Here is a 230,686-nt window from a genome sequence, read left to right as displayed (position 1 = left end):
GATGTTATGCACTTCCGTTTTAACGTTTAATCTAATATTTCCTAGGAAAAATAAAGATATGAGCTTGGCGAATATATTATATGTTTGCCAAGTTTTTTATGTATTGGTGAGTTGATTCATATAACTTACTATGATATAATCTAAACTCGTGAGTAATTACTATAAATTAATTGCTCCTTGCCCATTATGGGCCGTTTAGACCAAAAGGAGGTGAAAGTGTAATGAGAAAGTACGAAATTATGTACATCATTCGTCCTGGCGTTGAAGAAGAAGCTCAAAAAGCTTTAGTTGAACGTTTTGCAGGTGTTTTAACAAACAATGGTGCAGAAATCATTAACACGAAAGAGTGGGGTAAGCGTCGTTTAGCTTACGAAATCAACGACTTACGTGAAGGTTTCTACATGATCTTAAACGTGAACTCTAACGCAGAAGCGATTAACGAATTCGACCGTTTAGCTAAGATCAACGAAGACATCCTTCGTCATATCGTTGTTAAAGAAGAAGAAAAATAATTGATATATAAGGGAGAGTGGTTCGATTGATGAATCGTGTTATCCTCGTTGGTCGTTTAACTAAGGACCCTGACTTACGTTACACGCCCAATGGTGTTGCAGTAGCTACTTTTACGTTAGCTGTGAATCGCGCATTTGCGAATCAACAAGGTGAGCGTGAAGCTGACTTTATTAATTGTGTAATATGGCGTAAACAAGCAGAAAACGTAGCAAATTATTTGAAAAAAGGAAGCTTAGCAGGCGTAGATGGACGTCTTCAAACTCGTAATTACGATGGACAAGACGGTAAACGTGTATATGTAACAGAAGTTCTTGCGGAAAGCGTACAATTTTTAGAGCCGCGTAATGGCGGTGGGGAGCAACGTGGTTCATTCAATCAGCAACCATCAGGAGCTGGTTTCGGTAACCAAGGCTCTAACCCATTTGGTCAATCTAGTAATTCAGGTAACCAAGGTAATCAAGGGAACTCTGGATTTACGAAGAATGACGATCCATTTTCAAATGTAGGTCAACCGATCGACATTTCCGACGACGATTTACCGTTCTAATACAGTAAATTTGTTAGTTTTAACAAAGAATGGAGGGAAATAGACATGGCAGGACGCAAAGGTGGACGTGCGAAACGTCGTAAGGTGTGTTTCTTCACAGCTAACGGCATCACTCGCATTGACTATAAAGATGTTGATTTATTAAAACGTTTCGTTTCTGAGCGTGGTAAAATTTTACCTCGTCGTGTAACAGGGACAAGCGCAAAATACCAACGCAAACTTACAGTTGCAATTAAACGTGCTCGTCAAATGGCACTTTTACCATATGTTGGTGAATAATAGCGTATGAAATGCACAGTAGAGTCGGACTCTACTGTGCATTTTGCTATGCTTTTCTTTTTTGAAAGAGAGGTTAAAATGTGAAACAAACAAAGTTTATTACAGAAGGCGCAGCGTTATTAGCTATATATGCAATTTTATTGCTTATATCTATGTATGTTCCGATTTTAGGTACTGTTGTAACTTTTGCGTTGCCGTTACCATTTATACTATTAACGATAAGACATAAACTATCTAATGTGCTTGTGATTTTTGTAGCAGCACTTTTTGTTACTATTATTGTGAGTCAACCTATGAATTTAGTGAAGACAACTATGTTTGGATTGATAGGGATTGTTTTAGGGTATACGTATAAAACAAGAAAAAAGCCAGTGGAAATCTTAATAGCGGGGACGCTTGCATACTTAATTGGTTTTGTACTTATTTATGTTGCGAGTATAAAGTTTTTCAACATAGATATAATGAAGCAAATGCAAAGTGTGTTTAGTGAAAGTATGGTACAAAGTGAAAAGATAGTAAGTGCTATAGGTATGCCGATTAGTAAGGAACAAAAAGAGTTGCTTACACAAATGAATGATATATTACAATTGTTATTTCCAAGTATACTTGTTCTAGTTTCAGTATGTTTTTCTTGGATTACAGTGATAATATCAGGTAGTGTTTTGAAAAAGTTAAAACACGACATTATACCTTGGCCTAAATTTAAAGATCTACAATTACCAAAGAGTATTGTTTGGTATTACGTTATATTTATTTTGTTAGCAACTTTTATAAAAGTAGATCCAACATCATATTTACATATGGTATTTTCTAACCTATATGTCATATTTGCACTATTGCTTGTACTACAAGGGCTGACATTCATTTCCTTTTTAGCGTATAGAAAAGGTTTTACAAAAGGGGTTCCTATTATTAGTTTTATTGTATGCATGTTTATTCCGATGCTGTTTCCTCTTGTGACAATCTTAGGTATAATTGACTTAGGGATTTCGTTGCGTTCTAAAATAGGGGAATAAAATAATATTCCTTATACTATTTTAATCTGTTTAACTAACTGGAAGGTGAGTTAGTTTTACTTTATAGGAGTTGTATACATGCCTGAATTTGATAAGAAACAGTGGTTTTTATATCCTGTTTATGTATTGGCATTTTTTGTGTTTGTGCTCATTTCAATTCTCTGTTATTTTCATTTAATTATGGGGATAGCTGCTTTTATCATTTTTTGTATCGTGTTCTTTATCGTTATACGATTTGAACTTAATTTTCAAAGGAATTTCGAAAAGCATACGACAGATATGATTACGAGGGTAAAGAAAGTCAGTAATGAAGCATTTAACCAAATGCCGATTGGTATTTTGTTATACAATAAGGATTACGGGATTGATTGGGCAAATCCTTATTTATCTTCATGCCTGGGACAGCATGCGTTAGCTGGATGGCACCTTTACGATGTATCAGAAACATTACTTCTTTTCATTAAAGGAGAAACTTCTGATGATATAGTCTCTTTAAATAATCGAAAGTTTCGTGTTTTTGTAAGGAAAGAAGAAAAGTTAATTTATTTCTTTGATGTAACGGAACAAACGGAAATCGAAAAGATGTATGAGGATCAACGCACTGTTTTAGCTGTAATTTATTTGGATAATTATGATGAAGTTACACAAGGATTAGATGATCAATTACGTACGAATATAACAAGTCTTGTGACATCGCGACTAAATGAATGGGCACTTAAGTATGGTGCGTATTTAAAACGTGCATCTTCAGAAAGATTCTTCGTTGTGCTAAATGAAAGTATTCTGACGCAGATGGAGAAAGGGAAATTTAGTATTTTAGATCAGGTGCGTGAAGAAACATCTAAAAGGAATATACCACTTACATTAAGTGTAGGTGTCGGATCAGGTGATTTACCTTTGTCAGAGCTTGGGGCAATGGCTCAATCTGGTTTAGACCTTGCGCTTGGGCGCGGGGGAGACCAAGTAGCTATTAAACAAGCGACAGGTAAAGTTAAGTTCTATGGAGGTAAGACAAATCCGGTTGAAAAGCGTACCCGTGTACGTGCTAGGGTCATTTCGCATGCGTTAAAGGATTTAGTATTAGAAAGTAGTAATGTCATTATCATGGGGCATAGGGCTCCTGATATGGACGCAATTGGTGCTGCGATTGGTATTTTAAAAGTGGCTCAATTAAACGAGCGTAAAGGATATATTGTATTAGATGAAAATGATTCTGATAAGGGAATTAAACGCTTGATGGACAAAGTGAAACAAAATGAGGAGTTATGGTCTCATTTTATTACTCCAGAGCAAGCGATGGAATTTGCAAATGATGAGTCGTTACTTGTTGTTGTTGATACGCATAAACCTTCTATGGTGATGGAGCAAAAACTGTTACATAAAATTGAAAATGTAGTAGTTATTGATCATCATCGTCGTGGGGAAGATTTTATTGAAGACCCATTGCTAGTTTATATGGAACCATATGCTTCTTCAACGGCAGAATTGGTTACAGAATTACTTGAGTATCAACCTAAAAATTTAAAGATGACAATGCTAGAAGCGACGGCATTGTTAGCAGGTATTATTGTCGACACGAAAAGTTTCACATTCCGGACAGGGGCTCGTACATTTGATGCTGCTTCTTATTTACGCTCACATGGTGCAGATACTGTACTTGTACAAGAACTTTTAAAGGAAGATATGGATCAGTATTTACGGGTTGCAAAAGCTATAAAAAATGCGTACATTTATAAAAATGGAATTGCGATTGCTAAAGTTGATAGTGATGATTACTACGATCAAGTGCTTATTGCGCAATCGGCAGACACGTTATTAACGATGACAGGGATTATTGCATCATTTGTTGTTGCGAAACGTGGTGAGAATCTCATTGGAATTAGCAGCAGGTCTTTAGGTGAAGTGAATGTGCAGCTAATTATGGAAAACTTAGGCGGTGGCGGGCATTTGACTAATGCAGCCACACAAATGAAAAATGTTACAGTAGATGAAGCTGAGGAGAAGCTTCGATTTGTTATTGATGACTATTTACAGGGAGGCACACAATCATGAAAGTAATTTTTCTAAAAGACGTAAAAGGTAAAGGTAAAAAAGGAGAAATAAAAAACGTACCGGATGGCTATGCAAATAACTTCTTACTAAAACAAGGATTAGCTGCTGAAGCAACAAATAGCAGTATGAAAACTTTAGAAGCTCAAAAGCGTAAAGAAGAAAAAGATGCAGCAGCAGAGCTTGAAAATGCAAAAGAGTTAAAAGAGACTTTAGAGAAATTAACTGTAGAATTAAAGGCGAAATCTGGAGAAGGTGGCCGTTTATTCGGTTCTATTACGAGCAAACAAATCGTAGATGCGATGCAAAAATCACATAAAATTAAACTTGATAAACGTAAATTTGAAATGGATGATGCAATTCGTGCATTAGGCTACACAAATGTAACAGTGAAATTGCATCCGCAAGTAACAGCGACAGTAAAAGTTCATGTTAGTGAACAATAAAAATAAATTAAGCAAGGAGGATTGCGTATGAGTGATGTACTTGCTGATCGTACCCCTCCGCATAATATAGAGGCCGAGCAGGCGGTTTTAGGTGCCATATTAATTGATCAAGATGCGTTAACGTCAGCATCGGAGTTATTGGTACCTGATTCATTCTATCGAACGAAACATCAAAAGATTTTTGAGGTCATGCTTGGATTATCTGATAAAGGAGAACCGATCGACTTAGTAATAATGACATCAGCGATGGCTGATCAAGGATTACTAGAAGAAGTTGGTGGATTGTCTTATCTAGCAGAGTTAGCAGAAGTTGTTCCAACAGCTGCTAACGTTGAATATTATGCACGTATCATTGCTGAAAAGGCACTTTTACGACGTTTAATTCGAACAGCGACTCATATAGTGTCGGATGGATACGAGAGAGAAGATGACGTGGACGGCCTTTTAAATGAGGCCGAGAAAAAAATATTAGAAGTATCCCATCAAACGAATGCAAAAGCATTTCAAAATATTAAAGATGTTCTTGTGGATGCTTATGATAAAATTGAACTTTTGCATAATCAAAAAGGTGAAGTTACTGGGATACCAACTGGATTTACTGAATTAGATAAGATGACGGCAGGTTTCCAGCGAAATGATTTAATCATTGTAGCAGCACGTCCGTCAGTAGGGAAAACTGCATTTTCATTAAATATCGCACAAAACGTAGCGACGAAAACGGATGAAAATGTAGCGATTTTTAGTTTGGAGATGGGCTCCGATCAGCTTGTTATGCGTATGCTTTGTGCAGAAGGAAATATCGATGCGCAAAGACTTCGTACCGGGTCACTAACTTCTGATGATTGGGCGAAATTAACAATGGCGATGGGGAGTCTTTCAAATGCCGGTATATATATTGATGATACACCGGGAATTAAGGTAAATGAGATTCGAGCAAAATGTCGTAGACTAAAGCAAGAACAAGGTCTTGGAATGGTTTTAATTGACTACTTACAGCTTATTCAAGGAAGTGGGAAATCAGGTGAGAACCGTCAGCAGGAAGTATCTGAGATTTCTCGTACTTTAAAAGGGATTGCACGTGAATTGCAAGTGCCTGTTATTGCCTTATCACAGTTATCTCGTGGTGTAGAATCTCGTCAGGATAAACGCCCGATGATGTCTGATATTCGTGAATCTGGAAGTATTGAGCAGGATGCTGATATTGTAGCTTTCCTATATCGTGAAGATTACTATGACCGTGAAACGGAAAATAAAAATACGATTGAAATTATCATTGCAAAGCAACGTAACGGTCCAGTAGGTTCAGTGGAACTTGCATTCGTCAAAGAGTTCAATAAGTTCGTTAACTTAGAACGACGCTTTGAGGATGGGGCATAAAGGCAGTATAAAAAAGAAACACATTTCTTATAATAAGATGTGTTTCTTTTTTTATGGTGTAAAGATAAGGCTTTCATAAGGTGAAAACATAATTCTTACGAACGAAAATGATTTTTAATAAAAAAATGTTCGCTTTTTGGTTGACTTCTTTTTCGGTTTTGGTACAATTATATTGTTTGAATAGATCGTTTGAAAATTGCGGAGGTGCTTTAATAATGTCTTCAGTAGTAGTTGTAGGAACACAATGGGGCGACGAAGGAAAAGGTAAAATCACTGATTTTCTTTCTGAGCATGCGGAAGTAGTTGCAAGATATCAAGGTGGAAATAACGCGGGACATACAATTGTTTTCGGCGGAGTTAAATATAAGTTACACTTAATTCCATCTGGTATTTTCTATAAAGAGAAAATTTGTGTAATCGGAAATGGCTTAGTAGTAGATCCGAAAGCATTACTTGAAGAGTTAAAATACTTACACGACCGTGGTGTAAGTACTGATAATTTACGTGTAAGTAACCGTGCACACGTTATTTTACCTTATCACTTAAAACAAGATGAGTTAGAAGAGGCTAGTAAAGGTGATAACAAAATCGGTACAACGAAAAAAGGTATCGGTCCTGCATATATGGATAAAGCTGCTCGTATTGGTATCCGTATGGCTGATCTTTTAGATCGTGAAGCATTTAAAGAGAAGCTTGAGCGCAATTTAGTAGAGAAAAATCGTTTGTTTGAAAAAATGTACGATACAGAAGGTTTCAGTGTAGAAGAAATCTTTGAAGAGTACTTCGAATATGGACAACAAATCGCACAATATGTATGCGACACATCTGTTGTATTAAATGATGCACTAGATAACAATCACCGTGTATTATTTGAAGGTGCACAAGGTGTTATGCTTGATATTGACCACGGTACGTACCCATTCGTTACATCTTCTAACCCGATTGCGGGTGGTGTGACAGTTGGAACTGGAGTTGGTCCTGCGAAAGTTACTCGCGTTGTAGGTGTATGTAAAGCATATACAAGCCGTGTTGGTGACGGTCCATTCCCTACTGAACTTAATGATGAAATTGGTCATCAAATTCGTGAAGTTGGTCGTGAGTACGGAACAACAACTGGTCGTCCGCGCCGCGTAGGTTGGTTCGATAGCGTTGTTGTAAGACATGCGCGTCGTGTTAGTGGTTTAACGGATCTATCATTAAATTCTATCGACGTTTTAACAGATATTCCAACTCTTAAAATTTGTGTTGCTTACAAATACAATGGCGAAGTTATCGATGAAGTTCCAGCAAACTTAAACATTTTAGCGAAATGTGAGCCTGTATATGAAGAGCTTCCAGGTTGGACAGAAGATATTACTGGTGTAAAATCATTAGACGAGCTTCCTGAAAATGCACGAAAATACGTAGAACGTGTTTGTGAGTTAACAGGAATTCAATTATCTATGTTCTCAGTTGGACCAGATCGTAACCAAACGAATATTGTTCGTAATGTATACGAAGCTTAATTGATATTTTTAGAAAAAACTCATGTCCGCATGAGTTTTTTCTTATCTTTTATAAAAAAATGAAAAAAAGTATTGCGAAGAATATAGAATACATGTTATGATACATCTTGTCGTCACGAAAATATGACGTTGGTGAGTATGAGCCATTAGCTCAGTTGGTAGAGCATCTGACTTTTAATCAGAGGGTCGAAGGTTCGAATCCTTCATGGCTCACCATTTTATTTTTCGTGGCCCGTTGGTCAAGTGGTTAAGACACCGCCCTTTCACGGCGGTAACACGGGTTCGAATCCCGTACGGGTCATGTTTTTTTTATGCTTATTTTTGGTCCCGTGGTGTAGTGGTTAACATGCCTGCCTGTCACGCAGGAGATCGCCGGTTCGACCCCGGTCGGGACCGCCACTTTTGTTTATACCACCATTAGTGGTTTTATATATAGTTTTGGCTCGGTAGCTCAGTCGGTAGAGCAGAGGACTGAAAATCCTCGTGTCGGCGGTTCGATTCCGTCCCGAGCCACTCTCAGGATATTAAGTGGGCCCACTTAATATCCTTTTTATTTATGTAATTTTACAAAACTGAGTAGTTATTTTAAAATAGAACGAGGAGCCTCTAGCAGTTGAAGCTAGAGGTTTTTCTATAGATCGTATAGGATTCCGTGTAAAAGTGGATCATACATGAGTCTATGAGAATAGAGGAGAAAATACTTAAACAAAGGATGCGGTCATATAGGACATACTATGTAAACATCAATATGTTTAGGGATTATTGACCATATTTTTATAAGGAGGAAATAGACGATGATGGGAAAGAAAATTTTAGTAGTTGATGATGAAAAGCCGATTGCAGATATTTTGAAGTTTAACCTAGAAAAAGAAGGTTTTGAAATAGTAATGGCGCATGATGGTGATGAAGCAATTGAAAAAGCTAATGAAGAACAACCAGATATGGTTTTATTAGATATTATGCTACCAGGTAAAGATGGCTTAGAGGTTTGTCGTGAAATACGTAAAAGTTCAGAAATGCCGATTATTATGCTTACAGCAAAGGACTCTGAGATTGATAAAGTATTAGGGCTTGAGCTTGGGGCAGATGATTATGTAACGAAGCCATTTAGCACGAGAGAATTACTTGCTCGTGTGAAGGCGAATTTACGCCGTCACCAACAAGGTGGTGCTGCAGAAAAAGAAGAAAATACAGAAATGGTTATTGGACCAATTGTTATTAATCCAAATGCATATAGTGTAACGAAGCGCGAGGAAAATATCGAGCTTACACATCGTGAATTTGAGTTGCTACATTATTTAGCGAAACACTTAGGACAAGTTATGACACGCGAACATTTATTACAAACAGTTTGGGGTTATGACTATTTTGGAGATGTGCGCACAGTAGACGTAACAGTACGTCGTTTGCGTGAAAAAATTGAAGATAATCCAAGCCATCCTACTTTAATTGTAACTAGACGTGGAGTAGGGTATTACTTGCGTGACCCAGAGCAGGAATAGTATATGAAGAAAGTTGGTTTTTTTCAATCTATTCATTTAAAATTTGTGCTTATATATATGCTATTAATATTAATAGCGATGCAAGTTATTGGGGTATATTTTGTAAGGGAATTAGAGAAGAGCCTAGTACAAGGTTTTAGGGATTCTTTAACGCAGCAAACAAACTTATTATCATATAACTTGAAACAAGAATTTAAAAAAAGTTATACAAAAGCAGAAACAGAGTCAACAGATGAAACGATTAAAACTTCTATTCGAAAGTTTGCCTCTGATCAAAAAAAAGTTATACAAGAGGTAAGTGTATTTGATTCGCATAGAAAGTTACTGGCTATTTCAGATGAATCAAAGCAGAATAAGGTGAATAGAACATCAACTGATATAGCTGTTCAGCGAGTGTTGGTGCAAAAAAAGCCAGAAGTGAAAATTGAGAAGGATGGTAGTACAGGCCATCGTGTTCAAGTTATGCTTACTCCGATTCTCGATGATAACGGCAAGGATGCGCTTGGTGTTATATACATCGTTGCATCTATGGAAGATGTATATAAACAAATGAAGGATATAAATCAAATTTTTGCTACGGGAACAGTAATTGCCTTATTAGTAACGGCCGTACTTGGGATTTTATTGGCTCAAACAATTACAAGACCAATTTCAGATATGCGGAGACAAGCAATCGAAATGGCAAAAGGAAATTATTCGAGAAAAGTAAAGGTGCATAGCCATGATGAAATTGGACAACTGGCATTATCCTTCAATAATTTATCAAAAAAATTACAACAAGCTCGTTCTTCTACAGAAAGTGAAAGGCGTAAACTATCATCTGTTTTATCTCATATGACAGATGGAGTAATTGCTACTGACCGAAAAGGGGATATTATTTTACTAAATGACCCTGCGGAAAAGATGTTAAATGTTTCTCGTGAAACAGCGCTTGATCAATCTGTTTTAGAGGTATTAGGGATACAGGAAGAATTTACGCTCGATCATTTATATGAAGAGCCAGATTCTGTTTTATTAGATTTTAGTACGAGAAATGAACCATATATTTTACGTGCTAGTTTCTCTGTTATTCAAAAAGAAACAGGGAAGGCAAATGGTTTAATTGCCGTATTATATGATGTAACAGAGCAGGAGCGTATAGAAAGGGAACGCCGTGAGTTTGTAGCGAATGTCTCTCATGAATTAAGGACGCCATTAACGACGATGCGCAGTTATTTAGAGGCACTTACAGATGGAGCATGGCAGGATCCGAATATTGCACCACAATTTTTAACGGTTACACAAGAAGAAACAGAAAGAATGATTAGACTTGTAAATGCGTTGTTACAGCTATCTAAACTTGATAGTACAGAGCACCGTTTAATGAAAGAATGGGTCGACTTTACTGATTTCTTTAATAATATTATTGATCGATTTGAAATGTCTAAAGAACAAAATGTAAGTTTCAAACGATCTTTCTCTAAGAAGTCTAGGTTTATTGATATGGATACTGACAAAATTACTCAAGTGCTGTATAACATTATTTCTAACGCATTAAAGTATTCACCAGAAGGTGGAACAGTAACATATCGCTTACGTGATCGCGGTGATTTATTAGAAATTAGCGTAAGTGACCAAGGAATGGGTATTCCAAAAGAAAACGTTGATAAAATCTTTGAACGTTTTTATCGCGTAGATAAAGCTCGTTCAAGACAAATGGGTGGTACGGGACTTGGATTAGCAATTGCAAAAGAAATGATCGAGGCACATGGTGGCTCTATTTGGGCGAAGAGTGAAGAAGGAAAAGGGACAACTATTTATTTCACGTTACCAATGGCAGCAGATGAAGAGGACGATTGGGAATGAGTATGGAAAACTTTAAAACAATAGTTTTAATTAACCTAGTTGTAATTAGCCTGTTTCTTACTTTTAACCTATGGACGTATGTGCCAGATTCTACATCCATGCAAAATGCAAAATTTGTACAGGGCAATGAAGGAACGAATCAAACTAAAATTTCCGATGTTGTCCGTCCTACTTCTATCATCGTGCATAAAGATAAAAATCATTATGGGAGCAGAAGAGAGGCAGATATAGAATCAATCTATAAGCCTTTGGAAGTAGGGGAACTACATGAGTTTAGAGAGATATCAATCACTAAGGGTGATTTCCTATCCTATGTGCATGGTGAAGGGAAAATTGAACTTGTTTTCCCTACTGATATCCCATTTGATGCAGTTAAATCTATGTTTAACATGAAAGAGAAAAGTACAGATAAGCCTAAACATTTTAATCGTATTCTCCTTGATCCTTCTAGGAGTAAGGATCAAGAAATTAAAATTAACTTTGTTTCTGATGGTGATAACTTTAAAATATATGAGGCAAAATTAAGTGGTGTGTATTTAAAAGATATTGTAAATGCTCAAAATCAATTTATAGTATCAGCAAAGCCCTATTTTGATTATCAAATCAATGATATGAAAAAGTTATTTTTACCAGATGGCACGACAGAGCTAAACAATATAACATATATTTCATCTAATTTAGCAGTTGATACGTTTAAGAATGCTCTGTTTAGTGATCCTCGTTATTTAAGTCCGATTACTGAGATATCGAAAGAAACATTTACAGATGGTATTAGATCCATGGAAATTGAAAACGATCGTCACATGCTAAAGTATAAAAACTCTTCTGTCTTAACTGAGAAAACGATAGATAATTTAATGCTGTTACAAAAAAGCTTTGAATTTGTAAGTGGTCACAGTGGAAGTTTGGATTCATATCGTTTGGACTATATGAATAAAGGAGAGACAGTATTTCGCTTACATGAAGATGGATATTCCGTATTCAATACAGATGGATTAGCTGAATTGAGACAAAAATGGGGATCAGAAGAAGTAATGGAATATGAAAGACCGTTGCTGTCTTTAAATACTAAAGGCATAGAACAGAAAGTTACTCTTCCGTCAGGGCATGTTGTAATAGCATCCCTAGAAAATAATCCAGAGATAAAGAAACAAGTAATTAAGGATATTGGTATTGGATACAAGTTATCACTAGATGGGCAAGTAGTTCGACTACAACCAATTTGGTATGTAAAGCTTGTTGAAGGTGAAACGGGTAAACAGCAAATCTATGAGTGGAGTGAGGGAGGACTAAATGGATTGGGATCGAATTAAAACCATATTTATTGTGACCTTTTTTGTTTTGGACCTCTTTCTCATTTTTCAATTCATTCAAAAGCAAGATAGTAATCAATTGGAGCTTATTGCAGAAACAAAGATAGATCAAGAATTAAAAGCAAATAAAATTACTATAGGGAATATCCCTAAGGAACCGAAGAAAGAGTCATTTATTAGAGCGGAAAATAAAGCCTTTAAAGAAGATGATATACAGTCTTTGAAAAATCAAACGGCGCATATACAAAATATGTACACGATAGAAAGTAAGCTAAAAGAGCCTTTTTTAAATACGAAATCATTATCAAAAGATAAGTATAATGAATTTTTGAAGAACTATGTATTGGATGGACAAAAGTATGAATTTGGAGCGGTGAAAGACTCTAAAATTTATTTCTTCCAAAAATATAAAGATAAGCCTATTTTCTATAATAATCAGGCGATGATTGTTGTGGAATTAAATGAAAAAAATGAACTTGTTTCATATACGCAGACAATGCTAACTGATTTAAAAGAAATGGGCGAAGGTGAAAAAACGAAAGAGCAAGAAATTATTACGGCTCAAACAGCTTTAGAAAATTTGTATTTAAAAAATAAAATTCATGGAAATACACATGTTAAAGAAGCGCAAATTGGTTATGCCACTCTTACCGCATCTACTTCTAATAACCAAGTACTTGCTCCAACGTGGAATTTAAAAACGGAGCAAAAGCAGGACTTCTTTGTGAATGCAATTGAAGGACAAGTTATGGAATTAGGGGAAAAGGAAAATCAAGTGGTTGATGAACATACTGGAGTGAGAAATAATGGGGTTGCATTTTAGCGTACTTGCAAGTGGAAGTACAGGAAATATGCTATACGTAGGAACCGATGAAAAAAAATTACTAGTCGATGCAGGTTTAAGTGGTAAAGCGACAGAGGCTTTATTTAAACAAGCAGAACTGAATATAAATGATGTATCAGGTATTCTTGTAACACATGAGCATAGTGATCATATTAAAGGGTTAGGTGTATTGGCGCGAAAATATGATTTACCCGTTTATGCGAATGAGAAAACATGGAATGCAATGGAACATTTAATAGGAAATATCCCAACTGAGCAAAAATTCATTTTCTCAGTTGGGGATGTGAAGACATTTGGTGATATTGAAGTCGAATCATTTGGAGTTTCTCATGATGCGGCTGAACCGATGTTTTATGCTTTCCATAATAATAATAGGAAATTAGCGCTTATTACAGATACGGGATACGTAAGCGACCGTATGAAGGGCGTTATTAAGGGAGCTAATGCTTTCGTATTTGAAAGTAATCATGATGTGGAAATGCTTCGTATGGGACGTTACCCATGGAGCATTAAACGACGCATTTTAAGCGACGTTGGGCATGTTTGTAATGAGGATGCTGCATTAGCGATGGCAGATGTAATTACAGATGAGACAAAGCATATTTATTTAGCCCATTTAAGCTTAGATAATAACATGAAAGAACTAGCTCGTATGTCAGTATCACAAGTACTAGAGGAAAAAGGATTTGGAGTGGGTGAATCCTTTGAAATTCACGATACAGATCCAAAAATGCCTACAAAAATTCAATACGTATAATTCTTCATTTTAGTAAACAATAAAGGTGAATATAGTTGTTTTCAGGAAGATGGGTGAACAAATATGTCCTTTATTGATGAAGAAAATTATCGTATGAAACGTGCAGGGAAAAAGAAGCATAAAGGTATAGTTCTTTCTAGTATAGCGGGAACAATTGTAGGAGCTTCTTTATTTGCGTTTGGAGCTCCTTTATTTTCAAATTCTGCTGATACGCTTCCGCAAGCTGAAGCAAGCGGAAGTAATATGGCCGAAGCTCAAGGAATTAAACAGATTAGCTTTGTAGATGCTGTTGATCGTGCATCTGAAGCTGTTGTGGGTGTTATTAACATTCAACGAGATAACTTTTCAGAGGCAGATTCAGAGGCTGGTACAGGATCAGGAGTAATTTATAAAAAGACAGATGGTCAAGCTTATATTGTAACGAATAATCATGTTGTAGCTGGAGCGAATCGTATTGAAGTAAGTCTAAGTGACGGTAAAAAGGTTCCTGGAAAAGTATTAGGAACCGATGTAGTCACAGATTTAGCTGTATTAGAAATAGATGCAAAGCATGTGAAAAAAATAATTGAAATTGGCGATTCTAATACTGTTCGCAGAGGAGAGCCAGTTATTGCGATTGGAAATCCACTTGGACTGCAATTCTCTGGAACTGTTACGCAAGGTATTATTTCAGCTAATGAACGTATTGTCCCTGTAGATTTAGATCAAGATGGACATTATGATTGGCAAGTAGAAGTGTTACAAACAGATGCGGCGATTAACCCAGGGAATAGTGGCGGTGCGCTTGTAAATGCAGCAGGACAATTAATTGGTATTAATTCAATGAAAATTGCTGCAAAAGAAGTAGAAGGAATCGGACTGGCTATTCCAGTGACTAGGGCTGTTCCGATTATGAATGAACTTGAGAAGTATGGAAAAGTAAGAAGACCGTATGTTGGGATTGAACTTAGGTCATTAAATGAAATTCCAAACTATTATTGGTCAAAAACATTACATTTACCAGGTACTGTAACAGAAGGAGTTTGTATTTTGGATGTGAAAAGTCCTTCGCCAGGTGCGGATGCTGGTTTAAGAGAACATGATGTTATTGTGGCAGTAGATGGAAAACCGATTCGCGATATTATTGGATTCCGCACGGCCTTATATGATAAGGAAATTAATGATAAAATGACTCTTACGTTTTATCGTGGTACAAAAAGAGTAACAACAACAGTGAAATTAGGCATTCAAAAGTATTAAAAACAGGAGGGCCTACCTCCTGTTTTCTATTGTAGAAAAGTGAGGTGAAGAAAATGAATTTACCTTGTTGTTTAGAACATGTTGAATTAGCGTTAGATATTATTGTGGATGAGTGTGAAGTTGCGCCGGTTATCAACAGTGTGGATAACTCAGAAAAAGAGAAAAAAACATGTGAATTTTGTCAAAATGAGGCGACATATGTTGTATCGAACACAGATTCTCACACAATATGTGGGTAGTGTTTGTGGATATGTGGATAAGTTTTGTGGATAACATGTTTGTAAGGTGGAGGATACGTGTGAATATCTCGATTATTTCAATTGGGAAATTAAAAGAAAAATATTTGAAACAAGGTATAGCAGAATACTTAAAACGATTATCAGCATACGCAAAAGTAGAAGTAATTGAATTGCCAGATGAAAAGGCACCAGAAAATTTAAGTGAAGCAGAAATGTTAATTGTAAAGGAAAAAGAAGGTATACGTATACTGGATAAAATTTCTGATGACATGCATGTGATTGCATTAGCTATAGAAGGAAAGCAAAAGTCATCAGAAGAATTTGCGGTCAGTCTAGATCGCCTTGCTACATACGGAAAGAGTAAAGTCGCATTTGTAATTGGTGGATCACTCGGACTAAGTTCAGAAGTAATGAAGCGTTCAAACGAATCACTTTCTTTTTCAAAGATGACGTTACCACACCAATTAATGCGATTAGTGTTGCTTGAGCAAGTGTATAGAGCGTTTCGGATTAATCGTGGGGAACCTTACCATAAGTAAGGTATTCTATGTAAAACAAAGGTAAGACGCTGATATTATCATATTTATTTTATTATGCCTATAACTGGAGGCTATGTGAATGGTAAGTGATCAGACGAGATATTCTAGGCTCGCGAATATAACAAAAATAATAAATACAAAATTAGAACTACGTGAAGTATTACGGCGTGTGACAATGGCGATATCAGAGGAGATTGTTAGGTGCGATGCTGTTGGAATTTATTTACCCCAGGAAGATGGAACATTTAGAGGGTTTGCAGGAAAACCAGAGACCATAAATGGCGTAACGCTCGATACTCAGGTAATTGATCCTGAAGTAGATTTACTGGCAAAAGAAGTTATTGAAACGAAAAAAACCATCTATATTCCTGATACCTCAAAGGATCATCGACCAGATCCGAGACCCGTTGATGCGTTTAAAATTAAGTCCTTATTAGCTCTGCCTATCTCATTTAGGCAAGAATTATTTGGTCTGGTTTTTTTATTTGATTATGGGATTCCGATGAACTTAACAGATTCAGAAATTCAAAGTGTTGAAGCTTATGTAAATATGGCCGCGGTCGCAATTCAAAACGCAAATAATTTAACACAAAAGGAAAACCTTATTGCTGAGAAGCAGCTGTTACTAAATGTTACCCGTGATTTATCAATGTGTGCCTCAATACAGGAGAGTTTTGATAAATGCTTTTTTTACTTAGATCAGATTTTAGAAAGTAAAAATATGACTGCCCATCTTCTAGATCCGCTAGACAAAACAACGATTAAAACAACGAAATTAAGTAAGGGCTGTGATTGGACAGAAGCGGATTGGACAGAGAAAAGCTATGAAGCCAAGATCCAAGAGGTTATTCAAACAAAAAATATAGATAGTAAGGATTTATTGATGATTCCATTGGTTTCAATGGGAGAAGTATTAGGGGTAATCGTCGTTGGTAAAGAAGGAAAAGCTCACAATTACGATAATTCTCAAATTCAACTAGCAAAATCTATTGTTGATGCCACAGCCCCTACGTTTTCAAATTTGTTATATATGGATAAACTAGAAAGTATAGTGGAAGAGCGAACGGGAGAGCTAGCTGCTGCTAATGAAAAAGTTACAAGTGTGATTGAATGTATTACGGATGGATTCTTTACTTTAAATAATAAATGGGAATTTACGTACGTAAATAAGCACCAATATTTTCCGCAAAGAAAAACAGCAAAAGATGTATTAGGAAAGAATATATGGGATGTTTTCCCGAGTGACATCGACACAGTTATGTATAAGGAATTTCATCGTGCAATGTCAGAGCGAACTACAGTTCATTTCGAATTTCTTTCTACTGCAGATGAATATTGGCACGAAGTTATTGCATACCCGTATGATGATGGTATTTGCTGTATTTTTAAAAACATAACGGAAAAAAAGAAATATGAACAGGAATTGAAAAGATTATCTAACATTGATTTAATAGGGCAAATGGCAGCAGGTATCAGCCATGAAATTAGAAATCCAATGACAACGGTACTAGGATTTTTGCAGTTATTAAAAGAAGAGGATACCTATGAGAAACATAATAAGTACTTTCATTTAATGATTGAAGAACTTAACCGTGCCAATTCTATTATTACTGAATTTCTCTCAATGGGGAATACAAGGAAATTGGATTTACAGATGTTAGATTTAAATTCAATTATCCGCGATATTATTCCTTTAATAAAGGTTGATACGCACAATCAAAATAAGTATATTCAAGTCGATACAAATGACATTCCGGAATTACTTTTAAATCGTAATGAGATACGGCAATTATTAATGAATCTATATCGTAATGGCTTAGAAGCGATGGATACAGGGAAAGTTCTAACCATTAGCACCTACAAGGAAGGTCAAAATTGTGTGGTGCTTGCAGTGCAGGATCAAGGAAAAGGTATTAGGCCTGAAGTATTAGAGAAACTGGGTACGCCATTTTACACGACCAAAGATAATGGAACTGGATTGGGGTTAGGTGTATGTTATGCCATTGCTGCCCGCCATAACGCAAAAATAGAAATTAAAACAGGATCAGAAGGCACTACCTTTTTTGTTAAATTTAATTATGAAAATAATAAAAAATAAGCTTATTTAGAATAGTTATGATGAACCGTATCATAAATAAATTTATTCTTTGCATATAAAAAGGATAAAGAGACCATTGGACAAAAATTACCGATGGTCTTTTAAATATTATTAGATGGTATGTAGATTTCCTAAAATAAGTATGTTTCTATTTCCATAAAAATATGCTGTAATATGAAGAGGAAAAAAGTATAAGTAGTTAGAGAAGTGAGGAATTAAAGGTGAAGAAGTTTAAGAAGTTTTACTTGGAGATTACGAGTGTATGTAATCTTGCGTGTAGCTTTTGTCCGCCGACGGAAAGGCAGAAGCAATTCATTTCTGTAGAGGATTTTGCTAAAAGATTAGACCAAATTAAACCTCACACAGACTACATTTATTTGCACGTGAAGGGGGAGCCGTTGCTCCATCCGAAAATAGATCAACTATTAGACTTAAGTCATGAAAAAGGGTTTAAAGTTAATATTACAACGAACGGAACGTTAATTAATAAGAGAAGGCATAGGCTGTTAAATAAGCCCGCGTTAAGACAAATGAATTTTTCACTGCATAGTTTTGATGGACACCCAGGTTCGCAAGATAAAGAGGGCTATGTAAGGAGTATACTTTCCTTCATTAGGGAAGCGACAAGTCAATCAGATTTAATTGTATCGTTAAGGTTATGGAATTTAACTCAGGATAATAAAACAAATGCTGAAATTCAGAAAAATAGGGAGTTATTATCTATAATTGAAAATGAATTTGATCTATCTTATCAGATTGAAGAGAAGCTTACACCAGGAAAAGGTATAAAAATTGCAGAACGTGTCTTTATTAATCAAGACTATGAATTCCAGTGGCCAGCATTACATGAAGAAGAGGATGATGGGAAAGGATTCTGTCATGGACTTCGTAATCAAGCAGGGATTTTAGCGAATGGGACGGTTATTCCTTGTTGTTTAGATGGTGAAGGGATTATTAACCTTGGAAATATTAATAACGATTCATTTTCTAACATTATAGAAGGTGAAAGAGCAACAAACATTGTCGATGGATTTTCCAAAAGAGTTGCGGTTGAAGAGCTTTGTAGGAAATGTGGATATCGTAAAAGGTTTGGGAAGTAAATATGAAATAAGCCCTCATAAAGCGAGGGCTTATTTTTTATTCTTGATAAGAATGCTCTAATTCATCAATTAATGAACCAACGTAAGAAACAGCTTGACGGATTGCATCTGGTTTTGACATATCTACTCCGGCATGTTTCATTAGTTCAAGTGGTCTCATTGTACCACCAGCGCGAAGCACATCTAACCAGCGATCAATAGCAGGTTGTCCTTCATCTTTAATCATTTGAGCTACTGCAGTAGATGCAGTGAGGCCTGCGGAATATGTGTAAGAATATAGACCCATATAATAATGAGGCTGACGCATCCAAGTTAAGCCCGCACCTTCATCGATTTCTACAGAATCTCCCCAGAATGTCGAAAGGACATTTGTTTTAATTTCAGTTAAAGTTGTAGCTGTAAGGGGCTGTCCTTCTTCTGCTAGAGCATATACTCTACGTTGGTATTCACCCTCAAGTAAATGAGTAACAAAGTTGTGATAATATGTGCCGAGTAGTTGTAGAATGACCCATCTGCGCATCCTCTTATCGTCAGTAGTCGCTAGTAAATGCTGAGCTAATAGTAATTCATTCATAGTTGATGGTGCTTCAACAAAGTACATAGATGGGCGTACGTTCATGATACGTTGGTTTTTATTTGCTAAATAGAAATGACCAGCATGTCCAAATTCATGTGCTAATGTGAAGCATCCACGCATCGTATTTTGCCATGTAATTAAAATATAGGGATGAGAGCCGTATGGACTTGAGCAAAATGCCCCTGTTGATTTGCCTACGTTATCTGCAAGATCTACCCATCTTTCTTTGAATCCTTTTTCGATTATGGAACTATATTCATCGCCTAATACTTTTAAAGAATCTTGAATGAGCGTGGCTGCTTCTTCATAAGTAATCGTCGGATTAAATTCGGGATCTAAAGGTGCATGTAAGTCGCAGAAAAGCATTTGATCGAGTCCTAATGCTTTCTTTTTTAAATCTGCAAAACGGCGCATATGAGGTGCTAATTCTTTATAAATAATATCAAGTTGATTGTTATACATTTCAAGTGGAACCTTTTGTGGTTCTAATAGCATATGGGTAACGGATTCATATTTACGTAAACGAGAAAGTGTTACTTGTTTTTTTACTTCGGTAGCATATGTTGTCGCAACTGTATTTTTATATCGTTTCAAGGTGGAAACAAATGATGAGTATGCTTTTCTACGTATGTATGCGCTTGGAGAAAATTCATATTTGCTTTCAAATAATGCGAAAGAAACAGGGAGTTCGTTTCCTTGTTCGTCTTGTATAGAAGTGAAATCCATATCTGCCAATTTAGTCATGCCGTAAATTTTGTATGGAGAACTATGAACTTCGCCAAGTGCAGCAAGTGCTTCTTCTGTTTCAGGAGAGAGTGTGTGCTGCCTTTTTTTGAGTATTTCTAGTAACGACTTACGGAAAGGTTCGAGTTTTGTTTCTTCAGTTAAATATTTTTCAATTGTTCCTTCGTCGAATGAGAGGATTTCATTATGAATAAAGGATAGTGCAGTATGTACTTTCGTCCATAAAGCAGAAATTTTGGAAGAGTTCGCTTGAATAACTGGATTTGTACGATCAGTAGATTCTTTTAAATTTGCATATGAGTACAGTTTTGTTAACTTCATTAAAAGCTCTTCTTCTAAAAGTAGGCAATTTAATAAAGTTGTGGAGTTAGTATGTAAACGTCCTTTAAATGCATCAAGTTTCTGTATATCATTTTCTAATATGTTTAATGCGGTATGCCACTCATCATTGGACTTATACAAATCAGACAAATCCCATTTTAGTTCGTTAGGTACTTCCGCACGAACAAGACGATTCTCAATTATAGTTTTCATGTCTTATATCCTCCTTATTAAAAGCATCTAAAAATATGATACTAGAAAATTCAGTAAAATAAAAATATTTAACATTTTTATATATGAAAAAGAAGGAGAAGCAATTCTATGCTTCTCCTTCTTTTTAATTTTAAGAATTAATATACTTTGTCACCATTAAAAATTGAGTTTTTCACGACAACATAATCTACAGTACGAATAGCATCTAGTTTTGTTCCACCAGCGTAAGAGATTGAAGATTGAAGATCTTGTTCCATTTCGATTAACGTATCTTCTAAAGAACCTTTATGCTCAACGAACATTTTCTTACCTTCAACGTTTTTCTTCTCACCCTTTTGGAATTCAGAAGCAGAACCGAAGTATTCTTTATAAAGTTTGCCATCTCTTTCAATTGTTTCCCCTGGAGACTCTTCGTGACCAGCGAATAGAGAACCGATCATGACCATAGTTGCCCCAAATCGAATAGATTTAGCTACGTCGCCGTGTGTACGAATACCACCATCAGCGATAATTGGCTTACTTGCAGCTTTTGCACACCAACGAAGTGCAGCTAGCTGCCAACCACCAGTTCCGAAGCCTGTTTTAATTTTAGTAATACAAACTTTACCAGGTCCAATACCAACTTTTGTTGCATCGGCACCAGCATTTTCTAATTCTCTTACCGCTTCGGGAGTTCCAACGTTTCCAGCGATAACGAAGCTCTCTGGTAAATGTTTTTTAATATGTTGAATCATGTTAATCACAGCATTAGAATGACCGTGTGCGATATCAATCGTGATATATTCAGGTGTAAGTTGCTCAGCAGCTAATTGTTGTACGAATTCATATTCGTCCTCTTTTACACCAACGCTGATAGAAGCGATTAATCCACGTGATTGCATATCTCTAATGAATGAGATTCGTTTCTCTGGTTGGAAACGATGCATGATATAGAAGTAATTGTTTTCAGCTAAATAAGTTGCGATTCTTTCATCAATAATCGTTTGCATATTTGCAGGCACGACAGGTAATTTAAATTTATGTTTTCCTAAAGTGACAGTTGTATCACATTCAGAGCGGCTATTTACAATACATTTTGCAGGAATTAATTGAATATCTTCATAGTCGAATACGTTTTCCATCATTTACACCCCTAAAATACGAATATTTTATTTTTATTAATCAAAAATGTTCGTCCATAGGATAATTTACATTATTTTTATTAAGAAGTCAAAGGATTTCTTAACATTTTTTTAAAAAGTAGATTTTATATCTGAAAAAAAACGTTAAAAACGAATTTAAAACGTTTTTTCAATTGTATTGTTCGTTTATTAAAAAAGTTGAAAATTGAGATAATTATACAAGGTTGTATGTATTCTTTTTATTTTTTGGTAGGGTGAGGGTACTATGAAAGGGTTAATGCTAACAATACGAGCAAAAGATGTTATCAATTAGTTGAACAATATATGAAATGATAAGGTTTATTTCTATATAAAAAGATGAATCTGATATGATCCACCTTTTTATGTGAGGTTTCAAGTATAATAAGTAGGGTGATAGTAACGTATACAAAAGATAAAAAAGAAAATAATACAGAATAAAATGAGGTTAATATATGAGTAAAAAAAGTTTTTCTGATTATAAATTAAGTAAGGAAATTGTAAGGGCGCTTACTGGGTTAGGATATGATCATCCAACAGAAGTACAAGGTGAGGTTATTCCAGTCGCATTACAAAAGAAGGATCTTGTTGTGAAGTCCCAGACTGGAAGTGGAAAAACAGCTTCATTTGGTATTCCGCTTTGCGAAATGGTGGAGTGGGAAGAGAATAAACCACAAGCATTAGTTTTAACACCAACGAGAGAGCTTGCGGTACAGGTAAAAGAAGATATTACAAATATAGGTCGATTCAAAAGGATTAAGGCTGCGGCAGTTTATGGGAAATCTCCATTTGCACGTCAAAAATTAGAATTAAAGCAAAAGACACATATTGTAGTTGGGACCCCTGGTCGTGTGTTGGATCATATTGAAAAGGGTACCCTTTCTTTAGAGTGTTTGAAGTATTTAGTTATTGATGAAGCAGATGAGATGCTAAATATGGGCTTTATCGATCAAGTAGAGGCAATTATTGATGAATTACCTATAAAAAGAATGACAATGCTATTCTCAGCAACACTTCCAGAAGATGTTGAAAAATTGTCTCGTACATATATGAATTCACCAACTCATATCGAAATTAAAGCAGCTGGGATTACAACGGATAAAATTGAACATACTCTTTTTGAGGTGATAGAAGACGAGAAGCTTTCACTACTTAAAGATGTAACAACGATTGAGAATCCTGATAGTTGTATTATTTTCTGCCGTACACAAGAAAATGTAGATCATGTATATAGACAGTTAAAACGAGCTAACTATCCTTGCGACAAAATACATGGTGGTATGGTACAAGAAGATCGTTTTGAAGTCATGGATGATTTTAGAAAAGGGAAATTCCGTTATTTAGTAGCAACAGACGTGGCTGCGAGAGGAATTGATATTGATAATATTACACATGTTATTAATTATGATATTCCACTTGAAAAAGAAAGCTATGTACATCGTACTGGAAGAACGGGACGAGCTGGAAATAGTGGAAAAGCTATTACATTTATAACACCATATGAAAATAGATTTTTAGAAGAGATTGAGGAGTATATTGGTTTTGAAATTCCAAAGGCAATTGGACCTTCAAAAGAAGAAGTTATGAAAGAGAAAGCTGCATTTGAAGAAAAGATATATGCTAAACCAATTATAAAGAAAGATAAAAATGCGGACATAAACAAAGGCATTATGAAGCTGTACTTTAATGGCGGGAAGAAAAAGAAAATTAGAGCGGTAGATTTCGTCGGGACAATTGCTAAAATTAAAGGTGTTACAGCAGAAGATATAGGCATTATTACGATACAAGATAACGTTTCTTACGTTGAAATATTAAATGGAAAAGGACCACTGGTTTTAAAGGTTATGAGAAATACAACGATAAAAGGTAAACAATTAAAAGTTCATGAGGCAATTAAATAAATGAAAATATCCACTTTAAAGGTGGATATTTTTTTGGGGCTTACTTATAGAGTGGATAATGTGAATGGACTTTAACCAATACGTGATTGACGATTGTTTTTTTGTATGTTAGTATTTTTAATTGGTTTTTTCTACCGTTTAATAGGAAAATTGGTAATTCATTTAGGAGTATATTTTTATATAAGTAAATCAATTTTATTTTAATTGTTGTAAGCTATAAAAAATAAGGACGGTGTTTATGAAATGAATTTTACTCAAGATAGGTGGAGTTTTAAATGGCTTCATTTTTATTTGATGGTAGTAGTTGTTGCATCTCTTTTATTACGAATATATTTAGCATTTCATTTAGAAGGATATGAACGAGATCAACTATTTTTCGTGGATTGGATGAACACGGTAGGTAAATATGGATTAGGTGATGTGTATGCACATGGGGATTTAGTAAACTACCCTCCTTTTTTCTTAGCTCTTTTAGGTATTTATGGAGTGATATTGTCATTTTTTAATATATCCGTGGATGCTGCTGGTGTTTTAATTCGAGTCCCATCAATTGCATTTGAAGTAGTGGCTATAATTATTTTTGCTATAGCTTCTAAAAGGATAGAAAATTCGATTGTGAGAGCAGCATTAGTGACATTTTTTGCATTTAGTCCAGCAGTTATAGTGGATGGGACTATTTGGGGTCAAGTAGACATGTTACATAGTATATTGATGGTTAGTTCTATTTTATTGCTAATGTATAAGCCAACTTGGTCTGGTGCTATTTACGCTATAGCGTTACTAGCTAAATTTCAATCAATCGTAATTGCGCCTGTATTTGCTATGTATTTCCTAAAAATCATTTTTGAAAAAAGAGAAGGTAAGCAATTAATTAAATTTATAATAGGGTTCTGTATCCCGTTATTAATATTCGGCCTTTATTTCGCAGCACATGGAACATTTATTACTATGTTGACACAAGCATATTTAAATGCGGTGGGTACTTTCCCAACGGTAACTGTATTTGCTATGAATATTTGGTATTACGCGATTGGTACGGATCCTAATACGGTAGATACTATTCAAGTTTTACCACATATTACATTGAAAACAGTTGGATTAATACTCTTGTCTATTGCAGCGGCATTAACTTGTTTATATGTCTTTTTCCATCGCCATATGAATACGGCAGTTCTATTAAAAGCAGCGACTTTTATAAGTTTTGCATTCTTTATGTTACCTACGCAAATGCATGAGAGATATGCTTTCCCAGCATTAGTATTTGTCATCTTTTTATTGCTATATGAAATGAAGTGGACAGGAATAGCTTTAGGATTAACGTTAACAATCTTTTTAAATCTAGTAATGGTTCTGTATGCAGGCTCTAATACGAATATGGGAATGTTTATCGTTACTATTAATGTTTTTATTTTCTATGCTATGTGTAAATTATTAGTAAAAGAGTATTGTGATCGCTTTGAATTACTAATAAAGAAACAGTAAAAATTATAATTTTAGAGAGAAGTACATTTTGCCAGTATGCAAAATGTACTTTTTTAGTTTGAAAGAGTAAAATTCCAATAGAAAAATAAACATGAGAGGATACTTAGAAAATATAATTTCTAAAATACTACAATCATTCGGATAGTTATTAGGACTCTTTTAAATCATCAATCAACTTCTCAGCTAAGCGTCTGTACATATTACTCATCGACACAAATGATGTTAGTAATAAAAATTTCTCTAGGTTCGGATTTTCTAAGGAAGAAATCTCACTTACTTCTGAAACACGGTTATTTACGTCTTGTGTAAAGTTTTCAACGTTGTTTTCGGTAAGGGTAAGATAATCTTTATATAGCGTATTTAATTCGAAGGAATCATCGCCTAATAAGGATTCATTTATATTTTCTAAGGAGCTTTTTATGTCATTAATGGAAAGGGCCCCTTTTAATTGATAAATTAGGCTAATTAAAATCATATGCTCTTTTGAGTATTTTTTATTTTTGATTGGAATAAACAGTTTCCCTTTTGCATAATTGTTAATCATTGTTTTTGTTAATACTTTTTCATCATCGTTTCTTGTTGTATCCGCATAAGTATTTTCAAATAGTTGGACAACCTGGTCTACATACAAGTCGACATTTGGAATATCCTCAAGCGTAATATTTTTTTCTAAATGTAATGTTTCAAGCAATTTATTTATATTTTTCACGTAGAACCCCTCACTTTTATAACTTAGTGGAGCATAAAGTTAAATTTATCTCTAAATATGGTATTACGAAACAAATGAATTGTAAATGTTGACCTCTAATAATAATGCGTATATAATTACATGTAGTTATCGAAACTACATGTAATTATATGAGGGGTGTTTATATGAATGCTTATATAAGGGAACCGGTTAATGCTTTTACCCACTTGGGGGGAGCTGTATTATCATTTATTGCATTATTAGCTATGCTTGTAAAAGTTTCTATTAAGATGCCATCTTTTGCGGCAATTACAGCTGTTATTTTGTTTGGCATCGGAATGATGGTTCTGTATACAGCATCAGCTGTATATCATAGTGTGGTAGCCAGTGAACGAGTTATTTATTTCTTTCGAAAGCTTGATCACTCTATGATTTTTATATTAATTGCAGGTACATATGCACCATTTTGTTTAATTACATTACATTCCGCAAACGGTTTATTATTATTTTGTTTAGTTTATGCAACGGCCATTTGTGGTATTGTTTTTAAAATGTTTTGGTTTAGTTGCCCGAGATGGTTATCAACAGTAATTTATATTACAATGGGCTGGTTAATTGTTCTGTTCTTTGCACCGTTAGCTGCTAACTTAAGTGCAGGAGGTATCGTGCTTCTAGTACTTGGAGGCATTCTTTATACAATTGGTGGATTTATTTATGGAACAAAGCCAAAATGGTTAGAGTTTAAACATATGGGGCATCATGAAATTTTTCATGTTTTTGTATTATTAGGTAGTCTTGCGCATTTTCTAAGTGTATATTGTTACGTAATTTAATAAAAAAACGCCACATAATAAAAATTATGTGGCGTTTTTTTATTACCTGATTAGAATCGTATATGTTATAAAATCATTATGGGATAAAATGTAAGTTTCTGTGTTCGCATGTTAAACATAGGATAAGAAATATGTGATATACTTTGAGAAGTTTATAATGAATGAAATATGGAGGACTATAATTATGGCAATACTTGTAACAGGTGGAGCAGGATATATTGGTAGTCATACATGCGTAGAATTACTAAATAGCGGTTACGAAGTTATAGTAGTGGATAACCTTTCGAATAGCTCGGTAGAATCTATAAATCGAGTGAAAGAAATAACAGGAAAACAATTTAAGTTTTATAAAGAAGATGTTTTAAATCATGAAGTGCTTGACGCAATTTTTGAAGAAAATGCAATTGACGCAGTTATTCACTTTGCAGGATTTAAAGCTGTAGGGGAGTCAGTAGCGATTCCATTAACATATTATCATAACAACATTACAAGCACGTTAGTGCTATGTGAAGTAATGCAGAAACATAATGTTAAGAAGATGATCTTTAGTTCATCTGCAACTGTATATGGTATCCCGGAAACGTCACCGATTACGGAGGAGTTTCCATTAAGTGCAACAAATCCATATGGTCAAACGAAATTAATGATTGAGCAAATTATGCGTGATGTAGCATTTGCAGATGCAGAATGGAGTATCGCGTTACTTCGTTATTTCAATCCATTTGGTGCACACGAGAGTGGGCGTATTGGAGAAGATCCAAATGGAATTCCAAATAACTTAATGCCATATGTAACACAAGTAGCAGTAGGTAAGTTAAAAGAATTAAGTGTATTCGGAAATGACTATCCAACGAAAGATGGAACGGGAGTCCGTGATTACATTCATGTTGTGGACTTAGCAAATGGTCACGTAAAGGCGCTTGAGAAAGTACTGAATACAACAGGAGTAGATGCTTATAACCTAGGCACAGGCATGGGCTATAGTGTACTAGAGATGGTTAAAGCGTTTGAAAAAGTTTCGGGCAAGAAAGTTCCTTATAAAATTACAGAGCGTCGCCCAGGTGACGTGGCAGTGTGTTTTGCTGATGCATCTAAAGCGAAGCGTGAATTAGGCTGGGAGGCAACACGCGGATTAGAAGAGATGTGTGCAGATTCTTGGAAATGGCAATCAAATAATAAAAATGGCTATTTAGAAGTTTAATGATGAATAAAAAAATGACCTTTGCATAAAAGCAAGAGGTCATTTTTTATTAAGTTTATTAGCGAATCTAGAAAAGAACGTTTGCTGTTTTAAATGATATGATTTTACAATATCTTATGCTAGAAGATAGTAGAATGAGATAGAGGAATGTATTATTTTATTAATTTTTTATAGAAATTGAAAGCGTATTATTGAAAAGTATTCCAACACTTGTATCATTGCTAGAGTCCGTTTATAATCAAGGAATCCTATTTCATATTTTGATAGGATTATTTATTATTGAAAGCGTTTTAAGTTTCCTTTTTTTTGAGGTAAGAGGTCTGACTTATTCAGATGAAAAATTATGTATGTAGTTTTAAATGGGAAGAAAAATAATATCAGTATCACTTTATAGTGTGGGGAGGTTAAAAGTGTGAAAGGTAAAGATTTTCACACGAATATATATGGGTTATATAGGATTATTACTTTCAGGGGCAGCTTTATTTTTAAATAGTCTTGTTATATTAGGGAAAGCAGAGATGAAAAGTGCGGGTGTTTTTAATTTATTTGTGGGTGCACTACAAATTATTATTCCGTTTTATTTGATCATGATTTCTGACCAAAGCAATTGGACAGTGTATTCATATGCGGCTACTTTCTTATTTGGATTAACTTATTTATATGTAGGTGTTACTTTTATAAAAGGAATGGATAGTAGTGGTCTAGGATGGTTTTGTATTTGGGTAGCAATTATTGCTTTATTCTATATGGTTGTTTCATTTGTTCAATTCCATGATGTTGTTAATGCATTAACGTGGTTTATGTGGGCATTACTTTGGTATTTATTCTTTGTATTAAATACACAAAAGAAGAACATCAATCAATATCTTGGAAGGATTGCCTTCGTACAATCATGGGTAACATTGACTTTACCTTCACTATTTTATTTTATGGGAGTATGGGGAGAGGGATTCGTATATGAACTATGGGTTTATGTATCAGTAATTTCTATTTTGTACTTCTGTTATTGTATTTATAAATATCGAGTACGTTAATATATGATCTGCATAAAAGCATGGAATCGTTAAACTGATTTCATGCTTATATATATATTAGCGTTTTATAATAAAAGAGGTGGTATCTCATAAATCATGAAAATGGGGATGATGAAATTGAAGAAAGTGTTGGTGTTAGGAGGAACAAGGTTTTTTGGTAAACATTTAGTAGAGTACCTTTTGCAAGCTGGACACGATGTAACAATTGCCACAAGGGGAGTTACTGAAGATTCTTTTGGTAGCGCAGTAAAAAGAATAATTGTCGATAGAGAAGATAGAAAGCTACTAGAAGAGCGTCTAGAAGGAAAAAGTTATGATATTGTATACGATAATTTATGCTATAGTTCAAATGCAGCGAAAATGGTATGTGAATTTTTGAAAGGAAAAACGAAGAAGTATATTATGACATCTTCAATGGCTGTCTATGAACCTGCATTAAGTTTGTTAGAAGAGGACTTTAATCCATACGAATATGCAATTACATATGGAAATAGAAATGATTTTAATTATAGTGAAGGAAAGCGATTAGCCGAAGCGGTTTTATTTCAATATGCAACATTCCCAGTCGTTGCAGTGCGTTTTCCAGTTGTTATTGGAGAAAATGACTATACGAAAAGGTTACAATTTTACGTTGAATGTGTTGTGAACCAAAAACCTATCGTTGTGGATCATGTAGATGGAACTTTGTCATTTATACATGAAAAAGAGGCAGGAGAGTTTCTAGCTTGGTGCGGAATGGAAAATGTGAAAGGACCAATTAACGCCTGTAGTAACGGGGTAGTTTCTACGGAAGAAATTATTCATTTCATAGAAGAGAAGACGGGAATAAAAGCACTCATCCAGGAAGCTGGAGAAAATATAGCTCCTTATAATGAGGTAACTAACTGTACGTTACATAATGGAAAGGCTCGTAAATTTGGATTTTTGTTCCGAGAGCTGAAACTAGAAATAAAAAATGTTTTAAAACATTATATAAATACAATGAAGTAATCATAAATCCCCCGGTGGCAATCCGGGGGATTCTGGAGGATTTCGACAATACTGATTTTACATTACCAAATTTACCTTATACATACGACTAATGTTTTTGTGATTGAATTGCTTGTAAATACTTCTCGTTTACTTGGTCCCAGTTTACTGTATGCCACCAATTGGTAACAAACTCTGGGCGCCGATTTTGATACTTTAAATAATAAGCATGTTCCCATACATCAATTACGAGTAAGGGGATTTTCCCTTCTTGCAAAGGCGTATCTTGATTTGGTGTACTCATAACAGAGAGTTCCTCACCGTCAAGAACAAGCCATCCATAGCCACTTCCAAAACGACTAATAGCTGCTTTGGAAAGTTGATCTTTTAAGTTGTCAAAGGTATTGAAATAATAATCAATTACTTTTGCAACGTCTCCATTAGGCTCACCGCCACCTCGTGGGCTCATCACTTCCCAAAAAAGACTATGACAATAGTGACCACCACCGTTATTTCTTACAGCTGTAACGATTTCCTTCGGTAAAGCATCTAAATTACATAGCAATTCTTCTAAAGATTTATTATGTAATTCAGTATAATTTTCTAAAGTAGCATTTAAATTGTTTACGTATGTCGCATGGTGCTTTCCATGATGAATGGAAAGTGTATTGCTATCGATATGTGGCTCTAGTTCATCATAGTCATATGAAAGCTTTGGCAATTGAAATGAAGACATAACATTACCTCCTTTCTATTTAAAAAAGTTGGTCTAGGTAAAAATACTTTACCTTAGTCAAAAATACACCCATTTTCCATATAAGTCAATAGTAAGTCTGTTAATTTTCTGAAAAATATTACAATAAAAGTAACACTCTCAATTTCATTTGTGACTCCTATCCTTTTTGCTTATACTGTAAAGTAGCAAGGTTTTGTTGAAATAGAAGGAGATTGTTTATGAGTAAAACGAAACAATTAATAGAGGAAGCAAGTAATTTTATTACGATTTGTTATAAGGAGCTTCATAAAGAACAATTGATAGAAGAACGTATAAAAGAAATTCAAATTGAGATAGAGAAGACAGGGACATATGAGCATACATTTGAAGAACTTGTTCATGGTTCACGAATGGCATGGCGTAACAGTAATAGATGTATTGGAAGACTATTTTGGAGTAAGATGCACATATTAGATGCGCGCGAAGTAAATGATGAAGAGGGTGTATATAATGCATTAATTCATCATATTAAATATGCAACGAACGATGGAAAAGTTAAACCAACCATTACGATTTTTAAGCAATATCAAGGTGAGGAAAATAATATACGAATTTATAATCACCAATTGATTCGATATGCAGGATATAAAACAGAAATGGGAGTGATCGGTGACTCGCATTCCGCTACATTTACGGACTTTTGTCAGGAGCTTGGCTGGCAAGGAGAAGGTACGAATTTCGATGTATTGCCACTTGTATTTTCTATAAACGGGAAGGCGCCTACATATAAAGAAATTCCGAGGAAAGAAGTAAAAGAAGTGCCAATTGAACACCCAGAATACCCTATTTCATCACTTGGAGCAAAATGGTATGGGGTTCCAATGATTTCAGATATGCGCTTAGAAATTGGCGGTATTTCTTATACAGCCGCTCCGTTCAATGGATGGTATATGGGAACAGAAATTGGGGCGCGCAACTTAGCGGATCATGATCGTTATAATTTACTTCCGGCTGTTGCGGAGATGATGGATTTAGATACATCGAGAAACGGTACGTTATGGAAGGATAAGGCGCTAATTGAGTTGAATATTGCCGTACTACACTCTTTTAAAAAACAAGGAGTTAGTATTGTTGATCATCATACTGCTGCACAACAATTTCAGCAATTTGAGAAGCAAGAAGCTGCTTGTGGTCGTGTTGTAACAGGTAATTGGGTGTGGCTTATTCCACCATTATCTCCAGCTACCACTCATATTTATCATAAACCGTATCCGAATGAAATTTTGAAGCCAAATTTCTTTCATAAATAATATTTAGTGCAGTTTTTTTCTGCAAAATATATTTTTTTTAATTACTGTTATGTAGCAAATGGAAGCCTTTACTCTCGGTTATTTTTGGAAGAGGATTTTTGAACCAAGGAGTTCCTTATGTTATAATCAAATTTCTGTTTCGAAGACCTTATAGAAATATAAGGTCTTTTGTTTTGCTTTTTTATGTAAGAGAAAGAGATTTTTTCTTTTTAATAAGGGATTTGGCATATTTTTAGGGACAACATAAGTATGTGGGAAGTCGATAAAATGTTATGCATATATAATTATTGTGTTTTGGGTTTAAACAATAAAACATAATAAAGTTGTTTTTTTAGATTGCTGAGGAAGGAGGAAGTGTAAATGAGGATGAAGAGTCGAAAAACTGATTGGCCTGTGTTTATTATTAGCGGTGGTTCACTTTTATTATTTGTAATTGCAGTTTTTTTGAACAAGGATTATGTAGAGAGTGCGATTAATAACAGTTTCGCTTTTTCAATTAAATATTTTGGTGCCTTCTGGCAAGTTTTATTATTAGGTACATTTATTATTGCGATGTGTATGGCGTTCTCCAAATATGGGAGAGTTAAACTTGGGGGATTAGAAAAACCTGAGATTAGTACGGCAAAATGGCTTGCTATTATTATGTCTACATTACTTGCCGGAGGTGGCGTTTTTTGGGCAGCAGCAGAGCCAATGTACCATTTGATGACGGTGCCACCAATACATGATGGTATATCTGCTGGAACGAAAGAAGCAGTTATGCCTGCTTTAGCACAAAGTTATATGCATTGGGGATTTTTAGCATGGACGATTTTAGGTACAATTAGTGCGGTAGTTATGATGTATGGACATTATCATAAAGGTATGCCGCTAAAACCTCGAACGCTTTTATATCCTATTTTTGGGGAAAAATTAAGAAAGAGCCTGCTTGGAACGATAATTGATGCAGCTGCAATTATTGCAGTAGCTGCAGGTACAATTGGCCCAATTGGATTTTTAGGTTTACAAGCAAGTTATGGGTTACAAGAATTATTTGGAATTTCTGATGTATTTACTACTCAATTAGCAATTATTGTTTGTGTAGTGGCCGTGTCTACCATATCGGCAGTAACAGGTATTGATAAAGGGATTCAAATTATAAGTAATTTAAATGTTAGATTAGCAATTTTGTTAATGGCATTCATATTACTATTTGGGCCAGGTGGATTTATTATTGATTCGTTTGTTTCTTCGTTTGGATTTTATGTAAGTGAGTTTATACCGATGAGCACATACCGTGGTGATACAAGTTGGTTAGGATCTTGGACAATCTTTTTCTGGGGATGGTTTATTGGATACGGACCAATGATGGCAATTTTAGTGAGTCGAATTTCAAGAGGGAGAACGATTCGAGAAATCATCGTTGCAATTGGAATTATCGCACCTATTATTACAACGTTTTGGTTTACTATATTAGGTGGATCAGGTGTGTTTTATGAGTTAATGAATCCTGGTTCTATCTCGGACGCATTAAGTGAATCTGGTATGCCGGCAGCTATGATTGCAATTACAGGACAATTGCCACTTTCTAATATTATTGGACCAGCATTTCTTTTATTAACAATTTTATTTGTAGTGACAACAGGAGATTCAATGGCGTATTCCATTTCAATGGCAGTGACTGGAGACGGAGATCCTAGAATTAGTTTGCGAATTTTTTGGTCGCTTATTATGGGAGCAGTTGCAGCAATTCTTTTATATATGGGTGAAGGAAGTATTAATGCGCTACAATCGTTTATCGTAGTGACGGCAGTTCCGGTATCAATTTTGTTATTCCCGATGCTATGGTTAGCGCCTAAAGTTGCGGGAGAATTAGCATTAAAACAAGGTATTGTAAAAGAAGAAGATAAAACTGCATTCTTATTTCAGAAGGCTAGTAAATCAAAATAAATAAAAACGTAAAAGGGGAAGCATCTTAAATGAGATGCTTCCCCTTTTACGTTTAATCTAATACTTTTCCCTTTGTTTCTGGTACACATAGTAGCATTGTAATTAACCCGATTGGGTAGATGATAAAAATCAGGGACAATGCTCCAAGTAGGTTGCCACCTGTAGCGAGTAAGCCGATAATAACAGGCCCAAATCCAGCTAATCCACGCCCTGTACCGAAAATAAAGTTTTCTGCGGTAGAGCGAGCTTCAGCAGGATAGTTTTCAGCTAAAATTGCCCCAAATCCTCCCATCATTCCATTTGCAAAGAATCCAAGCAATGCACTTCCCCATAATAATAATGTTGAATCTGTGAATAAGAAGAAGTAAATGAGGCAGTATACTGTACCGCCAATATAATAAATTGCAAAAGTTTTACGACGACCAATTTTATCAGCTAGAATACCAAAGGTTGCAATTCCAATTAGCATACCGATGGTAGAAATGAACATCCAGCCACTTGCTTTTGCTAATGTATAGTTATATTTATTTGCTAAAATAGTTGGCATCCATGTGAAGATTCCGTAATATCCGAAGTTCTGGATAAATGACATAATAATAAGACCGATTGTTGTGATTGTTACTTTTTTATTGGCAAATAACTTTCGAAGTGGGAATTTTTTTATATGTTTTAGTTGTTCTGCTTCAGTAGGTGTTAATTTACCTGCAGCTTCTTTTTGCAATAGTTCTTTTTTGTAGCGTTGTTTTTGCTCCCATATTTTCGGTTCACTTAAACTTTTACGGACATAGACGGCTAGTAAAGCTGGAATTAATCCAAATAAGAAAACGGCTCTCCATCCAAAATGCGGGACAATAAATGCTGGAAGGAGTGAAGCAACCAGTACACCAAATTGCCATCCAAGTGCAACAACAGATGTCGCTTTAGCGCGCATTTCTTTAGACCATGTTTCTGTTACAATGGCCATTCCGATTCCGAATTCACCACCAACTCCCATTCCAACTAAAAAGCGAAGAATTAATAATTGCCAGTAGTCTGTTGCGAAATAAATGAGTGCGGTTGCTAGTGAAAACAGTAAGATTGTGAAGGCCATTGTACGAATACGTCCAAATAAATCAGCAATAAATCCAAATAAATAAGAACCAATTAACATCCCTATTGTGGTAGCTAATGTTAAGTTTCCACCTTCAACAGGACTTAAGTGAAACTCTTTTAAAATATAGACAAGTACGAAAGATAATAGCAACATATCTAAACCTTCTGCTGCATATCCTAGCGCAGAACCAAATAATGTTTTATATCTTTTCGCTTTCGTCTCCTCTGTTATTTGTTGTACATCAGTAGTGACGTTCATTATTACTCCTCCTTATTTTCTACAGTCGCTATGGAAGAATAACAAAAGGCCTTCTCACCTGATATGATGAGAAGGCCAAAAAAGCATACGTATCCCTAAGAAAAGAACATACGTATATTGTATTCCGACTTCCTTCTCAACCTCACGGGGTTGGGTTAAAGGACTGTATTATATTACTTTATTTTTAGCACTCTTCTATTGTATTGTCAAATAAAGAGGAAGTTATTATGTGTAAAATATTTCAAAAAACATTTCGTTCTTCTTGACGCCGACTTCATTATTTTCCCATAATAAAACTAACTAAATAAAAAGGAATGAATCAAAGATGCTAAATTTAGTACTCATGATGATTGAACGAGTCGGACTTATAGTTATTTTAGGATTTTTACTCTCTCATATTAAAACTTTCAGACGTCTCCTTCATAAACAGGATGGCTATGTAGATAAGCTTAAGCTTATTTGTATTTTTTCGGTATTTACAATTGTAAGCAATTACACTGGGATTGAAATAGCAGGAAATACGATTATGAATGAAAATTGGTTACAAGGTGTTTCTTCGTCAAGTACAATTGCGAATACGCGTATTATGGGTGTTGGTATTAGTGGCTTACTTGGTGGCCCTATCGTAGGGGTTGGAGTAGGGTTTATTGCTGGTATTCATCGTTATATGCTTGGTGGTACGACAGCGCTAAGCTGCGCAATCTCTTCTATTTTAGCGGGGATTATAACGGGTTATATCGGATATATTTTCAAAAAATATAATCGTACAATTACTCCTAAGTTTTCAGCAGTTTTAAGTGTTTTTATCGTATCTTTAGAAATGGTTATGATTTTATTAATTATAGAGGATGGAATTAGCGTTGTGAAAACAATAGCGATACCGATGATTCTTGTAAATAGTTTTGGAAGTTTTATTTTACTTTCTATGATACAAGCTATTTTGCGTCAGGAGGAGAATGCAAAAGCACTTCAGACTCATAAAGTATTGCGTATTGCTGATAAAACGTTACCGTATTTTCGTCAAGGTTTAACAGAAGAATCGTGTAAGCATGTGGCACAAATTATTCACCGCTTTACAGGAACGGATGCGGTATCTTTAACAGATACAGAGAAAATATTAGCGCACGTTGGATTAGCATCAGATCACCATATTCCTTCACATAGTTTAATAACTGGTTTATCAAAAGAGGTTTTACATACAGGGCAAATAATGAAGGCGAAATCACGTGAGGTTATTAATTGCCAACATGAAAGCTGTCCCTTACAAGCCGCTATTGTTATTCCACTAACTTCACATGGAAATACGATAGGTACATTAAAACTGTATTTCAAAAATTCTAACCAGTTAAGTCGCGTTGAAGAAGAATTAGCAGAGGGGTTAGCAAAGATATTCTCCACGCAGTTAGAGTTAGGAGAAGCTGAGTTGCAAAGTAAATTACTTCAAGATGCGGAGATAAAAGCATTACAAGCACAAATTAACCCGCACTTTTTATTTAATGCGATTAATACAGTATCAGCTTTATGCCGAACAGATGTAGAAAAAGCAAGGAAGTTATTATTACAGCTGAGCGTGTATTTTCGTTGTAATTTGCAAGGGGCACGTCAGTTATTGATTCCACTAGAGCAAGAATTAAACCACGTACAGGCATACTTATCATTAGAACAAGCAAGGTTCCCAAATAAGTATGAGGTAAAGATGTATATTGAGGATGAGCTAAAGACAACTTTAGTACCACCATTTGTTCTTCAACTATTGGTTGAAAATGCACTGCGACATGCTTTTCCGAAGAAGCAACCAATATGCGAAGTGGAAGTGCATGTTTTTGAAAAAGAGGGTATGGTTCACTTTGAAGTAAAAGATAATGGACAGGGAATTGAGGAAGAACGTTTAGAACAATTAGGAAAGATGGTAGTTTCATCAAAGAAAGGGACTGGAACAGCTTTATATAATATTAATGAACGTCTTATTGGGTTATTTGGGAAAGAAACGATGCTTCATATCGAAAGTGAATTAAATAAAGGGACGGAGATTACCTTTATTATTCCAAAAAAAGTAGGGGAGGAAGAGCCGGGTGTTAAAAGTATTAGTAGTTGACGATGAAATGTTAGCACGTGATGAACTAAAGTATTTATTAGAGAGAACGAAAGAAGTTGAGATAGTTGGTGAGGCTGATTGTGTGGAAGACGCATTAGAAGAACTAATGCAAAGTAGACCAGATATTGTGTTTTTAGATATTCAATTATCCGATGATAACGGATTTGAAATCGCGAATATATTAAAGAAGATGAAAAATCCACCTGCAATTGTATTTGCTACTGCCTATGATCAATATGCGCTGCAAGCATTTGAAGTAGATGCGTTAGACTACATTTTAAAACCATTTGATGAAGAACGTATTGTGCAAACATTAAAGAAGTATAAAAAACAAAAACAAGCGCAAATAGAAACGAAGCACGAAATAAAGGGGACAGATGTAGCAGCAGAGATGCATAAATTAGCATTACCAATTGAAGAATCAATCGTACTTGTGAATATTGAAGACATTATATATGTAGGGCTTGTAGATGGGAAAGTAACAGTAAAAACAATGAGGGAAACGTATGTAACACATGATACACTTGTAATTTTAGAGAAGAAGTTACCACAAGCAAGCTTCATGCGCATCCATCGTAGCTTTATTGCGAATATTAATCATATTACTGAAATTCAGCCATGGTTCAATTCTACTTATAATTTAATCATGAAAGAAGGATCGAAAGTACCTGTTAGCCGTACATATGCAAAAGAACTCAAGAAGCTGCTTCGTATTTAAGAAGCAGCTTTTGTATTTCATCCTTTTATATTTGTAACTGATTCTGTATATTTGACGTTCTGTTATGTAAACGCTTACTTTAGTGTTTATATCCTATACAATAAAGGTACCAAATCGAAAGAGGTGGCCAAAATGAGTACGAAAAAAGTATATAGTTTCTTATCACAAGCATTTATATTCTCAGCTATTATGTTAATTTCAAATATTATTGCAACGCATTTACCAATTCCAATGCCTTCATCGGTAATCGGGTTAGTTATTTTATTTAGTCTATTATGTTTAAAAGTAATTAAATTGGAGCAAGTTGAATCACTTGGAACAGCTTTAACCGGCATTATCGGATTCCTTTTCGTCCCATCAGGTATTTCAGTTATTAATTCTCTTGGTGTAATGGGGCAATACTTTGTACAAATTTTAACTGTAATTGTTGTAGCAACAGTTATTTTACTCGCTGTAACAGGATTATTTGCACAATTCATTTTAGGAAAAGATGAAAAAGAAACAGAAGATACAAAAGAATTGAAAATAGTAAATAAAGGACGCAAGCACGGAAAGGTTGCGTAACCATTGAATTTATATATTGTTAGGAGGTAATGAACATGGCAAGCACAATGACTCCATATTTCGGAATCGTCGTTTCATTAATCGCATACGGAATCGGAACATTATTATTCAAGCATTCAAAAGGGTTCTTCCTATTTACACCATTATTCGTAGCGATGGTATTAGGGATTGTCTTTCTAAAGGTAGGTAACTTTACTTTTGAAGAATATAATACTGGTGGAAAAATGATTAGTTTCTTCTTAGAGCCAGCAACAATTGCATTCGCTATCCCACTATATAAACAAGTTGATAAGTTGAAAAAATATTGGTGGCAAATTTTATCAGCTATCGTGGTTGGATCTATTTGTTCAGTAATTGTCGTGTTCATTGTTGCAAAAGCAATCGGTTTAGATACAGCAGTAATGAATTCAATGCTACCACAAGCAGCAACAACAGCAATTGCGTTACCAATTTCAGAAAGTATTGGTGGTATTCCTGCGATTACATCGTTTGCGGTTATTTTCAACGCAGTTATCGTATACGCATTAGGAGCATTATTCTTAAAAACATTTAGAGTGAAGCATCCGATTGCAAAAGGTTTAGCACTTGGAACAGCGGGCCATGCATTAGGAGTTGCAGTAGGAATTGAAATGGGTGAGGTAGAGGCAGCGATGGCAAGTATTGCTGTAACGGTAGTTGGGGTTGTAACAGTAGTTGTCATCCCGATGTTCATGCCATTCATTGGATAGTAAAACTTACTTAAAAAATAAGAAAAGCAAGCTATTTGTAGGACAGATTTCTACTGATAGCTTGCTTTTTATGTTACAGTAGTGGTAAGACCTATTTAAAAAAATGTAAGTTTCCTTAAATCTTCATTAATACTATGTAGAATACGTTTTGAAATAGGTCATTGTATTGTAAAATAAGAAGTAAGCTACTATATACCTGTTAAGGTAGGCATATAATGAGTTTATAAAAATCTTAATATGAATGAATAATTAAAAGTAGAAAAGAGAGAGAAATCTACTTATTAACGTTTTAGTTTATAGGACAGGAGAGAGTATTCGTCGATTATGCAAATAAAAAACCTGTTTCAAAGCAAAGGATTTCAGAGGTTACTCGTATTAGTAATACTTGCTCTCGTGTTATACGGGCTGCAAAGTATGTTGAATTTAATATTAATTACGTTTATTCTCACGTATTTAATGGATCGATTCCAAAAGTTTATTTCCCGCAAATTAGATCATTTCATGCCTATTAATCGAAAAATTATTATAGCGTTTCTATATGTAATGTTAATTGGTGGAATTGCTATTACGCTATTTAAATATTTACCAGTATTAACGATACAAATTTCACAATTGATTTACCAATTCAATGTATTTTTAAGAAACCCACCAGATAGTGAACTAATTAAGTATGCAGTTAATGCTGTCAATCATATGGAGCTTTCTAAATATGTAGGACAAGGCGTAGACATTTTGTATAAATCAATTACGAATGTTGGTAAATTTGGTCTTCAAGTTTTACTTTCTTTAATTTTGAGTTTGTTTTTCTTACTAGAAAAATCTCGTATTGTTGGTTTTACTGCAAAGTTTAAAGAAAGCAGGCTTGCAATTTTCTATACTGAAATTGAGTACTTCGGTAAGAAATTTGCACGTTCATTCGGAAAAGTAATCGAAGCACAATTTTTAATTGCAGTTGTTAACTGTGTTTTATCCGTGATTGCACTATGGATATTAGGATTCCCGCAATTATTAGGTTTAGCATTAATGATTTTCTTGCTTGGATTAATTCCAGTAGCGGGGGTTATCATTTCGTTATTCCCACTTTGTATGATTGCTTACAATATTGGCGGTATTATGTACGTTGTTTATATTTTAGTTATCGTAACAGTGATTCATGCGCTTGAAAGTTACGTATTAAATCCGAAGTTTATGTCGCAAAAAACAAATTTACCGATTTTCTATACTTTTATGGTATTAATTTTCTCAGAGCACTTCTTAGGTGTATGGGGACTGATTATCGGTATTCCAATCTTCATTTTCTTACTAGATGTTTTAGACGTGACAAGTGATGAAATTGAGAAGGATGTTGGAACAAAATAAAGTGAAGTAGAGAAAAAGCATCGATGTTCGATGCTTTTTCTTTTATAACATTATGTTTCTTATGCCATACTGTAAGGAGAATATAGAATAGGGGTGAAGTAATGGCTGTAAATGAAAAGGTAGAATTGGCTACATTTGCTGGAGGGTGTTTCTGGTGTATGGTTTCTCCATTTGAAGAGATGGAGGGAATTATACAGGTTGTTTCAGGTTATACAGGCGGTCATAAAGAGGACCCAACCTATAAAGAAGTGTGCTCAGAAACAACAGGACATTATGAAGCAGTACAAATTACATTTGATGCAAATAAAATGCCGTATGAGGAATTGTTAAATATATATTGGAGACAAATTGATCCGACTGATATTGGGGGACAATTCCACGACCGCGGGCAGTCTTATGAAACGGTGATTTTTTATCATAATGAAGAACAACATAAAAAAGCTGAGGCCTCAAAAGAAGAGCTTGAGCAGAGTGGACGCTTTTCAAAACCAATTGCGACAAAAATACTACCAGCAGCTACATTTTATCCAGCTGAAGAATATCACCAAGGATATCATAAGAAAAACACATTCCGCTATGAGTTATATCGTAAAGGTTCAGGACGAGATGCTTTTATTAAGCAACATTGGCCAAAGGATAATGCTCATTTAAAAGAAAAACTCAATGAGATGCAGTTTTATGTAACACAGGAAAATGGTACAGAACCACCATTTCGAAATGAGTATTGGAACCATAAAGAGGAAGGTCTTTATGTAGACATCGTTTCAGGTGAGCCGCTGTTTACTTCTCTAGACAAATTTGATAGTGGATGTGGATGGCCTAGTTTTACAAAACCAGTTATGTCAGCAAGTGTGAAAGAAAAGATGGATGTGAGTCATAATATGACACGTACAGAAGTGAGAAGTAAAGAAGGAGACTCACATCTTGGGCACGTATTTCCAGACGGTCCAGGACCAAATGGCCTTCGTTACTGTATTAATTCCGCAGCTCTTCGATTTATTCCAAAAGAGGAATTAGAGAAAGAAGGCTATGGCGATTTCTTAATCTTGTTTGGAAATAAAAAATAACCTCGCAGTTAGCGAGGTTATTTTTTATTTTTAAATTTGCTTAATACTTCATAAACGATTGGAACAATAAGAAGTGTTAATAACGTTGAACTTGTTAATCCACCAATTACCGTTACGCCAAGTCCTTTAGAAATTAAGCCACTACCTTCAAATCCTAATGCAAGCGGGATAAGAGCACCGATTGTTGCAATTGCAGTCATTAAAATTGGACGAAGGCGTGTTGCACCAGCTTCTAATAAAGCTTCACGTGTTGATAGACCTTCATTTTCTTTATGAATAACGCGGTCGATAAGCACGATTGCGTTTGTTACAACGATACCGATTAACATAAGCGCACCAATCATTGCAGATACACTTAATGTTTCACCAGAGATTAATAAGGCAACAAGAGCCCCAATAATTGTGAATGGTAGCGAGAATAAAATTGCGAATGGTGCAAGAGCACCGCCAAATGTAACGACAAGAACGAAGTATACAATGGCAATCGCAGCTAACATCGCTAAGCCCAGTTGTTTGAATGATTCTTCAATATCTTTAGTAACACCGCCCATAGAAACATCTACACCGGAAGGAAGATCCATTTTATCTACTTCTTTTTGGACTGCAGCAGATGCTTTTGAAACGTCATCAGATGTTAGTTTTGCACTAACCTCTGCATAAACACGTCCATCTCGGTGTGTTACTGTATTCGATGTTTCACCTTCTTTTACAGTCATAACATCTTTCACAGCTACTTCATTACCAAGTGGTGTTGTAATTTTGCGATTTGTTAAGTCATCGATTGTTTCATAATTTTGTTTTTCAGCTTCTACATATACATTGATATCTTTACCGTCTTTTTTAATTGTTGTCAGAACAGGGCGATCATGTTGATTAGAAAGTCCCATTCCAATTTGAGCAGCCGTTAAGCCCATTTTACTTAGCTTTTCTTGATCTGCGACTAAAGTGTACTCTGCATATGTTTTTGCAATACTAGAATCTATATCTTTTAAGTCTTTATTTTTCTTCATGATATTTTGAATATCTTTTACGACAGGCTTAATGTCTTCTGAGCTATCTCCGTAAACGTATAGTTTAATTTCATTACTACCGCCACTTGCTCCGAAGTCTTGGTTTTTCCATTCGCCTTTGCCAGACATCTTCTGTAAATCTTTAACGACTTGTTCTTTCTCTTTTTCGAAGTTTTTCGTGTCGTTATCATATTGCACGAAGAACATTGCTTGGTTTGATTGACCAGGACTCATTGGATTCTCTCCACCTAATGAGAACTGAATTGTTTTGACGTCTTTATTATCTTGGAAGTGCTTCTCAGCTTTTGTTGCAATTTTTTCAACGTCTTCTAACGTTTGACCTGGTTCAGGATTATATGTTGCAATAATCATTTTTTCTTCTTCAGAAGGTAAGAAACTTACACCGATAACTGGTACAAGTGCAAGACTACCAACCAATAGAAGGACAGCGATACTTGATGTAATAATTTTGTGATTTAAAGCCCATGCAAGTATGCGTTTATAACCATTTGCTAATTTACTTGGTTTTTCTTCATGATGTACTTCTTTTTCCCTCATACTCTCTTTCTTAAATAAAGAGTGAGCTAGCATCGGTACGATTGTAACAGCTACTAGTAATGATGCTAATAAAGCGAAGACGATAGTTAAGGCAAATGGTAAGAACATTTCACCAATCATACCTTTTACTAGTCCAAGTGGTAAAAATACAGCAATTGTTACAATGGTAGAAGACATAATTGGGATAAACATTTCTTTCGTAGCTTCACGAATTAAATCTTTTCCGCGCAATTTCTCTTCTGATAACGACATACGTCGGTAAATATTTTCAATAACAACAATTGAGTCATCGACAACGCGGCCTATAGCAACGGTCATTGCTCCAAGTGTCATAATGTTAAGCGTAATATCCATTTGCTTTATGACTAAAACAGCAATTAATAAAGAAAGTGGTATTGAAACGACAGAGATTAACGTTGTTCGAATATTTCGTAGGAACAGCATAATAATAACAATCGCAAAGATAGCACCGAAAATTGCTTTGCTTAGCATTGTTTCAACTGATTTTTCAATAGGTGCACCTTGGTCGAATGTTGAAATGATCTCTAAATCTTTATATTTTTTCTCAAGATCTTTTACTTTATCTTTTACTGCATTTACAACATCAACTGTATTTGCATCAGAGGCCTTCACAATTTGAATTCCAATTGCTTCTTTTCCGTTTGTCCGAGAAATGGATTCTGCTTTCCCAACTTCTTTAATGTCAGCAATTTCGTCTAATGTAACTGTTGGAATCCCGTTCATAGCAGCTGGATTCATTTGCGGCGTTTGTGCACCAGCGCCAGCATTTTGACTACCTTGACCGTTAGGTGAGGAAGGTATAGCTGGAATTTTAAGTTCTTTTAATGCTTTAATCGTTGTAATATTGCCATCTACAACAACTGATTTTTCCGTGTCTTTAAATGTGTATAAGCCAAGTGGTAAAGATACATCCGATCCCTTAATCACATTTTTTACAGTATCTTCACTTAGTCCTAGTTCTTTCATTTTATCTTTCTTGAAGACAAGCTGTACTTCATCTACTTGTTGGCCAGCAATTTGGACAGATGCAACACCATCAAGTCCTTTTAATCCTGGTACAACATTTTTTTCTACATTTTCAGTTAAGGTAGCTAAAGATTCATTCTTGCTTGCTACGCTTAACGAAATAACTGGGAAAGCATTGAAGTTTACTCGTGAAACTTTAGGATCTTTAACACCTTCTGGGAGTTTTACATTTGTGAGAGCTTCTTTAATTTCTGTTTCTGCTTTTTCCATATTTTTATCAAAATCGTATTCTACTTGAATAGAAGATGCGTTTTGAAAAGATGATGAGCTTACAACGTTAACACCGCTTAAATTTTGTAGTTGTTCTTCCATCGGCTTTGAAACTTTATCAGCTACTTCTTCTGGTGTAGCACCAGGATAGACCGTAGTTACTGTTACAATCGGTGTTGTAATATCAGGAATTGTTTCCAGCTTCATATTGAGTCCAGAGTAGATCCCTGCAATAGTAACAATAATGGTTAGTAGCCAAACTGCGAACTTATTTTTTAACGAGAAATTGATGATTTTGTTCATGTTTGCGCTCCCTTTTTATTGTATTGACCAACTGGTCAGTCTAATACATAATATAACTGACCAGTTGGTCAATCGTCAATAAAAAGAGATGGTATAATACATTTATAATAAGATGCGAGATTAAATTTAGGAGAGAAGATATGAAAGAAAAAGAGCGTTTAATTATAGAAGCGGCTATGAAGTTATTTGCGACTAAGGGTGTAAATGCAACGTCGGTACAAGAAATCGTCACCACTTGTGGTATTTCAAAGGGAGCTTTTTATTTGTACTTTAAATCGAAAGATGAGCTTTTATTAGCGACGCTTCGATATTATTATGAAAAAATCCAAAAGAAAATGCTGGATATTGAAAAAGAGTCTTTACTACCACGTGAAAAATTTAAAAAGCAATTATACTTTCAGTTTACTGATGTGCAAAAACATAAAGAGTTTATTATTATGCATGCAAGAGAAAATGCCATTCCGTTTAATAAAGAAGTGGAAGAATTTATGATGCGGATGAAGTTAGAGTCTCATGCATTTTATCGGAATAGTTTATTGTCCATTTATGGTGAAAAGGTTATGCCATATTTATTGGATTTAGTAATTATGGTAGAAGGTATATGCCGTGGGTATTTAGAATTAATTATTTTACAAGCACTAGAAATTGATTTGTCCTATGTATCGATATTTATTTTAAAAAGGATAGATCATTTAGTAGATGGGCTCATAGAATCTTTGGAAGAACCTGTTCTACACGAAGAAGGGCTTGGGGAGTTTGTTTGTAAATCAGAGCTTATTAAGGAGCAAGTTAAAGAACGTTTTTTAAAAGAAATCATTGTGTTTAAGCGAACATTAGCTGATCAATTAGAAGATGATGAATTGCTTGTTACATTAGATGTTTTAGAGTCAGAAATGAGGTCAAACCCTAGAATTCCAGTCATTCAAGGGATGTTATCTAACTTAGAGGTATATCCAAATTTAAAGGAATTTCGCTTGCGGATTATGGAGTATTACAATATAAAAAGGTAACAATGATGGCTTTCATTGTTACCTTTTTATTATATATTCACTATTTCTTTTTTCTGTACAGTCTCTTCTTTTTCAAGGTTAATTGTTTCTTTCACGATATAAATTGGACGGTTTTTACTTTCGTCATAAATACGAGCAATATATTGACCGACGATTCCAAGGCCAAGTAACTGAATACCGCTAAAGAATGTAATAGCGACCATAATAGATGCCCAACCTGTTTGCGTACCAGAGCCAATAATTTTCACAGTAATTGTATATACTAAGACAATTATTGAAATGAGAACTGATAATAAGCCTAAAGTCATAACTATACGTAACGGTTTTGTTGAAAACGCAATAATGCCATCAGATGCAAATTTAATCATTTTCTTCAATGGGTATTTTGTTTCACCAGCAAAGCGCTCGTCACGTTCATATTCAACATACGTTTGGCGGAAGCCAACCCAAGACATCATCCCACGAATGAAACGATTGCGCTCAGTCATTTGATTGAAAACATCAGCTACTTTACGATCGATGATTCGGAAATCACCAGTATCTTTTGGGATATCGATATCGGACATGTAATTTAAGAATTTATAGAAATACTTAGCTGTTAAAAGTTTAAACCAAGTTTCACCTTTACGTTGTTTACGTTTTGCATAAACAACTTCATATCCTTCTTCCCATTTTGCAATAAGTTCAGGAATAACTTCAGGTGGATCTTGTAAGTCTGCATCTATAATTACAATAGCATCACCTTTTGCAGCAGCAATACCAGCTGTAACGGCTACTTGATGTCCAAAGTTACGCGCGAAATTAACGATTTTTGTACGGTAATCATTTGATGCAATCTCAGATAAGATTTCCATTGTACGGTCTGTGCTACCGTCGTTTACAAAGACAAACTCGTAATTAATATCATTTTGAAGCATAACGGACTTTAAACGGTTATAACATTCCTGCGCTACTTCTTCCTCGAAGTACATAGGAACTACAACCGAAATTAATTTTTGCATGTTATATCCTCCGTAGTTTTAATAAGTTGTTTAAGTTTAATTAGTAGCCTTTTCAGTTTGGTTGAATGTCCAAATTTTATTAAGGACAAAATTGATAACCATTCCGACACCAATTGCGAAAATCTGTGCAATTAGCGCATTAAAGGCAAGTTTATCTACTAATATAAATAAACATAATGTATTAAAAGCCAATACAATTAAATTTACAGTTAGAAATTTAAAGAACATTGACGTGCTTTTATTATTAGGTTTAAACACCCAATTTTTATTCCAATAGTAGCTATTGGCAACACCAATTAAATAGGCAATGGTATTCGCAATAAGGTAGTTCATCCCAAATTTTAATAATATCCAAAAGCTAATAATTGTAATGAGCGTATTAAAGATTCCTACTAAACCAAACTTTAAGAGTTTCTCCATAATATTATCCTCATTTTTATAAAATATATAAATTTAGGTGGTATAGGAAAAAAGATACCAGTAGATAGTATAACATATTTTTGAACTTCATATTATTTATTTATAAGAAAGTATCTCCAAGGTTGAAAAGGAGGTACTTTGCACTTAATTTCTTTTGAATCTTCGAACGTATTGAAAACATACGTATATCCCATAACTTTGTATTATGCTGAAACTTGGTATTATGAAATACCTGTATCTAGTTTGGTATTCAATTAATAGATGAATTAATACATATCCAACAATTAGTAGTAAGAATAATGTGTAATGAAGATTGTCTTGTTTTGTTACTATAAGGTAAAGAATCGCTATTATTCCGAAGAACATCGCAGCTGTATACATATAGCGCTCATATAGAATAGCATTCTCTTTTAAATCTTGCATCCCATCCAGAATTTCAAAGTTAGGTGTATATAAGCTCCATGATGGTGAAGAATCGGTATCACCCCACATAAGTGCAAACTTCTCTTCAAATAATGATATAACCTTGTCCTTGTCAGCTAATCGTTCTTTAATAATTTTCTTTTCTTCTAAAGTGCGTTCTTCGCCAACCTCTAGAGACATAATATGGCCTGCGTCTTCATGGGAATACCCACCCTTTGTTTCATGGTTAAGACCGACAACAAATTTCCAAAGAGGATCGCGATTCGATAATGGATATTGTGTAATTCCAGAAGAGATAAATGCAAAGCTTATCATGTAGTGAACTAAGTAGAAAACAATAAAAATCCCACATAATTTCTTAAAAGAATTGAAAATGATTTTTTTAGGTTTCCCCAGCATTCCATGTAGGAAGATGTAAATAGCGACAGCAATTAAAATTAACATACCAAGTGGTCGCATAATGTCCCCTAAAGATAATAAGATACCAATAAAAATCCACATGTATTCACTTTGCAATCCTTTAGTTACTAATAAATAAAATCCAAAGTAAAAGAAGAAAGTAGCTAGATGTTGATTTGTTAACACAGAACTTAGCATAATACTTGGAATATATAATGCATACATCAATCCAGCGATACGTCCGGACCATTCATTAAATGTTTTCGCAGTGATTTTATAAACAAATATTGTAGTTCCCGTACAAAATAGGACATTTAAAAATTGTAAAGCGAATATTCCTTCTCCAAAAATCTTTATAATGAGCGCTTCATACATCGTAAATCCAAGTTGATACACCCACGAAGTGAAATATGTAGTATTTGTAAAACTAAAATCACCGTGGGCAGCTTGAATAGCGCTATTATACATTATTGCAAAATCTGATAAAGGTACGCTTGGTATTTGTAGAATCCAAATTAAGCGAACGATAAAAGCTAATAAAGTAAGTGAAATCACGAATGTTAGCGATGACATATATTTATTTATTAAGCACGCTACTATAAGAAAAACGAGCCCGATTCCAATCATAATAGGAAGACTTACTGAATTTGGAATGTCTAGTTTATCGCTAATTGTGAGATATGATTCCCACGTAATCCATGACAAGATAATGAGACATAGTATTAATAAAGATTTAGTCAAAAAAGAATTGATTCTATTAAATGCTGTAATCGGCATTAAATTTATACACTCCTTCAAATCAATTATATTTTAGTAGTTGAGAATATTCTATTCTTGGTATGTAGAGTATCACCTAAAAGAATACCATGATTAGTTTACTTATCAAAATACGCCCGGGGCTATATAGGAGATGTATTTTATATTTTTATTAGGACGGAATATAAAAATACATTTTTCTTACATAGAAATTAATATGTAAGAAAAATGTAGTGGAAAGTTATGAATTGTGTTGCGACCATTCTTCAACATTCCAAACTTTTGTTATCCAATCTTCATAAAAGTCTGGTTCATGACACACTAAAAGAATTGTTCCTTTGTAAGCTCTCATCGCTTTCTTCAATTCTTCTTTTGCTGTAACATCAAGGTGATTTGTTGGCTCGTCAAATAGTAACCAGTTGCTCTCTTCCCCCATTAGCTTACATAAACGGACTTTCGCTTGTTCGCCACCACTTAATTGGCTTAGAGGACGAGAAATATGTTCGTTTTTTAAACCGCACTTTGCCAACATTGCACGTATTTGATGTTGGTCTAGGCTAGGGAACGTGTTCCAAACATCATCAATCGGTGTTATATTATCAGCTTTCACTTCTTGTTCGAAGTATGATGGGTTTAAGAAATCACCAAGGCTTGTTTTTCCGCTTAATGGTTTGATTTTACCTAAAATCGTCTTTAATAGTGTAGACTTACCTACGCCATTACATCCGACGATTGCAATTTTTTCACCGCGTTCAATTGTCATTGTTAGTTTTGGTAATAACGGGTGTGTATATCCAATTTCTACATTTTCTCCTTCAAAGACGAATCGGCTACTTGCGCGACTTTCTTTAAACGAGAATTCAGGTTTAATCGCCGTCTCAGGACGATCGATACGTTCCATACGATCGAGTTGTTTTTGACGACTTTTTGCACGACCTGTCGTTGAGTAGCGCGCTTTATTCTTCGCAATAAAATCTTCTTGTTTTTTTATAAATTCTTTTTGTTTTTCATAAGCATTAATATGTTGGTTTTTATTAATTTCCGCTAGCTCTAGGAATTTTTCATATGTCGCTGTATAACGCGTCATCTTTGTGAATTCTAGATGGAAAATAACATCGACACATTTATTCATAAATTCCGTATCATGGGAAATTAATAGGAATGCGTGTGGATATTCTTTTAAATAATTTGTTAACCAATGAATATGTTCAACGTCTAAATAGTTGGTAGGCTCATCTAATAGTAATACTTCTGGTTGCTCAAGTAGTAACTTTGCAAGTAATACTTTTGTACGTTGTCCACCACTTAATGCAGCAACATCACGATCTAAACCAATTGCGTCAATTCCAAGGCCGCGCGCTGCTTCCTCAATTTTCATATCTAATAAATAGAAACCGCCTGCTTCAAGAGCATCTTGTATTTCCGCCATTTGCTCAAGAAGTTCTTCTAATTCTTCAGGTGTAGCAGTTCCCATTTTTTCTGTAACTTCATTTAAAGCTTTTTCTTTTTTAAATAAAGGTAAAAATGCATCTGCTAATACGTCACGAATTGTACGGCCAGGTGTTAAAATTGTATGTTGGTCTAAGTAACCATAATTTGTGCCAGGTGTCCATTCGACGCGGCCTTCATCATGGATAAGTTCACCAGTAATTATATTCATAAATGTTGATTTACCAACACCGTTTGCTCCAACTAATCCAACATGTTCTCCTGCGAGTAAGCGCATGGATACATCTTTAAATAATGTACGATCACCAAATGTATGGCCTAATTTTTCAACAGTTAATAAGCTCATAATGTCCTCCGTTCAATTCTAAATAGTGTCTTGAATCATGATACTAAATTCTTCGATATAATGCTATCATTTCAAAAAATGTATATAAGTAAACAAAGCAAGTTTCTCCTCATAATTTGGAAGAGAAACTTGCTTCGTTGTTGTTTATCTGCCTAGCTTTTTATTCGCAAACCCTAAAAGTAACCTGCGTATTTGTGGGTCAATTGCAAGACCGATAATGCCGTACAATATACCAGTAAGTGTTAAAGCTACTAGTGGTGGTAAGTTAATTAACACAGTACGATATAGAGCGTAACTGATTATAAAAGCTAGTGCATTGAATATTGTTCCTTTGAATAGTAATGTAAAGCCTTTACGAGCGAATAAAGTAAAGCCGATTAATAATGCAATCTCGGTAAGGATAGCAGCTACAGCTGCTCCCATCATTCCAAATTGGCTACCTAATACGATGTAACTTATGACAGCAACAGCTAACCCAATCCCCATCGTTGTCGCACGCTTCCACTGTTGACCAATTGTCGTTAAATTATCAGCAAGTGGGTAGTTGATAGATTGTAAAATGACCATAAAGGCTAAAATTGCAAGAGCGTCACCAGCTGGGGCATACTCTTCACCTAATAAAGTAACAATCCAAAATCTTGGATTAGCGATGAATGGAATAGAAATCCCCATTCCTAAGAAAGACATAAGCTTTAATTCAAACAGAGATAGTTTTCTATGTTCATCAATATTTTTTTCATTTCCAAAAGCAAATAACTTTGGATAAAAGGCTGCTGCAATTACACCGGGTATTTGATAAAGTACAGCGGGTATTTTAGAAGCAGCTCCAAAGAATCCAACTTGCTCGTACGTTGAAACTTTTTCTAATATAATAGGCCCTAACTGTGGCAAGAGCATAATGATAATGCCATTGATTGTGAAAATCAGCAGTTGATCTAAAATCCCTTTGTCCCAGCCCTTATGAACTGTCGTATGGCGAATTACCATTATAAAGGCGATGACACCTGTTACAAGACTGGATATTCCGTACATGGCAGCGACCATCATAAGTGACCATTTAAATGACATTCCTAGTAGAAGAGCAGCTGCGGCTGTTACACCTTGTATTACAGAAATAATGGCTGTAAATTGCATACGTTCTGTTACTTGGAAGTAAGCCATCCCGACACCTTGTAAAGTTGCTCCAAACATTGTTGGTAGTACAACCCAATATACCATGGCGCGTAAGTAGGCATCTGTATAGAAGAACTGAGCAAAAATAGCGAAGAGTACAGAAATTACGACAGCTAATACGAAACGAATGCGTAAATAACTACTGATTAGTACGCTAATATTTGCATCCTTTCTCGTTCCTTCACGCATAAACGTATGTGTCAAACCTGCATCTGTGAAATAACAAATAACAGCGGAAACTGCTAATGCAGTTGTAAACATCCCATACTCACCAGGAGAAACGTATCTTGCGAAGAGAATCGTCGCGATAGCAAGTACAAATCGAACAGTAATATTTCCTACAAATAGGTAGGAGGCATTTTTAAGAATCTTATTTGTTTTCATGAGAAAAAACCTTTCTATTCTTTAGGACCTTTTTCGTTTGTCCTATTTGTAAATTTGATTTGTTTACGGAAAGAGAGATGAGTACTATATTTTCAGTTTAAGAAAACAGAAATTTAATTCGTACAAACCAAAGCATTGCATATAGTTTTTTACTACGCTTTCCGTTTTTTGAATAGATTTTACGGCAATAGTTCTTTATATCTTTTTTGATTAATTGAACTTGGGCATTATTTAATTGAGAGTTTTCTTTAATGTATATACAAGCATTATTGATAACCGTATAAGGGAATAAATAAGTCTCAAGGATCTCAATAAGTGACTGAGGGTCTTTCGTAATGAAGTCTTGAGATTTATTATGTACCCAGTCTTTCATACGATTGAATACTTCCAGTTCTTTAGTTGTTTTTAATTCGTAATCTTTATATTTAGAAGAAAGATTTCCTTCGGATAAGATTCTATAATATGTTAAATATTCATCGACATAGCATACATTTGTCACACTCATTAGTTTAAATAAAAACTCCAAGTCTTCTCCCCAGCTACATCCTGGTGTAAAACGGATATTATGATTCATTGCGATAGAGCGTTTGAAAATCCAAGTACTTGTTTGAGCAACAACTTGGTGTGTTAAGAATGCTTTTGCCATATCACCTTTAATAAAGTTTGTTGTATGCTCAACCTTTTCGCCTGTTTCTTCGTAGAAATTCATATAACCACAATAGCACGCATCCATGTTGTTTTTATGCATACTCCCGATTTGTTTCTCAATTTTAGTTGGATGCCATAAGTCATCACTATCAAGGAAAGCGACGTATTCCCCGCTAGCATTTTCAATCCCTGTATTACGAGCTACTGAAACGCCTTGGTTTTTTTGGTGAACGTATTTTACTTGCCCCGGATATTTTTCTGCAAGATTTTTTACGATAGAAGGTGATTGATCTTTACTTCCATCATCTACAATTACAATTTCAATGTTTTTATATGTTTGATCCAGTATTGACTGCATTGTGTCTTCAATATATTTTTCTGTGTTATACAGAGGTATGACAACAGAAACAAGTTGTTTTTGTTCCATCATAGAATTTTTATCTCCTCAAATTTTTTATGTCTTGCACCATATATACAAGCCTTTTGAAAGGAAGAAGATTACAAGAACATCTGTATCAGTTTAACGCATATAAACTTTGTAAATCAACTTTCTATTATTGTACTTTGTATACAAAGTACAATAATAGAATATATTTTCTTGTGAAAATATATAAATAAAATTTGAAAATTATGTATTTTAAGGGGAAATATGAAATGTTAAGGCGATTTGCGCTTCGTTTTGCAACTTTACAAACACATGGTGCAGATTTGACTCTAGCTAACGATGATATAGGTTATCAAAAAATGGAAACTATTTTATTGGAAACAGGAATGTTAATATATCATGAGCTTGATAAACCACCTATTCATATTATGCCAGGTTTTCCAGTGTTTTTAGTTACTGTATTTTACTTTTTTGGAAATGGTAATAAAGGCCTTTTTGTAGCTAAATTAATTATTATCCTATTAGGAGTACTTATTATTTTACTAACTTATAAGATTGGTACTTATTTATTGAATCCCGCTGCAGGATTAATAGGTGCTTTCTTATTAGCGGTGTATCCTCCAGAGATTGTTGTGGAAAATTTAACAGAAGGACAGTTTCTATTCTTTTCATTGGGATTATTATATTGGAGCTTAAAATTAGCTGATACTCATAAAACGAAACATTTTCTACTTTTTAGCATTGTACTTACGCCTACAAGTTGCTTTATATCCAATACTATTATTTATATATCTTTTAATGAAGCGCTATCCATTCCGCATTATGATGAAGCAAGCGATAGTATTTTTTATAATAAAAAATACATGCAAGGAAGGACCTGTGCATGTATGATGAGAAGATTATGTTAAATATTCCAAGGCTTACTTAAAGTTAAAACTTCAGCCATCTCTTTACTTTTTAAACGTCCCTTTTTTCGGTTTTCCGCGCGTTCTAAACCGGTTGTGTGTAACCAATGTTCTTCCTGAGTTTCAGGTAGTACTTGTGGTACGGACGAAGGTTTTCCATCTTTTATAGCCACAAATGTAATGAAGCAAGTAGCAGCAATTCTACGCTCGCCTGCTAATAAATTTTCTGCGATTACTTTTACGAAAACTTCCATTGAAGATTTCCCTGTATAACACACAAATGCTTCATAACAAACAGAATCAGCTTGGTGAATTGGAGTTAAAAAATCAACTGAATCAATAGATGCTGTTACGCAATGTTTACGACTATGTCTTGCAGCCGCAATTGAAGCAATACTATCAATTTCTGCTAATAATTTCCCTCCAAAAAGTGTTTGGTGATTATTTAAATCGTTAGGAAAAACACGTGTTGTCTTAATTGCTTTAGATTCTCGCATGAATTTCTTTTCCATATATTCAGCCCCTATAGTCTGTTTTCAATCAGAATAATATGTGTAAGTGGAGTACTCATATTAGATATTTAATGAAGTAAAGTGTATTCCAAAAGAGGATTATTTAAACTTCTGTATTTGTATTCATGTAACTGAAAGAAAATTTATTTTATCTAAAATGTAGTGTAAAAGAGGATTCGCTTACATTGCAAGTAAAAAGTAATGACTATGTATTCGTCATAGAAATTCCCTATCAGCCGTGTACCCATTCATGATAGAATCATTTTGTTATGAATGGAAATAGAGGTGCAATGGACATATGAATCATATACAAACAAATTTTTCATCTTTCTTCAATAAAATTACGATCGGTGCGATGCTCGCATTTTTCGTTTATAGTTGTTGGGTAGCATTTGAGACAAGTAAGCAATTCTTTGGAGGAAGTACAACAAGTGTAACAATCATATTGGCAATTTTCGTCATACTTATTTTGTTAGTGGCATCAATTCTACAATATCGTTTTACAGATAAACAATTTCTTATTTTTCTTATAAGTATATCTATAGTTGTGAGGCTTAGTATGCTGTTATTTGTAGATGCTCCAATAATTGGTGATATGAAAGTGATGTATGAGTCTGCAAAGCAGATTGCAATTGGTAATAATATAGGGACTGTAACTCATTTGCCTTTTATTATATATGAGTCAGTAATCATTCGTATATTCGGTGATACATTATTCGCTTTACAACTATTTAATGTGTTATTTTGCGCAGGAACCGCATTTTTTATTTATCATATTGCGGCAATGGTTTTTGGAGAAGAATGCGGTCGTATTGCTTCTATATTTTATGCTCTGTATATTCCAAATATATTGCTGAGTTCCGTATTAACTCCTGAGTCACTTGCAATATTTTTATTTTATTTTGCTTGTTACATACTTTTATATAAAGGGTTAGATCATCCTTATATGTGGGTGTTTTCAGCGGTTTTATTTGCATTTAGTAATATGATTTTCCCGATAGGATTATTTCTTCCTATTTTTATCACTGTATATGTATTATTAATTGAAGTGTCTCAATCAGCAACGAAACAAAAAGTGTTACTAAAGATGGTAGGGATACTTATTCTATTTTATAGTACTCATTTTGGTGTGAATTATGGAATTAAGGCAATGGGATTGTCACAATATACGATTTCGAATGAGACGTATGTTCAATCTGTCTTAATTGGAAAAACGAAACATGAGGAAAAAATATCGAAAAATCAAAGTGTAACAGAGCATATTGATCAAAAGTTAAAAGAGATTGAGGGAGAAAGATTTAAACTTTTAGAACCGATGATAAATCAGTTTTCAGATGAGGGGATAAATTCTATTCTTTTCAAATGTGAAAAACTGATATATATAGCCGTAACATTGTTTATGACTATAGCTCTATTGCACTTCCTTATTAAGAAACAACAAAATGAAGGATATATGTTGTTCTTATTTTTAATTAGTGGCTACGTATTGTTAAGGCTTTTCCAAGTAGATATGGCATATTACAATGTAATTATGCCGGCATTGTTTATTTTGCAGAGCTTTGGTGTTTATATGAGTTATGTGTATTGTCAAAAAATATTTTTCAGAAAATAAAAAGAATCCATTCTGGATTCTTTTTTTGATGGAAGATGAAATTTAGTAGTCAGTGCAAAATGGAAAGTATGCCGGACCTGAATTTTATTCCGCTATTTTCCGGACAGTCAGCCCCCACCTCAAAATCAGCGAAAGCAAAGAAGTTAGGTGGGGGCGGACTGCCTGTAAAAGCCCGATTGTTGAGGGCTGATTAAAGTTTCACTTTATCTTATCGATTTAGTTCTAGTTGTAAATTATCGGCTGTTAGAGCCATTTGTGAGGAATCATCTTGAATTCCTTTCATTACTTGTGAAATAGCTTGTAGCTCATGTTCAATTTTCTTATTCTGTTCTTTTGAGTTAGACATATCTTTTACAATTTCTTGGAAGTATCGATCTGTTGCCGACATACTATCCGTTCCTTCTGATACGAGAGAGCTAATTTGTTTCACGGAAGACGAGACACGGATAATTTGTTCATTTGTTTTTTCGACGAGCTTTGTAACGTTAAAGATAGATTCTTTCGTTTGCTCTGATAATTTTCGGATTTCACCAGCAACAACAGAAAACCCCTTCCCAAATTCTCCAGCACGTGCAGACTCGATAGCAGCATTTAGTGCGAGTAAATTTGTTTGCTCCGCGATTGATTTAACGATATCTATGATTTCGTTAATTTTGTTAGAAATATCAAGAAGTTCATGAGTATCTGTAATAATCGTTTCCATATTCATTTGAATAGATCCCATTCGTTTGTTTTGCTGGTTTAATTGTTCTTTCCCTTTATTCGCTTTTTCTTCAGATGTTGTAGCTAATGATGTACCTGTTTTAGCAATCTCTACAATAGTTTCAGACTTAGCGGTTAGTTTTTGAATAGAAGAGCTTGTCTTTTCAGATACAGCAGCTAGTTCTGTTGCAATATGCGTAATTGTCATAGCAGTTAGTTCTTTTTCTTTCTCATGCTCTTTTTGCATTCTTTCATATTCAGATTCATAAGCTGCAAGAACAAGTTCTTGTTCAAGAGTGAATAATTTATTTATGACATTTATAGAATAGGAAAAATCATCGATTGTTGTTATTTTTGTTTGCAAAATCTTCATGATAGAGCGGAATAATTCTTGATAAGCAGCAGTATACCATTTTCGATGTAAACCAATTTGCACATGTCTTTTGGCAATTCTAACACGCTGTTCAATGAAATCTTCATGCATATTGCCGCTGAATAATTCTTTAATATGTGTTTTTAAAGTTTGTTTTAGTTTTGGAATAGAGCTGTAACGTTCAATAATAGTAATTAAATTAGGTTGTTTTGTAATGTTGGCATAGAATTTTTCAGTAATCCAATCAATTTCTGCATAAATAAAAGGCTGTAGTACTTTTACAACTTGTAAATCTTCTTTTGAAATATGTAGCATATCCATTTGAATTTTCAATTCAGAATTAGTAGGTACATTAAAAGTTATTTGTTGGTCCTTACTTAATTCGATTATACTGGCATTTGTTTTATTAATATTTTTTCTGAAAGCCCCAAGCATCATTCTTCCCCCTGTATATAAAACGTTTTCAATTTTAAAACTAATATAGAGTAATTATATATGCTTATATATAATTACTCTATATTAGTTCGTTGAATAGTATATAAATTAAGAGAATTCTAGATAGAATTCTCTTAATGGCCTTTATTAATTTTAGCATGTGTTTTAAAGAAAACAGGGAAATGCACATTATATATTACAGTGACGACACGAATAACGAATGTTACTAATAAACAAACATAGAAAGCTAATACGTGCGCCCCCATAGCGTATGTGATTAGGAAGCTAATTGCTCCTAAGATAGAAGCGATTGCGTAAATCTCTTTTCGGAATACGTAAGGGATATCTTGAGCACAAATGTCACGCAAAATACCGCCTCCAATACCTGTAATGACTCCCATTGAAACAACTAGAAATGAGGCGTCAACATGATGTGACATTGCCGCATTTGCACCAATAGCTGTAAAAACGCCTAATCCAACAGCATCAGAAAGCATAATAACGACTTGAAGTTTATTGATACGCTCAAAAAACATACAAGTAAATAATGCTGATAATACACTTACGAAAAAGTAAATGGGTTTTACAAATGCGACAGGGGGCAGGTTACCAATCATGATATCACGAATAATACCGCCGCCGAGCGCAGTAGCTACAGCTAAACAAAGGACACCAAATAAATCTAAATCTTTTTTTAAACCAACTAATGTACCAGAAATGGCAGCGGCGATAATGCCAAGAAACGTAAATATATCGATTAATAACATGGCCTTAATCCCTTTCTCTTAAAGATGTTCCAGAGAAAAAATATACACTAAAGTATTGGAAATAACAATTACTTTTCGTTACATGTATAAAAACGGATAAAATACATAAAGAAAGCGTTTGAAAATGCTTAGGAGAAAACGAAGCAAGGTTAATCTTTAGTTGTAGGATAGCCGAGTGGGTGTTTGTATGTAATTATTGAATTTTATATACTTATAAATAAATTAACAAATGTTACTATAATGCTGATAATAAGTGGAAGAGTGTTAGATAGTTTTTATAGAGATAGGGAAGAATAGCTAAAGGATAATGTTTTCTAGCACTACTTAAGCTGGATTTGGTTAGTTTCGGCATAAAAATAAGTTCTCAATTTAAATATGAGTTATGTTATAATTGCTAGGTGTGTTTTAACGATAATAAATTATGATTAAAAGATAATGTTAAGATTTTGTATGGAGGTCTTGGAATGTTAGCAAATCAAGCTAGGGTTAGATTTGAGCATTTTTTGCTCTTTTTTATTATTTTACAGCCTGTTTTAGATTTATTAACGTCTCTTAGCATCACTTTATTAAAGTCAAATGCTACCGTTGGAATTTTAGTAAGATTCCTTATTATGGCTGTTGGTGGTATTTACATTTTAATTCAGGCAAAAGAGAAGGAAAATAGAAAGTTTTTAATTTATCTTATATTATTAGCCGGCGTTTTAGGGATAGGATTTATTAATAACAAACTAGTTAAGGATCCTATTGTACTTGGTGAAGAAGTTAAATTCGTTGCGAAAGCATTATATATATATATTATGCTGGGATCATACATTTTAGCTTTAAAATCATTGAAAACGAAAGTTAATATTAGTGATAAGGTTCGAAATAGTATTGTATATTCTACATTAATCATTAACGCAATTATGGTTATTTCTATTTCAACATCTACTGACTTTGGTAGTTATGAATGGATGAAGGTTGGTTCTCGAGGTTGGTTCTATGCAGGGAATGAACTAGGTTCAATCTTAGCTATTATTTTCCCTATTGTGGTACTATATTCTATTCAAAAAACAAAGAGCTGGAAACATATTTTATATTGGATTCCATCACTTTTAATGATTTACTCATTAATTCAAGTTGGTACAAAAGTAGGAATGGGCTCAATTGGTGCTACGTTGGCAGCAGCAATCGGGATCATTGTACTACAATTATTATTTAATAGAAAAAATCCGAACAAAAAATCTCTTGCACTTAACGCAGTAATTGCTATTGTCCTATTAGCTGGTGTAGTTGGGACGTTTAAACAAACACCATTAGCACAAAATATGGGCATTCATAATAATTATTTATCAGAGCAAAATGTGGCTCAGCAAGGCCAAAAAGAACAAGAAATTAAAGATAAGTTGAAAAAAGAACAAGAACTTAAAGCAAAAGAAGAAAATCATCATAAAGTTGAAAAGCCAGAAGAAAAGGCGAAGATAGAAGAGGAAGTTAAGAAAGAACTTGAGAAAGAGCAAAAGAAAGAAAATCAAGAAAACCTTATTTTCAGTGGACGTCAAGTATATGAAGAAAGACATAAGCAGTTCTTTAAAGAAGCGCCAATGTCACAAAAGTTATTAGGAATGGGTTATGCAGGTAACTTTAAATACAATGAACAAAAGCAGCCAGATCCAAAACTAATTGAAATGGACTTCCATGATTGGTTTTACGATTTCGGGATTATTGGCTTTGTATTACTAATGATTCCATTTATTTATTACGGGCTAAGAATTCTACTAGCATTTGCTACGAGATTTAAGGACATATTTAATATAAAATATGGAATGATTTCAGCAAGCTTATTGTTAGCGTTAGGTATTGCTTATATTGCAGGACATATTTTAACAGCACCAGGAGTTGGAATTTACTTTGTAGTGGTGTTAGCTTATCTAATAGTAGACCTAGAAATTGAATGATAAAAATAAAAGCTAACTTTTGTTAGCTTTTATTTTTTAGTACAGTAAAATAAAAATAGATGGAAACGTAGCGAGGATTTAAAGGAGGAAAAAATATGAGAATATTGCATATGAATGCAGGAGCAGAAGATGGGGGAGGGAAAACACATATTATTTCACTTCTCGATCAGTTTCCAACTGGTGAAGTAGAATTAGCAGTATTTGAAGATGGAATTGTTGCGAAGGAAGCAAGGGAGTTAGGGATAAAAGTCCATGTGTTTTCACAAAAATCGCGCTATGATTTATCCATTTTAAAGAATATAAGTGAATTTATTAATAAAGAAAAATTTGATGTAGTTCATACACATGGTCCTAGGGCTAATTTCTATGTTTCTTTAATGAAAAAGAGAATAAAGGCAAAATGGGTAACGACTATTCATAGTGATCCATTTCAAGACTTTACTAAACAGGGCTTAAAAGGTTGGATTTTTACGAAATTAAATTTGAAAGCCTTAAAAAATATAGACTTATTTTTCGTTGTAACAAATAGATTGAAAAAAAGCTTGGCAGCATTAGGCATTTCAAATGACAAGATGCATGTTATTTATAATGGAATTGAATACGATCAGGAAAAAGCAGAAGGCTATAATAAAAAAGAAATGTTCAATATTGATGAAGATGTATTTACGGCAATCCAAGTAGCACGATTACATCCCGTCAAAGGACATGAAGTTTTATTCGATGCGTTACAACAAACAAAATTAGAGAAAATTAAAGTATTATTAGTTGGCGATGGCCCATTAGAAGAAAATCTAAAGTCATTAGCTACTGAAAAAGGGATTAACGATAAAGTAGAGTTTTTAGGACATCGTCAAGATGTAAAACAATTATTTGCGTCGTCACATGTAAATTTATTAACTTCCCATAGTGAAGGGTTCCCACTAGTTTTATTAGAAGCGGCAAACCAACGTGTACCATCAATTGTGACTAGGGCTGGAGAAATTGAGCCATTAATCGTAGATGAAACTTACGGATGGATTGTGCCAACAGGTGATGGAAAGGCATTAGCATTAGCTTTAGAAGAAGCGTATGATAAGTGGAAAACGGGAGAATTAGCAGCAATGGGTAAACATATTTATGAGCATGCTACTATGAACTTCTCACTTCAAAAACTATATGAAGATACAAAAGAAACATATAAGCAATTAATAGCGAAAAACTTGTAATGATAGAGAGGATAGTTAACTATGGCAGTACAAACAGTTGATATTCTAGGCGTTCCTTTTTCTACAATGACAATGGATGAAACGGTCCAATATTTAAAAGAACAACTAGAAGCGGAACGAACTCATACGTTTCAGGTAGTAACAGCAAATCCTGAAATTGTTATGTGCGCAAAAAAGGATGAAAAGTTCTATCAAACATTATTGAATACAGATTTAATTACACCTGATGGTATTGGGGTTGTAAAGGCAAGTGGTATGCTTGGTACACCTTTAAAAGAGCGTGTAGCAGGTTTTGATTTAATGTGTAATTTACTTGCGAAGTTATCAGAAGATAGTAAACCAGTATCTGTTTTCTTATTAGGTGCAAAGCCGCATGTTGTACAAGCTGCAGCAGATCATTTAACAAAGACATATTCAGCTGTATCCATCGCCGGTACACAAGATGGTTATTTTAAACAAGAAGACGAAGAGAATATTATTTCTCGCATTCAAGAAGCAAAACCAGATTTATTACTTGTTGCACTCGGTTTCCCGAGACAAGAGAACTTTATCCAAAACAATAAGCATCGTTTAGAAACGAAAATGGCTGTTGGAGTGGGTGGAAGTTTAGACGTATGGGCTGGAGAAGTAAAACGTGCACCAAAATGGATTCAAGCGATTCATTTAGAGTGGTTTTATAGATTATGCAGTAATCCAACACGCTGGCGTCGTCAGTTAGTATTAGCGGAATTTTTAAAAGAAGTAATGCGTTCGAAAAAGTAGCGAAATATCGCTGCTTTTTTTATTTGTTCATTTTTAATAAATTGAAAATTTAATCAGTGAGGCATCCCTACTGATTATTAGCCCTCACCAATCGGGATAGACGTTTTGCTTTTTGGGAATGATGAAGGAGAAATTTTTTACACAAAAGTATTTTACTTATACAATTCACACATGTAAAATGATGTGTAAAGACACCTGTGTGAGGAGGACTTCTAGTGGGCAAGGTAAAAGAAATTTCGAAGCGTAAACTACTTGGTATAGCTGGGCTTGGATGGCTATTTGATGCAATGGATGTTGGAATGCTTTCATTTGTAATGGTAGCCTTGCAAAAGGATTGGGGATTAACGAGCCAGGAAATGGGCTGGATAGGTAGTATTAACTCAATCGGTATGGCAGTAGGAGCGCTTATTTTTGGGATACTATCAGATAAAATAGGGCGAAAATCAGTCTTTATTATTACATTATTATTATTTTCTATCGGTAGTGGTTTAACTGCGTTAACGACGACACTCGCGATGTTTCTCGTTTTACGCTTTGTAATTGGTATGGGGCTTGGCGGAGAGCTTCCGGTTGCCTCTACACTAGTATCAGAGAGTGTTGAAGCACATGAGCGTGGGAAAATTGTTGTGTTATTAGAAAGTTTTTGGGCAGGTGGATGGTTAATTGCAGCTCTTATCTCGTATTTTGTTATTCCGAAATATGGTTGGGAAATTGCGATGGTATTGAGTGCAGTTCCAGCACTATATGCTTTATATTTAAGATGGAATTTACCGGATTCCCCAAGGTTCCAAAAAGTTGAAAAAAGACCATCTGTTATTGAAAATATAAAATCAGTTTGGTCTGGGGAATATCGTAAAGCAACAATTATGCTATGGATTCTATGGTTTTGTGTTGTCTTTTCCTATTATGGAATGTTCCTTTGGTTACCGAGTGTAATGGTGCTAAAAGGGTTTAGTTTAATAAAAAGTTTCCAATACGTACTTATTATGACGTTAGCTCAACTTCCAGGGTATTTCACCGCTGCTTGGTTTATTGAACGTCTCGGTCGTAAATTTGTTTTGGTTACGTATTTAATCGGGACAGCTTGCAGTGCCTATTTGTTTGGGGTTGCGGATTCATTAACAGTATTAATCGTGGCAGGAATGTTACTATCCTTCTTTAACTTAGGTGCTTGGGGAGCATTATACGCCTATACACCTGAGCAGTATCCAACCGTTATTCGTGGTACAGGTGCAGGAATGGCAGCAGCGTTTGGGCGTATTGGTGGTATTCTTGGACCACTATTAGTGGGGTATTTAGTTGCCTCAGAAGCTTCACTATCATTAATATTTACGATTTTCTGCGGATCAATTTTAATTGGTGTATTCGCTGTAGTAATACTTGGACAAGAAACGAAGCAACGAGAATTAGTATAAAGTGAAATTTTAAATGTATGCCTGATCGTTTATTACCCTACACTACTTGGTTCTTTCTAGGCAGTTAATGTAGGATAAAGGGGGAGAGGAAACCGAAGGGGTTTCCTTTTTTCTGTTTTTTTAGATAAATAATGGTATAGTAAGAAAAAGGGATTATTTCTTATAAAAGCGAATGTATACAGCAGGACATATGGACAAAGAATTAGGTGGTTGAAGAAATGAAAATTTTACTGATCATGGAAGAGGCAGAAGAGAGAAGAGAGTTAGCTGAAAATTTCACTGAAAATATGAGAAATGTAGAATGTTTTGAAGCAAAGACAGGAACAGAATCTTTATTTATGATGAAAAAACATATACCAGACTTTGTTTTTTTAAGTTCCAAATTACTAGATGGTACTGGTTTTGAATATGCAAGTTTATTACGAGAAATAAATTGCTATACAAAATTTATTTTTGTAGGTGAAAACATAGAGGAATCTATTACAGCTTTTCGTTTCCAAGCATTTTATTATTTATTACGACCATTTCGTGAAGAAGATTTACAATTTCTTTTATATAAAATAGGTAAAGAACAAGGTGAGAAAGCAAAGAGTTATTTGCGGAAACTACCGATAGAAAGTCAAGAAGGTATACGATATATGCTTCCAGAAGATATCGTATATGTAAGTAAAAATAAAGAAAATAAAACTGTTTCAATTTACACAACGAATAATCAGTATATTTCAACATATACACTTCAGGAATTAGAAAATAAGCTAAATGCATATGATTTTTTACGTGTGCATAAAAGCTATTTAATTAATATGTCATATGTAAAAGAACTGAAACCTTATTATAATGGCACGTATAATTTGTATTTAGATAGGTATGATGAGCAACCGATTCCAGTCAGTCGTAATTATGTAAAACGCCTTCGAAATAACATTGAATTATAGTAGGTAATGAGAGTATTTTAACATGATAAACTGAAAATCCTTCATGATAAGGAGGATTCAAGTTAAATATTCAGAAAATTTAGTACAATCTCCACTAAGAAATAGTATTGGGGGAATTGTATGTGAAGACATTGAAATCGATCTTACTTTGGGGCGTTATTACAGCAGTAGGAGCAGGTGCTTTTGGGGTAATAGCTTTATCACAAGGTGAAACCATTAATGCTGTATGGCTCTTAGTAGCTGCCGTATGTGTGTATGCAGTTGCTTATCGTTTTTATAGTAGATTTATAGCGAGAAAGGTTTTTAATTTAGATGATAATCGGCAAACACCAGCCCATACATTAAACGATGGGAAAGACTATGTTCCGACAAATAAGTGGGTATTATTTGGACATCACTTTGCAGCGATTGCTGGGGCGGGACCTTTAGTAGGACCGATTTTAGCAGCACAAATGGGATATTTACCAGGGACCATTTGGATTATTGTTGGGGTAGTTGTTGCGGGGGCTGTCCAAGATTTTGTCATTTTATTTGCTTCGATGAGACGTAATGGTAAATCGTTAGGAGAAATGATTAAGGATGAGATTGGACCTGTTACAGGACTAATTGCAATGATAGGTATTTTAGGAATTATGATTATTTTATTAGCAGTATTAGCGTTAGTCGTAGTAAAGGCACTGATCGGAAGTCCTTGGGGAATGTTTACGATAGCAGCAACGATTCCTATCGCTATTTTAATGGGAGTTTATATGCGCTATATTAGGCCTGGTCGTGTTGGAGAAGGGTCAGTAATTGGTATTATCCTACTTATTTTATCTCTTGTTGGAGGACAGTATGTAGCAGAAAATCCAACACTTGCAAGTATGTTCACATTTAGTGGTGAAACAATTGCTATTATGCTTATTGTATATGGATTTATTGCATCTGCATTACCAGTTTGGATGCTATTAGCACCACGTGATTATTTAAGTACATTTTTAAAAGTTGGAACAATCGTTGGATTGGCGATTGGTATTTTAATTGTAGCACCCAATTTACAAATGCCAGCAGTTTCGCAATTTATTGATGGAACTGGTCCTGTTTTCTCTGGTAATTTATTCCCGTTCTTATTTATTACGATTGCCTGTGGTGCGGTCTCTGGATTCCATGCTCTCGTTTCATCTGGTACAACTCCAAAAATGATTGAGCAAGAGGGACACGCACAGCCAATCGGTTACGGAGCAATGTTAATGGAGTCGTTTGTAGCGGCGATGGCAATGATTGCAGCTTGTGTATTAACGCCAGGAACTTATTTTGCGATTAATAGTCCTGCGGCACTTATTGGTACGGATGTATCACAGGCAGCTCAAGTTATTTCTTCATGGGGATTTGCTATTACACCAAATGAACTAAAAGAACTTGCTGTAAATGTTGGAGAGCAAACAATTTTATCACGTACAGGTGGCGCACCGACGTTAGCAATAGGTATGGCATATATTTTCTCACAAGTAATAGGTGGAACGGCGATGATGGCATTCTGGTATCATTTTGCCATTCTTTTTGAAGCCCTATTTATTTTAACAACGATTGACGCAGGAACTCGTGTAGGACGATTTATGATTCAAGATATTTTAGGGCATGTATATAAGCCTTTTGCGAAAACAGATTCTACATTAGCGAATGTAATAGCTACAACGTTATGTGTATTAGGGTGGGGATATTTCCTATACCAAGGGGTAATAGATCCGCTCGGTGGAATTAATACATTATGGCCGCTTTTCGGTATTGCAAATCAAATGTTAGCGGGTATCGCATTATTACTTGGAACGACAATTTTGTTCAAAATGGGGAAAAAGGCGTACGTTTGGGTAACACTTATTCCAACTGTGGGATTGCTTATTGTAACAATGACAGCTGGTTATCAAAAGCTATTTCATGAAAATCCTAAAATCGGATTTCTATCTCACGCAAAGGTGTTTCAGGGAGCGCTAGATGAAGGGAAAGTGTTAGCACCAGCTAAAAATGTTGCTCAAATGAAGCAAATTATTTTTAATGATTATATCGATGCAGCGCTTTGTGGGATTTTTATGATAGTTGTAATCGCTGTGTTAATTTCAGCACTTCGAATTTGGATACAAGTATTGAGAAATAAGCCAATGCCGTTAAAAGAGGCACCATATATTCCTAGAGATGAAAGTGAGTCGAGGAACTATGCTTAAAAAGCTGTGGCAAGTATGGGGGAAAAGGAAGCGCTTTATTAGTTTGCTCGTTGGGGTACCAAGTTATGAAGTATACGTAGAGCATATGAAAAAGCATCATCCTGAAGAAGAGGTTGTATGTCAAAAGCAATTTTTTGCTGAGGCACAAGAAGCAAGATTTAACGCAAAGGGTGGAAAAATATCACGCTGTTGTTAATGAAAAAGGGCGAGTTTTCGCCCTTTTTATTTTTTTTGCTGTTTCACGTGGAACAGCAAAAAAATAAACAAAAAACTTTGGGAATTATAGGGATTTCGTATACAATAAAGTGAGGAAGGGGATAGATGGAAAAGTAGGGAGATTATTTTATGTTAAGGGACTTATTTGTAAATACAACAATTATTATTTCCTTTATTTTTGTTGGGGGTCAGCTTTTAAGGGATAAACCGTTAAAAGAAGAATTCTCTTTTTTGCAGAAGTGTGTAATCGGTATTTTTACTGGAATATTAGGTGTACTGTTAATGCATTTTGGTGTACACATTGAAGATATTATGTTGGATTTACGTTATTTAGCCGTTATTTTGGCAATTATAGTTGGAGGTCCGGTAGCTAGTAGTATAACAGTTACTATAATTTTAATTACTCGGCTAATTTTTACTGAGTACTCTTTAGCTTCCGAATTGGCTTGCTATACAATTTTACTAAGTGGAATTGGTGTTATCTTTATTGCAAGAATACAAACTTCGATTACGTTAAAGTTAGTATGGTTACACGTATACTGCCTTTCTATTTTGATAGTACCGATGTATATATTATTTAATGATATATCTGTAGTTGTACTATATTTAATTTCAAGTATTACTACAGGTTACATAACATTCGTAAGTACAAACTATGTTTTACAATCCAATGAGTTATTTCAAAAGATGAAACAATACGCAACGATAGATGCATTGACGGGTTTAGGAAACGTAAGACAGTTTGATTTAGAGATGAATCATCATATTAGTAATAAGAACATGAAAAATGATTCGCTTTGTTTACTCCTTATAGATATTGATCACTTTAAGTATGTAAATGATACGTACGGGCATCCTGCAGGGGACGAAGTGTTAAAACAAGTAGGATGTATTTTACGAGAAACTTCACAATTTCCAGATTTGGCTTTTCGAAAGGGTGGAGAGGAGTTTGCACTTTTGATACCGAATAAGGGATTAGCTTACGGAATTTGTATGGGCGAGCAAATTCGTACAGCTGTTGAAAGTCACCCATTTCAATTGTTAGATGGAACAAAAATAAAAATTACGGTTTCGGTAGGGGTTTCAGAGTATGAAGGGTCATCAGAGCAATTTATTCAAGCGGCGGATGATGCGTTATACTACTCGAAACGAAATGGTAGAAATAAGGTCAGCTCTGCATCTTAAAGATAAGATGACCAGAAGACATAAAGCTTATAAAAAACACTCACAGAGTCAATGTATGAACCTTGTGAGTGTTTTTATTTATATATTAGACAAGTTCTTTTGATACAACGAATTTACGATATGCACCATGGTGAGTTGGACCTACGTATTCGTTAATTTTGAATGAGTAACGAATAGCAGCTGTGATGAATTCTTTAGCAGTTTTTACTGCTTCTTTCACAGGTTTTCCTTTTGCAAGTTCTGCTGTAATTGCAGCAGAATATGTACAACCTGCACCGTGTGTATTGGTTGTATCGATTTTTTCTGATTCTAGAAGTTCGAATGTTTCTCCATCATATAGGACGTCGATTGCAGTTTCCGTACCAAGTTTGCTTCCGCCTTTAATTAGTACGTATTTGGCACCTAAAGCGTGGATTTTCTTCGCTGCTTCTTTCATGTCCTCAAGAGAATTAATTTTCACACCGCTTAATTGGTAAGCTTCAAATAAGTTTGGCGTTACAACTAATGCCTTTGGCACAAGAACGTCACGTAAGCAATCGTTCGTTTCAGGATGTAATGCTTCATCTGCACCTTTACATACCATAACAGGGTCAACTACTACATTTTTGAAATTGTGCTTTTCGATTGTTTCTGCAACCATTTCAATAATTTCTACTGATCCAAGCATACCTGTTTTTAAAGCATCTACGCCAACACCTTCAATTGTTGTTTCTAATTGTGGTTTTAATGTAGAAGCTGGGATTGGAAATACGTTATGTGCCCAACCGTTATGTGGATCCATCGTTACGATTGTTGTAAGAGATGTCATTCCGTATACGCCAAGTTCTTGGAATGTTTTTAAATCTGCTTGTATACCAGCACCGCCACTTGTGTCAGAACCAGCGATAGTAAGTGCTTTATTTAATGTCATTATGAAAGCCCCCTCAAGTGATATAATGAAAACTATGTTTTCACCATTATATCAATGTTACGAATAAGTACAAAGTGAAAAGTAGATGATTTATTTTAAGAGCTATTTAAAATCTTGTATGCAGGAGACTGAGTATGTTTCGAGATAATCGTACAAATGAATTAGTTATATTAAAGGAAATTGCAGAAACATTAAATACATCAAATGATACGTATCATGTATTGCAAGCTGTCCTAGAGAAATTACTAAGTGTGACAGGCTTAACGACAGGATGGATTTTTCTTGCAGATGAAAATGGGAAGTATACGAAGTTGATTGATTACCAATTACCAGAGGCACTTACATATGAAAATAAACGCCCGATGTGCGAAGGTGAGTGTTGGTGTTTACGAGGTTTTGTAGATGGGAAATTAGAGAGAGCCGTTAATATTATTGAATGTAAAAGAATTAATAATGCAATTGAATATAATTGGGGAGATACGGAGGGCATTCTTCATCATGCTACGGTTCCTTTAAAAGCTGGAGGAGAAAAATTTGGGTTGTTAAATGTTGCAAGTCCGGGTAAAACACATTTTTCGGAAGAAGAATTAGTATTACTCCAATCGGTTGCTTTCCAAATTGGTACGGCTTTAAAGCGAACAAAATTATATGAAAATGAAAAAAGAAGAGCACATTATTATGTGAAATTAGAGCGTTTCATTCAAGATTTAAAAACGATTCATAAGTTTAATGTATTACCTGAAAAGGTGGTAAATCACGTAGGTGAAGTATTTCAATGGAATCAAGTAGCGCTTTTTATTAGGGAGGAAAAAGAATTATCTCTGCGAGCGTCTTACGTTCAGGAAGAGTTACAAGAGGATGTAAAAGAGGCGGCCAACAAGGCGTTAGAGCAAGATGAACCAGTTCTAATAAAACATCAAATAGGGCATAATGTGCATCTAAATCAAACTGTTATTGCTACGCCAATACATATTCAAAACCATATATTTGGTGTTTTATGTGTTAGCTTGAATAATGGAGAGTTTGATGCTAATACAATAGATGTAATTCAAGCGCTATCAAACCATGTTTCGTTAATAATAGAGAATTTGAGGTTAAACGAGCAGCGCCGTGAACTTGTACGAATGGAAGAAAGAAACCGATTAGCAAGAGATTTACATGATTCTGTTTCGCAAAAATTATTTTCATTAACCTTCATGACAAAAGGCGCCGAGGCAGTTTTAAAAGGTAAAAATGAAAAGGTAGATCAATCTTTGCATGAGATGCGTGAACTTGCACAAGGAGCTTTGAAAGAAATGAGGACATTAATTTGGCAGCTTCGTCCAGCAGGATTAGAAAAAGGATTATTGCCAGCTCTAAAGCAGTACGGTGAAAATTTGGGACTGAAAATTAGGGAGCAAGTTACGGGTGTTCGTGATTTACCTCGTGTAGTAGAAGAAGCTTTATGGCGCATTGGCCAAGAAGCACTGAACAATGTAAGTAAGCATGCAGGTGTAAAAGAAGCGACGATTTATTTTACAGTGAATGAGAAAAATGTATCATTAGAAATAGTTGATCAAGGAAAGGGCTTTGTGGAAAAGAATATAAAAGAAAAGAAATCACTAGGTATGACTACGATGCGTGAAAGAGTAGAATTAGTTGGTGGAACAATTAAAATTGTAAGTAGTAATAAACGAACGAGCGTAAAAGTAAATGTACCATTATGATGTGAAAATGAGGGAAGTTTGTGAAAATAAAAGTATTGTTAGTTGATGATCATACAGTCGTTTTAAAAGGATTAGCATTTTTCTTAAGTACACAGGAAGATTTAGAGTTAGTTGGAGAAGCGAATAATGGGAAAGAAGCGTTAGTGAAAGTAGGAGAAACAAATCCTGATGTTATATTAATGGATTTATATATGCCTGAAATGGATGGTGTTGAGGCGACGGCATATATTAAAAAAGAGTATCCAAATGTGAAAGTAATTGTATTAACTAGCTTTTCTGATCAGGCGCATGTGTTACCTGCATTAAGGGCTGGAGCAAGTGGGTATATTTTAAAAGATGTAGAACCGGATCAGCTTGTTGAGGCTATTCGAAGTGCATATAAAGGTAATATTCAATTACATCCGGATATAGCAAATGCTCTTCTCTCTCAAACATTACCTGTAGAAGAAAAGGAAGAAGAACATTCTATTCAAGTGGATGTGCTAACAGCGAGAGAAAATGAGGTGTTGCAACTATTAGCAAAAGGGATGAGCAATAAGGAAATTGCATCTGTTTTAGTTATTACAGAAAAGACGGTTAAGGCGCATGTAAGTAGCATTTTGAGTAAATTAAATTTATCCGATCGTACGCAAGCGGCGTTATATGCAGTGAAAAATGGAATTGTATAAGACAAAAGTCGTAAGACCTAGTTCGCCTTTAGAAGGTGGACTTTTTTTATGGAAAAATACGTCTATGTGAGGACGAAATTGTCTTGATATAAAGATAAAATATGTTTGTAAGCAACAAAACAACAATTACAAGGGATACCTTTTTTGAAAGCATATAACAACATAAGAGTGAGTACTAGGAGGAAGAAATAATGGCAACAGTTTTATTCGTTAAAGCAAACAACCGTCCAGCGGAACAAGCAGTTAGTGTAAAATTATATGAGGCATTTTTAGCAAACTATAAAGAAGCACACCCAAATGATACAGTAGTAGAACTGGATTTATATAAAGAAGAATTACCATATGTAGGTGTAGACATGATCAATGGTACATTCAAGGCAGGTAAAGGATTTGATTTAACAGAAGAAGAGGCAAAAGCAGTAGCAGTTGCTGATAAGTATTTAAATCAATTCCTAGAAGCTGATAAAGTTGTTTTCGGCTTCCCATTATGGAACTTAACGATTCCAGCAGTGCTACACACATATATTGATTATTTAAACCGTGCTGGTAAAACGTTCAAATACACGCCAGAGGGTCCAGTTGGCCTAATCGGTGATAAGAAGATTGCATTATTAAATGCACGAGGCGGCGTATATTCAGAAGGTCCAGCAGCTGAGGTAGAAATGGCTGTTAAATATGTAGCAAGTATGATGGGCTTCTTCGGCGCAACAAACATGGAAACAGTAATTATTGAAGGACATAACCAATTCCCAGATAAAGCGGAAGAAATCATTGCTACAGGTCTTGAAGAAGCAGCTAAAGTAGCAAGTAAATTTTAATTAAAATTATAATCGTCACTCGAAAAAGCAGCATTAACATGTAAACGTTAATGCTGCTTTTTTTATATTTTTAGTTCATCAGCAAGTTTTTTTAATTGAATTCGATCTCGTATGTAATAGGTTCTTCCGTCTTTTTTTAAGTAATTTTGTTGGCAAAACTGATTTAATACATATAAAAGATGACGGTAGCTGACATTTAAATATTCCGAGGCCTCAGTATGCTTTTCTATATAACAATTATTTTGTTCTGTTAATAAAATAAAAGCAGCTAATCGATTTTCAAAAGGATAACTATAGTTTTTTGCGTAATTTTCAGTGCGAGTAATTGTCTTTTCTCCAATAAATTTGCATAAGTGCTGTAAAAACGTTGCATCTTGTAATAAAAGTTGCTGACAATCTTTAAGAGGAAGTGCCAAACAAACACAATCTTCTAGTACTTCAACGGACTTAGTAATATTTTCTACTCCTATTAATCCTAATTCCCCGATAAATGATGGTGCTTGAATAAAATTAATTAATGAAACCTTCCCGTTTTTATGACTCATATATATTTTTGCCTTCCCAGAAATTAAGTAATAGAGATAAGGGAGAGCATTTCCTTCGCTACATATCATCTCTTTCGTTTGAAAAGAATGCAGCTCTACATATGGCAAGACATGAAATGAAAATAGGGTATGGAATTGATGGATTTGCATGTATTGATAAATTTCTTCCTCATTTTTGCTGATTTTCATATTTTCACCCCTATGTATAGTATGAGATATCTCCTATTATCTTTACAAGAAGGAATGATACGATTTATGTAAATTTGTTTTTGTAGAAAAGAGAGTGTGATGAATTTATGAAAAAATATAAAACATTGCTATTTGATGTAGATGATACATTATTAGATTTCCAAAAGGCTGAAAAAATGGCTTTACGGGTGCTTTTTGAAGAGAAGGGAATCTCTTTAACAGACGAGATAGAGGCTCGTTATAAAAAAATAAATAAAGGTCTTTGGGATGCTTTTGAAAAAGGTGAACTATCACGCAATGAAGTTATAAATACACGATTCTCTCTGTTGTTTCAAGAGTATGGAGAAGAAGTAGACGGAATATTATTCGAAAATAATTACCGTAACTACTTAGAAGAAGGAAATCAACTCATGCAAGGTGCGTTTGAATTTATAAATCAAATTCAAGGGGAGTATGAGTTGTATATAGTGACAAATGGTGTTTCTAAGACGCAAGATAAACGTTTGCGTAATGCAGGGTTACATTCATTGTTTAAAGATGTTTTTGTTTCAGAAGATACAGGTTTTCAAAAGCCGATGAAAGAGTATTTTGATTATGTTTTTGAACGGATTCCTAACTTTGCACCTGAAGAAGGGCTGATTATTGGTGATTCATTAAGCGCTGATATTAAAGGTGGATATGTAGCGGGAATTGATACTTGTTGGTTTAATCCAGAAAGGAAATTAAATGATAGTGGGATTATACCGACATATGAAGTGCATAATTTTGAGGAGTTAGAAGCGTTATTAAAGCAGCATGTGTAATAAAAAAATAGGCAGTGGAGCTTTCGTCCCCACTGCCTATTTTTATTAATTTTTATTTTCGTTATGTTTTGGGAGTGGAAAGGCATTCCCGATAGCAGCTGCACCAAGCATGGGCAATAGTAAATTAAGCGGGAAAAACATAAGTAATAGTAATGTTATAGCTATTGGCTATCGTAACGCATAGCTTGAAATTGCTGTCGTTACGATAGCAACGGATGCTACTGGATCTATAGGAAGAATAGATGCTATAGCGTATCCAATACTTGATCCGGAAAATATAATTGGGAATATATGTCCACCCCGCCACCCTGTGTTCAAACAAACGGCAGTAATACACAACTTTAAAATCCCTGAAAGAAGTAGTATCCAAAAAGATAAATGGCTCCATTCAACAACTAACTCTTTTAATTGATGTTCCCCTGAAAATAATGTGTACGGAAGAAAAGTTCCTGCAATTCCTAATAAAATGCCACCGATAATTCCGAGTGTCAGCTTGTATTCCCTAAAAGGGTGAATTAACTTCTCTAAAGTGAATTCTAACTTGAAATAAAAGAAACCAACTATAGCACCGATACTAGCAAGTGGAAGAAATGCGATCCATTCATTGAAAGAAAGTGCACCTTCCCCGAAATCAACAATAAAGGATCCACGATTATCGAGTTTACTCAGTAGTAAATAAACAGAAAAACCTGCGAAAGTAGTAGCTAAGTATACAATTGCCTTTTTTCCTTTAGAAAAAGCAGCAATTTGTTCCCCCTCATTTTCATTCGGTGCTAAATAACCGAATAATGGTGCGTTAAAAATGACACTTAAAGTAGCGCCAATTCCAATCTCGGTTAGCTCATTCATACCCTTTAAGGCAAATTTAAAGCGATCCCCTACCCATGTGCACAGTCCGCCTATAATTCCAACTAGTGCGGCTTCTGGACCAAGACTAGCTCCGAAAATTAAAACAATAATCGCTGTTAAAGTAGCCTGATGGACAAAGCGATATTCGATTCGACCAGTTTTTTTATATTCAGTCATCACTTCAGGCATAAGGCGTGGATATATACCGAAATATTTTTGTGATAGACCAACGAGGACCCCGCCAATTATTGTTACGCAAAGGGTGTAATAAGAGGGATAAGAGAGAACTTCAGGCAAGTATCCCCAAATAAAGTGGATTCCAATATTTATTGTGACTAAAAATAACCAGACTGTAGCTCCTACTATAGATCCTAGAAGAATGCCATATAGAGCAAGTATGTACTGCATATCTTTTTTATTTGTCATGTTATACCTCCGTTATGTAAATCTCAGTAGGGAAAAAGTGAAATATACTAGTGGAAAATGGATTGAATATATATAGTATCTTTTTGAGAGGACCGCCTATTCAACATATAGGCTGAATTTTAGAGAATTTGAATTTATAGGTTAAATTACTTATTTAATTTTATAGACTGATTTGAGTTTTTTAAAGGTCTTTTTTGAAATAGACTAGAATATATTTCTTTTGTTGCTTTATATGAAACTGTTAACATTTATTTTAGAACATTCAGAAAAACTGTTTGACATTAGGAAATTATTGCTATAAAATCAACGGTAATTGCATAGTCTTATCAAGAAAAGGTGGAGGGACAGGCCCGATGAAACCTTGGCAACAGCCGTATAACGGAATTGTGCCAAATCCTGCAGGTAGTAATCCTGAGAGATAAGAAAGAGCCTTTAGAGCGTGTTTTCAAACTGCTCCTTTCTTGTTTTCAGGAAAGGGGCAGTTTTTTATTTTGTATAAAAGAAAGGAGAATGAGAGATGGGAGAATCATGGGGAAAAGGAACGATTTGTGTGCAAGGTGGCTATACGCCAAAGAATGGTGAACCACGTGTTTTACCACTTTATCAAAGCACAACGTATAAATACGATACTTCGGATGATTTAGCAGCTCTATTTAACTTAGAGGCAGAAGGATATATTTATACGCGTATTGGAAACCCTACTCTAGCCGCATTTGAGCAGAAGTTATCAGATTTAGAAGGCGGTGTAGGAGCTGTTGCAACGGCTTCTGGGCAAGCAGCTATTATGCTCGCAGTTTTAAATATTTGTAGTAGTGGGGATCATTTACTTTGCTCTTCAACTGTTTACGGGGGAACGTTTAATTTATTTGGGGTGAGTTTACGTAAGCTTGGCATTGATGTTACGTTCTTTAATCCAAATTTAACGGCAGATGAAATTACGGCACTTGCTAACGATAAGACGAAACTTATCTATGCAGAATCATTAGGAAATCCAGCGATGAATGTTTTAAATTTCAAAGAATTTTCAGCTGCCGCTAAAGAATTAGAGGTACCTTTTATCGTTGATAATACATTAGCAACTCCTTATTTATGCCAAGCGTTTGAATATGGGGCAAATATTATTGTTCATTCTACGACTAAATATATCGATGGGCATGCGAGCTCTTTAGGCGGTATTGTAATTGACGGTGGAAATTTTGATTGGACAAATGGAAAATATCCTGAGCTTGTTGAACCAGATCCAAGTTATCACGGTGTAAGTTACGTTCAAAACTTTGGTGCAGCAGCATATATTGTGAAAGCACGTGTTCAACTATTAAGAGATTATGGAAATTGTATGAGCCCATTCAATGCATATATTAGCAATATTGGCTTAGAGACTTTGCATTTACGAATGGAGCGTCATAGCGAAAATGCTCTGGCAGTAGCTAAGTGGCTTGCTAATCATGAACGTATTGAATGGGTGAATTATCCGGGATTAGATAGTAATGAAAATTACTCGTTAGCACAAAAGTATTTGAAAAAAGGTGCTAGTGGGGTTTTAACATTTGGTATTAAAGGGGGATTAGAAGCAGCAAAAGAATTTATCGCAAATGTAAAACTAGCAACTCTTGTAACGCACGTAGCTGATGCACGAACTTGCGTTATACATCCCGCTAGTACGACGCATAGACAATTAAATGCTGAAGATCAGCGTTTAGCTGGTGTTACATCTGATTTAATTCGTTTATCGGTTGGTATAGAAGATGTTTCTGATATTATTGCAGATTTGGAAGCAGCTCTAGTTGGAGGCAAAACACATGCCGATCATAATTGATAAAGATTTACCGGCTCGCAAAGTGTTGCAAAAAGAAAATATTTTTGTAATGACGAAGGAGCGGGCAGAAACACAAGATATACGCGCTTTGAAAATTGCTATATTAAATTTAATGCCAACGAAGCAAGATACAGAGGCACAATTACTTCGCTTAATTGGAAACACACCGTTGCAATTAGATGTTCATTTACTTCATATGGAATCACATCTGTCTCGTAATGTAGCGCAGGACCATTTAACGAGCTTTTATAAAACGTTTCGTGATATTGAAAATGAAAAATTTGATGGGCTCATTATTACAGGAGCACCAGTTGAAACTCTTTCTTTTGAAGAAGTAGATTATTGGGAAGAGCTTAAACGTATTATGGAGTATTCAAAAACGAATGTAACATCTACGCTCCATATTTGCTGGGGGGCACAGGCTGGTTTGTACTATCATTATGGTGTTCCAAAGTATCCCCTTAAGAAAAAAATGTTCGGTGTATTTGAACATGAGGTTTGCGAGCAACATGTGAAATTGTTACAAGGATTTGATGAATTGTTTTTTGCTCCGCATTCTCGTCATACAGAAGTACGAGAGAATGATATTAGAGAAGTGAAAGAATTAACATTGTTAGCAAACTCTGAAGAAGCAGGTGTTCACCTTGTTATTGGGCCAGAAGGAAGGCAAGTTTTTGCCCTTGGACATAGCGAATATAGTTGTGAGACGTTAAAACAAGAATACGAACGAGATCGTGACAAGGGATTAAATATTGATGTGCCAAAAAACTATTTTAAACATAATAATCCAGATGAAAAGCCGCTTGTTAGGTGGAGGAGTCATGGTAATTTATTGTTTTCTAATTGGTTGAATTATTACGTGTATCAAGAAACCCCTTATATATTGTAAAGAAAGATTGTGTAACACGTGGCAACGTTTTCCTTGTAAAGATTAACTTATATTTTTCCGAATGTTCAAAATACATTGTTTTTCAGATTTTTTACTCATATAATTTCATCTAAACACAATTTTTGAGGGGTGGACAGTACTATGAAAGAAATTCAAGTTGGGTTATTAGGTCTTGGGACAGTTGGCAGTGGTGTGGTTCGTATTATTACGGATCATCAAGAACGACTTATACACCAAGTAGGTTGTCCAGTGAAGGTAACGAAAGTATTAGTGCAAAACATTGAGAAAGAGAGAGAGGTAGAGGTACCTTCTACTCTATTAACACAAGATGCAAATGAAATTTTAGATAATCCAAATATTGATGTTGTCATCGAAGTGATGGGTGGCATTGATGATGCAAAATCATATATTTTACAAGCTTTAAAAAGCGGAAAGCATGTTGTAACTGCAAATAAAGACTTAATGGCATTACATGGAGCTGAATTATTAGCGACAGCAAAAGATAATAAGGCTGATTTATTCTATGAGGCGAGTGTGGCAGGAGGAATTCCAATTTTACGCAGTATCGTAGAAGGACTTTCTTCAGATCTTATTACGAAAGTAATGGGAATTGTAAATGGAACGACAAATTTTATTTTGACGAAAATGTCAGACGAAGGGAGAGCATATAACGACGTGTTAAAAGAAGCCCAACAACTTGGATTTGCAGAAGCAGATCCAACATCAGACGTAGAAGGTTTAGATGCAGCAAGAAAAATGACGATTTTAGCTACTCTCGGTTTCTCTACAAATGTAGAGCTTGGAGATGTGAAAGTAAAAGGGATTACCTCTATTACAGAGGAAGATATTGAATACAGTAAGAGCTTAGGTTATACAATTAAATTAATCGGTCTTGCAAAACGAGATGGTGAAAAATTGGAGGTTACAGTTGAACCAACTTTACTTCCAAATACACATCCTCTTGCGGCAGTACAAAATGAATATAACGCTGTGTATGTGTACGGTGAAGCAGTTGGAGAAACGATGTTTTATGGACCAGGCGCAGGAAGTTTACCGACAGCGACAGCTGTTGTTTCGGATTTAGTTGCTGTAATGCAAAATATTAGATTAGGGGTAACAGGAAATAGTGCTGTAGTCCCACAATATCAAAAAGTATTAAAAGAGCCAGACGAAATTGTCGTGAAAAAGTTTTTAAGACTTCATGTAAAAGACGAAATTGGTGTATTTGCAAAAATTACTTCATTGTTCTCTGAGCGTGGCGTTAGCTTTGAAAAGATTATTCAAATGCCGCTTGAAGAGAAAGGAAAGGCTGAAATTGTAATTGTAACGCATCGTGCGTCTCTTGCTGATTATGATTATATTCTACATACGTTGCAAGGGTATGAAGAAATCGATTGTTTGAAAGCGAACTATCGAATTGAAGGGGATGCTAAGTAGTATCTCTTACCATAAAACAGAAAGAGCCTATTAAGCAGCTTGCTTAATAGGCTCTTTTCTATTTAAAATCTGCGTACCAACTTGAATAAATGCTTGGATAATCCAGCCTGTTGTAAAGGATAAGATGATTGTTCCAAAATAGATAGGTCCATCTAATAAAAAGCTTAACGTTAAAAATAAAAAGGCTAATGAAATCTCTGTTCTTCTAAACGTCCATTTTTTCTTTTCAGCAACCGTTAAAACGAAAGCTTCTTGAGGCGCTGCGCAAAGGTTTGTAGAGACGTAAAGACCAATTCCAGCTCCAACGAATAGATTTCCGCAAATAAGTGTTATATATTTTGGAAGAGAGCGGATAGCGTCCATAATAGTTGTAATGGAACCAATCCAATCAACAAAAAGAGAAATAAGAACCATCGTTACAATTGTACCGATTGTAATTTGTTTTTTATTCCAAAAGAGTACGATAAGTGTAAAGGCAAAGTTAATCATGAAAATCCAAAAACCAATGCTTATCCCCAAATTTTGATATAGTGCAATAAAGAAGGAATCATAAGGACTAAGTCCAAAGGAAGTAATTGTTGTCATCATATTAATACCGATGGCAAGAATGAGTAAACCGCCAATGAAAAATATATATTCTAATTTGAATCGAAGCATAGTTGTATATCCTTTCTAAATGTATTTGCTAGGAAAGGATATATTGTGGAAAGCTTACCAGGTCAAGGGAGAATTTTTGTGAGAAGGGGAAAATGAGATGACAAATATAAGAAAGATTGCTGAACTTGCTGGAGTATCTGTTTCAACTGTTTCACGTGTACTAAATAATCATCCGTACGTAAATGAACAGAAACGAAAAGAAATTTTAGCAATTATAGAAGAATTAAATTACACGCAAAACGTGAATGCAATTCATTTAGTGAAAGGAAAAACGAATGTAATTGGCGTTTTATTGCCACACGTAAATGATCAATATTATAGTGCTATTATCGAGGGGATATCAAAAGAAACAGCAAAGAATAATTATAATATGATGCTTTGCCAGACAAATTATAGCGAAGAAAGAGAACTAGAAATTTTAAATATGTTAAAAATGAAAAAGCTTGATGGGGTTATTATTTGTTCTCGGACAAATAGTAAAGAGAAGCTTGAAGAATATACGAAATTCGGCCCGATTGTTATGTGTGAAGAAATAGATTCGAAGTATATTTCAAGTGTCCATATCGATTACTACAAAGTATTTTCACGTGGGATGAAAAGCTTGATAGATGCCGGTCATACACGTATTGGATATTGTATTGGAAGAAGTAATAGCGTTAATAGCCAAAGACGAAAGAAGGCGTACGAAGATTCGCTTCAACAGAGTATCGTAACACCGTTAGAGACCTGGAAATTTGAGGGATGTTTTACAGTGGAAGATGGACGCAATGTAATTAGAGAATGGGCTCATATGTCAGTAAAACCGACGGCGTTCCTTGTATCTTGTAACCATATTGCAGCGGGGATGGTTACAGAAGCAAAAAAACAAGGAGTTCGTATTCCAGAGGATATTACGATTATCGGGTGTGATGATCAAGAGGTGGCAGATATATTGGGTATAACGACGATTTCGCATTCTAGTAAAAACGTTGGAGTGAAAGCGTTTGAATTATTATATGAAAAGATTAATGAAGAGAAATTAGATGTGAAGCATATAGAGTTATTACCAGAGTTAGTAGATAGAGAAACGACATAATTGAGAAGGTGTGAAAATCGCTTTTCAAAATTTCGTTTGGTATAATTATGGACAATCTATGAGGGCTAAAAGGGGTTTTGATATGAGATCAAAAGTAGTAAAAGTAATTCTACTCATTACAATTGCATCTTTCTGTTTATTTGCATATGGCTTTGTTTCAGGTGTAAATGATGTATTAAATCCGAAAGCTTCAAATTTAATTAAAAAGACCGATGTAGTGGCAAAAGAGAAAAAGAAAACGGGAACGTTACAAATCGTTAGTTTAGGTGATTCATTAACGCGTGGCGTTGGTGATAAAGAAGGAATTGGCTATGTTGGGCGAATGAAAGAGGATTTACAAAAAGATTATAAGCAAAAAATTGCATTAACAAATTTAGCAGTTAGTGGTGCAAAAATGCCCGATTTATTAAAACAAATTGAAAGTAGTGGCGCTCAATATTCAATTAAGCAAGCAGATGTAATCGTGTTAACGATCGGCGGGAATGATTTGTTCCCAGGCTGGGAATCGCTCGGGAAAATAGATTTAGAGACGTATCGTCCTGATACAGAAACGTTTCAAAATGAAGCAAAGAAAATTATAGAAGAAATTCGTAAATTAAATGCAAATAGTCCGATTTTTTGGCTTGGTTTATACAATCCTTTTGAAGATGTAGAAGATTTAAAAGGGTCTTCAAACATTGTTGTGGACTGGAATGCATCTTTAGAGAAGTTAGCGCTAAACGATAAAAATGTGTATATTACACCGACATTTGATTTATTCCAAAACCGCGGGAAAGATTTATTATACTCTGATCATTTTCATCCGAATGAAGTAGGTTATACGTATATGGCAGAACGTTTAGTTCAAAATGTTGTAAGTAAATTAAAACTAGAACAAGGAGGGGTAAAATGACGACGATACTTTCCGTACGAGACTTGAAGAAGGTAATTGGAAACAAGACTCTTGTAGAGAATATTTCCTTTGATGTAAAGCAAGGAGAAGTGTTCGGGTTCCTAGGACCAAACGGTGCTGGAAAGACGACTACCATTCGAATGTTAGTCGGATTGATTAAGGCGACAGAAGGTAAGATTTCTATCGGTGGTTATTCGATTAAGGAAAATTTCAGAGAAGCGATGCGTCAAATTGGGAGTATCGTTGAAAACCCAGAGTTGTATACATATTTAACAGGATGGGAAAATTTAAAGCAATTTGCTCGTATGTTAGGTGATATATCAGATGAACGTATTATTGAAATTGCTGAAATGGTTCATTTAGATGAAAGAATTCATGACAAGGTAAAAACGTACTCACTTGGTATGAAACAACGCCTTGGAATTGCACAGGCGCTCCTTGGGAATCCTAAATTGCTTATATTAGATGAGCCAACGAATGGTTTAGATCCAGCAGGGATTAGAGAACTTAGGGAATTTATACATAAGCTTGTGAAAGAAGAAAATATGAGCGTGTTTATTTCAAGTCACTTGCTAAGTGAAGTGCAAATGATATGCGATCGCGTTGCTATTATTCATAAAGGAAAGATGATAACAGTTGCCAAGGTTGAAGAATTAATTAAAACAGCAAGTGATCGTGTAGAATGGATTGTTACACCAATTTCTAAGGCGAAAGATATGCTAGAAGCGGCCGAGGAAATAAGAGAAGTGAGTGTAAAAGGCGAGCGATTACTATGCCGCATGGATATTGCATCTATAAGTAGTTGGAATAAAAAATTTGTAGAAAATGAAATAGATGTACATAGCGTTAAGGAGCTTGTATTTACGCTAGAAGATTTATTTATTGAACTCACAAGGGGTGAGCAGCATGCGTGAATTTGCGAATCTAGTTTTAAATGAATCAGAAAAGATTTACCGTAAGAAACGTATTTTTGTTGTCATGCTTATTTTAGCAATCTTGATCCCGCTTTTTGTGTACGCGCAGTATCGTGAAATAGAAACGACACAAAAAAGACTCGGTACAACTGATTGGAAGGTTTCATTGCAACAGCAAATTGTTGATTCTCAGAACCGGTTGAACAATTCTAGGTTGCCAGAAGAATGGCGTGATTGGTTAAAGGTAAGAGTTGAGCAACAACAATATTATTTAGATCATGATATTAACCCGATGGCACCGGGTGCACCGACTTTTGTCAGAGCATTTATTGAACAAGGAATTACATTGTTTATTCCGCTTCTCGTAATGATTGTCGCTATTGATATCGTTTCAGGAGAACGAAGTGATGGGACAATGAAGATGTTACTTACGCGGCCGATTCGGCGCTGGAAAATACTCCTTAGTAAATACGTGACGATGTTATTTTTCATTTCGCTCATACTGTTTCTTGTAGGTTTGTTTGCTTACATATTATCAGGGCTTGTATTTGGATACTCGGGATGGAATTTACCTGTTTTAACAGGATTCGTCATTGATAAGGAAACGTTAAATACGAACTTTGTGCATCTGATTCCGCAGTGGCAATACATCTTAATGGCGTATGGACTAGCCTGGTTTGTTGCTATCGTTGTCGGAACTATATCATTTATGGTCTCTGTTTTAATTCGTAATACACCAGCTGGTATGGGCGTTATGCTAGCTGCATTAATTGCAGGCGGTATCTTAAGCTCGTTCGCAACATCTTGGGAAGGTGCGAAATATATTTTTAGCGTGAATTTATCATTAACGGATTATTTATCAGGAAAATTACCTGCATTACAAGGCTTATCAATGGGATTTTCTTTGATGAATTTAACTGTTTGGGCAGTTGTTTCCCTTATTATTTCGTTCTTAGTATTTACAAAACAGGATATGTTGAATTAATTAGACAGGAAGTGACAGTATGGAAAATGTTTTAAAGAATGATTGGGGACCATTATTGGCACCAGAATTTGAGAAAGAGTATTATCGTACTCTATCCAGTTTTTTGACAGAAGAGTACAGCACGCATGTTGTTTATCCGAAGGTAGAAGATATTTTTAACGCTCTTCAGTATACAAGTTATGAAAATACAAAGGTTGTTATTTTAGGACAAGATCCATATCATGGACCGAATCAAGCGCATGGTTTAAGTTTTTCTGTACAACCTGATGTTAAAACACCACCATCATTGTTAAATATGTATAAAGAACTTCGAGATGAATATGGTTATGAAATCCCGAATAACGGTTATTTAGTAAAATGGGCGGAACAAGGAGTATTACTACTAAATACCGTATTAACAGTTCGTCAAGGCGAAGCAAATTCTCATAAGGGAAAAGGATGGGAGCACTTCACAGATCGTGTGATTGAACTGTTGAACGAACGTGCAAAGCCAGTTGTTTTCATATTGTGGGGGCGCCATGCGCAGGCGAAGAAGAAGTTAATTACTAATCCCAATCATCATATTATCGAATCTGTACATCCAAGCCCATTATCGGCAAGACGTGGTTTCTTTGGTAGTAAGCCATACTCTAAAGTAAATACGATTTTAGCTAATATGGAAGAAAGAGAAATTGATTGGGAAATTCCAAATTTATAAATAGAAAAGGTAGTTAACAGTCGTTAACTACCTTTTTATTATTGTTGTTCGTTCTTTAATTTTGCATCTAGTACAAAAGTACCAAATGGGATAACTGATGAAACAAATGCTCCAAGTGCCCATAAAATTGATTTACGGTGTACGATTGTTACTTGAATTACTGCAAAGATGAATAGAATAAACAGAACACCATGAGCCATGCCTGTAATTTTAACAGCTGTTGCAAATCCTGCGAAATATTTCAATGGCATTGCTACAAATAATAGTAATAGGAAAGAAATACCCTCAACTAGTCCAATTGCTCTTAATCGTCCGATTGGTGTAGATAACATAAAGTAGCCTCCTTTAACGTATGCTTGTATATAGTAAATTTGTATTCTTTTTCAAAATAAAATAGTCTATTTTGTTTCATTATATACAAAAAGAAAGTTTACACTACGAGAATAGTGCAAAGTTCAAAATATAGTCACAAAAGCATGAGAATTTAAATAAAAACCTATTTGAAGTATTTGACTTCAAATAGGTTTTGTGAATGAAAATATTAAACAAGTACATCCGTTTTTAAAACGAATTTCTCTACAACTTTTGCCACACCATCATTCATATTTGTATCTGTTACGTAGTTTGCAATTTCTTTAATATCATCAGGTGCATTGCCCATTGCAACACCAAGACCAGCAAATTCAATCATTGCTTGGTCGTTATAGCTATCGCCCATTGCGATAACTTCTTCACGCTTAATGCCAAGCTTTTGAATCAGTTTGTTTAAGCTCGTTCCTTTTGTAACACCGGCTTCAGTAAATTCTAAGAAGAATGGTTTCGAACGCATCACGCTTAATTGGCCTTCTAGTTGTTGTTGAAGTTTCTTTTCAACTTCAACAAGGCGTTCAGCTTCTTTATTCATTAATACTTTTACTACAGGCTCTTTAACTGCGGCTTTAAAGTCATCTACTACAACAATTGGCATACCAGTAATATCGCCCTCAATTTCAGTATAAGGATTATTTTCTTCCGTTACGATATCATCGCCCATATAAGTATGAATCCATACATCTTCAGTTTTACTAATTTCAAATAGGTTGTGAACGATTTCAGGAGATAGTGTACTACTAAAGATTTCTTCGTTTGTTTTACAGTTAATAATTTTTGCGCCATTAAAAGATAGAATGAAACTGCCGTATTCTTCTAAGCGAAGTTCTTTGGCTACATTGCGCATACCAAACGTTGGACGTCCAGAAGCAAGTACAACCTTTACCCCTTGCTCTTGTGCAGTCATTAACGCTTCTTTCGTACGAGGTGAAATAGTATGGTCATCACGTAATAAAGTATCATCTAAATCTAAAACAATCATTTTATAAGTCATATAGAAAATTCCTTTCTTTAATTGAAATCAAAATACATGTTCATGAAGATGTTGAGGAATAATAGTAAGACATCAAACCTCTTTGAAAAGAAGTAGATAAATCATTATGAGTGTGTTGCTCATAATATCGGTTAATAATCATTGGGGATGGATAAAACCCCAATGATTCAAGTTTGATTTTATCGTAACAACTCTAAAGGTAGAGTGCAATAATGGAAGTTTTCCAATTTACGATATTTGTTTTGCTGTGGAACGAGAAAATAGTATTTCTAGCAAAATGGCCATTACTGATCCAAGAACGAGACCGTTACTTAAAAACGATGCTAGAAATGGTGGAAGTGTGGAATATGCTCCTGCTGGAACAAACATAACTCCGACTCCTGTGAAGATTGAAAGACCGGCTACTTTAAATAATTGTTCCTTATCCTGGACAGTTTCGTATTCTCGAAAGGCGAGGCCAATCATGCTTGCGAATACAGGATAAATAGCGGCATAACCAACTGCAACAGGGATTGCTGCAAAGAATGAAGTAATCTTTGGGAATATACTAACGACAATAATAAAGCTTGACCCTAATATAAAAGGGAGACGTTTATAAATATTAGTCGTTGCAATAAAACCTGCTGATCCAGAAATAGCGACAGGTCCAATAGCTGAAAACAGGCCGCCTAGCAATTGGTTGATTCCTGTTATAATGCCGGCTTGTTTAAAACGATCTGATGCAGCATTTTCTTCATATTTAGAGACAACCTTTTGTACAACGCGAATACTTGCTAACATATTTGTTAGAAGTAAGAGTGTAACAAATATGACCGTAATTACCATGTTCCATTCAACACGAGGCATGCCGAAAACAAATAAGGACGGAAAACGAATTATGTCTGTCACTGGTGTTATTGGATTAGATAATCCGAAGCATGCGAATAATATCCAGCCGCATATGATACTGAAAAGAACGGAATATTGTCCAATAATAGGTAGCTTCATGATGAAAAAGGATAGTAAAATAACAATGAGTGAAAGAATAAATACGTTAGGTTGTACTTCTGTATGTTTTCCATCAAGGCCAAACATTCCCTTTAAGAAGGAGCCACTGAGTTGCGCGACAAGAAGAAATAAATACGTTCCAATGACTGTCGGTGTAAAATAGCGAACGAGTTTATCAATAAGTCCAAAAACGCTAAGAATAATACAAATAATACCGCTTAATAAGAAAGCATATTGAAGAACTTTAAGTGTCTCATTGCTTGATCCAAATAATACGACGCCTAAACTTGCGTAAAGGGAGAAAATTCCCCACCAAAGGCCAGCAGGACCTTCTTGAATAGGAAGTTTATGCCCAAATATAGCTTGCAAGAGACCAGCAAAGCCTAGAACAAATAATGTTCTTTGTACGAATGCAATGGCTTCAGCGCCATCAAGACCATAACTAGTTGCGACACTAATTGGTACAATAAGGCTTCCAGCTAAAATAAATAGTGCCCATTGTAAGGCGGAAAGAAATGTCTTCATTATATCAACCTCTTTCATAGATTCCGTATCTAGTATATACGTATTTTATTTCCACTGGCAAAGATTGTAGATAGAGAAAAGAGTTGAAACACGGTATGAATGCACGTAAGCAATTATGGATAGCAGTTATATGTATGACTTTTGTTGTAATTCTAGGAACGATAGGATTTATGACAATTGAAGAGATTAGTTTGTTTCAAGCATTTTGGATGACGATGATTACTGTATTGACTGTTGGATACGGAGATGCCGTTCCTGTAACGCAAGCAGGGAAAGTATTTGCGCTCCTTATTATTCCTGTTGGTGTAGGTATTGTTACATATGCAATTGGGGTAGTGGCAGCTATGATTATTGAAGGGAATTTATTTCATGCAGTACGGAGGAAGAAGATGGATAAACAAATAGCGCAGTTGAAAAATCATATTATAGTATGTGGTTGCGGTAGAGTGGGGCTTCAAGTTGTACATGAATTGCAAGAAAAGAATATTCCATTTGTCGTTGTTGATAAAGATGAAAGCATATTGGAGCAGGAAAAGCTTTTATTTGTACATGGAGATGCAACGGAAGATCAAGTATTACATAATGCCGGAATTTTAAAAGCAGCTGGTTTAGTTGCTATTGTTGCAAATGATGCCGAAAATGTATTTATTACATTAACAGCAAGAGGATTAAACGATACGATTAAAATTGTGGCGAGATCTGAAAAGCCAGAAACTGAAGAGAAATTAAGGCGTGCTGGTGCAAATAAGGTTATTAATCCATCTAGTATGGCAGGTATTCATATAGCAAAAGGTATTGCAAATCCATTAACCGTTCATTATATTGATACAGTGTTGTATGGAGTAGAACAGTCATTTGTCATTGAAGAAATTCTAGTTGGCAAAGATTCAATACTAGTCGGTAAATCGTTACTAGAGAGTAATGTAAGGAATCAGTTTGATGTAACGATATTAGCGATTTCAAGAAATGGGAATATTATACATAATCCAACAGGGCAGGAAAAACTACAAGAACATGATATGATAATAGTATTTGGTTCAGTAGAGAAAATGGGACAATTTGAGAAAGAATTACAAAGTACGAGGTGATAAGGAATGCAAATATCTAGTGACAAGATTTTAAATAAAATGGCGAATGAAATTGCGAAGGCAAAAAGTAGCGAAGGACAAAAGTCAAAAGAACATTTATTAGTTGTGCGTGCTTTATGCGATTTACTATTAGATGAACAGGTTGAATCTTCTACGTATAGGGAGCCGCAAATTCAATCGCAAGTAATTGGATCACAGCCTATAACAACAGTTCAACCAGTTATACCAGTTTCTGGAGAACCTGTGTATATAAAAGAAGAAGGTGCAAATGGTAATTCTTTATTTGATTTTTAAGAATTAAATCGTTTGGCTTATATGAAAAAATTGCTTATGATAAAGGTAAAAAAGGGGAATTAAGATGAAAATTTTCTTTTTACTAGGTTGTATTGCAGCGGGGCTATCTGTTGCGTTAGGGGCCTTTGGAGCACACGGTTTAGAAAATAAAATTTCTGCGAAAATGTTAGAAGTTTGGAAAACAGGCGTTACATATCAGATGTTTCATGCAGGTGGATTATTCGTAGTTGCTTTATTGATGGATAAGGTTCAATCATCACTTTTAACTACTGCTGGTTGGCTAATGGTAGCTGGGATTATTATGTTCTCAGGTAGTTTGTATGCATTAAGTACGACAGGCATTAAGTTCTTTGGTCCAATTACACCTCTTGGTGGTGTAGCGTTTATTGTGGCGTGGATTCTAGTAGGGACTGCAGTTGTAAAAGGATTATAAAAAACAAAAGCTGGCATTTGCCAGCTTTTTTTATGGTCTTGGAGTATAAGTTGCTTGTTGACTAGGTAAATACGTAATTTCTTCTGGAAATTCTACGTAATCTAAGTAGATCATTAATAGTAAATAGCGTTTTCCTGATTGCGGTTCACTAATAACGATATGGTCACGGCCAGCTGCTTCAATAATACCTGTATAAGATTGTGTACCAAGGGAACTGCCACGTTCATAAGTCATTACAACTGTAGCTTGCTTACCTTTGTTTAAACGAAGGATATTTTCAATATAGGATTGCTCTAGAGGTAACATGCCTTGAGAAATTGCATATTGAGCTTGCGCAGCTTGAGCTGTTTGTTGTTGCATTGCTTGCTGTTGTTGTTGAGTCATTTGTTGTGGTTGGACATAAGTTCCAGATGGTTGATAAAAACCTGTTCCATAGTACGGATTTTGTTGCTGTGCCATTCAAAAATCCCTCCTCATTTTCATCTCTTAATATACGCTAGGACAGTCTTCACCAGATGGTTGGAAGAAGCAGTGCTTTTTGAAGCGACCAGAGTTTTGTTGGTTATACCAAGTTGGTGGACAAGGACCTTCAGGTCTAAAGAACCATAAGGCAAAGTTAGCGGGCCAAAAACGTTGTCCTTGAATAGTTCGCCTTGCTAAGGCGATATCTTGTTCACGGGCTCTTTGATAAAAATATCCTTTTTGTGTTGCCTCAAAACCACCAGGATTTTGATACACCATTTGACGTAAATTACGAATACTTTTAAAGTCTAAACAATTTCCGCGGACACGATTTACCCCAACGTTTCCGACCATTAACATTCCTTGTTGCCCTTCTCCTTCGGCTTCAGCACGCATCAGTCTAGCTAACAACTTTACATCTGCTTCGTTATAAGCAATAACACCCATTATGTGTCACCTCTCTTTTTGTAATACCTTTTGGAAAGAGGTTTATTTCTAGATGAAGTGTGGAACAATTACTAGTTCATACGTATGAGAAAAAGGACTCAGATATGACAACCAAACGAAGTTTTACATTGAGAGAGGAAAATAAAAAAAGCTAGCGTGAGCTAGCTTTTCATCATTAAAATACTTTAGACCATAAGTTTGAGAAGAAATCTCCAATAGAGCGCATTGTTAGCACAAACCAATTTGCTTTTTCAACTTCCTCTGTTGTTTTTGCAGTAACTTTCATACTTTTACTACCGTCTAAGAAACCATATTTATCAGTTGATGCTAAAGTAATTGAGCCTACTTTAGCATCTTTCTTAACAGGAGCAACTAAATGTCCATCTTCAGCAAGAGATTTATCTAATTCAGTCCCAATTTTATAAGGATCTTTGCTACCTTTTTTCGCAATTACTGTTATTTCTTTTTCAGGTGCAACCGTTACTTGATCTTCTTTCCCTTTTACTACAGAGATTGTGTTATTTTTATCAACCTTGAGCTTTTGTTTTTCAAAGTTATTAAATCCATATTCGATTAATTCACGAGATTCTGTGAAGCGCTCGTCCATTGATTTCGTTTTAATAATAACCGAGATAAGACGTAAATCACCGCGTTTCGCAGTAATAGTAAATCCATATCCAGCTGTATCAGAACTTCCTGTTTTTAAACCATCAGTACCTTCATAAGCGAAGGCAGCTCCTGGTAACATCCAGTTCCAGTTTTCCATACGAATTGGTTTTGGATGATTGTCTGGGAAGTTTCTAAATCTTTGTTTTGTATCCTCTAGCATTTCTGGATACTTTGTAATCATTACTTTTGAAAGTATACCCATATCGCGAGCTGACATAGAGTTTTCTGCATTTGGATCAGTACCCTCGGGATGTTTCCCTTTTAAGTCAGCGTTATTTAAACCAGTAGCGTTTACAAATTTATATTTCTTTAACCCTAGTTTTTTTGCATGTTCATTTGCAAGATTTAAGAAGTTTTTCTCACTTCCTGCAAGTAGCTCTGCTAAAGCAATACTAGACCCGTTTGCAGAGAAGATAACAATAGAATGATATAATTCTTTTACAGTATATTGACGTCCTTTCTCAAATGGTACGTTAGAGAATTCATTATTACGTGAGACTTCATAAGCGTAATCGGAAATATTTACTTTCGTATCCCAAGTAATTTTCCCTTCTTTAATTGCTTCTAAAACAGCGTAAACAACAATTAATTTTGACATACTAGCAATAGCTAGCAGTTCGTCTGGGTTTTGTTCATGCAGTATTTTCCCTGTATCTGCATCAAATAGAAGTGCAGCAGCAGCTTCTATTTGTATTTTTTCTTCCGCATGGGATGTTGTTACTCCTAAGGAAGAAATTGACAATAGAAGCGCTAGTAAAATAGACAAGATTTTCTTCATATAAATTATCACCTTCGCATCGTTATTAGCATATAGCTCGTACCATTTTAGCATGAATTTGGATATAGAAAAGTTACAATTTTGTAAGGAATTTGTCGATTTTTGTTCGAATTTGCGGGAAAAAGGAGTTTTTTGAGGAGAAATATAGAGGGAAATAAAAAAAGGAACGAATTTCGTCCCTTTTTCAATATTATATGTGTAAAAATTTCTCTACTTTTTCGTCTGGTAAGATGTTTCCAACGAAGAATGTTCCGAATTCACCATAACGAGCACTTACTTCATCAAATCGCATTTCATATATAAGTTTCTTAAATTGAAGAACATCGTCAGCGAATAATGTTACGCCCCACTCGAAATCATCGAATCCAACAGATCCTGAAATAACTTGGCGTACTTTCCCTGCGTATTGGCGACCAATCTTACTATGACTGTACATCATTTTTTTACGCTCTTCCATAGGAAGCATGTACCAGTTGTCATCACCTTGGCGACGCTTATCCATTGGATAGAAGCAAATATGATTTGCTTTCGGTAATTCAGGATATAAGCGAGCTAAAATTTGTGGATTTTGATATGGATCCTCATCAGCTGGAAGGTAGTTGCTTAGTTCAACAACAGATACGTAAGAATATGCAGGAACCATATATTCAGCTAATGTTGTTTTATTCAATTCTGTCTCAATTTCATTTAACTCTTCCATTGTTGGACGTAAAATCATAAGCATAATATCAGCTTTTTGACCAACAACTGTATACATTGCGTGACTACCTTTTTTCGCAGTAGCTACTTCGTTCCATTTTTCAACGACATTTAAAAATTCAGACACTGCTTGTCCGCGTTCGTCGCTAGATAATGTTTTCCATGCAGCCCAATCAATAGAACGTAAATCATGTAAACAATACCAGCCATCTAACGTTGTTGTTGCTTCACTCATTCTATTCACCTCAGTTAATGATAGTTTTACACGTTAACTATAGCATATATAGTTTTAAAATCATCTATATAAAACCTTGGCGCATAAAATTGTCACATTTAAGTGTTTAAGCGAGGTGAATTTAACGGCTGAATTTTATGAAAATATAATCATTTTTATTTTATCTATTTTTTGGGAGCTATAAGTTTAAAATATAGAAGAAAAGCAGTATTCTTAAAGATAGAGTTTTTTAACATATGTAGGAGGGTTTATTCGTGAGCAACTTATTTACAACAGTAAAAGAAAAAGTTCAAGGAAAAGGCATTTCTATCGTACTTCCTGAAGGAACTGATGAAAGAATTTTAGGCGCTGCAGAGCGTTTAGCAAAAGAAGAGTTAGTAAAACCAATCTTAGTTGGTAATAAGGAAGAAATTAGCGCAAAAGCTGCTAGCATGAATTTAACATTAGCAGGCGTTGATATTTACGACCCAGCTACATACGAAGAAATGGATGCAATGGTAGCATCTTTCGTTGAACGCCGTAAAGGTAAAGCAACTGAAGAAGACGCTCGCAAAATCCTTAAAGACGAAAACTACTTCGGTACAATGCTTGTATACATGGGCAAAGCACACGGTTTAGTAAGTGGTGCAGCTCACTCTACAGCTGATACAGTTCGTCCGGCACTTCAAATTATTAAAACAAAACCAGGCGTTACAAAAACTTCTGGCGTATTCATCATGGTACGTGAAGAAGAGAAATATGTATTCGCTGATTGCGCAATTAACATTGCACCAAACAGCCAAGATTTAGCTGAAATCGGTATCGAAAGTGCGAAAACTGCTGAGTTATTCGGCATTGATCCACGCGTTGCTATGTTAAGCTTCTCTACAAAAGGTTCTGCGAAATCTCCAGAAACAGAAAAAGTTGTAGAAGCAACTCGCATTGCAAAAGAAATGGCTCCTGAGTTAACTTTAGATGGAGAATTCCAATTCGATGCTGCATTCGTACCATCTGTAGCTGAGAAAAAAGCTCCAGGTTCTACAATTAAAGGTGATGCTAACGTATTCGTATTCCCAAGCTTAGAAGCTGGTAATATCGGCTACAAAATCGCTCAACGTTTAGGTAACTTCGAAGCAGTAGGACCAATCTTACAAGGTTTAAACATGCCTGTAAATGACCTGTCTCGTGGATGTAACGAAGAAGAAGTGTACAAGTTAGCTTTAATTACAGCAGCTCAAGCACTTTAATTCTAAAATGAATTAGTATGGAAAATGACCACCCTTAGGGTGGTCATTTTTATTTTTCTAAGCCAAGTGCTTTATTATTACGATCAATAATACGTTGTAAATTCGTCTCATATAAAGGAATCTCATCTATTGTTAATTGAGATGGTGTTAACTTTGGAGCGAATTGCTGCAATGTTTTTAAAAGACGCATCATTAAATCTTGTACTGTAATGGTTTCGCCAAGTAATTCTGAGAGTGAGGCCATCGTACTTGGTACAATTTCAGGGTACGTAAAGCGTGTTTCTTTTCCTTGAATTGCTAGGTTGTAGAAATCACGAACGAGTGCGGCACGCTCAGAGCCACTTCCGGTAGCACAGAGATAAATTTGGACAGCGACACCGCCGCGAATACGACGTTGTGAAATACCAGCGAATTTTTGATTGCGAATACTTAAGTCATAACTACCAGGACAGTAAGAGCCAACAATTTCTTTTGCCTCGATAGTAACGTTGTAATCCTTTAACATCTCCTTAATTAAATGCCACATCGTATCGTATCCAAGATCAATATCGATACCTTTTTCTGTTTCTTGGAATAAAAGTGATACGTTTAAAACACCTTCATCAAGCACGACTGCAAGCCCGCCAGAATTACGAACAATAACATTGAAGTTGTGTTGTTTTAAAAAAGAAATACCTTCTTCTAAATGCGGAAGGCGTGAATCTTGAATGCCAAGGACAATTGTATTGTGATGAACCCAAGAACGCATTGTTGCGGCTGACTTGCCATTTCCAATGCTTGTGCATAATGTGTCATCCATTGCGAATGACTGAAGTGCATGGAATGTTGGTCCCAAACTAGACTGATCTACAATGCGCCACTCTGGCTGAGATAAAATGGAACGGGAATTGCTCATATAACTAACCCCTTATCTTTAAAATGACAATCTCTATTATAGCAAAAAATGAAGAATGGAGTTTTCTCACATATAAAGGGGGAGCTTAAAGGTGAAATAATAAAAAGGATGCATTACATGCATCCTTTTTATTCTGCAATTTTTTCTAAATTACCGTTTCGATCCATTCGGAAAGATGTTTGAGAACGTTCTTCGTCATCCATGACTGCCAATTTACGAGCTCGGTTCATAATGTTCATAAGTGTTTCGTAATCTTCTTGTACAGTATGAGATTGCTTTTCTAACTTTTCTAGTTTCTTTTCTAGTTCCTCACTCCGAAGGATTTGTGCTTTAATTTCTTGTTTCAATCTCGTATTCTCGTTTTCAAGAGCTGTCACTTTTATATTTGAAGATCCGACTGTTTGTAAAAAATAAATAACATCTTGCATTGTCATAGAGCTTCTTGCAGCAGGAGCAGTAGATTCTTGATATGGAATAGCTTCTTTATATTGTACGATTGATTCCTCTTGTGCTAATTCTTCATAATCAGTTATCGAATCTGAAGCTGGTGGTGTATAAAGTAAACGTTTTTTCGCTTGTTCACCGCTTGCAGCACGCATTTTATCTTTACGATGTTTTTTTGCTAGTTGAAGAGCTTGTTCATAGCTATAGCGAACGACAGCATTCCAGCGGAAACCACAAGCAGCAGATGTACGATTTAACTGATCTCCTACTTCCTCAAATGCATTTAATTGCGTACTTCCTTCTCGAACATGACGAAGTACCGTTTCAGCAAGTAATAAATCATCCTCATCTGTCCAAGCATCTTGTCTTACTTTCATAGATTCAACTCCCTTTCTTTTTATGAACTTCCTATTTTTATAATGGGCAAAAAAATAAACTTTTATACAAAGCTTTTAAAAATATGGTAGATTTCGATGAAAGGTAAAAATTTTCCCATGAATGGTGAGCGCTTCTGTAGGAGAGCATATAAATATGTAGCATTATGTAGAGAATAGGCTTTCTAGGGAAACTTGCAACGAGCTTCAAAGAGCGGTAAAATACCATTTAGTGTTTATTTTTAAACGAACTTGAGAAAAGTTTAAAATAGAGGAAGTGTTATATAATGGGAAACGAATTTCGCGTGTGCGATGACTGTCAGGCAACGAACGTTAAAACGTTAGTTCCGAAGTTAAAAAAAGTAGATTCATGTGCAACGATTGAAGTTGGATGTCAGTCTTACTGTGGTCCTGGTCGTAAAAAATCATTCGCATTTGTAAATAACCGTCCAGTTGCGGCTCCAACAGAAGATGAGTTAATCGTAAAAATTGAAGCAAAGTTAAATAAGTAAGAAAAAGAAGAGTGAAAAGATTACTCTTCTTTTTTTATGCCCATAAGAGGAAAGATTTATTCTGCGAAAGTACTCTTGTGTGGACGAACGTTTTCTAAAGGATGGATATAACTTTTGTATTAAAGTTCCAATTTATATAAATTTATATTTCAAAATAATGGTTGACAGTCTTTTAAAGCGATAGGTAGAATAGAAGTGTCTGATTCTGAGAATCATTATCAGGAAAATAACAATTCACCTAATTTTTTTATTACTATTTGAGAATAAATTTCATTTTAATAAATATATGTTGTTGGTTAGGATGGTTGAGGGATGGAAGCGAGCGCAAGCAGTATAGAACAGCAAGAAGAGAATGTTAAAGAGATTAAGAGCAGACCGCTCATCGCTTCTATTATTTTAGTAGCGGGTACAGTTTTGTTAGCTTTAAGCATGGCAGTTTCTATTTCTTTTGGGGCTGCAGATATTAGTTTAAAGACTGTATGGCAAGCTGTATTTCAGTTTGATGGATCTATTACACATCATAACGTAATTCAAGAGCTTCGCATGCCTAGAGCAATAGGGGGCGTAGTTGCAGGTGCCTTTTTAGCGGTATCAGGAGCAATTATGCAAGGCATGACGCGAAATCCACTTGCTTCACCATCGTTAATGGGAATTACAGATGGGGCTGTATTTGGAATTGCAATTATGTATGCATTTTTCCCTAATTCACCTTATTTAATGTTTGTTATCGCATCTTTTATTGGAGCTGCGTTTGGTGCAAGCATTGTATATGGAATTGGGTCTTCTTCACCAGGTGGATTAACACCTGTGAAATTAGCTTTAGCAGGTGCAGCTATTAGTGCTTTATTAGGGGCAATTTCATCTGGAATCGCATTGTATTTTAATCTTGCCCAAGAGGTGAGCATGTGGAATGCAGGCGGAGTTGCTGGAGTGAAATGGCAAAGTATTAATATGTTAGTGCCAATTGGCCTTGTTTGTCTTTTTATCGCAATTATGATGTCGAGATATATTACAATTTTGAGCTTCGGTGAAGAAATTGCAATTGGACTTGGTCAAAATACGACATTAATTAAATTTATCGGAACAGTACTTGTTCTTGTTTTAACGGGTTCCGCAGTTTCCATGGCAGGATCAGTAGGGTTTGTTGGTCTTGTAATCCCGCATATGACTCGTTTCCTTGTAGGCTCGGACTATAGATGGGTTATTCCATGTTCTGCGGTCTTAGGCGGGCTGTTAATTGAATGTGCAGATATGTTATCTCGCGTTATTAACCCGCCATTTGAAACGCCAATTGGAGCAATTACAGCGCTAATTGGGGTTCCATTCTTCCTCTACTTAGCACGTAATGAAGGGAGAGGAAAGATGTGAGGACGAGTGTCTTAACAAAAAAGAACATTTCTATATTAACGATTTTAGTAGGACTAATCGTTTCTATATTTCTTATTAGTTTAAATACAGGAACTTTTAAAATACCCCCAATGGACGTATTAAAGTCATTGGTTGGACTAGGGGCTGAAGATCAGTCTGTTATTTTATTTGAATTCCGTATGCCGCGTATGGTAATTGCTATACTAGTCGGATCTGCTTTAGCTATGTCAGGTGCGATTTTGCAAGGTTTATCACGAAATCCACTTGCTGATCCAGGTATTATAGGGATTAATGCTGGAGCGGGATTAACAGTTGTTATATTCGTCTACTTCTTCTTCGGGAAAGTAGGGACTGGTACATTTTTATCTGTATTCATTCTTCCATTTTTCGCACTAGTTGGAGCGATATTAGCAGCGGTAATTATTTATTTATTAGCATGGAAAGACGGCGTTTCATCGACTCGATTAATACTAGTCGGTATTGCCGTTGCAGCTGGATTTGGAGCTGTTAGTTTAATTTTCTCTATGAAGATGACATCTAACGATTTTCGTTTTGCTACGATTTGGCTGGCGGGAAGTCTATGGGGTACAGATTGGAAATTCGTATTAAGTGTACTTCCATGGATGGTTATTTTCTTACCGCTTGCTATAAGTAAAGCACACATATTAAATGTAATGAACCTAGGCGATTCTACAGCAGTTGGCCTTGGTGTAAATGTAGAAAAAGAAAGACGTAAATTATTATTTATTGCAGTTTGTTTAGCGGGTGCATCTGTTGCTGTTGCCGGTGGAATTGGCTTTATCGGTTTAATGGCCCCGCATTTAGCAAGGCGCCTTGTTGGTGGCAAACATCAAATCATGTTGCCCACAGCTGCGCTAATAGGAACGTTTTTACTTTTATTCGCGGACGTAATTTCAAGAAGTGTACTAACAACTTCAGAAATACCAGTCGGTCTTGTTATTTCTGTAATTGGTGCACCGTATTTCATTTATTTACTTATGAGGACAAAATAAAGGGAGGCTTTTCGTATGGCAACTTTAGCGGTTGATGCGGTATCTGTTGGCTATAATGAAGGTTTAATTATTGATGGATTAACAGTTGAAATTCCGGAAGGGAAAATTACAACAATTATTGGGCCAAATGGTTGTGGGAAGTCCACATTATTAAAAACGGCGTCTCGTATTTTGAAGGCAAAACAAGGTACTGTTTATCTTGACGGAAAAGCAATTGAGAAACAGCCAACGAAAGAAATTGCAAAGAAAATGGCGATTTTACCACAAACTGCAGAAGTACCAACGGGTCTTACTGTATTTGAGCTTGTGTCATACGGAAGATTCCCTCATCAAAAAGGGTTTGGCACGTTGAAAGAAGAGGATTATCGCTACATTAACTGGGCACTTGAAGTGACAGGAATGAAAGAATTTGCGAATCGTCCAGCAGAAGCGCTATCTGGTGGTCAACGTCAACGTGTTTGGATTGCAATGGCTCTTGCACAAGGAACAGAATTACTTGTATTGGATGAACCAACAACGTACTTAGATATGGCTCATCAATTAGAAGTATTAAACTTATTGAAAAAGTTAAATGAAGAAGAAGGTAGAACGATTGTTATGGTTATCCATGACTTAAACCACGCTTCTCGTTTCTCAGATCATATGATTGCATTAAAAGCAGGTAAGTTAATGAAACAAGGAACGCCAGATGAAGTTATGACAAGTGAAACACTTCGTAACGTATTTGAGATTGAAGCTCAAATCGTTCCATGTCCAGTAAACTGTAAGCCAATTTGCTTAACATATGATTTAGCGATGATTAGTAATCAATTGCGTAAAAAAGCATAAGTAGAACCCCCTCGTGAAGAGGGGGGACTTCTAATGGACGTTGAGCTTCTTATATAAGAATGGGAAGTTGAACGCCCGTTAGAATGGGGTATTAACAACAATTAATAAAAATATATTGATTAATTGTTATCTTCGTTTCTTATAGTTCATTGCAACTTATAAGATAAATACAGCTAGAAGGAGTGGGAACATGAAGAATTTTAAAATGGCACTATTAGCAATGGTATTAGTTGTGACTTCTGTACTATTTGCTGCTTGTTCTAACAAAGAAGAAGAAAAGAAAGCAGATGCAAAGACTGAAGAGCGCACTGTAAAACATGCAAAAGGGGAAATTAAAATTCCTGCAAACCCAAAGAAAATTGCTGACCTTAGTGGTTCAACAGAAGAATTATTAATTTTCGGTATGAAACCGGTTATTACTGCTAATACATCTCAAGAAAAAATTGATGCACATATTGAAAAGAAACTAAAAGACGTTAAACCAGTTGGTTCTGCTTGGGGCGATAAAATTAACATCGAAGCAGTAGCTGCTGCAAAACCAGATTTAATTCTTGTAAATAATCGTCAAGAAAAGATTTATGATCAATTATCTAAAATTGCACCAACAGTTATGTTAAACACTCCATTAGATCAATGGCGTCCAAAATTCGAAGAAGTAGGTCAAATCTTCGGTAAAGAAAAAGAAACAAAAGAATGGTTCAAAAAGTATGATGAAAAAGCAAGCAAATTACATGACAAAATCGTCGCTAAAACTGGTGAAGCAACATTCATGAAAATGGCTGCGTATCCAAATGCTTTCCGCGTATACGGTGACTACGGTTACGGTAGCGTAATCTTTAATGATTTAAAACTACCAGCAGTTAAAGGTACACCAACTGATAAACCACTAGTACAAGTACAAAAAGAAGCTTTAATCGATTACAACCCAGATTACTTATTCGTATTTACAACTGGTGACGGTTCTCAGCGCTTAAAAGAATTCCAAGAAGAATCAATTTGGAAAAACATGAACGCTGTTAAAAACAACCACGTATTTACAATTAAAAATGAAGACTTAAACAAAGGTTACTTCCCACTAGGGAAAGATATGATCTTAGACGAAGTTGCTGAATTCGTTTTAGGTAAATAATGTATAAAGGAAATCACTTTTACTTCGGTAAAGGTGATTTTTTCTTTTTATAAAGGTAATTAATACAGTCTTTCATTTCTTTCTGTTTCTCATTTCGTTTATAATATAAAGTAAGAATGTAGTAAAGAAAGGGGGATGTCGGAAAGTGGTATATTTAAACGACAAACTCAGCGAAACAAAAGTGTTTAAAGACCCAGTACATAAATATGTGCACGTGCGTGATCGTGTTATTTGGGATTTAATCGGAACGAAAGAATTTCAACGCTTGCGCCGTATTAAGCAGCTTGGAACGACATTTTTTACATTTCACGGTGCAGAGCATAGTCGCTTTACTCATTCGTTAGGTGTATACGAAATTATTCGTCGTATGATTGATGATGTGTTTGATGGCAGACCAAATTGGAATGCTGAAGATAGATTGTTATGTTTATGTGCGGCATTACTTCATGATGTCGGTCACGGCCCATTTTCTCACTCGTTTGAAAAAGTATTTTCATTAGATCATGAGAAATTTACGCAAAAGATTATTGTTGGCAATACGGAGATTAATGATGTATTAAGTCGTGTTGATAAGGAGTTTCCACAAAAGGTAGCAGATGTAATTGCAAAAACGTCTACTAATAAATTAGCAATTAGTATGATTTCGAGCCAAATTGATGCGGATCGTATGGATTATTTATTAAGAGATGCTTATTTTACAGGCGTAAAGTATGGAAACTTCGATATGGAACGTATACTGCGTGTAATGCGCCCGTATGGGGATCAAGTAGTCATTAAAAATAGTGGTATGCATGCTGTTGAGCATTACATTATGAGTCGTTATCAAATGTATTGGCAAGTATATTTCCACCCGGTAACGCGAAGTGCAGAAGTTATTTTAACGAAGATTTTACACCGTGCTAAATCATTGCACGAGAAGTATTATACATTTAAAAATCATCCTGTTCATTTCTATTCTTTATTTGAAGAAGAAGTAACAGTAGAGGATTATTTAAAGTTAGACGAGAACGTTATGTATTACTACTTCCAAGTATGGCAGGAAGAAGAAGATCCAATTTTAAGCGATTTATGCCGCCGTTTTATGAATCGAAATCTATTTAAATATGTAGAGTTTACAGATAAACACGGTTTAGATAATTGGATGGAATTAAGTAGTTTATTTAAAAAGATTGGACTTGATCCGGAGTATTATTTAGTAGTTGATTCAACATCAGACTTACCGTATGACTTTTATCGTGCAGGAGAAGAAGAAGAGCGTTTGCCAATCCTACTTCTTATGCCAAACGGAGAGCTTAGAGAGCTTTCACGTGAATCGGATATTGTTGAGGCGATTACAGGTAAGAAAAGAACGGACCAAAAGCTATTCTATCCACATGATTTAATCTATGAAGATGGAAGAAAAGGAAAATATAAAGAAAGAATTATTGAGTTGTTAGAAGGAAAGAAATAAGAAGCAGCTAGTGGCTGCTTCTTATGAAAAACTTGAAATTATTTGTCGCTTAAGCGTTTTCCGCCAACTGCATAATGATTCTTAGACATTTCTTCGATGAAAACAACGATGTTTTCTTCAGGAGCACCAGTTGTTTCGCTTACTGCTGCTGTTACTTTCTCAGCAAGAGCTTTCTTTTGTTCTTCTGTGCGTCCTTCTAGCATTTTCACGGTTACGTATGGCATGTACAATCGCTCCTTTTATGTAAGTTACACTCTTATTATAGCGGATTATGGGGAAGAACAATCGAAAAAACAAATAATTTCTTTTTTTGACATATGGAAGAGGAGATGAAGTATGGATCAGTTATTTAGATATCCATTGCACGAAATTCCGTTGGTAGCAATGGCGATTATTATTGCATTATCCGTTCATGAATTTGCACATGCATATGTTGCATATAAATTTGGGGACGATACAGCAAAGAGACAAGGGCGTTTAACGTTATCACCGATGGCTCATTTAGACCCTATCGGTTTGATTGCAGTATTAATTCTTGGATTCGGTTGGGCAAGACCGGTTCCTGTTAACCCATATAACTTTAAAAGGCCGCGTCTTGCAGGCATATTAGTTTCAATTGCAGGGCCGATTAGTAACTTAATTTTAAGTGCAATTGGTTTAATTATTTTGTATAGCTTAGCAGTATTTGGAGTGTTAGATGCAGTTCCAGTTGCAGTAGCTGAAACATTAGGAAAGTTTTTTGAGCTCTTTATTATGTTAAATATTGTTTTACTTGTATTTAATTTATTACCGATCCCGCCACTTGATGGGTATCGTGTAGTGGAAGATTTAGCACCAGCAAATATTCGCGCGAAAATGACACAGTATGAAAAATATGGAGCGATTGCGTTATTAATTCTCGTTATTACACCGCTTAGTAATTACACAATTCAACCTATTTTCCAGGTAGTTATTCCGCATGTGTTAATGTTTTTACAAAGTATCATTGCGCCTATTTTTGGCCTTTTATAATTTTTAAGTGAGGAGGATTTTACATATGACAGAGAAAAAGAAAAAAATCGGTTTTAATATCGTGAAAAATGATTCAACAGATGGACATGGTGGATTTGGTGTTGGGGCATTAAGCCTAGAAAACATTTCACCTGTATTTGTGGATGTACTAGAGAAAACCGCATTCGTTGATATCGGTGCGATGCATGCGCGTAGTACAGTAGAAAAAGGTATTAAGTTTTTAACAAATAAAGATGAAGTTCCAAACGGAAAACCATTTTGGCTTGTTTGGGTAACGATTGAAAGAACTGCAACTGGTGCTTATTACGCAGGTGTAACAGCTTGTGAAATGACAGTAGACCGTGAAATTCGTCGCGGATATAAATCACTTCCAGAACACGTAAACAAAATGGATAAATCAATGAAGCGTCACATTATGGTTGACCATATGGATGAATCATCTAAAAAAGTACTTGGTACGTTCTTGAAAGAACATAATGAAGCGATTTGGAACGAATCTAGTGAAGAATTGCGTCGTGCATTATTAAGTGAATAAAAAATAGCTGACGGATGCCCGTCAGCTATTTTTTTTACCAAGGAAGATATTTTTTCCACCAACTTGTTTTTTTCTTTTCTTCAGTCGTTTTTTCAAATTCTTCTTTATCATCGACGTGATCCATACAATATTCAGTCGGTTCGGTACCTTTAGCGAAATACATTTTCACAGAAATAGGACAATTTTTTGTAGCAATTTTACCGTTCTCTGGGTTGATATTAACCGCTACGACGTCACCTGGTTGTTTAAATTCTTTTTTGGGTTGTCCATCTAAGCCTTTCTCCATCGTATCAGTCCATATTTTCTTCGCATATCCTTGTTCTGCTACGTTTGAAATAGATTTAGGTTGATCATATCCGACCCATACACCTGTTACGATTTGCGGAGTAAATCCGATCATCCAACTATCCGTTTCAGTAGAACCAGATTTTCCGGCATATGTTCTTGATAATTTTGATAACATCGATTGGCCAGTTACAGCAGCATAACTGCTTAGTTTCTTATTAAACATACCGGTCATCATTTCTTCCATTACAAACGCTTTGCTCTTGTCGAGAACTTGTTTACTCTCTAAATGAGCATCGTATAATATATTTCCTTCATGATCCATAATGCGGCGAATGAAAGTAGGTTTTACTTCTTTTCCACCGTTTGCGAACATGCTATAAGCGTTAACCATTTCAATTGGTTTTACGGGTGATGTGCCGAGAGCCAGAGAAGGCACATCTTTTAATGCACTTGTAATTCCAAATTGTTTTGCTGTTTTTGCGAGTGCGTCATCTCCTAAAAATAAATTCGTTTTTACAGCATATATGTTATCAGAGACTGCGAGAGCTTGTGCCATCGTTACAAAATCATCTGCATAATAATCTTTATAGTTTTTTGGTTTATACTTTGAAACGCCGTCACCTAAAGTAAATACAGTATATTCGCTTTTTAAGCGCGTAGCAGGCGTGAATCCTCGTTCTAATGCTGCATAATATAGAAATGGCTTAAATGTAGAACCAGGCTGACGAACGGCTTGTGTAGCCCTGTTAAATTGACTCGTAGTATAATCAGTTCCGCCAACAAGAGCAGCCACTTCACCTGTCGTTGGATTCATAGAGACGAGAGCAGTTTGTATGTTTGTTGTGTCAGGTATATGATCTTTTACAGCTTGCTCTGCTACAGCTTGTAGTTTAGGGTCTAGCGTTGTATAAATTCGCAAGCCACCCCGTTGTAAAGCTTGTTCGTCTAATCCAACATCACGAAGAAGCGAAGCTTGTACAGCATCTTGGAAATATGGTGCGACCTCTGCTACTTTTTTCGTATCTAATGAGGCAAAAGTTAGTGGCTCTTTCTTCGCTAAGGCTGCTTGTTGCTTCGTAATATATCCTTGTTCGACCATTTCATCTAATATGAGAGCTTGTCGTCCTTTAGCACGATCCTCTTTCAAAAAGGGAGAATAGACACTTGGCCCTTTCGGGATACCTGCGAGCATACTAGCTTCTGCTAATGTTAAATCTTTTGCTGTTTTATCGAAATATAGACGGGACGCAGCTTCGATTCCATAAGCGCCATGTCCGTAATAAATTGTATTTAAATATCCTTCTAAAATATGATTTTTATTATAGTTTACTTCAAGGCGGACAGTGTACATTGCCTCTAATAATTTCCGTTTCCACGTTTTATCATGATCTAAATACAGATTACGCGCGTATTGTTGTGTAATTGTACTAGCTCCTTGTACCTTTGCCATCGCTTTTAAATCAGCAACAATTGCACCTGCAATCCGTTTCACATCGAAGCCGTGATGTTTGTAGAATCGTTGGTCTTCGATAGATAGTGTCGCCTCTTTTACATAAGGAGAAATTTCATTGAGAGATACATTGTAACGTTTTTGAATTTCATTACTTTGTCCAATAACAGTATCATCGTTTGCGTAAAAGACGCTTGTTTGTGGGACCGCAACAGGAGGAGGTCCCATAATTTTTGCGACTATAATAATAACAAAAAAAGAAAAAACGAAGAAAAGGACGCAAGAAAACATTGCGGTGAAGAAAAGACGTTTATATTTTTTAAGTTTTGGATTCATAGTCTGATCCATCTTTTTTCAGCCCCTCATTAATACAAGCGTTATTGTATTAGTATTGAGGGTTTTCATTTATTTTAAACAATGAAATTTCGAAAATAAAAAGCTCCTTCCATTAAGAAAGGAGCTCAAAGGCACGTGCTGGCCAATCGGTAATGATGACATCTACACCATAATCAATCATAGTTTGTAAATCTTTGTATTCGTTAATTGTATATGGACGGAAAACATATCCTTGCTCTTGTGCTAATTGCACAAATTCTTTCGTTAATAGCTGGAAGTTTGGATGTAATCCACTTGCTTTTCTCTGTTTTGCTTCGGCAATTGGATCAGCAATCGGTGTATCATATAAAATTGCTCTTGGGATTTCAGGAGCAATTTCTGCTAATAATGAAACAGAGTCATGGTTAAATGATGAAAATACAATTTGATTAGAAAGATGATATTCGCGCACAAGTGCAACAGCTTTTTCCTCAATATTTGGGTAATGAATAACATCTGTCTTTAATTCAATATTTAGTTGTAAGTTCGTTGTGGAAAGCCAAATGAAAACCTCACGCAACGTTGGGATTTTTGCTTCATGGAAAGAAGGGTCTTTATAGCTACCAGCGTCCAATGATTGTAATTCCTCTACCGTTTTTTCCGAAATAAGTCCAACGCCATTTGTTGTACGATCGACGGTTTCATCGTGAATTACGACAAGTTCACCATCTTTTGATAAGTGGACATCGAGTTCAATTCCGTGAGCGCCAATGCGTTCTGCTTCTTGGAAGGCAATCATCGTATTTTCGGGATGTGTACCTTTTACTCCGCGGTGAGCGAAAATAAGTGGTTTACTCATGTGAAATTCTCCTTATTATCTCTTTTCTTTCATTATGAAACTGCTTTAGGGAAAATACAATTGAATATGACAAACATTTACAAAAGTCTAACAGTTGCAGAAAAGTTAACGTTAACGTAAAATGTAATAATCAAGTGAAGGGAGGAATAAACATGTATAAAATTGATGAAGTAACAAAGCAAGTCGGTTTAACAAAACGTACACTTCGTTATTATGAGGAAATTGGTTTAATTCATCCCCCAGAACGTAGTGAGGGGAATATTCGTCTGTATACGGATGAGGATATTGCCAGAATTAAAAGAATTGTAGAAGCGAAAGAAGTGCTAGGAATCACACTTCAAGAAATGCAGCATTTCTTATCACTAAAAGAAAGAATGGAGAAAAGAAGAAATAGCGAGAACCCTCGTGATCGTGAAGTGATTCAAGAAATTAAAGATATGCTTGAAAAACAAGTGCAAACGTTAGACGAAAAAATGGAGCAAATGCAACGTGTAAAGGCAGAACTTGAAGATAGTTTACATCGTGCAGTAACATTTTTAGAGAGCACAAAAGGAGAGTAATCAAAATGGAGAGCAAACAAAAACTAGGGAGATTGATTACAGTGGTGGCTACCTTTCTTGCCTTTTCGGGTATAGGAGTAGTCGACCCAATTTTGCCGATTATTGCAGAGAAAATTGGTGCAACGCATTGGCAAGTTGAAATGTTATTTACTGCTTATATTTTAACGATGGCAATCATGATGTTACCAGCTGGTATATTTGCATCAAGATTTGGTGATAAACGGATGATGACAATCGGTCTTGCGATTGTGACTGTATTTGCGTTTATATGTGGTATATCGCAAACGATTGCTCAATTATCTCTTTTCCGTGCTGGATGGGGATTAGGAAATGCGATGTTTTTTGCTACAGCAATGACGCTGTTAATAGCATTAAGTAAAGAAGTTCATGAAGCAGTAGGATTATACGAAGCAGCGATCGGCTTAGGTATGGCTGGGGGGCCGTTATTGGGTGGAATACTAGGTGGACATTCTTGGCGTTATCCGTTTTTCGCGACGAGTATTTTAATCTTCTTAGCATTTATTTTAGTATTCTTTTTTGTAAAAGAACCGGAGCGAAAAGTGAAACGTAAGGCTGCTGGCGTAGGAGAATTACTTAACCTGGTGAAATATAAACCGTTTATGCAAGGTGCGATTTCAGGAATGTTATACTACTACGGATTTTTCGTTGTGTTAGCATATTCACCACTTATTATGCATTTATCAGCTATTCAATTAGGCTTTGTATTTTGCGGATGGGGCTTAGCGTTAGCTTATGGTTCTGCAATTTTAGCCCATAAGCTAGAAGGGAAATATGAACCAAAAACATTATTGAAGGGTAGTTTACTTGTATTTGCGATTTTCTTAATTGCACTATTCTTTGTGAAAATTATGTGGTTACAAATTACTCTTATCGTTTTATCAGGATTAGCATCTGGCTTAAACAATGCATTATATACAAGTTATGTAATGGATATTTCACCTTATGAAAGATCTGTTACGTCGGGTGTTTATAACTTTGTTCGTTGGTTAGGGGGCGCAATTGCTCCGATTTTATCAGGAATTATCGGTCATACTGTTTCACCACAAAGTCCGTTTTTAGTAGGTGGAATTGTGGTGTTAGTTGGTTGTATTATGATCCTAATTCCAATTCGTAAACCAGTAGAAATAGAGACAAAAGCCCTTTCTTAAGAAAGGGTTTTCTTTATACATATATGTTAGAACCCTCTGACTAAAATATATTTTCGGTATTTTTGTACTTTTAACTATACATTTTGGATGTTTTGTTTTATTTTTGTTAGGGGACATTAATGATGTCCCTATTATAAATTTGCATTGAAAGGCGTGATTGTACGATGGAACTATGGTTCACTGAAAAACAAACAAAACATTTTGGGATTACGGCGCGTATTAACCGCACATTACATACGGAGCAAACAGAATTCCAAAAACTTGATATGGTTGAAACAGAAGAGTTCGGAAACATGCTTATTTTAGATGGCATGGTTATGACAACAGAAAAAGATGAGTTCGTTTATCATGAAATGGTAGCGCACGTACCTTTATTTACACATCCAAACCCTGAAAACGTATTAGTTGTTGGTGGCGGTGATGGTGGTGTTATTCGTGAAGTGTTAAAACACCCAAGTGTAAAGAAAGCAACTCTTGTTGAAATCGATGGAAAAGTAATTGAGTACTCTAAACAATACTTACCATCAATTGCAGGCGCATTAGATAATGAGCGTGTAGAAGTAAAAGTAGGAGACGGTTTCCTACATATCGCAGAAAGCGAAAATGAATACGATGTAATTATGGTAGATTCTACTGAGCCAGTAGGACCAGCAGTAAACCTATTTACAAAAGGCTTTTACGCTGGAATTTCAAAAGCGTTAAAAGAAGATGGTATTTTCGTTGCACAAACGGACAACCCTTGGTTCACACCAGAGTTAATTACGACTGTGTTTAAAGATGTAAAAGAAATTTTCCCAATTACTCGTTTATACACAGCTAATATTCCAACATACCCAAGTGGTCTTTGGACGTTCACAATTGGATCTAAAAAACATGATCCATTAGAAGTAAGTGAAGAGCGTTTCCACGAAATCGAAACGAAATACTACACAAAAGAATTACACAACGCAGCATTCGCATTACCGAAATTTGTTGGCGATTTAATTAAGTAAGAAAATCGAGCTTGAACAAATAAAGTGTGAGTAGCTCATTTAAGGTGTTTGTCCAGAAGACTTGAACATGCTAGCTACTTACACTTCTGTAGAGAAAATCGTCTTCTTGTTGTTAAAAAGAAGACCCGGTAAATCGAGAAAGAGGAGCAATTCGCTCCAAATTTGAGAAATAGTGAAAGGTTGGGATACCTTAAGTTCCACATAAGGAGGAAAAGAATATGCGTTTTGATGAAGCTTATTCAGGTAAAGTATTTATTAAAAGTCATCCAAGTTTTGAAGAGTCAAAGGTAGTTATTTATGGGATGCCTATGGATTGGACAGTAAGTTACCGTCCAGGATCTCGTTTTGGCCCTGCACGTATTCGTGAAGTATCAATCGGTCTTGAAGAATATAGTCCGTATTTAGATCGTGAATTAGAAGAGGTAAAATATTTTGATGCGGGTGATATCCCATTACCATTCGGAAACGCACAACGCAGCTTAGACATGATTGAAGAGTATGTATCAAAACTTTTAGATGCCGATAAGTTTCCACTAGGTCTCGGCGGTGAGCACCTAGTGTCTTGGCCAATTTTTAAGGCAATGGCAAAAAAATATCCGGATTTAGCAATCATCCACATGGATGCTCATACTGATTTACGTGAATCGTATGAAGGGGAGCCTTTATCCCACTCTACACCAATTCGTAAAGTGTGTGATTTAATTGGTCCGGAAAACGTATATTCTTTCGGAATTCGTTCTGGAATGAAGGAAGAATTTGAATGGGCGAAAGAAGTAGGTATGAACTTATATAAATTTGACGTATTAGAACCTTTAAAAGAAGTATTACCGAAACTTGCTGGACGCCCAGTCTATGTCACAATCGACATTGATGTATTAGACCCAGCTCACGCTCCAGGAACAGGAACGTTAGAAGCTGGCGGTATCACATCTAAAGAATTATTAGATTCCATCGTAGCAATTGCAAATTCAAATATAAATGTAGTTGGAGCAGACTTAGTAGAAGTAGCCCCAGTCTACGACCATAGTGATCAAACACCAGTCGCAGCAAGCAAATTCGTGCGGGAAATGCTGCTCGGTTGGGTAAAATAAAAGCGGAAGCGGCTCGCTCAGAATGTGAGGGGGATGGAGCTTCAGACGTAGAGGCTCTTTTTGCCTCGAAGGAAGAAGCGAAGCCACCGATCATTCTAGCCGCTGCAGCTAGATAAAATAAGAGCCCTCTATATGATTAGAGGGCTCTTATTTTGTCTTTATGTGTCGGTAAGTCGATATATTTAAAAAATCGCCGATATAATTTCATTTACCGTTATGTAACACAAAAAAAGCTATTCTCAAACGATGGGAATAGCTCTTTTTCTTATGCAACCTTCTCTTCCGAAGTAACTCCACGAATTTCATCAGCAGAGCGGATCGGATATTTACGGAACACAATAGACCCGATGTATCCGACAATAGTGGTAACGATTCCACATAGTACAGCAGCAATCGTTACTTTTATAACGTCATTAAATCCGAATAGGACAAGAAGACCTGGAATTGGTGATGCTGTTCCTGGTGCATTATTAACAAGCTGGAATAGCGATGTAATAATACCGGCAAGTGCACCGCCAACGAAGTTTGTTGCATAAATTGGAATTGGATTTGCTGAAACAACATCTGCTTGTGTTAAAGGCTCGATTGCTACAGCGATTGTGTCTTTCTTTGAGCAAATTTTTAGTCGCTTAAAGAAAATAAAGTTCATCGGGGCTGAGGCTGCTACGGCAAGACTACCAATTGCCATTGGTAAACCTGTTAATCCAAGCATTGCAGTTAGTGCCATAGAACTCAGTGGAGAGGTAGAAATAACTGTTATTAATCCACCAAGCATAATACCCATAATGATAGGACTTTCTGTAGTTGCAACTGATATCATAGAACCGATTTTACCAAGTGTTGCGTTAACGAGCGGATCCATAAGCATTGCCATTCCACGTGAGATTGGTGCAGCGATAAATAGGATTGCTAAAAATTCCACACCAGCTGGTAATTTCTTTTCGAGAAATTTCACGACGAAGGCACAAACGTATCCGGCGAAAAATCCTGGTAAAATACCGAATCCACTAGTAGCGATACCAATTAAAACAGCGTATACGGGGGAAACACCGATTGCTAATGCGACTAAAATCGCTGCTGCGACACCGCTCATACTACCAGAAGCTTCTCCTACTGATTGTAAAAAGTCATTATGAAACATTTCTCCACCTATATAACGGTGAAATGCTTCAATAAGAAAACTTGCGATTGCTGCATTAGCTAAAGCGCCCATCGCCTTCATTCCGTAAGGCGCACGGTAACTGAAAAGTGTAAATAGACAAAGTACAACAAGTAATAGTGCTAAACCTTGCAAGATAGCCATTTGAAAACTGTCTCCTTTGATTTTTGTAATAAAAATTCGTATCATTCAATAATAATATAAAAGTGTATGAAACGGAAAAATTTTTTCTTGGGAACTTGCTGTAAGAAAAAATCCCTTACAATAATGTAAGGAAAGTGTAAGACTTTTAGATAGAGTATAGTATGCTCTTTTCCGTATAATACAAGTATAGATATAATACTAGTGAGAAAGAAGTGCAAACAGGAGGCGCATGTATGAAATTGGTAATTAAAGTTTTAGCTGTATTCGCCATCATTTTAGGGGGAACAGCATATTATTTAAACACAAAAACAGAAGGTGTACATGCTTTTGTAGACAACTTCTTTTCAAATAAAGAAATACAAGATTATTATGCGGTTGTAGATAAAGGTGAGAAAAAAGACGGTGAATATTTGTATACATTTAAAGGGTATACAGAGGACGGAAAGCAACAAATTATTAAAAGAATGGTAAATCGTGAATTGCATGCAGGTGCTTTTATAAAAATTTATGCAAAAGGTATGCAAGGAAAAGGATGGGCTGAAATAACGAAAGAGTCAATCCCGCAAAAAGCGTTGCAAAAAATAGAAAAATCATAAAAGGAGCGAATCGTTCGCTCCTTTTTTAGTGCGTTAAAATAGTGATAGATGTATTTTCTTTGTTAGAAATGATTTTGGCATGTCCACCAATTGGAAAAGTAAAAATTGGAGTTGTATGTCCAAAATTTGCATTTGCAATGATAGGAATATGTGCAAGTTCAGGTTTTGAAGAAATCATTTCTTGAATGTCCGCTATCGTACATTCTGCTTCTTTTTGCATTCTTCCTATTACAATACCTGTTATATGTTCAAAATCAGGTTGCTGCATAAGGGAATGTAGATAGCGATCAAAAGTTTTAAGCGTTGATTTTCCTGTTAAACTGTCTTCTTCAAGGAATAAAATTTTGCCCTTTAAGTTTGGCATATATGGTGTGCCTTGTAGTAAATTAAGTGTGCTCATATTGCCACCGATAATTTCTCCTGTCGCTTCTCCCTCTTGAATTGGAACATACCCTTCATTTTTTATAAATTCTCGATTTTCCTGATCCATATACCAAGAATCATCGCTCCACGTTTCCGCCGGAATGATTTCAATAGGCTCATTAGTGGTTAAGCATTGTAAAAAGTAATCGTTTGTATACTCGAGCCCTTTCTCCATTCCAAATGAAGAGAAGTGGGGACCCGAATATGTAACAAGCCCTGTTTTTGTGTAAATTGCATTATTTAAGGCAGTAATATCAGAATAACCACAGAAAAATTTCGGGTTTTTACGAATTAGATCATAATCGAGATGTTTCAATAAACCATTGGAGTTGTATCCGCCAAGTGTCGTCAAAATAGCTTTTACATTAGGGTCTCCAAATGCTTCATGGAGGTCTTGAATGCGGGAAGAAATAGAAGAGGAAGCAAATTGATCTATCTCATCGGCATATTTTGAGAATGTAACTTGAAAGCCCATGTCAGTTAATCTTTTTATAGCAAGTTTTCTATTTTCATTTGAAACAATACTTAAACTACAGGATGGTGAAATCACGCGTATTTCATCACCCTTTTTTAACTTTGTTGGTATCACTGAATTCACCTCTATAATTAAAAGAATATTTAGATTTAAAAAATATTTTATCACATGAAATAAAGTAGAAGTGAATTATTTTTTGAAATGGAGTTTTCCTGATTTTTCAGCAGACAGACAGCGTCTTTTTTTGATATGATAGGAAAAGTGATTTATTATAAGTAGTATTTAATATCTATAACATTTGAAAGGTGTGCAAGACGTGAAGAAACAACTTGCAGGCTTGCCGGTACACGTTCATTTCGTAACAGAAATCCGTGAAGGGGCGAGGAAGGAAACCGTTGCTTTTGAAGCAAATGGTCAATACTATGTAAAAGGTCAAGGTACATATGTAACATTCCAGGAGCCGAACGAACAAGGCGAAGTGAAAACAATTATTAAAATTCAAGATGAACAAGTTCTCATTATGCGTTCAGGTGCTATTTCTATGCGTCAGACGCATGTGAAAGGTGAATGGACAACGGGTACGTATACGAGTGAACTTGGTACGTTTGCACTGCAAACGAAAACTGATAACGTTCTTTTTAAATGGTCGGATGAAAAGAAAAAAGGACAACTCTTCTTAACGTACGCATTGCTTCTAAGTGAACAAGAAGCTGGCAGATATACAATTACAATTAATTTGAAGGAGGCAAAATAATGAATTCCTTAGAACAGGTAAAAGGATTGATTAAAGAAGAAATTCAAGCTGCTGTATTAAAGGCAGAATTAGCGACAGAAGAACAGATTCCAAACGTTGTATTAGAATCTCCAAAAGATAAAACAAATGGTGACTTCTCTACAAATATGGCAATGCAACTTGCACGCGTTGCGAAAAAAGCACCTCGTATGATTGCAGAAGAACTAGTTGCAAACTTCGATAAAGCAAAAGCTTCTATTGAAAAAATCGAAATCGCTGGTCCTGGTTTTATTAACTTCTATATGGATAATAGCTACTTAACAGATTTAATTCCAACAATCGTAAACGCTGGTGAAGCTTACGGTGAAACGAACACTGGTAAAGGTGAAAAAGTACAAGTTGAGTTCGTATCTGCGAATCCAACAGGTGACCTTCACTTAGGACATGCACGTGGTGCGGCAGTAGGTGACACTTTATGTAACGTATTAGCAAAAGCAGGATACGATGTATCTCGTGAGTACTATATTAATGATGCTGGTAACCAAATTCATAACTTAGCTCTTTCTGTTGAAGCTCGTTACATGCAAGCATTAGGTTTAGAGAAAGAAATGCCAGAAGACGGTTACCATGGTGCGGATATCATTGGAATCGGTAAACGTTTAGCTGAAGAGTTTGGTGATCGTTACGCAAAAGCTGATGAAAAAGAAAGCTATGAATTCTACCGTGAATATGGTTTGAAATATGAGTTAGCAAAACTTCAAAAAGACTTAGAGAGCTTCCGGGTTAAATTTGATGTATGGTTCTCAGAAACATCATTATACAAAAACGGAAAAATTGATGCTGCACTTGCTGTATTAAAAGAGCGTGATGAAATCTTTGAAGAAGGCGGAGCAACTTGGTTCCGTTCAATGACTTACGGTGACGACAAAAACCGTGTATTAATTAAAAATGACGGTTCTTACACATACTTAACGCCAGATATCGCTTATCACCGTGATAAATTAGAGCGTGGTTTCGATAAGTTAATCAACATTTGGGGTGCTGACCACCACGGTTACATTCCTCGTATGAAAGCTGCTATTCAAGCGCTAGGTTACGATAAAGAAACACTTGAAGTAGAAATCATCCAAATGGTACAACTGTACCAAAATGGTGAAAAAATGAAAATGAGTAAGCGTACAGGTAAAGCAGTTACACTTCGTGAGCTTATGGAAGAAGTAGGCGTGGACGCAATGAGATACTTCTTCGCGATGCGTAGCGGTGATTCTCATTTAGACTTCGATATGGACTTAGCTGTATCAAAATCTAATGAAAACCCAGTATACTATGCACAATATGCTCATGCTCGTGTATGCAGTATCCTTCGTCAAGGTGAAGAGTTAGGATTAGCTGCAGATGGAGACGTGAATTACAAACTTGTTACTTCTGAGAAAGAAGTAGAGTTACTGAAAAAACTTGGTGAATTCCCAGCTGTAGTTGCGGATGCAGCACAAAAACGTCTGCCACACCGCATTACAAGCTATGCATTTGAATTAGCAGCAGCATTACACAGCTTCTACAATGCAGAAAAAGTATTGAACCAAGATAACTTAGAATTAAGTAAAGCTCGTTACGAGTTAATGAAAGCAGTACGCACTACACTTCAAAATGCATTAGCAATCGTAGGAGTATCTGCACCAGAAAAAATGTAATTAAGAAAAGCGAAAGCGGCTCGTTTAGAATAGGAGGGGGATGGAGCTCCTGACAGAGAGGCGTACTTTGCCTCGGAGGAAGGCGCGAAGCCACCGAGTATTCTAGCAAAGCGGAGCCGATTTTTCGCTTTCAGTAAAAGGCAATCACACGATGTTGTGATTGCCTTTTTGTATGGAGATAATAAAAAAATAAAATTTTATCAAACAAAAGGATAATTTGCGTCGTCTTATATAAATGACAGGAGGCTTATGATGGAAGAAAAGGTAGAAGAATTAATTGATATATATAAGCAGCAAATATATTCCTTATGCTATAAGTTAGCGAAAACGAAAGAAGATGCGGAAGATATTTTTCAAGAGACGTGGATAAAGGTTTTTTCATCAAGGCACCAACTTTCTTATGTGGATAATTATAAAAAGTGGATTACTACAATTTGTGTTCGTACGTTTTATGATTTTTATCGTAAGAAAAAAAGGTGGAAAGATCGAATATTGGATTTGTTTCATAAAGAAGATGGTGGAGAAATAGATTTCGCAGATGAAGTGAATATATCAGAAGAATTTATTCAAAAAGTGGAATCGGAAATGATACGGGAAGTAATACAGTTATTAAATGAAAAATATAAAACGGTACTCGTACTCTATTACTATGAACAATATTCTTACAAGGAAATGAGTGAAATATTAAATATACCGATTGGTACGGTGAAGTATCGTCTCAATTATGCGAAAAAGAAAATGCGAGAACATTTGGAGGGTTTCGTGCATGAAGGAAGATAAATTTGAACAGAAAATAAAGAGCAGTTTAGCGGGAGAGATGATTCCTAGCGAAGAGCTGATAAATCATACGAAACAGAGCGTGCGAAATGCTCGGAAATTAGAAAAGAGATGGGTTGTTTTCATTCATGCTATTTGGATGATTGTATTAACAGTCACCCTAGAGCAGTTTGTTAGTCATTTGGATCATAAAATATCTGTCATTATAACGATAGTTATTATGATGCACCTATACATTCCTATATACGTTGTCATACAGTCATTTTTAAAGAAGGAGTATAAATTACATGATAGAGTTCGCTAATCCATTTGTAGTATTTGAGATAGCTGGGATTACAATGTTTTTGGCTTTTATAGCACTTTTAGTATGTGTAGCATCATGGGTGTATACAGATGCGAAAACGTGTGGAATAAGTAAGTGGTGGAGTGTTATAGCGATTGTATTGCCATTTTTTATTGGAGTTTTGTTATATATGATACGAAGAAGTAACAAGAAAATAGAAGGCGAACATACGATGAAGGTTATGAAAAAACAAAAGATAACATTAGTTGTCATATTTGCAAGTGCGATGTTTGTATTACTTAGCGGCTTTGCTTTTGTTCAAACGCTAGATGATATGTGGAGAGCTGGTGATATATATTTAGAAAATGAGAAGCGAGGGGAGACAAGTTACGAGGCAAAATTCTCATCATGGGATATTGCTGAGAAAGGTATTGAACTTGAGTATGCAAAAGATACAGAAGTAACATTTTCTTATGAAACAGATGCAAAACGTGGTAACTTATGCTTTAGCTTATATGAAAGGAAAGGAGAAGGAGAAGGTATAAGAGAGTTAAAAGAAATCTGTGAATCGAAAAAAGGTACTTTTAAAGCTACATTAAAAGCAAATGAAAAGTATGTATTTAATATAAGTGGTTTAATGGTGAAAGATGGTTTTGTAAAAGTGAATTGGGAAGCAAAATAAAGGGCCCTTGAGAAAGGCCCTTTATTTTATTGGATTGTATAAGTAACAGAAAAACTAACAGGACTATAGTAAACGTAAGGTGCATGAAATTGAACGTACATATTTCCATCTGTTTTTGCAGTGAAAATTCGGCCGTAACCATCAGAATAACGTCCAATAAGGTTATGATTTGAGTCATAAACACTGTAACTAGGAGTTTTGCTGTTAGGTTGAATTGTTAACTCTTGTCCCTTTTGAAGGAAAACAGGTTCTTGTTCAGAACTACCTCCAGTTTGCAAAGAATAAAATTTTGTAAAGCTTTGTTCTTGAGCGGCAGCAGCGACTTTTGTTTCAGGAATAAACGCGGTAGCGCCGGTAATTCCTGCTAAAGTTAACGCACCTGCTAAAATCATTTTTTTCATAATAGAAAAAGCCTCCTTATAAGTTGTAATCGATATTGTTACAGTTAATATTGTATACGATAATGAGTAGGATAAAATATGCTTTTATGCATATATATTTTTTCTCAATAAAAGACCACTGATAAAAATCAGTGGTCTTTTATTGATTAAGCAGCTTTCTGTTCAGTTTGAGTAACAGGTTTTTGAAGCGAGTTATAAACCCCTGTTCCGATAACGTCTAATGCCATTTTCATTCGTTCAGGTGAAATATTTTCTAATACGTTATCTTGAGGTGTATGGTATACCTTCTCAATATGATAGATTAATGGATTCCAACTATCGACACCCATCCAAATAAATAGAGCAGCAGGAATACCAGCTTCAGCAAATGGAACATGATCACTAGAACCGAATTTACCTTGTAGGACGAGGTCATTATTTAGTTGTTTACCTGCTTGCAAGGCAGCATCTGTTACAAAGTTTGTAGAGCCATCAGGTGTCATAGCGTATAAATTCTTTGCTTTATCATAATTTGTTGCAACCATGTCTGCGTTAAAGACACCTAAAATTCGATTGCGTTCTTTTTGGGATAGACTATTAACGTAATAATCGGAGCCAAGTAAGCCAGTCTCTTCAGAACCAAAGGTAATAAACCGAATTTCCTTATCAGTTTCTACATTTTGAAAAGCACGAGCTAGTTCTAATACTAATCCAGTTCCAGAAGCATTATCATTTGCGCCAGGTGCTCCGACAACACTATCATAGTGCGAACTTACAACGACTGCTTTTTCATTACCGGTACTCTTTTTTGGTTTCTTTTTGGCGATAACATTTAGAGATGTTAATTTAGATTCATGTCTCGCTTTTAGGGAAAGAATTGTTGTCCCTTTTTTAGCGATGTCTTCTTTAAATGCATTTCCTTGCGCATAAGCAAGACCAAAGACAGGGATAGATTGCTTTTTCGTTAGGCGGGGATTGAAGGTTTGTCCATAATTTCCGCGTCCGCCAATTAAACTGTATAAAAGAACACCTTTTGCACCTTTGCTAACAGCATTTTCAACTTGTTTATTATAGTCTGTAATTGTCGTTCCTCTTTCAAATAAAACAATTTTACCGTTTACTTCGTTTGGAATATCTTCTAATTTTGTCCCACCTTGAACAAAGATAAGGGGAGCTGTAACAGCTTCTGTAGAAATTAGTGAATTAGGAGCAGCACCAGCTTGCCAATTACGTTTTATTGATAGTGGTGATTCAATGAATCCAACGTACTGATCGGGCACCTGAAATGGCTGATATTCTACTTCATAGCCCATCGATTTAAGCTGCATACCAATGTAACGAGAAGCCCATTCTTCGGATTTTGTTCCACCGGGTCGAGGACCAATTGTTTCAGATAAGAAACGAACATGTTCAATTGCGCGGTTTGGATCAATCTGTTTTGTAATAGATGGAGTTTGTGTAACCTCTGACGTGGAATCCGCTTTTGCTTGCCCAATTGGAGCTAAGCTAACAGCGAGTGATACAGCAAGCAAAGAGCTTACTATTTTTTGTTTCAATGATTTTCTCATTTTTTCCTCTCCTATTCTTCTATTCTCTGTGACTGACAAAAGAAGACGGATAATGACTTTATTTTACCTTCGCGTCTTTTGTTTTTCAATATTCTGACATTGAGAAATAAAAACAATATATGCATATTTGCATATTTTTGAGGAAGATATGTATGCTATCATTTTAAACGAAGGTTCGCTTTCTACTCTGAAAGCTCCTACATTGCATGAATCTAGTGTACCCAAACTTTAGATTATGTAGAGAAATGGAACCACTGTAGGGTTTCATTTCTCATGTTTGAATCAGTTGATGGTAATTATGTTTCCGCATTTCATAATTATTATCAGTGATATATGTAAGGCATCCATATGAAAATAAGAGGCTGTTCAAAGGTTTTCCGTACTTTTGGGCAGCCTCACCCCGTTAAAAGGACGATACTTTATGTATCGTCCTTTTTGTATAAAAAAACATCCAATCAATTGAGAGATTGATTGGATGTAAAAACATTATTAATAATGTTTTTTGCGTTTTGTAGCTAAAATACTTAATAATCCAGCTAGTAGAAGGACGATACCTACTGTTTGTGTAGGGTCTTCTTTATGACCTGTATTTGGAAGGTGTTTATCCGTATTTCGATCATCTTGCTGTTTGTTATCCGTTTCATTTGATGTTTCTTCGGAAGTTCCGTTTTTGTGTTTCTCAGATGTTTCATTGCCTTTGTTTTCTTCTTTATTTGGAGGAGTAACTGGCTTGTCATCTCCACCTGACGAAGATTCAATCTTTTTATTTGAAACTGTAATTTGTAGTGGTGTAGCTTGGGCTTTATCAATTGTAAAGTTTATTGGTGATGCATCTAATTGATAGCCTTTAGGAGCCTGTGTTTCTACTAATTGATAATTACCAGGTTTCAAATCATTTACGATTACTTTTCCGTGTTGGTCTGTTTTTAAACCTTCTCGGATGATTTTTCCATCTTGGTCTAAAATATTGAAAATGGCACCTTCAAGTGTTCCATGGTGATCAATATCAACTTTAGTTAACTCAATTGAACCTGTTGTTAAACTATTTAAAGCTGTAACAGAGGTAATCTGAGATTGTCCTTTCGTAATTGTGAAAGGAATTGGTTTAATGTTTAAATCATAGCCAGTTGGAGCTTTCGTTTCAATGAACTGATAATCTCCTGGGCGTAAATCAGAAACAGAAATCTTCCCATCTTTATCAGTAGTTAAATCAGAATGAACATCTTTACCGTTCATATCTACAATTTTAAAGATAGCCCCTGCAAGAGTAGTACCATCGATGTCATCAACTTTAGTTAATTCAACTGCGCCTTTAGTTAAGCTGTTAGTAGCAGTAACAGAAGCTTTAGCAGTTTGACTCTTTTCAATAGTAAACTTGATAGGATTTTGATTTAAGTCATAATGCTTAGGAGCTTTCGTTTCAATGAACTGATAATCTCCCGGACGTAAATCAGAAACAGAAATCTTCCCATCTTTATCGGTAGTTAAATCAGAACGGACATCCTTGCCGTCCATATCTACAATTTTAAAGATTGCTCCTTCAAGAGTAGTACCATCGATGTCATCAACTTTAGTTAATTCAACTGCGCCTTTAGTTAAGCTATTCGTAGCAGTAACAGAGGCGATTTTTTCTTGGCCTTTTTTAACTGTGAACTTAATAGGTGTTTTGTTTAAGTCATAGTGTTCAGGAGCTTTTGTTTCGATAAACTCATAGTCTCCTGGCGGTAATTCATCCACAACTAAACGGCCGTTTTTATCAGTAGTTAAATCGGTACGAACATCGTGTCCATCCTTATTAACAATTTTAAATACTGCACCTTCAAGTGTTGTGTTTTGCTTGGCATCATCAACTTTAATTAACTCAACACTACCTTTCGTTAAGCTATTAATAGCTGTAACGAAGACATGCTTTGTTTGACTTCTTTCGATTGTGAACTTAATTGGTTCTTCATTTAAGTCGTAATGTTTAGGAGCTTTTGTTTCAATAAATTGATAGTCTCCTGGTTGTAAGTCTTTAGCGATGATTTTTCCGTCTTTATTGGTAACTAAATTCGTACGAATGTCGTTACCGTTCAGATCAGTAATTTTAAATGCCGCACCTTCTAGCATTTCTTTCTTATCTATAGAGTCAACTTTCGTTAATTCCACGCCACCTTTTGTTAGGCCATTCTTAGCAGTAACAGAAGCGTGAGTTAGTTGACTTCTTTCGATAGTGAAGCTAATAGGTGTTTTATTTAAATCGTAATCTTTCGGAGCTTTCGTTTCAATGAATTGATAGTCTCCTGGGCGTAAGTTCGTAGCAGTAATCTTACCATCTTTATCAGTAGTTAAATCAGTGCGAACAATTTTACCTTTCGCATCGATGATGTTAAACACTGCATCAGAAAGTTTTGTATCTGGATTTATATCATCCACTTTTACTAATTCTACAGCACCCTCAGTTAAGCTATTTGTAGCAGTAACTTGGAGCTTTTCTTTTTGGCTTTTCTTAATTGTAAACTTAATAGGTGTACTATCTAATTTATAGTGTTCAGGAGCTTTCGTTTCAACAAACTGATAGTCCCCAGGACGTAAATCAGAAACAGAAATTTTTCCGTGTACATCTGTTGTAAGCTCAGTACGAATGTCGTTACCATTCAGATCAGTAATTTTAAATACCGCATCTTTAAGAGCAGTACCATCTACATCATCCACTTTAGAAAGTTCCGCAGCGCCTTGCGTTAAGCTATTTGTAGCTGTAACGGAGATAGGATCAGCTTGGCTCTTTGTAATTGTGAATGGAATCGGCTCTTTGTTTAAATCGTAGTGTTTCGGAGCCGTTGTCTCGATGAATTGATAATCACCAGGACGTAGGTCAGAAACGCTAATTTTACCTTGTTGATTCGTAACAAGATTTTTGCGAATTACAGTACCATTCATATCCACAATTTTAAATACTGCGCCTTCAAGAGTAGTGCCATCGACGTCATCCACTTTAGAAAGTTCCACGCCGCCTTTTGTTAAACTATTTTTCATAGTAACGGTAGCAATATCTTTTTGGCTTTTTTCAATTGTAAATATAATTGGTTTTTTGTCTAAATCATAGTGTTCAGGAGCCGTTATTTCAACGAATTGATACGTACCAGGACGTAAGTTTTCGATAACGATTTTACCTTCGCTGTTTGTTTTTAAATCTGTTTTAAGTACTTTGCCATCTTGATCCAGTAAATTAAATACCGCATCAGCAAGTTTTGTTTGAGTGTTTAAATCATCAACTTTAAGTAATTCGATACTACCTTGTTTTAAGCTATTTGTAGCAGTTAAAGAAATAGCTTTCTTCTGTCCTTTTTCAATAGTAAATTTGATTGGTGTTTCATCTAAAACGTAATGCTTAGGAGCTTTCGTTTCGATAAATTGGTAATCACCAGGACGTAGGTCGTTAATTTCGATTATTCCTTGTTCATTTGTAACAAGGTCTTTATGAACTACATCACCGTTCATATTAACAATTTTAAATACTGCATCTTTAAGAACAGTGCCATCAACATCGTCTACTTTAGAAAGTTTAACTGCACCCTTTGTTAAAGCATTTGTAGCAGTGATATGAAGAGTTTCAGTTTGGCTCTTTTTAATTGTAAATACGATAGGTTTTTTATATAAATCGTAATGTTCAGGAGCAATTGTTTCAACGAATTGATACGTACCAGGACGTAGATTTTCAACAACAATTTTACCTTCAGCATTTGTTTTTAGGCCTTCTTTAACTAGCTCTCCGTCTGCATCTAATAAATTAAATACGGCGTTAGCAAGTTTTGTAGTTATATCAATATCGTCAATCTTTGTTAGTTCAACGCTACCGTTTTTCAAAGCATTTTTGCCTGTAACATTGATCTCTTTCGTTTGACTTCTTTCAATTGTAAATGGAATCGTTGTTTCATCTAATACATAGTGCTCAGGAGCTTTTGTTTCAATGAACTGATAGTCTCCAGGGCGTAAATCAGAAACAGAAATTTTACCGTGTTTATCTGTAACAAGATTCGTATGAACTTCCTTACCATTCATATCAACAATCTTAAAGATTGCACCTTCGAGCATCGTACGATCGATGTCATCAATTTTTGTTAATGTTACTGCACCTTTCTTTAAACTATTAGTAGCAGTAACAGTAATATTCTCTTTTTGACTTTTTTCGATAGTGAACGGAATAGGGTCTTTGCTTAAGGTATAGTCTTTTGGAGCTTTTACTTCAATAAATTGATAGTCTCCAGGACGTAAATCAGAAGCAGAAATTTTACCGTTTTTATCAGTTGTTAAACCTTTGCGAATTACCTTTTTAGTATCATGAGCGTCAACGATTATAAATTCTGCACCTTCAAGAGTAGTGCCATCAACATCATCAACTTTTGTTAAAGTGACGCCACCTGTAAGTAAACTATTTTTTACAGTAACAGGGATAGGAAGATCTTCCTTACTACCTTTTTTAATTGTGAACTTAATAGGTGTTTTGTCTAATTTATAATGTTCAGGGGCTTTTGTTTCGATAAATTGATAATCCCCTGGTGCTAAATCAGGAATAACTAATACTCCGTAATCATCTGTTGTTAAATCTTTCATAATTTCTTTGCCAGTTGCATCTTGCAATGTGAATACAGCGCCGGCAAGAGCTTTACTACTTTCCACATCATCTTCTTTAATAAGTTTAACTTTTCCTTTCGTTAAACTATTTTTAAATGTAAGTGGAAGGAGTTTTTGTTGTCCTTTTTCGATTGTAAATTCAATTGGTTCTACATTTACATCGTAATAAGTTGGAGCCTTTGTTTCGATAAGCTTATAGTTACCAGGACGTAAGTCATCTACAACTAGCATTCCTTTACTATTCGTAACAAGGTCCGTACGAACATCTTCATTAGTATCTCTATTAACGATTTTAAATACTGCACCTTCAAGTGTTTCCTTTTCATCTGCAGCATTCACTTTTGTTAACTCAATACCGCCTTTTGTTAAGCTGTTTTTAGCGGTAACAGTAGCCTGAGTTGTTTGACTTTCTGTAATCGTAAATTTAATTGGTTTTGTATTTTTGTCGTAATACTTCGGTGCTGTTACTTCGATAAATTTATAATCGCCAGGGCGTAAGCCAGTAGCGATAGCTTTACCATCCGCACCAGTTTTTACATTTTCGCGAATAACTTTCTTTTCATCATTTGCATCAACAATTTTAAATACAGCGCCTTCAAGAGCTGTACCATCGATATCATCAACTTTTGTTAATTCAACATCTCCTGGTTTTAAAGCATTTTCAGCTTTCACAAGTAGAGTTTCTTTCTGACTTCTATCGATTGTAAATTCAATAGGTTCTGCTCGTAAAACGTAATGTTCAGGAGCAGCTATTTCAATAAATTTATACGTACCAGGACGTAGGTTACTAACTTTAACTTTACCGTGTTTATCAGTAGTTAAGTTAGTGTGAGGGGAAACGTCATTATTATTTGTATCGACAAGTTTGAATACTGCACCTTCTAGTGGTTTTTTCTCACCAAACTCATCAACTTTTAATAATTCAACCTCGCCCGTTTTTAAGCTATTATTTGCCGTAACAGTAGCAAGAGCTTGTTGGCTTTTATCAATTGTAAACTCGATAGGGTTTGTACTTAATGTATAATCCTTAGGAGCTTCTGTTTCGATAAATTTATAAGCACCAGGCTCTAAATCTTTAACGGTAACTTTTCCATCTGAACCTGTTTTTATATTTTCACGAATTACTTGTTTCTCGTCATTCGCATCGACAATTTTAAATACAGCACCTTCAAGGGCAGTGCCATCGACATCATCGACTTTCGTTAAAGTGACACCACCTTTAATGAGATGATTTGTCGCTTTAACAGTAAGTGCTTTCTGTTGGCTCTTTTCAATTGTAAATTTAAGTGGTTTTTTATCTATTTCATAATGTTCAGGAGCTTTCTCTTCAACAAATTGGTACTCTCCAGGAAGTAAATTTTTCGCTTCGATTTGTCCGTTACCATTTGTCGTTAATTTGGTATAACCAGGAATTCTTTTGTTATTTCGGTCCCGTACACTAAATACTGCACCTTCTAAAGTATTACCCTCTTTATCAACTTTTGTTAGGATAACTGAGCCTCTAATCAAGTTGTTTTGGGCCTCTTTATTAATTACTGTTGTTTGATCTTCCTCGATTGTAAATTCAATAAGTCGATCATCTAATTGATAATGTTCAGGAGCCTTTATTTCTTTTAAGTAGTAAGTTCCTGGTTTTAAATTATCTACAGTAATTTGTCCTTTATCATTTGTTATTAATTCTTTATGTTCAGGAATGACATTATGGTTTTGATCAAGCAGAGAGAAAACTGCATTTTTAAGCTTTTCTTTGTTATGAGCATCAGTCTTTGTAAGTACTACTTTTCCAACAAATTTCTCGTTTTTAAGAGTATATGTTGTAGTTTCTTCTGCACCAAGCTTAACAAGTTTACCTGCTTTTAATTCTTTACTAATGACATAGCCATCAAGAGTTTTCATTTCTCTAAGCAGATATTCATCGCGTTTTAAGTTGTTAAACTGAGCGATACCATTGTCGTCTGTTGTAATTGTTCGAATAGCAGTTGTACCTGTGCGATCGAATAAAGTAAATACTACGCCAGATAAAATTTTATTTGGATCTGCATTATCTACTTTTTTAATTTGAAGGTTTCCGCGTCCCTTAGTAGCAGAACCGCCTCCAGATCCAGAAGATACTTTAACTACTATTTCTTCAATTTTTTCAGTTTCTGTTAATTTTAAACTATTACCAGTAATCTTCGCTTTATTGCTTACCTTTTCATTATTGTCTGCATTAATGAGTGAACGGTATTCTAAAATATAAGCTCGATCAATAGTATGAAGAAATTCAATTGTAAATTGTTGTTTCCCCGTATTGTTGTCTGTTGTTATTTTGAGTTTATAGTCTTTTCCTTCTTTTAATTCGTTTGTTGTATCTTTCGTTAAAGTGCCATCCACGGCTACTGTTGTCCCATATAGGTGGAATGACTTTTCATCGAGAATTTGATTGTCTGTCGGATCGTCTGTTACGACAGCATTTTCAATCGTTGATTGACTTGCATTAATAGAAACGCTCCAATCAATGTACTTGTCATTTTGTTTTGCTTTTTTCGTAACGCCGCTACCACCATTTTTGATCTCGAATGCACCATGAATATTGGCGATAGTTTCCGATCCATCTTTTAATTTGGCGTAATTATCATAGCGCTTATTAATTTCTTCACCTGCAAGTGAAGTTTTAAAGCTGATATGGTACGCTGTTTTAATTTCATTTTTAAAATGAATCGTTAATGTATTTTTATTATCTTTCGTTGCATTTTCTACCGTATATTCGTCAGGGGAAACAAGTGCCCCTAATTTATAACCGTCTGCACCACCAGTTAATTCCATATGATGAATCTCAATGGAGTCTGGTATAAGTTTTTGATTGTTTTCTAGTACGTCAACGATAGAAGGGTCTTTAATAGTCCTGTTATTATAGTTAAACCCTATGTCCCATTTGATTTCTTTCGTTTGGGCATTGTAAGAACCGTATTTAAATCCGTTTCCTTTTGTATAGCCGTCAGGATTGAATCTATCATGAGATTTACTATTTTTATCGTTCCCATTTATATCTTTCCATGATAACTCAGCTGTATTTTTGAATGATTTATTATCATCCTTTTTAGATAGAGTCTCGTAATTAAAGTCTGTTGTGTACGTGATGGTTAAAGTTTTATCCATATTAGACTTATAACTACCAGCTAGTGTTACTTTGAATCCGTCAGCTGTTACATCAAGTGTGTAATCAGAGTCTAATTTCAGTTCAGTTGATCCATCAGTAATTTTGAAACTATCTTTTTGTAATGTAAGTCCACTATAGTCAAACGTATCAGTGATAACAGCATCATTTAACACGTAATTGTTATCATTTACAATAATTGTCCATTTCGTTGTTTTCTTATTGTAATCTGTATCGTTTGCATTTTTATTATGTTTCTTTATGATGTTTTGTTGTTGTAATGTAACTTTGTTTGTTTTACTCCATTTTCCATCTGCAATAATTGTATTTTCGATTTCGCCATCTTGTATAACATCATTCTTGGCTTTCGATGTATAAGTAATAACATAGGCACTATTAATATCTTCATTAAATTGTAAATCAAATCCCTCATCGGTTTCTTTTACAGTAAAGTTTGTGGCGTTGTCACCTGTAACAAGTTTTCCGTTATTATCATAAGAAGCATTTTTAACCACGATAGAACTTGCATCAACTTTATGAGATTTGTCCAAGATGTCTTTTAAAAGCGCATCAGATTGTTTAATATCTCTTTGATCACCGTTGAAAGTAATTGTCCATTCAATTGTTTGTGTTTTTGGATTATATTTACTAGTTTTCTCTAGATGTGTACCGCGTGAAACAGTTACAGTTGCATTTGCGGATACATCTCCTTGATTCTTGCTGGATACTTTTGCTTCATTTTTGAAACTAGTAACACTTTCGTCAGTAATTTTTGTCGCATATTCAATTTGATATGCTTTTTTCGTTTCATTTTTAAAAGCGATATTTAATTTATCGGAGGATGAAGTGAGTGTATATTCTTCTTTACTAACTTCGGCTCCACGAGTCGTTTTCCCGTTAATATCTACTTCTAACTCATAAACCTTAATAGAATCTTCATTGAGACTGGCTCCATTTGGAATATTGTCTTGGAAGACAGCGTTTGTAAGAATGTCTTTTGTTTTGTTCATTTCGACTGTCCAATTGATTTGATTCGTATTAATCGGTCTATCAGGTATACCTTTTTTATTCATAGATTTCTTTACATTAGGTTTGAAATCAAGCTCGATAATAACGTCTTGTTCTTTAATTGGGAAAGGAATTTTTTGTTCCGTAGTCCCTTTAATTTTTGTTTTATTGAATTCCGTACCAACTTTTAAATGACCATCTATATTAGGATTGTCTTCAACGTACTCGTTAAAAGTCATAGTTACTTTTCCGTTTAAGTCAACAACGAACGTCCCAATTTCATGTCCTGTTCCATCAACTAAAGGCTGTGTAATGGTGTTGTGGACGATAAAATATTCCGGAAGTTGGAAAATATAGTAATCTCCCTTTTTTACTTTTAATGATTCTAAAACTTCCCATGTAAAATCGATATTGGCAGCAGAATCAGGATTTGGACGATTATCTGTATCATTAAATGGTTTTCCGTCTTTATCTGTTAATTTTACGCTTGTTAAAATATTTTCTTTAATTTGCTTAGGTGATGGGTCTGGATTTTCAACAGGTTGCCCTGTTGTGTTATCACCAGGGTTCTCAGTAGGTTGCTGTGTCCCGCCATCTTTTGGCTGTTCCGTAGGCTGCTGAGGATTCCCGTCTTTCGGCTGTTCCACAGGTTGCTGAGTGTTCCCGTCTTTTGGTTGTTCCGCAGGTTTCTGCTGTGTCTCACCATCTTTTGACTGTTTCGCAGGCTGCTGAGGATTCCCGTCTTTTGGTTGTTCCGCAGGTTTCTGCTGTGTTTCACCATCTTTTGGCTGTTCAGTAGGTTGCTGTGCGTCACCGTTCTTTTGCTCTTCGGTAGTCTGCTTAGCATCATCACTATTAATAGTAGGTGAAGTAGGGTTATCTACTTGAACAGGAACTGAGATAGTCTTAGCTACTGTACCTAGAGGGAAAGTGAGTGGGACGGCTTTTATGCCAGGTTTTAAATCTGGATTGAATACAGTGTCAAATTTAATTTTTCCCTTAACACCTTTTGAATCTTTTACTGAATCGTTAAAGACTATTTTCATTTTGTTATCGTTTGCCGTAACAAAATATTGACCAATAATTTGTTGATCTGCCATCAAGTTTCCTTGTTGGTCATTTTTTACTTTTAATGCGTTAGGTATTTGAAGAACTGTTGCATCTTTTTCTTGTGCAATTTGATGATCTTTTATTGACCAAGCATATTCTAGGTGAATGATTGATCCTGCATTTATTAAGTTTTTAGGATTTAATGCTTCGTCAATAATATGATTCGTTGCATCTTTCATTTCAACAGTGTCAAATAAGGAATCTCCTGTTAAGGTTTCCGCTTTTACTTGATTGTATGGAAAACTAGCAAGTTGCGAAAATAGTACGAATACAATTAAACATACATTGAAAAGTTTTTTCATTTTTCCTCCTCTGAACATTCATTTGTCCATTGGGGACTTATTCCACATGAACAAATGGAATATAAAAAGTATTTTTTATAAGCTATTTACTTTTTGCTATCCCTCCGTTTCTATACGCGTTCTCAGACAAGTAGGATTATGTTCAAAGTAATATTATTTAACGTAAAACAAAATGTATATTTACACAGTTCTGTGGAAATATACACAATTCGACAAAAAATGTCGAAAAAAATACTGATATTAAAGAATGATATCAGACCTTTATATGTGAGATAGTTTTCATGTATATCTAGTAAAAAAGAATGGTTATAAAGGTAAGTTTTACGATACATACTAACCAATGTAGTGTATCCCTTTGTGAAGGCTTATTTTTGCCTTAAAGTTATGTGGAGATAAAAAGCTAGATAGGGTTGGTTTTGGTCAGAATGAAGACAATATGTACTTTGAAAATAGTCATTTATTTTGTCTAAAGAGAGTTGTGCGATTAGTGGACCGAAGTTGAAAGATGATAGTTTCTTACATTGTTAGAGGAATATAAGAATTACAGAATATTCGACTAACACGTTACTACGGTCATTTTTGAGACTGTTTAAACAATAAGAAAGAAGGTGTTTTACTCCTTAGTTACAATATCTTTTTAGTAAAGATAAGCTTAAGTAACCTCCGCTAAAGATTATATACTTAAATGATAAAGAGTTCAACAGTAGTTCACATATTTTCCCAAAAATAAAAACGGCTGTTTTATGTGGAATAAATCTACAAAACAGCCGTTTTTGGTATTAGATTTCTGTTAAAATTATTGGTTCGCCGCGCGTTACGACAACGGTATGTTCACATTGTGCAACAAGACTTTTATCAGGTGTAACGAATGTCCAGCCGTCGTCACCACGTTCAATAATATGATCAGCTTTCATAGAGATGAACGGTTCTACAGCGATAACAAGACCGTCTTTTAGAAGCGCATTATCCATTGGATCATAGTAACTTAAAATGTGATTTGGTGCTTCATGTAAGCTAAGACCAATGCCGTGACCAGTTAAGTTTTGAATAACATTGTATCCACTTTTATGTGCAAAGTTTGAAACAGCACGACCAATTTGATTTTGTTTTGAGCCAGCTCTAACCTTTTTCATTGCTGCCCAAAATGCATCAACCGCTGCTTGGCAAAGCTTTTCTTTTGCTTCGTCTTCTCCAAGAACAAATGAGATACCTGTATCTGCATAATAGCCATCAAGTGCAGCAGATACATCGACGTTTACTAAGTCGCCTTCTTTTAATACGCGATCTCCTGGAATACCATGAGCAACTTCCTCATTTACACTAATGCAAGTTACACCTGGGAAATCATATTCTTTTTCAGGTGCAGAAATAGCACCATGCTCATCTAATACTTTTTTACCGATCAAATCAAGCTCTTTCGTTGTCATACCTGGCTTCGCTTCTTTTTTCATTTCTTCACGTGCAAGCGCAACGATGCGGCCGATTTTTCGTAAGCCTTCTAAATCTTGTTCATTACGAATAATCATGAAAACCACTGTCCTTCCTCGAATATATATCTTAACCGATTGTATCATGTTTATTTTCGTCCTGCTACTCGCTTGCGGTATGCAGCTTGATTCCTCTCATAAAGAATACATGACAATTGTCATATCGATGTCATGACGCATCATACTGTTTCCTAAGTTTTCCAAGTAATACAATGTAAATATAAGAAACAGCGGGGGTGGAGAGATGGAAAAGATTATTGAAGTAAATGGTGTTTCTAAAACATTTAAACATAAAAACGCAGTAAATAATGTTTCATTTCATGTAAATAAAGGGGAAATAGTAGCGTTACTTGGTCCGAATGGTGCGGGGAAAACAACGACGATGTCGATGATGCTTGGATTAAAGGACCCGACAGAAGGTAAGGTCTCTATATTTGGAAAGAGTCCAAAGCATAGAGATGTTCGTAATAGCCTCGGTGCGATGCTGCAAGAAGTAAGTGTCATTGATAGTATTACGGTGGAAGAGGCAATCGAGTTATTCCGTAGTTATTATACGAATCCTATAGCGAAAGAAACGTTACTGCAGTTATCAAATTTAGAATCAGAGCGAAAGCAAAGATGTGAGAAGTTATCAGGTGGGCAAAAAAGAAGGTTGAATTTTGCGCTTGCACTTGCGGGAAATCCAGATTTGTTATTTTTAGATGAGCCGACAGTCGGAATGGATATTACGTCTCGAAGAATGTTTTGGGAAACGATTCGAAAGTTAGCAAGTGAAGGGAAAACAATTATTTTAACGACGCATTATTTAGAAGAAGCAGATGCTTTAGCAAATCGTATCTTATTATTTGCGAACGGAAAGATTATCGCAGATGGTACACCAGACGAAATGAAAGCGACGATTTCGCGAAAAACAATCACATTTTACTCGAAGGAAAGCATTCCTACAAAATTACTAAAGGGATTACCAAATGTAACAGAAGTTAAGTCAAACGAAGGACGCTTCATTTTAACAACAGAGGATACGGATGCAACTTTAAAAGCCATTTATCAAAGGAGTTTACCTGTAACAGATGTTTCAGTTGAACGTGGAAGCCTTGATGAAGCATTTGAACAGTTCGTCGCAAATCAGAAGGGGGAAATCGCATGAGAGCGTTATGGATGCAGTGTAAAATAGAAATTTTACGTACATTTCGCAATAAATTATTTATCTTTTTCTCATTATTAATGCCTGTTATGTTTTACTACATTTTCACAAATGTTGTTCAAGTACCACAAAACGGAGATGCGTGGAAAGCACACTATTTAATTTCGATGGCAACTTTCAGTATTGTAGGGACTGCACTCTTTAGTTTCGGTGTGAGACTTTCTCAGGAAAGAGGGCAAGGATGGACACATCTTTTGAAAATCACACCACTTCCAGAGGGTGCGTATATAACTGCTAAAATTATTGCCCAAACAGTGGTGAATGCTTTTTCAATCTTAGTTATTTTTATAGCAGGGATATTGATTAATCATGTTGAGTTAACAGTAGGGCAATGGATTGGTGCGGGGTTATGGTTATTGTTAGGGGTAACACCATTTTTAGCATTAGGAACAGTAATAGGTTCCATTAAGAAGGCGGACGCAGCTGCTGGCTTAGCAAATATCTTAAATATGAGTTTAGCTATAGTTGGCGGGTTATGGATGCCGATTGAAGTATTCCCCAAAATATTAAGAACGATTGGTGAATGGACACCGACATACCATTTCGGAAGTGGTGCGTGGGATATTGTAGCTGGAAAATCAATTGGATGGGAAAATATCGCGGTATTAGGAGGTTATTTCCTTATATTTGTTGTAGTATCAATATATATAAGAAAAAGACAGGAAGCGGTATAAATGATAGAGAAGAAGAGGATTGAGATTTTTCCGAAACATATGGGATTCTTCCCGTATATGTGGTTTGTTTATCTATTATTTCCAATTTATCACTTAGCGCAGGCATCAGGATGGAAGCTTGTAATAGGAAGCGGTATGTTGATAATTTTTATCGTCACATACCGTCAGCTTTATTTTGTTCAGAGGACGTTTGTTTTTTGGGCGTGTATTCAAATGGTACTCATCTTTTTATTTGCTTTATTTTATAATCCTTTTATGATATTTTTTGGCTTTTTCACAGCAAGTGCGATGGGATTTGCGCCAAATAAGAAAGTATTTCGAGTGCTGTTATGTTCGTTAGTTATAATGCTTGGAGCATTTTTATTTGTAAATATGAGTCAACTAACAACTACAAGTTTAGTAAATATCGTTCCGATGTTTATTTTAATGCTTCTTACGCCATTTGGTATGCGCAATTTTAATCAGAAAAAGATGTTAAGAAATCAATTAGATGAAGCAAACGAGCAAATTAAAGACTTAGTAAAACGTGAAGAACGGCAGCGGATTGCAAGAGATCTTCATGACACATTAGGGCATACGTTATCTCTTATTACTTTGAAAAGCCAGCTCGTTGAGAAGTTAATTGTGAAAAATCCAGAGCGTGCAAGTGCGGAAGCGAAGGAAATTACACAAACGTCTCGTACAGCCTTAAAACAGCTGAGAGAATTAATTTCTGATATGCGTATGATTACGGTAGAAGAAGAGCTAGAGCAAATAAAAGCGATCTTACAAGCAGCTAATATTGAATTAGAAGTGAGGCAAGAAGCCAGCTCGAGTTCGTTATCACCAATTGAACAAAATATTGTCGGGATGTGTTTACGTGAGGCTGTTACGAATGTTGTAAAACATAGCAAGGCAACGCGGTGCACAGTTTCTGTATTAGAATCGCAAGGTGAGCTGATTTTGAAAGTAAAAGATAACGGAATCGGTTTAACAGATCAAAATCATGATGGAAATGGTATCCGCGGCATGAAAGAACGAATTGCTCTTATTGATGGATTTGTTGAACTAGGTACAATCAATCCAGGGACGTTGTTAACAGTAAAAGTTCCAGTTGTAATTAGAACAGGAAAAGATGAGGTGAGGGCATGATTCGAATTATTATTGCAGAAGATCAACGGATGCTTCGTGGTGCATTAGGGGCCCTACTTGATCTAGAAGATGATATCGAAGTAATTGGGCAAGCGGCAAACGGGGAAGAGGCGCTAAAATTAATTGAATCGTTAAAACCGGATATAAGTATTATGGATATTGAAATGCCGATTCAAAGTGGATTAGATGTTGCTGAAGCGTTAAAAAAAGAAAAATCATTATGTAAAGTAATGATTTTAACAACATTTGCACGTCCGGGATATTTTGAAAGAGCAATGAAAGCTGGTGTGCACGGCTATTTATTAAAGGATAGCCCAAGTGAAGATTTAGCGGCAGCAATTCGTAATGTAATGAAGGGGAAACGAGAGGTCTCCCAAGATTTAATGTTTGGCTTATGGCAGGAGCAAAATCCGTTGTCAGATCGCGAAAAGGAAGTATTGTTGCTTGCGAAAGAAGGAAAGACGGCAAACGAAATTGCGAAGGCACTTTATCTTTCGCCGGGTACAGTACGTAATTATATTTCTGAAGTATTAGCGAAGCTCGATGCGAAAAATAGAATTGAGGCAATTACAATTGCGGAAGAAAAGGGTTGGATATAAAAAGAAGGTTACCTATGAGAGGTAACCTTCTTTTTATAATTATTGTATTTCTATTACTTGATTTACTTTTTGTAACGACTTGTAACCATGTGCTTCAAATGCCTTTGCAAATTCATTTGATACGGCAGTGCCATATAAATCTTTTGCAGCTTGTACGATATGAGATTGAAGTGATTCAAAGTCTTCAGCGGAAGTTGCGTAATTTTGCAATGCACGCATAACAACTTTACTTACTTTTTCATTACCTTGTTTTTGAACAGCAACACCGTTATATGTTTTACCTTCAGCTAATTGATATAATACGTGACTAATAATACCAGAATTCACGTGTGATTCTTGATTATTACCATCGTTATAGAAATCTTGTAAATTTGTATATAGTTTATGGCCGCCGTCACCAATTTCCCCTGGGATATCACGAATTGTTAGGCCGCCTAATGTATCGCCCATAATCCAGTTTCCCTTATCTTTCTTTACGTAATATTCGATTTGTGTACCCCAGAAATCTGCTAATCCCTCGTTTAGTGCAGATGTTTCAGCACTTGGATATCTCACGACTTTATTTTTCGTCGTGCCACTGAATACAGCATGTCCAAATTCATGAGCTGTTACATCAAGAGCTGATGTTAGTTTTCCGTCTAAACCATCACCAAATACCATTTGGTTCCAAGCAGGATGCCAAAACGCATTTACATAGTCTTCTTTTACACCATCACTAACTTCAGTAGAATCAAAACCGTGTACACTAGCAACAACTTTTGAATCTTTATTGTCGTAACTTTTTAGATTATGTTCTTTCTTAAAGTAATCATAAATATCACTCATGTTCTTCATAGCGCCCGCGGCTTCTTTATCTGCAAAATTAGGAGTGCTACTTGAAATTAGTGTCCCTGGATAACCAGCTTGACTATATCCCCCGAGGGAATCGGCGTAGTTTGCATTATAAATATAAATACCATTTCCGCGTGATAAATCCGCTAAATAAAATTTTCCATCGGTTCCTTTGGCAATATTGAAAGAGATGTTTTCTTGAAGTGCATTTTTCCCAGTTCCTTGCTCACTTGCAGGGGATAATCTAGGTGATGTTACTTGATTTATAGTCTTATTCTCTTTGTTTTTAATGAATTTTTCTTGGAAAAGTACTTCGCCAGTTTTTAGATCAACGATAGCATTGCCATTTATAATCTGTTCATTGTTTTCATAAGTAAATGTAATAACAGTTGCGAATGTATAATAGCCATCTTTTTTCTTATAAACAACGGTTTCGCTAGAGAATTCTGTCTCAACTGCATCACTTGGAATTTGAACTATATCGCGTAATTTAGATTTTACTTCATTTTTCGACAAAAAATTTGTTATAGTAAGATTAGGTTGTTGATTTAAATTTTGAACAACTTTACCACTAACAGTTGTGATCACTCCATTTTTATCTACTTTTACAATGAGATCTTGGCCATATACTTTATAGTTTTTATATGTTTGTGCAAGGCGAACTTCGGTTTGATTTTCTTTGGTTTCTTTATTTGTAGGTTGGAAATCTACATTTTTTTCAGTAGTGACTTGTTCTTGTTGAGCTTTCGCCCCATTTACCTCACCCTTTAAATACTTTTTAGCAATATTTTCTTTCGTATCATTTTGAGGTTGTGTTAATTTCCCGATTGTTAAACCAGGCTGAGCAATTTCAACTTTGACTGCACTTTTGTCTAATTCTTGAGCATGAATAGCTTCTGTTGATAAAGGACAAAGAAGACCGAATGTAACGAAAGCACTAGCAAGTTTTCTATAATTCATCTATAACACTCCTAATCTATTATTGTATGTGAGATGAATTGTATGAAAAATTTGCCGAATTTTATATATATTATGCATTATTTCATATCAAAAATTGTCGAATTCACATTATTGTAGTGGTATGACAACTTAACAAATTAGATTGTTATAATGGGATGGTGAGTAAGTATGCACGCAGAGAAATTAGGAAGTGAAATTAAGAAAATTAGAGTGTTGAGAGGATTAACACAAAAACAGTTATCCGAGAACATATGTCATCAATCGGAAGTGAGCAGAATTGAATCGGGTGCAGTATACCCAAGTATGGATATATTGCAAGGTATTGCAGCAAAATTACAAGTTCCCATTATTCATTTTTATGAGGTACTCATTTATTCCGATATTGAGAGGAAAAAGCAGTTAAAAGATCAAATCATTATGCTTTGTAAGCAAAAGAAATATAAAGAAATTTATAATAAAGTATGGAATGAGTTGAAAAAGGAAGAATATCATCCTGAGTTTCAGCAATTTCTTCAATGGCAATATCATGTAGCAGCGTATGTATTGAAGAAAAGTGATTATGAATATTGTATTTTAGAATTAAAAAAATTGTTAAATCAACAATTAACTGGGATTGATGTGTACCAAAATCTTTATATAGAGAATGCAATTGCAAATATTTATGCTGAAAATGGTTACTTTAAGAAGGGCATGGAGTTATTTGAAGGTATATTAAAGCAATTAGAAGCATTACCTGAAAATAAAGAGTTTGATGTGAAGGTAAGACATAATTATGCGAAAACATTATACTTAGATAATCAATATGAAGGGGCTCTTTATCAAATAAATAAAGCTATTGAAATATCGTGTCGAATTAATAGTATGGCATTGATTGGGCAGCTATACTATCAAAAAGGTGAATGTTTAGAAAAGCTAGGCTATGATGAGACAGAGAGTGAAGAAGCTTATGAAAAGGCTTATTTCTTTTTTGATATATTAGAAATGCATACGTATAAAGAAAAATTTATGAAAAAAATGACGAAATAAAATAACGCAAAAACTAAATATGCATAATTGCATAATGTATGGATAAATTTTCATGATATATTAAAAGAAAAAATGTGGGTGATGGAATATGAAGAAACTACTTATCGGTAGTCTATTAACGTTAGCAATGACATGGGGTATTTCATTAGCGGATACAGCTTTAGAGAAAAGCCAAGTAATTTCTCATGATGATCAAGAGGTACAATTAGCTTCAGATATGCCTTTTGAGTTTTAAAAAAACAACCGTCTTATTTAGACGGTTGTTTTTTTATGGAGTAACATCCAAACGTCTTTACTAGAAACAGGTTTGCTAATAAAGAATCCTTGAATGTGATCACAATTTTGTTTATGTAAAAATTCCCATTCTTCTTCTGTTTCTACACCTTCTGCAATCACTTCTAAATTTAATTCTTTTGATAGTGTAATAATGGAAGAGACAATTGCTTCTTCTAAAGGACTAGTTGTAATTCCACAAATAAACTCTCGAGCAATTTTTAATGTGTTGATTGGATATTTTGTTAAATAAGCTAAAGAACTATAACCAGTTCCAAAGTCATCGATTGAAATTTGAATACCGAGATTTTGAAGTTGTTCTAGTTTTGCAACTACAGATTGATTTTGATTAATTGCGATGCTTTCCGTAATTTCAATATCTAGTGCTTCTGGTTTCAGTTCTGTTTCTTCCAACACCTTTGAAATAGTTGGGATTAAATCTGCATGGTTAAATTGAACAACAGATAAATTCACACCAACTTTTAAGTAAGAAAAACCTTGATTATGCCATCTTTTTGCCTCTAAACAGGCAGTACGTAAAATCCAATTACCAAGTTCAATAATAAAACCAGTTTCCTCTGCTAGGGGGATAAATTGGGCCGGAGATACGATACCGAGTTTTGGATGCTTCCAACGTATTAATGCTTCAAAACCGATAATTTGTTTTGTTTTTGTGCTTACTTGTGGCTGGTATTCAAGGAAAAATTCATTTTGTTGTAATGCTTTTGAAAGTTCACCTTCTAAGAATTGAATTTCATTTTGAGCGATACTCATTTCTTTTGAGAAGAAAACAAATCTGTTTTTTCCATTTGCTTTCGCACGGTACATAGCCATATCAGCATTTTTCATTAACTCATTTACATCAGTTCCATAATCAGGGTACATCGCAATTCCGATACTTGGTGTAATAGAGAGTTCTTCGCCTTGAATGAAGAATGGTTTGTTTAAAATAGTTAAAATCTGTTCAGCTATAAAAATTGCACTTTTTTCTGAGTACATTTCTGGTAATAGAATTGTAAACTCATCTCCACCTTGGCGAGCGACGACATCTTTTGAACGCAAGCAACCGCGTAATCTTTTTGCTACTTCAATTAATAATAAATCTCCGACGTCATGACCAAGTCTATCGTTAATTTTTTTAAATCGATCTAAATCAAGGAATATGACGGCGACATCATTTGCGTTAGTTTGGGCTGTATTTAAAATGGCTTTTAAATCTTTTTCGAACTTTCGGCGATTTGGTAATCCAGTAAGTGCATCGTGAAAGGCTAAATGTTCTACTTGTTTTTGTTTTTCATATAAAGTGGTAATATCACGCGCTATCCCAAACATTCCGACCACTTCTTTGTTTATAAAAGTAGGGATAAGTGTAATATGGAGATAATAATAATAGCCTTCTTGTTCTTTTGTACGAACTTCTAACGTTTGTGGCCTACCTTCCTTTGTAATTTGTAAAGCCTTCTTTAGTAGTTCGTGGTCTTTTGAATCAATGAAGTGTACCAGAGAATAGCTTGCCACTTCGCAATAATAGGCAGTAAATAAGCTTTCGCATGCCTTATTAGAGTGTTGAAAAATGCCATTCATATTTAAAGAGAAAACGGCATCGGGATGATCTTCGAATAAAGATTTATAACGTTGTTCACTTTTTGATAATGCAAATGCACCTTCTTCAACTTCATCCTCTAGTTGTGTAGTCAACTGTTCATATGTATGGATTAGTGCTTGATTATCTTTCCACATGTAAAGTTGCCGCAAGAATAACAAAATAAGTGATAATACGAGACCGATTAACATGAACTTATCATCCCAAGGTTGAATGATAATAAAAGAAAAAGTAATAATTATACTAAAATAAGGTAGTATAAAACGTACATAATCGAATCGATAATATTTTGTTTTCGTTTCATGCTGCATTGGTTTATCTAAAATATATAGTATGGAAGAAAGTCCAATTAATAAAATAGAAGCAGTGTGTATTAAATAATTAATTTCAGCAGAAGTTTTCATCCCAAAGTTCAATTGAAACAGATGAATATAACCGTATATGAGTATAATAGTGAAGCCGATAATTAATGCGATTCTACTAGAAGAATATTGTTCTCTTCTATATAGGCTAATAACGGCGTAAATTACTAATGATTGTGCAATGAAATACCCAATTAAAATCCAAGTATCCTTTGTTAACATGCGGAAACTTGAAAGATCTAAGATAAAAGTTAAGGTGAAATAAATGTTCATAATAATAATAAAGATGCTATCGAATGAAAATTGCGAAAGCCCCTTAATAGAGTAATTCTTTATAAACTTTATAGCAAATCCAACAAAGAGCAAAATATATTGTATGATAAAAAAAGGCAATGCTTTATATGAAAATATAGATTGATCATGTATGGAAAGTGAACTAAGAAATAGGGTTATCTCCATAATTAATCCACATAGGCAAGTACATAGTAATAAAATCCAAAATAGTTTATCACTGCGTTTCATTTTCTTAATAGCTTTATATAAACAGTGGCAAGAAAAAAGTGCAGCGAAACAGAATAAGAAAAGAATCCCAATTTCCTTTATATGTGACTCATTTGGAATAAAGAGTATCCAAAGAGCGAATATAGATATGTATATTATGACAAATTGTACATACTTTTTTTGACTAATCATATTATGACTCCGTTTCAATAAAGTTGAATCTCGGGGGAATGCTAATTTAAATAATAGCATATAAAATAGGATGTTTTTTACTATAAAAATTACTTTTTTGAAAAAATGGTGCAAAGTTACAATTTACCACTGTAACTTTGCACCACTTATTCTTTTAATTCCTCTTATAGCAGAAAGTTCATTTATTAATTGGAATAGTGCTAAGTCTTTTTGTTTACTTTCAATCATAATATCGAAATTATGATTGTTTTTTTTTGCAACGTGTAAGAAGGGCTTGATAAAATCTAAATCGATATATTCAGCATGAGCCCTAAATTCTTTTTCCGATCTCGGAGAGGAAATGTGAACTTTGGGAGAGATATTTGTATGTGACCAAGTTTCAAAAATTGCAGGAAGCAACTCTTCTAGTGGTTCCTCGCAAAGATTGGCCATATGATGATGATAATCAAATACAAATGGGATATTTTCTTTTTGGCAAATTGATAAAGTTTCAGAAGTTGTATATGTTTTATCATCGTTTTCAAGAGTCATTTGTTTTTTTATATGTGCAGGAAGTTTTTTTATGTTTTCATGGAAGCGCTCAATTGCCTTTTCTTTATTTCCATAGGCTCCACCTACATGAATATTAATGTAAGAGGAATCTGCAATGCCTATAGCATCTAATACTTTATAATGATAAGTCATATCCGTAATAGCGTTAGTAGTAATATGTGGCTTGTCGCTTGTAAATAGCGTAAATTGATTTGGATGAAAACTTATTCGTAAATTGTGTTCTTTAATTAAAGCTCCTATTTTACGCCAAAGTGGTGTGAATACCCCAATATAGTCAAACTCGACTTCGGGATGTGTTGCAAGTGGGACGATTGAAGACGATAGGCGATATAGTGGGATTTCATGCGCTATATTGTAATGTAGGATACGTATTGTGTGCTCTAAATTTTGCTTTATAACATGGTACAGTTTGTCTTCTCGCTCTTGCTTGCTGAGTTTCTTAAAGCTTGTAAACGTCATTGTTTTGGCAGGAGAACAGTCCCAGAGTGCCATTGCATGTGAGACATATCCAAACCGCATAATCATATAAGATACACCTCTTTTATTCATTGTCTTTCCTATAAAAGGAAAGCAAGCATTGTTCCAATCCATTCCTTTCCTCTATCGATAAGAGAAGTTGGGTTTACATCGCTATAGGAAAGTATGGATGCATTCTTTAGGTCTTCATGGAATTTATTTTTTACTGTTTGAACGAAATGTTTACTATATAACAGGCAGTTTATTTCATGGTTAATATATAAACTTCTCATATCAAAATTTGCTGTTCCGATATCACAAATATCATCATCCACTATAATAATTTTGGCGTGAAAAAACCCTTGTTGAAATGCATAAATATTGCAACCAGCCTGTATTAATTTTCGGCAGTACGGGAATTTTGCTTCTCGAACGAGAGGGTGATCAGCTTTTTCTGGAACAAGAATTGTGATTTGAACCCCTCTTTCTCTTGCTTTTAATAAGGCATTCATAATTTTTTTTCCAGGAATGAAATATGGTGTACCGATACAGATTTCTTTTTTTGCTCCGTTAATTAAATGTAAAAAAGTATGCTGTAAATAAGCACCATCAGTCGGAATAAATTGATGCAGTATGGTACCTGGGTTTTGTTTTGGAAAATAAAGAGAAGCATCCAATAAATCCTGTTTCGTATCATCAAACCAGTCATGCAAAAATTGCTTTTGTAAATCTTGAACCCCTTCTCCTGTAAGACGTAAATGATAGTCTCGCCATAATCCTAAATATTCATTATGCCCCAGATACTCTTCGCCGATATTAAATCCCCCGATATAGCCAGTTTTCCCATCAATTACTGTAATTTTTCTATGGTTTCTTTGATTGGCAGAAAAGAAAAGCAGAGGAAATTTTACCTTATGACAAAATGAAAAAGATACACCATGTTTTCGGAGGGAGTGAATAGCTTCGTTTGATAAAGAATGGCTGCCAAATCGATCAAGTAAAAGTCGTACTTCAATTCCTTCCTGAGCCTTATCAATCAGCAAATTTAAAAATTCACGACTGATTTTATCGTTTTTTACAATGAAGAATAAAATATGAATGTGGTGCTGTGCTTGTTTTATATCAGTAAATAAAGCGTCATACAAATCTTTCCCGTATGTATAAAGGTGAAAATCACTTTGACGTAAAGGGAAAGTGCGAGAGCTTACCCGTTTTAAATGAAGAAATCTCCCGTATGAAAGATCAATTGTAATCCAAAGAGCAACGGATATTAACAAAAGAGATAAGTAGAGCATCAGTGAATTCCCTCCTTCGCATTCTTTTCACCTTCAGTGTGTTACAAATGATACGGGTAGCACGGCTGTTATTATAAATTTCATCAGATGATAGTATGTTGCACTGATTAAAGTTTCACTTTATCCCGCTTTAACGGACAGTAAGCTTCCTACTTCAAAAATTGATGAATAAGCAGAAGTTAGTTTGGAAATCAACTGCCCGTAAAAGCCCGATTGGTTCAACTAATAATCAGTGGGGGATGAACCACCCCTACTGATTAAAGTTTCACTTTATAGTTTCACCGAAATAAACAGCTTTATGAAAAAATGTGTTGTTCTATAACAAAAAACTGTTGACTGAATGCTCACTCATTATATAATGGGGATAGGGGATATAATTCAGAAAATTATATATTTTTGAAGATTCAAAAAAAAGAAAGAGGGCTTACAAAGAGAGGGGTAGCATAAAAATGAATAGCTTACTGATCATTAATTGGCTGGCTGCCATTGCTGTTATTGCTTATGCAGGATATTTGTTTGTATATCTTATACGGACGAGAATGGCCTACATACAATTAGGAAAAAAAATTGAATTTGACCGTCGTTTTAAAGAGCGTTGGGATCTCCTTAAGGTCAATGTTTTCGGTCAGAAAAAGCTGCTGAAAGATAAGAAAAGCGGCATCATTCACGTTATGTTCTTTTACGGATTTATTCTTGTCCAATTTGGAGCAATTGACTTCGTTTGGAAAGGACTCGCACCAGGATCACATCTTCCACTTGGACCACTATACCCTGCATTTACATTCTTCCAGGAAATTGTCACACTTGTTATTTTAATTGCAGTATTTTGGGCTTTTCATAGACGTTATGTAGAAAAGCTTGTTCGTTTAAAACGTAACTTCAAATCAGGTCTTGTTCTTATCTTTATCGGTGGCTTAATGATTTCTGTGCTACTTGGTAACGGTATGGGACTTATATGGCATGGCGAGGAGCTTTCATGGAGTGAACCAATCGCTTCTGCAATCGCTTACGTTTTTAGCGGGATAAATGAAACCGTAGCCATTTCAGTGTTCTATTTTTCTTGGTGGGTGCATTTACTAATTTTGTTAACGTTTTTAGTCTATGTTCCACAATCAAAACATGCGCATTTAATTGCGGGACCAGCTAATGTATTCTTCGGTCGTCTTTCAAACCCAGGGAAGCTTGAAAAGATTGATTTTGAAGATGAAACGCAAGAAACATTTGGTGTTGGTAAAATTGAAGACTTTAGACAAAATCAACTTATTGACTTATACGCTTGTGTAGAGTGTGGTCGTTGTACAAATATGTGTCCGGCAACAGGAACAGGAAAAATGTTATCGCCGATGGACTTAATTTTAAAACTTCGTGATCATTTAACTGATAAAGGAGCTGCGGTAACATCAAAAGCACCGTGGGTTCCAGTAGTTGCCTTCAATAATACACAAGGAAATCAGTTAGCGATGATGGCGGCTGGAAAAGGACAACAAGAATCAGCGGCTACAACTCTCGCTTACGATCCGAGTTTAATCGGAGATGTTATTACAGAAGAAGAGATTTGGGCATGTACAACGTGTCGTAACTGTGAAGATCAATGTCCAGTTATGAATGAGCATGTTGACAAAATTATTGATTTACGTCGATATCTCGTTTTAACAGAAGGAAAAATGGACGCGGAAGCACAACGCGCGATGACAAATATCGAGCGTCAAGGGAATCCGTGGGGTCTGAACCGTAAAGAGCGTGAAACATGGCGCCAAGGTGATGACGAAGTAACAGTTCCAACTGTAAAAGAAAAATCAAAAGCTGGGGAGGAATTCGAGTATTTATTCTGGGTTGGTTCAATGGGATCATACGACAATCGTAGTCAGAAGATTGCGATATCGTTCGCGAAGTTAATGAACGAAGCAGGCATTTCATTCGCAATTCTCGGTAATAAAGAAAAGAATTCTGGAGATACACCACGCCGCCTTGGAAATGAATTTGTATTCCAAGAGATGGCGACAAAGAATATCGAAGAATTTGAAAAGGCAGGAGTGAAGAAAATCGTTACGATTGATCCTCATGCTTATAACACATTTAAAAATGAGTATCCGGACTTTGGCTTGCAAGCAGAAGTCTATCATCATACAGAATTGTTAGCTCAGTGGGTGAAAGAAGGACGCTTAAAGCCTGTTCACGCTATTGAAGAAACAGTTACGTACCATGATTCCTGTTATTTAGGAAGATACAACGAAGTGTACGAAGCGCCACGTGATATTTTGAAAGCGATTCCTGGAGTGAATCTTGTAGAAATGGCACGTAACCGTGAAACTGGAATGTGCTGTGGCGCAGGTGGTGGCTTAATGTGGATGGAAGAAACAACAGGTTCTCGTATTAACGTTGCTCGTACAGAACAAGCATTAGCTGTACAGCCATCCATTATCGGTACAGGTTGTCCATATTGCTTAACGATGATCAGTGATGGAACGAAAGCGAAAGAGGTAGAAGAGAAAGTTCAAACTCTTGATGTGACAGAGATTTTAGAACGATCTGTTATCGGACAGAAAAAAGAAGCGATGTAGTTTATAAGAATGTATACAACTTTAGAAAGAGGTGCAATGATTGCACCTCTTCTCAACGTAGGGATACCGAGCGAGCGCTCAGTGTTAAAAAAAGAAATGGGGGAAAGAAACATGAGTAAAACAGTTATTTTAAGTGCTGCAAGAACACCAGTTGGAAAATTTGGAGGATCTTTAAAAGATGTAAAAGCGACGGAACTTGGAGGAATTGCAATTAAAGCAGCGCTTGAAAGAGCAAATGTTGCGGCTAGTGATGTTGAAGAAGTTATATTTGGAACGGTTATTCAGGGGGGACAGGGGCAAATTCCATCGCGTCAAGCTGCAAGGGCTGCTGGAATCCCTTGGGAAGTGCAGACGGAAACAGTGAATAAAGTTTGTGCATCAGGACTTCGTGCGGTTACGTTAGCGGATCAAATTATTCGTACTGGCGATCAATCACTGATTGTAGCTGGCGGTATGGAGTCGATGAGTAACAGTCCTTACATTTTACGCGGAGCAAGATGGGGATACAGAATGGGCAACAACGAAGTTATTGATTTAAACGTTGCTGACGGTTTAACATGCGCATTTTCAGGTACACACATGGGTGTTTATGGAGGAGAAGTTGCGAAGGAAGATGGAATTTCTCGCGAAGCACAAGATGAATGGGCATATCGTAGCCATCAGCGTGCGGTTTCAGCGCATAAAGAAGGACGTTTTGAAGAGGAGATCGTGCCAGTAACGATCCCGCAAAGAAAAGGCGATCCTATTGTCGTTGCAAAGGATGAGGCGCCACGTGAAGATACAACGATTGAAAAGTTAGCAAAGTTAAAACCTGTATTTGATAAGGAAGCGGCAGTGACAGCTGGTAATGCGCCAGGACTAAACGATGGTGGTGCCGCACTTGTGTTAATGAGCGAAGACAGAGCGAAGCAAGAAGGAAGAAAGCCATTAGCGACAATTTTGGCGCATACAGCAATTGCAGTGGAATCTAAAGATTTCCCAAGAACGCCAGGTTATGCAATTAACGCATTGCTTGAAAAAACAGGCAAGACAATTGAAGACATCGATTTATTCGAGATTAATGAAGCATTTGCAGCGGTAGCAATTGCAAGTACAGAAATCGCAGGAATTGATCCAGAAAAATTGAATGTAAATGGCGGCGCGGTAGCGATGGGCCATCCAATTGGAGCAAGCGGAGCGCGCATTATCGTTACGCTAATCCATGCACTTAAGCAGCGCGGCGGCGGAATTGGAATTGCATCGATTTGTAGCGGTGGCGGTCAAGGGGACGCAGTGATGATTGAAGTTCACTAATTAAAGTTCGAGGGTATAAAATTTATTAACAATTAAGGGGGAAGAAAAAATGGGTGTACAAAACATTGTTGTAATTGGTGCAGGGCAAATGGGATCAGGAATTGCACAAGTATGTGCAATGGCAGGATATGACGTGAAGGTACAAGATTTAAAACAAGAGCAATTAGATAGAGGATTGGCTATCATTACGAAAAACTTAGCGCGCCAAGTAGAAAAAGGACGCATGAAGGAAGAAGAGAAGGAAGCGACATTAAATCGTCTTACAGTAACGCTTGATTTAGATTGTGTGAAAGAAGCGGATCTTATTATTGAAGCAGCTGTTGAGAAAATGGATATTAAAAAGAAAATCTTTGCGAATCTAGATGAAATTGCTCCAGAACACGCAATTTTAGCGACAAATACGTCATCTCTGCCAATTACAGAAATTGCAGCGGTAACGAAGCGTCCGGAAAAAGTAATCGGCATGCACTTTATGAATCCAGTTCCAGTTATGAAGCTTGTTGAGATTATTCGTGGTTTGGCTACAGATGATGCGGTATATGAAGCAATTGAAGATATTACGAAAAAAATTGGGAAAGTGCCAGTTGAAGTAAATGATTTCCCAGGTTTTGTATCAAACCGCATTTTGCTACCGATGATTAACGAAGCAATTTATACGTTATACGAAGGTGTAGCGACGAAAGAAGCAATTGATGAGGTCATGAAGCTTGGTATGAACCATCCGATGGGGCCTTTGACACTCGCTGATTTTATCGGTTTAGATACGTGTTTATACATTATGGAAGTGTTGCATGAAGGATTAGGAGATAGTAAATATCGCCCATGTCCGTTATTACGTAAGTATGTAAATGCAGGATGGTTAGGGCGTAAAACAGGTCGTGGATTCTACGTTTACGAATAAATGCCCCTTTTGTTACAAAATAGTGGTCTTACCAAATTATTTAAAGGATATATAGCAAATGGAGGCGGAATATATGAACTTTCGTTTTAATGAAGAGCAGCAAATGATGAGGAAAATGGTTCGGGATTTTGCACAGAAGGAAATTGCTCCCTTTGTTCCTAGTATGGAACAAGGGGTGTTCCCGAAAGAGATTTTGCAAAAGATGGGTGAGCTTGGATTAATGGGTATTCCAGCGCCTGCAAAATACGGCGGGGCAGAAATGGATTTTATTTCTTATATTCTAGCCATTGAGGAAATCTCAAAGGTAAGTGCAACAGTTGGTGTAATTTTAGCTGTACATACGTCAGTTGGAATGAATCCGATTTTATATTTCGGAACAGAAGAACAGAAGAAAAAATATGTTTCTAAACTTGCAACCGGGGAATATTTAGGCGCATTTGCTTTAACAGAGCCAAATGCAGGATCAGATGCAGGGAGTTTGAAATCAAGAGCTGTCAAAAAAGGCGATCATTATATTATTAATGGATCGAAAGTGTTTATTACAAATGGTGGTGAAGCAAGTACATACATTGTATTCGCTTCTACAAATCCAGAGGCAGGGAAAAGTGGTATTTCTGCATTTATAGTAGAGAAAGATACACCTGGTTTAATCATCGGAAAAGATGAACATAAGATGGGGCTCCTCGGTTCTCGTACAGTACAACTTACTTTTGAAGATATGAAAGTGCCAGCGGAGAATTTACTTGGGGAAGAAGGACAAGGATTCAAGGTGGCGATGGCGAATTTAGATGTTGGGCGAATTGGAATCGGTGCACAGGCGTTAGGAATTGCTGAAGCGGCGCTTGCATGTGCGATTGATTATGCAAAAGAACGAGAACAATTTGGGAAACCAATTGCGGCGCAGCAAGGGATTGGCTTCAAGCTTGCAGATATGGCAACAAGTGTCGAAGCAGCAAGGTTACTCGTATATAGAGCGGCGTCTCTTAGGGCACAAGGATTACCATGCGGTAAAGAAGCATCTATTGCGAAATTATTTGCTTCTAAGACAGCGGTTGAAGTCGCGATTGAGGCGGTGCAAGTATTTGGTGGTTACGGTTATACGAAAGAATATCCAGTAGAACGATTTTTCCGTGATGCGAAGATCACGCAAATATATGAAGGAACAAGTGAAATACAGAAACTTGTTATTAGCCGTGCTTTATAAAAGGGCGAGGGGGAGACGGAGATGCATTTTAAACTATCAGAAGAACATGAAATGATAAGAAAAATGGTTCGAGATTTTGCTAAAAATGAAGTAGCACCAACAGCAGCTGAGCGTGATGAGGAAGAGCGATTTGATCGAGAGTTATTTGATCAAATGGCAGAGCTTGGTTTAACCGGTATTCCATGGCCCGAAGAGTACGGCGGAATTGGAAGCGATTACTTAGCGTATGTAATTGCGATTGAAGAATTATCTCGAGTTTGTGCTTCAACAGGTGTAACACTATCTGCGCATACTTCACTTGCGGGATGGCCAATTTTTAAATTTGGGACAGAAGAACAAAAGCAAAAGTTTTTACGACCGATGGCTGAAGGGAAGAAAATTGGTGCATACGGCTTAACGGAGCCAGGATCTGGATCGGATGCTGGTGGAATGAAGACAATCGCAAAAAGAGATGGCGACCATTATATTTTAAATGGATCAAAAATTTTCATTACAAATGGCGGTATTGCTGATATTTATGTTGTTTTTGCGCTAACTGATCCTGAATCGAAGCAGCGCGGTACGAGTGCATTTATTGTAGAAAGTGATACACCGGGATTTTCAGTTGGGAAGAAGGAGAGCAAGCTAGGGATTCGCTCTTCACCAACGACTGAAATTATGTTTGAAGATTGCCGTATTCCGGTAGAGAATCTACTTGGAGAAGAGGGGCAAGGATTTAAAGTTGCGATGCAAACATTAGATGGAGGTCGTAACGGTATTGCGGCGCAAGCTGTTGGTATTGCACAAGGGGCTTTAGATGCTTCTGTAGAATATGCAAGGGAGCGCCATCAATTTGGAAAACCAATTGCGGCGCAGCAAGGGATTGGCTTTAAACTTGCGGATATGGCAACAGATGTAGAAGCGGCACGCCTTTTAACATATCAAGCGGCTTGGCTTGAATCAGAAGGGCTTCCGTATGGAAAAGAATCAGCGATGTCAAAAGTATTTGCAGGGGATACAGCGATGAAGGTGACGACTGAAGCGGTGCAAGTATTTGGTGGTTACGGTTATACGAAAGATTATCCAGTAGAGCGTTATATGCGAGATGCAAAGATTACACAAATATACGAAGGAACACAAGAGATTCAGAGGCTTGTAATTTCTCGTATGTTAACGAAGTAGGGACGAAAGCGTAGGTATTTTCCTACGCTTTTTCCTTCCAAAAAATAATAGAGAGAGGTGAAGGGAATGGTTAAACATAATGTACATGCATCGGTGAAAGATGAAAAATTAGTTGCGTTAAGACGTGAACAAATGATTAAAGGTGCGGTGCAACTGTTTAAACAAAAAGGATTTCCGCGTACAACAACGAGAGAAATTGCAAAAGCGGCTGGATTTAGTATAGGGACACTTTATGAGTACATTCGTACAAAAGATGATGTGTTGTATTTAGTTTGTGATAGTATATATGAACATGTAAAAGAACGATTAGAGGAAGTAGTGTGTACAGAAAAAGGGAGTATAGAAAGTTTAAAGATAGCAATAACGAATTACTTTAAAGTGATGGACGAATTGCAGGAAGAAGTATTGATAATGTATCAAGAGGTACGCTTTTTACCAAAAGAATCACTTCCGTATGTATTAGAAAAGGAGTTTCAAATGGTAGGAATGTTCGAGAATATTTTAGAACAGTGTACGGAAAATGGAACATTTACATTAAATAAAAAAGAAATACAGCTTCTTGCCCATAATATTTTTATACAAGGACAGATGTGGGGATTTAGACGCTGGGCGCTGCAAAAACTGTATACGCTCGAAGAATATACAGAAATGCAAATTAGGTATGTATTGCAAGGGGCCCATATGCTTCCGAAATAAGGGACAGACAAATTATTAATTTTATTACCATATAAAAGTTTCCCGTTTTTTTTGTAGCATATTTGTGCGACTTTTGTTTATAATGAATAGTATGGATTTTTTTAAGCAGGCCGTTATATATAAGGTTATATTTGATGAAAGGAAGTGCCGCATAAGTGGATTTTAAGCAATATTCACCAGAAGAGCTAAAAGAATGTTCAATGATTGAAGTTGTACATAGCGTTTTAGGGGATAAAAAACAAGCAACGACATTCAACGAGTTGGTTCAAGAAATCGCTCAAGTGCTGGGACTATCTCAAGAGCAAGTTAATGCGAAACTCGCACAATTTTATACAGACTTAAACATCGATGGACGTTTCATTAATTTAGGAGAAAATCGTTGGGGACTACGCAGCTGGTACCCATATGAGCAAATTGATGAAGAAATCTTACCGCAGCCAAAACCGAAGAAGAAACGTAAAGTTGAGGAAGACGGTTTTGACGACTACATTGAAGAAGATGAAGATGACTTTGACGATGCAGACGGAAATGCAGACGACGACGAAGATGATGTAGAAGATTTGGACAAGGTTCTTGAAGATGAAGACGGAGATGACGACGATCTTGATGATTTAGAAGAAGATGAAGACGACGACTTCGCTGAAGAAGAACTTGAGTATGATGAAACTGAAGAAGAAGAAGAGGAAGAACTGTAGTTCTTGACTTTTCATTATCGTCCATGTAGAATCATTTTTGGGCTCTTTAAAAAAGGACGATAATACTTTTAAAGTGTAAATATAAAAGAAAATTGCTCCCTACTTATTACTTTATGTGATGAGGGGAGCAATTTTCTTTTTTGTTTTTTGTTTAGAAAATAAAAAGAGTCTAACAATAAGATGGATACAGTGTTATCTACATACGTTGCGCTTTGCAACGGTGATTATATAACAGCAAAATAGAAGGGAGCTTTTTCATGACTAAGTATATTTTTGTAACAGGCGGTGTAGTATCGTCTTTAGGAAAAGGTATTACAGCAGCATCTCTTGGAAGACTTTTAAAAAATCGTGGTTTAAACGTAACGATTCAAAAGTTTGATCCATACATTAACGTAGACCCAGGGACTATGAGCCCATATCAACACGGTGAGGTATTCGTAACAGATGATGGCGCAGAAACTGACTTAGACCTTGGTCACTATGAGCGTTTCATCGACATTAACTTAAACAAATACAGCAACGTAACAACAGGTAAAATTTACTCTTCAGTTCTTCAAAAAGAGCGTCGCGGTGAATATTTAGGAGGAACGGTTCAAGTTATTCCTCACATCACTAACGAAATTAAAGAACGCGTATATCGTTCTGGTCGTGAAACAAATGCGGATGTTGTTATTACAGAAATCGGTGGAACTGTTGGTGACATCGAGTCTCTACCATTCTTAGAAGCAATCCGTCAAATTAAGAGCGACATCGGTCGTGACAATGTAATGTACATTCACTGTACGTTAATCCCGTACTTAAAAGCAGCGGGTGAAATGAAAACAAAACCAACGCAACATAGCGTTAAAGAACTTCGTAGCTTAGGTATTCAACCAAACATCATCGTTGTTCGTACAGAAATGCCTGTTTCTCAAGATATGAAAGACAAGCTTGCATTATTCTGTGATATCGATACAAAAGCAGTTATCGAAGCTCGCGATGCAGATACTTTATATGCGGTTCCATTATCTCTTCAAGAACAAAACATGGACCAAATCGTTTGTGATCACTTAAAATTAGACAATCCAGCTGCAGATATGACAGAGTGGACTGCGCTAGTTAACAAAGTACGTAATCTTTCTAAGAAAACAAAAATCGCTCTTGTTGGTAAATATGTAGAACTTCAAGATGCATATATTTCTGTTGTAGAAGCACTTCGTCATGCTGGTTACTCATTCGACACAGATGTAGAAGTAAAATGGGTAAATGCTGAGCACGTAACAGCAGAAAATGTACAAGAATTAGTAGGAGACACAGATGGTATCCTTGTACCAGGTGGCTTTGGCGATCGTGGTGTAGAAGGTAAAATCGTTGCGATTCAATATGCTCGTGAAAACAAAGTTCCATTCTTAGGAATTTGCTTAGGTATGCAACTTGCATCAATCGAATTCGCACGTAATGTATTAGGTTTAGAAGGTGCTAACTCTTCTGAGATCAATCCTGATACGCCATATGCAATCATTGACTTATTACCAGAACAAAAAGATGTAGAGGACTTAGGTGGTACACTTCGTCTTGGTCTATACCCATGTAAGCTTGCTGAAGAAACAAATGCTTACAATGCTTATAATGAGCCGGTTGTATATGAGCGTCATCGTCATCGTTATGAGTTCAACAATCAGTTCCGTCCGGATATGGAAAAAGAAGGATTTGTATTCTCTGGTACAAGCCCAGACGGCCGTCTAGTTGAAATCATTGAATTAAAAGACCACCCTTGGTTCGTGGCAGCACAGTTCCACCCAGAACTTGTTTCTCGTCCAAACCGTCCACAACCATTGTTCCATGACTTCGTAAGAGCTTCTATTACGAATAAAGAGAGCAAGTAATAAAAAAAGCGCCTGAAACAAGGCGCTTTTTTTAATATTCATTTAACATTTCATCAATTGTAAATTTGATTCCGTGATAAGCAAATAAAGCTACTATTAAGCTTGGGAACCCGTAGCGATTACCTTCATCGTCTGGAATAAGACCTTTTAACAGTTTTGTATCAATATGTACGTCTGTATATTGTTCCAGTGATTCCGTACCTTCTTGAAGAGCAGAAATGCCGACAATAGAGTGTCCCTCTTCTTGTAGTTTTTTTGCAATTTCTACAACCGCTTCATCTGTTGAAAAACGGCTAATAAGAAGTACACGATCCGCAGAGGTTACTTCTGCTTCTTTACCATTTTCAAATAAGCGTTTTGCTTGCTTCATTGGTTCAGCACCGAATAGTGCTTCGGCAACAACGCCCTCCATTTCATTTGTACCATATAAATAAATGAAACCATCGCCAACTAGTGCTTGAGCAAGTAAACGAGCGCTATCTTCTATATTCATTTCTTCTTTTTGAGAAATTTTGGAGAAATAACCACTTAATTGAGTTGAAAAAATTTTTAACATAATATTACTCCCTTCGTACGTGCTTGCCGGCTTTCATTATAGTTTATTTTTTTAGAAAGGTGAAATCGTAGGGTAGCATAACAAAATAGGAAACGGTAAAATAAGAAAGAATAGGAAGGAATTTGCCAAAGAATAGCGAAAATAAATCGTTAAGATATAAGAAGCTTTAAATCTTGTACTTACACAGAAAGGTTGGGAATTATGGAAGGTAAAATTTTAATTGTTGATGATCAATATGGGATTCGTGTGTTATTACATGAAGTGTTCCAAAAAGAAGGTTATCAGACATTCCAAGCAGCGAATGGATTTCAAGCTTTAGATATCGTGAAAAAAGATAATCCAGATTTAGTAGTGTTAGATATGAAAATTCCAGGCATGGATGGTATAGAGATTTTAAAGCATGTAAAAGAAATTGATGAGAGTATTAAAGTCATTTTAATGACTGCTTATGGAGAGCTTGATATGATCCAAGAAGCAAAAGATTTAGGAGCTTTAATGCATTTTGCTAAACCATTTGATATTGATGAAATTCGTCAAGCTGTGAGAAATGAGCTCGCTGTAGAGGCGTAAAAATGAATTTTTTATAAAAAATATGGAAAAAAGCGTTTACATGGACTATTGTGCAGGTGAATACGGTTGAGTTTTTGAGTACAAGTTGTTATCCTATTGAGTGTAGAAAAAAGTCCGGTATGTAGATATACATATTTTACCTTATTCTGGTCATACTACCAGCGATAAGAACTTATCGGATACAAAAAACGTTTTTTAGGAGGATTCACCATGCCTTTAGTTTCTATGAAAGAAATGCTAAACAAAGCACTAGAAGGAAAATACGCAGTTGGTCAATTCAACATGAACAACTTAGAGTGGACTCAAGCTATCTTAGCTGCTGCGGAAGAAGAAAAATCTCCTGTAATCCTAGGTGTATCTGAGGGTGCAGCTCGTCATATGACTGGTTTCAAAACAGTTGTAGCTATGGTTAAAGCTTTAATCGAAGAAATGAACATCACTGTTCCTGTAGCGATTCACCTTGACCATGGTTCAAGCTTCGAAAAATGTAAAGAAGCAATCGATGCAGGTTTCACATCTGTAATGATCGACGCTTCTCACCACCCATTCGAAGAAAACGTTGAAACTACTAAACAAGTAGTAGAATACGCACACGCTCGTAACGTATCTGTTGAAGCTGAGCTTGGAACAGTTGGCGGACAAGAAGACGACGTAATCGCTGAAGGCGTAATTTACGCTGACCCAGCAGAGTGTAAGCACCTTGTTGAAGCAACAGGTATCGATTGCCTAGCTCCAGCTTTAGGTTCTGTACACGGTCCTTACAAAGGTGAGCCTAACTTAGGATTCGCTGAAATGGAACAAGTTCGTGACTTCACTGGCGTACCTTTAGTATTACACGGTGGTACTGGTATCCCAACTGCTGATATCGTAAAAGCTATCTCTTTAGGTACTTCAAAAATCAACGTAAACACTGAGAACCAAATCGAGTTTACAAAAGCTGTTCGTGAAGTATTAAACAAAGACCAAGAAGTTTACGATCCTCGTAAATTTATTGGACCTGGCCGCGACGCTATTAAAGCAACTGTTGCTGGTAAAATGCGTGAGTTCGGTTCTAACGGTAAAGCGTAAGAATAAAATTCCGTTTTGGAAACCGTCTAGTCTTTTAGACGGTTTCCTTTCGTTGTATAATGAAAGCGTGAACAAGTCGAAAGATTTTATCATTTTTGGTTTTTAAATAGAAAATAATGTGCATAGTCCTATTAATAAATGTGATAACGTATCTAAATTGATAAAGTGAATTCGATGAATAGTTGATCTTTATCTATTCGTGCTACAGGAGAAATGGAGATAATGGTTTCCTATTTATTGAGTTTTGGGATGGAAAGAGTAATTGAGATTCTTAAGGGGAGCTTTCTATGAAAAGATAGAAAGTAAATACATTCACAAGAAGGGAGCTCAATATGGAAAAATTGCTAATTGAAGGCGGAAGAGCTTTAAATGGAACAATTCGAGTAAGCGGTGCAAAGAACAGTGCCGTTGCATTAATTCCAGCGACAATTTTAGCAGATACTCCAGTAACTATTGGTGGTGTCCCTAATATTTCGGACGTGAAAATGTTAGGCGACTTACTAGAGGAAATTGGAGGGAAAGTAACTTATGGACAGGAGGAAGAGATGGTAGTCGATCCTTCTAACATGGTTGCAATGCCTTTGCCAAATGGAAAAGTGAAAAAATTGCGCGCTTCTTATTATTTAATGGGTGCGATGCTTGGCCGTTTTAAAAAAGCTGTTATTGGGCTTCCGGGTGGATGTCACTTAGGACCGAGGCCGATTGATCAGCATATTAAAGGGTTTGAAGCGCTAGGTGCACATGTTACAAATGAACAAGGTGCTATCTATTTAAGAGCAGATGAACTACATGGAGCACGTATTTATTTAGATGTTGTTAGTGTGGGGGCTACGATTAATATTATGCTAGCAGCTGTACGAGCAAAAGGTAGAACTGTTATTGAAAATGCAGCGAAAGAGCCCGAGATTATTGATGTAGCTACATTGTTAACAAGCATGGGAGCACGTATTAAAGGTGCCGGTACAGATGTAATCCGAATAGATGGTGTGGACTCTTTACATGGTTGTCACCATACTATCATCCCAGATCGTATTGAAGCTGGTACGTATATGATTCTAGGAGCTGCATCAGGAGGAGAAGTAACGGTTGATAACGTTATTCCTCAGCATTTAGAATCAGTTACTGCAAAGCTAAGAGAAGCTGGTGTTCAAGTTGAAACGAATGATGATCAAATTACAGTGAACGGTAATAGAAAGTTAAAAGTAGTTGATATCAAAACGCTTGTATATCCAGGTTTTCCAACAGATTTACAACAGCCGTTTACGACGCTTTTAACAAAAGCACACGGGACGGGAGTTGTAACAGATACAATTTACGGTGCCCGTTTCAAACACATTGATGAATTACGTCGTATGAATGCTCAAATTAAAGTAGAAGGTCGTTCGGCAATTGTAACTGGTCCTGTGTTACTGCAAGGTGCAAAAGTGAAGGCGAGTGATTTACGAGCGGGAGCGGCACTTGTTATTGCAGGGTTAATGGCAGATGGAATTACAGAAGTAACAGGACTTGAGCATATTGATCGAGGTTATGAGAATATAGTGGACAAGCTTAAAGGGCTTGGAGCAAACATCTGGCGAGAACAAATGACAAAACAAGAAATTGAAGAGATGAAGAACGCATAAGTGATACTTCCGTAAGGGGGAAGCGAAGCATCACTACTTGCGGAAGTACACTTTATAGAAAAACACGGTTCACAAAATACGGCAGAAATATAAAGACTTAAAGGAGAGGGATTATTGTGGAAAGAAGTTTATCTATGGAGTTAGTACGTGTAACAGAGGCTGCAGCATTATCATCAGCGCGTTGGATGGGGCGCGGGAAAAAAGATGAAGCAGACGGTGCAGCAACATCAGCTATGCGTGATGTATTTGATACAATTCCGATGAAAGGTACAGTCGTAATTGGTGAAGGTGAGATGGATGAAGCACCAATGCTATATATCGGAGAGAAATTAGGTACAGGATATGGACCACGTGTAGACGTTGCGGTTGATCCTTTAGAAGGGACAAACATCGTAGCAGCTGGTGGCTGGAATGCTCTTGCTGTTATTGCAATTGCAGACCACGGTAATTTGTTACATGCTCCTGACATGTACATGGATAAAATCGCGGTTGGCCCAGAAGCAGTTGGGGCAGTCGACATTGATGCGCCTATTATTGATAACTTACGTGCAGTTGCGAAAGCGAAAAATAAAGACATTGAAGATGTTGTAGCAACAGTTTTAAACCGTCCACGTCACCAAGCAATTATCGAAGAAATTCGTAAGGCTGGTGCTCGTATTAAATTAATTAACGATGGAGATGTAGCTGGAGCAATTAATACAGCGTTTGACCGTACAGGTGTAGATATTCTATTTGGATCTGGTGGAGCACCTGAAGGTGTATTAGCAGCAGTTGCTTTAAAATGTTTAGGTGGAGAAATTCACGGAAAACTATTGCCACAAAACGAAGCTGAATTAGCACGTTGTAAAAAAATGGGCATAGAAGACATTAATCGTATCCTTCGTATGGAGGACTTAGTAAAAGGTGACGATGCAATCTTTGCAGCAACAGGTGTAACAGATGGTGAACTATTACGTGGTGTTCAATTTAAAGGTAGCGTAGGAACAACACAATCTCTTGTTATGCGTGCAAAATCAGGCACAGTTCGCTTCGTAGATGGTCGTCATAGCTTAAATAAAAAACCGAACTTGGTTATTAAGTAAAAGGTGGAAGCGGCTCATTCAGAAAGGTTAAAATGGTCGATCTTTTTAACTATCGGAGCCGGAACTAAATTAAATAAGAAGCGAAGACAAATTTTCTTGTCTTCGCTTCTTGTATTTGTGTTCCAACGTATTGATTAAAACTAGATAAAAGGGTTACAATAGTGAATATTACCCTACTTGAACTTATTGCCTTTCATTATTAATTATTTGCCTTCCGTATTTTTTCCCTTTACCCATGAAAAAAGAGAATAACGTTAAAGTGTGGTGTCTGAATGAATTTGTCAATTGCAGCATTAGAAAACATGAAATTAAAAGAGTTATACGAGCTTGCGAAAGAATTTAAGATTTCGTATTATAGCAAGTTAACGAAAAAAGAGTTAATCTTTTCTATTTTGAAAGCTCGAGCAGAAAAAGAAGGTTTCTTTTTCATGGAAGGCGTATTAGAAATTATTCAATCAGAAGGATTTGGATTCCTACGTCCTATCAACTATTCTCCAAGCTCAGAAGATATTTATATCTCAGCTTCGCAAATTCGTCGTTTCGATTTACGTAATGGAGACAAAGTTTCTGGTAAAGTACGACCTCCGAAAGAAAATGAACGCTATTTTGGGTTATTACAAGTTGAAGCTGTAAACGGTGATGATCCAGATTCAGCAAAAGAGCGTGTGCATTTCCCTGCATTAACACCATTATACCCAGATCGCCAAATGAAATTGGAAACGGAACCGAAAAAGTTACCGACACGTATCATGGATTTAATCGCACCAGTTGGATTTGGACAACGTGGTTTAATTGTTGCGCCTCCAAAGGCTGGTAAAACAAGTCTATTAAAAGAAATTGCACACAGTGTTACAACAAATCATCCAGAAGCAGAATTAATTGTGCTTTTAATTGATGAGCGTCCAGAGGAAGTAACAGACATTGAACGTTCTGTTAAGGGCGACGTTGTAAGTTCTACTTTTGATGAAGTACCAGAAAATCATATTAAAGTAGCTGAACTTGTGTTAGAACGTGCAATGCGTCTTGTAGAGCACAAAAAAGATGTTATCATTTTAATGGATAGTATTACCCGTTTAGCGCGAGCTTACAACCTCGTTATTCCGCCAAGTGGTAGAACATTATCGGGTGGTATCGACCCAGCGGCTTTCCATAGACCGAAGCGTTTCTTTGGAGCGGCACGTAATATTGAAGAAGGCGGTAGCTTAACGATTTTAGCAACAGCCCTTGTTGATACAGGATCTCGTATGGACGATGTTATTTACGAGGAATTTAAAGGAACTGGAAATATGGAACTTCACTTAGATCGTTCGTTAGCTGAACGTCGTATCTTCCCAGCGATTGATATTCGTCGTTCTGGTACACGTAAAGAAGATCTATTAATTCCAAAAGAGCATTTAGACAAGTTATGGGGCATTCGTAAAACAATGCGTGATACACCAGACTTTGTTGAAAGTTTCTTACGTAAGCTTCGTCAAACGAAGACAAACGAAGAATTTTTACAAAATATTGTTGCAGACTCGAAAAGATATGTAACAACTAAGTAAAGGGAAAAGATTGGGACTCGCTTATTTTATAGTAAGCGAGTTTTTTATGCCTTTTAGGTGATATTAAAGAGAGAAATAAGTGGGAGAACCTTAGCTGGTCAGAGCTGAGCGAGCCCCCGCCACTTTTAAGGTGATATCCAGCTCCAGCGGCTAGAATGGTCGGTGGCTTCGCGTCTTCCTACGAGGTAAAAAGCACCTCTACGTCAGAAGCTCCATCCCCCTCCCATTCTGAACGAGCCGCTTCTGCTTTTAAATTGTATCTAGTTCCGACGGCTAGCTCTTCGTGTCTAAGAACCTCCCGCACTAAAGGTAAAAAGCACCTTTTGTGCGAGAGAACCTTAGCCAGTCAGAGCTAAACGAGCCGTCTACACTTTAAATTTCAAAAGACAAAAACAGGTAGTTGCAAAATGAAGTTAGCCTTGTTATAATTTCATCATATGTGTTTCATCAATATAGTTGTGTATGCAGCTGAAGATGAAAAACTCTGTTTCGAAAATGATTCAGGGCGGAAGGAGATGAAAAGAATGAAAGCAGGAATTCACCCAGATTACAAGAAAGTTGTATTCATGGACACAAACACAGGCTTCAAATTCTTAAGCGGGTCTACTAAAGGCTCTAGCGAAACTGTTGAGTGGGAAGATGGTAACACTTATCCATTACTAAAAGTTGAGATCAGTTCTGATTCTCACCCATTCTACACTGGACGTCAGAAGTTTGCTACTGCAGACGGACGCGTTGATCGCTTCAATAAGAAATACGGTATCAAGTAATAAAAACATAAAACAGGCAAGTGTATGTATTCGCTTGTCTGTTTTTTTTGTGAAAATATTATACCTTTACCCTACTTTTAACTAAAAAGTAGATGAAAGGAGAGCTTCATGTACTTAATAAATCAAAATGGCTGGATTGAAGTGATTTGCGGTAGTATGTTTTCTGGTAAATCAGAAGAGTTAATCCGCCGTGTGCGCCGTACGCAATTTGCGAAACAACATGCAATTGTATTTAAACCATGTATTGATAATCGCTATAGTGAAGAAGACGTTGTATCACATAACGGATTAAAGGTAAAAGCAGTTCCTGTTTCAGCTTCAAAAGATATATTTGAACATATCACTGAAGATATGGATGTAATTGCAATCGATGAGGTACAATTCTTTGATGGGGACATTGTGGAAGTGGTGCAAGTATTGGCAAATCGTGGCTATCGTGTCATTGTAGCTGGTTTAGACCAAGATTTCCGTGGTCTACCATTTGGACAAGTTCCTCAGCTGATGGCGATTGCTGAACATGTAACAAAGCTACAAGCAGTATGTTCTGCATGTGGATCTCCGGCAAGTCGTACACAACGATTAATTGATGGAGAACCAGCGGCATTTGATGATCCGATTATTTTAGTTGGGGCTTCAGAATCGTATGAGCCACGCTGTCGTCATTGTCATGCAGTTCCTACAAACAAAGATAAGTAAAACTCGCTGCGCAAGGCGGGTTTTTTTCAGAATAGAGAGTGTGGTTGGTGTGAGCCGCTTACGCTTTTAAATATAATTTGCGTTTTTTTGAGTAAGTACCATATACTATTTGTATTAGATACTAGGATGTAGAGGTGAATGATGTGTTAGATCGTTTGCAAGCTGTAGAAAATCGTTATGAGAAGTTAAATGAATTGTTAAGTGACCCAGAGGTTATTAGCGATACAAATAAACTTCGTGAATATTCAAAGGAACAGTCTGATATACAGGAAACGGTAGAGGTGTATCGTGAGTATAAGGATGTTCGTGAGCAATTAAAAGATGCGAAAGCAATGTTAGAAGAGAAGTTAGACGCAGAAATGCGTGACATGGTAAAAGAAGAGGTTTCTGAGTTAGAATCACAAGAAAAAACGTTATCAGAACGTCTGAAAATTTTACTAGTTCCAAAGGACCCTAATGATGATAAGAACGTTATCGTTGAGGTTCGTGGGGCTGCTGGTGGCGACGAGGCCGCTTTATTTGCTGGTGACTTATACCGCATGTATAGCCGTTATGCTGAGGTTCAAGGTTGGAAAACAGAAATTATCGAGGCTAGCTATACAGAGTTAGGTGGATATAAAGAGATTATCTTTATGATTAACGGTAAAGGTGCTTTCGCGAAGCTGAAATTCGAGAATGGTGCTCACCGTGTACAACGTGTTCCTGAAACGGAATCTGGTGGACGTATTCATACATCTACAGCAACTGTAGCTGTATTACCAGAGGCAGAAGAAGTAGAAATCGACATTCACGAGAAAGATGTTCGTGTTGATACATTCGCTTCTAGTGGTCCTGGTGGACAAAGTGTTAATACAACGATGTCAGCGGTACGTTTAACGCATTTACCGACTGGTGTAGTTGTATCTTGTCAGGATGAGAAATCACAAATTAAGAATAAAGAAAAAGCGATGAAAGTATTACGCGCACGTGTTTATGATAAGTTTAGACAAGAAGCACAAGCTGAATATGATCAAAACCGTAAACAAGCTGTTGGTACGGGTGATCGTTCAGAGCGTATTCGTACGTATAACTTCCCGCAAAACCGTGTTACAGACCATCGAATCGGTTTAACGATTCAAAAGCTAGATCAAATCTTACAAGGTAAGTTAGATGATTTCATCAATGCCTTAGTGATGGAAGATCAGGCTCAAAGGATGGAGGCAGCTGAGTAATGCGTGTCTATGAAGCCCTGAAATGGGCTTCTTCTTTTTTACAGGAAAATGGACGAGATGAAAATGCGGGAGAAATTGTCCTTTGTCATGTATTAAAGATGAACAGAACAGGATTACTTATGAATATGCGTGAAGAAATAAATGAGGAACAAGAGGCAAGCTTTACGGAGTTTATCCACAAGCATGTAGAAGGTATTCCTATTCAATATATGATTGGTTATGAAATGTTTTATGGCCGGTCGTTCTTTGTGAATGAAGAAGTATTAATACCAAGACCGGAAACAGAAGAGCTTATAGTAGGAGTATTAGAAAGAATTGAGCGCCATTTTGGCGACAAGGAACTACATGTAGCAGACATAGGCACAGGTAGTGGAGCGATTTCTATTACGCTTGCTTTAGAAAATAAAAATCTCCACGTGTATACAGTAGATATTGCACAAGAGTCGATTGAAGTTGCAAAAGAAAATGCAAAAGCTTTAGGTGCAGAAGTAACGTTCTATCACGGTGATTTATTGTCACCATTTCATAAAACGGGTCAAAAGCTAGATGTTGTTGTTTCAAATCCTCCATATATACCGGAAGAGGATTGGCGTGGTCTTTCTCCTGTTGTGAAAGAGCATGAGCCGAAGAGAGCGCTTGTTGGTGGAGAAGACGGATTAGATTTTTATCGCCGTTTTATGGAAGAATTGCCGAATGTGTTGCAGGAGAAAGCAATTGTAGCGTTTGAAATTGGAGTAGGACAAGGTGAGGATGTAAAAAGATTGTTACAACAAGCTTTTCCACATGCCCATGTTGAGGTTGTTTTCGATATTAACGGAAAAGATCGTATGGTATTTGCAGAGATGGAGTAAGGTTCACACCTTACTCCATTTTTTTGTGGGAAAATTCATATAGATTTTGAATTTAATAGTTTAGAAATATGAAAGTTTGTCCACACTGTTTGTAGAGGGGACGGTGGAGGAAATGAAAAAACAAGTTATTGCTTATCTTCTTATATTATTAATTGGTGCACAGTTACTTGTGCAGTTTGGATATATGAAAGCTGATGCAAAAGGGCCTTCAGTTATTCCGAAAGAGGCCGTTCGATTACGAATTTTAGCAAATAGTGATTCAGATAAAGACCAGGCATTAAAGCGTAAAGTGCGTGATGAAGTAAAAGCACAAATTGATGGATGGGTAGCGGATTTAACTTCATTTGAAGAGGCGCGTAAAGTAATTCAAAGTCATATTCCAGAAATCGAGAAAACGGTGGAAAATACGTTAAAAAGAGAAGGAAGTAAAGAATCATTTCAAGTGAAATTTAGTAAGAATGTAAAGTTTCCTACAAAGGTATATGGGAATTTTATTTATCCAGCAGGAGAATATGAAGCGGTATTGATTACAATTGGAGAAGGTGAAGGGGCGAACTGGTGGTGTGTATTATTTCCACCAATGTGTTTCTTAGATTTTTCGAGTGGGACAGCTGTAAGAAAAGAAGAGCACGTTGTGAAGGCGGAATCTCCTGAAGAGGAGCAGGTGAAACAACTAGATGAGGAAGTAGTAAATACAGAAGAGAAGAAAGTGGATAAGGTAAAAGAAACGAAAGTTGTAAAACAGGAAGTAGTAAAAAAAGTAACAGCTTCTGAAAAGAAAGTAGTAAAAAATGAAACAAAAGTCGAAGAGCAGCCTGTAAGTAAAGAAGAAACAAAAACTGTGGAAAAAGTGGAGAAACCTGTGGAGAAAAAACAAGAAAAGCAAAATGAGTATGTAAAAGTAGAAGAGGAAGAAGAAAAGCCAGAAGTTAAATTGTTTATTGTAGAAGCTTTTACATCTTTATTCTCTAAATAGTACTATTAATAAATCCCTCCTCATATATAAAAATGAGGAGGGATTTATTATGAAGAAAGTGTATTTTGCTACGAAAGCAGATGTGGAAAGATTACATTCTTTTTTCGGACAAGCTAATAAAAAAGATGATAAAATAAATGAGTTGTACGCACAATTTATGATTTTGGAAGAGGCGGAAGAAATACGAGCTGTAATTGGTTATGAACAAAGTGGGGAAGATGTACTTATTCGTTCTTGTTTATTCACACCTCATGTGGATAAACAGACTTTCTTATATTTTTTTGAAATGTTTTTGCAGTATATGAAAGAAAAAAGTGTTCAACAATTGTACTTATTAACAAACCATCCACAATCTGTACCAATCTTTCAGTTCTTTGACTTTTTTACTATAGAAAAGGATGAGGTTCCAGAGGGAATTCAACAGTTAGAACATTTTTGTAAAAATATAAAAGAGCAGAATGCAATAATACTAAATTGTCAGCTATTCACAAAGTTATCCACGGATTAATTAGGTTTATCCACATTTTGTGGATAAACCTTGTTTGTCTTTTGGATAAATCTCATAGTAAACTAAAAATAGACAAGTATTTAAGGGTAGAAAAGGACGTGGAAAAAAATGCATACAAATATGTGGGTTGTGGATAATGTTGTGGAAAGAAAAAAATATTATCCACAGTTACAAGAAGCAGCAAAATTATTAAGAGAAAATGAGGCGGTTGCTTTCCCTACGGAAACAGTATATGGGTTAGGTGCAAACGCGATGGATGATGAAGCAATCGCGAAAATTTTCGAAGCGAAAGGAAGACCGAGTGATAATCCACTCATTGTCCACATAGGTACAAAATCTCAGTTAGATGGGATTGTGAAAGAAATTCCACCAGTTGCAGAGAAGTTAATGGCGCATTTTTGGCCAGGACCATTAACAATTATTTTGCCGAGAAAAGAAGGGATTTCAGAGAGGGTGACAGCAGGACTTAATACGGTTGGGGTAAGAATGCCTGATCATCCAGTTGCACTTGCTCTTATTGAAGAGGCGAATGTACCTGTTGCGGCACCAAGTGCGAATCGTTCAGGGCGTCCAAGTCCAACACTAGCTTCTCACGTATATGAAGATTTGAACGGGAAGATCGCAGGTATTGTTGATGGTGGTGCAACTGGAGTAGGCGTTGAATCAACTGTAATTGATTGTACAAGCACGGTTCCAACAATATTACGTCCAGGTGGGATTACGAAAGAACAATTAGAAGCAGTGATAGGTACCGTTTCTTTAGATCCAGCTTTAAAGGATGAGAAGGAAAAACCGAAATCACCTGGAATGAAATACACACATTATGCGCCGAAAGCACCACTTAGTATTGTTGAGGGCTCACGTGAGTTTATTCAGCATCTTGTAGATGAGAAAAAGGAAGAAGGATTTAAAGTAGGCGTATTAACGACAGAAGAGTATCAGCATGTATATAGCGCAGATGTTATATTATCTTGTGGTGTTCGAAGTGATTTAGCTAGCGTTGCGACTAAATTATATGATGTACTTAGAACATTTGATGCAAGTGAAGTGGATGTTATTTTTAGTGAGTCGTTCCCTAATGAAGGAATAGGAAATGCTATTATGAATCGTTTAACAAAAGCGGCAGGACATCATATTATTATTGAATGATAAGGTACGATTAGCAAACAGAATATTTCTCCTTGGATAAGCATATTGTGAAGTAGCACGTCCAAGGAGGGGCATGAATGACGTTTGAACAGCTAATACCTTTAATAATTATGGCATTCGCCTTAGGGATGGATGCGTTCTCGGTGAGTCTTGGTATGGGGATGATGCCCCTAAAGTTAAGACAAATCCTGTATATTGGTATGACGATAGGGATATTTCATATTATTATGCCGTTTATAGGAATGGTACTAGGTCGTTTTTTATCAGAGAAATATGGAGATATTGCACATTTTGCGGGTGCTATTTTATTAATCGGACTAGGTTTTTATATCGTATATTCGACCATTTTACAAAATGAAGAGACTAGAACTGCCCCTATTGGAATTAGCCTATTCGTATTTGCATTTGGCGTTAGTATAGATAGTTTCTCAGTAGGGCTTAGTCTTGGTATTTATGGGGCACAAACAATCATTACAATATTACTTTTTGGATTTGTTAGCATGTTATTAGCGTGGATTGGTTTATTAATTGGGAGACATGCGAAAGATATGCTCGGTACATATGGTGAGATAGTAGGTGGTATCATTTTGGTTGGATTTGGATTATATATCCTTTTTCCTATATAATTTTATGTAGGAGGGAATTATGAACAAGCTATTGGAATGGTATGTTAAGTTTTTAACCTTCTTTCCTTGATGGCTAAGAATACTTATAATTTGGGGTATTATTTTGCAAATTTCGATGTTAGGTTGGATTAAGTTAATTCGTGAATGGTGAGATGGTTCCTTTCTGTGAATATTTTGTTTGTACTATATTTATTGCACTAAAAATTACAGATATAGAAAGGATGAGATGAATGACGAGATTAAAGCAAGTTTTTGGTGTTATTATAAGTTTTTTTGTTTTTTGGTTTAGTATGCTCGGTGTACAAATGTTTGCTGAGTTTTTAGATATTGAGTCATTGAAATTTGTTGCGGGAAAGACTGAGGCGGCGCGTGCCTTTTACTCTCCGTACCCGTTTTTAATTGTTTTTCTTATTACACTGCTTTCCCTATACTTCTTCGTAATTAAGCTAGGGAAACCGAAAAAAGAAAAACTGCCTACTTTAGAGGAAAAGAAGGAAGAATTACAATGATAAAAATCCCCTGCTAAAAAGCAGGGGATTTTTATGTTTAAGTGATGGCAGGAATCGATTCTGAGCGAGCCGCTTTCGCTTTTAGATATTATCCAGTTCCAGTGGCCAGCTCTTCGCATCTAAGAACCTCCCGCACGAAAGGTAAAAAGCACCTTTTGTGCGAGAGAACCTTAGCTGGTCAGAGCTAAACGGGCCACTTCCACTTTTAAACTGGCCTAACCAATTCAAATTGTTCTCCTAATTTTGCATAGTTGTGTCCTGCTAGGCGGCTTATTGGTTTGAGTCCTTCTGCGTGAATGCGCCCTTTTTCATATAGATGTTCGGCAACGTGGAAACGAACGACGCGTCCAATTAGTAGATCACAAGCTGGTGAGTCTTCTGTTCCACCAAGTGGAATTGCACGTTCTAATACGCATTCCATTCGAATATTTGCTTCTTTTACACCTGGAACGGAGATGACTTCACTTTCAATTGGTGTTAGTTTTGCTAGTTCAATTTCACTTTCATTTGGCGGGAGATTAGCTGCTGTTTCATTAATTGCTGCTACATATGATTCGTCAGAAATATGTACGACAAATTCACCTTTTTCAATTGCGTTTCGGGAAGTGTCCTTTCTTTCTCCGGCTTTTCGTTGTACAGATACTGAGATAAGTGGTGGATTAGCAGCGACAATATTAAAATAACTATATGGTGCGCCGTTTAATACACCGTCTTTTGTTAAAGAAGTAACGAATGCGACAGGGCGAGGGATGATACTTCCAGTAAGTAATTTGTAATTATCTTTTTCAGTTTGTTCATTTGGATTAATGGATAACATGCTTGTAATCCCCTTTCTAAATATGAATACTTATTGTTTGTTTACAAGATAACGATGAGAAAATCCTGCTGGAAATAATATTTTGTTTCATAAAAAGAACTTACTTCAATTGTAATGAAGTAAGTTCTTTTTCAAGAATCTCAAATCTGAGATAAAAATTAAAGTAAAACGTATGCGCCAGGTCCGATTAAAGCTACACCAACAGCAACAGCGATTAACATTAAGTTATATTCATATCCATTTTGTGTTACCCAGTAACCATTTTTTCCGTGAACAGTGAAGATAGCCATTAACATTGTTCCAACGATAAATAATGAACCAACTACAATGAAAATACCTGATGCGAATAAGAAACCACCTAGTAATTCAGTTGCGCCAGCCATAAATGCCATAAATACACCAGGGCGTAAACCGATTGACTCCATCCAGCCACCTGTTCCTTTTAAACCGTAACCGCCGAACCAACCAAATAATTTTTGAGCGCCATGACCCATGAATGTAATTCCTATAATAAGACGAATAATAAGTAGACCGAAATCCATCATTTTTAAAAACCTCCTAAAAGTTATTAACTTACCTTACGTAAGTAATAATAAAATAGTTACTTACTTTAGTCAAGTGGATTTTGAAAAAAGTTTGAATTAAATTTTACAAATTAACAACAAAAAATAAAATGTGGTAAAGACCTCTAGACAAGTTGGGCAAAAAAAGAGAAAATATAAATAGAAGTTAACTTCTTATTGTTATTCAGACAATCAGAATTGACTGGAATTTTGTGAAGCGCTACAATAAGAGTCTATTAGTAATGACGTAATTTATTTCGAAAGCGTTTTTACAGTATAATATTCGAAGTATGAAGTCTTACATGTATCCCGAGCTTTACTAGGGATTGCCCTATAAACTTTTAGGTAAATTATAAGGAGGACTATCCTATGTTTAAAAAATTATTCGGTCTTGGTTCAAAAACAAATGAAGAAACAATCGTAGCTCCATTAACTGGAGCAGTGAAAAATATTGAAGAAGTACCAGATCCAGTATTCGCTGGTCGTATGATGGGTGACGGTGTTGCAATCGATCCTACTGAAGGTGTAGTTGTATCTCCAGTTGATGGTGAAATCGTACAATTATTCCACACAAAACATGCTATCGGAATTAAAGCGAAAAATGGCACAGAAATTTTAATCCACGTTGGATTAGAAACTGTAAAAATGGAAGGCGAAGGTTTCGAAGCTCACGTTTCTGAAGGCCAAGCTGTAAAAGCTGGAGATAAATTAATCTCATTCGACTTAGAATTAATACGTGAAAAAGCGAAAAGCACAATTACTCCAATCGTTATTACAAACACAGATGCAGCTGAGTCTATTAAGACAACTGTAGGCGTAACAGCTACAAAAGGTTCAACAGAAGTAATGAAAGTTACAATGAAATAATTGCTGTATAAGAGGAATCCGTTTCGTATGAAATGGATTCCTTATTTTTGTTGCATATTCAGTAGGTATGTTAAAATACTCTGGGCATTTAGAAATAGGGTTTCACATATATGTGGATAAGGCGCATTTTTCTTAGAAAAAATATAAGAGAAATGCGCCTTTTGTATATTCACATTTCTTTTGTTCTATTCTAATGTAAGTTATGATGAGTGGTAAGAAATCGAATATAGGGGTGGGTTTGGATGAAACGAGTATTATTTGTTTGTACTGGCAATACATGTCGTAGTCCAATGGCTGAGGCGTTGCTTCGTCATCACGGAGGAGATAGGTTTGAAGTACAATCTGCCGGTGTTTTCGCCTATCCTGGGAGCGATGCATCGGTACATGCGAAGGAAGCTTTAGCTGAAAAAGGGATTTCAATTGACCATACCGCGCAGCAAGTAAACGAAACTTTGCTTGATTGGGCTGATATTGTCGTAACGATGACAGAAAATCATAAACAAATTGTACTTGGGCATTATCCGAGTGTTGAAAAGAAATTGAATACGTTATATGGATTAACTGAAGGTATAGGCAAGGACATTTCAGATCCATTTGGAGGCTCGCTTTCTATTTATAAAGAAACGTTAGATGAGATGGAAAAACTTGTACAAACTTTACTGAAAAAACATTCGGTAGGTTGATGTTTCGTGTATAATACGATATTGGAGATCACTTCGTCCTATTGAGGTAGCGAGTGTGAAATGAAGATAATTGATTGAAACTTTGGAGGGGTAAAAATGAAAGTAGTAATAGCATCTGATCACGGCGGTATGAATATCCGCAAAGAACTTGTAAATTTATTAGAAGAGTTAAATATTGAATATGTTGATTTAGGTTGTGAATGTGAGGCTGGTTCTGTTGATTACCCTGACTTTGCGTTTCCAGCAGCTGAAATGGTAGCGAATGGTGAAGTGGATCGTGGTATTTTAGTTTGTGGGACAGGCATTGGTATGTCAATCGCAGCAAACAAAGTAAATGGTATCCGTTGTGCGTTAGTTCATGATACTTTCAGCGCGAAAGCAACGAGAGAGCATAATGACACTAACATGCTAGCAATGGGCGAGCGTGTAATTGGTGCTGGTCTAGCGCGTGATATCGCGAAAATCTGGTTAACAACTGACTATGAAGGTGGTCGTCACGAAAACCGCGTAGGAAAAATTAAAACATACGAAACAAAGTAATACATTCTAACTATCAGTAGTGTGAAATATAATTTGGTGAACCAACCTGTGAAAGGAAGAGGCGTAATGACAGAAATCGTAAAGGTAAGAGAACAGCTACAAATGTCGCTTTCTGATTTCCAAGAACAAGCTTCATTACAAAGCGGTCAAATTTTTGTAGTGGGTTGTAGCACGAGCGAAGTGCTAGGCGAAAGAATTGGAACATCAGGAACGATGGAAGTAGCAGAGGCGATTTTTTCTGAGTTAAAACAATTTCAAGAGCAAACAGGTATTGAATTAGCGTTTCAATGTTGTGAGCATTTAAACCGTGCTTTAGTGGTTGAGAGAGAAGTAGCGATAAAATATCAATTTGAAATTGTAACAGTTACGCCTGTTAGATCAGCAGGTGGTGCATTGGGGACATATGCGTATCACAATTTGAAAAATCCGGTAGTAGTTGAGTTTATTAAAGCAGATGCAGGAATGGATATTGGTGATACGTTTATTGGTATGCATTTAAAACATGTAGCTGTTCCGGTTCGTACAAGTGTGAAGGCAATTGGAAGTGCACATGTAACGATGGCTAAAACACGTGGAAAACTAATAGGTGGAGCACGTGCTGTTTACGCGGTGGTGGAAGAGACTACCACTTGCAGTTAAATATGAGAAATTAGGAAGTCATATAGTAGCTGTTTATCATAAGATAAAAGGTATGTTGTCTGACTTTATAGTAGAAGAAAGAAAAGACCAATTTTCGGTCTTTTTTTTCTTTTATGATATAGAAAGTCATGTTAGAATGTAGTTGAAAACATGAAGGTTCGAAAGAATTACAACCTGAATTTTCGTTTTTTCTGAATAAATAAGAAAAAACTGTTGGGAATTGATGTAATTCGTTCAGAAAAGGGGGATTTTGGTGGATCATTTAAAACGTCAAGATGAAAAGGTATTTGCTGCAATTGAGGCAGAACTAGGAAGACAGCGTTCGAAGATTGAGTTAATTGCTTCGGAAAACTTCGTAAGTGAAGCAGTAATGGAGGCGCAAGGTTCTGTTTTAACGAATAAGTATGCTGAAGGATATCCTGGAAAACGTTATTATGGTGGCTGTGAACACGTAGACGTAGTAGAAGATATCGCACGTGATCGCGTGAAAGAAATTTTCGGCGCAGAGCACGTAAATGTTCAACCACACTCTGGTGCACAAGCGAACATGGCAGTATACTTCACGATTTTAAAGCAAGGCGATACAGTACTTGGTATGAATTTATCTCATGGTGGTCACTTAACACACGGAAGCCCTGTTAACTTCAGTGGAGTACAATATAATTTCGTAGAATATGGCGTGGATGCTGACTCTCACCGTATTAATTACGATGATGTATTAGCAAAAGCGAAAGAACATAAACCAAAATTAATCGTTGCAGGTGCAAGTGCATACCCTCGTGTTATCGATTTCAAGCGATTCCGTGAGATTGCAGATGAAGTGGGCGCTTATTTAATGGTTGATATGGCACATATCGCTGGTTTAGTAGCTGCTGGTTTACATCCAAATCCAGTACCACATGCACATTTCGTTACAACGACAACACATAAAACGTTACGTGGCCCGCGTGGTGGTATGATTTTATGTGAAGAGCAATTTGCAAAACAAATTGATAAATCAATCTTCCCTGGTATTCAAGGTGGTCCACTTATGCACGTAATCGCTGCAAAAGCTGTTGCGTTTGGTGAAGCACTTCAAGATGATTTCAAAACATATGCACAAAATATCATTAACAATGCGAACCGCTTAGCTGAAGGTCTTCAAAAAGAAGGACTTACACTTGTTTCTGGCGGAACAGACAATCACTTAATCTTGATTGATGTTCGTAACTTAGAAATCACAGGTAAAGTAGCAGAGCACGTATTAGATGAAGTTGGTATTACAGTGAACAAAAATACAATTCCATTTGAAACAGCAAGCCCATTTGTAACAAGTGGTGTACGTATCGGTACAGCAGCTGTAACATCTCGTGGTTTCGGTTTAGAAGAAATGGATGAAATTGCGTCACTTATTGCTTATACATTAAAAAATCATGAAAATGAAGCTGCATTAGAAGAAGTACGTAAGCGTGTAGAAGCGTTAACTAGCAAATTCCCAATGTATCCAAATCTATAATAGATTGAAGAAGACTGCCGAGACTTAATTGTTTTGGCGGTCTTTTTTGTGGACATATATTATTTTTAAAGTATGTATACAAATGATGAATAAATTTTGGCGATATAATGAAGGATACAGCTCCCATAATTGGTAAAGATACTAGATAGATTCATCGTAAAATCATGATTTTGCCAAATTTGCCCTTGAATATTAGTAGCGTTTTCTTTACAATCGTAAATAGTGTAAAAAAGCGTGCAAACGCATGAATATCATCTAAAGGAGAGATTCACATGGGAAAACTGTATGTATTTGATCACCCGTTAATTCAACATAAGATTACATATATTCGCGATAAGAATACAGGTACGAAAGATTTTCGTGAATTAGTGGACGAAGTAGCAAGCTTAATGGCTTTCGAAATTACTCGCGACCTTCCGCTTAAGGACATCGAAATTGAAACGCCTGTAAGCAAAGCGACAACAAAAGTGATCGCTGGTAAAAAACTTGGTTTAATTCCGATTTTACGTGCAGGTTTAGGAATGGTTGATGGAATTCTGAAATTAATTCCAGCAGCAAAAGTAGGACACGTTGGTTTATACCGTGACCCTAAAACATTGCAACCGGTAGAATACTATGTGAAACTTCCAACGGATGTAGAAGAGCGCGACTTTATCGTACTAGATCCGATGCTAGCAACAGGTGGTTCTGCGGCTGAAGCGATTAACTCTCTGAAAAAGCGCGGTGCGAAACAAATTAAATTAATGTGTATCGTTGCAGCTCCAGAAGGGGTAAAAGTAGTACAAGAAGAACATCCTGATGTTGATATTTATGTAGCAGCATTAGATGAGAAATTAAATGACCACGGATATGTAGTACCAGGTCTTGGTGATGCTGGTGACCGTTTATTCGGAACGAAGTAAGACAACTGACGAGCAGGGGAGATTCCCCTGCTCGTTTTTTTTTGCTGCAAGCAAGTAGGGGAGGGGGAGGATAAATATACATCGTATATACAACATAAGTTGCATACACATCACATATAATATAGAAGTCTTACGTCTGAGGAACACTATATTATGGAAGGAAAGCGTTATATCTCGAAAATATAATAGTGACAAACTTGTGAACATTTCCTTCTATTATAAAGAGAAAACTGTTAGAAATTGCATATATGTAACCAGTATTTAGAAGGGGAACGTTTTCATTTTTGGGAGGAAATGCCTAATACTCAAATTTTTAGATTTTTTACGATTTCTCGTTGACACTGTTAATACCCTATTGTATGCTAACAACGGGGATAGATGGTAGGGCTTTCAGTGACAAAATTACATCTATTCCGTGACGAAAATGTAAACTTTTTGTTTTGTATAGGATTTATGCAAAAAAATGAGTTATTATTAACACATCGTGAATGAGGGTTACATATTGGAGGGATGAATCCTTGCAAAAAAACGATCGCAGCCATATAAAAGCATATGCTTTAATGTCAGGAATTCTTGCTCAGTTAGTCGGTTCTATACTTGTTGGAATCTTTGGTGGGCAGTGGATTGATAATAAGGTTGGAACGTTTCCATTGTTTCTTATTATAGGGTTATTACTCGGGTTAGGAACAGGGGTATACGCAATGATTCGACTCATTCGACATTACTATTCGGGAGAGCAATGATGATAGACGTACATGGACTTGTCCAAAGACAAAAGAAATATATGTACTACTTGCTTGCGCTTCTAGTGCTAGGATGGGGATTTACCTCTTACAAGGATGTATTTCTTGGGCTGATTATCGGAACGATTTTCAGTTTTCTTAGTTTGCGCATCATTGCACGTAGAACAGACAAGCTGTTAGATCGCGTAACAAATGGAGAAAACGTGAAGTTTAAGGCGACAGCTGTAAGTACATATTCAAGATTCGCCACGATTGGGTTATTAATTTTATTTGCAGCCAAATATCAAGAGTTAATTGCGATGTGGGGCTTAGGTGTAGGATTGCTGACAGGATACCTTGTCATGATCATAGATTTTCTTTATTTAGAGTATAAGAGCAGGGAAGAGAGGTGAATTACTAGTGGAACACGGTAAATTAGTTGAATTTCTAGGTTTAACGTTCGATTTGTCATCAGTTATGATGGTTACTGTAGCAGCAGTTATTGTTTTCTTAATCGCTGTTATCGGAACTCGCAGCTTAGCCCTTCGCCCAACCGGGATGCAAAACTTCATGGAATGGGTGTTTGACTTCGTGAAAGGGATTATCAATAGTACGATGGACTGGAAAACAGGTGGACGTTTCTTAACGCTTGGCGTTACGCTTATCATGTTTATCATCGTATCGAACTTCCTTGGTTTACCATTCATGTATTCAGCAACTGAAGCTGGCGAACATATTGCATGGTGGAGGTCACCAACGTCTGATCCAGCAGTTACATTAACATTAGCCGTGATGGTAGTTACCCTCACCCATTATTATGGAATTAAGATGAAGGGTACGAAAGAGTATGTTAAAGGTTATTTCCAACCTATGAAATTCTTATTCCCATTAAAGGTTATTGAGGAGTTTGCTAACACATTAACGTTAGGTCTTCGTTTATTCGGTAACATTTATGCAGGTGAGATCTTATTAGGATTACTTGCTAAGTTAGGCGGGGCATCATTCCTTGGAGCATTAGGTGCGCTTGTACCAATGTTAGCATGGATGGGATTCAGTGTATTCGTTGGATCAATCCAAGCATTTATTTTCGTTATGTTAACGATGGTTTATATGGCTCATAAAGTAAGTCATGACCATTAATATAATTTAAGTAAGAAAAAATTTATTTTTTTATAATACAAAGGAGGACAAATTAAATGAGTTTAGGTGTAATCGCAGCTGCAATTGCAATTGGTTTATCAGCATTAGGTGCAGGTATTGGTAACGGTCTTATCGTATCACGTACAATCGAAGGTGTTGCTCGTCAACCAGAATTAAAAGGCGCACTTCAAACAATTATGTTCATCGGGGTTGCTTTAGTTGAGGCACTTCCAATCATCGGTGTAGTTATTGCATTCATCGTAATGAACAAATAAGGGAGACTCCCCTTACATAGATGGCGAAGAGTGTTTTTCCGAACTTTCTTCGCCATTGCTTTATGAACGAAACGTATGTCTTTTTTTTTCATATGATCAATTTAGATATTTTGAAGGGAGTGAATCCTTGTGCCAACTTTATTATTAGGAGCTGCCATTCCATTTGGAACGATTGCTTATACATTGTTCATTTTCTTAATTCTATTAGTAATGCTACGCAAATTTGCGTGGGGTCCTTTAATGGGAATTATGAAAGAACGTGAAGAGCATGTTACTAATGAAATCGACGCTGCAGAAAGAAGTAACGCTGAAGCGAAGAAGTTAGTAGAAGAACAACGTGAAATGTTAAAACAATCACGTGTTGAAGCACAAGAGTTAATCGAAAGAGCGAAAAAACAAGCTGTAGATCAAAAGGATGTTATTGTTGCTGCTGCGAAAGAAGAAGCAGAATCAATTAAAGCATCTGCTGTACAAGAAATTCAACGCGAAAAAGAGCAAGCGATTGCTGCTTTACAAGAACAAGTCGCTTCTTTATCTGTTCAAATTGCTTCTAAAGTAATTGAAAAAGAATTAAAAGAAGAAGATCAAGTTAAGTTAATTCGCGATTATATTAAAGAAGTAGGAGAAGCGCGATGAGCAATGGGATTGTAGCAAAACGTTATGCTGTCGCTCTTTTTAAAATTGCAAAAGAAAAACACGTATTAGAAATGTTTGAAGAAGAATTACGCCTTGTACAAAACGTTTATGTAAAGAACGGAGAACTACATAGCTTTTTAACGCAACCGAACATTTCAAAAGAGCAGAAGAAAACGTTTCTTGCAAACGTATTCGGATCTGTTTCTGAATCAATTTTAAATACGTTATATATTTTAATTGATAACAAGCGTATTGATATCTTACCTGAAATTGCAGATGAATATGTTGTTCTTGCTAATGAAGAACGTAACGTAGCGGATGCAACTGTATATTCTATTCGTCTTCTATCTGAAGAAGAGAAGCTTAACATTGCAGAAGCATTTGCAAAGAGAACGGGAAAAGATGCAATTCGCGTGAAAAATGTTGTAGATGAAGATTTACTAGGCGGAATTAAAGTACGCATTGGAAATCGAATTTATGACGGAAGTTTACAAGGAAAATTAGCACGTATTCAGCGTGAATTAATGAAGAATAGATAGGGGTGAAGCACATGAGCATCAGAGCTGAAGAAATTAGCGCACTGATAAAGCAACAAATCGAGAACTATCAGTCTGAAATCGAAGTTAGTGATGTTGGTACAGTTATCCAAGTTGGTGACGGTATTGCGCGTGCTCATGGTCTTGATAACGTTATGGCTGGTGAGCTTGTAGAGTTCTCTAACGGCGTTATGGGACTAGCACAAAACTTAGAGGAAAACAACGTAGGTATTATCATTTTAGGACCTTACACAGAAATCCGTGAAGGTGACGAAGTTCGTCGTACTGGTCGCATCATGCAAGTACCAGTAGGAAAAGAACTAATTGGTCGTGTTGTAAACCCATTAGGTCAACCAGTTGATGGTTTAGGCCCAATCAATACAACAAACACTCGTCCAATCGAAAGTCCAGCACCAGGTGTAATGGATCGTAAATCTGTTCATGAGCCACTTCAAACAGGTATTAAAGCGATCGACGCTCTTGTACCAATTGGCCGTGGTCAACGTGAGTTAATCATCGGTGACCGTCAAACTGGTAAAACAGCAGTTGCACTTGATACAATCATTAACCAAAAAGATGAAGATATGATTTGTATCTATGTAGCTATCGGACAAAAAGAATCAACTGTACGTAACGTAGTAGAAACACTACGTAAGCACGGTGCATTAGAGTACACAATCGTTGTAACTGCATCTGCTTCTCAACCAGCTCCATTATTATACTTAGCTCCTTATGCTGGTGTAACAATGGGTGAAGAGTTCATGTACAATGGAAAACACGTATTAGTAGTATATGATGACTTATCAAAACAAGCAGCGGCTTACCGTGAGCTGTCATTACTATTACGTCGTCCTCCAGGTCGTGAAGCTTATCCAGGGGATGTATTCTACTTACATTCTCGCTTATTAGAGCGTGCAGCAAAATTAAGTGATGCAAGAGGCGGCGGTTCTTTAACTGCACTACCTTTCATCGAAACACAAGCAGGGGACGTATCAGCATACATCCCAACAAACGTAATTTCTATTACGGATGGACAAATCTTCTTACAATCTGACCTATTCTTCTCTGGCGTACGTCCAGCGATCGATGCGGGTACTTCTGTATCTCGTGTAGGTGGATCTGCTCAGATTAAAGCAATGAGTAAAGTATCAGGTACACTTCGTCTTGACCTTGCATCTTACCGTGAGTTAGAAGCGTTCGCTCAGTTCGGTTCTGACCTTGATAAAGCAACTCAAGCGAAATTAAACCGTGGTGCTCGTACTGTTGAGGTATTAAAACAAGGATTACACAAACCGTTACGTGTAGAGAAACAAGTTATCATTCTTTACGCTTTAACACGTGGATTCCTAGATGATATCCCAGTAGTAGATATCACTCGTTTCGAAGAAGAATTCCATGCTTGGTTAGATTCTAATGCGACTGACTTATTAGAAGAAATCCGCACAACTAAGAAACTTGCGGATGACGACAAATTTGCAGCAGCAATTAACGGATTTAAAAAAGTATTCGTAGCTTCTGAATAATAATAAAAGTGAAGCCGACTGTTCAGCCCCATCGGCTAAGAGGCGGAACTAGATTAATAAAAGCGGAAGCGGCTCGTACAAGCCGCCGACGCTAGATAATATATAAGGCATCTCAGCCTCTGAGATTGCTGACGGTTATGTAAAGGAAAAGAGTAGGTGCACCTATTCTTTTCCTTCAATCATGAGCAAGAATATCTTGCAACGTAGATTAGGAAGAGGATTCTTACTAATCGTGCCAACTTCCGGAAAAAAGGTGGTGAAAACCTGTGGCATCTTTACGCGATATAAAAGCGAAGATTACCTCGACAAAGAAAACGAGTCAAATTACGAAGGCGATGGAGATGGTATCTGCATCTAAGTTAAACCGTGCAGAGCAAAATGCTAAATCTTTCGTTCCGTATATGGAAAAGATTCAAGAAGTAGTAGCGAGCATTGCGCAAGGAAGTAAAGGAATTAATCATCCAATGCTAAATGCGCGTCCTGTAAAGCGTACAGGATACATCGTTATTACATCTGATCGCGGACTAGCAGGTGGTTATAACAGTAACGTATTACGTACAGTAAGTAACGTAATTCGTGAACGTCATAATATGGATTCAAATCAATATTCAATTATTGTACTTGGACGACTAGGACGTGATTATTTAAAACGTCGCGGCTTTAACATCATTGATGAAGTAGTTGGATTATCTGACCACCCATCATTTACTGATATTAAAGATCTTGCTTCTCGAGCAATTGCGATGTTCGCAGATGGTGCTTATGATGAGCTGTATATTTACTACAACCATTACGTAAGTAAAATTTCACAAGAAGTAACGGAAAATAAAATTTTACCGCTTACTGATGTGGCGTCTGACAAACCGACGACAGCTTATGAATTTGAACCTTCTGAAGAAGAAATTTTAAAAGTATTATTGCCACAATACGCAGAAAGCTTAGTGTACGGTGCATTACTAGATGGTAAAGCAAGTGAGCACGCAGCGCGTATGACAGCAATGAAGAGTGCTACAGACAACGCAATGGAAGTTATCGATTCACTTACACTTTCATTCAACCGTGCGCGTCAGGCAGCGATTACGCAAGAAATTACGGAAATCGTTGGTGGAGCAGCAGCGTTAGAATAGTAATAAAAAGTGGAAGCGGCTCGTCCAGAACAGGAGGGCATTGGAGCTCCTGACGAAGAGGCGTAGTTTGCCTCACAGGAAGGCGCGAAATGACCGACTGTTCTAGCCGCTGGAACTAGATTCAATAAAAAGTGGAAGTGGCTCTTTCAAAAGAGTCGCGTAAGCTAAACTAATAAAAAATTAAAAGCCGACTTCGCTTAGAAAGCTGGCTAATTAAAAGAAAGCTAGGAGGGAACCCGATGAATAAAGGGCGCGTTACGCAAATCATGGGTCCGGTTGTAGACGTTAAGTTTGATGGCGGAAAGCTACCAGAAATCTACAACGCCCTTACGGTAAAACAAAGCAACGAAAACGGAAGCATGAACTTAACATTTGAAGTTGCACTTCATTTAGGTGATGATACAGTTCGTACAGTTGCGATGTCTTCCACAGATGGACTTGTTCGTGGCACAGAAGTAGAAGATACTGGTAAAGCAATCTCTGTACCAGTTGGTGATGCAACACTTGGTCGTGTATTCAACGTATTAGGTGATGCAATTGACTTAGATGGTGAACTTCCTGCGGATGTACACCGTGATCCAATTCACCGTCAAGCACCTGCATTCGAAGAATTATCTACTAAAGTAGAAATTCTTGAAACTGGTATTAAAGTAGTAGACTTACTTGCTCCTTACATTAAGGGTGGTAAGATCGGCCTATTCGGTGGTGCCGGCGTAGGTAAAACAGTATTAATTCAGGAATTAATTAACAACATCGCACAAGAGCACGGTGGTATCTCTGTATTCGCTGGTGTAGGTGAGCGTACTCGTGAGGGTAATGACTTATACCATGAAATGAGCGATTCTGGCGTAATCAAGAAAACTGCGATGGTATTCGGACAAATGAATGAGCCACCTGGAGCACGTCAACGTGTTGCATTAACAGGTTTAACAATGGCTGAGCATTTCCGTGATGAGCAAGGACAAGACGTACTTCTGTTCATCGATAACATCTTCCGTTTCACGCAAGCTGGTTCTGAAGTATCTGCCCTTCTTGGTCGTATGCCATCTGCGGTAGGTTACCAACCAACACTTGCAACAGAAATGGGTCAATTACAAGAGCGTATTACATCTACAAATAAAGGGTCTATCACGTCTATCCAAGCGGTATATGTACCAGCCGATGACTATACTGACCCAGCACCAGCTACAACATTCGCTCACTTAGATGCAACAACAAACTTAGAGCGTCGTTTAACACAAATGGGTATTTACCCAGCCGTAGATCCATTAGCATCTACATCTCGTGCACTTTCTCCAGAAATCGTAGGAGAAGAGCATTATGAAGTAGCACGTCAAGTGCAGCAAACTTTACAACGTTACAAAGAACTTCAAGATATCATCGCTATCTTAGGTATGGATGAGTTATCTGAAGAAGATAAGTTAGTTGTACATCGTGCTCGTCGTATTCAATTCTTCTTATCTCAAAACTTCCACGTAGCTGAGCAGTTTACAGGTCAAAAAGGTTCTTACGTACCTGTAAAAAATACAGTTAGTGGCTTCAAAGAAATTCTAGAAGGAAAATATGATGACCTTCCAGAAGATGCATTCCGCTTAGTTGGTAGCATTGAAGAAGTTATTGAGAACGCGAAGAAAATGATGGCGTAAGGCCTTAGGAGGGACGAAGTATGAAGACATTTCCAGTCAGTATTGTAACTCCTGATGGACCGGTTTACGAAAAAGAAGTAGAAATGGTAAGTGTAAAAGCAGAGAGTGGGGAAATGGGGATCTTACCAGGTCACATTCCAACTGTTGCACCATTAAAAATTAGTGCAGTTCGTCTGAAAAATGGTGGACACACTGATTATGTAGCAGTAAGCGGTGGCTTTATCGAAGTTCGTCCAGATAAAGTAACTGTATTATCATCATCTGCTGAAGAAGCAAACCATATCGATATCCATCGTGCAAATGAAGCGAAGCGTCGCGCTGAGCAACGTATGCAAGACAAACAAGCACATGTTGACTTTAGACGTGCAGAAATGGCATTACAACGTGCTGTGAACCGTTTAAATGTTTCTGATATGAAGTAAAAAAATCCGTAAGGGCCTTGCCTTTACGGATTTTTTTTGTGTATTTTATGGATAATTTTACAAAACTGGTATAATTATATTGATGCTTGTATAAGTAGAAGTGTACAACAATTTATATTTTATGAAGGGGATGAATCAATGATCGGTGAAATGAAACGAGAAGCATTGTACTCTTTAAAGGGGAAATGGGGACTAGGTGTTGGATCAACGATTTTATATTTTATTTTAAGTTATGTCGTTTCGATGGCTGCAATGCTTATATTATTAATTCCAGGAATTATTATATTTCTTTCAGTTGTAAGTGTGACTGGATCATTTGAAGCGGAAACGATGTCAATTGGAGCGGGTATTACCTTTGGAATTTTTTATTGCATTATGATAATTTTGAGTAACGCATCGTATGGGATTACGTCATATGGTTATACAAATGTATTTTTACAGATTAGTAAACGAGAAGATGCTAAAGTAGATTACTTATTCGAAGGATTCCGTGGTTTTAAAAGAATGATGAAAACAATGTGGGCAATGCTTGCGATTTTGTTATATACAGGTACATGGATTCCGATGTTGTTAACAGGTTTATTCATATTCTTAGGTGAAGAAGGAAATCTGTCGTTTACAATAGCTTTCTTCGTACTATTAGCAATTTCAATTGTTGGTATGATTGTGATGTATTTTTCTTATGCACTGACGTACTATGTGATGATTGAAAATCCAGAATATAGTGTTTCGCAGGCGATGAAGGAAAGTAAGAATCTTATGAAGGGTCATAAGTTAGATTTGTTTCTTTTATGGCTGAGCTTCATAGGCTGGGTTGTTTTAGCGCTTCTTACTTTTGGAATAGGATTTCTTTGGCTTAGTCCGTATATGAGTACAACGACAGCACACTTTTATCGCTACATTTCAAAAGGTGAATTTCAATAGGAACATGCTATACTAATAGAATTATTGTGTATAGGAGGCGAGGCTACGCATGATTAGTGATCTAAAAGGAGAAGCACTAGATTCATTAGAAGGGAAATGGGGATTAGCTGTTGGAGCTACACTGCTCATTTCAATTCTTATCACGGCTTTTAGTTTTAGTGTTGATTGGGGATTTTCTTTAATTTTCGGTTGGCAAAAAACAAATGGTTCACTTTCAACGAATATTCTTACATTTTTTGTTACTGGACCGTTAACTTTAGGTGGATATTACCTTGGTTTAAATATCCTTCGTGAAAATCAAGCTAGTATCGGTAATGTATTCATTTGGTTTTCAGAGGGAAAGAGATTTCTAAAATCATTTTTATTATATTTATTAGTAAATCTTTATCTTTTCTTATGGACGTTATTGTTCATTATTCCAGGTATTATTAAATCATTTTCTTATGCGATGACATACTTTATTATAAATGATCATCCTGAGTATTCACTGAACCAAGCTATTACAGAAAGTCGTCGTATGATGGATGGACATAAGATGGAGTATTTCATTTTATGTTTAAGTTTTATCGGTTGGTTTATATTAAGTTGTATTACGTTAGGGATTGGATTCTTATGGTTAATTCCATATTTCTACACAACATCTGCGGCTTTTTACGAAGAGATCGCAGAAGAATATTATGAGAAAAATATTTAGCACTATAAAACCCCCAGTATGAATTATTTGTTCATACTGGGGGTTTTTTGTAGAAACTTTATAAATTGATTGCTAGTAAGTGGTTTACTGAAATAGTAACCTTGCATATATTTACATTTATGTTTTTGCAGAAACTTAAGCTGTTTTTCGGTTTCAATTCCTTCGGCAACGACTGAAAGATTTAAAGTATTTGCGAGGGAAAGGATTGTAGAAACGATGGCTCGTTCTTCAGGACGATGATCAGCTAATTGTGTAAATTCTCTCGGTACTTTTAATGTATCGATTGGAAAAATTGATAAATAAGCAAGAGAAGAATACCCAGTACCGAAGTCATCAATGGAAGTTTGGATACCGTATTCTTTTAATTGCTTCAGTCTTAATAACGTTTCTTTCTCGTCAATCATTGCAATTCTTTCTGTTAACTCAAGGGTTACATATTTTGGATCGACTTGCACGTCGTTTAATATTTGTGAAATGTTTTCGATTAATTGATCTTGCCGGAACTCTTTTGCAGATAAATTAACACTTATTTTTAAATTTTGGTAGCCAAAGGTATGCCATATTTTTAATTGGAGACAAGCTTCTTGTAATACCCAATGTCCAAGTGGGACTACTTGTGGCGTCTCTTCTACAATTGGAATAAACTCACATGGTGAAATGTCACCTAATAGCGGGTGTTTCCACCGTATTAAAGCTTCAGCGCCGATAATTTTATTTGTTGTCGTATCAATTTGTGGTTGATAAACGAGATAAAATTCTTTGTTTACTAAAGCGATTGGCAAATCTTTTTCAATTCGAGCTTTTCGCTCCATTTTTTTATATAGTTCTTTCGTGTAAAGAGAGCTACCGTTTTTTCCTTTATTCTTTGCTTCGTACATGGCCATATCAGCATGCTGCAAAATGGATAGTGGATCTTCACCTGCTTCAGGATATATTGCAATTCCGATACTCGGTGAGATTTGTAAATGTTGATTTTCGATTTCAAATGGCTCATTCATGGCCGCTACAATCATATCAGCTATTTTTTGGATATCTGGCTTTTTTTTGTAATTCTCGATAAGGATTGTGAACTCATCTCCAGCTAGCCGCGCGAGTTTCATATTTGATGTTGATATTCTTTCGAGCCTTTTTGCTACTGCGATAAGCAATAGGTCTCCTACTCGATGACCGAGGGTATCATTAATAACTTTAAAACGGTCTAGGTCGAGAAACATAACAGCAAAAGACTTTTTCGATACTTTTGCTCGTGCAATTGCCTGTTCTAAATGTTTATGAAATGCACGACGATTTGCAAGCTCTGTTAAAGTATCATGGTATGCTAGGAAATTAATCTGTTCTTGTTGTTGTTTGCTTTCTGTAATATCTTTAATCATTAAATAAACCCCAGAAATTTTTTCCTTTAAAAAGATCGGTACGGCGGTAACGTGCAAGTAGTAAATATCTCTGTTTTTATGGTACGCCCGTATTTCTAAAGAGATAGAATATCCCTTTTTTACACGATGAAAGGCGTTAATCATTTCTTCTAAATCTTCTTCGTATATGAGTGAATAGTAAGGCTGGTTTAATAATTCATTCGTTTGATAACCGAGTAAAGTAGTACCAGCGTTATTTACTTTGAGAAAATTACCGTACAAATCTAATGTGAAGATTGGATCTGGATGATGCTCGTATAAAGATTTAAACATTTGTTGATTATGATAGAGTTCATTTTTCTGTTCTACTAAATCTTCTGTACGTAGTTCAATTTGTTTCTCGAGTTCTGAGTTGAATTGCATTTGAGCTAGTAATAATATTTTATTTTGTTTTCGAACTAAACTATGACGTATGAGAACGAAAGAGAAAGTTATTATCAGTCCGATTACTATAATAGGCGCAAAAACGTATTCGACTAATATAAAAACAATAAGCATTACTACCGAAATATAAGGTAATGATAATCGGATTGCTTCACCAATTTTAAGTGTTAGTAGTACTTGTTCTTGTTTTTCAGGTTCTTTTGTATGGAGAATACAGGCAATTGCTACTAGTACTAAGGTTACTTGATAGAAAGGAGTAACTGTAAACATAGAATACTCTGGTATGAAGTATTTTATATAAGCATAAATCGCATCGGTAGTAGCATATAAAATTAAAGCACTGCCAAGAAGCGCACCAACCTTTTTAGGTAATAAGGATAGTGATTTGAATAAAAGATTGATTCCTATTAAGAGAAAGAGTAAATCAGCCATTGGATAGGTAAGTTGAACAAATATGTCGATATAGGATGTTGTAAAGATGTGAATGGTTCGTTCAATAAGTAAGTAGTAACTTAAAGTAAATTGGGCTGTAACGATAATACAAATATCACATAGCATAAAAAGTTTTTCTAATAAATCTCGGTTATAAATGATTTCGTATAGAAAGGCAAATGCAAAACTAACTAAAAAAAGTAAGTAAAAAAAATCAGACGGATCAACGAACGTATAGAAGTCCTTTACAATTAAACGCTGATAGGCAACGACTATATCACCGATAAAATAAGAGAGAGCTCCAACAGATAATATGATCCAAAATAAACGAGGTAGCCCTTCTTTCATGTTTGAAAAGTAAAGAATATAACTACAAGCGATAATATCAATTAATAGGGTACTCGTTCCGATTAATAGCTGAAAAGGAAATGAGTATTCATATAGAAAAGGCATCGCTACGTAGTGAAGCGTTATGGACAGCAATACAATGCTTATAAGAATACTTACATGTGTTTGTTTTTTCATTTATATCACCTACGGTTCCTTGAAAAGCATATATAAGTTTTATATTTATTTTGCACAATTATAGCAAGTTGTAAAGATAGATTTTAATAATTCTTGTTTCTGTCTCCCAACATATCGACATAGGAATTTGAAGTTTGCTATAATGATTAGAATAGTTGCATTATTTAGAAAAATTTAAAAATAATAATTGCTGCAACTAGGACATATTGTTTACTATGTGAACTTGTTCTTAATTTAGGGGGGAGGGTTTCACAATGGCAAGTGTATATGAAAATAGTTATATGATCGTTTTGATTTTCTTGCTATTAGGTATATTGCTGCCGGTAGTGGCTCTTACATTAGGAAGGATGCTGCGCCCAAATAAACCAAGTGCAGCAAAGGCGACGACGTATGAGAGTGGAATTGAGCCTTTTCATGATGCAAATATTCGGTTTCATGCTCGTTATTATATTTTTGCTTTATTGTTTGTGATCTTTGATGTAGAAACTTTATTTTTATATCCTTGGGCTGTTGCGTATGACAAGCTAGGTTTATTTGCATTAATTGAAATGCTCATCTTTGTTGTAATGTTGCTAGTTGGATTAGCGTATGCTTGGAAAAAGAAGGTGTTACAATGGTTATAAATTTTGAGGAATTACATCCAAATGAGCGAGCAGAATTAGAACGAAATATCTTTTTTTCTACATTGGAACAGTTGAAAGGATGGGCGAGGAGCAATTCTTTATGGCCGATGACATTCGGACTGGCGTGCTGTGCAATTGAAATGATGGGAGTAGGCTCATCACATTATGATTTAGATCGATTTGGGTCATTTTTTCGAACTTCACCAAGGCAATCGGACGTCATGATTGTATCGGGAACAGTAACGAAGAAGATGGCTCCTATTGTTCGGCGTTTATATGATCAAATGCCTGAACCGAAATGGGTTATTGCGATGGGATCTTGTGCGACAGCAGGTGGTCCGTATGTAAATTCATATGCTGTTGTGAAAGGTGTAGACCAAATCGTACCAGTTGATGTGTATATTCCTGGTTGTCCCCCAAATCCGGCTGCTTTAATTTATGGAATTAATAAATTAAAAGAAAAAATTCGTTACGAAGCAAAGACCGGGAAGCAGGTGACGAATAAATGAGTAATCCAAACAAAGATTTAGAGGATCTGAAAAAAGAAGCAGCTAGGCGTGCAAAAGAAGAAGCGAGAAAACGCCTTGTAAAGAAACACGGGGCGGAAATAAGTGAGCTTGAGGCAGAAGATCAAGAAAAAGAGAAAGCGCTACCAAAAAATGATGATATTACTATAGAAGAAGCAAAACGACGTGCAGCAGCGTTAGCGAAGCAGAAAAGAGAAGGAACAGAAGAAGTAACGGAAGAAGAAAAAGCGAAAGCCAAGGCGAAGGCAGCAGCAGCAAAAGCAAAAGCGGCAGCGTTAGCGAAGCAGAAAAGAGAAGGAACAGAAGAAGTAACGGAAGAAGAAAAAGCGAAAGCGAAGGCGGCAGCAGCTGCAAAAGCAAAAGCGGCAGCGTTAGCGAAGCAGAAAAGAGAAGGAACAGAAGAAGTAACGGAAGAAGAAAAAGCGAAAGTGAAGGCGAAGGCAGCAGCGGCAGCAAAAGCAAAAGCGGCAGCGTTAGCGAAGCAGAAAAGAGAAGGAACAGAAGAAGTAACGGAAGAAGAAAAAGCGAAAGTGAAGGCAAAGGCAGCAGCGGCAGCAAAAGCAAAAGCGGCGGCGTTAGCGAAGCAAAAAAGAAAAGGAACAGAAGAAGTAACGGAAGAAGAAAAAGCGAAAGCGAAGGCGAAGGCAGCAGCAGCTGCAAAAGCAAAAGCGGCGGCGTTAGCGAAACAGAAAAGAGAAGGGGCAGAAGAAGTAACGGAAGAAGAAAAAGAGAAAGCCAAGGCGAAGGCGGTGGCGGCGGCCAAGGCAAAAGCGGCAGCATTAGCGAAGCAGAAAGCCTCGCAAGGTGATGGGGATTCGGGAGATGAAAAGGCCAAGGCAATTGCAGCGGCAAAAGCGAAAGCAGCAGCGGCTGCAAGAGCGAAGACAAAGGGAGCTGAAGGTAAGAAAGAGGATGAGCCAAAGCAGGAAGAACCGTCTGTAAATCAACCGCATTTAAATCAGTATGTTGAGGCTATTAGGGAGAAGTTAGGAGAGGGTGCATTAGTAGATTCCTATATTAATAAATTGTCAAAGGATGTGCCAACTCTTGTGGTGGATCCCGCAAAATATTATGAAGTGATGGAGTCACTGCGATTCCATGAGGGACTTGCTTTTGATTATATGTCAGAGCTACATGCGACGGATTTTGTGACACATATGGAAGTGTATGTTCATTTGTTTTCATATGGCAAGAAACAATCGGTAGCGGTGAAGGTAAAACTAGACCGGGAAGCGCCGCAAGTCGAGTCTGTGACAGCGCTTTGGAAAGGGGCTGACTGGCCGGAGAGAGAAGCGTACGATTTGCTCGGCATTGTATTTAAAGGGCATCCGAATTTAACGCGTATTTTAATGCCAGAGGATTGGGTAGGATATCCGCTTAGAAAAGACTATGAACCGTATGATGTGGAGGTGTAGCTATGATCCGCACGGAAGAGATGCTTTTGAATGTAGGACCTCAGCATCCGAGTACACATGGTGTGTTCAGGCTCGTAATTAAGATTGACGGGGAAATTATTAAAGAAGCTACACCGGTTATTGGGTATTTGCATCGCGGGACGGAAAAGATTGCTGAGAGCTTACAGTATACGCAAATTATTCCTTATACAGATCGAATGGACTATTTATCAGCCATGACGAATAATTACGTCATTTGCCATGCTGTAGAGACGATGATGGGGCTTGAAATTCCAGAGCGTGCCGAATATTTGCGAGTACTTGCGATGGAGCTAGGAAGAATTGCAAGTCATCTCGTTTGGTGGGGGACGAATCTTCTTGATATAGGAGCGGTCAGCCCGTTTCTGTACGCGTTTCGTGAACGAGAGATGATTATAAATTTATTAAATGAATTATGCGGGGCACGGCTTACTTTTAACTATATGAGAGTTGGTGGTGTGAAGTGGGATGCGCCAGATGGTTGGATTGAAAAGGTGGAAGAGTTTGTTCCGTATATGAGAGAGCAATTGGCAGGTTATCATGATCTTGTTAGCGGTAATGAGATTTTCTTAAATCGTGTGAAAGGCGTTGGTATATATAGCGCGGAAGAAGCGATCTCGTATTCTTTAAGCGGAGCAAATTTGCGGTGCACTGGAGTAAACTGGGATCTTCGCAAAGATGAGCCATATTCGATTTATGATCGTTTTGATTTTGATATTCCTGTTGGAAGTGTGGGAGATGCTTGGGATCGCTACGTTTGCCGAATGCAAGAAATCGAGGAGTCTTTAAAGATTGTTGAGCAAGCGGTTCAACAGTTCCCGAAAGATGGAGCTGTGCTGGCAAAAGTACCGAAAATTATTAAGGCACCTAAGGGAGAAGCGTTCGTACGTATAGAATCGCCGCGCGGAGAGATTGGTTGTTATATCGCAAGTGATGGAAAGAAAGAGCCGTACCGTTTGAAGTTTCGTAGACCATCTTTTTATAACTTGCAAATTTTACCGAAGTTATTAAAAGGTGAAAACATCGCTAATTTAATTACGATTTTAGGTGGAGTTGATATTGTACTTGGGGAGGTTGATGGCTAATGATTGAGACGCTCTTACAATCACCTTCAAGCTGGACGAATTTCTTCATTTTTTTCGGATTAGCGGTGCTTCTACTATTTGCAGTCCTTGGCTTCGTTACATATGGAATCTTGGCAGAACGGAAAGTGATGGGGTTTATGCAAGGGCGGATTGGACCAAACCAGGTTGGAGGCCGATTCGGTTTACTGCAAACGGTAGCTGATGTTTTAAAACTATTATTGAAAGAAGATAGTATTCCGAAAGCAGCAGATAAACCGCTGTTTATATTAGCGCCTGTCATTGCATTTGCACCAGCATTTATGGTGCTTGCAGTTATCCCGTTCACTGATAAATTTCAATTTGCAGATATTGGAGTCGGGCTACTTTATTATATTGCTGTTTCCGGTATTACGACGATAGGTGTTGTAACTGGGGGATGGGCATCGAATAATAAATATTCCCTTTTAGGAGGGATGCGTGCGGCGGCGCAAATGATTTCTTATGAGATTCCGCTCGTAATGAGTGTAATTGGTATCGTTTTGTTAGCTGGTAGCCTGAATTTAAATGAGATTGTAGCGGCGCAGGAGAAGGTTTGGTACATTTTCGTACAGCCAATTGGCTTCGTCGTTTTCTTAATCGCAGCAGTTGCAGAGTTAAATAGGACGCCATTCGATTTGCCAGAAGCGGAGTCAGAACTTGTTTCTGGATACCATACGGAATACTCAGGTTTTCGCTGGGCGTTTTTCATGCTTTCAGAGTACGTATATTTCTTCGGGATGGCATCGTTAATTACAGTGCTCTTTTTAGGAGGATGGAATCCAGTCATGTTTCTTGGATTTATCCCAGGTGCCGTATGGTTTGCTTTGAAATTTAGCAGTGTAGTCTTTCTATTAATTTGGTTCCGCGTTACGTTCCCACGTATAAGAGGTGACCAGTTAATGGAGTTTGGATGGAAAGTATTATTGCCGATTGCACTTGCAAATATTTTCTTAACGGCATTGATTAAGGAGTTATTCTTCTAATCTATGAGGGGGGTGCCAGTAAGAGATGAAAGGACTATTTAAAGGATTAAAATATACATTAAGTAATTTGAGCAAGAAGAAGGTAACGTATGATTATCCAAATCAGCCGTTGCCGTTGCCAGACCGTTTTCGGGGGATTCAAAAATTTTATCCGGAGAAATGTATTGTTTGTAATCAATGCTCTAACATTTGTCCGACAGACTGTATTCAGTTAACAGGAAAGAAACATCCAGATCCTACGAAAAAAGGAAAAATTATCGACACGTATGATATTAATTTTGAAATTTGTATTCTTTGTGATTTATGTACAGAAGTTTGCCCGACAGAGGCAATTGTCATGACAAATAACTTTGAACTCGCGGAATATTCACGTGATGACTTATTTAAAAATTTGCAGTGGCTTGACGAAAACGACGAAAACGTCAGGAAGGAGAATAAGGCATGAATGGCGAGTTTGTAGCATTCTTTATACTATCCTTGTCTGCAATTATCGGCGGTGTTCTTATGTTGAACTTAACGAAAGTTATGCACATGATGCTAGCTCTCGTTCTGACATTTCTCAGCATTGCAGGTTTGTATTTTCTTTTATCAGCTGAATTTATAGGCGTTGCACAAATTTTACTTTACTCTGGTGCAATCACAATTATTATGATTTTCGGCATTATGTTAACGAAACATAACGCGGAAAATGAATCGCGTCTTACTCTTCGAAAATGGATTATCTTCTTTGCAGTTGTAGCATTTGGAGCGGTTATGTATTTCGCTGTTAATAATGTTGATTTTGCAAATGAAAGCACACAAGGAAGTTTACCTCTCCATGAAAACAACACACTTCAAATCGGTACGCTTCTCTATTCAAAATATATTATTCCATTTGAACTAACTTCAGTTATTTTACTTGTAGCACTCGTTGGCGCGATTATACTTGCGAAAAAGGACGAGAAAGAGGAGGATTCCAATGAGTAGCGTTCCAGCTTCTGCATATTTAACGCTTGCGATTATTTTGTTTTGCATCGGTCTATTTGGAGCTTTAACAAAGCGGAATACAGTAATCGTATTAGTTTGTATCGAATTAATGCTGAATGCTGCCAATTTAAACTTAGTGGCGTTTAGTAAATTAGGCCTATTTCCGAATTTAACAGGTCAAATTTTCTCACTGTTCACGATGGCTGTAGCGGCAGCAGAAGCGGCGGTAGGACTCGCTATTTTAATTGCTTTGTATCGTAATCGTACGACAGTTCAGGTAGATGAAATGGATACGCTCAAAGGATAGCATTGTGACCGAAAAAGGGGGAAGGAAACAATGATCGATTATGCATGGCTCATACCGCTTTTCCCACTCGTTTCGTTTTTGTTACTTATTATATTCGGGAAGAAAATTAGAGAAGGAAGCAGCGTACTTAGTATTTTTTTCGTCTTTCTCTCCTTTATACTTGCGGTACTTGTGTTAATAGAAAGGTTTTCAGAAGCAAGCGTGAAGCATAAGTGGGTGTGGCTTAGAGCTGGAGATGTGGATATATCATTCGGCTTTGAGGTGACTGCATTAGGAGCTTTAATGTTATTTATCGTTACGCTTGTGAGTCTGCTTGTACATGTGTATTCGAAAGGTTATATGAAAGGTGATGAACGATTACCAACCTTTTACGCATATTTAGGACTCTTTACATTTGCGATGTTAGGGCTTGTTATATCAACGAATTTATTACAGCTTTATATATTTTGGGAATTAGTTGGCCTTGGCTCATTTTTACTTATCGGTTTTTATTTCTTTAAAGAAGAAGCGAAGGCTGCTGCAAAAAAGGCTTTTATTATGACCCGTATTGGGGATGTTGGTTTATTTATCGGGATGATTTTAATTTTTTGGTACGCAGGTAGTTTTGAATATGACGCAATATTTAGGGCGATTTATACAGGGGATTTACCTCCTTACATGATTACGATAACAGCGATATTAATTTTTATCGGGGCGATGGGGAAATCAGGTCAGTTCCCGCTTCATACGTGGTTGCCAGATGCAATGGAGGGGCCGACGCCTGTTTCGGCACTTATTCACGCCGCGACGATGGTTGCAGCAGGCGTATATTTAGTAGCGACGATGTTCCCTCTATTTTCAGCAAGTACAGTGGCGATGCAGACCGTGGCAATCGTTGGAGCTTTCACTGCAATCTTTGCGGCCTCTATCGGTCTCGTACAAACAGATATAAAGAGAGTACTTGCTTATTCTACAGTTAGCCAGCTTGGATATATGATGCTTGCGTTAGGTTCTGCAGGTTATGTAGCCGGTGTCTTCCATTTAACGACACATGCTTTTTTTAAAGCACTACTATTTTTAGCAGCAGGAAGTGTAATTCATGCAGTGCATACGCAAAACATTAATAAAATGGGCGGTTTACAGAAGAAGATGAAAGTAACTGGTACGCTATTTCTAATAGGTACCCTTGCCATTAGCGGTGTTCCGCTCCTTTCCGGTTTTTTCAGCAAAGATGAAATTTTAGCGGCGACTTGGATGAATGGCAATTACGTTTTATTTACTTTAGCAGTAATTGCGGCGTTTTTGACAGCGTTTTATATGTTCCGCCTATACTTTCTTGTCTTTACCGGAGAAACGAAGACGAAGGAAGATGTGCATGAGTCGCCCCGCGTTATGACGTATCCAATGATTGTTCTCGGCGTTCTCGCAGTAGTGGCAGGATATATAAATACACCATGGTTCGGTACGTTTCTCGGAGATTGGTTGACGAAAGATGTAGGGTTCAAGGTTGAAGAAGCGCATGGGCCAGTTTGGATTATGATTGTTGCGACGCTCGTTTCATTTGCGGGAATCGCTCTTGCATATTTCATATATGGCAAGAAATCAATTTCTAGAGATTGGGCTGGGGGTACGGAAACCTCGCTTTATAATCTTTTGAAAGAAAAATATTATGTGGATGAACTATACAACATGACGGTGATCCCTATTACAAAAGGAATCGCTCATGTGCTTCGCTTATTTGAAGTGTATGTAGTCGAGGGAATTGCAGTTTTAATTGGAAGCGTAGTTAAAGGTACAAGTAATCTTGGATCGAAACTTCAAAACGGGAATGTACAAGTGTACGGTACTGTAACGGCGGTTTCGCTCGCTGTACTCGTCATTATTTTGCTCTATACAGGAGGGGATTTACGATGAATGATTTGTTGTTAACGTTCTTCATTTTTTCCCCGCTTTTAGGAATTTTATTGCTTGTATTAACACCGAAAAAGGAATTGCGTACAGTGCGGGCGCTTGGCTTATTTGGGACGGCACTTCCATTTGGAATCGCTATCGTCCTCGCTTGTACATATGCTTCTGGAAAGAGTTTGTCACTATTTGATGAAAAGGTGAAATGGATTAAGTTCGGAGATTTTACAGCGGTAGATAAAAGGTGGTTTTCTATTTATTACGAGCTCGGTATTGATGGTTTGTCGCTTGTTATGATGGTGCTGACGGCTTTTCTAGCGATGCTCGCAGCAATTGCAGCCTTTTCTATTAAAAGAAATTTAAAAGCATTTTATATGCTGTTACTCATGCTAGAAATAGGGATGCTCGGCGTCTTTGCTGCTCAAAATCTAATGTTGTTTTTTATCTTCTTTGAAATTACGTTGCCACCAATGTTCTTATTGATTGGGAAGTGGGGGAAATTGTCGAGCGAAAAGGCTGCGTATAGTTATTTAATATATAACGGTATTGGCTCAGCTATTTTGCTCATTGTTTTCTCAATTTTGTTCGCGAAAACAGGTACAACAAATATTATGGAGCTGAAAGAGATATTAAGAAGCGTAAGTGCAGAAGGAGAACTCATCATCCCAAGTAGCTTGCAGCTTGGTGTATTTATTTCCATAATGATTGCCTTTGCAATTAAACTACCTGTTTTTCCGTTGCACCGTTGGATGGTCAATGTGCACATAGAAGCGCATCCAGCTGTAGTTATGCTTCATGCTGGTGTTTTGCTAAAGATTGGAGCGTACGGTATTATTCGCTTCGGAAAAGGGCTATTCCCGGAATATTTTCACGATGTTGCAACGCTAATTGCGATATTAGGTGTAATTAATTTATTGTACGGTGCCTTTTTAGCGCTCATCCAAACGGACTTTAGGAAAGTACTGGCTTACTCTAGTATTTCGCATATGGGAATTGTGTTAATGGGACTTGCGTCACTTAATGCACCGGGTACACAAGGGGCGTTATTCCAGGTTGTATCGCACGGTTTAATTGCAGCCTTACTGTTTTTCTTACTCGGTGTTATAGAACAACGTTTCGGAACATCAGAAATTACAGCGCTTGGTGGACTCGCAAAAAGTGTCCCAGTACTTAGCGGCTTCTTCTTAGCAGGAGGAATGGCATCGCTTGGATTACCAGGGATGTCTGGGTTTGTTAGTGAATTTCTTGCCTTTCTCGGTTTATTTCAAGGAGAGCCCGTCATTGCTGCAGTCGGTGTGATTGGCATCATTTTAACCGCTGTATACGTATTAAGGGCGACACTTCAAGTGACATTCGGAAAGAAAGAGTGGGAAGCAAAATCTGATATACATGGATGGGAGTATGTCCCTGTTTTACTACTTATCTTTTGTATTATTGCAATTGGAGTTATGCCAGAGATACTAGGGGATCCGCTTCAAAATACATTGAAAACATTGGGGGTGAAGTAGGATGGATATGAATACGTTACTTAGCTTATCGTGGCATCTAATGGTGCCAGAATTTATTATTCTCGGGGCCGCCATCCTTCTGTCCATATGTGATTTGTTTTTTAAGCTGAACCATAGATATGTAGCTCTTGGTGCGATCGCTGCCATCGTATTAGCAATTGTGTCATTAATTACGCTATATAGCGAACCAGCTGGAGATATTTTAAATGGATCGTTTGTGTTAGATGGATTTTCAAAAGGGTTTAAAACGTTGTTATTAGGCGCCTCAGCTCTCATTTTATGCATCGCAATGAGCGATGATAAGAAGAATCCGATTGAAGATAAGGGCGAATATTATTACTTATTTTTAATGGCACTTCTTGGTGCGATGTTCATGGCTTCTAGTGTTGACTTTATCACCCTTTTCGTTGGTTTAGAGTTACTTTCACTTTCTTCTTATATTTTAGTAGGAATACGAAAAAAGAACCGTGCATCAAATGAAGCGGCAATGAAATATGTCATTAGCGGAGGAATTGGAACGGCGATCACGCTCTTCGGAATGAGTTATTTATACGGTATTACAGGTTCAACTAACATTGTAGATATGCAAAAGGTACTCACTGGGGAGCTCGCTAGTGGTATTCAGTTATTGCTAGCTCTGGCATTTCTTTTATTGCTAGTCGGTCTCTCATTTAAAATTGCCACAGTGCCGTTTCATATGTGGGCACCTGATGTGTATGAAGGAGCGACTACACCTGTTACCGCTTTTCTTGGAACGATTTCTAAAATTGCTGGGTTCCTACTCATTATTCGTTTGTTCCTTATGGTTTTTGCAAGTGTATTAATACAAGGAGATATGCAATCTTTATATGGGCATATGAGTATATATATTGCGGTGCTAGCAAGTATTACGATGATTGTTGGGAATGTAGTCGCGTTAAAACAATACAACGTAAAACGTTTATTTGCTTATTCAGGCATTGCGCATGCTGGGTATTTGCTCGTTCCACTTGTGGCATTATCACCATTTACGCTGGATAGCATGTGGTTTTATATGCTGGCATACATGCTTATGAATATAGGCGCGTTTGCCATTATCCACGGCTTAATCTTACAAAACGATAAGGAAAACATAACGATTTTCACCGGATTATATAAGAGATCACCATTTGCAGCGATCATGATGACAATCTTTATTTTATCGCTGGCCGGGATACCAGGGACGGCTGGCTTCATTGGAAAGATTAACATCTTTTTAGGCGCGCTTCATGTAGAGCCAGCACATTACGTACTAGCTTCGATTATGATGGGTACGACAGTTGTTTCATTCGTATATTATTTCCGTATTTTACAACAAATGTTTTTCCGCACCGGAGAGACAGAAGAGAGGATACGGTTACCGTTAAATGTAAAGGTTGTTATGAGTCTTTGTGCAATTTCGATTGTAATACTAGGGATTATGCCGATGATTGGGTACAATTTCTTTTATGAATATTTTCCATTAATGAAAGATTTCTTCTTCTTAGGGAACGTGGTACAATAGTGAAAATAAAAGGTGTGGAGTCAGTACTCTGCGCTTTTTATTTTGTGTTAACTTGTAATGTAGATATACGTTTTTTGAAAGAAAATCACGATGTAAAATGTAAGATGTCTATGTGCATTTGAAAAAGTGTGGCTCCTACTTATTATGGTATCGTTTTTATATTCTTTCATAAGTAGTAGCTGAGTAAAAAGGGGTCGATTTTTTGGCACAACTTTTAGGGCAACAAGCACTGATTGCCATTGTTTCGCATTTATTGTTTATTACCATTACGTGGTGGGCTTTGCAAGGCATTCACATTGAGCGTTTAATGAAGTCCGGAAAAGTGCTGCAGACGCGAGTATTACTCATCTTAATTACAATTGCAATTGGGACATCTGTAAGTAACTTTTTCCTTGATTATTTAGGCTATTCGAAGAGTTTAACGTATTTAGTAAAGTAAGTGTATAGAACCTCAAATCTCCGTTAACAATGGGGATAGGAGGGGATGAAATTGAAGCTTAAAGCCATTCTTATTGTTGCACTTAGTGTTGTTTTATTTTTGGTTGGATATAGAGAGATGAAACCGATAAGCGATGAACAGAAAATGGAGAGCATGATTAAGGCTTTAGAGAAAAATGATGCTAAAGTAGAAAAATGGTCATGGTTAGCTAGAGAAACAAAAACAATTTCTAATATACATACGTTTCAAAAGTTGTTAAACGATGTGAAGGACAAGGCAAATATTCAAAAGTGGGAAGTAGAGCAATCTCCAGATGGATATAAAGCTACATCCTATAAAAAGTTTGCTTCTCATGAAGAACGAGTAGTAGTAACTTGGAGTAAAGAAAATACTAAAGAAAACACTTTCATTATCTTTGAAGTAAGTGGGGCGAAATGGGACCCGAAGTATGTTCAAAAAGTAAATAAAATTTTTAGTGAAAAACCTATAATTTACACTTGTGTTCAAGGTGTACTGAATGATAAGATTGAAGGTGTTTTGCAAAATAAAACCAATCAGGTTTTGAAAGATCTTTCAGCAAGAGCGATCGAACAAGTAGAAGAAAGAGCATTTGTGTCAGTCTCCGCATACAATAAAAAGTGGGATGACGCTCTTTCAACAAATAGAGAGAAAATAAATGTGCAAATAGCAATACGTTCTACAGACAACAAAGATACAATTGTGGTTGGCACACCGATCATAACTTCTGAGTATTGAGTGAATAGATACTGAAAAAAGGACACGGAGGGGAATAATTTGGAAAAGATCATCGTCCGTGGCGGAAAGCGGTTAAACGGCACAGTGCGTGTTGAGGGCGCAAAAAATGCTGTATTACCTATAATCGCTGCAGCCCTATTAGCGAGTGATGGAAAGAATGTACTATCTGAAGTACCAGTTTTGTCTGATGTATACACAATTAATGAGGTATTACGTCATTTAAATGCTGAAGTCGTATTTGAAAATAATCAAGTAACAATCGATTCTTCTAAAGAACTAAACATTGAAGCACCATTTGAATATGTACGTAAAATGCGTGCATCTGTTCAAGTAATGGGACCATTATTAGCACGTAACGGTCGTGCTCGTATTGCACTTCCTGGTGGATGTGCAATCGGTTCACGTCCAATTGACCAACATTTAAAAGGCTTCGAAGCAATGGGAGCAAAAGTACAGGTTGGTAACGGTTTTGTTGAGGCATATGTTGAGGGAGAACTAAAAGGAGCTAAAATCTACTTAGACTTCCCAAGCGTAGGCGCGACAGAAAACATTATGTCTGCAGCTACATTAGCAAAAGGGACAACAATTCTTGAAAACGCAGCGAAAGAACCAGAAATCGTTGACTTAGCTAACTTCTTAAATGCGATGGGAGCGAAAGTACGCGGAGCTGGAACTGGAACGATTCGTATCGAAGGCGTTGATAAATTATATGGTGCAAACCACTCTATTATTCCTGACCGTATTGAAGCGGGAACATTCATGGTTGCAGCAGCAATTACTGGTGGAGACATCTTAATTGAAAATGCTGTACCTGAACATTTACGCTCAATTACAGCGAAAATGGAAGAAATGGGTGTTAAAATTATTGAGGAAAACGAAGGTGTACGTGTTATCGGCCCAGATAAGTTAAAAGCGGTTGATATTAAAACTATGCCTCACCCAGGTTTCCCAACAGACATGCAATCACAAATGATGGCATTATTACTACAAGCTGATGGAACAAGCATGATTACAGAAACGGTATTCGAAAACCGCTTTATGCACGTTGAAGAATTCCGTCGTATGAATGCTGATATTAAAATTGAAGGTCGTTCTGTTATTATGAACGGTCCAAACAGCTTACAAGGTGCTGAAGTAGGTGCAACTGATTTACGTGCTGCAGCTGCATTAATCTTAGCTGGTTTAGTATCAGAAGGTTATACTCGTGTAACTGAGTTAAAACATCTTGACCGTGGTTATGTAGATTTCCATAAGAAATTAGCTGCATTAGGTGCAACTATTGAACGTGTAAACGAAAAAGTAGAAGAAGTGAAAGAACAAGAAGTTTCTGATCTTCACGCTTAATTGAAATAGTCTCTATGTCTTTTGACATAGGGGCTATTTTTTTTGGGTTATTACTGTTATAGTCAATAAATTCTATACTTATGCACGTACCAGTAAAAATATTTAGAAAATTTCCGTTTTATGCTCTTCCCCTTAAGTGTGTTCTAAAAGAAAGAGTTGTTCCATAAGAATGAATGGAGTAAAGCTTTTATATTGGGGGAAAAATAGGATGAAATTTTCAAAGCCACTTTTTATTACAGTAGCGCTCTTAATAGCGCTCGTTATCATTGTACCTGCAGCCCTTGTTATCCCATTTGCGAAAGCAAAAGTAGGGGAAGAAACGGCCTCTAAAACTCCTCCAGCCATAGAAAGTATACCAGCTCCAGGAAAAGTAGATACAGCGGTTCAAGTTGCTGTATATCGTGAGAAACAAAAGAAGGTAGAATCATTACCTATGGAGGAGTATGTGACCGGTGTAGTAGCTTCTGAGATGAATGCCAGTTTTGAAATAGAGGCACTAAAGGCACAGGCATTAGCAGCAAGAACATTTGTAGTACAACGTATGCTAAGCGGAGGAAAGAAAAATAATGCAGACGTGACAGATACGGTGAAAGATCAAGTGTACAAAAGCAAAGATGAATTGAAGAAGCAATGGGGCAATAACTACGAAAATAATTTGAAGAAAATCGAAGAAGCTGTTTCGAAAACAGCAGGACAAGTTTTAACGTATGATGGAAAACCAATTTCAGCATCCTTCTTTTCAACGAGTAATGGTCGAACAGAAAATGCAGCTGACTATTGGGGAAATGATTATCCGTACTTGAAAAGTGTAGATAGTCCGTGGGATCAAGCCTCTCCAAAGTTTACGAGCGAGCAAACATTTACAGTAGCTGATTTTCAAAAACGTCTCGGTGTGAAAGTGCTAGCAGACGGGAAGGTTGGAAACATTAAAGACCTTACGGAAGGAAAGCGCGTAAAGGATGTAGCTTTTCAAGGAAAAACATTAACAGGAAAAGAAGTTCGTGAAAAGTTAGATTTACGTTCTTCTGATTTCACGTGGAAACAACAAGGAGATAAAATCATCGTTACGACGAAAGGCTTCGGTCACGGCGTTGGTATGAGTCAATACGGGGCGAACGGCATGGCAGCGGAAGGAAAGAAATATACAGATATCGTCGCTCATTACTATAAAGGCGTTGAAATAAAGACGATGAATGATTATGAAGGAAAATTGATGGTGAAGAAATAGGTGTCAGAACTCTGGCACCTATTTTTTTCTGTTTAAAATATCATAATTTTCCATTAACTGTTTGATATAATAGGATAAAAAGGCATTTGGGGGAAATGAAATGGCGTTACTAGAGTTGAAACAATTAGGGAAGGCGAACCAGTTACCGGCAATTGAGCTAGAGGTGGAGAAGGGACAATGTATTGTTTTGCAATGCAATAATCATACAGCTAAAGTGTTACACCGCATCATTATTGGTGAAGAAGAGGCGTCGACTGGCAATGTACTGTTTGAAGGGGAAGCAATTGGAAAGAAAAATTATTCCCGCATCGGTTTTTGTTTTTTGAAAGATGAGGCATATGATCGTTTGAAGGTGAAAGAATACTTCAAATTTTTATTAGGGCTTTATGAATCAAAGATAAGTATAGAAGAAGTTGTGCAGTCTGTTGGTCTCCTAGATAAACTAAACGTTAAAATAGAAAAATTATCATTTTCAGAGAAACGCCGTCTTCATATTGGACGAATTATGATTCATAATCCGGATTTAGTCATTTTGGAAGAACCGGAGCAAAATGTAGATATAGAGAGTACGGTTATTATTCGAAAAGCAATCATGAAAATGAAAGAACAAGGAAAGGCGATTTTTATTACGTCATCTTTCCTATCGGATGCCCTTTCGTTAACGGAAGATGTATATATACTAAACAATGATGGTGTGAAAAAAGTAGAAATTGAACAAGAGGAAGCAGAAAAAGTCGATGAAGAGAAGGTCGTTCAAATAATTCCGCAAATGAAGTTAGAAAGAATACCTGCGAAAGTGAACGATAAAATCATTTTACTTGATCCGATGGAAATCCATTTCATTGAAACACAAAACGGAGTGACACATATTCACGTTCGTGAAGGGGATTTTGTATGTGCATTAACATTAAGTGAACTAGAAGCGAGATTAACAGGTTTTGGTTTCTTTAGATGTCATCGCTCGTATCTTGTGAATTTACAAAGAGTGCGAGAAGTGATTACTTGGACTCGTAACAGTTTCAGTTTAATTTTGGATGACGAAAGAAAAAGTTCAATTCCGCTTTCAAAAGGACGCATGGATGAATTAAAAGGCGTGATTGGGCTATAAAAAGTGCTCCAATAAGCTCAACATGCGATTCATTCACCGGTAAAAATACTCCTTTTACCGGTATTTTACTGCGTAAACCCTTTGTTTTTCATATGATTGAGTCAAGAAAAGCGAAACAAACGAACGAAAAGCGCTAAAGTGACTTTCATCTATAAAGAAGAAAAACAAAGGGGATGAAGAAATGACATTGGCAATTGAAATGAAAGATGTAATGAAAAGTTTCAGTGGAAAAACGGCACTTCGAAATGTAAATATTGAGGTGAAGCAAGGAGAGATATTCGGATTCCTCGGACCGAGTGGATCTGGTAAGACGACAACAGTAAAAATTTTAACTTCTCAATTGCTTCATAGTGTTGGAACGGTAAGAGTATTAGGGAAAGATATTACAGGACCAAGTAGCATCGATTACAAACGAATTGGTATTTTAACAGATAACAGCGGCTTATATGAAAGACTTAGCATTTATGATAACTTACTATTATTTTGTGACTTATACGATTGCAAAAAAGAAAGAATCGATGAAGTACTAACACAAGTAAATTTATTAGATGATAAAAAAACACCAGTAAAGAAACTATCAAAGGGAATGAAGCAACGCGTCACACTAGCAAGAGCAATCCTTCATAAACCAGATATCCTCTTCTTAGACGAACCAACATCTGCACTCGATCCAGTAAACGTACAAAACATTCATAAAATCTTAAAAGACTTAAATGAAGAAGGAACGACGATTTTCTTAACGACTCACAACATGGATGAAGCAGAAACGCTTTGTAACCGTATTGCCTTCCTTTGTGGCGGAGAAATTGTAGCGCTGGATACGCCAGAGAACCTACGCTTACAATACGCTAAGGATCAAATACAGGTCGTATTAAAAGATAAACAAAAAGCAGTAGTGCAAAAAGATGAATTAGGTGCAAAACGTATTTCAGAATGGATGAACAAAGGAGAATTACTATCCATTCATTCACACGAACCAACGCTAGGTGATATCTTTATTGAAGTTACTGGGAGGGGATTATAATGACTTTTTCAATGAGACGTGTATCAGCTATTTTTAGAAAAGAAGTACAAGATTTTAAGACAAATTCACAAGTGTTGTTAATGGCATTTTTACCAATTATACTTTCATTTTTGTTTAGCAGATTTGGAGTGGGAAAGGAAATGTTAGGCATTACTACTATAACGGCCTTCCTATTTGTCGCAGGATTTGTTCAATCTATGGTAATTGCAGAAGAAAAAGAAAAACATACACTGCGTGTGTTGATGTTATCCCCAGCATCTTCTGTTGAAGTTCTTCTTGGAAAGAGTTTATTAACATCGGGTCTGACGATGGTCATTTGTATTGCAAATTTATTCATTTTAGATCAGTTAAATATTAATCTTCCATTGGTAGGATTGGTATTCTTATGTGGAACTATTTTGTTTATCGTGCTTGGAACAATGATTGGATTACTTGCATCTTCTGTACCACAAACATCTTTAATTGGTATGCCTATTTTAATGACGATGTATTTAGCTGTACAATTTGAGCCGATGGTTGAAAATAAAGTAATTAAGACACTAATTGAGTATCTTCCAACATCTCATATTGTAAAAGCAATCAAAAGCTTAGTAGATGGAGCTGGGTTTAGTAGTATTAGTGGGCATGTATTAAATGTTGGAGTGTGGCTTATTATTGCGCTTATTGCGTGTTTAATCGTATATAAGAAGAAACAAATGGACTAAAAACTGAGCCGAAACGCTCAGTTTTTTCTTTTTTCTATCATTTCCTCGGAAATTTTACAGTTCTTATACATATTTTTACAAATTTTGTCGAAAAGTAATTAGTTATACGTTGTATAGGATACGTGAATATTGTTCAAAATGATTGCTGAGGTGATGATGGAATGCGAGGAAGAAATAATAAAAAGTCGCAAAAGGTAGTACATTTATTTCAAAAAAGATGGGTGTTTCCGGCACTATACATTGCTTGTGCAGCGGTAATCTTAATGGTTGCGCTATGGTTCCAAGGAGCTAATCCGAAGAAGACTCCAAACCACGATCAAGCAACACCGTATACACAATCGGAAGATCCAGCAGTACCAGTAACGAAATCTTCAGAAGTAGTGAAAATGCCAGCTGCCGCGAATGCGGAAGTAGTCGTACAAAAGAAATTCTATGAAGATGCAGCAACTGAGGCGGAACAAGAAAAAGCACTTGTCTTTTATAACAACACATATTCCCCAAACAAAGGAATTGACATTGCTGCGAAGAATGGAAAAGAATTCAATGTTGCCGCTGCTTTAAGTGGTACAGTAACGAAAGCTGAAAAAGATTCACTTCTTGGTTATGTTGTAACAGTTGATAGTGGAAATGGTGTAGCGGTATCTTATCAAAGCTTAGGCAGTGTGAAAGTAGAAAAAGGTGCAAGAGTTGCACAAGGTGAAGTATTAGGAACATCCGGTCTAAGTGCAATGAATAAAGAGGCAGGCTCTCACGTTCACTTTGAAGTACGTAAAGACAATGTGGCTGTGAACCCTGAACGTTACTTAAATAAATCAGTAACAGAAATTAAAGCTGATGCAGGTGCTGCAAAGGCTACGAATGCTTCTGGTAAAAAAGCTGATGACAAATCTCAAAAAGAAGAGAAGTCAACGAGCACGAAACCAGAAAATAAAACAGAAGACAAGTCTCAAAAAGAAGAGAAATCAACAAGCGGTTCAACTAGTGACAAAAAAGAAGAACCGAAGAAAGAAGAAAAATCAACAAACGGTTCTACAGAATCATCTAACGATTCTTCTTCACAAGAATAAGAAAGTGAAAAAATCAGTTCTCATCAAGAGAATTGATTTTTTTATTTTTATCCCGCATTAACGGGCAGTAAGACCCCTACTTCAAAATTCAGTGAAAGCTAAGAAGTTAGGTCGGGGATCAACTGCCCGTAAAAGCCCGATTGGTTCAACTAATAATCAGTGGGAAATGGCACCCACTGATTAAAGTTTCACTTTATATAAAAATACTCAATTTCGAGAAAAAAGTTGTAAAAACAAGGAAAAATGACGAGATTCTCGAATATATATTACAAAAGGGAGGGGATACTGTGTCATTTTTGTTCGTTCTGTCGACTGCTATTATTTTATTGTTTGTTTTATTCACTTTATATTATTATATTGCCGGTAAGAAAGAGGTTCCCCACCATCAGTTGTTAGAAGAAGAATTGGAACGAGAAGAATGACGCCTTTTATACAAGGTGTCATTTTTTTTTGGCCATAATAGTCAGTTTTAACGTATTTCTCACAAAAAAACGTAATTTTTCTTAACTTAGTCCGCAAAAATAGTGAACATGTAGCATATATCAGTAGTGCGGGCAATACAATGGTATAAACCAAAGCAAAGAGAGTGTTTGAGGTGAGAAATCGTGAATCATTTCATTATAAATCCAAGAATGTTTAACGCTTACAAACAGCACTCACACTTACTTCTTAGTCGTATGCAGCGAGGCTCATTTCACCCTTCTCACATCCAAATTAGGGAGGCGAGTGGTGTGCACGATTACATCAAAGAGAGAACTATCAAGATTGGTAAGTATATCGTGGAGACAAGAAAGACAGTGCGTGTCATTGCAAAGGAATTTGGGGTATCAAAGAGTACAGTCCATAAAGATTTAACAGAACGTCTACCAGAGATTAATCCAGAGCTCGCAAATGAAGTAAAAGAAATTCTTGATTATCATAAGTCTATTCGTCATTTAAGAGGTGGAGAAGCAACAAAACAAAAGTATAGAAAAGAAGATGTAGAGAAGCCTGTACGTCAATAATGTTACAGTAGCAAACATTCCGTTCACATTCGGTAATATTTTTCAGAAGAATTCTTTTTGCGAATATTACGTTTCTGTTAAATTTATGATAAAATCAGAAATTAGGTGAAAAGAATTCGGGTGTAACCTGATTTTGAATATCGAGGAGGAAAAAACGGGAATGTTTGCGCGAGATATCGGAATTGACCTAGGTACGGCTAACGTATTAATTCATGTTAAAGGTAAGGGTATTGTATTAAATGAGCCATCTGTTGTGGCCATTGATCGTAATAGTGGTAAAGTATTAGCAGTCGGTGAAGAAGCGAGAAGTATGGTGGGACGTACGCCTGGTAATATTGTAGCAATTCGTCCACTTAAAGATGGTGTAATCGCAGATTTCGAAATTACAGAAGCAATGTTAAAGTATTTCATTAACAAATTGGACGTAAAGAGCTTCTTTTCAAAACCTCGTATTTTAATTTGTTGTCCAACAAATATTACATCAGTAGAACAAAAAGCAATTCGTGAAGCTGCTGAACGTTCAGGTGGTAAAACAGTATTTTTAGAAGAAGAACCAAAAGTAGCCGCAGTTGGTGCTGGTATGGAAATCTTCCAACCAAGCGGTAACATGGTTGTTGATATTGGTGGAGGTACAACAGATATCGCTGTACTATCTATGGGTGATATTGTTACCTCTTCCTCTATCAAAATGGCTGGCGATAAGTTTGATATGGAGATCTTAAACTATATTAAACGTAAGTATAAGCTATTAATCGGAGAACGTACTTCAGAAGATATTAAAATTAAAGTTGGTACAGTATTCCCAGGTGCACGTAGCGAAGAGCTTGAAATTCGCGGACGTGACATGGTAACAGGCTTACCACGTACAATTACAGTATGCTCTGAAGAAATTACAGAAGCATTAAAAGAAAATGCAGCTGTTATTGTACAAGCTGCAAAAGGCGTATTAGAGCGCACACCACCAGAATTATCTGCAGATATCATCGACCGCGGTGTTATTCTAACAGGCGGTGGAGCTTTACTACACGGTATCGACATGCTTCTAGCAGAAGAACTAAAAGTACCAGTATTAATTGCTGAAAACCCAATGCACTGCGTTGCGGTTGGTACAGGTATTATGTTAGAGAATATCGACAGATTACCAAAGCGTGCTTTGAGATAATTTGAAAGAACTAAGGCTAATGCCTTAGTTCTTTTTTTCGTTTTTATATTTTTTTATTTTGTTTTTTTGCGAAAATGGAAGGAAAATAGAGAAATATGAAGGAAACAGGTAAAATATTCATATATATGGTTAAATTTAATATTTCCTTAATTGAAAACGTTTATAATATAATGAGTCGAATACGACATTAAGGCAAATAATGTTTCAATACATATTGCCTTTCCCTAATTTGGGCATACACTCTTTTCCACCTCCGTGTCAGTTGCAAAAATGTGCAACTATTTTAATGGAATAGAGTGTGTGCATTTTTTTTAGGAAGTCGTGCTAAATATAAAATGTTACTTTGTAATGACAAACAATAAACAAAATGGGATAATAGCAATATGTCCAAGTGGTAAGACCAATATTACAAAAGGGGCGATTGTTACATGCTAAATATAGAACAAATTAAAGAAATCATTCCTCACCGCTATCCATTTTTACTTGTTGATAAAATATTAGAAGTAGATGAAGGTAAAAGAGCGGTTGGGATTAAAAATGTATCCGCAAACGAAGAATTCTTTAACGGACACTTCCCTGACTATGCAGTTATGCCTGGTGTACTTATTGTAGAAGCATTAGCACAAGTCGGAGCAGTTGCAGTATTAAAGAAAGAAGAAAACCGCGGAAGACTTGCTTTCTTTGCAGGTATCGACAATTGCCGTTTCAAAAAACAAGTACGCCCAGGTGATCAGCTTCGTCTAGAAGTAGAAATGACACGCGTACGCGGCCCGATTGGAAAAGGAAAAGCAATCGCAACAGTAGATGGTGAAGTTGCATGTGAGGCAGAAATTACATTTGCGATTGGTGATAAAAAAGAATAGATAGTACTAAAAAATCTCCTTGTAAAAAGACAAGGAGATTTTTTTAATTTCTGCTATATAACGATGAAACGATAATATACAAACTAATCAGAAAATAACTTGTAAATAGATGGCAATTACCATATACTTACTTTATTATTTATCTAGAAAACAGGATAAGTGATAAAGGTAATAAAGAAATAAGGGCATTGTCATATTGTTAAGGTACTTAAATAAGACAAAGTAGAATGTTATTGATTATGATGAAATGTGGGGAAATCAGCAAGAATATTAATTAGACGTATGAAATCGAGCATAAGAGAGAGAAAAGGGAAATGTCGCATTTCACAAAAGGAGATTATGAATATGTTCGGGAGAAAGAAAAGAAAACCATTACGACAATTAATTACACATAAAGAGCCTAAATCGCGTATTACAGAACAATACCGTAACATTCGTACAAACATTGAGTTTACATCTGTAGATAATCATGTTCGTTCTATTATTGTTACTTCAGCCGATCCAGGTGATGGGAAAACAACAACAATCGCAAACTTAGCAGTTGTTTTCGGACAACAAGGAAAGAAAGTCTTATTAATTGGAGCTGACTTGCGTAAGCCGACGATACAAAACTTATTTGCCATTCATAGTTCAAATGGGTTAACGAACTTATTATCAGGACAAGCAAAACTTATGCAATGCATTCAAAAAACAGATATAGAGAACGTATATTTAATGGCAGCAGGTCCAATCCCGCCAAACCCAGCAGAACTATTAGGGAGCCAGGCAATGGACGAGGCATTAATAGAAGCATATAGCATGTTTGATATTATATTAATTGACACACCACCTGTCCTTGCGGTTACAGATGCACAAATACTTGCGAATAAATGTGATGGAATCGTACTCGTTGTACGAAGTGAAAAGACGGAAAAAGATAAAATCGTAAAAGCGAAACAAATATTAGATAAAGCATCAGGCAAAATACTAGGTGTCGTTTTAAATGATAAAAGAGAAGAAAAAGAACAATATGGTTATTACTAAAATATAAAAAGCTAACAAAAATTTTGTTAGCTTTTTATTGTTTTCTGAAAATTCTTTATCAAGTTACACAGTATGAAAAACGTGATAAGATAAAAATTTTGGAAAATGATTGGAATGTGTTGTCATATTTAAGATTATTTTGTAAGATTAAACTTGTTTCTTGTGAACAAATACAGAACTGAATTATTAAAAATAAAAAATGTAAGATTTATATGTTATAATTTTTCCTATGTGTAAATTTTAGAAAGTTGGAGGAACCTATGGAAGAAACAATTAGTTTAAAAGAGTTATTTCATATCTTAAAAAAACGTTTAGCAATGATCCTCGTAATCGCCTTTGGTGCAGCTATTGTAAGTGCTATCATTAGCTTTTTCTTCATGACACCAATCTATCAATCTTCGACGCAAATTCTTGTTAACCAGAAGAAACAAGAGGGTGCAATGTTCCAAGCTGGTGAAATTCAAACGAATATTCAATTAACGAATACATATAAGGTTATTATTAAAAGTCCAGTAATCTTAGAACAAGTGAATGAAAAATTAAATTTAAATATGACATCTCAAGCGCTAACAGGAAAGATTAATGTTGCGAATGAAAAGGATTCACAAGTAATCTCTGTAACAGCTGAGGATAAAGATCCAAAACTAGCTCGTGATATTGCGAATGCAACTGCAGATGTATTTAAAGGTGAAGTTGCAAAAATTATGAACGTTGATAACGTAACAGTGCTATCTAAAGCAGAAGTTGCAGAAAATCAATCTCCAATTAAACCACGTCCAATGTTAAATGTGGCAATTGCTTTCTTTGTTGGTTTAATGGCTTCAGTTGGTCTTGCATTCTTACTAGAGTACTTAGATAACACAGTGAAAAAAGAAGAAGATGTGGAAAACTTACTTGGCTTACCAGTATTAGGAATTGTAGCTCGTATGGATGAAGAAACAATGAACGTGAAATCACACGCTCCATCATCAAGAAAAGTGAGGGGACAAACAATTGGCTCTTAATTTATTTAAAAAGAAAAAGAATCATCGTCAACGTCGTCAATTAATTGCTCATCAACAGCCGAAATCACCAATTTCAGAACAATATCGTAATATTCGAACGAATATTGAATTTGCAGCTATTGATACGAATTTACATTCATTAATGGTCACGTCTGCAAACCCAAGTGAAGGGAAAACGACAACGACAGCGAATATGGCTGTTGTGTTTGCTCAACAAGGAAAAAAAGTATTATTAATTGATGCAGATATGCGTAAACCAGCAATGCATCAAATGTTCCAAGTAGACAATATTTTTGGACTAACGAATGTATTAACAAATAGTGAACGTTTAGAGAAATGTGTGCAAACAACACTAGTTGATAATCTACACTTTTTAGCTTGTGGTCCAATCCCCCCAAACCCAGCTGAATTGTTAGGTTCAAAATCAATGAAAGAACTTCTTGGACAAGCATACAGCATGTACGATCTAGTTATTTTTGATATGCCACCAATTTTAGCTGTTACCGACGCGCAAATTATGGCAAATGTATGTGATGCTTCTATTCTTGTTGTTCGTAGTGAATCAACAGAAAAAGAAACAGCAGTAAAAGCAAAAGGATTGTTAGAATCGGCTAAAGGTAAATTGTTGGGCGTTGTTCTGAACGATCGTGAACGTGAAGAAGGCTTATATTATTATTACGGTGCAAACTAATTAAAAGAGTGAGATATGGTAGAAACATATCTCCTTTTTTCCCTTGAATATGAGCGATATCTCATATTCAAGGGAAAAAAGATCTTTATAGGAGAGAGGGAGGATGAAACAAATGATAGATTTACATTGTCACATTTTACCTGGTATCGATGATGGTGCACAGACAGTCACCGATAGTTTAGCGATGGCACAGCAAGCAGTGTCAGAAGGAATACATACAATTGTCGCAACGCCGCACCATCAAAATGGAAAATATGTAAATGAACGTACCTCAATTATTCATCATGTAAAACAACTAAATAATGAACTACAACAACATAATATTCCACTTACCATTTTACCTGGGCAAGAAGTCAGATTATATGGTGATTTATTAGAAGACTATGAAGCTGGTAAAATCGTTACTTTAAATGAAACAAATAAATATATATTCATTGAATTTCCATCGAATCACGTACCACGTTATGCCGAACAATTATTATACGAATTACGTGTAAAGGGAATGATTCCAATTATTGTTCACCCAGAACGTAATGCCGAGTTAATCGAGCGGCCAGATAAGTTATATAACATTGTAAATAAAGGTGCATTAACACAAGTAACAGCAGGTAGTTTGCTTGGGAAATTTGGTAAAAAGATTAAAAAATTCTCATTACAGCTTGTGGAACATAATTTAACACATATGATCGCATCAGATGCACATAACACGACATCAAGAGGATTTCATTTAGCGGAAAGCTATGAACTAATTGAGAAAGAATTTGGAACGAGTGTTATGAGTGATTTAAAAGAGAATCCGTACTTATTAATTAGCGGTAAAGCAATTTATAAAGAAGATCCAGAACAAATTCGTCGTAAAAAATTGTTTGGTATTTTTTAAATAAGGATTGGTGATGTCTCCTAACCGTTATCAACGGGGGCACTCGGTCGTGCTGTGGGTAGAAATTTTTATTTCGAACCTACCTTAGACGCTTGTCGTCGGGAGTATGACGTGAGGATGGGTTAGATGCCCATAAATTATTTATGGTAGAAACTCTACCTATGGAGTTATAACTATGACTCCATAGATAGGGTTTTTGTTATTGTTACATATGGATATAATAATATGTTTGGGGGACTAGATTTGAAAAAAGTAAGAAAAGCAATTATTCCAGCTGCGGGACTGGGGACAAGGTTTTTACCGGTAACAAAGGCAATGCCGAAAGAAATGTTACCAATTGTTGATAAACCAACAATTCAATACATAGTAGAAGAAGCGATAGAATCAGGAATTGAAGATATTATTATTGTTACTGGAAAAGGTAAACGTGCTATTGAAGATCATTTTGATCACTCTTTCGAATTAGAACAAAGCCTTTTAGAAAAAGGGAAGTATGAGATGCTTGAAAAAGTACAAGCTTCTTCGAAAATTAATATTCATTACATAAGACAAAAAGAACCAAAAGGTTTAGGACACGCAGTATGGTGTGCACGTAAGTTTATTGGAAATGAACCATTTGCAGTATTACTTGGTGATGATATTGTACAAGCTGAAACACCATGTCTACGTCAATTAATGGATCAATATGAAGGAACGCAATCATCTGTTATTGGCGTACAAACAGTACCAGAAAATGAAACACATCGTTACGGTATTATCGATCCGATTGAACAAAGCGATCGTCGTTATCAAGTGCGTCAATTTGTTGAAAAACCAGCAGAAGGTACGGCACCATCAAATTTAGCAATTATGGGGCGTTACGTATTAACACCAGAAATCTTTATGCTCCTTGAAGATCAACAAACAGGTGCTGGTGGGGAAATCCAATTGACAGATGCAATTCAACGATTAAATGAAGTTCAACGTGTATTTGCTTATGACTTTGAGGGTACACGTTACGATGTTGGGGAGAAGTTTGGGTTTATTAAGACGACGATTGAGATGGCGCTACAAAATGAAGAATTAAATGTAGAGTTAATGAAATATATGAAAGAACTTGTAAAAAAGGAAGAGGTACATTCATAAGAGAATGTACCTTTTTTATTATGCATAAGATAAGAATTATATAAAGAAGGGAACAGGTATATTGAGTTATCGAAAACGGCTCTCATTATTAATTTTATTAGATTCATTTATCGTATTAACTGCTGTGTATTTAAGTTATTGGTTCATACATCCAAATGTATTAAACAAAATTCCTATGACAGTAGTTATTAGTTCTATTACATTATTGTGTAGTCATCATGTTTTTGCTGCTATGTATAAGCTTTATAATAAGGCATGGGAATATGCAAGTATTGGTGAATTAAAACAAATATTTAAGGCGATCACGCTCTCAATTTTAGTAACGGCAATTGTTCAACAAATTATAAATCATGATATTTATGTTCGGATTTTAGCAATTGCATGGATGCTACACTTATTATTAATTGGTGGATCTCGCTTCGTATGGCGTATGTTTCGTGATACGTATATTACTAAAGCTACTGATAAAAAACGAACATTAATTATTGGTGCTGGTTCAGCAGGAACAATGGTAGTGCGTCAATTACAACATAATAAAGAAGCAGATTTATATCCAATTGCGTTTGTCGATGATGATAGGAACAAACAAAAATTAGAAATTTATAATGTGCCGGTTGTTGGTACAACAAATCACATTCAAGAAATTGTAGAAGATAATGATATAGAACATATTATTATCGCAATTCCTTCATTAAATAGAGGTCAAATAAATGAGATTTTTGAGAAGTGTAGAAAAACGAAGGCGAAAACACAAATTGTACCGATGCTTGAAGATCTTTTAGATGGAAAACTCTCTGTTAATGAATTCCGTGATGTACAAGTAGAAGATTTATTAGGTAGAGAACCAATAAAGTTAGATGATGCAGGAATTGGAGAGAAGATTACAGGTAAAACAATTTTAGTAACAGGTGCTGGTGGATCAATTGGATCAGAAATATGTCGTCAAGTGATGAAATATAAACCAGCTAAAATTGTTCTTTTAGGACATGGTGAAAACAGCATTTATAATATCGAAATGGAAATGAGAGTTACATATAAAGATACAGTTGAAATTACAACAGAAATCGCTGATATTCAAGATCGTCATAAAATCTTTGAAATAATGAAAAAGCATCAACCGTATATTGTGTATCATGCAGCTGCACATAAGCATGTTCCTTTAATGGAGCGTAATCCAGAAGAAGCTGTTAAAAATAATATTTTTGGTACGAAAAATGTAGCTGAAGCGGCAGATACGTTTAAAGTGAATACGTTTGTAATGGTTTCTACAGATAAAGCTGTAAATCCGACAAATGTAATGGGGGCTACAAAACGATTTGCAGAAATGATTGTGCAACATATGGCATCGGTTAGTACTGGTACACGTTTTGTTGCGGTTAGATTTGGTAATGTTCTTGGAAGTAGGGGAAGTGTAATTCCTCTATTTAAGAAACAAATTCAAAAAGGTGGACCTGTAACTGTTACTCACCCTGATATGATTCGTTACTTTATGACAATACCAGAAGCTTCAAGATTAGTTATTCAGGCAGGCACACTGGCTAGGGGCGGAGAATTGTTCGTGCTAGATATGGGAGCTCCAGTAAAGATTGTAGATTTAGCTAAAAATTTAATTACCCTTTCAGGTTTTTCTATTGAAGAAATCGGAATTGAATTTACGGGATTAAGACCAGGTGAAAAAATGTATGAAGAGTTATTAAATGAAGGTGAAATTCATCCAGAACAAATTTTCCCTAAAATTCATATAGGAAAGGCTGTTTTAATTGATCAAGGGATTTTAAGGCAGTTTATGAATGACTTTGAAGGAATTAGTAAAGAAGAAATAAGAGAACGACTATTAGATATTGCAAATAATAAAGTAAATCTTAAAAATTAATTCAAGGGAAGGAAGTTTTAAAAATGGGAGACAGAATATTTCTTTCATCACCACATATGAGTGATGAAGGTTATGAAATGCATTATGTGAAGGAAGCTTTCGATACAAATTGGATTGCACCACTTGGGGAAAATGTAAATGGATTTGAAAGAGAATTAGCTATGAAAGTAGGATCTAATGCAGCGGCGGCACTATCTTCTGGAACAGCTGCAATTCATATGGCATTAAAAGCGGCTGGAGTAGGAGAAGGTGATGTTGTTTTTTGTCAAACACTTACATTCTCAGCTACAGCAAATCCAATCATTTATCAAAATGCTATTCCTGTTTTCATAGATAGCGATTATGAAACTTGGAATATGTGTCCTAAAGCATTAGAAGAGGCTTTTAAAAAGTATCCAAATGTAAAGGCGGTTATCGTAGTTCACCTTTATGGTCTGTCTGCGGATATGGATAAGATTGTTGAACTTTGTAAAAAATACGATGTTACTTTAATTGAAGATGCTGCTGAATCTTTGGGAACTTATTATAAAGGTAAACATACAGGTAGTTTTGGAGAGTATGGTATTTTTTCTTTTAATGGTAATAAAATCATTACTACTTCTGGTGGCGGTATGCTTGTTTCTAATGATGAAGAAAGAGTTTCAAAGGTAAGGTTTTGGGCTACTCAAAGTAGAGACCAGGCAAGACATTATCAACACAGTGAATTAGGATTTAACTATCGTATGAGTAATGTAGTTGCTGGAATTGGTAGAGGGCAACTTAAAGTATTAGATCAAAGGGTTCAAAAGAAAAGATACATATTTGATTTTTATAAGAGAGAACTAGGAAATCTTGAAGGAATTGAATTTATGCCTAGTAATGATTGGAATGAACCAAACTATTGGCTAAGTTCTATGACACTAAACGGTAAGATCCGTCCAATAGATGTGATGGAAGCCCTTGAAAAAGAAAATATTGAATCTAGACCGGTTTGGAAGCCAATGCATATGCAACCGTTCTTTGAGAAATATGATTTTGTTGGTACAGATGTATCAGAAAAACTTTTTGAGAATGGTATATGTTTACCAAGCGATACGAAGATGACAGAAGCAGATCTAGAAAAAGTTGTGAAAATTATTAAAGGGTTGTGGATAGCATAATGAGGAGTTCTAAAGTTGGCATCTATGGTAGGTTTATAAAAAGGCCGATGGATTTTATACTGTCTTTAATTGCTATTATAATGCTTAGTCCAGTATTCCTTATAGTGGCTTTTCTTGTAAAAACAAGATTGGGTAGTCCAGTATTATTTAAACAAGAGAGACCGGGATTAAATGGAACTATTTTTAAAATGTATAAATTTAGAACAATGACAGATGAAAAAAATGAAAATGGTGAGCTACTACCTGATAGCGTAAGGCTTACTAAGTTCGGTAAATTTTTACGTTCGACATCACTTGATGAATTACCGGGGCTGTTTAATATTTTTAAAGGTGATATGTCAATTATAGGACCTAGACCTTTATTGGTTCAATATTTACCTTTATATAATGAGCACCAAAAAAGACGTCATGAAGTTAGACCGGGATTATCAGGGTTGGCACAAGTTAATGGCCGTAATGCTATTAGTTGGGAAGAGAAATTTAATTATGATATTGAGTATGTGGATAATATGGATTTTATTATGGACTGGAAAATTATTCTCTTAACTATTAAGAAGGTCTTCATTAGAGAAGGGATTAATTCTCAAACGGCAGCTACTATGGAGCCATTTAAAGGGAATAGTAAAGGAAGCGTAGAGTTATGAACACAAAACTTCTTATAATAGGTGCTGGTGGTCATGGAAAGGTTATAGCTGACATTGCATTAAGGATGAAAAAATGGGAATATATAGCTTTTCTTGATGATAGTGAGAATGTAAAAATTTCAATGGGGATAGAAATAATTGATAAATCCACAAGTGTTTCGAAATACATAGAGGATTATGACATCTTTGTTGGCATTGGGAATAATGTTGTACGCAAAAAGGTCCAGGAAGAACTTGAGGATTTAGGAGCAATTATACCAGTCTTAATTCATCCAAGTGCAATTATTGGAGAACAAGTTTATTTAGGAGCAGGAACTGTAGTTATGGCAGGTGCTGTTATTAACTGTTGTACCAAAATTGGAAAAGGATGCATTATTAATACTGCTTCTACAATAGATCATGACAATAAAATTGATGACTATGTTCATATATCGCCAGGTGCGCATTTAGCTGGTACGGTAAGGGTTGGATCGGGTACTTGGTTAGGTATTGGGAGCGTAGTAATCAATAATATTAATATTATTAACGAATGTAAGGTTGGTGCAGGGGCTGTAGTAATCAAAAACATAACTGAAACTGGAACTTACATAGGAATTCCGGCTAGGAGAGTAGAGGATGGAAAAAATATTAATATTGGCCAATAATGATGTTGGCTTATATAAATTTAGAAAAGAGTTTATTCAAGAATTAATAGATCAAGGAAATAAAATATTCATTTCACTACCAAACGGATCCTTCGTACAACCCTTAATTGATATGGGATGTACATTTATTGAAACCAAGGTAGATAGACGAGGAATAAATCCCTTTACAGATTTAAAGCTCGTAATGCATTACATAAAATTATTAATGAGCCTTAAACCAAATAAGGTGATTACATATACAGTTAAACCAAATGTCTATGGTGGGATAGCATCTCGAATTATGAGGATTCCATATATCGTAAATATTACTGGTGTAGGAACAGCCTTTCAAAAAGATGGCTTCTTAAAAAAAATTATAGTTCGTTTGTATAAAATAGCTTGTAAAAAGGCTAAGGTAGTTTTTTTTGAAAATGAAGAGAATAAGAAAATCTTTATAGATAATAATATTGTGAAAGATGAAATTGCTTGTAAGTTAAACGGTGCTGGTGTAAATTTAGACGAGTTTCAGTTTAAGGAATATCCAGTTAGTGAAAAAATTCATTTTTTATTCATTGGTAGGGTTATGAAAGAAAAAGGTGTGGACGAATTATTTGAGGCTGTAAAGCGTATTAAAAGTAAGTATAATAATGTTATTTTTGATATAGTTGGACCTTTTGAAGATGATTATAGTAACTTAATAGATAAATTGGAACAAGACGGGGCTATTGAATATCATGGGTTTCAAGAAGATGTGAGACCATTTATTGAAAAATCTGGTTGTCTAATTCTCCCATCATATCATGAAGGCATGGCAAATACATTATTAGAGGCTGGAGCCATGGGAAGACCGCTTATTACTACAAATATATCAGGTTGCAAGGAAGCTGTTATCGATGAACAGAGTGGTTTTTTAGTTAAAGTGAGTGACCCATTAGATTTATATGAGAAAATTCTCCGATTTATTGAATTAGATTTTAATGAGAAGAAAGATATGGGGAAGTTTTCTTACCAGCACATTTCAGATACTTTTGATAAGAAAATAGTTGTAGATACTGTAGTTAAAAGAATATTTGAAAAAGGTAATAAATGTATTATGTAAGTCAATTATGGAAAGGTGAAATAGTATGGGGGCTCCAATTAGAATATTACAAGTTTTTAACTCAATGAACAGAGGTGGTGCAGAATCTATGATTATGAATCTGTATCGTCAAGTTGATAAAACTAAGGTTCAGTTTGATTTTGTTGTCCATACCTCGAATAGTTGTGCATTTGATGATGAAATTAAACAATTGGGTGGTAATATATATTATATTCCGCGTTTTAAAGGCTATAACTATCTAAGTTATAGAAAGGAATGGATTAAATTTTTTAATATTCATAAAGAATATAAGGTTATTCATGGACATATCGGTAGCTGTGCTGCAATTTATTTGCAAATAGCAAAGGAATATGGATTGTATACAATTGCACATAGCCATAGTACAAAAAAAACAACTAAAAAAATAAAAACTCCACAGGAAATACTATTTCCTGTTTTTTCTTATCCGACAAGGTTTATAGCGGATTATTTTTTTGGGTGCTCAAAGCTTGCAGGAAAGTATCGCTACGGAGATAAAATAGTAGCTTCGGATCGGTTTGAAGTTATTAATAATGCTGTGAGGACTCAAGATTATATATTCAACGAGGATATACGTATTAAATATAGAAATGAATTTAATTTGAAGGATCAGTTTGTAATTATTCACGTAGGTAGATTCGATGTTCCAAAAAATCAAACTTATTTGATTGATATTTTTAAGGAATATCATAAGGTAGACGAAAGTTCTATATTAGTATTAGTTGGAGAGGGACCATTAAAGAAGGTGCTGGAGGAAAAAGTGAAAGCACTTAATTTACAAGAAAGTGTGATTTTTACAGGGATCAGAAATGATGTCCCCGACTTATTAAAAATGGGGGATGTATTTGTTTTCCCTTCAATATACGAGGGATTACCAGTTACCCTTATTGAAGCGCAGGCTACCGGATTAAAATGTATTGTTTCAGATACTGTTACTGAGGAAGTCAAAGTGACAAATCTAGTTGAATTTGTAGGGTTAAGTGAGCCTATTGACAGTTGGCTACAAAAGATAAGTGCTGCTTCTAATTCTTACTCACGTGTTGACCGTAGTAATGATTTAGCTATTAGTGGATATGATATTAAAGAAACGGCGGTATTTTTAGAGGACTTTTACATTAATAGACACAATAATGACATGTAGACTGGGGAATAGAAAAGTGTTTGGAAAATAAGTTTTTTAGTACTAATGGCTAATATCTATTGATAATTGTGTAATAAAACAATAGATATTAGCATTTTACTACATGAAAAATCCATGTTAAATTACGTGGTAAGTAATCGCATAAGTAATGATATTATCATTGAAGTGTCTTAAATAATTGGTGTATTTAAAAAAAAGACGATAAGTTAGTTTTTTGACTTTCTAAGTTATTGGAGTATTATACCACAAGAAAAAATAAAAAATTTGAAGAAGAGGGATGCTAGAGTAACTTAATTAATAATTAATTTGGCCTTGCTATATAAGGGAGCATAAAGAATGAAAATAAGAATTAGTGAAAATACAATTGAAAATATAAATAGTTTTATACAGGCGTTAATTATATCAACTGGATTTTTAGCGGCTATTTTATCTTTGAAATTCCATCTTGAAAGTGGGTTTATATTTTTCAGTGCTATATGCGTGTTAGCTATCCTTTTATTAGAAGTGCTAATTACTCAAAAAGTTTATATGCCAAAGAAATTTATTTGGTTTATGGTACATATAATAATATTTTGCCTTCTTACCTATTTAGTAAATCGAAGTGCTACAAGTATTAATTTAATTTATATGTTTTATTATTGTATCCTAGCATATTATGCAATGAGCCTTAAAAATAATACTGTCATGTTGCTGAAATATATGATATACATTTCTTCATTATCTATTATTGCCATGGGGGCTATTTTTGAGGATATGGATTTAGGTAGAGCATATAGTATGGTACCAGGAGTAGTTGCGGTTTTAATTTTTTTGAAATTTTATAGGGAAAAGTTAAATATTCCATTATTTGTCTGCATTGTAATTAATTTGGTGAGTATGTTTAAATTGATAATGACTGCAAACCGTGGAGTAATTATTGCGATTTGCTTTACTTTAATTGTCATTTTATTAAACTCTTTTGATAATAATGGAAAAAAACTTAAAGTTAGCGCAATGAAAATTACAGCGTATTTTATTATAGGTATTTTAATTTTAGTAGCTATATTAAATTTTAAACAAATACTTGATATTTTATTACAAATATCAAAAAGTTTAAATATAGAGGCTTACTTCTTAGAGAAATTTAAAATATATGTAGAACTAGGAGATGTAACCAATGGGCGTACGGATATTTATGAGGAGACAATAGCTGGAATCATAAAAAGTCCACTTTTGGGCCATGGTATTGGCGTCTTTCATTATGATGAATCTACTAATACAAGTTTTTATCCTCATAACTTTATATTACAATTATTATACGATGGCGGTATTTTATTAGGCTTACCTTTCATTTTAAAAGGAATTAGGATAACATTTGCAATTATTGTAGGGCGTATAAAAGAAAAGGATGATTTTTGTTTAGTTGCATTTATGGTTTGTGCGTCTATTCCCCAAGTTAGTTTTTCTAGTAATATTTGGATGGTTCCAGCATTTTGGATGCTATTTGCTGTATTTGATAAGTTACAGAGGAAGATATAGTTAATCGAGCGAGTTAATAATTACAAGTTAGATATTTTATTAATTTAGAAGGTTATAAAAAAATACTTTGATTAGGAGGCTTAGAAGTTGGATAAAGTAGCAGTTATTATTCCATCTTACGGTGGAGGTGAACTATTGGAAAGGACTGTAATAAGTGTTCTTAGTCAAGATTATGAAAATTTTGAGGTAATAGTCGTTGATGATAATGGAGAGGGATCAGAAAATCAATTATTAACACAAAATATCATTGCAAAATATTTGGATCATCCTCAATTTAGTTACTTAGTGCATAAGGTAAATAAAAATGGTTCCGCAGCAAGAAATACTGGGGTGAAAAAAACTAATGCGGAATATTTAGTTTTTTTAGATGATGATGATGTGATGAATAATGGTACCCTACAATCACAAGTTGATATGTTAAAGGCGTTAGATAATTCATGGGGAATGGTCTATTGCTCTTCTGAAGAATATTATAAAGATAAATTATATGCGAAATATAAAGCGAAAAAAAGTGGCGAGATATTATATACAGTACTTGTCCATAAAATTCATGCGGCAACTAGTACGTGGATGGTAAGGCGATCTGCATTTGAAAGTTTAAATGGATTTGATGAGAGTTTTAAAAGACATCAAGATTATGAATTCATAGCAAGAATGGCCAATGAATATAAAATAGCTGCAAACCCTTATTTTGGAATAAAAAAATATTGGACAAGGTTAACGATCTCTTCCAATATACAGGAGATTAGGGATCATTATTTGCTAAAAATGGATAGTATAATTCGTACTTTTAGTAAACGAAAGCAGAGGGGAATTTTACTTAATAATCAATTGGACATTGCTATGAAATTATTAAAAGATAGGAAATTTAAAGAGTTTTTCCAACGATATAAAGAGTTAAATGGCGGTATTATTGGTATTTTTATCATTGGTGGTTTTTTTATTCAGATTATTAAGAGGAAAATAAATTTAGCTTTGTTAAGAAGTAATTAGAGTATAGGAGATTTTGAAGATAAACTATTTTTTGAGGTGATAACATAGTGTTAATTAACATGCTAAAAAAAATAATATTTCCTAAAACGTATTCTTCAGAGGCATATGTCGAATATTTAAGGGAATCGGGTTGTAAAATTGGGGATAATTGTATTATTTGGAGCCCGAATAATACTACTATTGATGCTACTAGACCAGGTTTATTAGAAATTGGGAATAATGTGAAAATAACCCAGGGTGTCACTATATTATGTCATGATTATAGCAGATCGGTAATGAGATTAAGATTTGGAGAAAATATTGGTGAAGCAAGAAAAACGATAATTGGAAATAATGTTTTTATAGGTGTGAACAGTGTAATTTTAATGGGGACACGTCTTGGAAATAATACAATTGTTGGAGCCGGGGCCATTGTATCAGGAACATTTCCAGACGATGTTATTATTGCGGGTAATCCTGCAAGAGTTATTTGTAATTTAGAGGATTATTATGAAAAACGGAAAGTTAAGAGTATTGAAGAAGCGAAACAATATGCAAATGGATTTTATGAATTAAATAATAGATATCCAACTATTGAAGAAATGGGAAATGCCTTTTCTTGGCAGTATCTACCTAGAGAACCCGAAAGTTTAGAGAAGTATAGTGCATTCTTTAATCTAAAAGGTGATGATCATAAAGATATTATCGAATGTTTTATGAAATCTAGTCCATATTATGATTCATACGACATGTTTATTGCTCAATGTATAAAAGACAGAAAATCCTCATTGGGAATTAAACATGAGTAGTGTTAAAAGGAATTTTTTGTATAACCTGATTTATCAAGTGTTACAGATTATCTTGCCGTTAGTTACACTTCCTTATATTTCTAATGTCTTGCATGCTGATAATGTTGGTATTTATACATTTTCTTTCTCTATTGCAAGTTATTTTATGTTATTTGCTATGTTGGGGGTAAATAATTATGGGAGTAGGTGTATTGCAAAAGTAAGAGATAAAGAAGGAGAAATAGAAAAAACATTTTGGAGTATATATTATGCTCAATTAACTACAGCCATAACTTCAATAATTATATATATGATATATATTGCGTTTCTAGATAATGAGCACCAACTAGTTGCATTAATACTGATTATATATGTAATTTCTGGGTTACTTGATGTTAATTGGTTTTTCTGGGGGATTGAAAAATTTAAAATTACTATCACTAGAAATATAATAGTTAAGTTAATGACTGTGGTATGTATTTTTTTATTTGTAAAAACTGAAGAGGATATATATATATATACATTAATAATGGCACTAGGAGCGCTTATAGGACAAACAATTACATGGATATACCTTAAAGATTATGTGAGTTTTAGGTTACCAAAGTATAAAGAATGTATGGTACATTTCAAGCCATTATTGGTACTTTTTATCCCAGTTATAGCTATTAGTATGTATAAAACAATGGATAAAATAATGATTGGATTACTAAGTAATTATGCAGAAGTAGCTTATTTTTCATATAGTGAAAATATTATTGCTATCCCAGCGGTAGTTACAACCGCTCTTGGTGCAGTAACATTACCTAGAATAGCCAATTTACTTGCCAATGGAAATAAAGGAATGGGAGAGAAATATATTGATTATTCCTTGCAAATAGCGATGTTCCTATCATGTGCTATGGGTTTTGGAATGGGGGCAGTTGCGGAATTTTTTGTTCCAGTATTTTTTGGAAGTGGTTTCTCGCAATCTGCGCTGATAATGCAGGCACTATTTCCTACAGTTATATTTACTGCATGGGCTAGTATTATAAGAACGCAATATCTTATACCAAATGCAAAAGATAAGCCTTACGTAATTTCAACAATTATTGGTGCTATAATAAACCTTGTGGTTAATTTAATTACAATACCAAAGTTTGGGGGAATAGGGGCTGTAGCAGGAACCCTGTTAGCAGAGGGGATAGTTGCAATTTATCAGACATGGATTGCAAAAGAAGATTTAAATATAGCAAAATATTTTAAGGCCAATATAATATATTTACTAGCAGGTTTATTCATGTATATATCTATAAATTGGTTAGGTGAAAAGTTAGAGTATTCGTTTTTAAATTTGATAATTTTGATATGTTTAGGTAGTATAGTATATTGTTCTTTATGTATTTTGTATCATGTTGTTAGAAAAACAGATATATATTTGTTATTAAAACAAAGAAGGAATTAGATTTACATTATAATTCAATAATTGAGTGATTGGATAGGAGCATGAATATTTATTGTGAGAATAATTTTAATCTCATCTTAATTGCTGTAAAAATATTTCTTGAAAGTTACTGAGTTTGAGGGTTATAAAATCTAAAGATAAATAACAGAATTTCATAGATTTTAATTTGTAAGTGGAAAAGTAAAGGTAGGTATAAATATGCGGAAAATAGCAGTAGCGGGAACCGGATATGTTGGGTTATCGAATGCAATTTTAATGGCGCAACATAATGAAGTAATAGCCCTTGATATTATTCAAGAAAAGGTAGACATGCTTAACAATAGAAAATCTCCAATTATTGATAATGAATTAGAAGAGTTTTTAGTTGAAAAAAACTTAAATTTAACGGCAACAACGGATAGTTATAAGGCGTTTAAGGATGCTGAGTATGTAATTATTGCTACACCAACTAACTATGATCCTGAAAAGAATTATTTTAATACTAGAACAGTTGAAGCTGTTATTGCAACTGTTCTATCTGTGAACCCAGAAGCAATAATGGTAATTAAATCAACAGTTCCAGTTGGTTATACTGAAAAAGTAAAAGAAAAGTTTGAAACGGATAATATTATTTTTTCACCAGAATTTTTAAGAGAGGGTAGAGCTTTATATGATAATTTACACCCTTCGCGTATAATTGTTGGTGAACAATCGGATAGAGCAAAAATATTTGCTGATTTATTAGCCCAAGGAGCTATTAAAGAGGATATTCCTATATTATTTACTAATTCTACTGAGGCAGAGGCAATTAAATTGTTTGCTAATACATATTTAGCGATGAGGGTGGCTTACTTTAATGAACTAGATTCCTATGCAGAAATAAGAGGACTAGATGCAAAGCAAATCATTGAGGGGGTTGGGTTGGATCCAAGAATAGGTAATCATTATAATAATCCTTCATTTGGTTATGGAGGCTACTGTTTACCTAAGGATACAAAACAATTATTAGCTAATTATACTGATATTCCAAATAATATAATGACTGCAGTTGTCGAGGCAAATAGAACTCGAAAAGATCATATTGCTGAAATGATTATAAGGAAGAATCCTAAGGTTGTAGGTATTTACAGACTTACTATGAAAATGGATTCAGATAATTTTAGACAATCTGCTGTCCAAGGAATTATGAAACGTATTAAAGCCAAAGGTATTGAGGTGGTTGTATATGAACCAACTCTTCATAAAGAATCATTTTATAACTCAGAAGTAATTAATGACTTTAAAGAGTTTAAAAAAATAAGTGATGTAATTATTGCAAATAGACTAACAAGAGATTTAGAGGAAGTTAGAGATAAAGTTTATACAAGAGATCTATTTAGTAGAGATTAAAGTTCAAAAAATATGTCCATCTTCTTTTTAAGTATATTTAGAATAAATAGCATCTAATTCAATATATGCTCTAAATTTTTTATTGTACCGTTATTTTAATTACTTGTAAAAGCATAACATTTTTTATTAATGTATTTTTTCTCATTATGTAATTGGAACCTTTATCTAAGATTAGTAGAAAAAACAATTTTAACTTGGATAGAAGGAAATCAATTTTGGATAAATGCAAAATTGTTTGGGTGATTATACAACGCGGCGTGAGAATTAGTAGTATCTAATGAAATATGTCTAAGGAAGAAGGTTAATATAGTGAAAAAAAAGATCCTGTTATCAATAGTTGGAATTATACTAATAATGATTATAGGTGGTGGGGTTTATGCCTATAATATGTATTCGTCTGTTTCAAAAACATTAGATGAAGTTCATAAACCATTAAAACGTGATGAAGATAATAAACAAGAAGAAAAGATTAGTAAATCAAATCCAGTTTCTATCTTATTGCTTGGAGCAGATGAACAAGGTGATGATAAAGGACGTTCAGATTCTTTAATGGTTATCACATTAAATCCTAAAAATAATTCAATGAAAACAGTAAGCATCCCTCGTGATACTTACACAGAGATTGTTGGGAAAGGCAAAAGTGATAAAATTAATCATGCCTATGCATTTGGTGGAGTAGATATGTCTGTTTCGACAGTGGAAAAATTCTTGAATATTCCAATAAATTATTATGTTGAAGTAAATATGAATGGATTTAAAGATATTGTTGATGCAGTTGGTGGAGTGGATGTAAATAATGACCTGGATTTTACTTGGGAAGGAACAAACTTCAAAAAAGGAAATATCCATTTAACGGGGAAAGAAGCTTTAACGTATACGCGAATGCGTAAAGTTGACCCAAGAGGTGATTTTGGTCGTCAAATGCGTCAACGCCAAGTTATGCAAGCTGTTATTAAAAAGGGTGCAACATTCTCTTCTTTAGCAAACTATGGAGATGTACTTACAGCAATTCAAAAAAACGTAAAGACAAACTTAACGCAAGATCAAATGTTTGATATGCAGAAGAATTATAAAGATTGTCTGCAGAATAGTGAAGATATCCAAATCTCAGGTGACGGGCACATAGCAGCTGATGGTATTTGGTACTACTATGTTCCAGAGGCAGCAAAACAAGATATAACGAATAAGTTAAGAGCGCATCTTGAAGTGACTAAATAATATGTAATAACCCAACTCCTTTGGAAGGAGTTGGGTTTATTTTTGCATGGATTTATATTAGTATTATATATTGTGAGATTAATAGATGAGGTGAATCGATGAATAAGAAAGCAGTACTTGTCCTTGTTATTTTTGTATTGTTTGTTGCTTCGGTTGTGAGTGGTAAACTGTACTGGAATAAGAAGATTGCGAATGCAACAGGACAAACGAGTGAAGTAACGAAAACAAAGGCTGAAGTGAAAGATAGCGGAGCAAAGAAAGAAGAGAAAAAGGAAGAGAAAAAACAAGATACAAAGTCATCTTTTAATGAAGCATATGCGAAGAACTTGCCAGATGCAGTGAAAGAGAAGTTAAAGAAAGCTGCTGAGGATAAAAAGCCAGTAAACCTTGTTATTGTTGGTGATGAAGCTTCTTCATCTGCAAAAGATGCTTGGGCAGCTAAGTTAACAACTAATTTAGAAACAGCTTACGGTAAAGGTTTATGGAATGTGACGGTAAAGGAATATAAGGGTGAAAGCACAGAAGAGTTAATCGCGAATAAGCGTGATAAAGAGATTGCGAAAGACAATCCAGATGTGATTTTATTTGAACCACCATTCATTACTGATAACGGTAAAACTGGTAATGGGAACTCTGTTGTGAATACACAGAAGTTTGTTCAAGCACTTTCTACTAGTGCAAAAGGCGCTACGATTATGATTCAACCATCAAATCCAGTGTATGGTGCGAAAAATTATCCGAAATCGATTGAAGCATTAAAACAATTTGCAACGCAAAATAATTATACATATATTGATCATTGGGGAGCATGGCCTGATGCGACAACAAAGGCTATCCTACCATACCTACAAGAAGAATTTGGTTTCCCAAGTGCAAAAGGACATGACGTTTGGGCGAAATATGTAACTGATTATTTTGTAGCTAAGTAATGAAGGAGAGATAAAAGGTGTACGAGTTCTCGTATACCTTGTCTTTTTATAATTAAGAGATTTGAAAATAGTAGGAGGAAAACAATGAACTCAATCCTAATCTGCGGCGGAGCCGGGTACATCGGTTCTCACGCTGTGAAAAAATTAGTAGACGAAGGTTTATCTGTAGTAGTAGTAGATAACTTACAAACTGGTCATGAAGATGCAATTACGGAAGGCGCGAAGTTTTATAATGGCGACCTTCGTGATAAATCATTTTTAAGGGATGTTTTTAAACAAGAAAATATTGAGGCGGTTATGCACTTTGCAGCTGATTCTTTAGTTGGAGTTAGTATGGAAAAGCCCCTTCAATATTATAATAACAATGTGTATGGTGCACTTTGTTTATTAGAGGTAATGGATGAGTTTAAGGTAGATAAGTTCATTTTCTCTTCTACTGCGGCAACGTATGGTGAGGTAGATGTGGATCTTATTACTGAGGAAACGATGACAAATCCTACGAATACGTACGGAGAGACGAAGTTAGCAATCGAGAAGATGCTTCATTGGTATAGCCAAGCTTCTAATTTACGTTATAAGATTTTCAGATACTTTAACGTGGCTGGTGCAACTCCAAATGGTATTATTGGGGAAGATCACCGTCCAGAAACACATTTAATTCCTCTTGTGCTGCAAGTGGCTTTAGGTCAACGTGAGAAGATTATGATGTTTGGTGATGATTATAATACACCAGACGGTACTTGTATCCGTGATTATATTCATGTTGAAGATTTAGTAGCGGCTCATTTCTTAGGGCTTAAAGACTTGCAGAACGGCGGAGAGAGTGATTTCTATAACTTAGGAAATGGCAATGGTTTCAGTGTAAAAGAAATCGTTGATGCAGTTCGAGAAGTTACAAATCATGAAATTCCTGCTGAGGTAGCACCGCGCCGTGCGGGCGATCCAGCACGTTTAGTTGCTTCTTCTAAGAAAGCGAAAGAGAAGCTAGGATGGGATCCTAAGTATGTAAATGTTAAGACAATCATTGAACATGCTTGGAATTGGCATCAAAAGCAACCGAATGGATATGCTAAATAAATATAATAAGTGAAAGAGAGGGTATCGTCGACAAAATATGTTCGACAATACCCTCTCTTTTTTTGTACGATTTTTGCTATACTAAACTGTACTATAATACATGATGGAAGGAGGAAAATAATGAAAATACTTGTGGTTGATGATGAATCGAGTATTCGTAATTTGATTCGGATGCAGTTGGAGATGGAAGGTTATGAAGTATTGGCAGCGGCTGATGGGCGAGAAGCTTTAGAGCGATGGAATGAAGGGCCGGATGTATTGATTTTGGATGTTATGCTTCCGGATACGGATGGGTATGAGTTGCTTCGTTTGTTCCGTGAGAGGGATAGGGATATTCCGGTGCTTATGTTAACGGCAAAGAGTCAGATGAATGATAAGTTGCTTGGCTTGCAGCTTGGTGCTGATGATTATGTGACGAAGCCGTTTAATTATGCGGAGCTTATTCTTCGGGTTAAGAATATGGCGCGGCGTGTAAAGAAGACGGAGGCGGCTGTAAGTCATGAAGTAATTGAGGCTGGAGAGATAGTGATTTGTCCCAAGGAAAGAAAGGTACATGTGAGTGGAAAAGAGATTCAGTTAACGTACCGAGAGTTTAATTTATGTCAGTTGTTTGTTTCAAATCCGCAGCGTGTGTTTATGAGGGATGAGTTGCTTGAGAAAGTATGGGGATTTGAGTATATCGGAAATACGAGAGCAGTTGATATTATGGTGCAGAGACTTCGAAAGAAGCTTGGGACGAGCGGAGAATATATTAAGACAATTTATGGCGTTGGCTATAAACTGGATTGTTAAGTGGTGATGGTATGTCTTTAAAGCGAAATATGGTGTTTGGAATAGTTGGGCTGTTAATTCCGATTTTTGTTCTTTTATATGCAGTTGTTTATATTACGTTAGAAAAGAATATGTATCATAACGCAGCAGATTCTTTAGAAAAGTTAAGTGTAGAAGCACAAATTTACACGATGAATTATTTAGAGAAGGAAGCAGAAGTGGATACGCTTGGGCCTAATTCACTTTTAATTGCGTCGTATTTAGCGAAGCGTATGGATGTCCGTGTACAGATGATCGGGAAGAATGGCGATGTTGTTGCAGATACACAAAAAGGAGCATTGCTTCACCGTAACATCGACATTGAGAGTTCCTTGAAGGGAAAGAAGTCTTATGTTTTTGAGGAGGCGGATCCCGCTCCCATTCTTTTGTTTTCAAGCCCAGTATATTATGGAAACGATGTCATTGGAAGTATTCGTTTTATAAATGAGTTAACGGGTGAGAAGGAAGTTTTAACAAATGTGAGCTGGACGTTCTTAATGACGTCTCTTTGCCTAGTAGCTACCGGTATTTTCTTTGCGATTCGTTTGGCGAAGTCTCTTCATAAACCAATTGATCAGTTGAGACAAATGGCACAGCGGCTCGCGAATGGTGATTATAAGAGTAAGATTGAGTTAAATGAGTACGTGGAAATCGCTCAGCTTTCAGCATCTTTTAACGCGATGGCCGATGGAATTGAACTGCATATTAAGCAATTGCAGGAGGAGAAAGAGAAGCAGAAAGATTTCCTAGACCGTATTACGCATGAGCTAAAAACACCGCTAACGGCGATTATTGGTTATGTTGATTTAATTCCGAAGTTACAATCGAAAGAAGATGTACAGGAAAGTCTTCGTTATGTGGCTGTGGAAAGTGAGCGTTTATTATCACTTGTAGAGGAACTGCTTAAGTCTTCGAAATATGGGACGAGTACGTTTGAGGTGTCTCCTACAGTTGTGAACATAAAGGAATTGGCAGAAGAAGCAGTTTCAATTGTGAAACCTCGTCTAAATCAGTTTGAAATTGAAGTGATAAATGAGTTAACGGATGTACATGTTGTTGCAGATTTTGATAAGACGAAGCAAATTTTCTTAAATGTGCTTGATAATGCAATTAAGTATAGTGATGCTTCACACATTCGTATGAATGTAATTGTAAATGAGCATGAGGCGAAGGTTTTTGTTCATGATGATGGGATCGGTATAGATGAAGTGGTGCTTGCAGAGTGGAATGAGTCTCCGAAAGGAAAGGCACTTCCTTCTAGTTACGGGAATGGTTATGGTTTGTATATTTGTCAGGAGATTATGAGTAAGCAGGGCGGAAGCATGCGGATTGAGAGTAGTGAAGAAATAGGTACTACAATATTCATTACATTTTTGCTTCCGAGAAGGATGGAAGACATAAAAAACTTGAAAGCGGTTAAATGATACATTTATGAAACAATTATGCGGTATTTTCGAAACAACGTTTTTTTATCTTGGAGGTAGGCAGAAATGAAAAGGCTATCATTTCAAATTCTTATGTTTGTCATTTGTATGATTGTTTCTCTTGTTTTGTTTTATGTTATGGAGAAGCAAATCTATAATCGAATTAACATTGTAAATGATAAACAAGCCGTTTTACAAAGGGTGAATGAATCTCTTCCAATTGAAGTGAAAGTAAGACATGAAAAGTGGGGAGAAATTGTTGTAACGGATGAAGTTCGTTTGCATACGATTGTTTCATTCTTTGACCGAATTCGAATAGAGCCTGAGGGCGTTAAGAGCCAAGAACAAGTATTTACTGGAGAAGTAACGTACTTGAATGGACATAAGCGTACTTTTGCAGTAGGTGACTTGTTCCAGTATGGGGAAAATGTATACGGAAAGAATGGCATGGATCCGATGATTTCAGCACTTCAAACGTATTTATTA

213 protein-coding genes, 4 tRNA genes, 3 pseudogenes and 1 riboswitch (2 of these 221 only partly in view) are annotated in these 230,686 nt (G+C 35.9%); of the genes and pseudogenes, 174 read left to right on the top strand and 46 right to left on the bottom strand.

The window, feature by feature from the left end; genetic code table 11:
* From ychF to AC3EMB_RS27085, 23 genes are all read left to right on the top strand, one after another.
* Nucleotides 1-30, top strand: the end of a protein-coding gene (gene ychF, locus AC3EMB_RS27195; RefSeq protein ID WP_000524670.1) for a redox-regulated ATPase YchF. The gene continues 1,071 nt to the left of window position 1, outside the view; the window shows 30 of its 1,101 coding nt (coding positions 1,072-1,101); its start codon lies beyond the left edge, outside the window; it ends in the stop codon at nucleotides 28-30.
* Nucleotides 31-221: 191 nt separating this feature from the next.
* Entirely contained in the window at nucleotides 222-512 is a 291-nt protein-coding gene (gene rpsF / locus AC3EMB_RS27190) for a 30S ribosomal protein S6 (RefSeq protein WP_001233781.1), read from the top strand.
* Nucleotides 513-538: 26 nt separating this feature from the next.
* Nucleotides 539-1,060, top strand: a complete 522-nt coding sequence (gene ssb / locus AC3EMB_RS27185; RefSeq protein ID WP_002094213.1) for a single-stranded DNA-binding protein — start codon at nucleotides 539-541, stop codon at nucleotides 1,058-1,060.
* Between the two features lie 45 nt (nucleotides 1,061-1,105).
* The gene (rpsR, locus tag AC3EMB_RS27180; protein WP_000918873.1) at nucleotides 1,106-1,339 is read left to right on the top strand and encodes a 30S ribosomal protein S18; all 234 of its coding nucleotides are present in this window, start codon (nucleotides 1,106-1,108) and stop codon (nucleotides 1,337-1,339) included.
* A gap of 80 nt (nucleotides 1,340-1,419) precedes the next feature.
* Nucleotides 1,420-2,355, top strand: a complete 936-nt coding sequence (locus AC3EMB_RS27175; protein WP_488517392.1) for a YybS family protein — start codon at nucleotides 1,420-1,422, stop codon at nucleotides 2,353-2,355.
* 78 nt (nucleotides 2,356-2,433) lie between these two features.
* Nucleotides 2,434-4,407 carry a DHH family phosphoesterase gene (locus tag AC3EMB_RS27170; RefSeq protein ID WP_001113779.1) on the top strand — a complete coding sequence of 658 codons (1,974 nt, stop codon included), beginning with the start codon at nucleotides 2,434-2,436 and terminating at the stop codon, nucleotides 4,405-4,407.
* Entirely contained in the window at nucleotides 4,404-4,850 is a 447-nt protein-coding gene (rplI, locus tag AC3EMB_RS27165; protein ID WP_000864223.1) for a 50S ribosomal protein L9, read from the top strand. The genes AC3EMB_RS27170 and rplI overlap by 4 nt, the downstream gene beginning before the upstream one ends.
* Nucleotides 4,851-4,877: 27 nt before the next feature.
* A complete protein-coding gene (gene dnaB / locus AC3EMB_RS27160; RefSeq protein ID WP_366987110.1) occupies nucleotides 4,878-6,227 on the top strand; it encodes a replicative DNA helicase in 1,350 nt (449 codons plus the stop codon).
* Nucleotides 6,228-6,442: 215 nt separating this feature from the next.
* Nucleotides 6,443-7,732, top strand: a complete 1,290-nt coding sequence (locus AC3EMB_RS27155) for an adenylosuccinate synthase (RefSeq protein WP_000100229.1) — start codon at nucleotides 6,443-6,445, stop codon at nucleotides 7,730-7,732.
* 140 nt (nucleotides 7,733-7,872) lie between these two features.
* Nucleotides 7,873-7,948: transfer RNA gene (locus AC3EMB_RS27150), tRNA-Lys, on the top strand.
* A 13-nt stretch (nucleotides 7,949-7,961) separates the two neighbouring features.
* A tRNA-Glu gene (locus AC3EMB_RS27145) sits at nucleotides 7,962-8,033 on the top strand.
* A 22-nt stretch (nucleotides 8,034-8,055) separates the two neighbouring features.
* Nucleotides 8,056-8,131 (top strand) — tRNA-Asp (locus AC3EMB_RS27140).
* Between the two features lie 41 nt (nucleotides 8,132-8,172).
* A tRNA-Phe gene (locus AC3EMB_RS27135) sits at nucleotides 8,173-8,245 on the top strand.
* Nucleotides 8,246-8,526: 281 nt separating this feature from the next.
* Nucleotides 8,527-9,234, top strand: coding sequence for a cell wall metabolism DNA-binding response regulator WalR (gene walR, locus AC3EMB_RS27130; protein ID WP_000971865.1), 708 nt, complete (start codon nucleotides 8,527-8,529; stop codon nucleotides 9,232-9,234).
* 3 nt (nucleotides 9,235-9,237) lie between these two features.
* Complete coding sequence (gene walK, locus AC3EMB_RS27125; RefSeq protein WP_000755367.1) at nucleotides 9,238-11,079, top strand: cell wall metabolism sensor histidine kinase WalK; 1,842 nt, start codon at nucleotides 9,238-9,240, stop codon at nucleotides 11,077-11,079.
* On the top strand, nucleotides 11,076-12,392 hold the full coding sequence (locus AC3EMB_RS27120) for a YycH family regulatory protein (protein ID WP_000061569.1): 1,317 nt from the start codon (nucleotides 11,076-11,078) through the stop codon (nucleotides 12,390-12,392). The genes walK and AC3EMB_RS27120 overlap by 4 nt, the downstream gene beginning before the upstream one ends.
* Nucleotides 12,373-13,215, top strand: a complete 843-nt coding sequence (locus AC3EMB_RS27115) for a two-component system regulatory protein YycI (protein WP_000383720.1) — start codon at nucleotides 12,373-12,375, stop codon at nucleotides 13,213-13,215. The genes AC3EMB_RS27120 and AC3EMB_RS27115 overlap by 20 nt, the downstream gene beginning before the upstream one ends.
* Nucleotides 13,199-13,993: an MBL fold metallo-hydrolase gene (locus tag AC3EMB_RS27110; RefSeq protein WP_000522837.1), complete on the top strand. Its 795-nt coding sequence runs from the start codon at nucleotides 13,199-13,201 to the stop codon at nucleotides 13,991-13,993. Before AC3EMB_RS27115 ends, AC3EMB_RS27110 begins: the two co-directional genes overlap by 17 nt.
* Nucleotides 13,994-14,056: 63 nt before the next feature.
* Complete coding sequence (locus AC3EMB_RS27105) at nucleotides 14,057-15,232, top strand: S1C family serine protease (RefSeq protein ID WP_000008031.1); 1,176 nt, start codon at nucleotides 14,057-14,059, stop codon at nucleotides 15,230-15,232.
* A gap of 53 nt (nucleotides 15,233-15,285) precedes the next feature.
* The gene (locus AC3EMB_RS27100; protein ID WP_001052833.1) at nucleotides 15,286-15,471 is read left to right on the top strand and encodes a CxxH/CxxC protein; all 186 of its coding nucleotides are present in this window, start codon (nucleotides 15,286-15,288) and stop codon (nucleotides 15,469-15,471) included.
* A 59-nt stretch (nucleotides 15,472-15,530) separates the two neighbouring features.
* Nucleotides 15,531-16,010 carry a 23S rRNA (pseudouridine(1915)-N(3))-methyltransferase RlmH gene (rlmH, locus tag AC3EMB_RS27095; RefSeq protein WP_095689924.1) on the top strand — a complete coding sequence of 160 codons (480 nt, stop codon included), beginning with the start codon at nucleotides 15,531-15,533 and terminating at the stop codon, nucleotides 16,008-16,010.
* A 79-nt stretch (nucleotides 16,011-16,089) separates the two neighbouring features.
* A complete protein-coding gene (locus AC3EMB_RS27090) occupies nucleotides 16,090-18,108 on the top strand; it encodes a GAF domain-containing sensor histidine kinase (RefSeq protein WP_095689925.1) in 2,019 nt (672 codons plus the stop codon).
* Between the two features lie 221 nt (nucleotides 18,109-18,329).
* On the top strand, nucleotides 18,330-19,208 hold the full coding sequence (locus AC3EMB_RS27085; RefSeq protein WP_000713633.1) for a radical SAM/SPASM domain-containing protein: 879 nt from the start codon (nucleotides 18,330-18,332) through the stop codon (nucleotides 19,206-19,208).
* Between the two features lie 37 nt (nucleotides 19,209-19,245).
* Here the strand turns inward: AC3EMB_RS27085 and pepF are convergent, their stop codons facing one another.
* On the bottom strand, nucleotides 19,246-21,063 hold the full coding sequence (gene pepF / locus AC3EMB_RS27080) for an oligoendopeptidase F (RefSeq protein WP_095689926.1): 1,818 nt from the start codon (nucleotides 21,061-21,063) through the stop codon (nucleotides 19,246-19,248).
* A gap of 137 nt (nucleotides 21,064-21,200) precedes the next feature.
* The gene (guaC, locus tag AC3EMB_RS27075; RefSeq protein ID WP_000432447.1) at nucleotides 21,201-22,184 is read right to left on the bottom strand and encodes a GMP reductase; all 984 of its coding nucleotides are present in this window, start codon (nucleotides 22,182-22,184) and stop codon (nucleotides 21,201-21,203) included.
* Between the two features lie 473 nt (nucleotides 22,185-22,657).
* Here guaC and dbpA point away from each other — a divergent pair, with 473 nt between their 5' ends.
* Nucleotides 22,658-24,103, top strand: a complete 1,446-nt coding sequence (dbpA, locus tag AC3EMB_RS27070) for an ATP-dependent RNA helicase DbpA (RefSeq protein WP_053563264.1) — start codon at nucleotides 22,658-22,660, stop codon at nucleotides 24,101-24,103.
* Nucleotides 24,104-24,346: 243 nt separating this feature from the next.
* Entirely contained in the window at nucleotides 24,347-25,585 is a 1,239-nt protein-coding gene (locus AC3EMB_RS27065; protein ID WP_053563265.1) for a hypothetical protein, read from the top strand.
* A gap of 148 nt (nucleotides 25,586-25,733) precedes the next feature.
* On the opposite strand, the gene AC3EMB_RS27060 is transcribed toward AC3EMB_RS27065, so the two are convergent.
* A complete protein-coding gene (locus AC3EMB_RS27060) occupies nucleotides 25,734-26,294 on the bottom strand; it encodes a DUF1836 domain-containing protein (RefSeq protein ID WP_088022546.1) in 561 nt (186 codons plus the stop codon).
* Nucleotides 26,295-26,458: 164 nt separating this feature from the next.
* Between AC3EMB_RS27060 and trhA the strand changes: the two genes are divergently transcribed.
* The 4 genes from trhA to AC3EMB_RS27040 all read left to right on the top strand — a co-directional run bounded on the left by trhA (nucleotide 26,459) and on the right by AC3EMB_RS27040 (nucleotide 30,331).
* Nucleotides 26,459-27,106 (top strand): PAQR family membrane homeostasis protein TrhA, encoded by a 648-nt coding sequence (gene trhA / locus AC3EMB_RS27055; RefSeq protein WP_095689927.1) that lies wholly within the window; start codon nucleotides 26,459-26,461, stop codon nucleotides 27,104-27,106.
* A gap of 184 nt (nucleotides 27,107-27,290) precedes the next feature.
* A complete protein-coding gene (gene galE / locus AC3EMB_RS27050; protein ID WP_053563268.1) occupies nucleotides 27,291-28,307 on the top strand; it encodes a UDP-glucose 4-epimerase GalE in 1,017 nt (338 codons plus the stop codon).
* Nucleotides 28,308-28,750: 443 nt separating this feature from the next.
* A complete protein-coding gene (locus tag AC3EMB_RS27045) occupies nucleotides 28,751-29,341 on the top strand; it encodes an AmiS/UreI family transporter (RefSeq protein ID WP_000540540.1) in 591 nt (196 codons plus the stop codon).
* Between the two features lie 96 nt (nucleotides 29,342-29,437).
* Nucleotides 29,438-30,331, top strand: coding sequence for an NAD-dependent epimerase/dehydratase family protein (locus tag AC3EMB_RS27040; RefSeq protein WP_141240957.1), 894 nt, complete (start codon nucleotides 29,438-29,440; stop codon nucleotides 30,329-30,331).
* An 88-nt stretch (nucleotides 30,332-30,419) separates the two neighbouring features.
* Here the strand turns inward: AC3EMB_RS27040 and sodA are convergent, their stop codons facing one another.
* Nucleotides 30,420-31,046, bottom strand: coding sequence for a superoxide dismutase [Mn] (gene sodA, locus AC3EMB_RS27035; protein ID WP_000094037.1), 627 nt, complete (start codon nucleotides 31,044-31,046; stop codon nucleotides 30,420-30,422).
* A gap of 218 nt (nucleotides 31,047-31,264) precedes the next feature.
* Here sodA and AC3EMB_RS27030 point away from each other — a divergent pair, with 218 nt between their 5' ends.
* Nucleotides 31,265-32,335: a nitric oxide synthase oxygenase gene (locus AC3EMB_RS27030; RefSeq protein ID WP_000047620.1), complete on the top strand. Its 1,071-nt coding sequence runs from the start codon at nucleotides 31,265-31,267 to the stop codon at nucleotides 32,333-32,335.
* Nucleotides 32,336-32,695: 360 nt separating this feature from the next.
* Nucleotides 32,696-34,264 (top strand): BCCT family transporter, encoded by a 1,569-nt coding sequence (locus tag AC3EMB_RS27025; RefSeq protein WP_488517391.1) that lies wholly within the window; start codon nucleotides 32,696-32,698, stop codon nucleotides 34,262-34,264.
* 52 nt (nucleotides 34,265-34,316) lie between these two features.
* Here the strand turns inward: AC3EMB_RS27025 and AC3EMB_RS27020 are convergent, their stop codons facing one another.
* A complete protein-coding gene (locus tag AC3EMB_RS27020) occupies nucleotides 34,317-35,615 on the bottom strand; it encodes an MFS transporter (protein WP_071731548.1) in 1,299 nt (432 codons plus the stop codon).
* A gap of 325 nt (nucleotides 35,616-35,940) precedes the next feature.
* Here AC3EMB_RS27020 and lytS point away from each other — a divergent pair, with 325 nt between their 5' ends.
* The 6 genes from lytS to msrB all read left to right on the top strand — a co-directional run bounded on the left by lytS (nucleotide 35,941) and on the right by msrB (nucleotide 42,146).
* On the top strand, nucleotides 35,941-37,710 hold the full coding sequence (gene lytS / locus AC3EMB_RS27015; protein WP_000933592.1) for a two-component system sensor histidine kinase LytS: 1,770 nt from the start codon (nucleotides 35,941-35,943) through the stop codon (nucleotides 37,708-37,710).
* Nucleotides 37,688-38,428 carry a LytR/AlgR family response regulator transcription factor gene (locus AC3EMB_RS27010; protein WP_000921848.1) on the top strand — a complete coding sequence of 247 codons (741 nt, stop codon included), beginning with the start codon at nucleotides 37,688-37,690 and terminating at the stop codon, nucleotides 38,426-38,428. Before lytS ends, AC3EMB_RS27010 begins: the two co-directional genes overlap by 23 nt.
* A 132-nt stretch (nucleotides 38,429-38,560) precedes the next feature.
* Nucleotides 38,561-38,992, top strand: coding sequence for an antiholin-like murein hydrolase modulator LrgA (lrgA, locus tag AC3EMB_RS27005; protein ID WP_053563271.1), 432 nt, complete (start codon nucleotides 38,561-38,563; stop codon nucleotides 38,990-38,992).
* Between the two features lie 35 nt (nucleotides 38,993-39,027).
* The gene (lrgB, locus tag AC3EMB_RS27000) at nucleotides 39,028-39,720 is read left to right on the top strand and encodes an antiholin-like protein LrgB (protein ID WP_000168869.1); all 693 of its coding nucleotides are present in this window, start codon (nucleotides 39,028-39,030) and stop codon (nucleotides 39,718-39,720) included.
* A gap of 324 nt (nucleotides 39,721-40,044) precedes the next feature.
* Nucleotides 40,045-41,079: an AI-2E family transporter gene (locus AC3EMB_RS26995; RefSeq protein ID WP_001166009.1), complete on the top strand. Its 1,035-nt coding sequence runs from the start codon at nucleotides 40,045-40,047 to the stop codon at nucleotides 41,077-41,079.
* Between the two features lie 101 nt (nucleotides 41,080-41,180).
* Nucleotides 41,181-42,146 carry a peptide-methionine (R)-S-oxide reductase MsrB gene (gene msrB / locus AC3EMB_RS26990; protein ID WP_000290179.1) on the top strand — a complete coding sequence of 322 codons (966 nt, stop codon included), beginning with the start codon at nucleotides 41,181-41,183 and terminating at the stop codon, nucleotides 42,144-42,146.
* Nucleotides 42,147-42,163: 17 nt separating this feature from the next.
* Here the strand turns inward: msrB and AC3EMB_RS26985 are convergent, their stop codons facing one another.
* Nucleotides 42,164-45,274 carry an efflux RND transporter permease subunit gene (locus AC3EMB_RS26985; RefSeq protein ID WP_488517390.1) on the bottom strand — a complete coding sequence of 1,037 codons (3,111 nt, stop codon included), beginning with the start codon at nucleotides 45,272-45,274 and terminating at the stop codon, nucleotides 42,164-42,166.
* A 140-nt stretch (nucleotides 45,275-45,414) separates the two neighbouring features.
* On the opposite strand from AC3EMB_RS26985, the gene AC3EMB_RS26980 reads away from it, so the two are divergent.
* Nucleotides 45,415-46,284 (top strand): TetR/AcrR family transcriptional regulator, encoded by an 870-nt coding sequence (locus AC3EMB_RS26980; protein WP_098127294.1) that lies wholly within the window; start codon nucleotides 45,415-45,417, stop codon nucleotides 46,282-46,284.
* Between the two features lie 29 nt (nucleotides 46,285-46,313).
* Here the strand turns inward: AC3EMB_RS26980 and AC3EMB_RS26975 are convergent, their stop codons facing one another.
* The 6 genes from AC3EMB_RS26975 to AC3EMB_RS26950 all read right to left on the bottom strand — a co-directional run bounded on the left by AC3EMB_RS26975 (nucleotide 46,314) and on the right by AC3EMB_RS26950 (nucleotide 53,713).
* Nucleotides 46,314-47,285: a glycosyltransferase family 2 protein gene (locus AC3EMB_RS26975; protein WP_001170716.1), complete on the bottom strand. Its 972-nt coding sequence runs from the start codon at nucleotides 47,283-47,285 to the stop codon at nucleotides 46,314-46,316.
* A gap of 36 nt (nucleotides 47,286-47,321) precedes the next feature.
* Entirely contained in the window at nucleotides 47,322-47,705 is a 384-nt protein-coding gene (locus AC3EMB_RS26970; protein ID WP_000413280.1) for a GtrA family protein, read from the bottom strand.
* 144 nt (nucleotides 47,706-47,849) lie between these two features.
* Nucleotides 47,850-49,304: a glycosyltransferase family 39 protein gene (locus AC3EMB_RS26965; protein WP_095689934.1), complete on the bottom strand. Its 1,455-nt coding sequence runs from the start codon at nucleotides 49,302-49,304 to the stop codon at nucleotides 47,850-47,852.
* 220 nt (nucleotides 49,305-49,524) lie between these two features.
* Nucleotides 49,525-51,078: an ABC-F family ATP-binding cassette domain-containing protein gene (locus AC3EMB_RS26960; protein WP_000055383.1), complete on the bottom strand. Its 1,554-nt coding sequence runs from the start codon at nucleotides 51,076-51,078 to the stop codon at nucleotides 49,525-49,527.
* A 144-nt stretch (nucleotides 51,079-51,222) separates the two neighbouring features.
* Nucleotides 51,223-52,635 (bottom strand): oligosaccharide flippase family protein, encoded by a 1,413-nt coding sequence (locus AC3EMB_RS26955; RefSeq protein WP_095689935.1) that lies wholly within the window; start codon nucleotides 52,633-52,635, stop codon nucleotides 51,223-51,225.
* 97 nt (nucleotides 52,636-52,732) lie between these two features.
* Nucleotides 52,733-53,713 carry a glycosyltransferase family 2 protein gene (locus AC3EMB_RS26950; RefSeq protein WP_098127295.1) on the bottom strand — a complete coding sequence of 327 codons (981 nt, stop codon included), beginning with the start codon at nucleotides 53,711-53,713 and terminating at the stop codon, nucleotides 52,733-52,735.
* A gap of 200 nt (nucleotides 53,714-53,913) precedes the next feature.
* Here AC3EMB_RS26950 and AC3EMB_RS26945 point away from each other — a divergent pair.
* Nucleotides 53,914-54,511 (top strand): annotated as a pseudogene (locus AC3EMB_RS26945) (4-amino-4-deoxy-L-arabinose transferase); the annotation flags it as partial.
* A 61-nt stretch (nucleotides 54,512-54,572) separates the two neighbouring features.
* Here the strand turns inward: AC3EMB_RS26945 and AC3EMB_RS26940 are convergent.
* A complete protein-coding gene (locus AC3EMB_RS26940) occupies nucleotides 54,573-55,085 on the bottom strand; it encodes an acyl-CoA thioesterase (protein ID WP_000412126.1) in 513 nt (170 codons plus the stop codon).
* A 298-nt stretch (nucleotides 55,086-55,383) separates the two neighbouring features.
* On the opposite strand from AC3EMB_RS26940, the gene AC3EMB_RS26935 reads away from it, so the two are divergent.
* A complete protein-coding gene (locus tag AC3EMB_RS26935) occupies nucleotides 55,384-56,697 on the top strand; it encodes an ArnT family glycosyltransferase (protein WP_488517389.1) in 1,314 nt (437 codons plus the stop codon).
* 208 nt (nucleotides 56,698-56,905) lie between these two features.
* Here the strand turns inward: AC3EMB_RS26935 and AC3EMB_RS26930 are convergent, their stop codons facing one another.
* From AC3EMB_RS26930 to AC3EMB_RS26920, 3 genes and pseudogenes are all read right to left on the bottom strand, one after another.
* Nucleotides 56,906-57,607: a methyl-accepting chemotaxis protein gene (locus AC3EMB_RS26930; protein WP_372430521.1), complete on the bottom strand. Its 702-nt coding sequence runs from the start codon at nucleotides 57,605-57,607 to the stop codon at nucleotides 56,906-56,908.
* Nucleotides 57,608-57,661: 54 nt separating this feature from the next.
* A pseudogene (locus AC3EMB_RS26925) lies at nucleotides 57,662-58,207 on the bottom strand (protoglobin family protein); the annotation flags it as partial.
* A 134-nt stretch (nucleotides 58,208-58,341) separates the two neighbouring features.
* The gene (locus AC3EMB_RS26920; RefSeq protein ID WP_000924377.1) at nucleotides 58,342-58,974 is read right to left on the bottom strand and encodes a trimeric intracellular cation channel family protein; all 633 of its coding nucleotides are present in this window, start codon (nucleotides 58,972-58,974) and stop codon (nucleotides 58,342-58,344) included.
* A gap of 464 nt (nucleotides 58,975-59,438) precedes the next feature.
* Here AC3EMB_RS26920 and AC3EMB_RS26915 point away from each other — a divergent pair, with 464 nt between their 5' ends.
* The 8 genes from AC3EMB_RS26915 (at nucleotide 59,439) to AC3EMB_RS26880 (ending at nucleotide 68,827) form a co-directional block, all read left to right on the top strand.
* The gene (locus AC3EMB_RS26915) at nucleotides 59,439-60,911 is read left to right on the top strand and encodes an O-antigen ligase family protein (RefSeq protein WP_053563281.1); all 1,473 of its coding nucleotides are present in this window, start codon (nucleotides 59,439-59,441) and stop codon (nucleotides 60,909-60,911) included.
* A 95-nt stretch (nucleotides 60,912-61,006) separates the two neighbouring features.
* Nucleotides 61,007-62,116: a glycosyltransferase family 4 protein gene (locus AC3EMB_RS26910; RefSeq protein ID WP_053563282.1), complete on the top strand. Its 1,110-nt coding sequence runs from the start codon at nucleotides 61,007-61,009 to the stop codon at nucleotides 62,114-62,116.
* Nucleotides 62,117-62,137: 21 nt separating this feature from the next.
* The gene (locus tag AC3EMB_RS26905) at nucleotides 62,138-62,878 is read left to right on the top strand and encodes a WecB/TagA/CpsF family glycosyltransferase (RefSeq protein WP_000290751.1); all 741 of its coding nucleotides are present in this window, start codon (nucleotides 62,138-62,140) and stop codon (nucleotides 62,876-62,878) included.
* A gap of 215 nt (nucleotides 62,879-63,093) precedes the next feature.
* Nucleotides 63,094-64,293 (top strand): MFS transporter, encoded by a 1,200-nt coding sequence (locus AC3EMB_RS26900; RefSeq protein ID WP_063549207.1) that lies wholly within the window; start codon nucleotides 63,094-63,096, stop codon nucleotides 64,291-64,293.
* Between the two features lie 218 nt (nucleotides 64,294-64,511).
* Nucleotides 64,512-65,228 (top strand): LytR/AlgR family response regulator transcription factor, encoded by a 717-nt coding sequence (locus AC3EMB_RS26895; protein ID WP_000698259.1) that lies wholly within the window; start codon nucleotides 64,512-64,514, stop codon nucleotides 65,226-65,228.
* A gap of 122 nt (nucleotides 65,229-65,350) precedes the next feature.
* On the top strand, nucleotides 65,351-67,426 hold the full coding sequence (gene cstA / locus AC3EMB_RS26890) for a carbon starvation protein CstA (RefSeq protein ID WP_023523603.1): 2,076 nt from the start codon (nucleotides 65,351-65,353) through the stop codon (nucleotides 67,424-67,426).
* Nucleotides 67,419-67,622, top strand: coding sequence for a YbdD/YjiX family protein (locus AC3EMB_RS26885; protein WP_023523602.1), 204 nt, complete (start codon nucleotides 67,419-67,421; stop codon nucleotides 67,620-67,622). The genes cstA and AC3EMB_RS26885 overlap by 8 nt, the downstream gene beginning before the upstream one ends.
* 149 nt (nucleotides 67,623-67,771) lie before the next feature.
* Nucleotides 67,772-68,827 carry a GGDEF domain-containing protein gene (locus tag AC3EMB_RS26880; protein ID WP_000942875.1) on the top strand — a complete coding sequence of 352 codons (1,056 nt, stop codon included), beginning with the start codon at nucleotides 67,772-67,774 and terminating at the stop codon, nucleotides 68,825-68,827.
* An 85-nt stretch (nucleotides 68,828-68,912) separates the two neighbouring features.
* Here AC3EMB_RS26880 and pdxK read toward each other — a convergent pair whose 3' ends face one another.
* On the bottom strand, nucleotides 68,913-69,737 hold the full coding sequence (pdxK, locus tag AC3EMB_RS26875) for a pyridoxine/pyridoxal/pyridoxamine kinase (RefSeq protein WP_000174259.1): 825 nt from the start codon (nucleotides 69,735-69,737) through the stop codon (nucleotides 68,913-68,915).
* Nucleotides 69,738-69,871: 134 nt separating this feature from the next.
* Between pdxK and AC3EMB_RS26870 the strand changes: the two genes are divergently transcribed.
* From AC3EMB_RS26870 to AC3EMB_RS26860, 3 genes are all read left to right on the top strand, one after another.
* Entirely contained in the window at nucleotides 69,872-71,443 is a 1,572-nt protein-coding gene (locus AC3EMB_RS26870; RefSeq protein WP_000488131.1) for a GAF domain-containing sensor histidine kinase, read from the top strand.
* A 20-nt stretch (nucleotides 71,444-71,463) separates the two neighbouring features.
* Nucleotides 71,464-72,111 carry a response regulator gene (locus AC3EMB_RS26865; protein WP_000695798.1) on the top strand — a complete coding sequence of 216 codons (648 nt, stop codon included), beginning with the start codon at nucleotides 71,464-71,466 and terminating at the stop codon, nucleotides 72,109-72,111.
* A gap of 191 nt (nucleotides 72,112-72,302) precedes the next feature.
* Nucleotides 72,303-72,929, top strand: coding sequence for an FMN-dependent NADH-azoreductase (locus AC3EMB_RS26860; RefSeq protein ID WP_000246722.1), 627 nt, complete (start codon nucleotides 72,303-72,305; stop codon nucleotides 72,927-72,929).
* A gap of 62 nt (nucleotides 72,930-72,991) precedes the next feature.
* On the opposite strand, the gene AC3EMB_RS26855 is transcribed toward AC3EMB_RS26860, so the two are convergent.
* Nucleotides 72,992-73,663: a transcriptional regulator YeiL gene (locus tag AC3EMB_RS26855; protein WP_095689942.1), complete on the bottom strand. Its 672-nt coding sequence runs from the start codon at nucleotides 73,661-73,663 to the stop codon at nucleotides 72,992-72,994.
* Nucleotides 73,664-73,770: 107 nt separating this feature from the next.
* On the opposite strand from AC3EMB_RS26855, the gene AC3EMB_RS26850 reads away from it, so the two are divergent.
* On the top strand, nucleotides 73,771-74,466 hold the full coding sequence (locus AC3EMB_RS26850) for a YjjG family noncanonical pyrimidine nucleotidase (protein ID WP_090978327.1): 696 nt from the start codon (nucleotides 73,771-73,773) through the stop codon (nucleotides 74,464-74,466).
* A gap of 45 nt (nucleotides 74,467-74,511) precedes the next feature.
* Here AC3EMB_RS26850 and AC3EMB_RS26845 read toward each other — a convergent pair.
* A pseudogene (locus tag AC3EMB_RS26845) lies at nucleotides 74,512-75,741 on the bottom strand (chloride channel protein).
* A 320-nt stretch (nucleotides 75,742-76,061) separates the two neighbouring features.
* Nucleotides 76,062-76,166, top strand: a riboswitch (SAM riboswitch).
* 92 nt (nucleotides 76,167-76,258) lie between these two features.
* Here AC3EMB_RS26845 and AC3EMB_RS26840 point away from each other — a divergent pair.
* The 3 genes from AC3EMB_RS26840 (at nucleotide 76,259) to AC3EMB_RS26830 (ending at nucleotide 79,883) form a co-directional block, all read left to right on the top strand.
* Nucleotides 76,259-77,557: a bifunctional O-acetylhomoserine aminocarboxypropyltransferase/cysteine synthase gene (locus AC3EMB_RS26840; protein ID WP_000504786.1), complete on the top strand. Its 1,299-nt coding sequence runs from the start codon at nucleotides 76,259-76,261 to the stop codon at nucleotides 77,555-77,557.
* Entirely contained in the window at nucleotides 77,541-78,446 is a 906-nt protein-coding gene (metA, locus tag AC3EMB_RS26835) for a homoserine O-acetyltransferase MetA (RefSeq protein ID WP_095689943.1), read from the top strand. Before AC3EMB_RS26840 ends, metA begins: the two co-directional genes overlap by 17 nt.
* Nucleotides 78,447-78,587: 141 nt before the next feature.
* A complete protein-coding gene (locus AC3EMB_RS26830) occupies nucleotides 78,588-79,883 on the top strand; it encodes a homoserine dehydrogenase (RefSeq protein WP_000659109.1) in 1,296 nt (431 codons plus the stop codon).
* A gap of 30 nt (nucleotides 79,884-79,913) precedes the next feature.
* On the opposite strand, the gene AC3EMB_RS26825 is transcribed toward AC3EMB_RS26830, so the two are convergent.
* A complete protein-coding gene (locus AC3EMB_RS26825) occupies nucleotides 79,914-80,540 on the bottom strand; it encodes a YczE/YyaS/YitT family protein (RefSeq protein WP_488517388.1) in 627 nt (208 codons plus the stop codon).
* A 97-nt stretch (nucleotides 80,541-80,637) separates the two neighbouring features.
* Here AC3EMB_RS26825 and AC3EMB_RS26820 point away from each other — a divergent pair, with 97 nt between their 5' ends.
* From AC3EMB_RS26820 to AC3EMB_RS26800, 5 genes are read left to right on the top strand one after another with little or no spacing between them, the layout of a single operon-like run.
* The gene (locus tag AC3EMB_RS26820) at nucleotides 80,638-81,615 is read left to right on the top strand and encodes a LacI family DNA-binding transcriptional regulator (RefSeq protein ID WP_000181976.1); all 978 of its coding nucleotides are present in this window, start codon (nucleotides 80,638-80,640) and stop codon (nucleotides 81,613-81,615) included.
* Nucleotides 81,616-81,625: 10 nt separating this feature from the next.
* Nucleotides 81,626-82,507: an SGNH/GDSL hydrolase family protein gene (locus tag AC3EMB_RS26815; protein WP_015055217.1), complete on the top strand. Its 882-nt coding sequence runs from the start codon at nucleotides 81,626-81,628 to the stop codon at nucleotides 82,505-82,507.
* Complete coding sequence (locus tag AC3EMB_RS26810) at nucleotides 82,504-83,421, top strand: ABC transporter ATP-binding protein (RefSeq protein ID WP_000207730.1); 918 nt, start codon at nucleotides 82,504-82,506, stop codon at nucleotides 83,419-83,421. The genes AC3EMB_RS26815 and AC3EMB_RS26810 overlap by 4 nt, the downstream gene beginning before the upstream one ends.
* Nucleotides 83,414-84,406 carry a DUF2705 family protein gene (locus tag AC3EMB_RS26805; RefSeq protein ID WP_001206475.1) on the top strand — a complete coding sequence of 331 codons (993 nt, stop codon included), beginning with the start codon at nucleotides 83,414-83,416 and terminating at the stop codon, nucleotides 84,404-84,406. Before AC3EMB_RS26810 ends, AC3EMB_RS26805 begins: the two co-directional genes overlap by 8 nt.
* Nucleotides 84,407-84,425: 19 nt before the next feature.
* Complete coding sequence (locus AC3EMB_RS26800; protein WP_488517387.1) at nucleotides 84,426-85,103, top strand: uracil-DNA glycosylase; 678 nt, start codon at nucleotides 84,426-84,428, stop codon at nucleotides 85,101-85,103.
* Between the two features lie 38 nt (nucleotides 85,104-85,141).
* Here the strand turns inward: AC3EMB_RS26800 and AC3EMB_RS26795 are convergent, their stop codons facing one another.
* The 3 genes from AC3EMB_RS26795 to AC3EMB_RS26785 all read right to left on the bottom strand — a co-directional run bounded on the left by AC3EMB_RS26795 (nucleotide 85,142) and on the right by AC3EMB_RS26785 (nucleotide 87,978).
* A complete protein-coding gene (locus AC3EMB_RS26795) occupies nucleotides 85,142-85,435 on the bottom strand; it encodes a DUF3817 domain-containing protein (protein WP_000953396.1) in 294 nt (97 codons plus the stop codon).
* A gap of 209 nt (nucleotides 85,436-85,644) precedes the next feature.
* Nucleotides 85,645-86,466 (bottom strand): Cof-type HAD-IIB family hydrolase, encoded by an 822-nt coding sequence (locus AC3EMB_RS26790; protein WP_000221387.1) that lies wholly within the window; start codon nucleotides 86,464-86,466, stop codon nucleotides 85,645-85,647.
* A gap of 228 nt (nucleotides 86,467-86,694) precedes the next feature.
* The gene (locus AC3EMB_RS26785) at nucleotides 86,695-87,978 is read right to left on the bottom strand and encodes a purine/pyrimidine permease (protein WP_000847031.1); all 1,284 of its coding nucleotides are present in this window, start codon (nucleotides 87,976-87,978) and stop codon (nucleotides 86,695-86,697) included.
* Between the two features lie 95 nt (nucleotides 87,979-88,073).
* Between AC3EMB_RS26785 and AC3EMB_RS26780 the strand changes: the two genes are divergently transcribed.
* The 3 genes from AC3EMB_RS26780 (at nucleotide 88,074) to AC3EMB_RS26770 (ending at nucleotide 89,793) form a co-directional block, all read left to right on the top strand.
* On the top strand, nucleotides 88,074-89,066 hold the full coding sequence (locus tag AC3EMB_RS26780; RefSeq protein ID WP_488517386.1) for a potassium channel family protein: 993 nt from the start codon (nucleotides 88,074-88,076) through the stop codon (nucleotides 89,064-89,066).
* Nucleotides 89,067-89,072: 6 nt separating this feature from the next.
* Nucleotides 89,073-89,360, top strand: coding sequence for a YwdI family protein (locus AC3EMB_RS26775; RefSeq protein WP_001167346.1), 288 nt, complete (start codon nucleotides 89,073-89,075; stop codon nucleotides 89,358-89,360).
* 64 nt (nucleotides 89,361-89,424) lie between these two features.
* Nucleotides 89,425-89,793, top strand: a complete 369-nt coding sequence (locus tag AC3EMB_RS26770; protein ID WP_000688315.1) for a DUF423 domain-containing protein — start codon at nucleotides 89,425-89,427, stop codon at nucleotides 89,791-89,793.
* A 30-nt stretch (nucleotides 89,794-89,823) separates the two neighbouring features.
* Here the strand turns inward: AC3EMB_RS26770 and gerQ are convergent, their stop codons facing one another.
* The 4 genes from gerQ to hemQ form a co-directional block, all read right to left on the bottom strand.
* The gene (gene gerQ / locus AC3EMB_RS26765; RefSeq protein WP_000068652.1) at nucleotides 89,824-90,252 is read right to left on the bottom strand and encodes a spore coat protein GerQ; all 429 of its coding nucleotides are present in this window, start codon (nucleotides 90,250-90,252) and stop codon (nucleotides 89,824-89,826) included.
* Between the two features lie 27 nt (nucleotides 90,253-90,279).
* The gene (gene cwlJ / locus AC3EMB_RS26760; RefSeq protein ID WP_000538155.1) at nucleotides 90,280-90,702 is read right to left on the bottom strand and encodes a cell wall hydrolase CwlJ; all 423 of its coding nucleotides are present in this window, start codon (nucleotides 90,700-90,702) and stop codon (nucleotides 90,280-90,282) included.
* A 175-nt stretch (nucleotides 90,703-90,877) separates the two neighbouring features.
* Entirely contained in the window at nucleotides 90,878-92,149 is a 1,272-nt protein-coding gene (locus AC3EMB_RS26755; protein WP_000722847.1) for a serine hydrolase, read from the bottom strand.
* 190 nt (nucleotides 92,150-92,339) lie between these two features.
* Nucleotides 92,340-93,083, bottom strand: a complete 744-nt coding sequence (gene hemQ / locus AC3EMB_RS26750) for a hydrogen peroxide-dependent heme synthase (protein ID WP_001287595.1) — start codon at nucleotides 93,081-93,083, stop codon at nucleotides 92,340-92,342.
* Between the two features lie 254 nt (nucleotides 93,084-93,337).
* On the opposite strand from hemQ, the gene pta reads away from it, so the two are divergent.
* Nucleotides 93,338-94,309, top strand: a complete 972-nt coding sequence (pta, locus tag AC3EMB_RS26745; protein WP_000067215.1) for a phosphate acetyltransferase — start codon at nucleotides 93,338-93,340, stop codon at nucleotides 94,307-94,309.
* A gap of 49 nt (nucleotides 94,310-94,358) precedes the next feature.
* Here pta and lipL read toward each other — a convergent pair whose 3' ends face one another.
* A complete protein-coding gene (lipL, locus tag AC3EMB_RS26740; RefSeq protein ID WP_153592385.1) occupies nucleotides 94,359-95,204 on the bottom strand; it encodes an octanoyl-[GcvH]:protein N-octanoyltransferase in 846 nt (281 codons plus the stop codon).
* A gap of 128 nt (nucleotides 95,205-95,332) precedes the next feature.
* Complete coding sequence (locus tag AC3EMB_RS26735) at nucleotides 95,333-96,025, bottom strand: RsfA family transcriptional regulator (RefSeq protein WP_075718667.1); 693 nt, start codon at nucleotides 96,023-96,025, stop codon at nucleotides 95,333-95,335.
* 284 nt (nucleotides 96,026-96,309) lie between these two features.
* Here AC3EMB_RS26735 and AC3EMB_RS26730 point away from each other — a divergent pair, with 284 nt between their 5' ends.
* From AC3EMB_RS26730 to AC3EMB_RS26705, 6 genes are all read left to right on the top strand, one after another.
* Complete coding sequence (locus AC3EMB_RS26730; protein ID WP_000526079.1) at nucleotides 96,310-96,534, top strand: YuzB family protein; 225 nt, start codon at nucleotides 96,310-96,312, stop codon at nucleotides 96,532-96,534.
* A 312-nt stretch (nucleotides 96,535-96,846) separates the two neighbouring features.
* Nucleotides 96,847-97,902 carry a FecCD family ABC transporter permease gene (locus AC3EMB_RS26725; protein ID WP_000388296.1) on the top strand — a complete coding sequence of 352 codons (1,056 nt, stop codon included), beginning with the start codon at nucleotides 96,847-96,849 and terminating at the stop codon, nucleotides 97,900-97,902.
* Complete coding sequence (locus AC3EMB_RS26720) at nucleotides 97,899-98,915, top strand: FecCD family ABC transporter permease (RefSeq protein WP_001260757.1); 1,017 nt, start codon at nucleotides 97,899-97,901, stop codon at nucleotides 98,913-98,915. The genes AC3EMB_RS26725 and AC3EMB_RS26720 overlap by 4 nt, the downstream gene beginning before the upstream one ends.
* Before the next feature lie 15 nt (nucleotides 98,916-98,930).
* The gene (locus tag AC3EMB_RS26715; RefSeq protein WP_000212068.1) at nucleotides 98,931-99,743 is read left to right on the top strand and encodes an ABC transporter ATP-binding protein; all 813 of its coding nucleotides are present in this window, start codon (nucleotides 98,931-98,933) and stop codon (nucleotides 99,741-99,743) included.
* A 190-nt stretch (nucleotides 99,744-99,933) separates the two neighbouring features.
* Nucleotides 99,934-100,872 carry an ABC transporter substrate-binding protein gene (locus tag AC3EMB_RS26710; RefSeq protein ID WP_000787724.1) on the top strand — a complete coding sequence of 313 codons (939 nt, stop codon included), beginning with the start codon at nucleotides 99,934-99,936 and terminating at the stop codon, nucleotides 100,870-100,872.
* Between the two features lie 145 nt (nucleotides 100,873-101,017).
* On the top strand, nucleotides 101,018-102,322 hold the full coding sequence (locus tag AC3EMB_RS26705; RefSeq protein ID WP_000262741.1) for an HD domain-containing protein: 1,305 nt from the start codon (nucleotides 101,018-101,020) through the stop codon (nucleotides 102,320-102,322).
* Between the two features lie 38 nt (nucleotides 102,323-102,360).
* On the opposite strand, the gene thmT is transcribed toward AC3EMB_RS26705, so the two are convergent.
* Nucleotides 102,361-102,546: a 2-hydroxymuconate tautomerase gene (gene thmT, locus AC3EMB_RS26700; protein ID WP_001147171.1), complete on the bottom strand. Its 186-nt coding sequence runs from the start codon at nucleotides 102,544-102,546 to the stop codon at nucleotides 102,361-102,363.
* A gap of 112 nt (nucleotides 102,547-102,658) precedes the next feature.
* Between thmT and AC3EMB_RS26695 the strand changes: the two genes are divergently transcribed.
* Together AC3EMB_RS26695 and AC3EMB_RS26690 are read left to right on the top strand one after the other, a co-directional pair.
* Nucleotides 102,659-103,333, top strand: a complete 675-nt coding sequence (locus tag AC3EMB_RS26695) for a site-2 protease family protein (RefSeq protein WP_000372443.1) — start codon at nucleotides 102,659-102,661, stop codon at nucleotides 103,331-103,333.
* Nucleotides 103,334-103,358: 25 nt separating this feature from the next.
* Nucleotides 103,359-103,868, top strand: a complete 510-nt coding sequence (locus AC3EMB_RS26690) for a YwhD family protein (RefSeq protein WP_000136683.1) — start codon at nucleotides 103,359-103,361, stop codon at nucleotides 103,866-103,868.
* A gap of 34 nt (nucleotides 103,869-103,902) precedes the next feature.
* On the opposite strand, the gene AC3EMB_RS26685 is transcribed toward AC3EMB_RS26690, so the two are convergent.
* Both AC3EMB_RS26685 and AC3EMB_RS26680 read right to left on the bottom strand, forming a co-directional pair.
* Nucleotides 103,903-105,954 carry a transglycosylase domain-containing protein gene (locus AC3EMB_RS26685; RefSeq protein ID WP_000372960.1) on the bottom strand — a complete coding sequence of 684 codons (2,052 nt, stop codon included), beginning with the start codon at nucleotides 105,952-105,954 and terminating at the stop codon, nucleotides 103,903-103,905.
* A 100-nt stretch (nucleotides 105,955-106,054) separates the two neighbouring features.
* On the bottom strand, nucleotides 106,055-106,780 hold the full coding sequence (locus AC3EMB_RS26680) for a glycerophosphodiester phosphodiesterase (RefSeq protein ID WP_048656344.1): 726 nt from the start codon (nucleotides 106,778-106,780) through the stop codon (nucleotides 106,055-106,057).
* A gap of 152 nt (nucleotides 106,781-106,932) precedes the next feature.
* Here AC3EMB_RS26680 and AC3EMB_RS26675 point away from each other — a divergent pair, with 152 nt between their 5' ends.
* The 4 genes from AC3EMB_RS26675 to speB all read left to right on the top strand — a co-directional run bounded on the left by AC3EMB_RS26675 (nucleotide 106,933) and on the right by speB (nucleotide 110,592).
* Nucleotides 106,933-107,340, top strand: coding sequence for a MerR family transcriptional regulator (locus tag AC3EMB_RS26675; protein ID WP_048656345.1), 408 nt, complete (start codon nucleotides 106,933-106,935; stop codon nucleotides 107,338-107,340).
* A 5-nt stretch (nucleotides 107,341-107,345) separates the two neighbouring features.
* Nucleotides 107,346-108,509: an MFS transporter gene (locus AC3EMB_RS26670; RefSeq protein ID WP_000444233.1), complete on the top strand. Its 1,164-nt coding sequence runs from the start codon at nucleotides 107,346-107,348 to the stop codon at nucleotides 108,507-108,509.
* A 164-nt stretch (nucleotides 108,510-108,673) separates the two neighbouring features.
* On the top strand, nucleotides 108,674-109,501 hold the full coding sequence (gene speE / locus AC3EMB_RS26665) for a polyamine aminopropyltransferase (protein ID WP_000424696.1): 828 nt from the start codon (nucleotides 108,674-108,676) through the stop codon (nucleotides 109,499-109,501).
* Between the two features lie 218 nt (nucleotides 109,502-109,719).
* Nucleotides 109,720-110,592 (top strand): agmatinase, encoded by an 873-nt coding sequence (speB, locus tag AC3EMB_RS26660; protein ID WP_001209831.1) that lies wholly within the window; start codon nucleotides 109,720-109,722, stop codon nucleotides 110,590-110,592.
* 265 nt (nucleotides 110,593-110,857) lie between these two features.
* On the opposite strand, the gene AC3EMB_RS26655 is transcribed toward speB, so the two are convergent.
* The gene (locus tag AC3EMB_RS26655) at nucleotides 110,858-111,895 is read right to left on the bottom strand and encodes a PTS sugar transporter subunit IIC (RefSeq protein ID WP_000996313.1); all 1,038 of its coding nucleotides are present in this window, start codon (nucleotides 111,893-111,895) and stop codon (nucleotides 110,858-110,860) included.
* Between the two features lie 233 nt (nucleotides 111,896-112,128).
* Here AC3EMB_RS26655 and AC3EMB_RS26650 point away from each other — a divergent pair, with 233 nt between their 5' ends.
* Nucleotides 112,129-112,491, top strand: coding sequence for a YxeA family protein (locus AC3EMB_RS26650; protein WP_000779932.1), 363 nt, complete (start codon nucleotides 112,129-112,131; stop codon nucleotides 112,489-112,491).
* A 25-nt stretch (nucleotides 112,492-112,516) separates the two neighbouring features.
* Here the strand turns inward: AC3EMB_RS26650 and AC3EMB_RS26645 are convergent, their stop codons facing one another.
* Nucleotides 112,517-113,503 carry a S66 family peptidase gene (locus tag AC3EMB_RS26645; protein WP_053563292.1) on the bottom strand — a complete coding sequence of 329 codons (987 nt, stop codon included), beginning with the start codon at nucleotides 113,501-113,503 and terminating at the stop codon, nucleotides 112,517-112,519.
* Between the two features lie 202 nt (nucleotides 113,504-113,705).
* Here AC3EMB_RS26645 and AC3EMB_RS26640 point away from each other — a divergent pair, with 202 nt between their 5' ends.
* The 5 genes from AC3EMB_RS26640 (at nucleotide 113,706) to AC3EMB_RS26620 (ending at nucleotide 117,555) form a co-directional block, all read left to right on the top strand.
* Nucleotides 113,706-114,143: a YwiB family protein gene (locus AC3EMB_RS26640; protein WP_000744343.1), complete on the top strand. Its 438-nt coding sequence runs from the start codon at nucleotides 113,706-113,708 to the stop codon at nucleotides 114,141-114,143.
* Nucleotides 114,143-115,813, top strand: a complete 1,671-nt coding sequence (gene argS, locus AC3EMB_RS26635) for an arginine--tRNA ligase (RefSeq protein WP_001086464.1) — start codon at nucleotides 114,143-114,145, stop codon at nucleotides 115,811-115,813. The genes AC3EMB_RS26640 and argS overlap by 1 nt, the downstream gene beginning before the upstream one ends.
* Before the next feature lie 252 nt (nucleotides 115,814-116,065).
* The gene (locus tag AC3EMB_RS26630) at nucleotides 116,066-116,593 is read left to right on the top strand and encodes an RNA polymerase sigma factor (protein WP_488517385.1); all 528 of its coding nucleotides are present in this window, start codon (nucleotides 116,066-116,068) and stop codon (nucleotides 116,591-116,593) included.
* Complete coding sequence (locus tag AC3EMB_RS26625; protein WP_000656690.1) at nucleotides 116,580-116,894, top strand: hypothetical protein; 315 nt, start codon at nucleotides 116,580-116,582, stop codon at nucleotides 116,892-116,894. Before AC3EMB_RS26630 ends, AC3EMB_RS26625 begins: the two co-directional genes overlap by 14 nt.
* Nucleotides 116,878-117,555 carry an anti-sigma factor gene (locus tag AC3EMB_RS26620; RefSeq protein WP_098126350.1) on the top strand — a complete coding sequence of 226 codons (678 nt, stop codon included), beginning with the start codon at nucleotides 116,878-116,880 and terminating at the stop codon, nucleotides 117,553-117,555. The genes AC3EMB_RS26625 and AC3EMB_RS26620 overlap by 17 nt, the downstream gene beginning before the upstream one ends.
* Before the next feature lie 26 nt (nucleotides 117,556-117,581).
* Here the strand turns inward: AC3EMB_RS26620 and AC3EMB_RS26615 are convergent, their stop codons facing one another.
* The 4 genes from AC3EMB_RS26615 to map form a co-directional block, all read right to left on the bottom strand.
* Nucleotides 117,582-117,956, bottom strand: a complete 375-nt coding sequence (locus AC3EMB_RS26615; RefSeq protein ID WP_000738223.1) for a hypothetical protein — start codon at nucleotides 117,954-117,956, stop codon at nucleotides 117,582-117,584.
* Between the two features lie 146 nt (nucleotides 117,957-118,102).
* Nucleotides 118,103-119,503, bottom strand: coding sequence for a M28 family metallopeptidase (locus AC3EMB_RS26610; RefSeq protein ID WP_098976087.1), 1,401 nt, complete (start codon nucleotides 119,501-119,503; stop codon nucleotides 118,103-118,105).
* A gap of 489 nt (nucleotides 119,504-119,992) precedes the next feature.
* Nucleotides 119,993-129,673 carry a SpaA isopeptide-forming pilin-related protein gene (locus tag AC3EMB_RS26605; RefSeq protein WP_488517384.1) on the bottom strand — a complete coding sequence of 3,227 codons (9,681 nt, stop codon included), beginning with the start codon at nucleotides 129,671-129,673 and terminating at the stop codon, nucleotides 119,993-119,995.
* A 779-nt stretch (nucleotides 129,674-130,452) separates the two neighbouring features.
* Nucleotides 130,453-131,247 (bottom strand): type I methionyl aminopeptidase, encoded by a 795-nt coding sequence (map, locus tag AC3EMB_RS26600; protein ID WP_100910518.1) that lies wholly within the window; start codon nucleotides 131,245-131,247, stop codon nucleotides 130,453-130,455.
* Between the two features lie 157 nt (nucleotides 131,248-131,404).
* On the opposite strand from map, the gene AC3EMB_RS26595 reads away from it, so the two are divergent.
* From AC3EMB_RS26595 to AC3EMB_RS26580, 4 genes are read left to right on the top strand one after another with little or no spacing between them, the layout of a single operon-like run.
* Entirely contained in the window at nucleotides 131,405-132,307 is a 903-nt protein-coding gene (locus AC3EMB_RS26595; protein WP_488517383.1) for an ABC transporter ATP-binding protein, read from the top strand.
* Nucleotides 132,304-133,038, top strand: coding sequence for an ABC transporter permease (locus AC3EMB_RS26590; protein ID WP_001202428.1), 735 nt, complete (start codon nucleotides 132,304-132,306; stop codon nucleotides 133,036-133,038). Before AC3EMB_RS26595 ends, AC3EMB_RS26590 begins: the two co-directional genes overlap by 4 nt.
* Nucleotides 133,039-134,169: a sensor histidine kinase gene (locus AC3EMB_RS26585; RefSeq protein WP_488517382.1), complete on the top strand. Its 1,131-nt coding sequence runs from the start codon at nucleotides 133,039-133,041 to the stop codon at nucleotides 134,167-134,169.
* Entirely contained in the window at nucleotides 134,166-134,768 is a 603-nt protein-coding gene (locus tag AC3EMB_RS26580) for a response regulator transcription factor (RefSeq protein ID WP_071731523.1), read from the top strand. Before AC3EMB_RS26585 ends, AC3EMB_RS26580 begins: the two co-directional genes overlap by 4 nt.
* Before the next feature lie 39 nt (nucleotides 134,769-134,807).
* Here the strand turns inward: AC3EMB_RS26580 and AC3EMB_RS26575 are convergent, their stop codons facing one another.
* Nucleotides 134,808-136,559, bottom strand: coding sequence for a M4 family metallopeptidase (locus tag AC3EMB_RS26575; protein ID WP_488517381.1), 1,752 nt, complete (start codon nucleotides 136,557-136,559; stop codon nucleotides 134,808-134,810).
* Between the two features lie 168 nt (nucleotides 136,560-136,727).
* Between AC3EMB_RS26575 and AC3EMB_RS26570 the strand changes: the two genes are divergently transcribed.
* Together AC3EMB_RS26570 and AC3EMB_RS26565 are read left to right on the top strand one after the other, a co-directional pair.
* Nucleotides 136,728-137,585, top strand: coding sequence for a helix-turn-helix domain-containing protein (locus AC3EMB_RS26570; protein WP_071731522.1), 858 nt, complete (start codon nucleotides 136,728-136,730; stop codon nucleotides 137,583-137,585).
* 88 nt (nucleotides 137,586-137,673) lie between these two features.
* Entirely contained in the window at nucleotides 137,674-137,820 is a 147-nt protein-coding gene (locus AC3EMB_RS26565; protein ID WP_000734744.1) for a quorum-sensing peptide PapR, read from the top strand.
* A gap of 17 nt (nucleotides 137,821-137,837) precedes the next feature.
* Here the strand turns inward: AC3EMB_RS26565 and AC3EMB_RS26560 are convergent, their stop codons facing one another.
* From AC3EMB_RS26560 to cls, 3 genes are all read right to left on the bottom strand, one after another.
* Nucleotides 137,838-140,516: a DUF4084 domain-containing protein gene (locus AC3EMB_RS26560; RefSeq protein WP_488517380.1), complete on the bottom strand. Its 2,679-nt coding sequence runs from the start codon at nucleotides 140,514-140,516 to the stop codon at nucleotides 137,838-137,840.
* Nucleotides 140,517-140,639: 123 nt separating this feature from the next.
* A complete protein-coding gene (uvsE, locus tag AC3EMB_RS26555) occupies nucleotides 140,640-141,593 on the bottom strand; it encodes a UV DNA damage repair endonuclease UvsE (protein WP_141241128.1) in 954 nt (317 codons plus the stop codon).
* Nucleotides 141,594-141,625: 32 nt separating this feature from the next.
* Nucleotides 141,626-142,819: a cardiolipin synthase gene (cls, locus tag AC3EMB_RS26550; protein WP_340782158.1), complete on the bottom strand. Its 1,194-nt coding sequence runs from the start codon at nucleotides 142,817-142,819 to the stop codon at nucleotides 141,626-141,628.
* 449 nt (nucleotides 142,820-143,268) lie between these two features.
* Between cls and AC3EMB_RS26545 the strand changes: the two genes are divergently transcribed.
* From AC3EMB_RS26545 to pyrG, 8 genes are all read left to right on the top strand, one after another.
* The gene (locus AC3EMB_RS26545; protein ID WP_001086772.1) at nucleotides 143,269-145,380 is read left to right on the top strand and encodes a (Fe-S)-binding protein; all 2,112 of its coding nucleotides are present in this window, start codon (nucleotides 143,269-143,271) and stop codon (nucleotides 145,378-145,380) included.
* 9 nt (nucleotides 145,381-145,389) lie between these two features.
* Nucleotides 145,390-146,673, top strand: a complete 1,284-nt coding sequence (locus AC3EMB_RS26540) for an acetyl-CoA C-acetyltransferase (RefSeq protein ID WP_120459809.1) — start codon at nucleotides 145,390-145,392, stop codon at nucleotides 146,671-146,673.
* 49 nt (nucleotides 146,674-146,722) lie between these two features.
* Complete coding sequence (locus AC3EMB_RS26535; protein WP_000538874.1) at nucleotides 146,723-147,574, top strand: 3-hydroxybutyryl-CoA dehydrogenase; 852 nt, start codon at nucleotides 146,723-146,725, stop codon at nucleotides 147,572-147,574.
* 73 nt (nucleotides 147,575-147,647) lie between these two features.
* Nucleotides 147,648-148,778 carry an acyl-CoA dehydrogenase gene (locus AC3EMB_RS26530; protein WP_001011175.1) on the top strand — a complete coding sequence of 377 codons (1,131 nt, stop codon included), beginning with the start codon at nucleotides 147,648-147,650 and terminating at the stop codon, nucleotides 148,776-148,778.
* 21 nt (nucleotides 148,779-148,799) lie between these two features.
* The gene (acdA, locus tag AC3EMB_RS26525) at nucleotides 148,800-149,939 is read left to right on the top strand and encodes an acyl-CoA dehydrogenase AcdA (RefSeq protein WP_000545543.1); all 1,140 of its coding nucleotides are present in this window, start codon (nucleotides 148,800-148,802) and stop codon (nucleotides 149,937-149,939) included.
* Between the two features lie 66 nt (nucleotides 149,940-150,005).
* On the top strand, nucleotides 150,006-150,635 hold the full coding sequence (locus tag AC3EMB_RS26520) for a TetR/AcrR family transcriptional regulator (RefSeq protein ID WP_000238599.1): 630 nt from the start codon (nucleotides 150,006-150,008) through the stop codon (nucleotides 150,633-150,635).
* Nucleotides 150,636-150,790: 155 nt separating this feature from the next.
* Nucleotides 150,791-151,330: a DNA-directed RNA polymerase subunit delta gene (rpoE, locus tag AC3EMB_RS26515; protein WP_053563307.1), complete on the top strand. Its 540-nt coding sequence runs from the start codon at nucleotides 150,791-150,793 to the stop codon at nucleotides 151,328-151,330.
* Between the two features lie 257 nt (nucleotides 151,331-151,587).
* Entirely contained in the window at nucleotides 151,588-153,195 is a 1,608-nt protein-coding gene (gene pyrG, locus AC3EMB_RS26510; RefSeq protein ID WP_000170461.1) for a CTP synthase, read from the top strand.
* A gap of 31 nt (nucleotides 153,196-153,226) precedes the next feature.
* Here the strand turns inward: pyrG and AC3EMB_RS26505 are convergent, their stop codons facing one another.
* Nucleotides 153,227-153,751 (bottom strand): DUF2529 domain-containing protein, encoded by a 525-nt coding sequence (locus tag AC3EMB_RS26505; RefSeq protein ID WP_097920061.1) that lies wholly within the window; start codon nucleotides 153,749-153,751, stop codon nucleotides 153,227-153,229.
* Between the two features lie 201 nt (nucleotides 153,752-153,952).
* On the opposite strand from AC3EMB_RS26505, the gene spo0F reads away from it, so the two are divergent.
* The 14 genes from spo0F (at nucleotide 153,953) to AC3EMB_RS26435 (ending at nucleotide 166,933) form a co-directional block, all read left to right on the top strand.
* The gene (gene spo0F / locus AC3EMB_RS26500) at nucleotides 153,953-154,321 is read left to right on the top strand and encodes a sporulation initiation phosphotransferase Spo0F (RefSeq protein WP_000398594.1); all 369 of its coding nucleotides are present in this window, start codon (nucleotides 153,953-153,955) and stop codon (nucleotides 154,319-154,321) included.
* Nucleotides 154,322-154,531: 210 nt separating this feature from the next.
* A complete protein-coding gene (locus tag AC3EMB_RS26495; protein ID WP_001131856.1) occupies nucleotides 154,532-155,389 on the top strand; it encodes a class II fructose-bisphosphate aldolase in 858 nt (285 codons plus the stop codon).
* A 332-nt stretch (nucleotides 155,390-155,721) separates the two neighbouring features.
* Complete coding sequence (gene murA / locus AC3EMB_RS26490) at nucleotides 155,722-157,011, top strand: UDP-N-acetylglucosamine 1-carboxyvinyltransferase (RefSeq protein WP_000413248.1); 1,290 nt, start codon at nucleotides 155,722-155,724, stop codon at nucleotides 157,009-157,011.
* A 116-nt stretch (nucleotides 157,012-157,127) separates the two neighbouring features.
* Entirely contained in the window at nucleotides 157,128-158,093 is a 966-nt protein-coding gene (gene glpX / locus AC3EMB_RS26485; RefSeq protein ID WP_000442336.1) for a class II fructose-bisphosphatase, read from the top strand.
* Between the two features lie 272 nt (nucleotides 158,094-158,365).
* Nucleotides 158,366-159,637: a transcription termination factor Rho gene (gene rho, locus AC3EMB_RS26480; RefSeq protein ID WP_001053903.1), complete on the top strand. Its 1,272-nt coding sequence runs from the start codon at nucleotides 158,366-158,368 to the stop codon at nucleotides 159,635-159,637.
* A 524-nt stretch (nucleotides 159,638-160,161) separates the two neighbouring features.
* Entirely contained in the window at nucleotides 160,162-160,407 is a 246-nt protein-coding gene (locus AC3EMB_RS26475; RefSeq protein WP_000643435.1) for a type B 50S ribosomal protein L31, read from the top strand.
* Between the two features lie 108 nt (nucleotides 160,408-160,515).
* Complete coding sequence (locus AC3EMB_RS26470) at nucleotides 160,516-161,103, top strand: thymidine kinase (RefSeq protein WP_000280851.1); 588 nt, start codon at nucleotides 160,516-160,518, stop codon at nucleotides 161,101-161,103.
* Between the two features lie 143 nt (nucleotides 161,104-161,246).
* Nucleotides 161,247-162,314, top strand: coding sequence for a peptide chain release factor 1 (gene prfA, locus AC3EMB_RS26465; protein ID WP_000887066.1), 1,068 nt, complete (start codon nucleotides 161,247-161,249; stop codon nucleotides 162,312-162,314).
* Nucleotides 162,314-163,165: a peptide chain release factor N(5)-glutamine methyltransferase gene (gene prmC, locus AC3EMB_RS26460; protein WP_001267024.1), complete on the top strand. Its 852-nt coding sequence runs from the start codon at nucleotides 162,314-162,316 to the stop codon at nucleotides 163,163-163,165. Before prfA ends, prmC begins: the two co-directional genes overlap by 1 nt.
* A 112-nt stretch (nucleotides 163,166-163,277) precedes the next feature.
* On the top strand, nucleotides 163,278-164,141 hold the full coding sequence (gene spoIIR / locus AC3EMB_RS26455) for a stage II sporulation protein R (RefSeq protein WP_098678825.1): 864 nt from the start codon (nucleotides 163,278-163,280) through the stop codon (nucleotides 164,139-164,141).
* Between the two features lie 49 nt (nucleotides 164,142-164,190).
* Nucleotides 164,191-164,649, top strand: a complete 459-nt coding sequence (locus tag AC3EMB_RS26450; protein ID WP_000758437.1) for a GNAT family N-acetyltransferase — start codon at nucleotides 164,191-164,193, stop codon at nucleotides 164,647-164,649.
* Nucleotides 164,650-164,757: 108 nt separating this feature from the next.
* On the top strand, nucleotides 164,758-165,798 hold the full coding sequence (locus AC3EMB_RS26445) for an L-threonylcarbamoyladenylate synthase (protein WP_050844751.1): 1,041 nt from the start codon (nucleotides 164,758-164,760) through the stop codon (nucleotides 165,796-165,798).
* A 77-nt stretch (nucleotides 165,799-165,875) separates the two neighbouring features.
* The gene (locus AC3EMB_RS26440; RefSeq protein WP_000142475.1) at nucleotides 165,876-166,424 is read left to right on the top strand and encodes a manganese efflux pump MntP; all 549 of its coding nucleotides are present in this window, start codon (nucleotides 165,876-165,878) and stop codon (nucleotides 166,422-166,424) included.
* Nucleotides 166,425-166,654: 230 nt separating this feature from the next.
* Nucleotides 166,655-166,933 carry a DUF3935 domain-containing protein gene (locus AC3EMB_RS26435; protein ID WP_023523563.1) on the top strand — a complete coding sequence of 93 codons (279 nt, stop codon included), beginning with the start codon at nucleotides 166,655-166,657 and terminating at the stop codon, nucleotides 166,931-166,933.
* A 205-nt stretch (nucleotides 166,934-167,138) separates the two neighbouring features.
* Here the strand turns inward: AC3EMB_RS26435 and AC3EMB_RS26430 are convergent, their stop codons facing one another.
* A complete protein-coding gene (locus tag AC3EMB_RS26430) occupies nucleotides 167,139-167,750 on the bottom strand; it encodes a flavin reductase family protein (protein WP_000949046.1) in 612 nt (203 codons plus the stop codon).
* A gap of 158 nt (nucleotides 167,751-167,908) precedes the next feature.
* Entirely contained in the window at nucleotides 167,909-168,295 is a 387-nt protein-coding gene (locus AC3EMB_RS26425) for a DoxX family protein (protein WP_000968616.1), read from the bottom strand.
* A 387-nt stretch (nucleotides 168,296-168,682) separates the two neighbouring features.
* Here AC3EMB_RS26425 and AC3EMB_RS26420 point away from each other — a divergent pair, with 387 nt between their 5' ends.
* The 19 genes from AC3EMB_RS26420 to AC3EMB_RS26330 all read left to right on the top strand — a co-directional run bounded on the left by AC3EMB_RS26420 (nucleotide 168,683) and on the right by AC3EMB_RS26330 (nucleotide 183,084).
* Nucleotides 168,683-169,180, top strand: a complete 498-nt coding sequence (locus AC3EMB_RS26420; protein WP_000473666.1) for a PTS sugar transporter subunit IIA — start codon at nucleotides 168,683-168,685, stop codon at nucleotides 169,178-169,180.
* Between the two features lie 242 nt (nucleotides 169,181-169,422).
* Complete coding sequence (locus AC3EMB_RS26415; protein ID WP_000832375.1) at nucleotides 169,423-169,863, top strand: low molecular weight protein arginine phosphatase; 441 nt, start codon at nucleotides 169,423-169,425, stop codon at nucleotides 169,861-169,863.
* A 96-nt stretch (nucleotides 169,864-169,959) separates the two neighbouring features.
* On the top strand, nucleotides 169,960-170,403 hold the full coding sequence (gene rpiB / locus AC3EMB_RS26410; RefSeq protein ID WP_000869539.1) for a ribose 5-phosphate isomerase B: 444 nt from the start codon (nucleotides 169,960-169,962) through the stop codon (nucleotides 170,401-170,403).
* 66 nt (nucleotides 170,404-170,469) lie between these two features.
* A complete protein-coding gene (locus AC3EMB_RS26405) occupies nucleotides 170,470-171,042 on the top strand; it encodes a TIGR01440 family protein (RefSeq protein WP_459245216.1) in 573 nt (190 codons plus the stop codon).
* A 253-nt stretch (nucleotides 171,043-171,295) separates the two neighbouring features.
* Nucleotides 171,296-172,537 carry a serine hydroxymethyltransferase gene (gene glyA, locus AC3EMB_RS26400; RefSeq protein ID WP_459245215.1) on the top strand — a complete coding sequence of 414 codons (1,242 nt, stop codon included), beginning with the start codon at nucleotides 171,296-171,298 and terminating at the stop codon, nucleotides 172,535-172,537.
* 272 nt (nucleotides 172,538-172,809) lie between these two features.
* On the top strand, nucleotides 172,810-173,439 hold the full coding sequence (gene upp / locus AC3EMB_RS26395; protein ID WP_000517539.1) for a uracil phosphoribosyltransferase: 630 nt from the start codon (nucleotides 172,810-172,812) through the stop codon (nucleotides 173,437-173,439).
* A gap of 378 nt (nucleotides 173,440-173,817) precedes the next feature.
* Nucleotides 173,818-173,931, top strand: a complete 114-nt coding sequence (locus AC3EMB_RS26390; RefSeq protein ID WP_000232962.1) for a DUF4024 domain-containing protein — start codon at nucleotides 173,818-173,820, stop codon at nucleotides 173,929-173,931.
* Nucleotides 173,932-173,957: 26 nt separating this feature from the next.
* Nucleotides 173,958-174,182 (top strand): AtpZ/AtpI family protein, encoded by a 225-nt coding sequence (locus AC3EMB_RS26385; RefSeq protein ID WP_001171223.1) that lies wholly within the window; start codon nucleotides 173,958-173,960, stop codon nucleotides 174,180-174,182.
* Entirely contained in the window at nucleotides 174,182-174,574 is a 393-nt protein-coding gene (locus AC3EMB_RS26380) for an ATP synthase subunit I (protein ID WP_000567600.1), read from the top strand. The genes AC3EMB_RS26385 and AC3EMB_RS26380 overlap by 1 nt, the downstream gene beginning before the upstream one ends.
* Before the next feature lie 7 nt (nucleotides 174,575-174,581).
* A complete protein-coding gene (gene atpB / locus AC3EMB_RS26375; protein WP_000399870.1) occupies nucleotides 174,582-175,301 on the top strand; it encodes a F0F1 ATP synthase subunit A in 720 nt (239 codons plus the stop codon).
* 56 nt (nucleotides 175,302-175,357) lie between these two features.
* Nucleotides 175,358-175,576, top strand: a complete 219-nt coding sequence (gene atpE / locus AC3EMB_RS26370) for a F0F1 ATP synthase subunit C (RefSeq protein WP_000052064.1) — start codon at nucleotides 175,358-175,360, stop codon at nucleotides 175,574-175,576.
* 129 nt (nucleotides 175,577-175,705) lie between these two features.
* Nucleotides 175,706-176,212: a F0F1 ATP synthase subunit B gene (atpF, locus tag AC3EMB_RS26365; RefSeq protein WP_001142615.1), complete on the top strand. Its 507-nt coding sequence runs from the start codon at nucleotides 175,706-175,708 to the stop codon at nucleotides 176,210-176,212.
* The gene (atpH, locus tag AC3EMB_RS26360) at nucleotides 176,209-176,751 is read left to right on the top strand and encodes a F0F1 ATP synthase subunit delta (protein WP_000064682.1); all 543 of its coding nucleotides are present in this window, start codon (nucleotides 176,209-176,211) and stop codon (nucleotides 176,749-176,751) included. The genes atpF and atpH overlap by 4 nt, the downstream gene beginning before the upstream one ends.
* An 11-nt stretch (nucleotides 176,752-176,762) precedes the next feature.
* Complete coding sequence (atpA, locus tag AC3EMB_RS26355) at nucleotides 176,763-178,271, top strand: F0F1 ATP synthase subunit alpha (protein WP_000027521.1); 1,509 nt, start codon at nucleotides 176,763-176,765, stop codon at nucleotides 178,269-178,271.
* A 266-nt stretch (nucleotides 178,272-178,537) separates the two neighbouring features.
* On the top strand, nucleotides 178,538-179,398 hold the full coding sequence (atpG, locus tag AC3EMB_RS26350) for a F0F1 ATP synthase subunit gamma (RefSeq protein WP_000157703.1): 861 nt from the start codon (nucleotides 178,538-178,540) through the stop codon (nucleotides 179,396-179,398).
* 239 nt (nucleotides 179,399-179,637) lie between these two features.
* The gene (gene atpD, locus AC3EMB_RS26345) at nucleotides 179,638-181,044 is read left to right on the top strand and encodes a F0F1 ATP synthase subunit beta (RefSeq protein ID WP_001032596.1); all 1,407 of its coding nucleotides are present in this window, start codon (nucleotides 179,638-179,640) and stop codon (nucleotides 181,042-181,044) included.
* A 20-nt stretch (nucleotides 181,045-181,064) separates the two neighbouring features.
* Nucleotides 181,065-181,466: a F0F1 ATP synthase subunit epsilon gene (gene atpC, locus AC3EMB_RS26340; protein WP_000847215.1), complete on the top strand. Its 402-nt coding sequence runs from the start codon at nucleotides 181,065-181,067 to the stop codon at nucleotides 181,464-181,466.
* Between the two features lie 138 nt (nucleotides 181,467-181,604).
* Nucleotides 181,605-182,390, top strand: coding sequence for a DUF975 family protein (locus tag AC3EMB_RS26335; protein ID WP_095689961.1), 786 nt, complete (start codon nucleotides 181,605-181,607; stop codon nucleotides 182,388-182,390).
* A gap of 49 nt (nucleotides 182,391-182,439) precedes the next feature.
* Complete coding sequence (locus tag AC3EMB_RS26330) at nucleotides 182,440-183,084, top strand: DUF975 family protein (RefSeq protein WP_023523558.1); 645 nt, start codon at nucleotides 182,440-182,442, stop codon at nucleotides 183,082-183,084.
* Between the two features lie 23 nt (nucleotides 183,085-183,107).
* Here the strand turns inward: AC3EMB_RS26330 and AC3EMB_RS26325 are convergent, their stop codons facing one another.
* Nucleotides 183,108-185,837, bottom strand: coding sequence for a putative bifunctional diguanylate cyclase/phosphodiesterase (locus tag AC3EMB_RS26325; RefSeq protein ID WP_488517379.1), 2,730 nt, complete (start codon nucleotides 185,835-185,837; stop codon nucleotides 183,108-183,110).
* A 254-nt stretch (nucleotides 185,838-186,091) separates the two neighbouring features.
* On the opposite strand from AC3EMB_RS26325, the gene nuoA reads away from it, so the two are divergent.
* The 45 genes from nuoA to AC3EMB_RS26100 all read left to right on the top strand — a co-directional run.
* Nucleotides 186,092-186,460 carry an NADH-quinone oxidoreductase subunit NuoA gene (gene nuoA, locus AC3EMB_RS26320; protein ID WP_000179273.1) on the top strand — a complete coding sequence of 123 codons (369 nt, stop codon included), beginning with the start codon at nucleotides 186,092-186,094 and terminating at the stop codon, nucleotides 186,458-186,460.
* Entirely contained in the window at nucleotides 186,451-186,969 is a 519-nt protein-coding gene (gene nuoB, locus AC3EMB_RS26315) for an NADH-quinone oxidoreductase subunit NuoB (RefSeq protein WP_000236331.1), read from the top strand. The genes nuoA and nuoB overlap by 10 nt, the downstream gene beginning before the upstream one ends.
* Nucleotides 186,966-188,402: an NADH-quinone oxidoreductase subunit C gene (locus AC3EMB_RS26310; RefSeq protein ID WP_488517378.1), complete on the top strand. Its 1,437-nt coding sequence runs from the start codon at nucleotides 186,966-186,968 to the stop codon at nucleotides 188,400-188,402. The genes nuoB and AC3EMB_RS26310 overlap by 4 nt, the downstream gene beginning before the upstream one ends.
* Before the next feature lie 2 nt (nucleotides 188,403-188,404).
* Nucleotides 188,405-189,505, top strand: coding sequence for an NADH-quinone oxidoreductase subunit NuoD (gene nuoD, locus AC3EMB_RS26305; protein WP_000621434.1), 1,101 nt, complete (start codon nucleotides 188,405-188,407; stop codon nucleotides 189,503-189,505).
* Nucleotides 189,505-190,506 (top strand): NADH-quinone oxidoreductase subunit NuoH, encoded by a 1,002-nt coding sequence (gene nuoH / locus AC3EMB_RS26300; RefSeq protein WP_000573426.1) that lies wholly within the window; start codon nucleotides 189,505-189,507, stop codon nucleotides 190,504-190,506. Before nuoD ends, nuoH begins: the two co-directional genes overlap by 1 nt.
* A 25-nt stretch (nucleotides 190,507-190,531) precedes the next feature.
* Complete coding sequence (gene nuoI, locus AC3EMB_RS26295) at nucleotides 190,532-190,951, top strand: NADH-quinone oxidoreductase subunit NuoI (protein ID WP_000677191.1); 420 nt, start codon at nucleotides 190,532-190,534, stop codon at nucleotides 190,949-190,951.
* Nucleotides 190,948-191,472, top strand: a complete 525-nt coding sequence (locus AC3EMB_RS26290) for an NADH-quinone oxidoreductase subunit J (protein ID WP_001012812.1) — start codon at nucleotides 190,948-190,950, stop codon at nucleotides 191,470-191,472. The genes nuoI and AC3EMB_RS26290 overlap by 4 nt, the downstream gene beginning before the upstream one ends.
* Nucleotides 191,465-191,779 (top strand): NADH-quinone oxidoreductase subunit NuoK, encoded by a 315-nt coding sequence (nuoK, locus tag AC3EMB_RS26285; RefSeq protein ID WP_000100079.1) that lies wholly within the window; start codon nucleotides 191,465-191,467, stop codon nucleotides 191,777-191,779. The genes AC3EMB_RS26290 and nuoK overlap by 8 nt, the downstream gene beginning before the upstream one ends.
* Nucleotides 191,780-191,809: 30 nt before the next feature.
* The gene (gene nuoL, locus AC3EMB_RS26280) at nucleotides 191,810-193,672 is read left to right on the top strand and encodes an NADH-quinone oxidoreductase subunit L (RefSeq protein ID WP_000568236.1); all 1,863 of its coding nucleotides are present in this window, start codon (nucleotides 191,810-191,812) and stop codon (nucleotides 193,670-193,672) included.
* Nucleotides 193,669-195,171, top strand: coding sequence for an NADH-quinone oxidoreductase subunit M (locus tag AC3EMB_RS26275; protein ID WP_488517377.1), 1,503 nt, complete (start codon nucleotides 193,669-193,671; stop codon nucleotides 195,169-195,171). Before nuoL ends, AC3EMB_RS26275 begins: the two co-directional genes overlap by 4 nt.
* 7 nt (nucleotides 195,172-195,178) lie before the next feature.
* Nucleotides 195,179-196,693 (top strand): NADH-quinone oxidoreductase subunit NuoN, encoded by a 1,515-nt coding sequence (gene nuoN / locus AC3EMB_RS26270; RefSeq protein ID WP_488517785.1) that lies wholly within the window; start codon nucleotides 195,179-195,181, stop codon nucleotides 196,691-196,693.
* 202 nt (nucleotides 196,694-196,895) lie between these two features.
* Nucleotides 196,896-197,132, top strand: a complete 237-nt coding sequence (locus AC3EMB_RS26265) for a DUF1146 family protein (RefSeq protein WP_000057889.1) — start codon at nucleotides 196,896-196,898, stop codon at nucleotides 197,130-197,132.
* 51 nt (nucleotides 197,133-197,183) lie between these two features.
* Entirely contained in the window at nucleotides 197,184-197,888 is a 705-nt protein-coding gene (locus tag AC3EMB_RS26260) for a YwmB family TATA-box binding protein (protein WP_000767913.1), read from the top strand.
* 39 nt (nucleotides 197,889-197,927) lie between these two features.
* Nucleotides 197,928-199,232 carry a UDP-N-acetylglucosamine 1-carboxyvinyltransferase gene (gene murA / locus AC3EMB_RS26255; protein WP_000411275.1) on the top strand — a complete coding sequence of 435 codons (1,305 nt, stop codon included), beginning with the start codon at nucleotides 197,928-197,930 and terminating at the stop codon, nucleotides 199,230-199,232.
* Nucleotides 199,233-199,440: 208 nt separating this feature from the next.
* On the top strand, nucleotides 199,441-200,460 hold the full coding sequence (gene spoIID, locus AC3EMB_RS26250) for a stage II sporulation protein D (protein WP_000672651.1): 1,020 nt from the start codon (nucleotides 199,441-199,443) through the stop codon (nucleotides 200,458-200,460).
* A gap of 100 nt (nucleotides 200,461-200,560) precedes the next feature.
* Nucleotides 200,561-201,568, top strand: a complete 1,008-nt coding sequence (locus AC3EMB_RS26245) for a LytTR family transcriptional regulator DNA-binding domain-containing protein (protein WP_488517376.1) — start codon at nucleotides 200,561-200,563, stop codon at nucleotides 201,566-201,568.
* 181 nt (nucleotides 201,569-201,749) lie between these two features.
* On the top strand, nucleotides 201,750-202,592 hold the full coding sequence (locus AC3EMB_RS26240) for an ABC transporter ATP-binding protein (RefSeq protein ID WP_053563320.1): 843 nt from the start codon (nucleotides 201,750-201,752) through the stop codon (nucleotides 202,590-202,592).
* A complete protein-coding gene (locus tag AC3EMB_RS26235) occupies nucleotides 202,592-203,296 on the top strand; it encodes an ABC transporter permease (protein WP_053563321.1) in 705 nt (234 codons plus the stop codon). Before AC3EMB_RS26240 ends, AC3EMB_RS26235 begins: the two co-directional genes overlap by 1 nt.
* A gap of 161 nt (nucleotides 203,297-203,457) precedes the next feature.
* On the top strand, nucleotides 203,458-204,363 hold the full coding sequence (gene spoIIQ / locus AC3EMB_RS26230; RefSeq protein WP_001214922.1) for a stage II sporulation protein SpoIIQ: 906 nt from the start codon (nucleotides 203,458-203,460) through the stop codon (nucleotides 204,361-204,363).
* A gap of 287 nt (nucleotides 204,364-204,650) precedes the next feature.
* On the top strand, nucleotides 204,651-204,785 hold the full coding sequence (locus tag AC3EMB_RS26225; protein ID WP_000008903.1) for a hypothetical protein: 135 nt from the start codon (nucleotides 204,651-204,653) through the stop codon (nucleotides 204,783-204,785).
* Nucleotides 204,786-205,094: 309 nt separating this feature from the next.
* Nucleotides 205,095-205,367, top strand: a complete 273-nt coding sequence (gene spoIIID, locus AC3EMB_RS26220) for a sporulation transcriptional regulator SpoIIID (RefSeq protein ID WP_000544012.1) — start codon at nucleotides 205,095-205,097, stop codon at nucleotides 205,365-205,367.
* Between the two features lie 160 nt (nucleotides 205,368-205,527).
* Nucleotides 205,528-206,529, top strand: a complete 1,002-nt coding sequence (gene mreB, locus AC3EMB_RS26215) for a rod shape-determining protein (RefSeq protein WP_000457978.1) — start codon at nucleotides 205,528-205,530, stop codon at nucleotides 206,527-206,529.
* 428 nt (nucleotides 206,530-206,957) lie between these two features.
* The gene (fabZ, locus tag AC3EMB_RS26210; RefSeq protein WP_000931959.1) at nucleotides 206,958-207,392 is read left to right on the top strand and encodes a 3-hydroxyacyl-ACP dehydratase FabZ; all 435 of its coding nucleotides are present in this window, start codon (nucleotides 206,958-206,960) and stop codon (nucleotides 207,390-207,392) included.
* A gap of 345 nt (nucleotides 207,393-207,737) precedes the next feature.
* Nucleotides 207,738-208,415, top strand: a complete 678-nt coding sequence (locus AC3EMB_RS26205; protein WP_488517375.1) for a CpsD/CapB family tyrosine-protein kinase — start codon at nucleotides 207,738-207,740, stop codon at nucleotides 208,413-208,415.
* Nucleotides 208,416-208,675: 260 nt separating this feature from the next.
* Nucleotides 208,676-209,419 carry a YveK family protein gene (locus tag AC3EMB_RS26200; RefSeq protein WP_488517374.1) on the top strand — a complete coding sequence of 248 codons (744 nt, stop codon included), beginning with the start codon at nucleotides 208,676-208,678 and terminating at the stop codon, nucleotides 209,417-209,419.
* Nucleotides 209,409-210,110, top strand: coding sequence for a CpsD/CapB family tyrosine-protein kinase (locus tag AC3EMB_RS26195; RefSeq protein ID WP_097877289.1), 702 nt, complete (start codon nucleotides 209,409-209,411; stop codon nucleotides 210,108-210,110). The genes AC3EMB_RS26200 and AC3EMB_RS26195 overlap by 11 nt, the downstream gene beginning before the upstream one ends.
* A gap of 112 nt (nucleotides 210,111-210,222) precedes the next feature.
* Nucleotides 210,223-210,990 (top strand): tyrosine-protein phosphatase, encoded by a 768-nt coding sequence (locus AC3EMB_RS26190; RefSeq protein ID WP_097877364.1) that lies wholly within the window; start codon nucleotides 210,223-210,225, stop codon nucleotides 210,988-210,990.
* A 243-nt stretch (nucleotides 210,991-211,233) separates the two neighbouring features.
* Nucleotides 211,234-212,115, top strand: coding sequence for a UTP--glucose-1-phosphate uridylyltransferase GalU (gene galU, locus AC3EMB_RS26185; RefSeq protein ID WP_097877291.1), 882 nt, complete (start codon nucleotides 211,234-211,236; stop codon nucleotides 212,113-212,115).
* 61 nt (nucleotides 212,116-212,176) lie between these two features.
* A complete protein-coding gene (locus AC3EMB_RS26180) occupies nucleotides 212,177-213,988 on the top strand; it encodes a polysaccharide biosynthesis protein (protein WP_488517373.1) in 1,812 nt (603 codons plus the stop codon).
* Between the two features lie 23 nt (nucleotides 213,989-214,011).
* Nucleotides 214,012-215,127, top strand: a complete 1,116-nt coding sequence (locus tag AC3EMB_RS26175; protein ID WP_406653904.1) for a DegT/DnrJ/EryC1/StrS family aminotransferase — start codon at nucleotides 214,012-214,014, stop codon at nucleotides 215,125-215,127.
* Entirely contained in the window at nucleotides 215,127-215,771 is a 645-nt protein-coding gene (locus AC3EMB_RS26170) for a sugar transferase (protein ID WP_097877297.1), read from the top strand. Before AC3EMB_RS26175 ends, AC3EMB_RS26170 begins: the two co-directional genes overlap by 1 nt.
* Complete coding sequence (locus tag AC3EMB_RS26165; protein WP_488517372.1) at nucleotides 215,768-216,415, top strand: acetyltransferase; 648 nt, start codon at nucleotides 215,768-215,770, stop codon at nucleotides 216,413-216,415. The genes AC3EMB_RS26170 and AC3EMB_RS26165 overlap by 4 nt, the downstream gene beginning before the upstream one ends.
* A complete protein-coding gene (locus AC3EMB_RS26160) occupies nucleotides 216,387-217,493 on the top strand; it encodes a glycosyltransferase family 4 protein (RefSeq protein ID WP_488517371.1) in 1,107 nt (368 codons plus the stop codon). Before AC3EMB_RS26165 ends, AC3EMB_RS26160 begins: the two co-directional genes overlap by 29 nt.
* Before the next feature lie 25 nt (nucleotides 217,494-217,518).
* A complete protein-coding gene (locus AC3EMB_RS26155) occupies nucleotides 217,519-218,652 on the top strand; it encodes a glycosyltransferase family 1 protein (protein WP_097877302.1) in 1,134 nt (377 codons plus the stop codon).
* Nucleotides 218,653-218,988: 336 nt separating this feature from the next.
* Nucleotides 218,989-220,170, top strand: a complete 1,182-nt coding sequence (locus AC3EMB_RS26150) for an O-antigen ligase family protein (RefSeq protein WP_097877304.1) — start codon at nucleotides 218,989-218,991, stop codon at nucleotides 220,168-220,170.
* Nucleotides 220,171-220,257: 87 nt separating this feature from the next.
* Entirely contained in the window at nucleotides 220,258-221,163 is a 906-nt protein-coding gene (locus tag AC3EMB_RS26145) for a glycosyltransferase family 2 protein (RefSeq protein WP_097877306.1), read from the top strand.
* 47 nt (nucleotides 221,164-221,210) lie between these two features.
* On the top strand, nucleotides 221,211-221,951 hold the full coding sequence (locus tag AC3EMB_RS26140) for a DapH/DapD/GlmU-related protein (protein WP_161114158.1): 741 nt from the start codon (nucleotides 221,211-221,213) through the stop codon (nucleotides 221,949-221,951).
* Nucleotides 221,944-223,374, top strand: a complete 1,431-nt coding sequence (locus tag AC3EMB_RS26135; RefSeq protein ID WP_161114157.1) for a flippase — start codon at nucleotides 221,944-221,946, stop codon at nucleotides 223,372-223,374. The genes AC3EMB_RS26140 and AC3EMB_RS26135 overlap by 8 nt, the downstream gene beginning before the upstream one ends.
* A 198-nt stretch (nucleotides 223,375-223,572) precedes the next feature.
* Entirely contained in the window at nucleotides 223,573-224,742 is a 1,170-nt protein-coding gene (locus AC3EMB_RS26130) for a nucleotide sugar dehydrogenase (RefSeq protein WP_097877311.1), read from the top strand.
* A 309-nt stretch (nucleotides 224,743-225,051) separates the two neighbouring features.
* Nucleotides 225,052-225,960, top strand: a complete 909-nt coding sequence (gene tagU, locus AC3EMB_RS26125; protein ID WP_097877313.1) for a polyisoprenyl-teichoic acid--peptidoglycan teichoic acid transferase TagU — start codon at nucleotides 225,052-225,054, stop codon at nucleotides 225,958-225,960.
* A 98-nt stretch (nucleotides 225,961-226,058) separates the two neighbouring features.
* Nucleotides 226,059-226,889 carry an SGNH/GDSL hydrolase family protein gene (locus tag AC3EMB_RS26120; RefSeq protein WP_488517370.1) on the top strand — a complete coding sequence of 277 codons (831 nt, stop codon included), beginning with the start codon at nucleotides 226,059-226,061 and terminating at the stop codon, nucleotides 226,887-226,889.
* Nucleotides 226,890-226,973: 84 nt separating this feature from the next.
* A complete protein-coding gene (gene galE, locus AC3EMB_RS26115) occupies nucleotides 226,974-227,966 on the top strand; it encodes a UDP-glucose 4-epimerase GalE (RefSeq protein WP_001084657.1) in 993 nt (330 codons plus the stop codon).
* Nucleotides 227,967-228,086: 120 nt separating this feature from the next.
* Nucleotides 228,087-228,758: a response regulator transcription factor gene (locus tag AC3EMB_RS26110; protein WP_053563336.1), complete on the top strand. Its 672-nt coding sequence runs from the start codon at nucleotides 228,087-228,089 to the stop codon at nucleotides 228,756-228,758.
* 11 nt (nucleotides 228,759-228,769) lie between these two features.
* The gene (locus AC3EMB_RS26105) at nucleotides 228,770-230,200 is read left to right on the top strand and encodes a HAMP domain-containing sensor histidine kinase (RefSeq protein ID WP_074047627.1); all 1,431 of its coding nucleotides are present in this window, start codon (nucleotides 228,770-228,772) and stop codon (nucleotides 230,198-230,200) included.
* Nucleotides 230,201-230,266: 66 nt separating this feature from the next.
* Nucleotides 230,267-230,686: the 5' portion of a DUF3919 family protein gene (locus AC3EMB_RS26100; RefSeq protein ID WP_000826618.1), read on the top strand. 363 nt of this gene lie beyond the right edge of the window; 420 of the gene's 783 nt are visible here — the first part of the coding sequence; its start codon is at nucleotides 230,267-230,269; the stop codon falls past the right edge of the window.

This window comes from Bacillus sp. LQ16 (assembly GCF_057784645.1).
The sequence above is the reverse complement of the archived record's forward strand: the minus strand, read 5'-3'. Positions and strand labels throughout refer to the sequence as shown.

Bases quoted from the DNA above. Each gene is read 5' to 3' on its own strand.
- AC3EMB_RS26275 (WP_488517377.1), top strand. From the start codon at position 193,669: ATGAATGATTTGTTGTTAACGTTCTTCATTTTTTCCCCGCTTTTAGGA.
- cwlJ (WP_000538155.1), bottom strand. From the start codon at position 90,702: ATGGGTGTTATTGCTTATAACGAAGCAGATGTAAAGTTGTTAGCTAGA.
- AC3EMB_RS26820 (WP_000181976.1), top strand. From the start codon at position 80,638: ATGACAAATATAAGAAAGATTGCTGAACTTGCTGGAGTATCTGTTTCA.
- trhA (WP_095689927.1), top strand. From the start codon at position 26,459: ATGAATGCTTATATAAGGGAACCGGTTAATGCTTTTACCCACTTGGGG.
- AC3EMB_RS27100 (WP_001052833.1), top strand. From the start codon at position 15,286: ATGAATTTACCTTGTTGTTTAGAACATGTTGAATTAGCGTTAGATATT.
- AC3EMB_RS26805 (WP_001206475.1), top strand. From the start codon at position 83,414: ATGCGTGAATTTGCGAATCTAGTTTTAAATGAATCAGAAAAGATTTAC.
- AC3EMB_RS26430 (WP_000949046.1), bottom strand. From the start codon at position 167,750: ATGTTATCCATTAATCCAAATGAACAAACTGAAAAAGATAATTACAAA.
- AC3EMB_RS26570 (WP_071731522.1), top strand. From the start codon at position 136,728: ATGCACGCAGAGAAATTAGGAAGTGAAATTAAGAAAATTAGAGTGTTG.
- AC3EMB_RS26995 (WP_001166009.1), top strand. From the start codon at position 40,045: ATGCAAATAAAAAACCTGTTTCAAAGCAAAGGATTTCAGAGGTTACTC.
- AC3EMB_RS26415 (WP_000832375.1), top strand. From the start codon at position 169,423: ATGAAACGAGTATTATTTGTTTGTACTGGCAATACATGTCGTAGTCCA.
- AC3EMB_RS26725 (WP_000388296.1), top strand. From the start codon at position 96,847: ATGGAAGCGAGCGCAAGCAGTATAGAACAGCAAGAAGAGAATGTTAAA.
- sodA (WP_000094037.1), bottom strand. From the start codon at position 31,046: ATGTCTTCATTTCAATTGCCAAAGCTTTCATATGACTATGATGAACTA.
- cls (WP_340782158.1), bottom strand. From the start codon at position 142,819: ATGCTCTACTTATCTCTTTTGTTAATATCCGTTGCTCTTTGGATTACA.
- lytS (WP_000933592.1), top strand. From the start codon at position 35,941: ATGCTAAATTTAGTACTCATGATGATTGAACGAGTCGGACTTATAGTT.
- AC3EMB_RS26445 (WP_050844751.1), top strand. From the start codon at position 164,758: ATGCATACAAATATGTGGGTTGTGGATAATGTTGTGGAAAGAAAAAAA.
- AC3EMB_RS26620 (WP_098126350.1), top strand. From the start codon at position 116,878: ATGATAGAGTTCGCTAATCCATTTGTAGTATTTGAGATAGCTGGGATT.
- nuoB (WP_000236331.1), top strand. From the start codon at position 186,451: ATGGTTATAAATTTTGAGGAATTACATCCAAATGAGCGAGCAGAATTA.
- AC3EMB_RS26785 (WP_000847031.1), bottom strand. From the start codon at position 87,978: ATGAAGACATTTCTTTCCGCCTTACAATGGGCACTATTTATTTTAGCT.
- guaC (WP_000432447.1), bottom strand. From the start codon at position 22,184: ATGGAAAACGTATTCGACTATGAAGATATTCAATTAATTCCTGCAAAA.
- AC3EMB_RS26985 (WP_488517390.1), bottom strand. From the start codon at position 45,274: ATGAACAAAATCATCAATTTCTCGTTAAAAAATAAGTTCGCAGTTTGG.
- AC3EMB_RS26560 (WP_488517380.1), bottom strand. From the start codon at position 140,516: ATGATTAGTCAAAAAAAGTATGTACAATTTGTCATAATATACATATCT.
- AC3EMB_RS26770 (WP_000688315.1), top strand. From the start codon at position 89,425: ATGAAAATTTTCTTTTTACTAGGTTGTATTGCAGCGGGGCTATCTGTT.
- AC3EMB_RS26685 (WP_000372960.1), bottom strand. From the start codon at position 105,954: ATGGATCAGACTATGAATCCAAAACTTAAAAAATATAAACGTCTTTTC.
- rho (WP_001053903.1), top strand. From the start codon at position 158,366: ATGAATTTGTCAATTGCAGCATTAGAAAACATGAAATTAAAAGAGTTA.
- AC3EMB_RS27045 (WP_000540540.1), top strand. From the start codon at position 28,751: ATGGGTTATATAGGATTATTACTTTCAGGGGCAGCTTTATTTTTAAAT.
- walR (WP_000971865.1), top strand. From the start codon at position 8,527: ATGATGGGAAAGAAAATTTTAGTAGTTGATGATGAAAAGCCGATTGCA.
- AC3EMB_RS26540 (WP_120459809.1), top strand. From the start codon at position 145,390: ATGTATACAACTTTAGAAAGAGGTGCAATGATTGCACCTCTTCTCAAC.
- pyrG (WP_000170461.1), top strand. From the start codon at position 151,588: ATGACTAAGTATATTTTTGTAACAGGCGGTGTAGTATCGTCTTTAGGA.
- nuoK (WP_000100079.1), top strand. From the start codon at position 191,465: ATGAGTAGCGTTCCAGCTTCTGCATATTTAACGCTTGCGATTATTTTG.
- AC3EMB_RS26905 (WP_000290751.1), top strand. From the start codon at position 62,138: ATGGCAGTACAAACAGTTGATATTCTAGGCGTTCCTTTTTCTACAATG.
- atpH (WP_000064682.1), top strand. From the start codon at position 176,209: ATGAGCAATGGGATTGTAGCAAAACGTTATGCTGTCGCTCTTTTTAAA.
- AC3EMB_RS26330 (WP_023523558.1), top strand. From the start codon at position 182,440: ATGATTAGTGATCTAAAAGGAGAAGCACTAGATTCATTAGAAGGGAAA.
- spoIIR (WP_098678825.1), top strand. From the start codon at position 163,278: ATGAAAAAACAAGTTATTGCTTATCTTCTTATATTATTAATTGGTGCA.
- AC3EMB_RS26335 (WP_095689961.1), top strand. From the start codon at position 181,605: ATGATCGGTGAAATGAAACGAGAAGCATTGTACTCTTTAAAGGGGAAA.
- acdA (WP_000545543.1), top strand. From the start codon at position 148,800: ATGCATTTTAAACTATCAGAAGAACATGAAATGATAAGAAAAATGGTT.
- AC3EMB_RS26310 (WP_488517378.1), top strand. From the start codon at position 186,966: ATGAGTAATCCAAACAAAGATTTAGAGGATCTGAAAAAAGAAGCAGCT.
- AC3EMB_RS27115 (WP_000383720.1), top strand. From the start codon at position 12,373: ATGGATTGGGATCGAATTAAAACCATATTTATTGTGACCTTTTTTGTT.
- mreB (WP_000457978.1), top strand. From the start codon at position 205,528: ATGTTTGCGCGAGATATCGGAATTGACCTAGGTACGGCTAACGTATTA.
- AC3EMB_RS26670 (WP_000444233.1), top strand. From the start codon at position 107,346: ATGGAGAGCAAACAAAAACTAGGGAGATTGATTACAGTGGTGGCTACC.
- speB (WP_001209831.1), top strand. From the start codon at position 109,720: ATGCGTTTTGATGAAGCTTATTCAGGTAAAGTATTTATTAAAAGTCAT.
- AC3EMB_RS26475 (WP_000643435.1), top strand. From the start codon at position 160,162: ATGAAAGCAGGAATTCACCCAGATTACAAGAAAGTTGTATTCATGGAC.
- fabZ (WP_000931959.1), top strand. From the start codon at position 206,958: ATGCTAAATATAGAACAAATTAAAGAAATCATTCCTCACCGCTATCCA.
- map (WP_100910518.1), bottom strand. From the start codon at position 131,247: ATGATACAATCGGTTAAGATATATATTCGAGGAAGGACAGTGGTTTTC.
- AC3EMB_RS26530 (WP_001011175.1), top strand. From the start codon at position 147,648: ATGAACTTTCGTTTTAATGAAGAGCAGCAAATGATGAGGAAAATGGTT.
- uvsE (WP_141241128.1), bottom strand. From the start codon at position 141,593: ATGATTATGCGGTTTGGATATGTCTCACATGCAATGGCACTCTGGGAC.
- nuoH (WP_000573426.1), top strand. From the start codon at position 189,505: ATGATTGAGACGCTCTTACAATCACCTTCAAGCTGGACGAATTTCTTC.
- metA (WP_095689943.1), top strand. From the start codon at position 77,541: ATGCCGATCATAATTGATAAAGATTTACCGGCTCGCAAAGTGTTGCAA.
- speE (WP_000424696.1), top strand. From the start codon at position 108,674: ATGGAACTATGGTTCACTGAAAAACAAACAAAACATTTTGGGATTACG.
- AC3EMB_RS27065 (WP_053563265.1), top strand. From the start codon at position 24,347: ATGAATTTTACTCAAGATAGGTGGAGTTTTAAATGGCTTCATTTTTAT.
- AC3EMB_RS26420 (WP_000473666.1), top strand. From the start codon at position 168,683: ATGTTTAAAAAATTATTCGGTCTTGGTTCAAAAACAAATGAAGAAACA.
- AC3EMB_RS26205 (WP_488517375.1), top strand. From the start codon at position 207,738: ATGTTCGGGAGAAAGAAAAGAAAACCATTACGACAATTAATTACACAT.
- AC3EMB_RS26980 (WP_098127294.1), top strand. From the start codon at position 45,415: ATGAAAGAAAAAGAGCGTTTAATTATAGAAGCGGCTATGAAGTTATTT.
- thmT (WP_001147171.1), bottom strand. From the start codon at position 102,546: ATGCCATACGTAACCGTGAAAATGCTAGAAGGACGCACAGAAGAACAA.
- spoIID (WP_000672651.1), top strand. From the start codon at position 199,441: ATGAAATTTTCAAAGCCACTTTTTATTACAGTAGCGCTCTTAATAGCG.
- AC3EMB_RS26935 (WP_488517389.1), top strand. From the start codon at position 55,384: ATGAATCATATACAAACAAATTTTTCATCTTTCTTCAATAAAATTACG.
- msrB (WP_000290179.1), top strand. From the start codon at position 41,181: ATGGCTGTAAATGAAAAGGTAGAATTGGCTACATTTGCTGGAGGGTGT.
- lrgA (WP_053563271.1), top strand. From the start codon at position 38,561: ATGAGTACGAAAAAAGTATATAGTTTCTTATCACAAGCATTTATATTC.
- AC3EMB_RS26895 (WP_000698259.1), top strand. From the start codon at position 64,512: ATGAAAATTTTACTGATCATGGAAGAGGCAGAAGAGAGAAGAGAGTTA.
- AC3EMB_RS27120 (WP_000061569.1), top strand. From the start codon at position 11,076: ATGAGTATGGAAAACTTTAAAACAATAGTTTTAATTAACCTAGTTGTA.
- rplI (WP_000864223.1), top strand. From the start codon at position 4,404: ATGAAAGTAATTTTTCTAAAAGACGTAAAAGGTAAAGGTAAAAAAGGA.
- AC3EMB_RS26585 (WP_488517382.1), top strand. From the start codon at position 133,039: ATGATAGAGAAGAAGAGGATTGAGATTTTTCCGAAACATATGGGATTC.
- AC3EMB_RS26135 (WP_161114157.1), top strand. From the start codon at position 221,944: ATGAGTAGTGTTAAAAGGAATTTTTTGTATAACCTGATTTATCAAGTG.
- AC3EMB_RS26155 (WP_097877302.1), top strand. From the start codon at position 217,519: ATGGGGGCTCCAATTAGAATATTACAAGTTTTTAACTCAATGAACAGA.
- AC3EMB_RS26675 (WP_048656345.1), top strand. From the start codon at position 106,933: ATGTATAAAATTGATGAAGTAACAAAGCAAGTCGGTTTAACAAAACGT.
- AC3EMB_RS26590 (WP_001202428.1), top strand. From the start codon at position 132,304: ATGAGAGCGTTATGGATGCAGTGTAAAATAGAAATTTTACGTACATTT.
- AC3EMB_RS26110 (WP_053563336.1), top strand. From the start codon at position 228,087: ATGAAAATACTTGTGGTTGATGATGAATCGAGTATTCGTAATTTGATT.
- AC3EMB_RS26810 (WP_000207730.1), top strand. From the start codon at position 82,504: ATGACGACGATACTTTCCGTACGAGACTTGAAGAAGGTAATTGGAAAC.
- AC3EMB_RS26390 (WP_000232962.1), top strand. From the start codon at position 173,818: ATGGTAGGGCTTTCAGTGACAAAATTACATCTATTCCGTGACGAAAAT.
- AC3EMB_RS26520 (WP_000238599.1), top strand. From the start codon at position 150,006: ATGGTTAAACATAATGTACATGCATCGGTGAAAGATGAAAAATTAGTT.
- AC3EMB_RS26885 (WP_023523602.1), top strand. From the start codon at position 67,419: ATGCTTAAAAAGCTGTGGCAAGTATGGGGGAAAAGGAAGCGCTTTATT.
- spo0F (WP_000398594.1), top strand. From the start codon at position 153,953: ATGGAAGGTAAAATTTTAATTGTTGATGATCAATATGGGATTCGTGTG.
- AC3EMB_RS26405 (WP_459245216.1), top strand. From the start codon at position 170,470: ATGACAGAAATCGTAAAGGTAAGAGAACAGCTACAAATGTCGCTTTCT.
- AC3EMB_RS26680 (WP_048656344.1), bottom strand. From the start codon at position 106,780: ATGAGTAAACCACTTATTTTCGCTCACCGCGGAGTAAAAGGTACACAT.
- AC3EMB_RS26790 (WP_000221387.1), bottom strand. From the start codon at position 86,466: ATGACTTATAAAATGATTGTTTTAGATTTAGATGATACTTTATTACGT.
- galE (WP_001084657.1), top strand. From the start codon at position 226,974: ATGAACTCAATCCTAATCTGCGGCGGAGCCGGGTACATCGGTTCTCAC.
- AC3EMB_RS26380 (WP_000567600.1), top strand. From the start codon at position 174,182: ATGATAGACGTACATGGACTTGTCCAAAGACAAAAGAAATATATGTAC.
- AC3EMB_RS26775 (WP_001167346.1), top strand. From the start codon at position 89,073: ATGCAAATATCTAGTGACAAGATTTTAAATAAAATGGCGAATGAAATT.
- atpE (WP_000052064.1), top strand. From the start codon at position 175,358: ATGAGTTTAGGTGTAATCGCAGCTGCAATTGCAATTGGTTTATCAGCA.
- AC3EMB_RS26650 (WP_000779932.1), top strand. From the start codon at position 112,129: ATGAAATTGGTAATTAAAGTTTTAGCTGTATTCGCCATCATTTTAGGG.
- AC3EMB_RS26160 (WP_488517371.1), top strand. From the start codon at position 216,387: ATGGAAAAAATATTAATATTGGCCAATAATGATGTTGGCTTATATAAA.
- AC3EMB_RS26840 (WP_000504786.1), top strand. From the start codon at position 76,259: ATGGGAGAATCATGGGGAAAAGGAACGATTTGTGTGCAAGGTGGCTAT.
- AC3EMB_RS26915 (WP_053563281.1), top strand. From the start codon at position 59,439: ATGTTAGCAAATCAAGCTAGGGTTAGATTTGAGCATTTTTTGCTCTTT.
- gerQ (WP_000068652.1), bottom strand. From the start codon at position 90,252: ATGGCACAGCAACAAAATCCGTACTATGGAACAGGTTTTTATCAACCA.
- AC3EMB_RS26970 (WP_000413280.1), bottom strand. From the start codon at position 47,705: ATGGAGAAACTCTTAAAGTTTGGTTTAGTAGGAATCTTTAATACGCTC.
- lrgB (WP_000168869.1), top strand. From the start codon at position 39,028: ATGGCAAGCACAATGACTCCATATTTCGGAATCGTCGTTTCATTAATC.
- AC3EMB_RS26290 (WP_001012812.1), top strand. From the start codon at position 190,948: ATGAATGGCGAGTTTGTAGCATTCTTTATACTATCCTTGTCTGCAATT.
- AC3EMB_RS26505 (WP_097920061.1), bottom strand. From the start codon at position 153,751: ATGTTAAAAATTTTTTCAACTCAATTAAGTGGTTATTTCTCCAAAATT.
- AC3EMB_RS26165 (WP_488517372.1), top strand. From the start codon at position 215,768: ATGAACACAAAACTTCTTATAATAGGTGCTGGTGGTCATGGAAAGGTT.
- AC3EMB_RS26615 (WP_000738223.1), bottom strand. From the start codon at position 117,956: ATGAAAAAAATGATTTTAGCAGGTGCGTTAACTTTAGCAGGAATTACC.
- AC3EMB_RS26870 (WP_000488131.1), top strand. From the start codon at position 69,872: ATGTTTCGAGATAATCGTACAAATGAATTAGTTATATTAAAGGAAATT.
- AC3EMB_RS26120 (WP_488517370.1), top strand. From the start codon at position 226,059: ATGAATAAGAAAGCAGTACTTGTCCTTGTTATTTTTGTATTGTTTGTT.
- AC3EMB_RS27030 (WP_000047620.1), top strand. From the start codon at position 31,265: ATGAGTAAAACGAAACAATTAATAGAGGAAGCAAGTAATTTTATTACG.
- AC3EMB_RS26245 (WP_488517376.1), top strand. From the start codon at position 200,561: ATGGCGTTACTAGAGTTGAAACAATTAGGGAAGGCGAACCAGTTACCG.
- AC3EMB_RS26595 (WP_488517383.1), top strand. From the start codon at position 131,405: ATGGAAAAGATTATTGAAGTAAATGGTGTTTCTAAAACATTTAAACAT.
- atpC (WP_000847215.1), top strand. From the start codon at position 181,065: ATGAAGACATTTCCAGTCAGTATTGTAACTCCTGATGGACCGGTTTAC.
- AC3EMB_RS26575 (WP_488517381.1), bottom strand. From the start codon at position 136,559: ATGAATTATAGAAAACTTGCTAGTGCTTTCGTTACATTCGGTCTTCTT.
- AC3EMB_RS27105 (WP_000008031.1), top strand. From the start codon at position 14,057: ATGTCCTTTATTGATGAAGAAAATTATCGTATGAAACGTGCAGGGAAA.
- AC3EMB_RS26960 (WP_000055383.1), bottom strand. From the start codon at position 51,078: ATGAGCTTATTAACTGTTGAAAAATTAGGCCATACATTTGGTGATCGT.
- AC3EMB_RS26440 (WP_000142475.1), top strand. From the start codon at position 165,876: ATGACGTTTGAACAGCTAATACCTTTAATAATTATGGCATTCGCCTTA.
- rpsR (WP_000918873.1), top strand. From the start codon at position 1,106: ATGGCAGGACGCAAAGGTGGACGTGCGAAACGTCGTAAGGTGTGTTTC.
- AC3EMB_RS26580 (WP_071731523.1), top strand. From the start codon at position 134,166: ATGATTCGAATTATTATTGCAGAAGATCAACGGATGCTTCGTGGTGCA.
- AC3EMB_RS26920 (WP_000924377.1), bottom strand. From the start codon at position 58,974: ATGTTATTAATCGATATATTTACGTTTCTTGGCATTATCGCCGCTGCC.
- pepF (WP_095689926.1), bottom strand. From the start codon at position 21,063: ATGAAAACTATAATTGAGAATCGTCTTGTTCGTGCGGAAGTACCTAAC.
- AC3EMB_RS26830 (WP_000659109.1), top strand. From the start codon at position 78,588: ATGAAAGAAATTCAAGTTGGGTTATTAGGTCTTGGGACAGTTGGCAGT.
- AC3EMB_RS26940 (WP_000412126.1), bottom strand. From the start codon at position 55,085: ATGGAAAAGAAATTCATGCGAGAATCTAAAGCAATTAAGACAACACGT.
- AC3EMB_RS26450 (WP_000758437.1), top strand. From the start codon at position 164,191: ATGAAGAAAGTGTATTTTGCTACGAAAGCAGATGTGGAAAGATTACAT.
- pdxK (WP_000174259.1), bottom strand. From the start codon at position 69,737: ATGACATTAAATAAAGCACTTACTATCGCTGGTTCTGACACAAGTGGC.
- AC3EMB_RS26975 (WP_001170716.1), bottom strand. From the start codon at position 47,285: ATGCAAAAATTAATTTCGGTTGTAGTTCCTATGTACTTCGAGGAAGAA.
- AC3EMB_RS26240 (WP_053563320.1), top strand. From the start codon at position 201,750: ATGACATTGGCAATTGAAATGAAAGATGTAATGAAAAGTTTCAGTGGA.
- AC3EMB_RS26855 (WP_095689942.1), bottom strand. From the start codon at position 73,663: ATGAAAATCAGCAAAAATGAGGAAGAAATTTATCAATACATGCAAATC.
- walK (WP_000755367.1), top strand. From the start codon at position 9,238: ATGAAGAAAGTTGGTTTTTTTCAATCTATTCATTTAAAATTTGTGCTT.
- AC3EMB_RS27090 (WP_095689925.1), top strand. From the start codon at position 16,090: ATGGTAAGTGATCAGACGAGATATTCTAGGCTCGCGAATATAACAAAA.
- murA (WP_000413248.1), top strand. From the start codon at position 155,722: ATGGAAAAATTGCTAATTGAAGGCGGAAGAGCTTTAAATGGAACAATT.
- hemQ (WP_001287595.1), bottom strand. From the start codon at position 93,083: ATGAGTGAAGCAACAACAACGTTAGATGGCTGGTATTGTTTACATGAT.
- nuoA (WP_000179273.1), top strand. From the start codon at position 186,092: ATGGCAAGTGTATATGAAAATAGTTATATGATCGTTTTGATTTTCTTG.
- AC3EMB_RS26630 (WP_488517385.1), top strand. From the start codon at position 116,066: ATGGAAGAAAAGGTAGAAGAATTAATTGATATATATAAGCAGCAAATA.
- AC3EMB_RS26755 (WP_000722847.1), bottom strand. From the start codon at position 92,149: ATGAAGAAAATCTTGTCTATTTTACTAGCGCTTCTATTGTCAATTTCT.
- dnaB (WP_366987110.1), top strand. From the start codon at position 4,878: ATGAGTGATGTACTTGCTGATCGTACCCCTCCGCATAATATAGAGGCC.
- AC3EMB_RS26325 (WP_488517379.1), bottom strand. From the start codon at position 185,837: ATGAAAAAACAAACACATGTAAGTATTCTTATAAGCATTGTATTGCTG.
- AC3EMB_RS26105 (WP_074047627.1), top strand. From the start codon at position 228,770: ATGTCTTTAAAGCGAAATATGGTGTTTGGAATAGTTGGGCTGTTAATT.
- AC3EMB_RS26200 (WP_488517374.1), top strand. From the start codon at position 208,676: ATGGAAGAAACAATTAGTTTAAAAGAGTTATTTCATATCTTAAAAAAA.
- AC3EMB_RS26435 (WP_023523563.1), top strand. From the start codon at position 166,655: ATGACGAGATTAAAGCAAGTTTTTGGTGTTATTATAAGTTTTTTTGTT.
- AC3EMB_RS26425 (WP_000968616.1), bottom strand. From the start codon at position 168,295: ATGATGGATTTCGGTCTACTTATTATTCGTCTTATTATAGGAATTACA.
- AC3EMB_RS26470 (WP_000280851.1), top strand. From the start codon at position 160,516: ATGTACTTAATAAATCAAAATGGCTGGATTGAAGTGATTTGCGGTAGT.
- dbpA (WP_053563264.1), top strand. From the start codon at position 22,658: ATGAGTAAAAAAAGTTTTTCTGATTATAAATTAAGTAAGGAAATTGTA.
- AC3EMB_RS26150 (WP_097877304.1), top strand. From the start codon at position 218,989: ATGAAAATAAGAATTAGTGAAAATACAATTGAAAATATAAATAGTTTT.
- upp (WP_000517539.1), top strand. From the start codon at position 172,810: ATGGGAAAACTGTATGTATTTGATCACCCGTTAATTCAACATAAGATT.
- AC3EMB_RS26130 (WP_097877311.1), top strand. From the start codon at position 223,573: ATGCGGAAAATAGCAGTAGCGGGAACCGGATATGTTGGGTTATCGAAT.
- AC3EMB_RS26605 (WP_488517384.1), bottom strand. From the start codon at position 129,673: ATGAAAAAACTTTTCAATGTATGTTTAATTGTATTCGTACTATTTTCG.
- argS (WP_001086464.1), top strand. From the start codon at position 114,143: ATGAATTCCTTAGAACAGGTAAAAGGATTGATTAAAGAAGAAATTCAA.
- AC3EMB_RS26965 (WP_095689934.1), bottom strand. From the start codon at position 49,304: ATGCCGATTACAGCATTTAATAGAATCAATTCTTTTTTGACTAAATCT.
- AC3EMB_RS27155 (WP_000100229.1), top strand. From the start codon at position 6,443: ATGTCTTCAGTAGTAGTTGTAGGAACACAATGGGGCGACGAAGGAAAA.
- AC3EMB_RS27025 (WP_488517391.1), top strand. From the start codon at position 32,696: ATGAGGATGAAGAGTCGAAAAACTGATTGGCCTGTGTTTATTATTAGC.
- AC3EMB_RS26850 (WP_090978327.1), top strand. From the start codon at position 73,771: ATGAAAAAATATAAAACATTGCTATTTGATGTAGATGATACATTATTA.
- rpsF (WP_001233781.1), top strand. From the start codon at position 222: ATGAGAAAGTACGAAATTATGTACATCATTCGTCCTGGCGTTGAAGAA.
- AC3EMB_RS26860 (WP_000246722.1), top strand. From the start codon at position 72,303: ATGGCAACAGTTTTATTCGTTAAAGCAAACAACCGTCCAGCGGAACAA.
- AC3EMB_RS26695 (WP_000372443.1), top strand. From the start codon at position 102,659: ATGGATCAGTTATTTAGATATCCATTGCACGAAATTCCGTTGGTAGCA.
- AC3EMB_RS27040 (WP_141240957.1), top strand. From the start codon at position 29,438: ATGAAAATGGGGATGATGAAATTGAAGAAAGTGTTGGTGTTAGGAGGA.
- nuoN (WP_488517785.1), top strand. From the start codon at position 195,179: ATGAATACGTTACTTAGCTTATCGTGGCATCTAATGGTGCCAGAATTT.
- AC3EMB_RS26955 (WP_095689935.1), bottom strand. From the start codon at position 52,635: ATGAAAACAAATAAGATTCTTAAAAATGCCTCCTACCTATTTGTAGGA.
- AC3EMB_RS26655 (WP_000996313.1), bottom strand. From the start codon at position 111,895: ATGGCTATCTTGCAAGGTTTAGCACTATTACTTGTTGTACTTTGTCTA.
- AC3EMB_RS26175 (WP_406653904.1), top strand. From the start codon at position 214,012: ATGGGAGACAGAATATTTCTTTCATCACCACATATGAGTGATGAAGGT.
- AC3EMB_RS26780 (WP_488517386.1), top strand. From the start codon at position 88,074: ATGAATGCACGTAAGCAATTATGGATAGCAGTTATATGTATGACTTTT.
- AC3EMB_RS26880 (WP_000942875.1), top strand. From the start codon at position 67,772: ATGTTAAGGGACTTATTTGTAAATACAACAATTATTATTTCCTTTATT.
- AC3EMB_RS26690 (WP_000136683.1), top strand. From the start codon at position 103,359: ATGACAGAGAAAAAGAAAAAAATCGGTTTTAATATCGTGAAAAATGAT.
- AC3EMB_RS26950 (WP_098127295.1), bottom strand. From the start codon at position 53,713: ATGATGGAACAAAAACAACTTGTTTCTGTTGTCATACCTCTGTATAAC.
- AC3EMB_RS26495 (WP_001131856.1), top strand. From the start codon at position 154,532: ATGCCTTTAGTTTCTATGAAAGAAATGCTAAACAAAGCACTAGAAGGA.
- AC3EMB_RS27110 (WP_000522837.1), top strand. From the start codon at position 13,199: ATGGGGTTGCATTTTAGCGTACTTGCAAGTGGAAGTACAGGAAATATG.
- AC3EMB_RS26610 (WP_098976087.1), bottom strand. From the start codon at position 119,503: ATGAGAAAATCATTGAAACAAAAAATAGTAAGCTCTTTGCTTGCTGTA.
- atpD (WP_001032596.1), top strand. From the start codon at position 179,638: ATGAATAAAGGGCGCGTTACGCAAATCATGGGTCCGGTTGTAGACGTT.
- lipL (WP_153592385.1), bottom strand. From the start codon at position 95,204: ATGAGCAATTCCCGTTCCATTTTATCTCAGCCAGAGTGGCGCATTGTA.
- AC3EMB_RS26190 (WP_097877364.1), top strand. From the start codon at position 210,223: ATGATAGATTTACATTGTCACATTTTACCTGGTATCGATGATGGTGCA.
- nuoI (WP_000677191.1), top strand. From the start codon at position 190,532: ATGAAAGGACTATTTAAAGGATTAAAATATACATTAAGTAATTTGAGC.
- AC3EMB_RS26710 (WP_000787724.1), top strand. From the start codon at position 99,934: ATGAAGAATTTTAAAATGGCACTATTAGCAATGGTATTAGTTGTGACT.
- rpiB (WP_000869539.1), top strand. From the start codon at position 169,960: ATGAAAGTAGTAATAGCATCTGATCACGGCGGTATGAATATCCGCAAA.
- AC3EMB_RS26545 (WP_001086772.1), top strand. From the start codon at position 143,269: ATGAATAGCTTACTGATCATTAATTGGCTGGCTGCCATTGCTGTTATT.
- AC3EMB_RS27020 (WP_071731548.1), bottom strand. From the start codon at position 35,615: ATGAACGTCACTACTGATGTACAACAAATAACAGAGGAGACGAAAGCG.
- AC3EMB_RS26800 (WP_488517387.1), top strand. From the start codon at position 84,426: ATGGAAAATGTTTTAAAGAATGATTGGGGACCATTATTGGCACCAGAA.
- AC3EMB_RS26730 (WP_000526079.1), top strand. From the start codon at position 96,310: ATGGGAAACGAATTTCGCGTGTGCGATGACTGTCAGGCAACGAACGTT.
- AC3EMB_RS26535 (WP_000538874.1), top strand. From the start codon at position 146,723: ATGGGTGTACAAAACATTGTTGTAATTGGTGCAGGGCAAATGGGATCA.
- AC3EMB_RS26795 (WP_000953396.1), bottom strand. From the start codon at position 85,435: ATGTTATCTACACCAATCGGACGATTAAGAGCAATTGGACTAGTTGAG.
- AC3EMB_RS26735 (WP_075718667.1), bottom strand. From the start codon at position 96,025: ATGAAAGTAAGACAAGATGCTTGGACAGATGAGGATGATTTATTACTT.
- prmC (WP_001267024.1), top strand. From the start codon at position 162,314: ATGCGTGTCTATGAAGCCCTGAAATGGGCTTCTTCTTTTTTACAGGAA.
- nuoD (WP_000621434.1), top strand. From the start codon at position 188,405: ATGATCCGCACGGAAGAGATGCTTTTGAATGTAGGACCTCAGCATCCG.
- AC3EMB_RS26625 (WP_000656690.1), top strand. From the start codon at position 116,580: ATGAAGGAAGATAAATTTGAACAGAAAATAAAGAGCAGTTTAGCGGGA.
- AC3EMB_RS26715 (WP_000212068.1), top strand. From the start codon at position 98,931: ATGGCAACTTTAGCGGTTGATGCGGTATCTGTTGGCTATAATGAAGGT.
- AC3EMB_RS26170 (WP_097877297.1), top strand. From the start codon at position 215,127: ATGAGGAGTTCTAAAGTTGGCATCTATGGTAGGTTTATAAAAAGGCCG.
- spoIIQ (WP_001214922.1), top strand. From the start codon at position 203,458: ATGCGAGGAAGAAATAATAAAAAGTCGCAAAAGGTAGTACATTTATTT.
- AC3EMB_RS26235 (WP_053563321.1), top strand. From the start codon at position 202,592: ATGACTTTTTCAATGAGACGTGTATCAGCTATTTTTAGAAAAGAAGTA.
- galE (WP_053563268.1), top strand. From the start codon at position 27,291: ATGGCAATACTTGTAACAGGTGGAGCAGGATATATTGGTAGTCATACA.
- AC3EMB_RS26910 (WP_053563282.1), top strand. From the start codon at position 61,007: ATGAGAATATTGCATATGAATGCAGGAGCAGAAGATGGGGGAGGGAAA.
- AC3EMB_RS26930 (WP_372430521.1), bottom strand. From the start codon at position 57,607: ATGACAATTACGCATATTGCAACAGAACTAGCTGCTGTATCTGAAAAG.
- AC3EMB_RS26565 (WP_000734744.1), top strand. From the start codon at position 137,674: ATGAAGAAACTACTTATCGGTAGTCTATTAACGTTAGCAATGACATGG.
- AC3EMB_RS27170 (WP_001113779.1), top strand. From the start codon at position 2,434: ATGCCTGAATTTGATAAGAAACAGTGGTTTTTATATCCTGTTTATGTA.
- AC3EMB_RS26825 (WP_488517388.1), bottom strand. From the start codon at position 80,540: ATGCTTCGATTCAAATTAGAATATATATTTTTCATTGGCGGTTTACTC.
- nuoL (WP_000568236.1), top strand. From the start codon at position 191,810: ATGATCGATTATGCATGGCTCATACCGCTTTTCCCACTCGTTTCGTTT.
- atpA (WP_000027521.1), top strand. From the start codon at position 176,763: ATGAGCATCAGAGCTGAAGAAATTAGCGCACTGATAAAGCAACAAATC.